Below are 226,094 nucleotides of genomic sequence, written 5' to 3'. Positions count from 1 at the left end.
CTCGAACACCACATCCGCGCAGGTGACGTCGCTCAGGCCGCCCTCTTCGAACAACTTTCTCAGCTCCTCCGGCCCGCCCAGCGTGTGCTGGAACGGCGCGCTGCCCGCACCCGTGGTGTACGGCTCCAGCGCCCGCGCCACCAGCCCGAGCAACTCGGCCTCGGCCGGGCTCGACCTGACCAGCAGGCTGGCCGCCAGCCGCCCGCCGGGCCGCAACAACCCGGCCATGGACCGGACGGCGGCGAGCGGGTCCGGCAGGAAGTACAGCATCATCCCCGCCAGCACCATGTCGAACCGCTCCCCGGGCAGCAGCTCCTCGGCCCGCTCCGCGTCGCCCAGCAGGACGGTCGCCTGGCTCAGCCCGTGGCGCTCGATCTCGGCGGTGGCGGCGGCGACCATGCCCGGCGCGAGGTCCAGGCCCACGACCCGGCCGGTGGGGCCGACCGCCCGCGCCGCCGGCACGAGGGAGGCGCCGGTCCCGCAGCCCGCGTCGAGGACGTGGTCGCCGGGCCCGGGTGCGGCGCGCCGTACCAGCTCGGCGGCGACCGGCCCGAAGAACGGCACGCCGACCCGCTCGTAGGTGCCGGACGCACGGTCGAACACACCGGCCATGTACTCCTTGGCGTTCATCAGATTTCCTCCTCAGTCAGCAAGCAGGCAGGGGGTGGACCGATGATCAGATGAGCTCGGAGCCGAGCCTGCCATGAAAGGGGCGTAACCAGCAAAGGCCCCTGGCACCCGCCCTGTTACTCCTTCGGCGGCGGCCCCGTCTGGGCTACGATCATGTGCGCGGCGTTCCCGGGCTCCCGCCGGGCACCGCGTTCGTCTGAGGCAGGCAAGCCCCCAGTTTTCTGGAAGGACATATGCCGCATTCCGCAGACCTCCTGTGGGGAGCAGTAGGCGACATCTCGCGCTTCGCGGCCCTGCTGACCATGGCCGAGCTGGGCGTGGCCGACCACCTCGCGAGCGGCCCGCTGGACACCGCCGAGCTGGCCGCGCGCTGCGGGGCGCACGCTCCCTCGCTGCGCCGGGTCCTGCGCGAGCTGGCCGGCATGGGCCTGGTCACGGCCGCCGGGCCGGACGCGTACGGACTCACGGAGAAGGGCGCGGCGCTGCGCTCGGACGTGCCCGGCTCCGTCCGCTCCTCGATCCGCATGCTCGGCGAGGAGGGCTTCTGGTACGCCATGGGCATGCTGCCCGCCACCGTCCGCCAGGGCAGCTCGGCGTTCATCAAGCGCTACGGCAACCTGTACGACCACCTCGCCCGGAGCCCGGGCGCGAGCGCCCTGTTCGACGACTACATGACCGCCCGCGCCGCCGCCTTCACCGAGGGCCTGGTCAGGCGCTACTCCTTCCCCGCCACCGCGACCATGGTGGACGTGGCCGGCGGGAAGGGTCACATCCTGGCCACGGTCCTGCGCGCCAACCCGCGGATGCGCGGCCTGCTGTTCGACCTGGAACACGTGGTGGAGCACGCCAGGCGGACGCTGGCCGACGCGGGGCTGGCCGACCGCTCGGAGGTCGTCGCCGGCGACTTCTTCGCCGGGGTCCCGGCCGGCGGCGACATCTACCTGCTGGCCAGCGTCCTGCACAACTGGGACGATGAGGACGCGGTCAAGATCCTGCGCAACGTCCGCGAGGCCATGAGCCCCGGCGGGCGCGTCCTGTTGCTCGAGGTGGTGCTCCCCGACGACGAGGAGCCGCACCTAGGTAAGGACATCGACATGCGGATGCTGGCGATCTTCAACGGCGGCACCGAACGCAGCCGCGACGAGTACGCCTCCCTGCTCGACCGGGCGGGGCTGGCCCTCAGCGACGTCGTGGAACTCGGCTCCGGCGCCAACCTCATCGAGGCGGGGCGCCGCTGACCTCTCTCACCCCTCCACCGGATCACCGGACTCAGAAAGGCAGTGGCGATGCAACTGACCAGGATCGTAGTCGCGGGTATGGCAGTGGCGCTGGCGCTCAGCGCGTGCGGAGGCGGAGGGGAACAGGGCGGCGCGACCGGTGCCGCGTCCCCCGGCGGGCTGGAGAAGACCCAGCTCCTGGTCGGCGTGGTGCCGGTGCCGTCCTCGGCGTCTCTGTTCATCGCGGAGAAACGCGGCTTCTTCAAGGAAGAGGGCCTGACCGTCAAGACCGAGATCATCCAGGCGCCGACGGCGGTCATGCCGAAGATCGTCAACGGCAGCATGGACGCGTTCATGACGAGCTACGTGGTGCTCATGACGATCAACGACTCCGGCGCGGCCAAGCTGAAGCTCTTCCAGCACACCATGGGAGGCGCGCCCGGCTTCTCCGCGGTGGTCGTGGCCAAGGACTCGCCGATCAAGACCGTCGCCGACCTCAAGGGCAAGACGGTCGCGGTCAACGTGCTCAAGGCGCTCGGGCAGACGGTGACCAACGCCCACCTGCAGGCGGCCGGGGTCAAGCCGGAGGAGGTCAAGTTCGTCCCCGTGGCGTTCGCGGACCAGCTCGGCGCCCTGTCCACGGGCAAGGTGGACGCGGCCTGGCTGGTCGAGCCGTTCCTGAGCGCGGCCATGAAGAGCGGCGCCACCCAGATCGTCGACACCGTCACCGGGGTCACGGAGGGTGTGCCGATCGACGGGTGGGGCGTCACCGAGCAGTGGCTGACCAGATATCCGAAGACGGCCGCCGCCTTCCATCGCGCGCTCGCCAAGGCTCAGCAGGTCGCCGGCGCCGACCGTAAGGCCATCGACGAGGTCGTGCCGACGTACACGCAGATTCCCGCGGACGTGGCGGCGACGATGAAGGTCGGCACGTTCACCATGGAGGCCGACCGGGCCAGCGTGCAGAAGCTGGCCGACCTCATGCACGGCTACGGCTACCTGAAGGCCAAGGCGGACGTGGGGCAGCTCTTCGCCTCGGTCGGCGGATGATCCGTCGGTGGCCCGGGCGCGGCGCGCTCCCCTCCGGCCCTGGGCGGGGACTGCTCGGTGTGGCCGGGGTCGCGGGCTTTCTGGGCCTCGTCGAGCTGGCCGGGCGGATCGGGCTGATCCCGGACTTCCTGCCGTACGTGTCGCACGTGCTCGCCACGGCGGCGGCGCTGCCGCTGGACGCGCAGTTCAGGGCCGACGTGCTGGCCACGCTCGGCCCGTGCCTGGTGGGGCTGGCGATCGCGATCGCGGTCGCCGTGCCCGCCGGGCTGCTGTTCGGGACCGTGCCGTTCATGGAGCGCTCGACCCGGCCACTGGTGGAGTTCCTGCGGCCGATCCCGTCGGTGGCGCTGATCCCGCTGGCGGTGTTCCTGTTCCCCGAGGGGCACGACGCCAAGACCGCGCTCGTCGTCTACACCTGCTCGTGGCCGCTGCTCATCAACACGATGTACGGCCTGGGCGACGTCGATCCGCTCGCCAAGGACACGCTGCGCAGCTTCGGGTTCGGCCCGCTGGCGGTGGTGCTGCGGGTGAGCCTGCCGAGCGCGGCTCCGTTCATCGCCACCGGGGTGCGGATCGCGGTCGCGGTCACCCTGATCGTGGCCGTGAGCGTGGAGCTGCTGGCGCCCGGCGGCGGCGGGATCGGGGCGTTCCAGTCGCTGGCGGGCAGCGCCAACCGGCTCGACCGGGTGCTGGCGGCCACGGTGTGGGCCGGGGTGATCGGGCTGGCGGCCAACCTGCTGTTCACGGCCGGTGAGCGGCGGCTGTTCCGCTGGCACCGCACGCGGACGGGGGAGATCGCATGAGCTTCGTGCGCCGGGTGTCGTGGTACTGGCTGCTGCCCCTGGCGGTGCTGCTCTGGGAGGTCGTCACGCGGTCCGCGCAGGCCACGTACTTCCCGCCGCCGTCGCAGATCGTGGTCCGGCTGCGGGAGATGTGGTTCTCCGGGCCGCCGTCGCGGGTGTTCCTCACCGACGAGGCGCTGGCGGACCTGCTGCCGAGCCTGGGCAGGCTGTTCACCGGGTGGGCGATCGCGTGCGCGGCGGGCGTGCTGGTCGGCGTCGTGCTCGGGCGCTCGCGGTGGCTGTCGGGGCTGGTGGAGCCGCTGCTGCACTTCGGCCGCTCGGTCCCGCCGGCCACGCTGCTGCCGGTGTTCCTGGTGCTGTTCAAGGTCGGCACGCCGATGCAGCTGGCCTCGATCGTGTACGGCGTCGTCTGGCCGGTGCTGATCAACAGCATGGACGGCGCCCGCCACGTCGACCGCCAGTACATCGAGACCGGCGCGGTCTACCGGCTGAGCTCCTGGCAGCGGCTCACCAGGATCATCCTGCCCGCCGCCGCCCCGAAGATCTTCGCGGGGCTGCGGCTGAGCGTGTCACTGGCGTTGATCATGATGGTCATCTCCGAGCTGGTGGGAAGCAGCGAGGGGATCGGGCACCGGATGTTGGAGGCGCAGAGCCAGTTCGACATCCCGGCCATGTGGGCGGGCATCGTGCTGCTGGGGCTGCTCGGCATCGCGCTCAACGCGGCGTTCCTGGGCGTCGAGCGGGCGGTGCTCGGCTGGCACGTCAGCGCCCGTACAGACGGGTGATGGCCGCCGCCTGCCTGGCCCGCAACCGGGCCCGGTCGGGCGGCACGCCGGGCACGCCGGGCTCCGGGCGCTCGACGTCGTGCCTGGCGTACTCCTCGGCCCACAGGCCGGTCTTGACCCGGCTGAGCAGGTTGGCCATGCCGGGCCGCAGCCGGGCGCGGCGCAGCGCGGCCAGGTCCAGCTCCGCCGCGGCGACCAGCGACTCCCCCGGCCCGGCCTGCGCCAGCACGCGCCCCTGGTGGTCGATCAGCTCCGAGCCGCCGTTGGTGGAGTCGCCGGGGATCGCGATGCCCCGCAGGCCGCCGGTGTTGGCCGCCACCACGTAGGCCAGGTTCTCCACGGCGCGGGCGCGGCGGGCGATCGCCTTGGGTGTGAGCGCCGGGGAGGACGCCTCCGAGGTCGGGTTGCAGAGCACCTCAGCGCCGCGCAGGGCCAGCGCGCGGGCCAGCTCGGGCATGAGGATCTCCTCCGAGGCGACCACGGCGAGGTTCCCGATCTCGGTACGGGCCACCGGGAGCACGCCGTCGATGCCGTAGATCTCCAGGTAACGCTCCCACACGTCGTACGGGGTCGGCGAGAACAGCGAGTGCAGCCGGCGATAACGCAGCACGGCCTCACCCGCCGGGGAGAGGATCACCGACGCCTGGAAGTACAGGTCGGGGAAGTGCCCGTCGCGCTCGTAGGCGTTCACGCACAGGAACACGTCGTGATCGGAGGCGACGGCGGCCAGCGCCCGGTATTCGGGGCCGTCGGGGTCGAGGGCCACCTGGTCCCGCCACTCGGCCGTGCCCTGACCCATCGGGAAGCCGGTCAGCACGTATTCGGGCAGCACCACCAGGCGCAGGTCCGGCCCCAGCCACGCCTTGGAGGCGCCCACCTGGGCGCCGATCCGGTCGACGGCGGCCCTGACCTCGGCCCCGGCCGTCGTCTCCACCTGCAGCGCGAGGGCGGTGAACGCGGTCATTCAGCCGGCCCGCCGCTCGTCGATCAGCGTCCGGCGCACGCACACGCCGTCCTCGATCCACTGCCACACCCGGCTGCGCGACTTCCCGTCCTCGCTCAGCACGATGAGCTCGAACAAGCTCAGGCCCTGCCCCTTGAACCGCCAGGTCAGGTAGATCGTGCTGTCGTCCAGCTCCCGGAACTCGCCCTTGAGCCGCTCGGTGTCGAACCCGCAGCGCCCGCCCCCGAGGTAGGTGCCGGGGAACTCGTGCACCTCCTCGCGCCCGTCGTCCCAGGTGTAGCGGTTGGTCTGGTGGTAGGTGGCGTCGCCGAGGATCGCGCAGGTCATCCGTACCCGGTGCCGGTCGAGCAGCTCGCCGTCGCGGCCGAGGTGGAGGTACTCGCCCTCCCACTCACCCTCGTGCCGGGCCAGCAGCGGCATGTCCGAACGAAGTCCCATCCGGGCTACTCCTTCGTCGTGTGCCACCACGGGTCGGCGGCGTCGGATCGGTTGACCAGGAAGGCCCGGCGGCGCAGGAAGCGGCCGATGGAGGCCACGCCCATGCGTGAGCCGCCGAGCCCGGACAGGCGGAAGGAGTGCTTCTCGCCCTCGTGCACCAGCGCCGTCAGCGCGGCGTCGTTGACGCTGACCGCACCGGCCCGCAGGCGGGCCGCGACGGCCATGGCCTGGTCCTCCGTGGCGGCGAAGACCGCGGCCGACAGTCCGTACACCGAGTCGTTGGCCAGGGTGACCGCCTCGTCCGGCCCGTCCACCGCCATGACCGGCAGCACCGGGCCGAACGTCTCCTCCGTCATGATCAGCATCGTGTGGTCGACCCCGGACAGCACGGTGGGCCGGCACCAGTGGCCGCCCCCGTGCCGCTCGATCTGCCCGCCGGTGTGCACGGTCGCGCCCCTGGCCACGGCGTCGGCGAGGTGGGCGGCGATGACGTCCTCCTGCCCGGGCCCGATGATGGGGCCGATCGGGCCGCCCTCGCAGGTCAGGCCGACCTGGGCGGCCTTGGCCACGAGCCGGTCGAGGAACTCGTCGTGCGCCTCCCGGGCCACGTAGACGCGCTCGATGGACTGGCAGGACTGCCCGGCGTTGGCGGTGCCGCCCCACAGGACGGCCGACGCCGCCCGGTCGAGGCCGGCCCCGGCCAGCACGATCGCCGGATCCTTGCCGCCCAGCTCCAGGTACGCCGGCACGAACGCGCGGGCCGCGGCCGACGCCACCAGCCGGCCCGTTTCGACGCTGCCGGTGAACACCACCGCGTCCACCAGGTCCACGAGCGCGGCGCCGGTCTCGCCGTCCCCCTCGACGACCGCGAGCGGCAGCTCGTCGGGGACCAGCCGCATCAGCGGCTCGATGAACCGGGGCGTCACCTCGCTCGGCTTGACCAGCACCGCGCAGCCCGCGGCCAGCGCCGGGACGGCGTCGATGAGGCCGAGCAGGAGCGGCAGGTTCCACGGGCTGATCACCCCGACCAGCTCGTACGGCACCGCGTCGCCGGCCACGAAGACGCCGGGCAGGGAGGCGGGGCGCTCGGCGGGCGGGGCGAGGAGGGCGGGCGCCTGGCGTACCCATCGGTCGATGAGGGCGGCCACGAGCCGGCGCTCCAGCAGCGACTCCCCCACCCTGCCGGTGTCGGTCACCAGGGCGGCGAGCAGGTCGTCGTCATCGGCCAGCGCGGCACCGAACCGGGACAGGACCGCGCCGCGATCGGCGCTCAGCCAGGCGGGGGACCTTTCGCGCAGCCCGGCCGCGGCGGCGGCCAGCCGGTCGGGCGGGATAGGGGCGAGCGGCCTGTCGGCCTGCCCGGTGATCGGGTTCCGGACGTTCATGCGGTGCGGCCACGGGACATGGTGCTCCTGCGATGTTCGGCGGGAGCCATTGTGATCATGTGAATGCCCGCGCGTCAACGCACTCGCGGGTCGGCGTTGTCAACCGCCCCAGCCGGGCACGGCCATCCGGACCGTGAGAGCGTGCTCGACCAGGTTGATCAGCGCGCTCTTGACCGAGTCCTTGGAGCGGGCGTCCAGCCGGACCAAGGGGATGTGCGGAGCCAGCGTCAGCGCGTCGCGCACCTCGGAGTCGCTGTGGGGATACTGGCCGTCCCACCCGTTCACGCCCACCACGAACGGGAGCTGGGCCTCTTCGAAATAGTCGATGGCCGGGAAGCTGTCGGCAAGACGGCGCGTGTCGACCAGCACGACCGCGCCGATGGCACCGCGCACCAGGTCGTCCCACATGAACCAGAACCGGTGCTGCCCGGGCGTGCCGAACAGGTAGAGGATCAGGTCACGGTCCAAGGAGACCCGGCCGAAGTCCATGGCGACGGTCGTGGTCGACTTCAGCGGTGTCATGCCCAGATCGTCGATTCCGGCGGAGGCATCCGTCATGACGGCCTCCGTCGTCAACGGCATGATCTCCGACACCGCGCCGACGAACGTCGTCTTGCCCACCCCGAAACCTCCAGCCACCACGATCTTCGTCGAGGTGAGGCCGGGGCTAGAGCCTGCGAAGTCCACTGAGCACCCTTTCGAGCAGATTTACGTCCGGCCTTCCGGCGTCCAGCTGTGGCTGATGCACGCGGACCAGACCTTCGGCGGCCATGTCAGCGATCAGCACGCGCACCACGCCGAGCGGGATCCGCAGCAGAGCCGACACCTCTGCCACGGACCGGACCTGCCGGCACAGTTGGCTGATCGCCTGGTACTCCGGCGTGATATGCGAGAACTCCCGGTGCTCGGCGGTCGCCGAGGACACCAGGGCCTCCATCGCCAGCTTGACCCGCGGCGCCGTCCGTCCACCTGTCACCGCGTACGGGCGGACGGGCGAGGCGGGGTCAGGATTCAGCTGCGACTGGGACTGGGGTTGAGGCGGAGGTGCCCAACCGCCGCTGTTCCATCTCGGGTCGGACACGTACATCACCTGATCTGGCTGGCGCGCAGCTCGGCACGCACAGCCGGGGTCAGCACCTGACCGGCGCGATCCACCATCAGTGTCATCTGGTACGCCACCAGCCCCATGTCGCAGTCCGGAGCCGCCAGCACCGCCAGGCACGAACCATCGCTGACCGACATGATCAGCATGAGCCCGCGCTGCATCTCCACGATCGTCTGATTGACCGCACCGCCCTCGAACACCCTGGCCGCGCCCTGCGTCAGGGACACCAGCCCCGACGCGATCGCCGCCAGCTGATCAGCCCGATCCGCCGGGAAACCCGACGACGCCGCCAGCGGCAGACCGTCGGACGAGACCACCACCGCATGGGCGACGCCCGGGACCGTGCTGACGAAGTCCGTGATCAGCCAGTCGACTCCGCGTGCCGCGTGGCTGAGGTCGTTCATGCGCCCTCCTCCCTGTCGTTGTTGTTCGCCCTTTCGGGGCCGGAGGGGGGAATCGCCCTGCCCTCGCTGATGTCGTCACGCGCTGCCCGGAAGCCCTGCTGGAAGCTGGAGAGCCGGTTGCGCACCCGGTCCGGCGACACCGACGGCATCGGCGACACGCCCTTGGGGGACGCGCCCGTGTCCGCCGAGCCCGGTACCAGGTTGGCCTTGGGCACCCGCTTGGGGAGTCCCGCCGCCGTCGATCCGTCACGCACCGGCTCCACCGCCGCCTCCGCCGCGCTCCAGCCCGCGTCCGCCTTCGATGAGCCCCAGCTCGCGCCGTTCGCGTCGCGCCCGAACCAGGCGGACTCGACGGCGGCGAAGATCGGCAGGTAGTCGTCGCCGGCGGACGCGGGCGGTGCCGCCGGCATGGGACCCGTGGCGCCGGACTCGGGCTCGGGGAACCCCGGCCGCTGCGGCGGGTTGGTGTCCTGGTTCCAGCCGCCGGGCGGCGGCTGGTGGACCGGTCTCTTGGGCAGGTTGCCACGCTCGCCGTTCCAGCCGGTGCCGCGGTGCGGCGCCCAGACGTCACCGCTCGGGGGGCCGCTCTGGAAACCATTCTGGAAGCCGCCCTGCAGGTCGTGGCCGCCACGCGGTTCCGCGGGCCAGGCGGCGGGGTCGGGCTGCCAGGGGGGATCCGCCGACCAGTTCCCGCCCGCCTCGGGGTTCGACGGGAACGACGGGTGGCCGGGGCCCATCTGGAACGCCGGCTGCGGCCAGTCGGCCGCCGGTGGCGGGGGCTGCGGCCAGTCGGTGGCCGGTGGCGGGGGTTGCGGCCAGTCGGTGGCCGGTGGGGCGGGATGCGGCCCCGAGTACGGCTCGTCCCTGGGCCCGCCGCTCGCCGCACCCGCGAGGGCCGGCGGCTGGTTGTCCGAGAACGAGGGCGGCTGGTTGCCGGAGAAGGACGGCATTCCGGCGAAGTTGGGGGCCTGGGAGCCCAGCATGTTCTCCGGGATCAGCACCATGGCGGTCAGGCCGCCGGAGGTGTGCGGGCGCAGCTGCACCCGGATGCCGTGCCGGTGCGCCAGCCTGGCAACCACGAACAGCCCCATACGCCGCGACACCGACACGTCCACGCTGGGCGCGTCCGTCAGCCGCTCGTTGGCCTGGGCCAGTTCCTCCTGGGTCATGCCGATGCCGGAGTCGGTGATCGACAGCATCACACCGCCGCCGTCGATCCGGCTGCCCGAGACCGTCACCCTGTTCTCGCGCGGAGAGAACGACAGCGCGTTCTCGACCAGCTCCGCGAGCAGGTGGATGACGTCGTTGACGGCCTGCCCGGCCACCGAGACCCCGTCGGGCACCTGGAGCACGACCCGCTCGTAGTTCTCGACCTCCGACAGGGACGCCCGCGCGACGTCCACCAGCTTGACCGGCTGGCTCCACCGGCGCGGCGGGTCCTGCCCCGCCAGCACCAGCAGGTTCTCGCTGTTGCGGCGCATGCGGGTGGCCAGGTGGTCCAGCTTGAACAGGTTGCCGAGCCGCTGCTCGTCCTGCTCGCCCTGCTCCAGGCCGTCGATCAGGGTGATCTGCCGCTCCACCAGCGTCTGGCTGCGCCGTGAAAGGTTCACGAACATCGCGTTGACGTTGCTGCGCAGGCGGGACTCCTCGCCCGCCAGCCGGACCGCCTCGCGGTGCACCTCGTCGAACGCCCGCGCCACCTCACCGATCTCGTCGTGCGTGTCCACGCCGATCGGCACGACCGGCCCGACCGTGCCGTCGCCGCTGTCGCGCAGCTGCTGGACGGTCTCCGGCAGGCGCTGCCCGGCGATGTCCAGCGCCTCGCGGCGGAGCCTGCGCAGCGGCCTGATGAGCGAGCGGGCGATGAGCGAGATGATCGCGAGAACCACGATCAGCAGGAGCAGGATGAGCCCGCCGGACATCATCGCCGAGCGGTTGGCGCCCTCCTCCAGGCCACGGGCGCGCAGGATGACGGAGGAGGACAGCTCCTTCTCCACCTTGCGCAGCGCGTCGATCTTGCCGGTGCTGACCTCGAACCAGGTGACCACGTCCCGGTCGGGCCGTACGCCGATGCTGAGCTCCTTGCCCTCCGACGACTGCGCCATGGCCCGTAACCTGAACAGGTCGGTCTGGTCGACGTCCCGGCCCACGACGGTGTTGCGGTAGAGCTCCAGCTGGTCGAGGGTGGCGAGGGTGGCGAACAGCGTCTCCTCGCTCTCCTCGCGCGACTTGGCGTCGGTGAGGGCGTCGAGCTCGCCGCTGTCGAACCCCTTCTTGTCCAGCGCGCTGGCCAGGATGCCGCGCTGCTTGGACGCCTGCTCCTTGGCCCGGGCGATGGCGGCCATCGAGCTGGCGCTGTCGGCCACCTCGTCGTCCACCGCGACCTGGCCCACCTGGTCGTGGAACCGCAGCAGGGTCGCGATGATCTCCGAGTATTTCCTGATCATCGGCAGGGGCTGGATCTTGCCGTTGACGGCCGTCTCGCGCAGCGTCGGGATCTCTTCGAGACGCCGCAGCACCGGCCGTACCGCCTCGGCGTGGGTGTCGGTGAGCGCGAGGGCCCGCTGCTTGGCCTCTTCGATGAGGCCGTTCACGCCGCTGTACGTCGTCCGGAGCTGGGGCTCGCGATTGTTCGGCCGGCCCTGGGCGATGTAGAGAGCGGTCTCGTCACGTTCGAAGGACAGGTTGTGCGTGACGGCCCCGAGCTGCTCGCTGAGCTCGGCGACCTCTCTGAGGGTCTGGTAGGTGTTGGCATCGCTGAGCGAGGTGACGACGTTCAGCCCGCCCAGACCCACGGCGACGGCCGTTGGAACGACGATCAGCGCGACCAGGCGCGACCGCACGTGCCAATTGCCCAATCCGAACCTCTTCGAGGGTGGATCGGACAGCCGTCGCTTCTGATGGCCGTGCGGCTCGCGGTCAGCGGAAGCTTCAGCGCTCTGCGTTCTCACTTGCCTTCGCAACCTCTCGCCCCTGCGGGGAATTCTCGGAGACCATGCAGGTAAATGCAGGTGGGGCAATATGTACGTCGAGATAAGCGCCATTTGAGCACAAGGGTCGACCAGGGCCAACCACCACTAGTGCCCCGATGAGGTGTTTATCCCGAAATGTCCAGAAAATCTGACGGAATTGATAAACCTGCTTCCACCAGGCGAAACAGGCAACAGGAGATCGTTCCACGGGCCCGGTCCCGACGCGTGGAAAAGATCAACTGTGGAGCATCAGATGCAACGCGAGTCCCGCCGCTCACCACCTTTCCCAAAACGGACAAACATTAGGATTCTCGCGGGTCGTCAAATTTTCACGATATAGCGGCAAACAGACATTGCAACCACAAGTATTATTTTCACGATAAGGACCACCAATTTGGTGCTACGGTCGATCCCTGTTGTGCGTCAGGCACACAGCCCCCGGGAGCAGAAGCCACCCGGTCCCCCCCTGGCTCCATCTGAAGGGAGTCCCTGACATGAGGCTTGGCCGTTCCGCCAGGGCCGCCATCATCGGGTTCGCTTTGACACTCGGCGCCGTGGCGTGCAGCACGGGCGGTTCCCCGACCGCCAGCGCGCCGCCGTCCGCCTCGGCCGGCGGTGGTCTCGAGAAGACACAACTCAAGATCGCCACCCTGCCGGCCATCGACAGCGCCGCCATCTACGTCGCCATCGACCAAGGGCTCTTCGAGCAGGAGGGTCTGGACGTCACCCCGCAGGTCGTCCAGGCGGCTCCGGAAGCCATCCCCATGATGGTGAGGGGCGAGATCGACGCCATGTTCGGCAACTACGTGTCGATGTTCGCCGCCCATGACAAGGATGCGCTGAAGCTCCGCATCCTGGCCGAGGGCTCTCGCGCAGCCCCCGACTCGCTCAGCATCATGGCCCTGCCCAACTCGCCCATCAAGACCCCGAAGGACCTGGAGGGCAAGACGATCAACGTGAACGTCCTGCACAACTTCCAGGAGCTGGCACTCACCCAGGTGCTCAAGGCCAACAACGTGGACCCGGCCACCATCAAGTACGTCCAGGTGACGTTCCAGAACATCATGCCCTCGTGGAAGGGCGGCCAGATCGACGCCGCGTACCTGGGCGAGCCCATGGTCACGGCGGCCACCTCCAGCATGGGCGCCCGCAAGATCCTCGACCCCGCCTCCGGCCCCGCCGCCGAGTTCCCCATCTCGGGCTACGTCAGCACCCAGGAGTGGTACGACAAGAACCCGAAGGTGGCGGCGGCGTTCCAGCGCGCCATCCACAACGCGGCCAAGCTGATGGAGAACAACCGTGAGGTGGTGGCCAAGGTGCTGCCGAACTTCACGCAGATCGACGCGGCCACGGCCGCCACCGTGACCTTCCCCTACTTCTCCAGCAACGACAACCCGGTCCGCCTCCAGCGGGTGGCCGACTGGATGCTGGAAGCCAAGTGGCTGACGAAGGCCATCGACGTCAAGTCGCTCATGTCGCCCACCACCTCCGGGTGAGCGCTCAGACCCTGTCCCGTGCCCGTCCGGCGTCCGCCACCACTCGCTGGTCACGCCGGGCGGCCGGGGCGCTCGCCTTCGCCGCGCTGATCGAGCTGCTCAGCAGGACGGGGCTGGCGGATCCCGAGTTCCTGCCGCCCGCCACGGAGATCGTCGGGCGGGCCATGACGCTGCTGGCCGATCCCGCCTTCCGGGTGCACGCCCTGACGAGCCTGCTCGCCTGGGCGATCGGCCTGTGCATCGCGGCCCTGCTCGCGGTGCCGCTCGGCCTGCTGCTCGGCAGCGTGCCGATCATCGACGCGGCCACGCGCTCGGTCGTGGAGTTCCTGCGGCCGATCCCGTCCGTGGCGCTGATCCCGCTCGTGGCCCTGGTCATCGGCACCGGCCTGCAGCACCGGGTCACGCTCGTGGTCTACGCCTCGTTGTGGCCCATCCTCTACAACACGATGTACGGCCTGCGCGGCGTCGATCCCCTGGCCAAGGAGTCCCTGCGCTCGTACGGCTTCGGCCCCCTGTCCGTGCTCCTGCGCGTCTCCCTGCCGTCGTCGGCGCCCTTCATCACCACCGGGATCCGCCTGGCGGCCGGGGTCGCGCTCATCCTGACCGTCAGCACCGAGATCGTGGCCGGTCGGGGTGAGGGCATCGGCGTGTTCATCTTCTTCGCCGGCATCGCCGTGCCCGCGCGCATGGCCGACATCCTGGCCGGGGTGTTCTGGGTGGGCCTGTTCGGCGTCGCGGTGAACGCGCTGCTGGTGGCGACCGAGCGGCGCGCGTTCCGCTGGCACCACACGCAGTTGGGAGAGCGGGAATGAGGGGCAGGGGCATGCGGACGGCCGTCTTCCGCGCCGTGGTGCTGATCGTGCTCGTCCTCCTCTGGGAGGCGGCCACGCTGATGGCGGGCAACACCTTCTTCCCCTCGCCCGGCACGATCGTGGCGCGGATGCACGCGATGTGGTTCTCGGGGCCGCCCGGCACGTTGTTCCTGACCGACGTGGCCATCGAGAACATCCTGCCGAGCCTGGGCCGGATGGCGCTCGGGTTCGCGGGGGGCGCGCTGGCCGGGGTCGTCCTCGGGCTGGCGGTGGGGCTGTCGGCGCGGGCGTACGACTATCTCGACGGCGTGCTGCAGTTCCTGCGCGCGATCCCGCCGCCCGCGCTGGTGACCGTCTTCCTCGTGCTGTTCGGGTTCGGGCTGCGGATGCAGCTCGCGTTCATCATGTTCAGCATCGTGTGGCCGGTGCTGCTCAACACCGCCGACGGGGCCCGGTCGGTCGAGCCGCTGCACCTGCAGACGTGCCAGGCGTTCCGGCTTTCGCGGGCCGAGCGGCTCCTCCGGGTGATCCTGCCCTCGGCGCTGCCCAAGATGTTCGCCGGGCTGCGGCTGGCCCTGTCGCTCTCCCTGATCGTCATGGTCTTCTCCGAGCTGCTGCCCGGCACCACGAACGGCATCGGTTTCCAGATCACCGACGCGTACGCCACCTTCGACCTGCCCGCCATGTGGGCCGGGATCGTGCTGCTCGGCGTGCTGGGCTACCTGCTCAACGAGCTGTTCCTGGTCGTCGAGCGGCGCGTGCTCGCCTGGCACCACGCCGCCCGGGATCTGGCCGGTTAGCGGCTGTGGCTCCCATGGCAGCCTCTAACGTGCGAGAGTAAGATCGCGCCCTGAATCGGTTTACCTGACTGACATGTCCATCAATAACCGCTCCGCTAGAGTCATTCTGGCTCTTAAGAGTCGCCGTGTTGTCCGCGGTCTCGCCCCCTAGGAAATCCATTGCTCGAGATAGACAACCTTTCCCATGTGTACGGCGGCGGTACTCCCAACGCGCACCACGCCATCGACGGACTCAACCTGAGCGTCGCCGAGGGTGAGCTGCTCTGCATCGTCGGTCCCTCGGGATGCGGGAAGTCGACGCTCCTGCGCTCCATCGCCGGCCTGATCACGCCCACGGGCGGCCAGATCAGGGTCGAGGGCGAGCTGGTCCGCCAGACGCCGGACAACCTGGCCGTGGTCTTCCAGGACTACAGCCGCTCGTTGTTCCCCTGGATGTCGGTCGCCGACAACGTGGCACTGCCGCTGCGCCGCAAGAGCATGGACAAGCGTCAGCGCCGCGAGGCCGCCCAGGAGGCCCTGGAGTCCGTGGGGCTGGAGGCCGCAGGGCGCAAATACCCGTTCCAGCTCTCGGGCGGCATGCAGCAGCGGGTGGCGATCGCGCGGGCGCTGGCGTACCGGCCGACGCTGATGCTCATGGACGAGCCGTTCGGCTCGGTGGACGCGCAGACCCGGGAGGACCTGGAGGACCTGGTGCTCAAGGTCCGCGGCCACCACCAGATGACGATCGTCCTCATCACGCACGACATCGACGAGAGCGTCTACGTGGGCGACCGCGTGGTGGTGCTGTCCAAGGCGCCCGCACATGTGGTGGGGGACCTGAAGGTGGACCTGCCCGCGCCCCGTGACCAGATCACGACGCGGGAGCACCCCGACTTCGTGCATCTGCGCGCCGAGGTGGGGCGGCTCGTCCGCGGCCACGCCACCGTCTAGCCACCGTCCAGGCGCCCGGCGTCCGCAGGGCCGCGCCGGGAGCGCGGCCCTCGGCGTGCGCGGGCGCGGCCCCCGGTGCCGTCGGAACTATGAGCGCGCCCGCCGTGCGAACGCGTCTACTCTGTGGACGTGGAGGATGTTCTGGCGGGCCGGGACTGCGCCTGGCTGTTCGGGGCGGAATCGCTGACCATCGCGCCCGAGCGGGGAAAAGCCCCCAAACTCGTTTCCGAACTTGGTGAACGCGTCATCCCCTACGCGGCGATCGCCGAGGTCACGCTCGCGCGGGGCAGGCGCGGCACGGTGGTGCTGCGCGTGCTGCCCCGGCGCGGCGCCGATCCCGTGATGACGGTCGCGGCCGGGCAGCTCAGGGAGACCGACGACCCCTACCGGCTGGTGTTGCCCGCCGGCAAGGAGACGCTCGCCGACTACTACGCCGACGAGCTGCGCGCGGCCGTCACCGAGCACGGGCCCGCCAGCCGGTTCCTGGTCGCCGCTCCCCCGGTGCCGCGCGCCTTCAAGGGGTGGGACGGGGCGGCCACGTTCGACGGGGAGGCGATCACCTTCACCTGGTTCTGGTCGGGGGCGTCGTCCGCCAAATACGCCGCGGGCGATCAGCGCTATTCCGTCGCCGACCTGGAGGGCGTCGAGTGGCACCGGCCCGAGGGGGCCAGCGGGTCGCTGCGGTTGAAGGTACGCGGGCGGCGGATGCCCTCCGACGCGAACAAGGACCCGGCGTCGGTCATCTTCGGGCTCGGCTGGGGCGCCACCCACAAGTCGCTGCCCTTCGCCGCCGCCGTGCTGGCCGCCGTACGCACCGGCGCCGCCGCCGGGCCCGCGGGAGAGGTGGCCTTCGCACCCCGGACGCCGATCCCGGCGGGCCGTGGCGCCGAGGTGGCCGACCTGATCGCCAAGCTGGGTGAGCTGCGGGACGCCGGGCTGCTGACCGAGGAGGAGTTCCAGGCCAAGAAGGCCGAGCTGCTGTCACGCATGTGACCCGCGAACGCGACGACCGCGGGTGCGGGCATGAGACAGCCCACCACCTCGGCGGGCGAGGGGGTGGGCTGTCGCGACGCCGTGGCGCGCCTGGAGCGAGGTCCTTCTGGATGCCGTCAGCCGGCCATCGTGTCGGGGCGACGGGTGGAGGCTCGCGCGGCTCTCCGGCTCCAGGCGGGAACGGGCTTACACCGGGGTGTGCATGTGGCGGGTCAGCGCGTGTTCGACCAAGGTGATCAAGGTGGACTTGACCGATTCGCGCTGCCGGGCGTCCAGCCGCACGATCGGGGTGTGGCCGCCGATCGACAGCGCCTCCCTGATCTCCTCCTCCGCGTGCGCGAACTGGCCGTCCCAGCCGTTGATGCCGATCACGAACGGCAGCTTGGCCTCTTCGAAGTAGTCGATGGCCGGGAAGCTGTCGGCCAGCCGGCGGGTGTCCACCAGGACGACCGCACCGATGGCACCGCGTACGAGGTCGTCCCACATGAACCAGAACCGGTGCTGCCCGGGCGTGCCGAACAGGTACAGGATCAGGTCACGGTCGAGCGAGACCCGGCCGAAGTCCATGGCGACGGTCGTGGTCGTCTTGTTCGGCGTGAGGGAGACGTCGTCGACGTGCGCGGAGGCGTCCGTCATGACGGCCTCCGTGGTGAGCGGCAGGATTTCCGAGACCGCTCCAACGAACGTCGTCTTCCCCACGCCGAAGCCCCCGGCCACGACGATCTTCGTCGAGGTTAGGCCGGGGCTAGAGCCTGCGAAGTCCACTGAGCACCCTTTCGAGCAAGTTGAGGTCCGGCTTTCCCGCGTCCAGCGCAGGCTGGTGCACGCGGATCAGGCCCTCCGACGCCATGTCGGCGATCAGCACCCGGACCACACCAAGAGGCTGGCGTAAAAGGGCGGAGATCTCGGCAACCGACCTGACGTTCCGGGTCAGCTGAATGATCGCCTGATACTCCGGACTTAGTAGGGAAATGTCTTGGTATTCCGACGTCACGGAGGACACGAGCGCCTCCATGGCGAACTTCATCCGCGGCGCGGTGCGCCCCCCGGTCACGGCATAGGGCCGCACCAGGGAACTCTGCTTCTGCGGACGGGGAGCCGCCGGATGCGGCGGAGTGCTATCACCAGCCCAACCCTGACCTGACACCATGATCTCCTGTCACCGCCCGTACTAGCGGGGGCGGGCCGCTTGCAGCTCAGCGCGTACGGCCGGAGTCAGCACCTGTCCCGCCCGCTCGACCAGCAGGGTCATCTGGTACGCGACCAGACCCATGTCACAGTCGGGAGCGGCCAGGACCGCCAAGCAGGATCCATCACTGATCGACATGATCATCAAGAGTCCACGCTGCATTTCGATAACGGTCTGCGTCACCATACCGCCCTCGAAGACCCGCGCGGCCCCTTGGGTCAAGCTGATCACTCCGGACGCGACCGCGGCGAGCTGGTCGGCCCGATCCTTGGGAAAACCCTCGGAGAAGGCCAGCGGCAACCCGTCAGACGACACCACGACCGTGTGGGCGACGCCTGGCACGTTGTTCACGAAGTCCGTGATCAGCCAGCTGATACCGCGCGCTCCCTGGCTCATTTCTCTCATTTGTCCTCCTCATTTTCTTCTCCGCGGGTGAACGCCCGGCCTTGCCGGACACCCTGCTGGAAGCTGGAGAGCCGGCTGCGCAACCGCTCGGGTGAGATCTGCGGTGCCGGTGACGCGGCCTGGGGCTCGGCGAGGCTGGCCGTGCCGGGCACCAGGTTGGCCTTGGGAACGCGGCGGGGCAGGCCCGACGCCGTCGTACCGGCCTGCTGGGGCTGGGCGGCGGCCTGCGCTGCCTGGAAACCTGAGTCCGCGGGCGACGACCAGCTCGCTCCGGCGCCGGACGCCCCCGGCCGGCGCTGCGGCAGGGCGGACGTGCCGTCCGCGGCGGGGGGCGCGGCGGCCGGGGGTGCGGCCGCTTGCGGCGGCGGGTCGGCGGGCACGGCCGGATGCACGGCGGTGATCTCCGGCTCGCCCTCCGGCTCGTAGCGCGGCTGCAGCACCTCGGGGTCCGGCCGGCGGAACCAGTCGGAGCCGACCGACGAGAAGATCGGCATGAACTCGTCGCCCTGGTCGTCCATCGGCGAGCTGCGCACCACGGGCAGCGGCCCGGTCATGTCCTGCGAGGAGTAGTCGCCGGGGCCGAACGGGTTGTAGTCGCTGGAGTGGCCGTTCTGCTCGTACTGGTCGGCCGGCTTGGGCTCGTCCGCGAACGGGGACCGGTAGGAGTCGCCGTGCTGCGGCCGGGGCCGATCCTCGGACTCGAACAGCGACCTGCGCGGGAGCGGGTCCGCGAACGACGACCAGCGCGGCTCGTCCTGCGGCTGCTGCGGCGGCTCGGTCGAGAAGGACGGCCAGCGCGGCTCGTCGGCCTGCAGGGGCGGCGGCTGCTCGGCGAACGACGGCCACCTGTTCTCGGCGAACGGCGACGGCTCGGCGGCCTGCGAGGGCTCCTCGGTGAACGACGGCCAGCGCTGCTCGCCGAACGGCTGCGCGGGCTGCTGCGGCACGGCCGGGGGCTCGTCGCCGCCGAACGGCGGCCAGCGCGGCTCGTCGGCCTGCGCGCCCTGCGGCTGCTGCTCCCTGAAGGGCTGCTCGCCGAACGACGGCTGCTCCTCGTAGGGCTGCTCGCCGAACGAGGGCCAGTTACCGGTCCCCGGTGCGGGCAGCGAGCCCGGCCACTGGGTGTCCACGACCTGGTCGGGCCCGTCGAAGGAGGGGTGCGACCCCATCCCGTTGGGCGACGGCTGCCCGAACATGCTCGGGTCGAACGTGGTGAACGCTTCGTACTGCCCGCCCTGCTGGGGCAGGCCCTGCCCGTTGCTGATGAGCATGTCGGGCATCATCACCAGCGCGCTCAGGCCGCCGGTCTCCCGCATGCTGAGCTGCACGCGGATGCCGTGCCGCAGGGCCAGCCGGCCGACCACGAACAGGCCCATGCGCCGCGAGACGGAGACGTCCACGACCGGCGGGTTGGCCAGGCGCCAGTTGGCCTCGCCCAGCTCCTCCTGGTTCATGCCGATGCCCAGGTCGTTGATCGACACCAGCACGCCGCCCTCCGCGGGGGCGCTGGTCACGGTGACCTTGCTCTCGCGCGGGGAGAACGAGATCGCGTTCTCGATCAGCTCGGCGAGCAGGTGGACGGCGTCGGTGACGGCGGGGCCGACGATGAGGATGCCGGACGGGATCTGGATCTGGACCCGCTCGTAGTTCTCGACCTCGGACAGCGAGGCGCGGGCGATGTCGACCAGCGGCACCGGCTCGCTCCACTTGCGCGCGGCCTCCTGGCCGGCGAGGACCAGCAGGTTCTCGCTGTTGCGGCGCATGCGGGTGGCCAGGTGGTCGAGGCGGAAGAGGTTCGCGAGCCGCTGCTCGTCCTCCTCACCCTGCTCCAGGCCCTCGATGAGCTGCAGCTGCCGCTCGACCAGCGTCTGGCTGCGGCGGGAGAGGTTGACGAACATCGAGTTGACGTTGGCGCGCAGCTTGGCCTCGTCGCCGGCCAGCCGGATCGCCTCGCGGTGAACTTCGTCGAACGCCCGCGCCACTTCCCCGATCTCGTCCCGGGTGTTGACGCCGATCGACGGCACTTCGGGGATGTTCGCGCCCTCGCCGGACTCGCGCAGGATGCGGACGGTGTCGGGCAGCCGGGTCGTGGCGACCTGGAGCGCCTCGGCCCGCAGCCGGCGCAGCGGGCGGACCAGCGAGCCGGCCACGCGGGTGGTGATGACCAGGACCAGGAGCAGCAGGACGAGGATCAGCGCGCCGGAGATGATGGCGCTGCGCTGCTCGGTGTCGCTCAGGTCGCGGGTGGTGGCCACGATCTTGGTGGCCAGGCCGTCCTCGACCTTGCGCATGGCGTTGGTCGTGACCGTGGTGCTCTCGTACCAGTCGTTGAGGTCGCGCAGCGTGGTGACGTCGAGGTCCCTGATCCGGTTGTTCTCGCTCACCTGCGCCAGCGCGCGCTGGCGCATGGCGTCGGCGAGGTCGACCTGCGAGCCCTTGACCCCGTCCCGGTACGCCTTGAGGTCCGTCGCGTCGGCCTCCAGCTCGAACGCGGACAGCTCGGCCTGCTGCTTGTTCCAGGAGCCCAGGAAGTCCGACCAGTCGGCGCTGTCGACCCTGCGCTGCGCGAGCGTGACGATGAGGATGATCTGCTGCCGCGAGACCTCCTCCTTGACCCGCTGGAGCGAGCCGAGCGCGGCCACGTCACCCTGGAGGTCGTCGTCGCTCACGCCGTCGCCCAGGTCGCCCTGGATGGAGGAGAAGACGTCGATCATCGTGCTGTACGTACCGACGGCGGCGCGCGCGGGCACGTTGCCCACCATGGAGTTGCGGAGGCTGTCCAGGCCGTCGAGCCAGCGGCGCATGTTGTCGACGCCCTCGATCACGCGGGCCGAGTGCGCGGCGTCGATGGACCCGGCGGCGGCCAGCGCCTGCTGCTTGGCCTTGTCGGTGGCCTGACGCTGGGTCTTGAGCTGGACGAAGCGGCCGCCCCTGCGGCGGTCGGCGACGTACCACGCGGTGAGCGTGCGCTCCTTGCCGAGCTCGTGGTTGAGCGCACCGATGCGCTGGACCAGCTCGGCCACCTGGGTGAGCCGGCGGTATTCGGCGCTGGTGCCGATGGCGTCGGCCAGCTGGATGCCGGCGAGCAGCACACCCACGATCGTGGGAATGAGGATCAGAGCGACCAGCCTAGAGCGCACACGCCAGTTCGCCAGCCGGAACCGTCCGCCTGTGTACTCCCCTGACCTCGTGTGCCTGGGGTCTTTCGTCCTCACTGAGTTTCGCAACCTCTCGCCGGTACGTGCTCGAAGAAAATCAGACACGCGTGGGGCGCATGGGATTCTGTCCGGCTGGGTAATTGGAACACAACCCGTACCAGATCGGCCAACCGAACATATCCCATCTCATCCACCCAAAGAGGCACTTTGGGTGGCATAACGCCGTACACGTCTTCAGGCTGGCCGGAACGAATCCCGCTCGGCCGGTGCCGCGTGCTTCACCATCAGGTGCCGCGTCACCGAATATTCCTGCACCGCCTCCTGGCTCATGTCCTTGCCGAACCCGCTGCCCTTCACCCCACCGTGCGGCGCCTCGCTGGCGATGGGCAGGTGATCGTTGACCCACGTCACGCCCACATCGAGCCGGTGCGAGACCCGCATGGCCCGGCCGACGTCGCGCGACCACACCGACGAGGCCAGGCCGTATCTAGTGTCGTTGGCCAGCCGGACCGCTTCGTCCTCACCGTCGAACGGGAGCGCGACCAGAACCGGCCCGAAAAGCTCTCCCTGCACGATCTCGCTGTTCTGTGCGACGTCGGTCACGAGTGTGGGAGGGTAGAAAAAGCCGGAGCCCCCGATCGGGGAGCCGCCGTGCAGCACGCGCCCACCTGACCGCGAGACGAACCCGTGCACCCGGTCCCGGTGCGCGGCCGAGATCAGCGGGCCGATGTCCGTCGCCGGGTCCCAGGGGTCGCCGACGGTGATGTTGGCAAGAGTTGCCCGAATCGCCTCCACGGCGTCGCCGTAGATTTCCCTGGCGACGTAGACCCGGGTGGCCGCCGTGCAGTCCTGCCCGGTGTTGTACGTCGCCCCCATGGCCACGCCGCGTGCCATCTCCGCCAGGTCGGCGTCCTCGAACACCAGCGCCGGCGCCTTGCCGCCGAGCTCGAGGTGGACCCGCTTGAGCGTGGCCGCCGCGCCGTTCATCACGGCGCGGCCGGTCTCGGTGGAGCCGGTGACGCTGACCATGTCCACACCGGGGTCGGTGACCAGCGCCTGGCCCACCTCGGCGTCGCCGGTGATCGCCTGGACGAGGTTGTCGGGCGCGCCCGCCTTGGCGAACAGCTCGGCCAGCCGCAGCGTCGTACGGGGCGTCTGGGGGGCCGGCTTGATCACCACGGCGTTGCCCGCGGCCACGGCCGGGCCGACCTTCCAGACCGCCATCACGAACGGGAAGTTCCACGGCGCGATCGACCCCACCACCCCGACGGGACGGCGCAGCATGACCGAGGTGTAGCCGGCGCTGAACACCCCGGCCCCCGTGCCCTCCAGCGAGCGGGCGGCGCCGGCGAAGAAGCGCAGGTTGTCCACCGCGAACGGCAGCTCGCCGTCCCGGAACACCGCCGCCGGCTTGCCGGTCTCCTCCACCTCGAGCCTGGTCAGCTCCTCGGCGTCGGCCTCCACGAGGTCGGCCAGCCGCAGCAGCAGCCGAGCGCGCTCGGCCGGGGTGGTCTCGGACCACTCCTCGTACGCCGCGCGGGCCGCACGTACGGCCGACGCCACGCCCTCCACCGGCGTGTCCGGAATTTCGGCACATGGGAGCCCGGTGGCGGGGTTGATCAGTTCACGCATCAGGAAACTTCATCTCTCAGGGGTCGTGCTAAGGGACCAGGGCCGTGCTACTGGCCGAGCTGCTCGATCAGGTCGGCGGCCTTGCGCAGGCCGTCGCGACGCCGGATCTCCTCGCCCGCGGCGGCGAGCCCCGCCCGCAGCTCGGTGTCGCCGAGCAGGCGCGCGACCGCCCCCGTGAGCTCCTCGTCGGTGAAGGTGTAGGTCGAGAGCCTGACACCGTAACCGAGCTCATCGACCCTCTGGGCGTTGTCGTACTGGTCCCAGAAGAGCGGCAGCAGGATCATCGGCTTGCCGAAGTGCAGCGCCTCGGTGGTCGTGTTGTTGCCGCCATGGGTGATGACCAAGTCACACAGTGGGATGATCTTAGTCTGCGGGAGGAACTCCGCGCCCCACATGTTGTCGGCCAGCTTGATCTCCTCGTGCAGCGGGCCCTTGGAGACGATGTACTGGTGCGGCGTCGTGGCGAGCACGTCGATCACCCGCTGCATCAGCTCCACGTCGGAGGAGCCCAGCGAGCCGAGCGAGAAGTAGACCAGCGAGCTCCTGCGCTCGAAGGGCAGCGTGAAGTCCTCGTCCGTCTCGCGGACCGACGAGTCCAGCCGGTGCCACGAGGGGCCCAGCGGGCGGGCGTCGGTGTAGTCGAGGATCTCCGGGTAGACGTAGAGGTTCAGGTCGCCCTCGTGGATGAAGTCGAGGTCGGGCAGCGGCTCGGTGCCCTGCTCGACGCACCACTCGTTGAAGGCGGTCCAGATCTCGCGGTGGGTGCGGTCGTACTCGGCCCTGAAGGCGTCCCACTCGGAGCGGTCGTCGGCGGGCAGGCCGGAGAAGACCGGCGCGACATTCTCGCCGCGCACCTCCAGCGGGTTGCACGAGACGATCCGGACGAACTTCTTGCCCGCCGTGAGCAGCGCCGGGAACGTGATCACGTTGTCCTCGACGATCACGTCCGGGTTCACCCGCTCGATGATGGCCTTGAGCTGCGGCTCGCAGTATTTCGCGCCCTCGATCAGCTCGGCCCAGATGGGCTGGGTGACGGTCTCGAGCTGCTCGCGCGTGCTCTTGCGGTATTCGGGCGCGGTGTCCCGGATGAAGTCCTTCCAGAACTGGCCGGGGTCCTGCTCCTCGGCGTCCTCGGGCGCGGGCGCGAGGTCGACCAGGTCTTCCTCGAAACCGAGCGCCTCGAGCTTGCCCTTCCACGACGCCTCGGCGGCGAAGACGACGCGGTGCCCGCGCTGCCGCAGGATGTCGCCGATGCCGATGGAGTTGTTGGTGGGGCCGTAGGCGCTTTCCGGCATGAACAGGATCGTGAGAGACATCGAGACTCCGGGGAACTCGTCAATTTGAAGAGGAATTCAAAAACAGATCTAGCGGGAAGGTCAACTTAAAGGCACTATGGTCACGGCTAACTGAACAGCAGCCAAACGAGTGAAGGTGGTGGTGGTGGCTCAGCGCAAAAGCCGCAGTGACCGGCGCATCGACTTGATCGAGGCCGCACGCAGGGCCATCATCCGCCACGGCATCGACGGTGTACAGCTCTCGCATGTCGCCGAGGAAGCAGGTCTGACCTCGGGCGCCGTGCTCTACCACTACCCCGACCTCAGCGAGCTGCTGGTCGAGGCGCAGCACGCGGGCATGGAGCGCTTCTACGAGCAGCGCCTGCGCCGGCTCGCCACCATCACCGACCCCGTCGAGAAGCTGGTGGTCACGATCAGGTCGGGGCTGCCCACCGGACCGCTCGACCCCGACGTGCGCCTGCTCAACGAGCTGGGCGGGGCCGCCGGCCGCAACCGGGTCTACGGCGTGCTGCTCACCTCGCTCTACGACCGGCAGGTGTCGATGTACCAGGCGATCCTGGACACCGGGGCCGCGCTGGGGGTGTTCCGGCTGAGCGCCGACTCGCTGACGATCGCGCGCAACCTGGTGGCGCTGGAGGACGCGTACGGCTACCGCATCACGGCCAGGCACCCGCTGATCGGCCCGGGCGAGGCGGCCGAGCTGATCCTCTCCTACGCCCGCGCGGCCACGGGCAACGACCTGACTCACTGATCGACTGCCATGATCACCGCGTCCTGGGCGTCCCAGCGCACCTTGACCTTGGCCCCGGCCCGTACGGAGCTGGCGCCCTGGACGGCGGCGAGGACCGGCTTGGCGTGGCCGGGCACCTCCACGGACAGGTGTGACACACCACCGTAGAAGCTGACGTCCAGGACGCTGCCCGGCAGCCCCCTGGTGGCGTTCTCCTCGGCGAGTTCGATCTTCTCCGGCCGCACCGCCAGCAGCGCGTCGGCGCCCGCCTCCAGCTCCGCCAGCGGCGTGCCCGGCAACATGCCGAACTGCTCGCTCCTGATGCCGTCGAGGCCGCTGGCGGTGCCGCGGAAGAGGTTGTTGGCGCCGACGAAGTCGGCCACGAACGGCGAGCGCGGCCGCTCGTACAGCTCGACCGGCTGGTCCACCTGGCGCACGGAGCCGCTGTCGAAGACCGCGATGCGGTCGGCCAGCGACATGGCCTCCTCCTGGTCGTGCGTGACGACCACGAACGTGATGCCCACCTCGTGCTGCAGCCGCTTGAGCTCCAGCTGCATGTCGGCGCGGACCTTCTTGTCCAGGGCCGACAGCGGCTCGTCGAGCAGCAGCAGCCGGGGCCGCTTGACGATGGAACGAGCCAACGCCACCCGCTGCCGCTGCCCGCCCGAGAGCTGGGCGGGCTTGCGGGCGGCGTGCGCCGACAGCCCGACCGTCTCCAGCACCTCGCCGACGCGCTGCCTGACCTCCCCCTTCGGGAGACCCTCGCGCTCCAGCCCGTAGGCCACGTTCTTGGCCACGGTCATGTGCGGGAACAGCGCGTACGACTGGAACATGAGGCTGATCGGCCGCCGGTTCGGGGGCCTGGACAGCAGGTCGTCACCGTCGAGGCTGACCGCGCCCGCGTCGGGCGTCTCGAACCCGGCGATGATGCGCAGCAGCGTGGTCTTGCCGCAGCCGGACGGCCCGAGCAGCGCGAAGAACTCGCCCTGGCCGATCTCCAGCGAAACGTTGTCGAGCGCGGTCACGTCCCCGAACCTGCGGCTGACCCCGTCAATCTTGAGCACGTGACTCCCCGATCTTGGTCAGGCGCTGCCCGGCGATCACCGCCGTGAAGCTCACGAGGAGCAGGATCGCCGCCAGCGCGTTGATCTTCGGGGTGACCCCGAAACGGATCATTGAGTAGATGACGATCGGCAGCGTCGGCTCGCTGTTGCCGATCGTGAAGAACGCGATCACGAATTCGTCCAGCGACAGCGTGAACGCCAGCAGCGCGCCGGCCACGATGCCGGGCATGAGCTGCGGCAGCGTGATCTTCATGAACGTCACCACCGGCCCGGCCCCCAGATCCCGCGACGCCTCCTCCAGCGAGGTGTCGGCGCCGGTCAGCCGGGTACGCACGACCGCCGCGACGAACGCCATCGCGAACACGCCGTGGGCCAGGATCACCGAGTAGAGGCCGAGCGTGAGCTGGATCATGCCGTAGAAGACCAGCAACCCGATGGCCAGCACCAGGTCGGGCAGCACGGCGGGCATCAGGGCGACCGCGTCGAGGGTCTTGGACTTGGTGTACCTCGCCAGGCCGACGGCCAGCAGCGTGCCCAGCACGGTCGCGATCACGGTGGACCCGGTGGCCACGATCAGCGTGTTGACCACACCGCCCAGGACCCGCTCGTCCCCGGCCAGCTCGGCGTACCACTTGAGGCTGAACCCCTCGTAGCTGTAGGCCGATTCGCCGGCGTTGAACGACATGACGACGAGCACGATGATCGGCAGGTACAGGAAGGCGTACGTGGCCCAGAACGGGACATGGAGCAGCTTGGACCTACGCACGGCGCGCCACCCAGGCCTGCGCGACGAGCAGCACGATCAGCACCGCGATGAGGGCCAGCGCCAGCGTGGAGCCGAACGGCCAGTCGCGCGCCGACAGGAACTGCTGGCGGATCAGGTTGCCCACCATGATCGACTTGCTGCCGCCGAGCATCTCGGGGATGACGAAGTTGCCGAAGCTCGGCACGAACACGAACAGGCACCCCGTCAGCACGCCCGGCACCGTGAGCGGCAGCGTGACCCTGCGGAACGTGGTGAACGCCGACGCCCCCAGGTTGGCCGAGGCCTCCCTGAGCTGCGGGTCGAGCTTCTCGATCGTGGCGTACAACGGCAGCACCATCAGCGGCAGGTACGAGTAGACCAGCCCCGCCACGATCGCGCCCTCGTTGTAGAGCAGGTCCAGCGGCCCGAGCCCGAACACCTTCAGCCCGCTGTTGATCAACCCGGGACCACTCAGCAGCATGATCCAGGCGTAGACGCGGATGATGAAGTTCGTCCAGAACGGCAGCACGATCGCGACCAGCGCGATCGTCTTCCACTTGCGCGGGAGCTGGGCGATCAGGTACGCCGTCGGGTAGCCGACCAGCAGCGCGATCAGCGTCGTCACCGCGGCGATCTTCAGCGAGCTGCCGACCACGCTCAGGTAGAGCGGGTCCACCAGGCGTTCGAAGTTCTCCGTCGTGAACTCGTAGACCACGCCGCCGAATCGCCCGCGCTGGAAGACCGTGTAGCTCATCACCAGCGCCAGCGGCACCAGCAGCAGCACGAGCAGGTACGTCAGCCCGGGGGCCAGGAACACGAACGCGCCCAGCCGGCGTCCCCGCGATCGGGACACCGGCCGGGCCTTGACCTCAGACTTCACTACAACGACAACTACTTCGCCTGGACGTCGGCCGACAGACGCGTGTACTTCGTGGACGCCTGGCCGAGGTCGATGAGCGACTCACCGTCGAGCAGCTCGGCCGGCGGGATGCCGAGCAGCGAGCCCTTCGGCGGGTTCACCTTCTCCATGGCCGCCTTGTTGGGGACCTTGTAGTTGATGTTCGCGGCCGCCCAGCTGTGGATCTCGGGGTCCAGGATGTAGTTGATCAGGGCGTGCGCCGCCTCCTTGTTCTTGGAGGACTTCATGATCACCATGGTGTCCACCCAGAGGTCGCTGCCCTCCTTCGGCACGGCGAAGCCGATGTTGCCCTTCTCATCCGTGGTCGGGCACCAGCCGTCCCACGCCTCGACCATGACGGCCTCGCCGGAGGTCAGGCGGTCACCGAACGTCGTGTCGTCGTAGGTGAGCAGGTGCGGCTTCTGCGCCATGAGGAGCTCGCGGGCCTTCTCGATCTCCTCGTCCTTGTCGGTGTTGACCGAGTAGCCGAGGGACTTGAGCGCGGGCAGGGCCAGCCAGCGCTCGGTGGTCATCATGGTGACCTTCTTCTCGGCCCAGGCCGGGGGCTTGAGGAGATCGTTCCAACTGTCCGGGACCTTCTTCACCAGGTCCTTGCGGTAGCAGATGCCGGTGGTGCCCCAGGTGTAGGGCACCGAGTACTTGTTGCCCTTGTCGTAGGAGAGCTGGGTGGCCTCCGGGTAGAGGTTGGCCAGGTTGGGGATCAGCTCGGGGTGGATCGGCTCCAGCAGGCCCTGCGCGTTGAGCGCCTGGGCGTACTGGCCGGACACGAACGCCACGTCGATGCCGCTGTCACCGGGGGCGGTGAGCTTGGTCATCGCGACCTCGTTGGTGTCGTGCAGCGCCACCTTCAGGTCCTTGACCTTGAGCTTCTCCTTGACCTTCTCGGGAAGCTCCTTGGGGGTGTAGCCGTCCCAGACCGTGATCTGCAGGGTCTGCTGCGACAGGTCCGCGTTTGGCTTGAGCTGGTCGGCCGCCACCGTTCTGCCATCTGAGCTTGACGACGACTCACCGCCGCACGCCGCGACGGCAAGCGCGAGGCCGACCACCGCCACGGTGGCCGGGAGACGACGGGTGAACCGGGTACGGGACACGGCCGCTACTCCTTCTGAAATTTGTGATGTAAGAGGGGTCGCGCGACCTTACCGGACACAGCAGACCAGAGCAGGAGTGTTGCAGCCCAAATCAACATGAGCAAGACTTTTGCTGACATTGCTACCTGGAAGTTTGGTCCTGCTGTTGAATTGGGATTCAATACGTCGCCGCATGATCTCTCTCGGTGAGAGGCCCCTCACCGCCCGAGATCGCGGGCTCACAACCGCGCTCCTGGCGCTGTTGGAGGGGGAGGTGCCGCCGCCCTTCGGGGTCCGGCGCTTCCTTCCGCTGCCCACTTTCTCGTACGGTCCTGAAGATCTCCACACTGGGGCCCCAGGTGAACGTGATTTCGGACCTCACGTGGACCAGACGAACTACTCGGTGGTGGTGGGCGAGCGGGTGGTCGTGAAGTGGCTCACCCCGCCCGTACCGCTGCCGCACCCCGCTCCGGAGGTCTTCGCCCACCTCGTTGAGGCGGGCTTCAACGACACCGCGCCTCCTTACGCGGCTCTGACAGGCGTGTTGCGGGGGCGCGAGCACCTGCTGGCGTTGGTCACCGGGTACCTGCCGCAGGCGCGGGACGGCTGGGAGTGGTGCGTGGACGAGGCCGAGGCGGGCACCACGGGCTTCGCCCCGGAGCTCGGCCGCCTCGCCGCCGACCTCCACCTCGCCCTCTCCACCCTCCCCGCCCCTGACCACCCCCTTCCCGGTCTCGGTCCTGATCCGCGCGCTCCGGAAGGCGCGCGGTCGCCGGGAAGTGGTGCGGCGGTCAGGGCTGAGGAGGCGCTCGCGGAGGCGCTCGCGCTGACCGACGGGCCGGACGGTGAGTGGCTGGCGAACCGGGCCGGGGCGCTCAGGCGGGAGCTGGCCGCGCTGACGGAGCCCATCACGACCCCGCTGATCCGGATCCACGGCGACCTGCACGTGGGCCAGATCCTCAAGTGGCAGGACGGCTACGCGGTCATCGACTTCGACGGCAACCCCACCGTCGCCGACGCCGACCCGTACCAGCCGCCGGCCAGGGACGTGGCCCAGCTCACCACGAGCCTCGAACACGTCGCCCAGGTGGCGATCAAGAGACGCGGCACCCCACCCGACCTGGCGGCGAGCTGGGCGAGGCGGGCCCGCGCCGCCCTGCTCGCCGCCTACCGGCACCGCCTGTCCGAGCGGGGCAGGCCGGACCTGCTCGACGAGAGCCTGATCCGCCCGTTCGAGGTGGAGCAGGAGTGCCGCGAGCTGATCTACGCCGCCCGCCACCTCCCCCGCTGGCGCTACGCCCCCATGGGCGTTCTGCACACCTGGTACCCCGAGGAGAACTTCGCGTGAATTCTGAGCTCTACCTGTCCGACCTGGAGTCCAAGCCGGAGTCCCTGGCGACCCTGGCCGGCTCGCTGCGGGCGGCGGACCCGTTCGAGGGACTCCCCGGGGATTTCGACCGGGTCCTCTTCCTGGGCATGGGCAGCTCCCGGTACGCCGCCGGGGTGGCCGCCCTGCGCCTGCGCGCCGCCGGGGTGAACGCCCACGCCGAGTACGCCTCCGCCGCCGCGAGCTTCCCGCCCGCCGAGGGCACCCTGGTCATCCCGATCTCGGCCACCGGTTCCAGCCAGGAGACGCTCGACGCCACCGAACGGTACGCGGGCGGCCCCGCCTACCTGGCGGCGATCACCAACCGGCCCGGCTCGCCCCTCACCGAGGCCGCCGACCTGGTGATCGACATGGGGGCGGGCGAGGAGCGCGGCGGCGTCGCCTGCCGTACGTTCCAGCACACCCTGGCCCTCCTCCTCGCCCTGGAGTCCAGGCTCACGGGCCGCGACCGCGACCTCCCCGCCCTGGTTGGCAGGGCGGCGGAGGCCACGGCCGACCTGCTGGACCGCAGGGACGAGTGGCTCCCGCTGGCCCTGGAGCTGCTGGACGGCCCGCACGGCGTCTACACGATCGCCCCCGCCGAGCGCCTGTCGTCGGCGGAGCAGTCGGCGCTGATGTTCCGCGAGGGCCCGCGCCGCCCGGCCGACGCGTGCGAGAGCGGCGACTGGTCCCACGTGGACGTCTACCTCACCAAGACGCTCGACTACCGCGCGCTGCTCTTCCCCGGCTCCCGCTACGACGCCCAGGCCATGGACTGGGTACGCGAGCGCGAGTCCACGGTGATCACCGTGGGCGCCGAGGTGAAGGACGCCACGGCGGCGATCCGCTACACCCACGACGACGACCCCGACGTGGCCCTGCTCACCGAGACGCTGGTCGCGGAGCTGGTGGCCGCCTACTGGTGGTCGGCGCGGTAGCGGCGACGTCTCAGTGGGACCGTACGGTCAGCGCGTGCTCGACGAGCGTGATCAGGGTGTTCTTGACCGCCTGCCGCGCACGCGCGTCCGTACGGACGATCGGCACGTGCGCCGAGAGCGTGAGCGCCTCCCGCACCTCGCTCTCGACGTGCGGGAACTCCCCGTTCCAGCCGTTGAGCCCGATCACGAACGGCAGCCCCGAGTTCTCGAAGTAGTCCACCGCGGGGAAGCTGTCGGCCAGCCGCCGCGAGTCCACCAGCACCACGGCCCCGATGGCCCCGCGGACGAGGTCGTCCCACATGAACCAGAACCGGTGCTGCCCCGGCGTGCCGAACAGGTAGAGGATCAGTTCGTGATCGAGCGAGAGCCGCCCGAAGTCCATGGCCACGGTGGTGGTGGTCTTGCCCGGCGTGTGGCCGAGGTCGTCGATGCCCTCCGAGGCGTCCGTCATCACCGCCTCGGTGGTCAGCGGCATGATCTCGGACACGGATTTCACGAACGTGGTCTTCCCCACGCCGAACCCGCCCGCCACGACGATCTTCGTGGAGGTGAGGCGACTAGAGCCTGCGAAGTCCACTCAGTACCCTTTCGAGCAGGCCCCTGTCAGGAAGGCCCGCATCCAGCTGTGGCTGGTACACCTTGACCAGCCCATCCGCCTCCATGTCGGCGACCAGCACCCTCGCCACCCCTAGGGGCACGCTGAGCAGCGCGGAGATCTCCGCCACGGACCGAACCTGCCGACACAGCTCGCTGATCGCGCGGTATTCACGCGTGTACGTCGTACCGAGCTGTGCCGAGGTGGCTGACGATACCAGTGCCTCCATGGCGAGCTGAGTGCGCGGAGTCGTTCTGCCGCCGGTGACGGCGTACATCCGGACGAGCGAACTTCGCTCGGGCTCCGGATCCCCGTTGTGCCACGATGCCAACGTTCACTCCCATCACCACGGGCGCGCGGCGGACAGCTCCGCCCGTACAGCAGGGGTGAGCACCTGCCCCGCGCGCTCGACCAGGATCGTCATCTGGTAAGCGACCAAGCCCATGTCGCAGTCGGGTACGGCCAGCACCGCCAGGCAGGACCCGTCGCTGATCGACATCACCAGCAGCAGGCCCCGTTCCATCTCGACGAGGGTCTGGGTCACCCCGCCCCCCTCGAACACGCGCGCCGAGCCCTGCGTGAGGCTCACCAGCCCGGCCGCGATGGCGGCGAGCTGGTCGGCGCGGTCTTTCGGGAAGCCACGGGAGAAGGCCATGGGCAGGCCGTCCGCCGAGACCACCACGGCGTGTGCCACGCCGGGGACCTCTTCGACGAAGCCGCTGACCAGCCAGTTGATGTCCCTGGCGGCCTGGCTCAGCTCCTTCACGAATCCTCCTCGAGCTCGGCGCGTCCCTTGCGCACGCCCTGCTGGTAGCTGGCCAGCCGGGTACGCAGTCGATCGGGGGACACCGGAGGAGCGGGAACGGGCGGCGGCTGCGGAGTTGCGGTGCCCGGTACCAGATTGGCTCTCGGCGTCCGCTTCGGCAAGCCGGAGTTCGTGGTGCCGCTCCGCGCGGGGTCCGTGGCCGCGCCGGCGGCCTGCCAGCCCTGGTCGGCAGGGGACGACCACGGCTCGTCGCGGTGGTCCGCCGTCGGCGCGGACTTGCTGAACCAGCTGCTCTCGTCCATGGAGGCGAAGATCGGCAGGAACTCGTCCTTCCCGGAGGCGGAAGGCGTGGGGAACGACGTGCCCGGGGTGCCCGGATCGGCGAACGACGGACCCGACGGGCCCAGGTCCGCGAACGACGAACCCGACGGCCCGAGGTCCGCGAACGACGACGAGCCCGGCGAGGTCAGGTCGGTGAACGGCCGGGGCGCGGTCAGGTCGGGCGGGAGCTGCTCGATCGAGTGGCTTTGGGACGAGCTGAACCAGGACGACGGCTCGGGCGCCGGGCTGACGCCGTCGAACGACGGATGCCCGGGCGGCGGCCCCGACAGGCGAGCGGGCGGCTGCGTCGGGTAGGACGGCGGGTTCGCCTGCCTGGGCACCTGGAGCCGCGGCCCGGCGCCGGCCATCGCGCCGGGCACCTCGGTGAGCAGCATGGGCGGGATCAGCACCATGGCGGTCAGCCCGCCGATGTCCTGCCGCCGGAGCTGCACCCGGATGCTGTGCCGCAGCGCCAGCCGCCCGACCACGAAGAGTCCCATCCGCCGCGACACCGACACGTCCACGACGGGCGGGTTGGCCAGCCGCCAGTTGGCCTCGGCCAGCTCGTCCTGGCTCATGCCGATGCCGTGGTCGGTGACCGACAGCATCAGGCTGCCGCCGTCGATGCGGCTGCTGGAGATGATGACCTTGGTGTCCCGCGAGGAGAACGACACCGCGTTCTCGACCAGCTCGGCGAGCAGGTGCACCACGTCGGTGACGGCCTGCCCGGCGATGGCGACGTCCGACTCGATCTGGATGCTGACCCGGTCGTAGCTCTCGACCTCGCCGAGCGCGGCCCGCACGATGTCCATCAGCTCGACCGGCTCGCTCCACTTGCGCGCCGCCTCCTGGCCGGCCAGGACGAGCAGGTTCTCGCTGTTGCGCCGCATGCGGGTGGCCAGGTGGTCGAGCTTGAACAGGTCGCCCAGCCGGGCGTCGTCGCGCTCGCCGCGCTCCAGCTTCTCGATCAGCGTGAGCTGCCGCTCGACCAGCGTCTGGCTGCGCCTGGACAGGTTGACGAACATGGCGTTGACGTTGGAGCGCAGCTTGGCCTCGTCGCCCGCCAGCCGTACGGCCTCGCGGTGCACCTCGTCGAAGGCCCGCGCGACCTCGCCCACCTCGTCCTTGGAGAAGATCCCGATCGGCGGCACCTCGGTGGCGACCTCGCCGTCGCGGGACTCCCTCAGGTGCTGCACGAACTCGGGCAGCCGCTTGCCGGCGATCTCCAGCGCCTCGCCGCGCAGGCGGCGCAGCGGACGTACGAGGGACCTGGCCACGCCCGTGGTGATCAGCAGTACGACCACGAGCAGCGCGAGCACGGCGCCCGCGGTCACGAACGCCTGCCGCCGCTCGTCCGCGCTGAGCGCCTCGCTGCGGTCCACGATGCCCTGGGCCTGGCGCTGCTCGACCTCGCGCATGGAGTCGACGACCACGTTCGTCGCGTCGAACCACTCCGCTGCGTCGTCCTCCTTGGACTGGTCGAGGCCGCGCAGGGGCAGGCCCTCGGTGGCCCTGATCAGCACCAGCTCGCGCAGGAACAACATGCGGTCGGCGGACCTGCCGTTGACGGTCTCGTCGAACAGGCGGCGCTCGTCCGCGGTGGCCTCGGTGGCGAAGCCCTTGCGCTCGTTGGCCTCCCGAGACTGCTCACCGAGGAAGCGCTTGAGCTGCTCCTGGTCGAACGCCCCCTCGACGAGCACGACGGTGACCAGCGCCTGCTGGTAGGAGATGCTCTCCTTGGCGCGGGCGAGACTGTCGAGCATGCTCGTCTGGCGGAACAGCTCGTCGTCCACGCTGCCCTTGACCAGCTCGTTGTGCACGGAGAGCAGGTCGTTGATCACCGTCGTGTAGAGCTCGACGGCCGGGCCGGGCAGCAGGTTGGCCTCCAGCGCCTGCTCGCGCAGGGCGGTCAGGTCGTTCAGGCGGTTGAGCAGGCTCTCGATCTGGTCCGCGGTACGTCCGGTGGAGTCGGTCAGCAACTGCTGGGCGATGCCGCGCACCTCCCTGGCCGACTGGTCCACCTGCTCCATCTGGGCCTGCACCTCGGCCAGTCCCGCGGCCGGCCGGTTGCGTGCGATGTACCAGGCGGTCCTGGCGCGTTCGGCGGAGACCAGGTGGGTGAGCCCGCCGAGCTCGGCGGAGAGCGTGGCGAACTGGTTCGTCCGCGCGTAGTCTCCGGCCGCCGAGGTCGAGGCGAGCACCTGGACACCGCCCAGCAGCACGGCGGCGGCCGTCGGGATGAGGATGAGGGCCACGAGTCGCGCCCGGACACGCCAATTGCGCAGGCGCCAGCCGCCCTCGCTGGCCTGCCTGACGCCGAGCTCTGTAGTCACCGAACGCACCTCGCCCGAATCGGCGTATATGTGAAGTCTGTGCCCTGGGGAAATCGGCAAGTGCCGGTAATTGGAACACATCCCATGGCTTGTGGCCAAGCGAACATAACGCGACAAAAGTTGGTTCGCGTGGCTCCTGAGGATAGAACCTGGCGCTCCATGACGGAAGCCGGGAGAGCACGAAATAAACCTTTAACAGAATAAATGTCCCCCAATGGGGGATTGGCTCGTTCCAAACGAGTAACGCCAGAGGCGCACCCCGGTCTCCAGAGGGTCACGGCGTTGAGAATCTCGCTATTCCCGACATATGTTGAGCGACGGCAAAACGAGGAGGCGAGTGTGGGAGATTCTCCCGACAGCGCGGCAATCACCGTTGCGGGCCTTTGGAAGATCTTCGGAACCAGGGCACAAAAGGTGCTGGACAGCGAGGACAGACATCTCGAACCCGCGGCGCTGAGGGAGAGGACGGGCTGCACGGCCGCCGTCCGGGACGTGAGCTTCGAGGTGCGCCCCGGCGAGGTCTTCGTGGTCATGGGCCTGTCGGGAAGCGGCAAGTCCACCCTCGTACGCTGCCTGACCCGGCTCATCGAGCCGAGCGCGGGCCGGATCACGATCGGCGGCGAGGACATCGTCGCCGCCACGCCCACCCGGCTCCGCGAGATCCGCCGGCACCAGGTCAGCATGGTCTTCCAGCATTTCGGCCTGCTCCCGCACCGCAAGGTGATCGACAACGTGGCATACGGGCTGGAGATCCAGGGCACGGCCAGGGCCGACAGGCACCGGCGGGCCGGGGAGATCCTCTCGCTCGTCGGCCTCGACGGGCACGCCGACGCCTACCCCGACCAGCTGTCCGGCGGCATGCAGCAGCGCGTCGGCCTGGCCAGGGCGCTGGCCGTGGACCCGCAGGTGATGCTGTTCGACGAGCCGTTCAGCGCGCTCGACCCGCTGATCAGGCGCGACATGCAGGCCGAGGTGATCCGGCTGCACCGGGAAGTCGGCAAGACGATGGTGTTCATCACGCACGACCTCTCGGAGGCGCTCAAGCTGGGCGAGCGGATCGCGATCATGCGGGCCGGCTCGATCGTGCAGCTCGGCACGGCCGAGGAGCTGGTGGGCGCGCCGGCCGACGACTACGTGGCCGACTTCGTCCGCGACGTGCCCAGGAGCCACGTGCTGAGCCTGCGCTGGATCTGCCGCGACCCCGAGCCCGGCGAGCCGCTGGACGGGCCCGAGCTACCGGTCGCCACGGTCATCAAGGACGCCATCGGCGTGGCCTCCGCCTCCTCCCGGCCGATCAGGGTCGTGGACGGCGACGAGCTGGTGGGCGTCGTGGACCGGGTGGACCTGCTCGCCTTCCTGGCGGGCCAGGACGTCGGCGCCAGGGCGGGCACATGAGCAGCACGGCCGTCACCACGCCCTCCAGGCTCGGGTTGCCGAGGTGGGCGGCCCCGGCCGGGGTGGCGGTGCTGTTCGTGGTGGCGTACCTGGTCTTCCAGGGCACCGGGACGCTGCCGCACGACAAGGAGGCGCCGCAGTTCCTGGCCGTCACCGAGCTGCGTGAGTGGATCGACGACCACCGCAACGACAACCCGCTCTTCCTGTACTTCCTCAACTACATCCGGCTCGGCGTGGGCTCGCTCTACGACCTGTTCCAGTCAACCCTGTACGCGCTCGGCTGGCCCGGCATCACCGGCGTCCTGGGGGCGCTGGCGTGGCTGGCCGGCGGCTGGCGGATCGCGCTGCTGGCGGTCGGCAGCGTGAGCGCGTTCGGCGTGCTGAGGCTGTGGGAGTCGAGCGTGGACACGCTCGCCCTGGTCGGGGTGGCGGTGCTGCTGTCGCTGGCGATCGGGATCCCGCTGGGCGTCTGGGCCGGGCTCTCCGTGCGCGTGCGGCGGGCGATCACGCCGGTGCTCGACGTCATGCAGATCATGCCGACGTTCGCGTACCTGGCACCGCTCGCGCTGTTCTTCCACATCGGCGCGCCCGCCGGCGCCATCGCGACGATGATCTACGCCATCCCGCCCGCCATCCGCATCACCGCGCTGGCCATCTCCGGGGTCTCCCCCACGGCGGTCGAGGCGTCCGCCTCCCTCGGCGCGACGGGACGCCAGACGCTGTTCAAGGTCTACCTGCCGCTGGCCAGGTCCACGATGGCGCTGGCCGTCAACCAGACGATCATGATGGCGCTGTCCATGGTCGTCATCGCGAACCTGATCGCGGCCCCCGGCCTGGGCAGCAACATCCTGCTCGGCCTGTCCCGGGCCCAGGTCGGCCTCATGCTGCCGGCCGGCATCGCCATCGTGATCATGGCCGTGATGCTCGACCGGATGATGATGGCGCTCGCCCACCGCGACCCGCACGCCAGGATCGCCCGGGCCGACCTCGTCGCGGCCGGCGCGCTGGCCGCCGCCGGGCTGGCGCTCATTCCCGTGCTGCCGAAGGTCTGGCCGGAGAATCTCACCGTCAACCTGGTGGCCGAGGTCAACGCCGCCGTGCGGTGGGCCGAGACCAACTGGTACGCGGTGACCACGTTCATCAAGGACGTGACCTCGTACGCGCTGCTCAACCCGCTGGAGTCGCTGCTCACCTCGGCCCCGTGGTGGCTGGTCGCGCTCGCCGTGCTGACGGTCGCCTGGCGGGTCAGCGGCACGCGGCCGGCGCTGATCGCGCTGGGCTGCCTGCTGGCGATCGCGCTGCTCGGCGTGTGGGAGCACACGATGCAGACGATGACCACGGTCGCCGTCGCGGTGCTGGTCACGCTGGTCATCGGCCTGTTCCTGGGGGTGGCCGCGGCCCGCTCGCCGCGCTACTCGGCCGTGCAGCGGCCGCTGCTCGACGCCGCGCAGACGATGCCCGCGTTCGTGTACCTGCTGCCGGCCCTGGCCCTGTTCGAGACCACCCGGTTCACCGCGATCTTCGCCTCGATCATCTACGCGGTGCCGCCGGTGGTCCGCCTGGTCGAGGACGGCATCAAGGCCGTGCCCGCCACGGTCGTCGAGGCGGCCACCTCGGCCGGCTCCACCCCCCGCCAGCTCCTGTGGAAGGTACAGCTGCCCATGGCCAGGCGGGCCATCCTGCTCGCGGCCAACCAGGGCATCGTGATGACGCTGGCCATGGTGGTCGTCGGTGGCCTGGTCGGGGCGGGGGCCCTCGGCTACGACGTGGTCACCGGGTTCTCCCAGAGGACCGACTTCGGCATGGGGTTCGTCGCGGGCATAGCGACCGTGCTCCTCGGAGTCATGCTCGACCGCATAACGCAGGGCGCCGACAGGCGCCCTTCCCCCCGAAAGAGGAAGTCCACATGAAGATTCGCCTGCTCGCAGGCCTGTTCGCCCTTGGGCTCGCCGCCGCAGGCTGCGGCGGAGCCACAGTCGAGACCTCCCCCAGCGCCTCCGCCCCGGCGGCCGGCGCCAGCGCCTCCGCCGGCCCCACCGGCACGGTGAAGATCGCGATCAACCCGTGGGTGGGCTACGAGGCCAGCGCGAACGTCGTCGCGTACCTGCTGAAGAACGAGCTCAACTACAACGTCGAGCTGCCCGAGATCAAGGAGCAGCTGGCCTGGGAGGGCTTCGAGACCGGCGACGTCGACGTCATCATCGAGAACTGGGGTCACCCCGACCTGAAGAAGCAGTTCATCGACGAGAAGAAGACCGCGCAGGTGGCCGGCTCGACCGGCAACAAGGGCGTCATCGGCTGGTACATCCCCAAGTGGATGGCCGACGAGCACCCCGACATCACCGACTACAAGAACCTCAACAAGTACGCCGAGCTCTTCAAGACCTCCGAGTCCGGCGGCAAGGGCCAGCTGCTCTTCGGCGACCCGTCGTACGTCAGCAACGAGGAAGCCCTGATCAAGAACCTCAAGCTGAACTACAAGGTCGTCGTCGGCGGCAGCGAGGCGGCCCTGATCAAGGGCGCCCAGCAGGCACAGGAGCAGAAGAAGCCGCTGCTGTTCTACTTCTGGGACCCGCACTGGCTGTTCAGCAAGACCGAACTGGTCCGGGTCAACCTGCCCGCCTACACCGAGGGCTGCGACGCCGACCCCAAGAAGGTCGCCTGCGACTACCCGGAGATGGACCTCGACAAGATCGTGAGCACGAAGTTCGCGCAGACCGGCGGGAAGGCGTACGAGCTGGTCAAGAACTTCAACTGGACCAACGAGGACCAGAACGCCGTCGCCGACGACATGACCAACAACGGCATGACCGGCGAGGAAGCCGCCAAGAAGTGGGTCGAGGCCAACACCGCCAAGTGGCAGGCCTGGATCCCCAAGTAACCCCTCTCGACCGCGGCCCCGCCCCTGGGGCCGCGGTCCCGGAGACCTCTCATGACCCGAACGAAGACGCTCGCCGGGCCGCTCGTCGCGGCCCTGTTACTGACGGCCTGCTCCAGCGCGGAGCCCGGTACCAGCACGCAGTCCAAGGGGACCGTCAACATCGACGTCCACGCCTGGGTGGGGTACGAGGCCCAGGCCGCCGTGCTGGCGCACCTGCTCCAGTACGAGCTGGGCTACAAGGTGAACAAGCGGCCCGTGAAAGAGGACCAGTCCTGGCGGGATTTCGAATCCGGCAAGGTCGACGTGATCGTCGAAAGCTGGGGCCACAACGACTGGAAGAAGACCTACATCGAGGAGAAGGGGGTCGCCCTCTCGGCGGGCCTCACGGGGAACAAGGGCGTCATCGGGTGGTACGTGCCCGAGTGGATGGCCAAAAAGTACCCCGACATTACGGACTACCGAAACCTCAATAAGTACGCCCACCTATTCCGGACCGAAAAAACCGGAAATGCCGGACAGGTTCTGGACGGAGATCCGACCTTCGTCACGAATGACGAGGCACTCGTCAAGAACCTCAGGCTCAATTACAAGGTCGTCTACTCGGGCAGCGAGGACGCGTTGATCAAGGCCGCCCAGGCCGCGACGAAGAATCGGACACCGCTGCTCATGTATTTCTACGAGCCGCAATGGCTGTTCACCAAGACCAAACTCGTCAAGATCGCGCTGCCGCCCTACGCCGTCGGCTGCGACGACAACCCGGCGAGGGTGGCCTGTGACTACCCGCCGTACCTGCTGGACAAGATCGTCAGCAAGCGGTTCGCCCAGACCGGCGGGCGGGCGTACGAGCTGGTGCGCAACTTCAACTGGACCAACGACGACCAGAACGCCGTGGCCAGTGACATGATCAACGAGAAGATGAGCGCCGAGCAGGCCGCCAAGCGGTGGGTGGAAGAGAACAAGATCGTGTGGAAGGACTGGATTCCCCGTTGAGGTTCGACTTCGTCATCGTGGGCGGCGGCTCGGCCGGCTGCGCCCTGGCCAACCGGCTCAGCGCCGACCCCTCGACCTCGGTGCTGGTGCTGGAGGCGGGCCGCCCCGACTACCTGTGGGACGTGTTCATCCACATGCCGGCCGCGCTGATGTTCCCGATCGGCAGCCGCTTCTACGACTGGAAGTACGAGTCCGAGCCCGAGCCGCACATGAACGGGCGGCGCATCTACCACGCCCGCGGCAAGGTGCTGGGCGGCTCCAGCAGCATCAACGGCATGATCTTCCAGCGCGGCAACCCGCTCGACTACGAGCGCTGGGCCGCCGATCCCGGCATGAAGCACTGGGACTACGCGCACTGCCTGCCCTACTTCAAGCGGATGGAGAACTGCCTGGCCGACCCCGGGACGACCTTCCGGGGCGGCGACGGCCCGCTGAAGCTGGAGCGCGGCCCCGCCCGCGGACCGCTGTTCGAGGCGTTCTTCGAGGCGGTCCAGCAGGCGGGCCACCCGCTGACCGACGACGTGAACGGCTACCGCCAGGAGGGCTTCGCCGCCTTCGACCGCAACGTCCACCGCGGCCGCCGGCTCAGCGCCGCCCGCGCGTACCTGCACCCCGTACGCCACCGGCCCAACCTGAAGGTCCGGACCCGGGCCCTGGTCGAGAAGGTGCTCTTCGAGGGCACCCGCGCGGTCGGCGTCATGTGCGGCGGCGAGCGCATCGAGGCCGCGGAGGTCATCCTCTGCGGCGGCGCCATCAACACCCCGCAGCTCCTGCAGCTCTCGGGCGTGGGCCCGAGAGCCGTGCTGGAGCCCCTGGGCGTCGAGGTGGTCCACGACCTGCCCGGCGTGGGCGAGAACCTCCAGGACCACCTGGAGGTCTACGTGCAGCACGCCTGCCGGCAGCCGGTCTCCCAGCAGCCCTCACTGGCCCTGTGGCGCCGCCCCTTCATCGGCGCCGACTGGCTCTTCCGCAGGCGCGGCCCGGGGGCCACGAACCACTTCGAGGCGGGCGGCTTCATCCGCTCGAACGACGAGGTGGCGTACCCGAACCTGATGTTCCACTTCCTGCCGATCGCGGTCCGCTACGATGGCTCGGCCCCGGCGGGCGGCCACGGCTACCAGGTGCACATCGGTCCGATGTATTCCGACGCCCGCGGCTCGGTCCGCATCACCTCCACGGACCCGCGCCACAAGCCCGCCCTGCGCTTCAACTACCTGTCCACGGAGCAGGACCGCCGGGAGTGGGTGGAGGCGATCAGGCACGCCCGTGCCATCCTGGCCCAGCCCGCGTGGGCGGACCTGGACGGGGGCGAGCTCTCCCCCGGCCCGGAGGTCCGTACGGACGAGGAGATCCTCGCCTGGGTCGCCAAGGACGGCGAGACGGCCCTGCACCCGTCGTGCACCTGCCGGATGGGCACCGACGAGCTGTCGGTCGTGGACCCCGACACGATGCGCGTGCACGGCCTGGACGGGCTGCGCGTCGTGGACGCCTCGGTCATGCCGTACGTCACGAACGGCAACATCTACGCCCCGGTCATGATGCTCGCCGAGAAGTCCGCCGACCTCATCCTCGGCAACACCCCGCTCGCCCCGGAACCCGTGGAGTTCCACCGGCACAGGTGACTCCCACGGCGACCGCTCAGCGGTCGAGGCGCTGGTAGAGGCGGACCGACAGGGTGAAGAAGACGACCGTGATCGCCACCGGCCACAGCACGGCCATCAGCACCGCGTGCTGGGCCACCCACGACTCCCCGCCCCACCCCGGGTTCCCGAACAGCTCCCTGGTGGCCGCCACCGTCGACGACAGCGGGTTCCACTCCGAGACCGCGCCCAGCCAGCCCGGCATGGTGGCGGGCGCGACGAACGCGTTCGACAGGAACCCGATCGGGAACTCCAGCGTCTGCACCGCCACCACCCCGCCCGGGTCCTTGGTGAGCAGACCCAGGTAGATGCCCATCCACAGCAGGGAGAAGCGCAGGAGCAGCAGCAGGCCCACGGCGGCGAGCGCGCCGGTGAGGGTGGCCGGGCGCCAGCCGACGGCCAGGCCACAGGCCAGGAGGCCGGCCAGGATCAGCACCGAGTTGAGCAGGTCCGCGATGGCCCGGCCGATGAGGACGCCGGACGGCGCCATGGGCATGGAGCGGAAGCGGTCGGTGACGCCCTTGGAGGCGTCGGTGGTGACGGCGATCATGGTGGCGCTCAGGCCGAAGAGCATCGTCATGCCGTACATGCCGGGCATGAGGAAGGCGAAGTAGTCCGCCCCGGCCGGCACCTTCACCGCGCCGCCGAACAGGTAGCCGAAGGCCAGGGTGATGACGACGGGGAAGACCACGCCGAACACCACGGTCATGGGCTGGTTGGCCCAGTGGATCAGGTCCCGACGGGCGACCGTCCAGCCGTCGGCCAGGGCCCATCGAAGCGATACGGCGGTCATTCGGCGCCTCCTCCGGCGTTGGTGAGGTTGAGGAAGACCTCGTCGAGGGTCGGGCGGCGTACCGTGACGTCCTCGGCCTCGATCCCGGCCGCCGCAAGGGCCGCGAGCACCTCCGTGAGCGCCTGCACCCGCTCGCTCACCGGCGCGCTCACATGCCTGGTGTCCGGGTCGACCTCCGCCGGGCTCGCCGCCACGCTCGCGACGATGCCGGCCGCCTCCGCAACCCGCTCCGGGTCGTGGATGACCACGTCGAGCCGGTCGCCGCCGAGCTTGGACTTGAGCTCGTCGGGCGTGCCCTCGGCCACCACCAGGCCCGCGTCGATCACCGAGATCCGGTCCGCGAGCTGGTCGGCCTCCTCCAGGTATTGGGTGGTCAGCAGCACCGTGGTGCCGCGGGACACCAGGTCGCGCACGGCGCGCCAGATCTCCGCCCGGCTGCGCGGGTCGAGCCCCGTCGTCGGCTCGTCCAGGAACAGCACCGGCGGGGCCAGGATCATGCTCGCCGCCAGGTCGAGCCTGCGGCGCATGCCGCCGGAATACTCCTTGGCCGGCCCCGCGTGCTCCAGGCCGAACTGCTCCAGCAGCTCGACCGCCCTGGCCCGGGCCGCGGCGGCGCCCAGGTGGTAGAGGCGGCCGAAGAGCTCCAGGTTCTGCCGGCCGGTCAGCAGCTCGTCCACCGCGGTGTGCTGGCCGACCAGGCCGATGCTGCGGCGCACCTGGCGGGGCTGGGTGGCGACGTCGAAGCCGGCCACCTCGGCACGCCCTCCCGAGGGGCGCAGGAGCGTGGTCAGGATGCGGACGGCCGTGGTCTTGCCCGCGCCGTTGGGGCCGAGCAGCCCGTGCACCGTGCCCTGCCCCACGTCGAGATCGACGCCGTCCAGCGCCGCCTTCTCCCCGTACGTCTTGCGCAGGCCCTGCGCCATCACCGCTGACATGCCGCCTCCTAGAAATCGTACGGCGTACCGTACAGCACACGGTCTACCCCGGCAACCGTACGGTGTACCGTACGAATGTGACCGTCGAGTACTCGGGAAAGGGCGACCCCGCGCGAAGCCTGGCGCTGCTCTGGCGCACCAGCGAGCGGGCCAGCCGCAAGGGCAAGCCGGAGCTGAGCGTCGACCGCATCGTGCGCGCCGCCATCGAGGTGGCCGACGCCGAGGGGTTGCAGGCGTTGTCCATGCGCCGGGTGGCCGAGCGGCTGGGCGTGGGGACGATGTCGCTCTACACGTACGTGCCGGGCAAGCCGGAGCTGTTCGACGTCATGCTCGACACCGTCTACGGCGAGACCGCCAGGCCGGAGGACGTGCCCGGCGGCTGGCGGGGCCGGCTGGAGCAGATCGCCAGGGAGAACTGGGCGCTCTACCTGCGCCACCCGTGGCTGCTGCGGGTGGCGGCGAGCCGCCCGGTGCTCGGGCCGAACGTCACCGCCAAATACGACTACGAGCTGCGCGCGGTCGACGGCATCGGCCTGTCGGACCTGGAGATGGACTCGGTGATCACGCTGATCACCGGCTTCGTGCACGGCGCGGCCAGGGGGGCCGTGGAGGCCGCGCAGGCGGAGAGCCTGACCGGGCTGACCGACGAGCAGTGGTGGGCCGCGCACGTGCCCTTCCTCAGCCGGATCGCCGACACCAGCCACTACCCCACGGCCGCCCGGGTCGGGGAGGCGGCGGGCGAGGCGCTCAACGCGGCCTACAACCCGGAGCACGCCTTCGAGTTCGGGCTGGAGCGCGTGCTCGACGGCATCGAGGCCCTGGTGAACCGGCGCGCCGCCCCACCGGCCTGACCGCGCCCCCTCAGCCGCCGATCACCCCGACCGACCACACCCCTGCAGACCCCGATCAGCCTGACCGCACCCCTTCAGACTCCGCGTCAGCCTGACCGCACCCCTTCGGACCCCGCGTCAGCCTGACCGCACCCCTTCGGACCCCGCGCCGGCCGGGAAGCCCGCAGATCCCGCGTCAGCCGGAGAGCGCCTGCTCGTAGGCGCGCAGCGTGTCCACGAACAGGCGCCGCTGCTCCGGCGTGAGCGGCTCCAGGGCCCGCCGCCACGCCTTGGCGCCGTAGCCCAGCCACTCGTCGATGGCCGCCTGATGCAGCGCGGCGATGCTGACGATCGTGCGCCGCCGGTCCGCGTCGTCCTCGCGCCGCTCCAGCACGCCCTTCCTGCTCAGCTCCCCCACCATCAGGCTCACCGTCGCGGGCGCCACCTCCAGCCGCGCCGCCAGCTCGTTCACCGTCATCGGGCCGTCGAACAGCAGGTACGCCAGCAGCGACAGATGCCGGGGCGCCAGCGACAGCGCCTGCACCGCCTCCGGCACCTTCAGCCGCTTGGCGCGCCCCACCATGCGCGGCATCAGCAGCAGCAACGTCCTGATCCCGTCGTCCACGCTCAAGCCGTCAGTTGACATCCCGACCACCTTGCTGTCTAAATTAGCTTTGCTTGCAAAGCAAATATGAACCTGGCCTCCCCAAAGGATAGTGAGATGACGGATTTCAACCAGCAGGTCATCGCGGAGTTCCGGGCGAACGCCGGCAAGGTGGGCGGCATGTTCGAGGGCGCCCCGCTGGTGCTGCTGACCACGGTGGGCGCCAGATCGGGCCGGCGGCGGACGAACCCGGCCGTCTACCTGCGCGACGGCGAGCGCGTCCTGGTGTTCGCCTCCAACGCGGGCGGCGACGCGCATCCGGCCTGGTATCACAACGTGGTGGCGCACCCGAGGGTCACGGTCGAGCTCGGCGAGGAGACGTTCACGGCCCGGGCGGTGCCGCTCGAAGGTGCGGAGCGCGACCGCGTGTACGCCCGCCAGGCGGCCCTCGACCCGGCCTTCGCCGCGTACCAGGCACAGACCGACCGGGTCATCCCGGTCATCGCCCTCCATCCCGAGCGCGAGCGGCTGCAGGCGTTCGGGGACGAGCTGGTCAGGATCCACGACCACCTCAGGGGCGAGCTGGCCGGGCTGCGGGCCGGCGAGGCGCCCGCCGCCGATCTGCGGGCGCACTGCCTGGCCTTCTGCGACGCGCTGACCTTCCACCACACGGGCGAGGAGCGCGTGGCCTTCCCGCACCTGGAAAAGCTGTTCCCAGAGCTGAAGCAGCCCCTCGACCGGCTGCGCGACGAGCACGCCGTGATCGCCGGACTGATCGAGGAACTGCGCGGGGCCACCGACCCGGCGACGCTCGACCGCATCGCCGGTGAGATGGAGGCCCACTTCGCCTATGAGGAGGAGCAGCTGGTCCCGGTGCTCAACTCCCTGGAGGAGGCGCCCTGGGCGAGCTAGCGGACGGGTGCCGCCCGCAGGCGTACGACGTGCTCGACCAGCGAGATCAGCGTCGCCTTGACCGACTCGCGGTTGCGGGCGTCGGTGCGCACGATCGGCACGTGCGGCGACAGCGCGAGCGCCTCCCTGACCTCGTTGTCGGAGTGCGGGAACTGCCCGTCCCAGCCGTTGACCCCGATCACGAACGGCAGCTTGGCCTCTTCGAAGTAGTCGATGGCCGGAAAGCTGTCGGCGAGCCGGCGCGTGTCGAGCAGCACCACGGCGCCGATCGCACCCCGCACCAGGTCGTCCCACATGAACCAGAACCGGTGCTGACCGGGCGTGCCGAACAGGTAGAGGATCAGGTCACGGTCGAGCGACAGGCGGCCGAAGTCCATCGCCACGGTCGTGGTCTGCTTGTTCGGCGTCATGCCGAGGTCGTCGATGCCCGCGGACGCGTCGGTCATCACCGCTTCCGTGGTGAGCGGGAGGATCTCCGACACCGCCCCCACGAACGTCGTCTTCCCGACGCCGAAGCCCCCGGCCACGACGATCTTCGTCGATGTGAGGCCAGGGCTAGAGCCTGCGTAGTCCACTGAGCACCCTTTCGAGCATGTTGAGGTCTGGCTGTCCCTGGCTGAGGCGTGGCTGGTGCAGGCGGACAAGCCCTTCGTCGGACATGTCCGCCACGAGCACTCTCGCCACGCCCAGCGGGACGCGGAGCAGGGCCGAGATCTCGGCGACCGACCGGAACGACCTGCAGAGCTGCATGATGGCCTCCTGCTCGGGGGTGAGCATGGCCATCTCGTCGTCCGGGATCGACATCGACGAGATCAACGTCTCCATCGCGAGGTGATAGCGCGGCTCGGATCGGCCGCCCGTCACCGCGTAAGGACGGAACAGGGGCTCTTCGTCCCCGATTCCGTCAGCGCCGTACACGGCCCTCTCCCATCAGTTCCATCACATCACCGGGTCCTGGCGGCCTGCAGCTCCGCGCGCAAGGCCGGCGTGAGCGCCTGTCCCGCTCTGTCTACCAGCAACGTCATCTGGTACGCCACGAGGCCCATGTCACAATCCGGACCCGCCAGCACCGTCAGCACCGAGCCGTCGCTGATGGCCATGACCAGCAGCAGCCCGCGCTGCATTTCGACGACGGTCTGCGTCACCGCACCGCCCTCGAACACCCTGGACGCACCCACGGTCAGGCTCAGCAGGCCCGCGGAGACCGCGGCGAGCTGGTCGGCCCGGTCCGGAGGGAAGCCCTCCGAGGCGGCCAGGCAGAGCCCGTCCGCCGAGACGACGACGGCATGCGCGACTCCGGGCGTGTTGCGTACGAAGTCGGTGATCAGCCAGTCGAACCTGTGCGCCTCATGGCTAAGGGTTGTCACGCATCCTCCCCGGCGGGACGCTTACTCACTCTGTTCCTCCTGTCCACGTACTTCTTGGCGGCCCCGTCGCACACCCTGCTGATAGCTGGCCAGCCGGCTACGCACCCGGTCTGCTGAGACCGGGGGAGCCGGAGGAGCCGGCCGCTGCGGCTGTTGCTGCTGCGCGGGCTGGCTCGCCGTGCCAGGCACCAGGTTGGCCTTGGGGGTCCGCTTGGGCAGCCCGGCGGCAGTGATGCCGCCGAGACTGGGATCGCTCGCTGCGGCCGCCGCCCGCCATCCGGCGTCTGCGGCCGTTCGCCACGCTTCCTCCCCAGAGGGTACGGCTTTCGGGGGCGTGGGCTCGCCCGCGACCGCGGGCGGCGGCGACTGCTCTTCCGGCGGCCGGCGGAACCAGGCCGACTCCACCGACGCGAAGATCGGGAGGTACTCCTCCTGCTCCTGCTCCATCGGCGACATGTCCACCGAGGGAGCGGGGTCCGGCGTGCGCACGTCGTTCGTGGGGTACGACGGCGGCGGTGGCGGCGTCTGGAACGCGCCATTACCGGATGGGTAGGAGCCCGGGCTGGGGTACGAAGGGTAGACGCCGGAGTCGAACGACGGCGACTGCCTGCGGTGGGAGCCACCGTCGGTGTCGGCGGTGAAGCCGTTCACCTCCGGCCTGCCCGGGTCGGAGTTGAACGCCCCGAACGCCGGCCTGTGCGTCCCCGGCGTGCTGTCGAACGTCCCCGGAGCGGGCCGCGCGGGCCCGCTGTCGAACGTCCCCGGTCCCTGCCGCGCGGGCCCGCCGTCGAACATCCCGGGCGCGGGCCGGGCCTGGCCGTTGCCGTCGAAGGGGTCCTGGGAGTGCTGCCTGGCCGGCCCGGGCTCGTGGGAGTCGAAGCTGCCGAACGACCTGAACGAGCCGTTCTGCGCCCCGTTCTGCAGGGGCGCGCCAGCCTGGCTGGGCACGGTGCCGCCGCCGAACGCTGGACGCTGCGGCAGCGGCTGCTGCTGGCCGTCGGCGATCAGCGCGGGCGGGAGCAGCACCATGGCGATCAGGCCGCTGCCCTCGCCCTTCCTGAGCTGCACCCGGATGCCGTGACGCAGAGCCAGGCGGCCGACCACGAACAGGCCCATGCGCCGGGAGACCGACACGTCCACGACGGGCGGCTCGGCCAGGCGGCGGTTGGCCTCGGCGAGCTCGTCCTCGGTCATGCTGATGCCCGTGTCGCTCACCGACAGCAGCGCGCCGCCGCCCTCGATGAGGCTGCTGGTGACCGTGACCTGGGAGTGGCTCGGGGAGAACTGGATGGCGTTCTCGACCAGCTCGGCGACCAGGTGGACCAGGTCGTTGGCGCAGCTGCCGAGCACCGAGGTGGCCCGGTGGACCCGGACCTGGACGCGCTCGTAGCCCTCGACCTCCGACAGCGCGGCGCGTACGACGTCGACCAGCTTGGCCGGCTGGCTGCGCCGGCGGGTGGCCTCGTGACCGGCCAGGACCAGCAGGTTCTCGGAGTTGCGGCGCATGCGGGTGGCCAGGTGGTCGAGCTTGAACAGGTCGGACAGCCGGCCGCCGTCCTGCTCGCCCTTCTCCAGGCCGTCGATCAGCGAGATCTGCCGCTCGACCAGCGTCTGCGTGCGGCGCGAGAGGTTGACGAACATCGAGCTGATGTTGCTGCGGAGCTCGGCCTCCTCGCCCGCCAGGCGCACGGCCTGCCGGTGCACCTGGTCGAAGGCCCTGGCCACCTCGCCGATCTCGTCCTGGCCCTCGACCTCGATCGGCTGCACGTCGCGCACGGACGTGTCGCCGCTGATGCGGAGCTGGCGCACGACGTCCGGCAGCCGGAAGCCGGCGATCTCCAGGGCCTCGGTGCGCAGCCGGCGCAGCGGGCTCACCATGGAGCGGGCGATGGCCACCGTGAGAAGCAGGACGATCAGCAGCAGCGCCAGGATCAGGGCGCCCGCGATGATCGCGTTGCGGATCTCGGACTCGCGCAGCTCCTGGCTGCGCAGGTTCACCTTGCCCGCCAGCTCCTTCTCGATGCCGTGCAGCACGTCGACGGCGACGGTGTTCTCCTTGAACCACCTCTCGCGCTCGGCCCTGGCGGAGATCAGGTTGTCGTTGAGCACCGCGCCGGGCGCCCGGCCGCTGGCCAGCGTGACCGCGCGGGACTTGGTGAGCTGGACGTTGACGTACTCGGGGTTGGACGTGAGGGCCTTGGACAGCTCCAGGCCGACCTCGACGCCGGCCTCGACGCCCACGGTGGAGATGTCGCTCTGCTGGCGGGCGTTGGAGGCGATGAACTGCTCGACCGCCTTCGCGTCCACCCGATCGCCGTCGTAGGAGGCCTGCAGGAGCTGCACGCGCTGCCGGGAGATCTCCTCCTTGGCCGACACCAGCGCGCTCAGCGCGCGGAACTGGCCGACGATCTGCGAGTCGTCGGACATCAGGGCCAGCTCGTCGTGCAGCTTGATCAGGGTGTCGGTGAGGAAGTCGTAGCGGATGGTGTTGGCCTGGCCCTCGCTCCTGATCTTGGACAGGCGGCCCAGGTCGTACTTCGCCTGGGCGGCGGCCTTGATCACGCGCGGGCCGTAGGCGTCGTCCATCGTGTCGAGGTCGGAGCGTACGGCCTTGACCAGCGTGTCCACGGCCGCCTTGCGCTGCGCGAAAGGCGCGGCGAGCGACTTGCGCATCGCCCGGTTGGCGCCGATCCAGCCGCCCGTGTCACGCTCCAGACCGATCGCCTGGACGAGGTCGCGGATGCGGCCGGCCTGCTCCGCCGAGGTGGCCGTGAGGTCGTAGACGCCGATGCTCTGGACCGAACCCACCACGCGCGCTCCCCCGAGCACCACGGCAGCGATGGTGGGCACCAGGATGAGGGCGGTGAGCCGCCACCTCACGCGCCAATTTCGCAGGCCGAGCCGCGGCAATGACCGCTTCTCGCGATCCCGCTCCGCGGCCGGGCCGCTGCTGGACTTCCCCGTAGTCACCGCTTCCGCTACCCCTCAATCGTCCCGTCAGCAACGGGTCTTCAAGCCGTCCACAAGGTATCCGCAGCATCCGACTTACCAGGCATTTCGGACACAATCGTTACAAACGTGACCGTTTGTCGTGTGCTATTGGTTATCGCAGTGCGGCAAGGACTTGATCGCGGACTTGAGCCCTCTGCGCTTCGTCGCTGAGGGGGCGACCAGCGCGGTCCACAACATAGAAGACGTCCACTGCCTCCGCGCCGAGAGTCTCCACGCGAGCGGCTCGCACGTCAAGACCGCACTCCCCGAACGCCCGTCCTATACGCCACAAGAGTCCCGGCCTGTCATGGGCCCTGACTTCCACCACGGTGGCGGTGGCGGAGGCGTCGTCGACCAGTGTCACCCGAGGTGGGGCCACGGGTACGCGGGGCGGCCGCAAGGAGCGGGTGCGGCGGGCCAGCCGCTGCTCTATGTCAAGACGGCCAGCAAGGACGAGACGGAGATCGGACTCCAGCGTCGCCGGGTCGGGAGGGGAACCGTACTCGGGGATGACGGAGAACTCGATCACCGCGGTGGATCCCGCGGACGCGGACGAGGCGGAGCGCACGACGAGCCGGTGCGCGGACAGCACCCCGGCGGCGCTCCACAGCAGGCCCACCCGGTCGGGGGCGACGACCGTGACCGCTCCCCCGTTGACCCGGATCGCGCCGCCGCCGTGGCGGGCCAGCGCGGCCTGCTCCGGCGAGAGGGTGGGCGGCTTGGGCGGCGGCGAGCCGGCCAGCACGGACCTGACACGGCGCACCAGGTCGGCGACGAGCCCGGCCTTCCAGCTGTTCCACGCGGCCGGACCGGTCGCGTTGCCGTCGGCGACCGCCAGCGCGGCCAGCAGGTCGAGCACCTCCCGCGTGCCGACCGTCGCGGCGACCTTCTCGATCGTCACGGGGTCGTCGAGATCCCTGCGGGTGGCGGTCTCGGGGAGCAGCAGGTGGTGGCGTACGACGGTGGCCAGCGTCTCGACGTCCTGGGCGGGCAGGCCGATGCGGGTGGCGATGTCGCGGACCACGACCTCGCCGGTCGCGGAGTGGTCACCCGGCCAGCCCTTGCCGACGTCGTGCAGCAGCGCCCCGATCAGCAGGAGGTCGGGACGGGAGACCTCGCGGGTGTGGCTGGCGGCGTTCGCGGCGGCCTCGATCAGGTGGCGGTCGACCGTGAAGCGGTGAATGGGGTTGCGCTGGGGGCGGTGGCGTACGCGCTCCCAGTCAGGAAGCAGCTTGACAAGGATGCCCGCCTGGTCGAGCTCCTCCCACACGGGCACGGCGGCCCGGCCCGCGCCGAGGATCGACACCAGCGCGTCGCGGGCCTCCTCGGGCCACGGCACCGGCATCGGAGCGGACTGAGCAGCGAGTACGGACACCGTGGCGGGCGCCAGCGGCAGCCCGGAGTCGGCCGCGGCCGCGGCGGCGCGCAGCACCAGCACCGGGTCCTTTCGGGGGTCGATCCCCCTGGCGAGCACGACCTCGCCGCCATGCTCCACCACGCCGTCCGCCAGCGGGCGGCGGCCCCGGGGAGCCGGGCCTGACAGAAGCCTGTCAACAGTGCGCCAGGTGGCGTCGAACGCGTGGGAAATCGTGCGGCCCGCCTCGGCCAGCCTGCGCATCAGCGCTTCGGCGTCCAGCAGGCCGAGCAGTCCGGCCACCGCGTCCTGCTCCTGCAGCACCAGCCGGTCGGTGCCGCGCGCGGTGACGATGTGCAGCGCGTGCCGCACGTCGAGGATGAGCTCGTACGCCTCCCGCGCCCGCGGGCCCGGCGCCGAGGCGACCCAGGCGGCGGCCACGGCCTGCATCGCCTGGACGTCGCGCAACCCGCCGCGGCCGTCCTTGAGGTCGGGCTCCAGCAGGAAGGCCAGCTCGCCGCTGACCTGGGCCCGCTTGTCGGCCGCGTCACGCAGCTCGCCGAGCCTGCGCCGGGAGTCGGCCCGCCATTCGGCCAGCACGGACTCCCTGGCCTTCCTGGTCAGCTCGGGGTCACCGGCCACGTGCCTGGCTTGGATGAGGCCGAGCACGGCCTTGAGATCCTGCCTGGCGACGGACACCGCCTCTTCCACCGTGCGTACGGAGTGGTCGAGGTTGACCGCCGAGTCCCAGATCGGATACCAGATCCGGTCGGCGATCCTGGCCACGTCGGCCCGGCCGTTGTGCAGCAGCACCAGGTCGAGGTCGCTGCCGGGCGCCAGCTCGCCCCTGCCCAGGCTCCCGACGGCGACCAGTGAGACGTGGTCGCCGTCGCTCGCCGTGCGGAAGAGATCCTTGAGCCAGCGGTCGGTGTCCGCGGCCCGCTCCTTGCGGGCCGCGGCGTACGAACGGGCCTCTCCCCTCACTACTGTGCCCCCTTGCCGAGCTCCGCCCGGACGCCGTTGTCCGAGCATCGCCGCGGATCCATCAGGAAAACCCTGCGGAACTCAACCTGGACTTCGTCGGCCAGGTACCTCACAGGGCTTCCGGACCCCGTTCTCCGGTGCGCACGCGGATGACGGTGTCGACCGGCACGGACCAGACCTTGCCGTCACCGATCTTGCCGGTGTGCGCGGCCTTGACGATGACGTCGATCACGTCCTCGGTGTCATCCTCTTCGGCGAGGACCTCCAGCCGGACCTTCGGCACCAGGTCGACCTGGTACTCGGCGCCGCGGTACACCTCGGTGTGGCCGCGCTGCCGGCCGTAGCCGCTCGCCTCGCTGACCGTCATCCCCTTGATGCCGAACTGTTCCAGCGCGGCCTTCACGTCATCCAGCTTGAAGGGCTTGATGATCGCCGTGATGAGCCTCATGCGTCCACCTTCTTCGGAGCGGGTGCGGCGGGACCGTTGGGGGAGTTGACGCCGGAGGCGTGAACCGTGCCGAGGTCGTAGCCGGTCTCGGCGTGGGTCGTGATGTCGATGCCGGTGACCTCGGACTCCTCGGCGACACGGAAGCCCATCGTCTTGTCGATGATCTTACCGATGATCCAGGAGACCACGAAGGAGTAGCCGCCGACCGCGACCGGGCCGAGCACCTGGAGGCCGAGCTGGCTGACCTGCCCGCCCTCGATCAGGATGCCCTTGTTCTGGCCGGGCAGGAACGGGTAGGCCGCGACGAAGCCCAGGGCCACGGCGCCGATCACACCGCCGACGAGGTGCACGCCGACCACGTCGAGCGAGTCGTCGAAGCCGGCCTTGTACTTCAGGCCGACGGCGTAGGCGCAGCCCACGCCGGCGAGCACGCCGATGACCAGGGCGGCCCACGGGTCGACGAAACCACAGGCGGGCGTGATGGCGACCAGACCGGCCACCGCGCCGGAGGCGACGCCGAGCGTGGTCGCGTGACCGTCGCGCAGCTTCTCCACCACGAGCCAGGCACCGGCGGCGACGGCCGTGGCGATCTGGGTGTTCATGAACGCCAGACCGGCGGTCTGGTCGGGGGCGAGCTCGGATCCCGCGTTGAAGCCGAACCAGCCGAACCACAGCAGCCCGGTGCCGAGCAGCACCAGGGTCAGGTTGTGCGGGCGCATGGGCTCCTTGCGCCAGCCCTTGCGCTTGCCCAGGACGAGCGCGAGCGCGAGGGCCGCGGCGCCGGCGTTGATGTGGACGACCGTACCGCCGGCGAAGTCCTCGATGCCGAGCTGGGTGAGCCAGCCGCCGCCCCAGACCCAGTGAGCGACGGGGAAGTAGACCACCGTGGCCCACACGAGGGAGAACACCACCCACGCGCCGAACTTGGCCCGGTCGGCGATGGCGCCGCTGATCAGCGCGACGGTGATGATGGCGAAGGTGAGCTGGAAGGCCGAGAACACCATCAGCGGGAAGTTGTCCGCTGCCGCGGCCTCGGCCGTCACGCTGCCGCCCTCGACGATCAGTCCTTCGTAGACGGCGTTGAACACCCCGCTCAGACCGACATAGTCGAGTCCTCCGACGATCTTGTTGACGAAGCCGGCGCCATCACCGGCCGTGTCGAACGCGAGCGAGTAGCCGTACAAGACCCAGGCGACCGTCACGACGATGATGCTGACGAACGACATCATCATCATGTTCAGGACGCTCTTGGCCCTTGTCATGCCCCCGTAGAAGAACGCGAGGCCCGGAGTCATCAGCAGCACCAGGGCGGTGCATACCAGCATCCAGGCGGTAGTGCCGCTGTCGATCATCGAAGCGACCCTCCTTCTTACATGTGACGTGTGGCCACAGCGTGTTCGCCTGGGGTTTCGTGGCTCGACCAGGCGTGTTTCACATTCGTGAATCTCGCCGCGCTGGTGTTTCGCGTACGTTTCGGGCTTCTCACGCCACCGATTTCGGAAGCGCTATACCGGACATGAGACACTTAGGGTTGCCTAACCTTAGCGATCAAGGAAATGCCCATGCGTCTCAGCCTGGCCGTCGCCGCCATGCTCCCCATCCTCACTCTCGCCGCCTGTGGTACTTCCACCACCTCCCAGGAGGAGGGCCCCACCAGGACCGTCAAGCACGCCATGGGCGAGACCAAGGTGCCCATGACCCCGAAGCGGGTCGTCGTGCTCGACACCGACAAGCTCGACACGATGGTCTCGCTCGGCCTGACCCCCGTCGGCGCCGCGCAGGCCCAGGAGAACCAGGCGTGGCCGAAATACCTCGGCTCCGCGCTGGCCGGCACGAAGGCGGTCGGCACGCTCCAGCAGCTCAACATCGAGGCCATCATGGCGCTCAAGCCGGACCTCATCCTCGGCTCCAAGTTCCGCCAGGCCGCCTTCTACGACAAGCTCGCCAAGATCGCCCCGACCGTGTTCACCGAGCGGGTCGGCGTCACCTGGAAGGAGAACTTCCTGCTCGACGCCGAGGCGCTGGGCAAGAAGGACCAGGCGCAGCAGCTGCTGTCGGCGTACGGGACGCGGGCGAAGGAGGTGGGTGCCAAGTTCACGAAGCTGCAAGTCAGCATCGTGCGGTTCATGCCGACCGAGATCCGCATGTACGGCCCCGAGTCGTTCAGCGGCATCGTCGTCGGCGACGCGGGCATCCCCAGGCCCGAGGTGCAGCAGCTCGCCAGCCAGGAGGACAAGCGCTTCGGCAAGCTGAGCCAGGAGAACATCGCCCAGGCCGACGCGGACGCGGTCTTCTACAGCGCGTACGGCGAGGCCGCCGCCAAGTCGCAGGCCGAGGTGACCGGCGGGCCCCTGTGGAAGAACCTCGAAGCGGTCAAGTCGGGCAACGCCCACAACGTGGACGACGAGATCTGGATGCTCGGGATCGGCGTCACGGCGGCCGGCAAGATCCTTGACGACCTGGACAAGTATCTGACGCCGCTCACGTGAGCCGTACCTGATCGCCCTTCCTGACGAGGCCGGGCCGCACGACGCGCGCGTACACACCGGCGCACGCCTGCGGCTCCAGGTCGAACACCGGCACCCGGTTGTGCCGGGAGACCGTGCGCAGCGCGTCGGCGTCGCGCCCCAGCGAGCCGTGCGCCAGCGTCGGGACGGCGCAGCGCGGGGTGGCCACGATGACCTGCAGCAGCACGTCGTCGCCGACGCGCAGCCCGCGTCCCACCCAGTCGTTCTCCACGAAGCCCTCCGCCTCGGTCGCGATCACCAGATTGGGCCGGTAGCGGAGGGCTTCGACGTGCCCGCGCGGGCCGAGCGCGCCGATCCGCTCAAGAGCGGACGTGGAGATCAGGTGAACCGGCGCGAAGTCGAAGAACGTGCCCTCGGGGGACCCCGTGCCGATCGTGGTCATGGTGTGGGGCACCTCGGCCTCGATGCCCTCGGCCAGCACCTCCTCCGGCACCGACCGTTCGAGCTCGGCACCCTCCGGCGGCACGTCGATCAGCCGGACCTCGCGCCCGAGCAGCTCCGACAGCTCCGCGTCGCCCGGCACCCGCGCGCCCTCGATCGCCAGCAGCCCGCGCCACAGCCGGGGGTTCTTGGCACTGGCGATCTTCCCGGTGGCGACGTCGAGCACCGCCCGCGCCCGATCTCCGCCGAGCCCCCGCTCCGTCACCTCGCTCTCGGCGATCTCTTCCCCCAGCATCGACTTGACCGGATAACGGCGTAGCGTCTCGACATGCATGCCGACGAGCCTACGGCTGGGCCCAGAACCGCCGCAGATGGGGCACGAGCTCGGCGGCCCGCTCGTCGGGGAAGAACAACCGCCCGCCGTCGATCTCCACGATCTCCCGAACGCCCGGGATCGTGTCGCGCAGCCAGCGCGCCCAGCTCACGTCGAAGAACACATCACCCGTGCCCCACACCACGAGCGTCGGCACGGTCAGCACGGTGAGCTGCGGCTCGATGGCGATCAGGTCCTTGGCGTCGATGGAGGCCAGCAGCCGCTCGAACGCGCGGCCGCCGTCCGGCTTGGCGAAGATCGGCCGCAGGTACGCGTCGACCAGCGCCGCCGGGTCGTCGATGCGCTCGTAGCCGTCGCCGAACGCGGTCCTGGCCAGCAGCTCGGGCTGGTCGAGCACGGCGGCGGTGAGCGCGGCCAGCTCTCCCCTGGCGGCCAGCTCGACGGTGGGCCGGAACGCCTCGGGCGGCGTGTTGGTGTGCACGTCGCAGTTGGTGAGGGTGAGCGTACGCAGGCGCTCGCGGTGGCGTACGGCGAAGACCTGGGCCACCGCGCCGCCGGTGTCGTTGGCGACGAGATCGACCTCGCTGAGACCGAGGTGCTCGCAGAGCTCCTCGACGGCCTCGGCGAGCGCGGGGATGGAGAGGTCGTCGCGTACGGCGCTGCCGCCGTGCGCCGGCAGGTCGACGGCCACGCAGCGGCGCTCGTCGCGGAGCTCGGCGATGACGTTGCGCCACAGGTGGGAGCTGGTGCCGACGCCGTGCACGAACAGGCTGACCGGCCCCTGCCCGACGTCCACGTAATTGATGCCGTCCATGGAAACCCTCCCGATTACAAACCGACTGTCGGTCTACGAAATTACCGACCGACAGTCGGTTTGTCTAGACTGGGATCCATGAACCTCAAGGCCGAACGCGGCGCGGCCACCCGCGACAGGGTCCTGACCATCGCCACGCGGCTGTTCGCCGAGCGGGGCTACGACGACACCTCGATCGAGACGGTGCTGCAGGAGTCGGGGCTGAGCAGAGGGGCGCTCTACCACCATTACGCGGGCAAGGAAGCCCTGTTCGAGGCGGTGCTGGAGGCCACGGAGGCGGCCGTGGGCGTCAAGATCGTGCAGGCGGTCCGCGGCCTGAAGGATCCGGCGCAATCGCTGCGGGCCGGCGTGCTGGCCTGGATCAGGCTCGCCGGCGACCCGGTCGTCCAGCGCATCGTCCTCATCGACGCGCCGTCGGTGCTGGGGTGGGAGCGCTGGCGGGCCCTGGAGGAGCGCCATTCGTTCGGCATGCTGAAGTCGGCCCTGCAGGCCACGGGGGCGGTGCCGCCCGAGTTCCTCGACCTGCACGCGCACATGTTGCTGGCGGCGGTCAACGAGAGCGCCCTGCTGGTGGCCAGGGGCGGCGACCACGCCACGGCGGAGGCCGCGGTCGAGGAGTTCCTGCGCCGCCTTCTGACCCACTCATGAGGAAACGGCGGCCGGGGCAGACCCGGCCGCCGTGAAACCCGGGAAGCCTAGGCGGCCGCGGTCGCCATCTTGCGGAGGCGGGCCAGCGCGTCACGCTCGATCCGGCGGGCGCGGTCGCGGCCGATGCCGTAGCGCTCCCCCACCTCCGTCAGCGTGTGCTCGCGCCCGTCGACCAGGCCGTACCGCCACCGCAGCATCTCGCTGGTGGAGCCCTCGAGCCCGGTCAGCCACTGGTCGAGGCGCTCGCGCTCCAGGATGTCGATGGCCTGCTGCTCGGGGTCGGCCCAGGTCTCGTCGGCGATCATGTCGCCGAGCTCCGTCTCGTCCTCGTCGCCGACCCCCAGCTGCAGCGAGACCGGGTCGGAGGCCCAGCGGCGCAGCTCACGGACCCGCTCGATCGGCAGCTCGAGGATCCCGGCGAGATCGTCGTCGGTCGGCTCGGCGTCGAACTCCGCCAGCAGGTCGCGCCGGACCCGCATCAGCCGGGTCATCTGCTCCCCGGCGTGCGTCGGAAGGCGCACCGGGCGGGCCTGCTCGTGGATGGCCCGGCCCACCGACTGCCTGATCCACCACGTGGCGTAGGTGGAGAACTTGTATCCCCGCCGGTAGTCGAACTTCTCCACCGCACGAACAAGGCCCAGGTTCCCCTCCTGGACCAAGTCGATGAGCGGCATCCCCCGGCCCGAATATTTCCTGGCCACCGCCACCACCAGGCGCAGGTTGGCCTGGATGAACTCGTCCTTGGCGCGCTGGCCCGAGATGGCCAGCCGTTCCAGCTCCTCGTCGGCCGCGTCCCCGATGCGCGGCTCCGTGCCCCCGCTGTCGAGCAGCTGCTCGGCGAACAGGCCCGCCTCGATCCGCTTGGCGAGCTCCACCTCTTCCTCCGCCGTGAGCAGCGGGACCCGGCCGATCTCGGCCAAATAGGTCCCCAGCAGATCGCGATCAGCGACGTGCTGCTCCTGCGTGCGACTCCCCGTAGGCCTTGCCATCCCCAGGCACCTCGTTCCGCAGCTGCGTTCTATATCCCGCCAACGTCCGGCCAGAAGCAAAGATTCCCTAAACAGCTACGACCGTGGGATGGTTCTGGTCGTCCTCCTAAAGGAGGAGGCCGCTCTGAAACACCTGGTGGACAAGGGGAACGCCGGGTCGATAGGCCAGATGGACGTAGGACGGGGCGTCGAGCACGACGAGGTCCGCGCGGGCTCCGCGCCGCAGCCAGCCTACGTCCGTACGGCGTAGCGCGCGTGCCCCGCCGTACGTCGCCGCCCTGATCGCCTCCAGCGGCGTCATCCGCATCTCCCGTACGGCCAGCGCCACGCAGAACGCCATCGACGACGTGAATGACGACCCCGGGTTGCAGTCGGTCGCCAGCGCCACCGTCGCGCCCGCGTCGATGAGCCGCCGCGCGTCGGGGTACGGCGACCGCGTGGAGAACTCGGCCCCCGGCAACAGCGTCGCCACCGTCCCCGAGGAGGCCAGCGCGTCCACGTCGGCCGCCGTCAGGTGGGTGCAGTGGTCGGCGGAGGCCGCGCCCAGCTCGCACGCGATGCGCACCCCCGGCCCCTCGGTGAGCTGGTTGGCGTGCACCCGCGCCCCGAGCCCGGCCTTCACCCCGGCCGTCAGGATCTCCCGCGTCTGGTCCCCGTCGAACGCGCCCCGCTCGCAGAACACGTCCACCCACTTCGCGTACGGGGCGCACGCCTCGAGCATCTCCCCGGCCACGAGCCGCACGTAGGAGTCGGCGTCCACGTCGGCGGGGACGACGTGCGCCCCCAGGAAGGTGGTCTCGTCGGTCAGCCCGGTGGCGATCTCCAGCGAGCGCCGCTCGTGCTCGACGGACAGGCCGTAGCCGCTCTTGATCTCGACGGTGGTGGTGCCCTGCGCGAGCATCTCGTTCACCAGGGCGAGGGTGTGCGTGGCCAGCTCGGCCTCGCTCGCCTCGCGGGTGGCGGCGACCGTGGTCCTGATGCCACCCCCGGTGTACGGCTCGCCGGACATGCGGGCCTGGAACTCGGCCGTCCGGTCGCCGGCGAAGACCAGGTGGGCGTGGCTGTCCACGAACCCGGGGAGCACGGCGCGACCGCCGGCGTCCACGCGTTCGTCGGCGTCCGGGGCCTCGGCGGCGGGGCCGGTCCAGGCCACCAGGCCGTCCTCGATGACGAGCGCGGCGTCGGCGAGCTCCTCGCGTTCCGGGTCGCCGGTGTAGAGGAGCCCGATCCGGTCGATCAGGGTCGTGGTCATCGCAGGTCTCCTATCGCCTGGGCGAGCATGGGTCCGACGTCACCGAGCACGTGGCGGCCCTCGGCGACCACGCGGCGGCCCCCGGAGACGACCGCGTGCACGTCGGCCGCGGTGGCCGCGTACACGATCGCCTCCGCCCCGGACGCGCCCGCCGTGCGCACCGAGTCGAGGCGTACCGACACCAGGTCCGCCCAGGCGCCGGGGACGAGCAGGCCCGCGTCGGGGAAGCCGAGCGAGGCGTGGCCCGCGCCCGTGGCGGCGGCGAGCAGGTCGGCGGCGGGCCAGTGGCCGCGCCGCTCGCTGGCCAGCCGCTCGTTCAGCTCCACCGCCCTGGCCTCCTCGAACAGGTCGATCACGGCGTGGCTGTCGGAGCCCAGCGTGATCTGCGCGCCACGGTCGCACGCCGCCCTGGCGGGTCCGATGCCGTCGGCGAGGTCGCGTTCGGTGGTGGGGCACATGCAGATGTACGTCCCCGACTGCCCGAGCAGCTCGATGTCCACGTCGGTCAGGTGGGTGGCGTGCACCGCGGTCGAGCGCGGCCCCAGCGCGCCGCGCTCGTGCAGGATCTGGACGGGGGTGGCGGCGTACATCTCGACGCAGGCCGCGTTCTCCGCGCGCTGCTCGGAGACGTGCACGTGCAGGGGGGCCGCGTGCCGGTGGGAGAAGTCGGCCACGACGGGCATCTGCTCGGGCGGCACCGCGCGTACGGAGTGGATGGCCGCGCCGATCTCCACGTCGGGCTGCCCCTCGTAGGCCGCGGCCAGCCGCTCGGCCCTGGCCGCCCAGCGCTCGGCGTCCCCGTCGCTGAAGCGCAGCTGCACCCCGGACAGGGACGCGCCGACGCCGCCGGAGACGTAGCAGGTGTCGAGCAGCGCGATGCGCAGGCCGGCGGCGCGGGCGGCGCGGACGAGGGCGTGGCCCATCGCGTTGGGGTCGTCGTACGGCCGGCCGCCCTCGGCGTGGTGCAGGTAGTGGAACTCGCCCACGCAGGTCACCCCGGCCAGCGCCATCTCGGCGTAGACGGCCGTGGCCAGGCGCAGGTAGGAATCGGGGTCGAGCCGGGCGGCCACCTCGTACATCAGCTCGCGCCAGGTCCAGAAGTCGCCCCGGCCCTCCTGGGTGGCGCCGCGCAGCGCGCGGTGGAAGGCGTGGGAATGGGCGTTGGCCAGGCCGGGGATCGTCAGCCCGGCCAGCCGCTCGGCGGAGCCCGGCGGGCCCTGCTCGATCCGGCTGATCCTGGTGCCGTCGATCTCGACGAGCACGTCGTCGGCGACCCCGTCGGGCAGCCAGGCCCGCTCGCACCAGTAGGTCAGCGACACAGATCCTCCAGCACGTCCACGAGTGCCACGACTCCCGCCTCGCAGTCTGCCCGCTCCGCGAGCTCGCCGGGGGTACCGGACACGCCGGTGGGGTTCCCGGCGGACGGCGTGGTGTCCGGGAACGCCCGCCGTGGCCAGGATTCCCGCGTCGTGACCGGCTCCCGCGGGCCGGATCGGCGCGGGCGTGTCGCCGGTCCCGGAGCCCGCGCCGAATGGACCCATTCAGCTCAGTTGACGGGACCGCCCCTGGGCCGGACGGTCACCTCGGTGAGGTGGGCGTCGGGCCCGGCCGTGACGGCCGCCAGCACCGCCCGCGCCACGGTCTCCGGCCTGAGGTACTTCTCCGGCTCGAACTCCCCGCCCTCGTACGCCCGCACGCCGCGCTGCATGTCGGTCGCGGTCCGCCCCGGATAGACGGTCGTGACCCTGAGCTCGGGCTCCTCCAGCCGCAACGCGTCCGCGAACGCCTTCAGCGCGAACTTGCTGGCGGCGTAGGAGGCCCAGTCGGGGTTGGCCCGCTGGCCGGAGCCGGAGTTCACGCACACGACGTGGCCGCCGGCCCGCCGCAGCGCGGGCAGCAGCAGCCTGGTCAGCTCGGCGACCGCGACGACGTTCACCTCCATGGTCCGGCGCCACACGTCGGCGGGCTGGTCGGCGATGCGGCCCAGCCAGCTGACCCCGGCGCTGTGCACGAGCACGTCGAGCCGCTCGACGCCCTCGACGTCGGCCGCCGCGACCCGCGTCAGCTCCACCGGCCAGGGCCGCGCGCCGGGCAGCTCGGCCGCCAGCGCGGTCAACGCCTCCTGGTCACGGCCGCCCAGGATGACGTCGTGGGTCGGGGCCAGCGCGCGGGCGACGGCCGCGCCGACACCCCGGGAGGCGCCGGTGACCAGCGCCGTCGGTCGTTCACTCATGAAGGCAGCTTATTGAGCTTGACGATTACTCAAATTTGTATACAAACTTGAGCATGTCTTCGACGCGCATCCTGATCCTCGGCGCCCTGCTCGACGGCCCCATGAACGGCTACGGCGTGCGCCGGCGCCTGGAGGTCATGGGGATCGAGACCTGGACCAACGTGGCCTTCGGCTCGATCTACCACGGCCTCGGCAAGATGGCCGACGAGGGCCTGCTGGAGATCGTCGAGGCGGGCAAGGGCGGCAAGGTCGTCTACGCGCTGACCGACCTCGGCCGCGCGGAGTTCCACCGGATGCTCCTCCAGGCGTGGCACGAGCTCAAGCCCGTCGTGGACCCGTTCCAGGTGGCGATGACGTTCATCGACAGGCTGGACAAGCAGGAGATATTGACGGCGCTGCGTGGCAGGATGGCCCAGCTCAAGATGTACGTCGAGACCATGGGACACATCACCGGCGTCAAGCTGGCACACGGCGCCCCTCAGCACGTCAACGAGAACCTCGGCCTGCAGCGGGCCATGCTCCAGGCCCAGCTCGACTGGGTGGAGAAGGCGATACCGCGGGTCGAGGCCGACGAGTTGCCATGAAGGAGCTGAAACCCCCCGATGATCATCCAGGCACATGGCCTGCGGAAGACGTTCACCACCAGGAGCAGGAAGGGCACCCAGACCGTCGAGGCCGTGCGCGGCGTGGACCTCGAGGTGGCCAAGGGCGAGATCTTCGGCGTGCTCGGGCCCAACGGCGCGGGCAAGACCACCACGATCAGGATGTTGTCCACGCTGATCGCCCCCGACGCCGGCACGGCCACCATCGCGGGCCACGACCTGCTCAAGGAACCCGCCGCGATCCGGCGCAACCTCGGCTACGTGAGCCAGGCCGGCGGGGTGGAGGACACCACGAGCGCCAGGGCCCAGATCATGATGGCCGCGAGGATCCACTCCATGGCCGATCCGGGGCGGGCGACCGATGAGGTGCTCGACCGGTTCGAGCTGACCGAGATGGCCGACCGGCCGGGCCGTACGCTCTCCGGCGGCCAGAAGCGGCGCGTGGCCATCGCGATCGGGCTCGTGCACAACCCGCCGCTGCTCTTCCTCGACGAGCCCACCACCGGCCTCGACCCGCAGAACCGGGCCAACCTCTGGGACCGCATCAGGCAGCTGCGCGAAGCGGGCACGAGCGTGCTGCTCAGCACCCACTACCTCGACGAGGCCGACGCGCTGTGCGACCGGCTGATGATCGTGGACCACGGGCAGGTCGTGGCCGAGGGCACACCGGCCGACCTCAAGCGGGAGGTCTCGGGCGACGTGATCACGCTCAGGGTGGACGAGCCCGAGCGGGCGGCGGAGACGCTCAAGCCGATGGCCCGCGAGACCCGGGTGGACGACGACCTGCTGCGCGTCTACGCGGACGACGGCGAGCACACGCTGCCCACCCTGCTGCGGGCGCTGGAGGAGCAGGGCCTGCGCCTGAGCTCGATCGCGCTCGATCGCTCCACCCTCGACGACGTCTTCCTGGCCAAGACGGGCCGATCCCTTCGCGACGCGGGAGCCGACGCATGATCCGTCACACCGTCCTGTTCACCGGCTACGAGCTGAAGAAGTCGTTCAGCAACCCGATCTGGCCGATCTTCGGGATCATGCAGCCGGTGCTGTACCTGCTGATGTTCGCGCCGCTGCTGAAGACGTTGACGCCGGGCGGCACGACGGTGGACGCGCTGCGCATGTTCACTCCGGCGTCCATGATGATGATCGCCGTGTTCGGGTCGTTGTTCTCCGGGTTCGGGATGATCGCCGAACTGCGCAACGGCTCCCTCGAACGCTACGCTGTCAGCCCCGCCTGGCGCCCGGCCATCGTGCTCGGGCGGGTGGCCAAGGACATGGTGGTGCTGGTCTTCCAGGCCATCCTGGTCCTGATCGTGGCCATCGCCATGGGCGTGCGGATCGGGCTCGTGGAGCTGGTGCTGGTGCTGCTGCTCATGGCCGCGACCGGGCTGTTCGCCTCCGGGCTCTCGCAGGGGCTGGCGCTGACCGTGCGCGACGAGAACGGCATGTCGCAGACGCTCAACCTGTTCATGCTGCCGATCATGCTGCTCGCCGGGCTGTTCGTGCCGATCTCGTTCGCGCCCGACTGGATGCGCTTCCTCGCCCCGGTCAACCCGCTCTACCACGCCGTCGAGGCCGGGCGGGCGCTGTTCGACGGGCGGCTGGCGGACTCCTCGATCCCGGTCGCGTTCGCCCTGTTCATCGTGCTGGCGGTGCTCACGACGATGTGGTCGATGAGGTCGCTAAGGAAGATCGCCGGCTAGGAACGTGCCGGTCTCGCCGGCCATCCGCTCGTACTCGTCGAGCCTGGCCTGCGTACGCAGCGGCGCCGCGTCGGCGATGGCCTCCACCAGGGCCATGGCCAGGGCCAGCGGCGCCGCGTGCGAGTCGAACACGAGCCGGTCGCCCACGGGGGCGTCCAGCACGACCTCGGCCGGGAAGTCGGCCTTGTCGGTGATGGCGACCACCCGGAGGCCGAGCTTCTCCGCGTACTCCAGGGCCTGCACGGCCTCCGACGGGTATCTCGGCAGGACCACGGCCACCAGCCACTCGGCCCCGGCCCGGCGGGCCGCGTGCAGCCCGTCGGCCAGCTCCGACCCGCCGTGCGTGAGCAGCCGCACGTCGGGGTGGATGCGGCGGGCGTAGTAGGCGAAGGTGGTGGCCAGCCCGCACGAGACGCGCAGCCCCAGCACGGGTAGCGGCTCGGTGGCGGCGAGCTGCTCACCCAGCTCCTTGAGCGGGAACGCCGCCAGCCGCTCCCTGATCAGGGCCAGGTTGCGGATCTCGCAGTCGATGGCCCCGCGCAGCAGGCTCTCCTGCGGCATCTCGGCGCCTCCGCCCAGCACGAGCGGCCGCAGGGCCTGCCGCAGCTCGGGGTATCCGGTGAAGCCCAGCACCATGGCGAACCTGGTCACCGAGGGCTGGCTGACCCCGGCCCGCTCGGCCAGCTCCACGCTGGACAGGAAGATCGCCTCATCCAGGTTCTCGCTGAGATAGTGCGCGATCCTGCGCTGGACGGGCGACAGCCTCCGGCCGTCAAGCAGCACGCTGAGCCCACCGTGATAGCTGCTGTGATTTCCGTCCGCCACGTCACCTCCAACGCTCCCGACCGGGCATTCTCATCCCTCACTTCGGTAACAAAGGAGGTCACGAACTCCCGCATCGGGACGCGTACGGCCTTCGGCGCCGGCCACCCCCGGCTCATGGGCGGCACCTTCGTGAATGAACCCATTCACGAAGGTGCCGGCCCCGGGGCCCCACGAGGACGGTCAGCCGACCAGGAACTGGGTGGCGGCCAGCTCCCGGTAGAGGTCGTCGCCGCCGACCAGCTCGTCGTGCGTGCCCACCGCCCGCACACCGCCGCCTTCCATGACCACGATCCGGCCGGCGTTGGTCACCGTGGACAGGCGGTGCGCGATGACCAGCACGGTGGTCTCCGCGGCGACCTCGGCGATGACCTCGCGCAGCCGCAGCTCGTTGACCGCGTCGAGTTGCGAGGTCGCCTCGTCGAGCAGCAGGAGCCTGGGCTTGCGCAGCAGCGCCCTGGCGATGGCCACGCGCTGCCGCTCGCCGCCCGACAGCAGCACGCCCCGGTGCCCGACCGGCGTCTCCAGCCCCTCGGGCAGCCGGGCCACCAGGTCGTCGAGCCGGGTACGCGCGATCGCCCGGTGCAGCTCCTCCTCCGTGGCGTCCTGGGCGGCGAACAGCAGGTTCTCCCTGAGCGTGCCGGCCAGCACGGGGGCGTCCTGCTCGACGTAGCCGAGGGCGGCCCGCAGCTCGCCCAGGGGCCAGTCGCGGATGTCCCGGCCGCCGATCACGATCTCCCCGTCCTGGTGGTCGTAGAAGCGTTCGAGCAGCGCGAAGACCGTGGACTTGCCCGCTCCCGACGGGCCGACCAGCGCGGTCATCCCGCCCGGGGGCACCTCGAAGCTGACGCCGTCGTGCACGATCGGCCGGTCCTCGCCGTACCTGAACACGACGTCCCTGAACGTCACGCCGACCGGCTGCGTGTCGCCCGCCGCCGCGACGGCGACCGGCTCGGCGGGCAGCTCCTCGATCTCCTTGATCCGCTTCATCGCGGCCAGCCCCTGCTGCAGCTGCACGCCGCCCTGGACGAGCTGCCCGATCGGCGGCACGAGGTAGAACAGGTAGAGCAGGAACGCGATCAGCGACGACACCTCGAGCGTGCCCGAGGCGACCCGGGCGCCGCCCACGGCCAGCACGGCCAGGAACGCGGTCTGCACCGCCATCCACGTCGCCACTCCCGCCAGCGACGTCCATCCGGCCACCTGCAGCCCCCGGTCGCGCGCCCGCATCGCCGCGTCGCCGACCACGGCGATCTCCCGCTCCTCCGCCCCGCTGGCCTTGACCGTCCGGTACGCCTGCAGCGCCCGGTCCAGCACGGCCCCCATCTCGCCCACGGCCTCCTGGGCGTGGGTCTGCGCCCGCTGGATCTTCGGCATGATCAGCGCGACCATCCCGCCGATCACCACCACGATGAGCAACGTGACCAGCAGCAGCACCCCGTCCATGGCCGCCATCAGGACAATGGCCCCGACCAGCATGAACGCCGCACTGACGGATTCGACGACGCCGTTGGTCAGCACGGCCCGCAGCAACGTCGTGTCACCGGTCACCCGCGACAGCAGGTCGCCGGGCTTGAGCCGGTCCACGTCGGCGACCCTGAGCCGCAGCAACCGGTCCACGAGCTGGCGCCGGGCCCCGAGCACGATCCCCTCGCCCGTGCGCTCCATCAGATAGCTTCCGGCGGCCGAGACGACCGCGCTCACCAGCACCGCCGCGGTCAGCCCCAGCAACGGCCCGGTCATGGACCCGGCCTGGCCGAACGCGTCCACCACATACTTGGCCAGCAACGGCATCGCGAGGCCCGCAGCCGAGCCGATCAGGCCCAATAACCCACCCAGGACGAGGATCTTCCGGTGCGGCCGGATGTAGGCGAGCAACTCCTTGACCACCGCGTCTCCTTTCACGACATTTCTCGATTGGCTTCAACGAACGGGACCGGATGATCCGCACCAGCCAACAGCGTCAACCTAAATTGACGACCTAAGTATGTCAACTTTGGTTGACCCTCATTCTTGAGGAGGAGACAGACATCCGGAGGCGGCCCGCGGACGAATAGGGCGTCGAGGAACCCGGCCGGAACCTCGCAGTAACGATCAGCCCTTCGAAAGGACCGAACATGGAGCTCCGGATCAACCGGCGCGCTCTAGTCGGACTAGGCCTCGCCGCAGCGGTAGCCGCGTCGTCGTTGGCCGCGCTCCGCACCGACTCAGGCACCGCTTCCTCGCACCGCGAGGCTCCGGCCATCTCGAACGACCCGCAACACGACAACACCGACGTGTACGCGTTCGTGAGCCCCGACAAGGCCAACACCGTGACCCTGATCGCCAACTGGATCCCGTTCGAGGAACCCAATGGCGGCCCGAACTTCTACCCCTTCGCCACCAAGTCGCGGCACAACATCAAGATCGACAACGACGGCGACGCCAAGACCGACATCACGTACCAGTGGACGTTCCGCAACGAGGACAAGCGCGGCACCGACACGTTCCTGTACAACAACGGCCCCGTCACCTCGCTGGACGACCCGAACCTGCTCTTCCGCCAGCGCTACACGCTCAAGCGGATCACGCCTAACGACACCAAGACGCTGATCGACGACGGCATCGTCGCGCCCAGCAACGTCGGCCGCGCATCGATGCCGAACTACGGCACCCTGCGCAACCAGTCCATCAAGAACCTGCCGAACGGCGGCAAGACGTTCGCCGGGCAGTCGGACGAGGCGTTCTTCCTCGACCTGCGCGTGTTCGACTTCCTCTACGGCGGCGACCTGTCCGAGGTCGGCCAGGACACCCTCAAGGGTTACAACACCAACACGCTGGCCATCCAGGTTCCCACCGCGGACCTGGCGCTCAAGGGCGACCCCAAGCGCAACCCCGTGATCGGCGTCTGCTCGACCACCGACAAGTTCAACGGCGAATCGTTCGTGCAGGTCTCGCGCCTGTGCAACCCGCTGGTGAACGAGCTGGTGGCCTCGGCCGGCCTGAAGGACGCCTACAACGCGCTGGACCCGTCGAAGGACGCGGACGTGCAGGCGCTGGTCGACCGGGTCACCGACCCCGAGGTGGCCAGGCTGCTCCAGGCCATCTACGGCATCAAGGCGCCCGCGACCCCGCGCGCCGACCTGGTCGAGATCTTCCTGACCGGCATCGCCAAGCAGAACGGCCCGATCAAGGCCGATCTGAACTCCCAGGTGCTCAACAAGGACGCGGGCAAGTTGCGGCCCTCCGAGATGCTGCGGCTGAACATGTCCATCCCGCCCACGAAGGACCCGAACAGGCTCGGCGTGCTCGCCGGTGACCTGCAGGGCTTCCCGAACGGCCGCCGTCTCGCCGACGACGTCGTGGACATCGAGCTGCAGGCCGTGGCCGGCGCCGCGCTGACCGGCAAGCTCGTTCCCGGGCTGACGGACAAGGTGGACAGGAACGACCGGCCCTTCGGCCAGACGTTCCCGTACATCCCGCTGCCGAGCAACGTGGCAGTGAACCAGCGTTGACCCGCCTGGCCGGCCGGTTCCCTCTCCAGAACCGGCCGGTCCGCCCCGGCGGCAGACCACCCGTCTCCCATCGTCTGCCGCCAAGAAAAGGGCCGGTCGGCCGTGCTCCCCGTCACGGCCGGCCGGCCCCACATCCAGCTCTGGAGCCTTGGAAATGCGTGCCTTCGCGATATTCGCCGGACTCGCCCTGATCGGGGCGATGATCTTCACCATCCTCTCCTTCTCGGCCGTGCCCGAGCCACTGCCGGTGGCGGACGCGCAGCGCCGCGAGACACTGCAGGAGCGGCTCAAGCGCCTGCCCGGCGACCATCGCGGCTGGGCGCAACTCGCCTCCCAGTACGTGGAGGAGGCCCGGATCACCGGCGACCCGTCGTACTACACCAAGGCGGAGGGCGCCCTCGCCACCGCCGCCCGGCTGAACGGCCGCGACGACGCGGTGCTGTCCGGCCAGGCGGCGCTGGCCGCCGGCCGCCACGAGTTCGCCGGCGCGGTACGGCTGGCCGAGCGCGCCATCGACGCCAACCCGTACGGCGCCGCCGCCTACGGCGTGCTGGCCGACGCCAAGACGCAGCTCGGGGACCTGCGCGCGGCGCAGCGGGCCGTGGACAAGATGATGGACCTGCGCCCGGGGGTCGCGGCCTTCTCCCGCGCCTCCTACGCGGCCGAGCTGCGCGGCGACCGGGACGGGGCGCGCAAATACCTCGAGTACGCCCACGACGACGCCTGGAGCCCCGCCGACCTCGCCTTCACCCGTTACTACCTGGGCGAGCTGGCCCTCCACGCGGGCGACCTGAAGACGGCGACCGGCTGGTACACCAGGTCCCTGCAGGCCTACCCTGCCTACACCCCCGCGCTCGCCGGCCAGGCCAGGGCGGCGGCGCTCGGCGGCCGGCTCACCGAGGCCCTCGACCTGTACGACAAGGTGGTCCAGCGGCTGCCCCTCCCCCAATACCTCATCGAACAGGGCGAGACCCGGATCAAGGCGGGCCGGAGCGCCGACTGGACGCTGCTCAGGGCCCAGCGCAAGCTCTTCGAGGCCGCGGGCGTGCGCGACGACCTGACGTGGGCCGAGTTCGAGGCCGACCACGGCGACCCGGCGCAGGCCGTGCGGCACGCCAGGGCCGAGTACGCCCGCAACCCGGGCCTCGTCGCCGCCGACGCCCTGGCCTGGGCCCTGTTCAAGGCGGGCGAGCCCGCCGAGGCGCTCCCGTACGCCAAGCGGGCCACCGCCACCGGCTGGCAGAACCCGCTGCTCACCTACCACCGCGCCAAGATCGAGCAGGCTCTCGGCCGCTCCGTGCGAGTGGACCCCGGATTCGACCCGACGCTGTCCGCATTGGCGAGGTTCTCATGAGACCGGTCCGGCTCGGCCTGCTGTCCGTCGCGACGGGCCTGCTGCTGTCGCTGTGCGCGAGCGTCCTGCTGGGCGCCCCGGCGCACGCGCGGACCGCGGCCCACCCGCTGGGCAAGTTCACCGTCAACCACTACAACGGCCTGCGGGTCACGCCCTCCGACGTGCGCAACCTCGCCGTCGTGGACCTGGCCGAGCTCCCCACGCTGCAGGCCGAGCCGGAGGTGGACGCCACGTACGCGGCCCGCCGCTGCGCCGCCCTGGCCGCAGCCCAGCGGCTCGAGGTGGCCGGGCGGGCGGTGCCGTGGCGGGTGGCGAGCTCCGCCTTCGACCACGCCCCCGGCGAGGGGGGCCTGCGGACCAGCCGCCTGTCCTGCCGGCTCGTGGCGGAGGTTCGCGCCTCGGGGGCCGTGAAGTTCACCGACGGGTTCGAGCAGGACAGGATCGGCTGGCGCGAGATCACCGCCGTCGGGGACGGGGTCCGGCTGGCCGGCTCCTCCGTGCCCACGACGAGCATCAGCCAGGAGCTGCGGGCCTACCCCGACGACCTGCTGTCGGCCCCGCTCGACCAGCGCCAGGCGGTCTTCACCGTCTCCGGCGCCGGGCTGGGCCTGCCCGCCACGTCCTCCGGGAGCCCGGCGGACGGCGGCACGGTGTCCGGCGGCACGGTGTCCGGCGGGATCGGGATCGGCGGCCCGATCGGGGACGCGCTGGCCGCGCTGGAGCGGATGTTCACCGGGCTGATCGGCTCGGAGTCGCTCACGGTGCCGCTGGGGCTGCTGGCGGTCGGGCTGGCCGTGGTGCTCGGGGCCGGGCACGCGCTGATCCCGGGGCACGGCAAGACCATCATGGCGGCGTACCTGGCGGGCCGCCGCGGGCGCCCGCGCGACGCGGTGGTGGTCGGCGCGACGGTGACGGCCACGCACACGGCCGGGGTACTGGTGGTGGGGCTGCTGCTGACGGTGTTCACGGCGCTGGCCGGCGAGTCGGTGCTGGCCTGGCTGGGGGTGGCCAGCGGCGTCCTGATCGCCGTGATCGGCCTCCGCCTCCTCCACAACACCCGCCGCGGCCGCTCCCCGCACGGCCACGGACATGGGCACGGCCACGGCCACGGCCACGGACATGGGCACGGGCACGAGGACGAGGACGAGGACGGCCACGGCCACGATGACGGCCAGGAGCAGCCCACCAAGCGGGCGGGCCTCATCGGCCTCGGCGTGGCGGGCGGCCTGGTCCCCAGCCCCTCGGCCCTGATCGTCCTGCTCGGCGCGATCGCCCTGGGCCGTACGTGGTTCGGGGTCGCGCTGGTTACCGCGTACGGCGTCGGCATGGCCGCCACCCTCACCGTCACCGGCCTGCTCCTGGTCAAGCTGGTCGACCGCCTGGAGCGCCGCGCCTCGGCCGGCCGCCGCCTGGCCGCCAAGGTCTCGGGCCTGGCCCCGCTGGGCACCGCGGCCATGGTCGTCCTCCTGGGCGCGGGCCTGGCCCTCCGCTCCGTGGCCGCCCTCTAGCGTCCCCCTGCCCCGTCGTCGTATGGTCATGGACATGACTACTCATGCCCATGACCATCGCTAGCCGGTGGCCCTCAGGCACGCGGTGCTGGCGGCGCTGCTCGGCGGCGAGTACAGCGGCTACCAGCTCACCAAGATCTTCGACATCGGCGTCTCCAACTTCTGGTACGCCGCACCCCAGCAGCTCTACGCCGAGCTGACCAAGCTGGAGGCGGACGGCCTGGTGACGGGCCGGGAGGTGGCCCAGCGCGGCCGCCCCAACAAGCGCGTGTTCCAGGTCACCGAGGCCGGGATCGGCGAGCTCGCGGCCTTCGCGGCGACTCCCGCCAAGCCCCTGCTCATCCGCGACGACCTGATCGTCAAGGTGCACGCCGTGGACCTGCTCGACCCCGCGCCGGTGATCGAGCAGCTCCACGAGCGGGCCCGGGAGGCCGCGGCCAAGCTGGAGCTGTTCGAGCAGACCCTCGTGCGCCTGCGCGGCGACCTGGACGAGGAGACGTTCCTGCGCCAGGGCGAGCACGTCGGCCCGTACCTGTCCTGCCTGGCGGGCTGCCGGCTGGAACGCGAGATGCGCGACTGGTGCCTGCACACCGCCCGGACGCTGGCCGGCCGCGCCGACCCCGCCGCCCGCGCCGGGCGTACGGAAGGGAAGACACCATGACCACCTACACGCGTTACGTCGCGCTCGGGGACAGCCAGACCGAGGGCCTCGGCGACGGCGACGACGTCCGGGGGCACCGCGGCTGGGCCGACCGCCTGGCCGAGCACCTGGCCCGCGGCAACCCCGATCTCCGCTACGCCAACCTCGCGGTCCGCGGCCGCCTGGCCAGCCAGGTCCGCGACGAGCAGCTGGCCACGGCGCTGGCCCTGCGGCCCGACCTGGCCACCGTCATGGCGGGGATGAACGACCTCATCCGCCCCGGGTTCGACGCGGCGGCCGTGGCGGCCGCGCTGGAGGACATGTACGAAGCGCTGGCGGGGGCGGGCGCGCACGTGGTCACCGTGACGTTTCCCGACATCGGGAGGATCGCGCCGATGGCCCGGCCGCTCCGGCCCCGGGTGCTCGACCTCAACGCCCGCATCCGCGACGCCGCGGCCCGGCACGGGGTCACGCTGGTGGACACGTTCCCGCTGGAGTTCCTGACGGACGCGCGGATGTGGAGCACCGACCGCCTGCACGCCAGCCCGGCCGGCCACACCCGCTTCGCCGCCGCCGTGGCCCACACCCTGGCCCTGCCCGGCAGCGACGACACGTGGTGTCAACCGCTGCCGCCCCTGCCGCCGGCGACCAGATGGCGGACGGCGACCACCGAGCTGCGGTGGTTCGCCACGTTCGCGGGCCCGTGGATCGGCCGCCGCCTGCTCGGCCGCTCCTCCGGCGACGGCCGCACGGCCAAGCGCCCGGAGCTCACGTGCGTCCCCTAGCCGGGCGGCACAGCCGTGCCTCCCAGCTGGGCCGTCCAGCTGGCCCGCCTAGCCGTGCCGGCGGCCGCGCCGGGTCGACGGCAGGTCGTGCCGCCCGGAGAGGAACTCCTGGAACGCGATCTTGACCCTGATCACCGGGCGCCGCCACCGTTCCTCCCGGTGGATGGCCCTGGCCAGCTTGCGCGGTGAGCGCGTGGCGAAGAACCAGTGGGCCCAGGGGGAGCCGGGCCGGGCCAGCCGTAGCGCGCCCACCAGCAGCATGGGCGGCACGAACAGCCCCGCCATCCCCGTCCAGATCTTGCCCTTCAGCAGCGTGACGACGGCGAGCAGCAGGTTGGCCACGATCAGCGCGGCCGGATCGACCAGCGTGCCGTAGTCCCAGGTGAGGGGGCGCAGGCCGATGAGCAGCAGGCCGGTCACGGCGACCGCGATGAAGACCGCGTCCACCGAGGTGCGCCCCTCCTCCTCCCAGTAGACGTCGTGCAGGTGCAGGATCAGCGCGAACTCGTCCAGCACCAGCGCCGAGCCGATCCCGAACACGGAGGCCGCGGCGGCGGTGCCGACCTGCGAGCCGGGCGAGACGATGAGCGCCACTCCGCCGACTAACATCAGCACCACGCCGAACACCACGTGGTGGATGTGCATCTCCCCCACGTTGACGTTGCGGAACCAGCCGATCTTGGCCCTGATCAGGCGGACGTTGATGCGGGTGGCGATGAACGCCACGATGAGCATGACGAAGAAGCAGAACAGCGGCAGCCGTCCCGTCGCGACAATGCTTTGCTGGAACCAGTTCCCCATAGCCCTGAAGTCGATGGTACGAGCTGCCCGCACCTTTCGAGCCATGGGCCCGTCATGCCAGGAACGCCCTTAACAGTGCCGCCGTGCCCTCCAGGTGCTCCACCACGGCCCGCCTGGCCGCGTCCGGGTCTCCCGCCAGGATGGCGTCCACGATGGCCTGGTGCTGGACGGCGGCGTGGTCGAGGTTGACCTGGAGCATCGGGATGGCGTTCAGCAGGTCGCTGACCCGCGACCGGGCGTCCGCGCACGTCGTGGCCAGCAGGCTGGAGCCGGTGAGCTCGGCGATGGACAGGTGGAAGGCCGTGTCGAGGCGGCGGTAGTCCTCCAGCCCGGCCTCGTTCAGCTCCGCGATCCTGCGGCGGAGCACGGCCCGCTGGTCCTGCGTGAGGTCGGAGGCGGCCAGCACCTCGGCCGCGCCGCACTCCACTGCCAGCCGGAACGTGAGCGCGTCCGACAGGTCGGCCTTGCCCATCTCGTTGACGGCCTGGCGCAGGTCGCCGGCGTCCGGCGCGGGCGGCGTGTACGTCACGAACGCCCCCCCGTAGCGGCCCCGCCGCACGTCGAGGTAGCCCGCGTCCGACAGCGCCCGGATCGCCTCGCGCAACGTCACCCGGCTGATGCCGAGCTGCACGGCGAGCTCGCGCTCCGGGGGAAGCTTGTCGCCCGGCGCGACCACGCCCAGTTTGATCGCCTGGAGCAGCCGTTCCACGGTCTCCTCGAAGGCGTTGCCGGCCCTGACCGGGCGCAACACCGTCATCAAACGCGCCGACTCGTCCAACGTGTCCTCAGGTCTTGACAAGCGATCCCGACATACACATCAATGGTCTGAGACTAGCCCAATCAACGGGAAAGCGCGTCAGGCCAGATCGGAGCGACGTGGGCGTGAGCGAGCGACCGAGCAGCGGGTTCCTTTCCGTCGGCGAGCTGCGTGACGAGGTGGCGGCCGGGCGGATCGACACCGTGCTCCTCGCGATCGCCGACATGCAGGGCAGGTTGCAGGGCAAGAGGCTGTCGGCACGCTACTTTCTCGAGGAGGTCCTGCATCACGGCTCCGAGGGCTGCAACTACCTGCTCGCGGTGGACGTGGACATGAACACCGTCCCGGGCTACGCCATGTCGTCCTGGGACCGGGGCTACGGCGACTTCGTGATGAAGCCGGACCTCGAGACGCTGCGGCGGGTGCCGTGGCACGAGGGGACCGCGATGGTGATGGCCGATCTGGGCTGGGAGGGCGGCGGCGACGTGACCGCCTCGCCCCGCCAGATCCTGCGCAGGCAGCTCGCCCGCCTCGCCGACCGGGGCCTGGCCGCGTACGTGGGCACCGAGCTGGAGTTCGTGGTCTACGACGACAGCTACGAGGACGCCTGGAAGCGGTCCTACCGGGACCTGGTGCCGGCCAACCTCTACAACGTCGACTACTCGCTCATGGGCACGGCCCGCATCGAGCCGCTGCTGCGGCGGATCCGGCGCGAGATGGAGGGCGCCGGGCTCTACGTCGAGTCCGCCAAGGGCGAGTGCAACCTCGGCCAGCACGAGATCGCCTTCCGCTACGACGAGGCGCTCAGGACCTGCGACAACCACGTCATCTACAAGACCGGCGCCAAGGAGATCGCAGCCCAGGAGGGCCGGTCGATCACCTTCATGGCCAAGCCGAACCAGCGCGAGGGCAACTCCTGCCACATCCACATCTCCCTCCGCTCCCAGGAGGGGGACCCGGTGATGGCGGGAGAGGGGCCCCACGGGCTCTCGCCGCTCGGCGCTCGCTTCATCGCGGGCCAGCTCGCCTGCATGCGGGAGCTGACCCTCCTGTACGCCCCCAACATCAACTCCTACAAGCGCTACGTCCCCGGCAGCTTCGCCCCCACGGCCGTCAAGTGGGGCGTCGACAACCGCACCTGCTCGCTCCGGCTCGTCGGCCACGGGCAGTCGCTGCGCGTGGAGAACCGGGTGCCGGGCGGCGACGTGAACCCGTACCTGGCGGTGGCCGCGCTGATCGCGGCCGGCCTGTACGGGATCGACGCCGAGCTGCCGCTGGAGGACGCCTTCGAGGGCAACGCCTACGCCAGCGGCGCCGAGACCGTGCCGCACACGCTGCGCGACGCCCTCGCGCTGTTCGAGGGGTCGAAGCTGGCCCGCGAGAGGTTCGGCGAGGACGTGGTCGAGCACTACGCGAACAACGCGCGGGTGGAGCTGGCCGCGTTCGACGCGGCTGTGACGGATTGGGAGCTGTTCCGTGGCTTCGAGCGGATGTGAGGCATGAAGATCATCAATCCGGCGACCGAGGACGTCGTCGCGGACGTCGAGCTCGCCGACGCGGCCGAGGTCGACCGGGCGGTGGAGCGTGCCAGGAAGGCCTACCCCGCCTGGCGCGAGGTGTCGCCGGGCGACCGGGCGCGGCTGCTGAGGCGCTTCGCCGACCTGGTGGGCGAGCACGGGGAGGAGCTGGCGCGGCTGGAGCTGGTCAACGCCGGGCACCCGATCGGCAACGCCCGCTGGGAGGCCGGTGCCGTACGCGACGTCCTGCACTTCTACGCCGGTGCCCCGGAGCGCAACCACGGCAAGCAGATCCCGGTGCCCGGGGGCGTGGACATCACGTTCCAGGAGCCACTGGGCGTCGTCGGGGTCATCGTGCCGTGGAACTTCCCCATGCTGATCATGTCGTGGGGCGTCGCCCCCGCGCTGGCGGCCGGCAACACGGTGATCGTCAAGCCGGCCGAGTGGACGCCGCTGACCGCGCTGAGGCTGGCCGAGCTGGCCCTGGCGGCGGGCCTCCCCGAGGGGGTGCTCCAGGTCCTGCCTGGGGCAGGGGAGGTCGCGGGGGCCCGCCTGGTCGAGCATCGCGACGTGGCCAAGATCGTGTTCACCGGCTCGACCGAGGTGGGCAAGGAGATCGCCGCCAAGGCGGCGCGCCAGGTCAAGCGGATCACGCTGGAGCTGGGCGGCAAGTCGGCGAACATCGTCTTCGCCGACGCCGACCTGGAGAAGGCGGCCGGCACAGCGCCCTACGCCGTCTTCGACAACGCGGGACAGGACTGCTGCGCCAGGTCCCGCCTGCTCGTCCAGTCCTCCGTGTACGACGAGTTCATGGCCCTGCTCGCACCCGCCGTACAGGGCGTCAAGGTCGGCGACCCCCTCGACGAGTCCACCGAGATGGGGCCCCTGATCAGCGCCGAACACCTCGACCGCGTGCGCGGCTTCGTCGAGGGCGCCCCCTACCTCCAGGGGTCCTGCCCCCAGGGCAGGGGCTACTGGTTCCCACCGACCGTGCTGACCCCCGACGTCACCGACCGGGCGTTCACCGAGGAGATCTTCGGGCCGGTCGTGTCGGTGGCGCGGTTCGAGGACGAGGCGGAGGCCGTACGCATCGCCAACGACACGCCCTACGGCCTGAGCGGCTCCATCTGGACCCGTGACGTCGGCCGGGCGCTGCGCGTGGCCAGGGCCGTCGAGTCGGGGGCCCTGTCGGTGAACTCGCACTCCTCCGTCCGCTACTGGACCCCGTTCGGCGGCTTCAAGCAGTCGGGCCTCGGCCGGGAACTCGGCCCGGACGCCCTGGCGGCGTTCACCGAGACAAAGAACGTCTTCATTTCATCGGAGTGAACAGTCAGCGGAGTGAACGACCGATGGGCAGGGAGTGACATGCAGCGGTTGCAGGATCGGGTGGCGGTCGTGACCGGCGCGGGCAGCGGGATCGGGCTGGCCACGGCCCGCAGGTTCGCCGACGAGGGCGCCAAGGTGGTCTGCGTGGACATCGACGAGGAGGCGGGCGGCAAGGCGGCGAGCGAGGTCGTCGGCCTGTTCGTCAAGGCCGACGTGACCAGCGAGGACGACGTCGTACGGATGTTCGCCACGGCGTACGAGACCTACGGCAGCGTGGACATCGCCTTCAACAACGCCGGCATCTCGCCCCCCGAGGACGACTCCATCCTGGAGACCGGCATCGAGGCCTGGCGCCGCGTCCAGGAGGTGAACCTGACCAGCGTCTACCTGTGCTGCAAGCACGCCATCCCGTACATGCGCCGCCAGGGCAAGGGCTCGATCATCAACACCGCGTCGTTCGTGGCCGTCATGGGCTCGGCGACCTCGCAGATCTCCTACACCGCCTCCAAGGGCGGGGTGCTGGCGATGTCGCGGGAGCTGGGCGTGCAGTTCGCCAGGGAGGGCATCCGGGTGAACGCCCTGTGCCCGGGGCCGGTGAACACGCCGCTGCTGCAGGAGCTGTTCGCGAAGGACCCGGAGCGGGCGCAGCGGCGGCTGGTGCACATCCCGGTGGGCCGCTTCGCGGAGGCGTCGGAGATCGCGGCGGCGGTGGCGTTCCTGGCCAGCGACGACGCCTCGTTCATCACGGGCAGCGAGTTCCTGGTGGACGGGGGCATCTCCGGCGCCTACGTCACACCGCTCTAGGAGGTCCCGTCGCCGTGCGGCGTCCCATCATCGGCATCACGTGCTACGTCGAGCCCGCCTCGTTCACGGTGTGGCAGGACACGACCGCCGCGCTGCTGCCGTACATGTACGTGGAGCAGGTCGTCCGCGCCGGCGGGCAGCCCGTCCTGCTGCCTCCGGCCGGCGATCCCGCCGGGGTCGTACCCGGCCTGGACGGGCTCATCCTGGCCGGTGGCGGCGACATCGACCCGGCCAGGTACGGCCAGGACGCGCAAGAGCGCACCGGCTACGTCCGGAAATTTCGTGACGAGGCCGAGTTCTCGCTGCTCGCGACGGCGCTCGACGCCGGCCTACCCTACCTCGGCGTCTGCCGCGGCCTCCAGGTCCTCAACGTCGCCCTCGGCGGCACCCTCCTCCAGCACCTGCCCGACGCGGTCGGCCACACCGACCACTGCCCGGGCCCCGGCCGGTTCGGGCACCTGCCGGTGACCCCGACCCCCGGCACCCGCCTGGCCAAGGCGCTGGGCGAGGACCCCGTGACGGTCCCGCACTACCACCACCAGGCCGTCGACCGCCTCGCCCCCGGCCTCACGGTCACCGCCACCGCCGCGGACGGCACGATCGAGGCCGTGGAGCTGGACTCGGGACGGTTCGCGGGACGGTTCACGGTGGCCGTGCAGTGGCACCCGGAGGCCGCCGAGGACCACGCGCTCTTCGAGGCTCTCGTGGCGGCCTGCTGAACGACCCCACCCAGAACGCGACAACAGCCCCGTAACCCCACTAGGCTGGCGGACATCACCGGTGAAACCGTGCGGGAGAGCACCCTGACAGCCGGTCAGGGTCCCTGAAGGAGCAAGCCCTCCCCGCAAACCTCTCAAGGCAAAGGACCGCACGGGCAAGGTGACCTCTGGAAAGCAGGCCCGCGGGCCTCGCCGAAGGTGAAAGTCCGGCAAAGCTCGGGCGAAGCTCTCAGGCATCGATGACAGAGGGGGAGGATGCTGGCATCCAATCCTGTCCTGAGGTGCGACAAATGTCCCGACCGACACCGCTACGAGACGTTCACGAGAGCCTCGGCGCCACGCTCACCGACTTCGCCGGGTGGCTCATGCCGCTCCGGTACGGCAGCGAGTCCGCGGAGCACAAGGCCGTTCGCGAGGCGGCCGGGCTGTTCGACCTCTCGCACATGGGCGAGATCTTCCTGACCGGGCCGCAGGCGGGGCAGGCGCTGGACTACGCGCTGGTCGGCCACCTGTCGGCGCTGGCTCCCGGCCGGGCCAGGTACACCATGATCGTGAACGAGCGCGGCGGGGTGCTCGACGACCTCATCGTCTACCGGCTCGGGGACGAGGAGTTCATGGTCGTGGCCAACGCCTCGAACTATGAAAAAGTCGGTAATGAGCTGAAAAATCGTACAAAGACGTACGACGTGGTGGTCGAGGATCGCTCGGACCAGTACGCGCTGATCGCCGTCCAGGGACCCCGCTCCCAGGAGATCCTCGCCACGCTCACCGACGCCGACCTCGGCGGGCTCAAGTACTACGCGGGCCTGCCGGGCCTGGTGGACGGCCGGCAGGCGCTCATCGCCCGTACCGGCTACACCGGCGAGGATGGATTCGAGCTGTTCGTGGCCAACCAGGACGCGGTCCCGCTGTGGCACGCCCTCATGGCGGCCGGCGAGCCGCACGGGCTGCGGCCGGCGGGCCTGTCCAGCCGCGACACGCTCAGGCTCGAGGCCGGCATGCCGCTGTACGGGAACGAACTGGGCGAGCAGCTCACTCCGTTCGACGCGGGGCTGGGCAGGGTGGTGAAATTCGACAAGCCGGGCGACTTCGTCGGCAGGTCGGCGCTCGAGGCGGTCAAGGACGACGCGCCCCGACGCCGGCTCGTCGGCCTGGTCGCGCGGGGCCGCCGGGTGCCGCGCCATGGCTACCCGGTAACCGAGAACGGCGTCGTCGTCGGCGAGGTCACCAGTGGTGCGCCTTCCCAGACTCTGGGAAAGCCCATCGCGATGGCTTATGTGGACACCGGCGCCGGATCAGGCCTGGCCGTGGACATCCGGGGCAGCCATGAACCTATGGACCTGGTTGAGCTGCCCTTTTACAGGAGGAACAAGTGAGCAACATCCCTGACGACCTGAGCTACACCAAGGAGCACGAGTGGGTGGCCGGCCTCGACGACGGCCTCACCGTGACCGTCGGCATCACGGCCTTCGCCGCCGAATCCCTTGGTGACGTCGTCTTCGTGCAGCTCCCCGAGGTCGGTGCGAGCGTCGAGCAGGGCGACTCCGTCGGCGAGGTGGAGTCCACCAAGTCGGTGAACGAGATCTACAGCCCGGTCGGGGGCGAGATCGTCGAGGTCAACCAGTCCATCGTGGACGACCCGAGCCTGGCCAACAGCGACCCGTACGGCGAGGGCTGGATGTTCCGGGTGCGCATGGAAGGCGACCCCGAGGACCTGCTCTCCGCCCAGGAGTACACGGCGCTGACCTCGGGCACCGAGTCCTGACCCATTCGCCGGGGCCCGCTAGTTCCGGGCCCCGGCCCTTCAGGAAGGGCGCACATCAATGGCGATCAGCGTCTTCGACCTCTTCAAGATAGGCATCGGCCCGTCGAGCTCCCACACGGGCGGCCCGATGGCGGCGGCCCACAAGTTCGCCCGCGGGCTCCACCAGGACGGCCTGCTCGACCAGGTGGCGCGCGTGGAGGCCATCCTGTACGGCTCGCTCGGCCTGACCGGCAAGGGCCACGGCAGCGACAAGGCGGTCCTGCTCGGCCTGTCCGGCGAGAAGCCGGAGCTGGTCGACGTCGACACCGTGGACGCCCGCATCGCCGAGATGCGCGAGTCCGGCACGGTCAAGCTGTTCGGCACGCACGAGATCCCGTTCGTCGTGGGCGAGCACCTCGTCTTCGAACGCAAGATCTCGCTGCCCGAGCACCCCAACGGCATGCGTTTCACCGCCTACTCCGCCTCCGGCGAGCGGCTCAGAGAGAAGGTGTACTTCTCGGTCGGCGGCGGCTTCGTCGTGGACGAGAAGGCCACCGGCGCCGACCGCATCAAGCCGGACGACACCGTGCTGCCCTACCCCTTCACCACCGGCGAGGAGCTGCTCAAGCACTGCTCGAACACGGGCCTGTCGATCTCCGCCGTCATGCTGGAGAACGAGCGGGCGTTCGGGCGTACCGAGGAGGAGATTAGGCAGGGCCTGCTGAACCTCTGGCAGGTCATGTCCGACTGCGTACGCCGCGGCATCTCCAAGGAGGGCGTCCTGCCCGGCGGGCTCAAGGTCAAGCGCCGCGCCAACCAGCTCCACCGCCGCCTGCAGTCGGAGTCGGCCGAGAAGGACCCCTTGCAGGCGATGGACTGGATCACGCTGTTCGCGCTGGCGGTCAACGAGGAGAACGCCGCCGGCGGCCGCATCGTCACCGCCCCCACCAACGGCGCCGCCGGCATCATCCCGGCCGTCCTGACCTACTACACCCGCTTCGTCCCGCATGCCGACGACGAGGGGGTGGTCCGCTTCCTCCTGACGGCCGGCGCGATCGGCGTGCTGTTCAAGGAGAACGCCTCGATCTCGGGCGCCGAGGTGGGCTGCCAGGGCGAGGTCGGCTCGGCCTGCTCGATGGCCTCGGCCGGGCTCACGGAGGTCCTCGGGGGCACGCCCGAGCAGGTGGAGAACGCGGCCGAGATCGGCATCGAGCACAACCTGGGCCTGACCTGCGACCCGATCGGCGGCCTGGTCCAGATCCCGTGCATCGAGCGCAACGCGGTCGCCTCCAACAAGGCCATCACGGCGGCCCGCATCGCGCTGCGCGGCGACGGCCGCCACTACGTGGCCCTCGACAAGGCGATCAAGACCATGCGGGACACCGGCCGCGACATGCTCGACAAGTACAAGGAGACCTCGCGCGGCGGCCTGGCCGTCAACGTGATCGAGTGCTGACCGGGCGCCGCACGTGCAGCCGGACGACGGCCGGGCATTCGTCGTCGCTGATCTCGCGCCGGATCCGGCCCACGATGTCCTGATCCAGCTTGCCCACCACCGCCCCCACGTCCGCCGCCGCCGGGCAGGTCAGGCCGATGCGCAGGCCGTCCTCCGCGACCCGCACGCCTGTCCTGCTCAGCCCGTCCACGCCCTTGAGGCCGACGAACAGCATCGCCGTGCCCGTGCCGTTGTGCGTGCCCCGGCGCCCCCAGCCCAGGCAGAGCAGCAGCCAGCGCAGCGAGACCAGGGCCAGCAGCAGCAGGCCCAGCGCGAGCAGCCACAGGGGCCAGGGCTCCTCCGCCAGCGCCCTGTGGGTCTGGGCGGGCAGGACCCTGGCGTTCGGCGGCAGGTCGAGGAAGCGGTCCTCGCCGCGCAGCCACGCGTACGTCCCGAGGCCCAGCAGCGTCGTGCCCACGACGGCCAGGCCCACGCGGTTGCCGGCGTACTGGCGCATCACGCGGCCCTCCTGCGCAGGCGGACCACGACCTCGCCCGTGCCCAGCGTGCCCACGCCCGCCAGGCGGTCGCCCACGGCGGTCCCGACCTGCCTGAGCATCTGGCCGGAGCTCTCCGCGCCCGTCATCACGGTGACCTCGATGGTGCGCCTGCGCAGCCGTACGCGGGCCTTGTCCACGCCCGCCACCTGCTGCGCCGCCGCGCACAACGTGCGGCGCAGGCCCGCGCGGGTGATGCCGATGACGATCAGCGGGTCGGACGTCTCGACCGGCACCATCCTGGAGCGGCCAGGGACGATCGCCAGCAGCACCATCACCGCGCCCGCCCCCGCCACGACCAGGGCCCCGGTGGCGATTTCCGGCCAGGTGCTCCGGCTCGCGAGGTCGACCAGCTCGTTCACGGGCACCCAGCCGAGCGGCGCGCCGAGCAGCCCCGACACCACCTCGGCCGCGGTCGCCCCCAGCCCGGCGGCCAGCGTGAGCGCGACCAGAGCTCCCGGGAGGGTACGCGCCGGCCTGAGCGCCCTGCTCGCCCTGCGCAGCCCGGCGTGCCTGGGGGCGGCGACGGCGCCGGGCAGTATCTGCTGAAGCGTGGTCATCACAACGACAGACGTACATGGGTCCCGCATGGCCTGAACCGCGCCCTCGCCGCCGATTTGCCCGATCATTACGGGGACCACGGTTAACGCGAACAAGTCTCATATTCATTTGCCCCATATGCGGTTACGCTGCCGGTATGGATGACCGCCAGCGCTACGACCGCGCCACAGCGGCCCTCGAACCGCCGTTCGCCATCCTCGACCTGGCAGCCATGCGGGCCAACGCGGCCGACCTCGTACGACGGGCGGCGGGCAAGCCGATCCGGGTCGCCAGCAAGTCCGTACGCAGCCGCCCCCTCCTCGAACGCATCCTGGCCATGGACGGCTTCCGCGGCGTCATGGCCTTCACCCTGCCCGAGGCCCTCTGGCTGGCCGCGCACGGCTTCACCGACATCCTGGTCGCCTACCCCACGGTCGACCGGCAAGCGCTCGCCGCCCTGGCCGGGGACCCGGGCGCGGCCCGGGAGATCACCGTGATCGTCGACTCCCCCGCCCATCTCGACTTCATCGAGACCGCCGTGGCCGCGGTCCACCCGCGCGCCGAGATCCGGATCTGCATCGACATCGACGCCGGATATGTCGCCCTCGGCGGGCGATTCCGGGCGGGCGCGCTCCGCTCCCCCATCCGCGAGCCCGGCCAGGCCGCCGACCTGGCCGGCGTCGTCGCCAAGCGGCCGGGGTTCCGGCTGGCGGGGCTGATGGCGTACGAGTCGCAGATCGCCGGGGTCGGCGACGACCCGCCCGCGGGCCCCGCCTACGCCCGCCTCATCAGGGCCATGCAGGCCCGCTCGGCCAGGGATCTCATCCTCCGGCGCGGCCGCATCGTGAACGCGGTGCGGCAGATCGCCGACCTCGAGTTCGTCAACGGCGGCGGCACCGGCTCGGTCGAGCGCACCACGCGCGAGAAGGCCGTCACGGAGGTGGCGGCGGGCTCCGGCTTCTTCCACCCCAGGCTGTTCGACTTCTACCGCGGCTTCACCGGCCGGCCGGCGGCACTCTTCGCGCTCCCGGTGGTGCGCCGCCCGGCCCCGGACACGGTGACCGTGCTCGGCGGTGGCTATCTGGCCTCGGGCGCCCCCGGGCCGAGCCGCCTGCCCCAGCCGTACCTGCCCGCCGGCCTGCGCTACGCGCGCGACGAGGGCGCGGGCGAGGTGCAGACCCCGCTGCTCGGCCAGGCCGCCGGGGATCTGCGGATCGGCGACCGGGTGTGGTTCAGGCACGCCAAGGCGGGCGAGATGTGCGAGCGCTTCGACGCGCTGCACCTCGTCGACGGCGACACCCTGGTGGAGTCGGTGCCGACCTACCGGGGCGAGGGCCGCACGTTCCTGTGAGGCGGCCGGCTCAGAGGCGGCGTCGCCGGCGCCGCCACAGCACGATGGCCGCCCCCACGACCAGCACCGCGCCGACCCCGATCAGCACCGGCCCCAGATCCGGCCGCTCTTCCTCCCACACCCGATCGGGATCGTCAGCGTATTCGACCGGCCTCGGCGTCACTCCGAGGGCATCCCCCACGGATGCCACGAAGTGCCCGGCCCGGCTCTTGACGTCGGCCACCGTACGCTCGGCGACCCGCTTGGGGCTCACCCGATCGGCAATGGCGTCGACCGTCTGCGCCAGCTCCGCGCGCGTCCGCGCGATCCGCCGCTCCAGCTCGTCGGGATCGGTGTCAGCCATGGCTCTCCTTTCGACCGTACGCGTGCCCCGCGGCGGGCCCCGTCCGTTCTGGTCGTGATCAGTCTGTCAGGTCGGCACGCCGTACGGCACGGCGGCCAGGCCGGTAGGTTGGCGGGAAGAACTCAGGAGGGCCCATTGACCGAAACCAAGCTCGCGCCCGGCGACGCCGCGCCCGAGTTCACGCTACCCACCGCCGACGGCGGCACCGTCTCCCTCGATGCGCACCGAGGCAAGCGGGTGATCCTTTATTTCTACCCCGCCGCGATGACTCCCGGGTGCACCAAGCAGGCATGCGATTTCCGCGACAACCTGAGCCGGCTCACCGCCGAGGGATTCGTCGTCCTCGGCGTGTCGAAGGACAAGCCGGAGAAGCTGGCCAAGTTCGCCGAGCGCGACGCGCTGACCTTCCCGCTGCTGTCCGACCCCGACCTGGCCGTCCACCAGGCCTACGGCGCCTACGGCACGAAGAAGCTGTACGGCAAGGAGGTCGTGGGCGTCATCCGCTCGACCTTCGTCATCGACGGCGACGGGAAAGTGGAGCAGGCGCTCTACAACGTGAAGGCGACGGGCCACGTGGCCTCGCTCAAGAAGAAGCTCGGCCTGTCCTGACCCGGCGGCCGCGGGCCCTCCCCTTGCCGGAGGGCCCGAATCGCCTTCCGGACGGGAGCCACCTCATCATCACGGGTGCCCCCTGCTCCCATTCGGAGCGCTAAACTGTCACAAGCCCGCTGCGGCGGGGATTGCGCGGGCGTGGCGAAATGGCATACGCGGCAGGTTTAGGTCCTGTTGGTGGCAACACTGTGGGGGTTCGAGTCCCCCCGCCCGCACACCTGTCCACGGCTCGGCCGCTGTTTTCGCCCGGCAAATGTCACCGGGCGCGGGATCCGCATTCGGCACGAATTCCCGCCGACAACTCCGCCAATTCGCGGATCCCCGATACGGCGATCCCTAGCCGGTCCTGACGGGCCTCGGGGCCACGTTCTCGCCATCCGGAGCGTCCGGGGCATCAGGCGCCGGAGCCGGCAACACCCTGTCGGGCGGCGGCACGACGCAATAGAGATCCTCTTCGCTCTCGTAGCAGCCCGATTCCAGCCTCTCCGGCATCATGAAGTCGCGGTGCGCGGGATGGTCGGGCCGCATCCAGACGCCGTACCGGCCGTGGTCGTCGTGATCGTCGCTGAAGGCGGCCACTCCGAGCCCGCCGAGCAGGCCGCCGACGACGAGGCCGATCAGGCCGGCGCCGATGATCTGGCGCCGCTTGCGGCGGGCGAAGTCACTGAAGGATTCGCGCTCCCAGCCGGCCGGATCGGGCACGGTGGGCGGGATGTACGCGTATGCGCGGTCCGCCTGCTCCCCGTACTTCAGCTGACCCGGCTCCTCGCCCGGCGAGCGCAGTTCCTGGGTCGGCTCGGTGGGACTCGGGTCGCGCGGCGCTTCCTCTTCGCCGCGCGACCCGGCGTCGCGATCATGATCCGCCATCACGATCTCCCTTTACTCGCCCCGCAGGGGGCGCTCCCGGTAACGAGGATGCCAAAGCCAGCGTAAGCCCCGCGTAAGCACCAGGCCATGTAAGACCTGGGTCGTAGTCGTACTTCAGCCTCCAGACGGACCAATGTCCCGGCGGCCCTACATATCGTGATGATGTGTTCGGCAGTGTACGGGCGTGGTCCAGGCGCCATGAGAAGCTGGCGGGCGCCCTGCGGGTGACTCCCCTGGCGGCGCTCTGCGCCATCCTGGCGGTGCCGTACGGCGCGAGTACCCCGCCGGACGACGGCGTCTACCTCGGTGTGGGCCTCTACCTGGCCCTGTCGGCGGCGCTGCTGGCGCCGCTGGTGTGGCGCGACCGGCCGATCGCCTCGTTCGCCGCCGTCGCGCTGATCAGCTTCGGGCAGTGGCTGGCGGGGGTCCATCCGCTGCCCGCCAACCTCGCGGTGCTGGTCGCGCTCTGGGCGGTGGCCTACCGGTGCTCGTTCCGCTGGGCGCTGGCAGCGGGGCTGGTGGCGGAGCTGGGCATGTCCATGGCGCTGGTCAACTGGTACGACCCGACGTTCGGCGTGTTCTTCAGCGGCTCGATCTTCGTGGTGACGGTCTGGCTGACCGGCCTGTACGCCAGCACGCGCAGGCGCTACCTGGAGGGCCTGGAGGAGCGCGCCGAGCGGGCCGAGCGCGAGCGCGACCAGCAGGCCAGGATGGCGGCCGCGGCCGAGCGGGCCAGGATCGCCCGGGAGCTGCACGACGTGGTGGCCCACAACGTCAGCGTGATGGTGGTGCAGGCCGACGGCGCCGGCTACGCCATGGACAGCGACATCGAGCAGGCCCGGCTGGCCGTCAGGAACATCTCGAAGACCGGCCGCGCCGCGCTCGCCGAGATGCGCCGGCTGGTGGGCGTCCTGCGCGAGAACGAGGCCGCGGGCACCGACTACACCCCGCAACCGGGGCTGGGCCAGCTGGAGGAGCTCGTACGCGGCTCGACCGTGCCCGCCCGGCTGCGGATCGACGGCGTGCCCGCCGACCTGCCCGAGGGCCAGCAGCTCGCGGTCTACCGCATCGTCCAGGAGGCTCTGACGAACGCGCTCAAGCACGGCGGCCCCGATGTCCGGGCCACCGTCGAGATCGACTACAGCGGCCCCGACCTGGTCGTCCGCGTGACCGACGACGGCCGGGGCGCCGCCGCCCCCAGGAGCCCCGACGGCCACGGCCTGATCGGCATGCGCGAGCGGGCCGGCATGTACGGCGGCGCCGTGTCGGCGGGCCCCCTGGGGGGCGGCGGCTTCGAGGTGCTGGCCAGATTGCCCATCACCAAGGAGGCGGCGTGATTCGCGTGATGCTGGTCGACGACCAGGAGTTGTTGCGGACCGGCTTCAGGATGGTGCTGGCGGCCCAGCCGGACATCGAGGTGGTGGCGGAGGCCGGCGACGGCGCCGCGGCCCTGGAGATCCTGAAGACCACCCAGGTGGACGTCGTGCTGATGGACGTGCGCATGCCCACGATGGACGGCGTGGAGGCCACCAGGCGCATCGAGGGGCCTAAGGTGCTCATCCTGACCACGTTCGACCTGGACGAGTACGCCTTCTCGGCGGTCAAGGCGGGCGCGGCCGGGTTCCTGCTCAAGGACGTGCCGCCGGCCGACCTGGTCACCGCGATCAGGGTCGTGCACGCGGGCGAGTCCGTGGTGTCGCCCAGCACGCTGCGGCGGATGCTGGACCGGTTCGCCGCGCAGCTGCCCACCGACGGGCCCCTGGCGGCGGCCGCGGGCGAGCTGACGCCGCGCGAGCGGGAGGTGCTGCTCATGGTGGCGCGCGGCCTGTCCAACATGGAGATCGCGGGCCGCCTGGAGGTGGCGGAGGCGACGGTGAAGACGCATCTGGGCCGGGTGCTGGCCAAACTGGGGCTGCGGGACCGGGCGCAGGTGGTGGTGTACGCGTACGAGGCCGGGCTGATCGTGCCCTCCCATCGGCCGAAAGTCTGACCGGGGTCATCTGCCGGCGCACATGAAGTCCCTCCTCAAGGCCCATGGATCAGCAGATTTCCACTCCTAGCGTTGGTCGCGTTGAAAGAACACGACGTAGGAGTGAACGTGACGCTCACCGAGACCCGGCGCCAAGCCCCGCCCGCGGCGGTGGCCACCGATCTGACCAAGGTGTACGGCCAGGGCGACGCCCAGGTCCACGCCCTGCGTGGCGTGACCGTGTCCTTCGCCACCGGGGCGTTCACCGCCATCATGGGCCCGTCGGGCTCCGGCAAGTCCACCCTGATGCACTGCCTGGCCGGCCTCGACGCCGCCACGTCGGGCACCGTGCACATCGGCGACGTGGAGCTGACCGGGCTGAACGACCGGCAGCTCACGATGCTGCGCCGGGAGCGGATCGGGTTCGTCTTCCAGGCGTTCAACCTGCTGCCCACGCTGACCGCCGAGCAGAACATCCGCCTGCCGCTGGACATCTCCGCCCGCCAGGCCGACCAGCCGCTGTTCGACCGGGTCATCGACACGGTCGGGCTGCGGGACCGGCTCGCGCACCGGCCGTCGGAGCTGTCCGGCGGCCAGCAGCAGCGCGTGGCCGTGGCCAGGGCGCTCATCAGCAAGCCCCAGGTGATCTTCGCCGACGAGCCCACGGGCAATCTGGACTCGCGCAGCGGCGCCGAGGTCCTGTCGTTCCTGCGCACCTCCGTACGCGAGCTGGGCCAGACCATCGTCATGGTCACGCACGACCCGGTGGCGGCCTCGTACGCCGACCGCGTGGTGTTCCTGCGGGACGGCGAGCTGGTCACCGAGCTCACCACGCCGACGCCGCAGTCCGTGCTGGACACGCTCGTCCGGCTGGAGGCCTGAGGTGCTGAAGACCGCGCTGGCCGGGCTGCGCGCGCACCGGCTGAGGCTGATGCTCACGTCACTGGCGATCATGCTGGGCGTGGGCTTCATCGCGGGCACGTTCGTGCTGAACGACACCATCGAGGCCGGCTTCGCCCAGCGGGTGACCGCCGACGCGGGCAAGGTCGACGTGGCCGTGCTGCCCAAGGACTCCGACGACGTGCTGCCCGAGGAGGTGCTGGAGCGCATCCGGGCGCTGCCGGGCGTGACCGAGGCGCAGGGCCTGGTCCGCGGCAGCACGCCCGTGCTCGGCAGGAACGGCAAGACCGCCGGCAACGCCCCCACCACGGCGCTGTCGATCGTCACGGGCCCGCTGGACCGTACCGACGTCGTCTCCGGCACCGGCCCGGGCACCGACGACGAGGCGGCCGTGCTGGACGAGAACACCGCCGAGGCCCAGGGCTTCCGGCTCGGCGACACGATCACCGTGCTGGACGGCGAGCGGGCCGAGCACCGCTTCCGGCTCGTCGGCCTGATCGACACCGGCGTGGACCAGATGCTGGCCTACACCGGCGCGGTCGGCTTCACCCCGGCCACCGCGTGGCGGATGACCGGCGGGAAGGGGTACGCCGAGATCGACGTCGCGGGCTCGGCCCCCGGGCTGAAGCAGGCCGTCGCGGCGGCCGCCGGCGGCGGGTACACCGTCAAGACCGGGGACGAGCTGGCCGACGACCTGGCCGGCGCGGCCGGGGTGGAGACCCGCTCGTTCACGATGGGCCTGCTGATGTTCGGCATCGTGGCGATGATGGTGGCCGCGCTGGTCATCTACAACACCTTCAACATCCTCGTCGCCCAGCGCACGCGGGAGATGGCGCTGCTGCGGTGCATCGGGGCCACCCGAGGGCAGGTGTTCGGCTCGATCATGCTGGAGTCGGCCGCCGTGGGCCTGGTGACCTCCGGGCTCGGCCTGCTCGTCGGGTACGGCCTGGCCACGCTCACCCTGACGATCCTCGGCGCGTTGGACGCCCCGCTGCACACGGACGCGGCGGTCACGCTCACCCCGGGCACGATCGCGATCGGCCTGGCCGTCGGCCTGGCGGTCACGGTGTGCGCGGCCCTGCTGCCGGCCAGGTCGGCCACCCGCGTGCCGCCGATCGCGGCCCTGCGCAGCCAGGCCGAGGAGCAGACGTTCCGCGCCGGCCTGGTACGCGCCGGGTTCGCCGCTCTCTTCCTGGTCGCGGGCCTGGCCACGACCGGCGTGGGCGCCTTCGTCCTCACGCCCGGCCAGGAGGTCTCGCTCTTCGTCGTCATGGGCGGGGGCGCGCTGACCTTCCTGGCGGTGCTCATCCTGGGCCCGGTGCTGATCAGGCCGCTGAGCGCGCTGGTGGGCTGGATCCCGCGCAGGCTGTTCGGGGTGCCGGGCCGCCTGGCGGTGGACAACTCCGGACGCAACCCGAAGCGGGCCGCGACCACCACGGTCGCGCTGACGATCGGGGTGACGCTGATGACGCTGATCTCGGTCGTCACCGCGTCCACCAGGCTGACGCTGACGGCCCAGCTGGACGAGCAGTTCCCGATCGACTACCTGCTGGCCGGCCAGGAGCGCGACTCCATCATCCCCAGGTCCGTGGCCGAGGAGCTGCGCGGCAGGCCGGAGCTGACCTCGGTGGCGCAGATCCGCGAGGTCAAGGCCGCGGTCGCGGGCAAGCGCCTCGACGTGGGCACGTTCAGCGGGCCCATCGAGCCGTACGTGTCCGCCGGGACCATGAAGGGCTTCGGCGCGGGCCAGGTGGCTCTGGACGACCTCACGGCCGAGGCGCTCGGCGCGCGGGTCGGCGACACGGTGACGCTCGCCACGAAACGCGCGGGCACGGTCTCGCTGAAGGTGGTCGCGCTGCTCAACGGCTCCCAGTCGTCGCTGACTCCCGTCACGATCGCGGAGCGGCCGTTCGACGCCTACTTCGGCGCCGTGCCCGACTCCCGCGTCATGGTGAACGCCAAGGACGGGGTGGCGGCGGACCGGGCCCGCGCGGTGGTGGACGCCGCCGCCGCGCCCTACCCGACCGTGCAGGTGAGCAGCTCGACGGAGATACGCGGGCAGTTCGACGAGACCCTCGACATGATGCTCATGATCATCACCGGGCTGCTGGGGCTGGCGATCCTCATCTCGCTCCTGGGCATCGCGAACACGCTGTCCCTGTCGGTGCACGAGCGGACCAGGGAGTCGGCCCTGCTGCGGGCCCTGGGCCTGACCCGGCCGCAGCTCCGCCGGATGCTGTCCGTCGAGGCGCTGATCCTCGGCCTGATCGGGGCGCTGGTGGGCGTCGTGCTGGGCGTCGTCTTCGGGTGGGCCGCGCTACGGGCGATGCTGGACGGGGCCCTGTTCTCGGCGCCGGTGCCGCAGATCGCGCTGTTCGTGGCGCTGTCGGGGCTGGCGGGCGTGCTGGCGGCGGTGGTCCCGGCCCGCCGCGCCGCGCGGGCCTCGATCGTGGGCTCTCTGGCCACGGATTGAGTCGGGCAAAAGACCCGTAGTCGAATAAAACCGATAAACCCGGATAGAGGGTATGTGCGGGTCGGGCGTCATTACGGGGGCGGCGCCCGGCCCCTCTTGATGATCCCCCAGGCCTGTCAGCCGGGTTGTCAGCGAGGTGTGCGGCCCGGCCAGAGCTCGGCCACTGTCTCCGGGTCGAGCAGCGGCCGGGCCACCACCTCGCCTGTCGCCCGGTCGATCACGACGCACCCGGCGCCGGCCGTCTCCGGCAGCCGGGCCGGATCGTCGGGTTCCAGGTCCCGCACCCACGCCACGTAACCGCCGTCGAACGCGTACACACCCACCGGCACCGCCTCCTCCGGCGGCCGCACCCCGTTGTAGTACTCCTCGGCCAGCGCCCTGGCCTGCTCCATGTTCATCGCGGCCGCCCCTGGCGGTCGAGGATCGAGCAGAACACCCCGGTCACGGTCCGGTACGGCGGCTCGACCGACATGTGCCCGCGCTGGGCGTCGATCCAGATCACCTCGCCGTCGAAGTTGACCGCGTTCCAGGCGTGCGAACCTCCTCCCGGCCAGCGCACCACGATGACGGCGGCCGCCCCGTGCCCGGCGTCGAGCAGCCGCCGCGCGATCATCGGGTAGGCGTGCCGGCCCTGGCCCGCGTACTGCAGGCGGTGCCCCACCCACCGCTCGATCCTGGCCACGCTGCCCCGCTCGCCGGTCAGCACCGGGCGGCCGATCGGGTCGTACTCGGGCAGCCTCGGCGCGGCCGTGGCGGGCTCGCCGTGCCAGGTGGACAGCACCGCCAGCGCGCAGTCGGCGGCGTTGGTGGCCCGGAAGGGGTCGTCGGCGGGGCCGCCGCCGTTCACCAGTCGCACCCAGGTGCCGCGCGGGTCGGGAAAGCGGGCGCCGGGCCGCAGCGCCTCCGCCAGGTCCCGCTCCACCTGTGGGTCCGGCTGCGCGAGCCCTCCCGGCACACCGTACGGGCGGCTGTCGGCGAGCCTGGGCGGCCGCCCGGGCAGGTCGAACCAGTCGCCACCCTCCGGCAGCCCACAGGTGGTCTCGACAGCGGCGCTCCCGGCGGTGGCCGCCGCGCCGGTCCCGGCGCCGGCTCTGGGAGCGGAGCCGTCCAGGGCGGGGTGGGCGGCCTGCTCGTAGTCCAGCCACCGCACCCCATCGGCCACCTCGGGGTTGTACCGTCCCTCCGGAAGGGCCCATCGGACACTCGGCTTGCGCTCGCGGACCACGGCCTGCCTCCTGTCATGCTCGACGACCGATCGTAGAGGGGCCGTCGTGACAACGAGGCGAACTCGGCGAATTTCCCCGCCCGAACTATCCCCCGTACCTGGGTAAACGTCCCAAACCTCAGCTCACTTTGACGGTGATGGAGTGCCATCCGGTCGCGCCGTCGGGCGCGGGCGGCGCGAGCTGGTCGGTCTGGGTGTACCCCGAGGCGTCGGTCGCCCGCACCTCGATCGTGTGCTCGCCGGGAGTCGCGGCCCAGTCGATCGACCACTGCCGCCAGGTGTCGGGCCCGGGCACCTCCGCCAGCTTGGCCTGCCGCCACTGCCCGCGGTCCACGCGCACCTCCACCGCGTCCACGCCGGTGTGCTGCGCCCACGCCACTCCGGCGATCGTGGTGCCGCCCGCCTTGAGCGAGTCGCCGGACTTGGGCACGTCGATGCGCGACTGCGTCTTGATCGGGCCCTTGGCCGACCAGCCACGCGGGGTCCAGTACGCCTCGTCCCGGTCGAACCTGGTCACCTTGATGTCCACCACCCACTTGGTGGCCGACACGTACCCGTACAGTCCCGGCACCACCTGCCGCACCGGGAAGCCGTGGTCGACGGGGAGCACCTCGCCGTTCATCGCGACCGCGAACAGCGCCTCCCGGCCGTCCATCACCACGTCCACCGGGGTGCCGCAGGTGAAGCCGTCGGCGGAGGTGGACAGCAGCATGTCGGCGTCGGACCGCAGCCCCGCGCGGCGCAGCACCTCGGACATGCGCACGCCCAGCCAGCGGGCGTTGCCGACATAGGGGCCGCCGACCTCGTTGGAGACGCAGGCCAGCGTGACGTCGGCCTCGGTGAGCGGCATCTTCAGCAGGTCGGCGTAGGTGAGCTCGACGGGACGGTCGACCAGGCCGTGGATGCGCAGCTTCCAGTCGTTCGGGTCGACCTGGGGGACGACGAGGGCGGTGTCGACACGGTAGAAGTCCCGGTTCGGCGTGACGAACGGCGACAGGCCGCGGATGCGCAGATCGGCGCCTGCCGGGAGGGGCTTGGCGGGAGTCGCCGGCCTGGGCAGGGCCACCCCGGTGCGCGCCGCGTCCACCGCCTGCCGCCCGCCGAGCTGCTGCCCGAGCACCCCGGCCGCCCCGGCGACCACCACACCGCCGACCGCCCCGGTCAGCAGCCGCCGCCGATCGAACGCGACCGGCTCACCCCCGGCCCGCATCACCGCCGGCCGCTCGGCACCGTCCCCCGCCTGCTCGCCGACAGCTGAGGTGGCCCGCTCGGCACCGACCAGGGTGAGGGGGACCGAGGCAGCGGAGGCGGAGGCCGTGTCCGGGGCGGGCCCGGCACCTCGTCGCCCGCCCGCCCGGCGTACCAGCCAGGCGAGTGCCCAGGCGCCGACGGCCACCCCCACCACGGTCGGCAACGCGTCCAGGGGCCCGGCGTCCGGCCGGGTGACCACCGCCAGCGCGCCGATCACCCCGAACGCCGCCAGCCCCGCGAAGCCGTAGGCGAGCCGTCGCCAGGCCAGCACCCCGATGAGAGCGGCGACCCCGGCGAGCACCACCAGCACGCCCCCCACGAGAACGGCCTTGTCGTTCTCGCCGAACGTCCTGATCGCGAAGTCCTTGACCGGGGCGGGCGTCAGATCGACGGTCGCATCGCCCACGGCCACCACGGGAAACGTCTCGGGCCCGACGAATCCGGCCACGAGCTGCGCGATCCCGAGGGCCACGCCTCCGGACACCAGTCCCGCCAAGGCGCCCGCCCAGGCGGGAGCCATCTCATTCCTCTGCACAGTCCGAAGGTACGTCCCCCCGCGCCACAGGGTTCTTACGCGGTGGTTACGAGCTGAGCAGATCGCGCACGATCGGCGCCAGCGCGCGGAAGGCGCGCCCGCGGTGGCTGATCGCGTCCTTCTCCTCGGGCGCCATCTCGGCCGTCGTGCGCTCCTCGCCGTCGGGCACGAAGATCGGGTCGTAGCCGAAGCCGTTGGACCCCCGCGGCGTCGTGACGAGGCGGCCGGGCAGAGTGCCCTCCACCACGCGGTGTTCCCCCGACGGCAGCGCCAGGACCGCGGCGCAGGCGAAGTGCGCGGTCAGCTTCCCGGCGGGCACGTCGGAGATCTGGGCCAGCAGCAGCTCCAGGTTGGCGCGGTCGTCGCCGTGGCGCCCCGCCCAGCGGGCCGAGAAGACCCCCGGCATGCCGTTGAGCACGTCGACGCACAGCCCCGAGTCGTCGGCCACCGCGGGCAGCCCGGACTGCTGAGCCACCGCGTGCGCCTTCAGCAGCGCGTTCTCCTCGAACGTGACGCCGGTCTCGGCGACCTCGCCGATCGAGGGGAACTCCTCGAGCCCGACGATCTCGAACCCGCTGAGGATGCGGCGCAGCTCCGCGATCTTGCCCGCGTTGCGGGTGGCCAGCACGATCTTCATGCGCCCAGGGCCTCCTGCTGGATCAGGGTCAGCTCCTCACAGCCCGCCACGGCCAGGTCGAGCAGCTGGTCGAGCACGGCGCGGTCGAAGGGCGCGCCCTCGGCGGTGCCCTGGACCTCGACGAAACTGCCCTCGCCGGTCATCACGACGTTCATGTCGGTCTCGGCGGCGACGTCCTCGGTGTAGCAGAGGTCGAGCATCGGCACCGAGCCGACCACGCCGACGGAGACGGCCGCGACCGAGCCGATGAGCGGGTCTCCCGGGCACATGCGGCGCTCGCGCATCCAGGCGACCGCGTCGGCCAGCGCGACGTAGGCGCCGGTGATCGCGGCGGTCCGGGTGCCGCCGTCGGCCTGCAGCACGTCGCAGTCGAGCAGAATGGAGTTTTCGCCCAACGCTTTGTAATCGACGCACGCGCGCAGTGAACGCCCGATCAACCGGGAAATCTCGTGAGTCCGGCCGCCGATTTTGCCGCGGACCGATTCACGATCGTTACGGGTATTGGTCGCTCGCGGCAACATGGCGTATTCGGCCGTAACCCAGCCCTGCCCGCTGCCTCTGCGCCACCGGGGCACGCTGTCCTGGACCGACGCGGCGCACAACACCCGGGTGCCGCCGAATTCGACCAGCACCGATCCTTCCGCGTGGGTCAGCCATTGCCTGGTGATGGTAATGGGACGGAGCTGGTCAGGGCCGCGGCCATCCTGTCTGGACATGCAGATCACCCTATCTCCGCGGCACAACGCCCTTGACCAAATGTGTCCGACACATGGATCCTTACGCAATGACAACGGGGGTGTTGCGTAACCCTGACTTCCTCCGGTTCCTCAGTTCGCACGTGGCGAACGAGCTTGGGGCGAATATCTCACGCGTGGCGCTTCCGCTGGTCGCCGTGCTGGTGTTGCACGCGGGACCGGCGGAGGTCGGAGTGTTGTCGTCGTTGCAGACGGCCGCTTTCCTGCTGATCGGCCTGCCCGCGGGGGTGTGGGTCGACAGGATGCGCCGGCGCCGGGTGATGATGGCCTCCGACATGGCCAAGTTCGCGCTGCTCAGCAGCATCCCCGTGGCGGCCGGGCTGGGCCTGCTGACGATCGAGTTGCTGTTCGTGGTGGCGCTGCTGGCCGGGGTGTCGCAGGTCTTCAACGACGTGGCCGACCAGACGTACCTTCCTGACCTGGTGAGCACCGGGCAGCTCGGCGACGGCAACGCCAAGCTGGAGGTGGTGCGTTCGGGAGCGTTCCTGGCGGGGCCCGGGGTGGGGGGCCTGCTGGTGCAGCTGCTGGGCGCGCCGCGCACGATCGTCGCCACCGCGTTCGGCGCGCTCGCCTCGGTGGCCTTCCTGGCCTCGATCAGGGCGCCCGACAAGCCGCCCGCCGACACCGAGCGCGGGCCGCTGCTGCGGGGCATCCGCGAGGGGCTGGCGTACGTGTGGCGGGACCGGCTGTTACGCGCGTTCGTGTCCTCCTCGGCGATCGGCAACCTGTGCGTGAGCGGTGTGATGGGCCTGTCGGTGCTGTTCCTGGCCGAGACGGTGAAGCTCGCGCCGGGCGCGGTCGGGGCGCTGGTGATGACCGGCGGGATCGGCGGCCTGCTCGGCGGTCTCACCGGCGGCTGGCTGGCCAGAAGGCAGGGCACCGCCAGGATGACCTGGCTGGCCGCCCTGACGGGTGCCCCGTTCGCCCTGCTCCTGCCGTTGACGGAGGCCGACTGGCGGGTCGTCTGCTTCGCGATCACTTCGATCATGATCTCGTGGAGCGCGACACTTTCGAACGTGGGCCAGATCACCTACCGCCAGATCGTCACCCCCGACCATCTGCTCGGCCGGGTCAACGCGTCGGTGCGCTTCATGACGTGGGGTGTGATGCCGCTGGGGGCGCTGCTCGGCGGGCTCGTCGCCCAGCAGATCGGGGTACGTCAGACGCTGTGGGTGCTCGTGGTCGGCAGGGTGCTGGCGTTCCTGCCGTTGCTGTTCTCGCCGCTGCCCCGCATGCGTGACTTCACCGAGGTTCAGGCCAGGTCGTAGACGGAGCCGCTGCGGGCCAGCTCCATCGGCCCGTCATAGCCGCCTCCCGACGCCTCCTCCAGCACGGTGGCCTGGGCGTTCCAGGGGACGAGGTGGGTGAGCACGAGCCTGCCCACGTCGGCCTTGGCGGCGTGCTCGGCCGCCTGGCGGCCGGTCAGGTGCAGGCCGGGGGGCAGATCGGGGCCCTCCACGAACGACGCCTCGCACAGCAGCAGGTCGGCGCCCGTGGCCAGCTTGACCAGCTCGTCCGACTCGCCGGTGTCACCGGAGTAGGCCACGCTCCGGCCGCCGTTGGCGACGCGGAAGCCGTACGCCTCGACCGGGTGGTTCACCAGGCCGGCGGTGAGGGTGAAGGGCCCGATCTCGAACGAGCCCGGGGAGAGCGGCACGAACTCGAACGCGGTCTCCAGGCCCGGCTCCTCGGGCATGCCGTACGCGGCCGCCAGGCGGGCGGGCGCGGCGGCGGGCGCGTAGACGGGCACGAGAGGGTACGGGGCCGCGGGCCCGTACGTGCGGGCCACGTGATAGCCGCAGATGTCGAGACAATGATCGGCGTGCAGGTGTGACAGGCAGATCGCGTCCACGTCGTACAGGCCGATGTGGCGCTGCAGCGCCCCCAGCGACCCGCTGCCGAGGTCGAGCAACATCCTGAACCCGTCGGCTTCGAGGAGGTAGCAGGACGCGGGACTGTCGGGGCCGGGGTAGCTCCCGGAGCAGCCGACGATGGTCACCTTCATGTGGGCCTCCCGTTAAAGGTAGTACCCCCCACTGGTGCGACTTCGACCACATCGATCTCCGGGCCCAGGAAACGTCGCCCGAGCCGGGCGAAGAGCAGGGAGTCGCCGGTGGCGCGGAAGCGATGCCGGGGGGTGGCCTCGCTTCCCACCGCCAGATCGCGGTCGTGCAGGATCCGGTAGACGTCCTTGGCCGTCTCTTCAGCGCTGGAGATCAGCGTGACTCCGTCACCGGCGACGTAGGAGATGGCGCCCGTCAGCAGCGGGTAGTGCGTGCAACCGAGGATGAGCGTGTCGCACCCGGCGGCCCTGATGGGCTCCAGGTATTCGCGCACGACCTCGATGAGCTCGTCGCTCATCGTCTCTCCTCGCTCGACGTACTCCACCAGGCGTGGGGCGGCCACGCCGGTGAGCTGCACGTCGGGAGCCGCGGTGAAGGCGTCGTGATAGGCCATGGACTCGATGGTGGCCCTGGTGGCGATCACGCCGACCCTTCCGCTGCGGGTGGCCTGCACCGCCCGCCTGGTGGCCGGCATGATCACCTCGACGACGGGCATGTCATAGCGCTCGCGGGCGTCGCGCAGCACGGCGGCACTGGCGCTGTTGCACGCGATCACGAGCATCTTGACGTTCTGCTCGACGAGGTGGTCCATGACCTCCAGAGCGTAGGCGCGCAGCTCCGCTATGCGTTTCGGCCCGTACGGCTGACGGGCCGTGTCGGCCACGTAGGTGATGGATTCGTGGGGCAGCTGATCGATGATCGCTCTCGCGACCGTCAAGCCGCCGACCCCGCTGTCGAAGATCCCAATACTCGCGTCCGGCACGCTCTAGAGGGTAGGCGACCTGCACGATCAACACTGCGTAAGAATGCTCACACCTGCGACACGTGGCCTTGATGCGATGTTGCCTTCGTCACATCAAGGCCTGTCGGCGCCCTGTCGGTGCCTGCCGGCCGGGTGTTTTCAGCCTCTCCCGACGCGGGCGAGCTGGCGCGACTGGGCGATGAGGCGGCCCGCGGAGTCGCGCACCTCGACCTCCTCGTCGAACCAGCCGTCGGAGACCAGCCGGCCGCTGCCGAGCAGCGTCAGCCAGCCGGGCGCGGGCAGGGCGCGCAGGTGCCAGGTGAGGTCCACGGTGGGCGCCCAGCCGCGCCCGCCGGCGGAGAACACGACGGGGGGCAGGGCGTCCACGGCCAGCGCCAGCACGTACGGGTCGGGGTCCTGGGGCTCGGCCATCCTGAAGTACGCCCGCGCCTCCGGCCGGCCGGTGGGCTCGCCCTTCAGCCAGCCGATCGTGGGCGGGTCGAAGACCAGGTCCATCTGGGCGTTCAGCGTCATGCCCGACTCGGGCTTGGGGTCGGGCAGCTTGGTGCAGTCCTCGATCGGCGGCATGGAGTAAGCCGCTTTGTCGGCATAAATCGGCTCGACGTCGTTCAGCGTGGCCGTCGTGATCAGGCCCTCGATCTGCGCCGCGCCGTCCTGCACCAGCGTCACCCTGGCGAACGCGGCCGTCCGGCCCGCCTTGAGCGGCTCCACCCTGACCTGCGCGGGCCCGGCCACCGGCGCCTTCAGGAACTGCGCCGTCGTGCTCACCGGATGCTCGAACGGCGAGGCGTCCACCGCCGCACGCAGGATCACGGCCATCAGGTAGCCGCCGTTGAGCGGGCCGCCGATCGAGTAGCCGGGATCGAGGCACACGTCATAGGTGTTCTCGTCCACCCTGATCGCCTGCGTGGCCTCGTCGAACTTGGTCATCCGTACCTGCCCCTCAGCTGGAATTATGTTCTAGATAAGAGTAGAGCATTCGCCCATCAGCGCGCCTACCTGCGAAAACGTGATTCGGGTGACACCGTTTGATCATGGCAAGTGTCACCGAACTCATCGGTCAGTCCGTTTGGGACTCCAACGGGGTGTGGGTCGGTTTCGTGGTGGACATCCGGGTCGTCAAGCACAGGGGCGCGCTCCAGCAGAGCCACACCGTCTACGGCCTGGTCGTCTCGAGCCGGCGCGCCCCGCTCCTGCTCGGCCTCACTCGTGATCGCCAGGGCCGATCGGCCTGGCTCTCGCGGACGCTGGCCCGCCTGGTCTACGCCGGGTGCATGTTCGTGCCCTGGGAGAACGTCCTCGATTACGGGGACGGCGAGGTTCACATCGACATACTGCGCAAAGAGCTGAACCGGGTCTAAATACCGACTTCAGTACATTGCAAGCGCCCGTACAGCAACATCAGCTACGTTCTCTGTGGTCAAAAGTCCACATTGTGAGTTGAGTGATGTCTGCTAACAATCCCCCCTATGGCCAGGATCCTGACCGGACCACGGCGTACAACTGGAACCAGGGGCAGCAGCCGGAGACTCCGCCGACGGCGCAGTATCCGGGGCAGCCCTACCCACCGCAACAGCCGTACCAGCAGCAGCCCTATGGCCAGCAGCAGGCATCTCATGGCCAGCAGCAGCCCGCCTACGGCCCTCAGTACGGCCAGCAGCAGCCTTCCTACGGCGCTCCCCAGTACGGCCAGCAGCAGTACGGGGACCAGCAGTACGGCCGGCAACAGCATGGGCAGCAGCAGTACGGCCAGCAGCAGGCCCAGGGCGGCTGGCAACAGCAGCAGCCACAGCAGGGCTGGCAGCAGGACCAGTACGCCCAGGGCGGCTGGCAGCAGCAGGGCCCCGACGGCTTCGGCCCGGCGGAGCCGGCGAAGAAGGGCCGCAAGAGCTGGATCATCGCCATCGCCGCGGCGCTCGCGGTGGTCGTGCTCGGTGGCGGCGCGGTGTGGGCCGTGGGCGCCTTCGGCGGCGGCGGCACGCAGCCGAACGACGTCCTGCCCGCCAACTCCATCGCCTACGCCCGCCTCGACCTGGACCCGGCCGCGAACCAGAAGCTGGCGCTGTTCCAGCTGGCCAGGAAGTTCACGGTCACCAAGGACACCTTCTCCGGCGAGGACCCGCGCAAGGCGCTGTTCGACACGATCAACGAGCAGGACCCGGACAGCAAGATCGACTTCGCCAAGGACGTCGACCCCTGGCTGGGCAGCCGGATCGGCTTCGCCGCCGTGCCCTCCGGCAAGGAGGAGCCCGACTTCGCGGTGGCCGTCCAGGTCAAGGACCAGGAGCAGGCCAAGGCCGGCATCGCCAAGCTGATGGACGGCGACAAGTACGGCATCGCCTTCCGCGAGGACTACGCGCTGCTGACCGCCACGCAGGCCCTGGCCGACAAGTACGCGCAGGCCGAGGGCAGCCTGGCCGACAACGCCGAGTTCAGCGAGGACATGGGCGCCGTCGGCGAGCAGGGCGTGCTGTCGTTCTGGGCCGACATGGGCGGCCTGCTCGAGCTGGCCAAGAAGGAGATCCCGGCCGACCAGGCCGCGACCCTCGACCAGGTCAAGGACGCCAGGTTCGCCGGCGCGCTGCGCTTCGACAGCGCCTACGTCGAGCTCGCCGGCGTCGTACGGGGCGCGAAGGGCATGACCCCCGAGGGCGACCTGCCCAAGGCCAACCTCGGCACCCTGCCCGCCACCACGGCCGGCGCCCTGTCGATCTCCGGCATGGACCAGATCGTCACCAAGCAGTGGGCCGAGATCGAGAAGCAGGCCACGGCGGCCGGCAGCGCCGAGATCTCGCAGCTCCTCCAGCAGGCCAAGACGCAGTTCGGTCTGGAGCTGCCCGCCGACCTGGCCACGATCTTCGGCAAGAACTTCACGGTCGCCGTGGACAGCGAGGGCCTGGACAGCGACCAGATCAAGGGCGGCGTGCGCATCGCCACCGACCCGGCCAAGGCGCAGGCCATCCTGGACAAGATCCAGCGGGCGATGACGCAGAGCGGCCAGCCCGCCCCGCAGATCGCCAAGGTCTCCGGCGACGGCGTCTTCACGGTGGCGACGACGGACGAGTACGCCAAGAAGCTGGCTGAGGAGGGCACGCTCGCCGACTCGGAGACGTTCCAGACGGCGATCCCCAACGCGGCCGACGTGAACTACGCGCTCTTCGTGGACCTGGACAAGGTGGAGAACCTTTACCTCAAGTCCATGGAGGGTGACGACAAGGCCAACGCCCAGGTGCTGCGGGCCGTCGGCCTGAGCGGCACGCAGACCGACAGCGAGGCGACGTTCTCGCTGCGGCTGCTGTTCAACTAGCCCGTGGTGGCCGCCCGGCGGGTGGCGGCACACACGGACGAGAAAGGCGGCCGGTCCCTTCGGACCGGCCGCCTTCGTCACGCAGGTGTGGGTCTATGCCCAGAGCTGGCCTTCGAGGCGCTCTTCCGCCTCGTCGAGCGTGCCCTCGTACGCGCCGGTGGACAGGTATTTCCAGCCGCCGTCGGCCACCACGAACACGACGTCGGCCCGCTCGCCCGCCTGGACCGCCTTCCTGGCCACGCCCAGCGCCGCGTGCAGCGCGGCCCCGGTCGACACCCCGGCGAAGATGCCCTCGGCGGCCAGCAGCTCGCGGGTGCGCCTGAGCGCGTCGGCCGAGCCCACCGAGAAGCGGGTGGTCAGCACGGACTCGTCGTAGAGCTCGGGGATGAAGCCCTCGTCCACGTTGCGCAGCCCGTAGACCAGCTCGCCGTAGCGCGGCTCGGCGGCGACGATCTGCACGCCGGGCACCCGCTCGCGCAGGAACCGCCCGACGCCCATCAGCGTCCCGGTCGTGCCGAGCCCGGCCACGAAGTGGGTGACCGTGGGCAGGTCCTCGAGGATCTCGGGGCCGGTGCCCTCGTAGTGGGAGCGCCAGTTGGCCGGGTTTCCGTACTGGTAGAGCATCACCCAGGACGGGTTCTCGGCCGCCAGGCCCTTGGCCACGCGCACCGCCTCGTTGGAGCCGCCCGCGGCGGGCGAGGAGATGATCTCCGCACCCCACATGCGCAGCAGCTGGCGGCGCTCCTCCGAGGTGTTCTCCGGCATCACGCAGATCAGCTTGTAGCCCTTGAGCTTGGCCGACATGGCGAGCGAGATGCCGGTGTTGCCGCTGGTGGGCTCCAGGATCGTGCAGCCAGGGGTGAGGCGGCCGTCCTTCTCCGCCTCCTGGATCATCCAGAGCGCCGGCCTGTCCTTGATCGACCCGGTCGGGTTGCGGTCCTCGAGCTTGGCCCAGACACGCACGTCGGCGGAGGGCGACAACCTCGGCAGCCCGACCAGCGGGGTGCGGCCGACCGAGTCGATCAGCGAGTCGAAACGCATGTCACCCGCCGGCGACAGCGGGGAGGACGGTCACCGTGTCACCGTCGGACACCGGCGTGCCGAGGCCGCCGAGGAAGCGCACGTCCTCGTCGTTCAGGTAGACGTTGACGAAGCGGCGCAGCGCGCCCTGGTCGACCAGGCGGTCCTTGATGCCGGGGTGGTGCGACTCCAGGTTGCTGATCAGCTCTTCGAGGGTGGCCCCCTCGGCACTCACGGCCTTGGCGCCGTCAGTGTAATTGCGCAGGATGGTCGGAATGCGAACCTCGATGGCCATCGCGGTCAGTCTCCTCAGGTCAGGTCGTCGTCCCATCGGCAGCAACGCCGACGGCTTGATGCGGATTCCGAATCAGCGACAGTCGTAGACGACGACAGCAGGAGTGTGTGCGAAGAGGAAGCTCTGCACAGGCCTGGCCATCATGGGAGAAACCTTACCTCTTCCTCGGTAATCACACCTTCGAGGATGCGGTACGAGCGGAACTCCACCTCGTTCTCGTCCCTCGTCGAGACCAGGACGTAGTGGGCGTTGGGCTCGGAGGCGTAGGACACGTCGGTGCGCGACGGGTACGCCTCGGTGGCGGTGTGGGAGTGGTAGATCACGACGGGCTCCTCGTCGCGATCGTCCATGTCACGCCAGACCCGGAACTGCTCCATCGAGTCGAAGCGGTAGAAAGTGGGCGAACGCTCGGCGTTCTCCATCGGGATGAACCGCTCGGGCACACCGTCCTTGCCCGCGATGACGCCGCACGCCTCGTCGGGGTGATCCGCCCGGGCATGGGCGACGATCTTGTCTACCAGTTCCTGCGAGATCGACAGCATGCCCGGAAATTACCAGAGGGCACGGACCAGGCTGTCCTGGAGGTAGGTCAGCCAGTCATAGGTGACATAGGCCGGATAACGGGGGTCGTCCTCGGACATCATCGCGATCTCGTCGTGGATCTCCTCGGTCACGTCGAGCTTGGTGCCGAGCGTCAGGCGCAGGTCGTTGAGCGAGCGCAGCCACGCCTGGGCCTGCTCGGGCGACAGTTCGGCACGCCCCGCCCGGGCGGTCTCGTGGACGGTCTGCGCGTCGGCCCGCTTGCCGTCGCGCAGCGTGGCCTCGGTGTAGCGGCGGAACTCCGCCGCCTCCTTCTCGTCCTCGTACGCCGAGGGGAACAGCCTGGCCAGCACCGGATCGGACGGCACCGCGCTGTCGCCGATGCCCAGGGCCCGCTCCAGCGGGTCGTCGCTCGTCTGCCCCGGGGAGACGATGCCCAGCATCATCGAGACCAGCGAGCGCAGCAGCGAAATCTCCGCCGCCTCGAACTTGGCGATGACGGCGCCTTCCTTGCCCCGCGAGAACCCCGAACTCACCCGCGCCGCCTCACTGGCCTCGACCTCTGTGTTGTACGACTTGTACGACTCATATGACTCACTTGACCGAGTCCGGCTGGACCGTCGCCCACAGGCCGTAGGAGTGGAGAATCTGCACATCCCGTTCCATCTCCTCGCGCGTGCCACTGGACACGACCGCTTTGCCCTTGTGGTGCACGTCCAGCATCAGTTTCTCGGCCTTCTCCTTGGGATAACCGAAGACCGTTTGGAAGACATAGGTCACGTAGGACATGAGGTTGACCGGGTCGTTCCAGACGATGGTCACCCACGGCAGATCGGGCCGGACGTCCGATGACGGACGCTCAACGGCGATTGGAGCGGTGCTACCCACATCCCCGAGTCTGCCCTATCTGGGCCGTAGTCTTCGACTCGTGAGAATGACCATGAGCACTGCGTTGCTCACAGATCACTATGAGCTGACGATGCTGCAGGCCGCCCTGCGGAGCGGCGCGGCGCACCGGCGCGCGGTTTTCGAGGTGTTCGCCCGCCATCTGCCAGGCGGGCGGCGCTATGGAGTCGTCGCCGGGACGGGACGTGTCCTGGACGAGCTCGAACGCTTCCGTTTTGGTGACGAGGAACTCACTTATCTGCGGGAGCACCAGGTCGTCGACGACACCACTCTGGCGTTTCTCGCCGATTACCGGTTTTCCGGGAACATCTACGGCTACCGCGAGGGCGACCTCTACTTCCCCGCCTCCCCCATCATGATCGTGGAGGGCACGTTCGCCGAGGCCGTGCTCCTGGAGACGGTGACGCTGTCGGTCCTGAACCACGACTGCGCCATCGCCTCGGCCGCCTCCCGCATGACCAACGCCGCCGGCCCGCGGCCGCTCATCGAGATGGGCTCGCGCCGCACGCACGAGGCCGCCGCGGTGGCCGCCGCCAGGGCCGCGTACATCGCCGGGTTCGCCTCGACCTCCAACCTGATGGCCGGGCGCGTGTACGGCGTGCCCACGGCCGGCACGGCGGCGCACGCGTTCACGCTGCTCCACGACTCGGAGCGGGCGGCGTTCGAGGCCCAGATCGCCTCGCTCGGGGCCGAGACGACGCTGCTGGTGGACACGTACGACGTGGCCGAGGCGGTGCGCTCGGCCGTCGAGCTGGCCGGCCCGAAGCTGGGCGCGGTCCGCATCGACTCCGGGGACCTGGCGGCGGCGGCCCAGGAGGTGCGCGAGCAGCTCGACGCCCTCGGCGCCTTCAACACCCGCATCCTGGTCACCTCCGACCTCGACGAGTACGCCATCGCCGCGCTCGCCGCCGCCCCCGTGGACGGCTACGGCGTGGGCACCTCCCTGGTGACCGGTTCCGGCGTGCCGACGGCGGCCCTGGTGTACAAGCTCGTGGCGCGGGAGACGGCCACGGGCAAGCTGGAGGCCGTGGCCAAGCGCTCGGTGGGCAAGCCGTCGCGCGGGGGCCGCAAGGAGGCGTACCGGCTGATGGACGAGTCCGGTCACGTCGAGACCGAGCTGATCACCACCGGCGGGCTCGCCCCCGAGGGCGGCGTCCCCCTGCTGCACCAGCTCGTGCGCGAGGGGGTGGTCGTCGGCCGGGAGCCCCTGTCCGCCGCGCGCGACCGCCACGCCGCCGCCGTCGCCACCCTCCCGCAGGAGGCCCTCCACCTGGGGCGGGGGTACGCGGCGATTCCCACCGAATTCGCCTGACGTATCGTGCTACCTATGGGCAGCGCGTTGATCATCGTCGATGTGCAGAACGACTTCTGCGAGGGCGGCAGCCTGGCCGTGGCCGGGGGCTCGGAGGTGGCCGCGGCGATCACCCGCCACGTGGCCGACCACGGCTACGACCACGTCGTGGCGACCCGCGACTACCACATCTCCCCCGGCAGCCACTTCTCCGAGACCCCCGACTACGTCTCCACCTGGCCCGCCCACTGCGTGGCCGGCACGCCCGGTGCGGACTTCCACCCGTCGTTCGACGTGGCGGGGGTGGAGGAGGTCTTCAGCAAGGGTGCGTACGCGGCGGCGTACAGCGGCTTCGAGGGCACTTCCGGTGACGGGGCGACGCTGGCGGACTGGCTCAGGGAGCGCGGGGTGCAGGAGGTGGACGTGGTGGGCATCGCCACGGACCACTGCGTACGCGCCACGGCCCTGGACGCGGTCAAGCAGGGGCTGGCGGTGCGGGTGCTGCTGGACCTTACGGCCGGCGTGGCCCCGACGACCACGGAGGCGGCCGTGGCGGAGATGAGCCGGGCGGGCGCCACCCTGCGAGGCGCGCCCGCCGTCGGGTGACCGATTCCCTGATCACGAAGCGTACGCACTGTGCAACGCTCAGGTCATGTGATATCGAAGAGGGCGAACCCACTCCGAAGTCGGAGCAATACGGAGAGTGACGGTTCTTCCTACTAGTGGGAGGTTCTCCATGCTTGCCCTCTCCCTCGGCATGGCCTGGCTCCTTCTCGCCCCCCTCAGTCTCTGGCTGCTCGTCAAGGGCACCAAGGTCGAGCGCGCGGGCGCGATAGTGACGTTATGCCTGCTGGAGGGCGGGACGATCGCGATGAACGCCATCCCCCACCCCGCCGCCCCCGTCCATCCCGCCGCCGCGGCCCACTCGGTGCCCGCCCCACCCCTCCCCTGCCAGGAGCGCGCCCCGGTGCCGCAGTCCGCGAGCGCCGGCCAGGAGCTCGTGCTGACGTGGCCGGCCGCGCCGCGCGAGTGCCCCACGGCCGAGGTCATCATCCGCGTCGAAGGGCGGAAGCTGCTGGTCTGGCTGTACGAGACCCCGCGGGCCGAGGAGCACCGGGCCATGCTCACCATGCGTCACCGGGCCGTGTTCACGCTCCCCGTCCATGTCCAAGACGGCATAGCCACCCTCAAGGTCCCATTAGACGAGAAGACGGGATATATCCCGACGGATGGCCGGAGCGGGCGCCCTATCCCCCGGCCGGCCGCGTGAGTACACGATTCAGCCATTTGCCAGGTGTGCGCAGCTAGACGTGCGCGACGGCCGCCCGAAGCGCGTCGTCGAATCTCGCGAACACCTCGAACGCGTGCCGCAGACCGGTGATCGACAACACCCGGGCCATGACCCCCTGAACCCCGCCGAGCAGCAGCCTGGTGCCTCTGGACTCGCACCGGTGCATGATGTCGACGAGCTCGTTCATGCCCATGGAGTCACAGAAAGCGACCTCACCGAGGTCCAGAATCAGGAATGGTTTGGGGGGAAGGTCCCAGATGCGCTGCAGGTGCTCCCTGAGCACCGGCAGCGCGTTGACGTCGAGCTCGCCTTCGAGCCTGATGATGATGGCGTTTCGAGAGAGGCCGGAAGTGACGGTGAGCGTGGACTTTCCGGTGGCCTCAGACGACATGGGCGAAGTCCTTCTGCATATCCCAAGACAGCCAAGAGTGTTGTTGCCGGTTCCGCCGAGCTTCTAACAGGAGGTCACTGCTCTGTGTCCAAATGCTTAGAGTCACTCAACGTAACCACCGGCCCGGCGGCCGCTTCGTACCCTTTGACCTGGGTTCGGGCGGCGCCGGGCCTCGTCTCTCAGGCTCCGGCGAAGGTGATCAGGTAGGCGGCGGCCAGGATGGCGAGGATCACGAGCATGACGCTCGTGCCGCCGATCACCATGACGATGTGCGTCCGCCGGAGCAATCCGCGAATCGCCGCCACCGTCAGGACGATCATGATCGTCAGGATGAAGAGGGACAGCTGCCTGGTCTCGATCGAAGCGGGCATTGAAGTGGGCATTGAAGTGGGCATTGCCACCGTTAGGTGGGGGACTACTGTTGGCATGAGGTTTTCCCTGGTGCGGAGACGCGCTCTGACACAAACCTTGCTTCGCGGACACCTCTGCAGATGTCGGGTCTCGGGGGTGTCCGCGGTCTTTCCGCTGGGATGCCGCTCGTAGTGGGGAATGTGGCTCATCGCATATCCGTCGCGAACCGCCTCCACCTATTATTCAGTCAACTTCAGTTGTATTAACTGAACTTCTCCCATTTACATTATTACCCCGCACCGATGCGTCCCATTCGTGCACGGCGCGCACGGCCAGGTGGCTAGACTGGTGGCTCTTGTGCGCAGGTTTTCCCACGTCGAGCGCGATATGGGGGTCTAGCTGGGGATTCGCCTATCGACTCCGTCGTGGAGAACCATGTTCACTAGAAATCACTGAAGTTCACATCGAGTGAGGCTGGGCATGGGCGGCGACGAATCCGCGGGGACCGCGCTGGCGCGCCGTCTGCGCGAGCTCCGCGAGGGCCACTGGCCGGACGTGCGGATCACCCAGGCGCAGCTGCGCGAGGCGCTCGGGGTGAGCGTACCGCTGATCTCCTCGTGGGAGTCGACCCACGCGATCAAGGTGCCGCCCCTGCACAGGCTGGAGAAGTACGCCGCGTTCTTCGCGACGAGGCGCTCGCTCGGCAACGGACGGGCCCGCGTGCTGCCGCTGGCCGACATGACGCCGGTCGAGCTGGAGGAGCAGCGCAGGCTCCTCACCGAGCTGACCCGGCTGCGCCAGACCGTGCTGCGGGCCCTGGCCTCGGGCGAGAACGCCGAGCCGGCACCCGGTCAGGACGTCTACCGCCTCAACCCGTGGCGTTTCCCCGACGGGGAGACGATCACCATCATCTGCTCCCAGCTCCCGGAGGAGCAGCGGGCCAAGATCCCGTACGCGTCGCCCGAGACCGCCGACTACATCGAGCACTACAAGTACTCCGACCTGGACTCCCTGTTCGAGCTGCACGGCCACCTCCGGGCCGCGAACCCCAGGAGCCTGGTCACCCTCCGCGCCCCCGAGGACTTACGCTCCGACGACTTCACGACGCACCTGGCGCTCCTGGGCGGGGTGGACTACAACCAGGTCACCAGGTCGATGCTGGCGCGGATCGAGCTCCCGGTGCGACAGGTGGCCGACTGGGACGGCGAGCTGGGACCGTACTTCGAGGTCGACGAGGGCGACGACACGCCGCGCAGGCACTACCCCGTACGCAGCGGGTCAGGCGCTAATGTTCGACTCCTGGAGGACGTCGCGTTCTTCTACCGCGGGGTCAATCCCTACAACGTCGAACGCACCCTGACCATCTGCAACGGGATGTACGGCAGAGGCGTCTATGGAGCGGTCCGAGCGCTGACCGACGAACGGTTTCGCGACCGGAACACCGCCTACCTCCGGCAACATTTCGGCACCGCGCCGTCCTACAGCATGCTCACCCGGGTCCGGATCGAGGGCCGGGCCGTCGTCACCCCGGACTGGACTCTGGACACCGTTCGGCTCCACGAATGGTCGGAGCCCGCCGATGGAGACTGAGATAGAACAGGTCGGCACGGAGCACCACCACGGCTCCCACAGGCACCTGGTCGACAAGCCGGACCCGGATCCGGGCCACGCGCCGTCGGCCACCGTGGACGCGATCGTCGTCCCCACGATCCGGCATCCACGCTGGCTCAGCCACGCCGTCCGCCTGGCGGCCGAGCTGCGCTGCCCGCTCGTGACCCTGCACAGCCGGCCCTGGAGCAGGGCCGACCGCGCGGCCGCCCTGATGCCGCACGACATCAAATACATCGCGATCGACGTCGACGACGTGAGCCGGCTCGACATGCCGGACTTCGAGACGACGACGATCGTGAAGGGCACCAAGTTCGTCCGGGTGACCGATCTCAGCGCGAAACGGAACCTCGGGCTGCTCCTGGCCCACTTCATGGGCTGGGAGCGGGTCGTCTTCCTCGACGACGACATCGAGGTCGGCGGGCACCAGGACGTCATGAGGGCAGCGGCGCTGCTCGACCGCTACGACGCGGTGGGCATGCACATCGGCGGCTTTCCGGACAACTCGGTGGTGTGCCACGCGCACCGGCTGGCCGGCGGGCACCAGGAGTCGTTCGTGGGCGGCGGCGCGCTGGCGGTCGAGACGTTCCGCAACCCCTCGTTCTTCCCGAACGTCTACAACGAGGACTGGTTCTACCTGCTGGAGGAGACCTCGCTGCGCAGCCTCGCGGTGACGGGGAGGGTGAAGCAGCGGTCGTACGACCCGTTCGACCGGCCGGCCAGGGCGCGCGACCAGGAGTTCGGCGACGTGCTGGCCGAGGGCGTCTACTGGCTGCTCGACGGCGGGAAGGGCCTGGGCGCCGCCACCGACGCCCGGCACTGGGCGGGGTTCCTGGCCCGGCGCGAGGCGTTCATCAAGGACGTGCTGCGGCGGGTCAGGCGGATGCCGCCCGGCCGGGATCCCGATCCGGCGGCCATGGAGGCCTCGTTGCGGGCCGCGCTGGGCAGGCTCAACAGCATCGAGCCGGAGTTCTGCGTACGGTACGTCAAGGGCTGGCAGGAGGACCGCCACGCCTGGATCGAGCACCTCAAGAGCCGTTCGCGGCTCGCGTCCGGCGTCGACGAGGCGCTGAAACGGCTGGTCAAAAGCGACGCATCACCCTTGAACTGTCAATACCGCATGAACCTCCTCAATTGATTCACAGGAGTATGATCCGGGAATCTTGACGTCCGTGGGGGCACCTGACATCCGCCAAGCCGTCCATACCGATCTTCCTGCCATGATCCGCGCGCTCGGGCAGGAGCCCTATTTCGCCGACCGGCTGGCCCTGCAGGACTCCGGGCACGGGTTCCTCCTGGTGGCCTGGGAGGCGGAGCGGGCGCTGGGGGACGTCTACGTCTGGCTGGCCCCCGCGGAGGAGCCGGAGCTGCGTACCCACCTGCCCGGCGTCGCGCTGCTCACCCACCTGGAGGTGGTGCCGCAGCGGCGCAACCAGGGCATCGGCACCGAGCTGCTGCGGGCGGCCGAGGAGCGGCTCACCGCCATGGGGCACGAGCAGGTCGCCCTCGGCGTGGGGCTGGACAATCCGTCGGCGCAGCGGTTGTACCGGCGCCACGGGTACGAGGAGTGGCCGCACGGCAAGGTCGGCACCACGCAGGTGGTGTACCGCGCGGACGGCGAGCGCGAGCTGCGGCCGGAGCTGTGCCGCATCATGGTCCGCCGCCTGAACCACCACCATCCCCACGACCGGGCAACCGGCCAGGGGTGAAACCGCCCCGGCCCCGCTCACCGAAGGACCGCGCCTCCACGAACCGGCCCGGGCGGCGATGGCCGACGACGGTGGCGGTGCCCGCGCGTGATGTCCGCGACCTCGCCCAGCACGGCGCGCGCACGCCCCCGCCGGCCGGCCTCGGCGGCCACGGCGGGCGGGCGCGCGCTTCCTCCCGGCGGCTGTCCTAGCGGCGTTGGGTGGCCCAGCGGCGGATCATGCTGATCCGCTCCTGGATCTGCTCCGCGGTGGCCTGGGCGATCGGCGGGCCGCCGCACGCTCGCCGCAGCTCCGAGTGGATCACCCCGTGCGGCTGCCCCGTGCGGTGGTTCCACGCGCCGACCAGGCCGTTCAGCTCGCGCCTCAGATCCGCGATCTGCTCGTGCGGCGCCAGCGCCTGCGGGGGCTCCTCCGCCGCCTGCTTGCGCCTGGCGGCCTGCTGATCCGACTGCCGCTTGCGCAGCAGCGTGGCCACCTGGTCGGGCTCCAGCAGGCCGGGCAGGCCGATGAAGTCCTCCTCCTCGGCCGAGCCGACCTCCGCGCCGGTGCCGAACTCGCCGCCGTCGAACAGCACCCGGTCAAAGGTGGCCGTGGTCTCCATCGTCTCGAACGGCAGCTCGTCGCCCAGGACGTCGGGATTGTCCTTCTGGCGGTTGGCCTGCTCCAGGAGGGTGTCGTCGAGGCCGTCCTCCGGAGGCCGCTTGTTGAGCACGTGGTCGCGCTCCACCTCCATCTCGTTGGCCAGCCCCATGAGCGTGGGCACCGAGGGGAGGAAGACCGAGGCGGTCTCGCCGCGCTTGCGGGCCCGCACGAAGCGGCCCACGGCCTGGGCGAAGAAGAGCGGGGTCGAGGTGGAGGTGGCATAGACGCCCACGCACAGGCGGGGGATGTCGACGCCCTCCGACACCATGCGCACGGCCACCAGCCAGCGGTCCTCCGAGGCCGCGAACTGCTTGATCTTCTTCGACGCGCCCGGGTCGTCGGACAGCACCACGGTGGCGCCCTCGCCGGTGATGTTGCGCAGGTGGCGGGCGTAGGCCCGGGCGGTCTCGTGGTCGGTGGCGATGACCAGGCCGCCCGCGTCGGGCACACCCCTGCGCACCTCGGTGAGGCGGCGGTCGGCCGCCTGCATGACCTGGCGGATCCAGTCGCCCTTGGGGTCGAGCGCGGCCCGCCACGCCTGGGAGAGCTGGTCCTTGGTGAGCGGGGTGCCCAGCGTCGCGGCGATCTCGTCGCCCGCGCGCGTGCGCCACTTCATCTCCCCCGAGTACGCCAGGAAGATGACCGGCCGCACGACCCCGTCGTCGAGGGCCGGGCCGTAGCCGTAGGAGTAGTCGGCGACGCTGCGCTTGAAGCCCTCCGCGTCCTCCTCGTAGCCGACGAACGGGATCGGGTTGTCGTCGGACCGGAACGGTGTGCCCGTGAGCTGGAGGCGGCGCGTGGCGGGCTCGAACGCCTCCCGCACGCCGTCGCCCCACGACTTGGCGTCGCCCGCGTGGTGGATCTCGTCGAAGATGACCAGCGTCTTGCGGTTTTCGGTGCGCGCCCTGTGCAGGGCCGGGTGCATGGCGACCTGCGCGTAGGTCACCGCCACCCCGGTGTAGTCACGCGACGTCGCGCCCTGGCTGTTCTTGAACTCCGGGTCGATGCCGATGCCGACCCGCCCGGCGGCGTCGGCCCACTGGCGCTTGAGGTGCTCGGTGGGGGTCACGACGGTGACCGCCCTGATCACCCCGTTGGCGAGCAGCTCGCTGGCGATGCGCAGGGCGTAGGTCGTCTTGCCCGCGCCCGGCGTCGCCACGGTGAGGAAGTCACGCGGCTCGCGCCTGAAGTAGAGGTCGAACGCCTCCTGCTGCCAGGCACGCAACTTGGGCGCGGTGCCCCACGCGGCCCGGTCTGGATAGGAAGGCGAAAGGTGGGACGCGGCGAAGGTGCTCACCGCATCACCTCTGGGGTTCGTGTGCTTCGCTCTCTCACAGTGACCCAAGGGTAATCGGGCCCACCGACAAGACGTGCCGTGAGCCGAGGATTCTGGCCAAGGTCTTCCTCACGTGCTATGCGGCTTATCGGACGCTCGTCATCACCGTGTCGAGCTCCTGCCTGCGGTTGTTCTCCTCGGGCTGGAGCAGCCCGACGAGCAGTACGGGCTTGTCCGGGCGAGTGAGCAGCATCACTCTGAGAAACGCCGGCCGGTTCACCACATCCCGATATTCCGCCCGGAGCGCACGGGTGTGGCCGCCGGGCACCGCCTTGTCCTCGACGATCGTCACGCGGTCGCCCTTGAGCAGGAGCCTGGAGTACAGCTCCGCCGCCTCCGCCGTGGCCTTCTTCGGGTCCCGCACCGGCCCGGGTACCGGCCTGGCCATCACGAATCCCCCGCCCCCGTCCCGTACGACGGAGGTGAACCCCGTGACCGGGGCCACCGCCCCCGCGCTCCATCCCTGTGGCAGCGTCGCCGTCACCCCGGCCAGCGAGTCGCTCAGCCGCCCCGTCTCCGCCTGCGGCGCCGTGAGCCGCAACGCCACCACCGTGGCCCCCGCCACCAGCCCCGCACCGGCCGCCAGCGCCACCAGCACGGCCACCACGCGCCGCCACACCTGCCCCCCGCCGGTGCGCCTCTTGCGTACCCCCGGGTCGGCCGGAGCGCCGTAGAGGCGGGCGGACGGGGGAAGGTCGTCCTCCGTGCCCCACTCGTGGCCGGGGGGCCGGGAGGCGGTCCTGCCGATCCGGGGGTTCCACGCCGGCTCCTCCGGATCCAGGTCGAGGGGATGCGGGCGCTCCCGGTGCCCCCACTCCGGCGCCACCTCGACCGGCCGTCCCGAACTCCGGCCCCGAAGATCCTCGACCGGCCGTCCCGAACCTCGGCGCCCCCGGTCCGGAGGAGCCGCGGGCGGGCGGCCCCAGTCGGGTGGAGGCTCGGGAGGGCGTCCTCGGCGCGCGTTCAGGTCAGGCGTCGAAGGGCCGGGCGCGCGGGCCGTGGGGTCCTGGTCCTGAGGTAAGGGGCCGAGGTCCCGTCCCGAGGAGTACGGGAGGCCGGCGCGGCCCCGTCGCGGCTCCTCGTCACGGTCCGCACCCCACGCGGGCTCCGTGTCCTCTGGAGGAGTACGGCGATGCCTGGCCCCCGGCCCGGGAGGCCAGACTCGGTGATCACCCTCCATGGCACCTCCTTGCCCGCTGTCCTATCACTCCTCGCCACGGGGATCAGGAGAACCGTGGTCGCTGTGACGGGAGGGACGGAATTCAGCGGGTGCGCCCGGCGAGCAGCGTGGCCGCCAGCGCGATGGCGGCCATGAGGCCCGAGATGACCAGGAACCCGCTGGCGATCTCCGACGGGGAGTGCCCGATCACGTTCACCACCGCCCCGCCGATCCCGACCGACAGCGCCGACCCGAGCTGGTCGGACACCGACAGCGCCGCCGAGTTGGCCCCCTGCTCGTTGACCGGGGACTGCCTCATCGCCAGGACGCTGACCGTGGTGATGCCGAAGCCCATCCCGAAGCCCGCCACGATCCAGGCCGGCACCGCGATCCACCCCGTCACCCCCGGAAGGACGCAGAGCGTGCAGATCAGGATCGAGGCGGTGAGGCACCCGGCACCCAGCCTGATCCTCCTGTGCGCCGCGCCGGGGCGCCTGCTCTGCAGGTACGACCCCGCGGACCAGCCGAGCGCCCCGGTCGTCAGCGCGATGCCCGCGGCCGTCGGGTCGAACGCCTTCACCTCGTGCAGCGCCAGCGGGATGAACTGGTTGACGCCGAAGAAGGCGGCCGAGTAGAACCCGCGCATCAGGACGGTCGTGGGCAGCCCGCGCCCGAACCGCAGCGCGCCCGGCGGCAGGAGCCGGTGCAGGCCGTAGAACAGCAGGGCCAGCCCGGCCACCGTCTCCACGGCCGCGGGCGCCAGGTCCGTGTGCAGCCGGTCCGCCCCGTGCAGCAGGAGCCCGGCCCCGCCCGCCGTGGCGGTGGCGGCCAGCGTCATCGCCACCGGCCTGGAGCGGGGCCCGGTACCGGGCTCGGCGTCGGACGGCGACCCCATCCGCAACGCGGGTACGAGCATCGCGAGCGCGGGCACGACCAGCGGGATGATCCCGTAGAAGACGTAGCGCCAGCCCAGATGCTCGCCGACGGTCCCGGCCACGGCCGGCCCGACCATGGCGGGCACGACCCAGGCGGCGGAGACGGCGGCGAACGCCTTGGGCCGTACGTCCACCGGATAGACCCGGGCGATCATCACGTACAGCGCCACGATGGAGGCGCCGGCGCCCAGCCCCTGCACGGCCCGCGACACCAGGAACATCCCGGGCGAGACGGCCGCCCCGGCCAGCCCCATCCCGATCACGAACAGCACCACCCCGGCCAGGAACGGCAGCCGGTACCCGCGCCGGTCCGACCAGAGCCCGGCCACCACGTTCATGAACAGGCTGGCGATGAGGAAGGCGGAGAAGCTGAGGCCGTACAGGTCGAGCGCGTTCAGCTCCCTGGCGATGACCGGCATGACGACGCCGACCGACATCCCCTCGAAGGCGATCAGCGTGACGACGAGCAGGATCCCTAACGTGGCCGTCCGGTATTCGGGGCCGAGGATCCCGGGCGTCCGGTGCGGAGCGTCGAGTGCCTTTGGTGCTGTCACCCACACATCGTAATTTGCCGGAAATCTAGGCAGCCGCCGTGTCGCGGTACGCCGCCCACATCTCGTGCATGCGATCTGCCTGCCCCTGCGTGAACTCCCACATGCACCGGTCGTGGGCGTAGTCCATGTAGTTGTGCGCCGGGTCCTTGCCCTTGTGCGCGGTGCAGGTGTCCTTGTCCTGCGGGCACGCCTCGGTCGGCCTGGCCTCGGGCGGCGTGTCGTCGATGCCGTCGCCGGGGGCCGCGCAGCCGTTCTCGAACGTGTGGAACAACCCCAGCCAGTGCCCGATCTCGTGCACGCCGGTGAAGCCGCGGTTGTAGTTGGTCATCGCGCCCCCGGGCAGGCTGCGCCAGTCGATCACCACGCCGTCGAGGCCGGGCGCGTCCGCGTACCAGTAGGGGTAGCTGGCGAAGCCCAGCATGAGCTCGCTGAGCTGGGCGATGTACAGGTTGAGCGTGCCGGCCCCGCCCTCGTGCAGCGCGTTCTTCATGGCCTTCTCGTGGGCGACGGGGTCGGCGAACCAGGAGGACTCCTCCTTGACCGAGATGGCGTCGAGCCGGAAGCGCACGCCGGTGTCGACGCCGCCGAAGGCGCCGCCGTACGCGGAGTTGAGCGCGTCGATCTGGGCCCTGACCGCCTCGTCGGAGACCTTGCCGTCAGAGCCGCGGGAGAGGACGTGCACCCGGGTGGGGACGGTGATCCGGGTCGGTGGCGTGACCCCGGCGAGCCGCCTGTCGAGCTCGGCCATGACCTTGGACACGTCTTCCGGCTTGGGCGAGCGTGGCCCGGGTGTTCGTGGCGCGTGTCGCGCACAGCCTGCCGAAAGCTGGTCGGCGCCGGCCCGGGGCGGCGGGAGGAACCCGGCCGCGAGCAGGCATGCCAACGAGACGGCGGTCACACGCCGGGCCATGCGGTCCCCTCACTACGATTTGAGCTGGTCTGGCTACAGACCGTAGCTCCACGCAGCGGGATTACCGCTCAGCAACACTCACTGCTTGTCGCCGTCACCGTCGCCGCCCTGGGGCAGGCCCTCGTAGATCTCCTTGCACTCCGGGCAGACCGGGTATTTCTTGGGGTCGCGGCTGGGCACCCAGACCTTGCCGCACAGCGCGCGGATGGGCGTGCCGGTCACCATGCTCTCGGTGATCTTGTGCTTGTCCGCGTAGTGGGCGAACCGCTCGTGATCGCCATCGCCGTGCGACGTCCGCGGAGTGGTCTCCTGCTCTGGGAGGATCTTCGTGCTCACCCCATTGAGTTTATGCCCGCCCGCGACCCCGAACAGCGGTACGGCCCCCGCCCGGTGAGCGGAGGCCGTACGGAGAGCCCTGGTCAGCCCATGTGGACCGGCGCGCCCTCGGTCTTCCGCCCGGACTTGACGAACAACGTCAGCCCGGCGGTCAGCACCGCGATGCAGGTGCTCACCAGGAAGGCGAGGTGCATGCCGTCCATGAACGAGTGGTGCACGGCGTCGGTGATCTGCTGCGGCAGCCCGGGAGGCGCCACGCCGAAGGAGGCGGCCTCCTCCAGCCCGGCCCTCTGGGCGGGCGGGATCGCCTGCGCCGCCGGGCCGAGGTAGCCGGGCAGCTTGCTGGAGATCTCGGCGGCCATCACGGCGCCCAGGATCGCGGTGCCGAGCGCGCCGCCGACCTGCATGGCCGACTGCTGCAGACCACCCGCGACACCGCTCAGCTCCACCGGCGCGTTGCCCACGATGATCTCCGTGGCGCCCACGAAGACCGGCGAGAGGCCGAAGGCCAGCAGCACGAACGGGATGCCGCTCTCGATGAACGAGGCGTCGATGCTCAGCTGGGACATGAGGAACATCGCCAGCGCGGTGATCAGCAGACCGGCGGCCATCGTGATCTTCGGTCCGAGCCTGCCGATCGCCATGCCCGCCAGCGGCGAGGCGACGATCATGCCGGCGCTCATCGGCAGCATGCGCAGACCGGCCTCCAGCGGGGTCAGCCCGTGCACGCCCTGGAAGAAGAAGCCCAGGAAGAACATCGCGCCGAACATGGCGAACGCGACCATCATCATCAGGAAGGTGCCGATGGAGATGGAGCGGTTCGCGAACAGCGACAGCGGCACCAGCGGCTGCCTGGCCCTGCTCTGCCAGAAGATGAACGCGCCGATCAGCACCACGAACGCGGCCACGAAGGTCAGCGTCGTGCTGTCGCCCCAGCCCCACTCGGGAGCCTTGATGATCGTCCAGACCAGCGAGAACATCGCGCCGGACAGCAGCACCACGCCGAGCCAGTCGATGCGCGCCAGCGTCTGCGAGCGGTTCTCCTTGATCAGGAGGATGCCCATGACCAGGGCGACGACGCCGACGGGCGCGTTGATGAAGAAGACCGACTCCCAGCTCACCTTCTCGACCAGCACGCCGCCCACGATCGGGCCGGCGGCGCTGGACAGACCGATGATCGCACCCCACGCGCCCATCGCCTGGTTCAGCTTCTCGCCGGGGAACGCCGCACGCAGCAGCGCCAGCGCGGCGGGCTGCAGCAACGCGCCGAACAGGCCCTGCAGCACGCGCAGGCCGATCAGCGCGCCGACCGGCGAGACACCGGGAATGATGTCGGCCAGCTCGGCGCTGAGACCGATGCCCACCGAGGAGACCGCGAAGCCGGCCACACCGATGAGAAAGACGCGCTTGTGCCCGAACAGGTCACCCAGCTTGCCCGCGGTGATCAGGAAGACCGCCAGCGCCAGGAGATAACCACTGGTCACCCACTGCAGGTCCGACAGCGAAGCCTTCAGGTCGACCTGGATGACCGGGTTGGCGATGCCCACCACCGTGCCGTCGAGCATCACCATGATGACGCCAAGACTGACCGCCAGCAGCACAAGCCACGGATTGCCCCCGGTTCCCGGCTTGATCGGGTCGGGCGATGACGGCGCGTCGACCGCCTTCGCGTGAACCATGTAGTCCCCCTAAATACACATACAGCCCCACACCGGGGCATAGACCTCGTAAGCCTCCGGTAATCTATGGCAGTGGATGCCATATGACAACCGACTTTTAATCGTCGTCCTATGACTTATGGCACACTGTGTCAGAAGGGTTTCGAGGGAGTGTCCACAGTGGGTCTGCGGGAACGCAAGAAGGAGAAGACGCGCCTGGCGATCCTCGACGCGGCGCTCGACCTGTTCGTCGAACAAGGATACGAGTCGACCACGGTCGAGCAGATAGCGGGGGCTGTCGAGATCTCCCCCCGCACCTTCTTCCGTTACTTCGCCAACAAGGATCACCTGGTGCTGTGGTTCCACGAGCACGGCAAGGCGATCATGCTGGAGACCCTGGCGAGCCGCCCGCAGGACGAGCCGCCGTTCACCTCACTCATGCACGCGCTGCGTGCCGTCCTGGCGGATGTCGCGGGTTCGGCGCCCGAGGACGCGGAGAGGTTCCTGAAGCTGCGCCGGTTGATGGACGAGCACCCTCGCCTGGTCGGCCTGTCGGTGGCCAAGGGCGCGGAGACCGAGCGCGAGGTGGCCGAGGTGATCGCCGCCCGCAGGGGCGTGGATCCCGACCACGACCAGCTGTCCCACCTGATCGTGGGGTTCGCGATGTCCACCATGCGCGTCGGCCTCGAGTGCCCGCGCCGCGACGGCACGATGAGCGAGGTCACGCACCGGATGGCGGAGAGCATCGAGCTGGCCGAGCGCTCGCTGCGGCCGGGCTGGGACCTCCGGCACTAGCTCGCGGGCCGGGATCTCCGGCGTCAGTTCATCGTCGGATCGTCCGGGCAGGTCGCCACGAACGCCAGCTCGCCGCGCTGGCGCCGGAGCACGTGCCGCCACAGTGAGGCCGGGTCCGCGTGGAAGGTGTCGCCGACCTCGGAGTCGACGACGTACCAGGCGCCCTCGGCTATCTCGCTCTCCAGCTGTCCCGACGTCCACCCCGCGTAGCCCGCGAAGATGCGCATCTGCGCGATCTCCCCCTGCAGGATCTCGGGCGGCGCGTCCAGATCCACCGTGCCCAGCCGGGCCACCGCGTCGGTGCCCGCGTGCAGCCGGCGCCAGCCGAGCGGCTCCTCGCCGCTCGGGACCGCCGCCAGCGCCAGCGCGCTGTCCGTCTGTACGGGCCCGCCCTCGAACAACACTGACGGCCCCGTGACCAGCGGGTCCCACACGGGCAGCACCTGGGTCACCGAGATGTCGCTCGGCCGGTTGAGCACGACGCCCAGGGTGCCGCCGTCGTGGTCGTGTTCGAGAATCAGCACGACGCTACGCCGGAAGTTGGGGTCGTCGAGAAGCGGCGTCGCCACCAACAAACCGCCGACGTAGATCGCTTCCGCCATACCTCCATCATGAAGGCTCAGTGGGGGTGCGCGCTCCCCCAGTGCCCCGATGTTACTTTTCGCACCCGTTCAGCAACTGGACGCGGTCAACCAGCCGAATCCGGCACGACGAACGCTCCCGCCCGGGCGGCGGCCAGCGTGCGCGCGACGGACCGCTCGGCGGTCTCCCTCGTCACCGGTTCCCTGGTGACGACCAGCCGGTAGTAGAGCGGCGCAGAGATCGCCCGGATCACCTCCCCGCCGTCGGTCCCCTCGGGCAGTTCGCCCCGCTTGACGGCCAGGTCCACGACGTTGGCCCATTCCTCGATGCGCCGCAGGTAGAAGGCGCGCAGCGCCTGCGCGGCCTGCTCGTCGCTGGTGGCCGCGGCGATCACCGCCTGGAAGGTGGACCCGAGGCGGCCGTCGTTGAGCGCCTCCAGCACGGAGAACGCGTTGGCCCGCAGGTCACCCTCGATGCCGCCCGTGTCGGCGTAGGGCGTGGACTGGTTGGCCAGCTCGGTCATGAGGTCGGCCACCAGGCCGGCCCTGCTCCCCCAGCGCCGGTAGACCGTCGTCTTGCCGACGCCCGCCCTGGCCGCGACCTGATCCATGGTCAGGCCGTGGAAGCCGTGCTCGACCAGCTCGTCCTGGGTGGCCTCCAGGACGGCCGCGCGCACCCTGGCAGTGCGGCCTCCGGGCCGCACGGTTCCCGCCGAACGGGAAGGTTGGTCCATCTAGTCTCCTCGTCGCTGCATCTTAACGAAACATAGGTTCCATTAAATGATGGCGTGCCGCCGGCCCAGCGGTCGGTGCCGGTCGTGGGGGCGCTGCTCGGGCTCTCCTCGCTCGCGGGAGGGCCTGGCGGCCTCGCCGGGGGGTGTGTTGCGTGGGCAGGGGCGATCCGGGGGACTCGCCGCCGCCATCGTCATGCCTGCCGGGGCTCCCGCTGCTCGCGGAAGGGCCGCTCCGGACTCGTGCGCTGGGGTCGAACGGGGGCGTTGGTGCCTGCCGGGTTCACCTCTGGCGCCATTGTAGGGGACCGCTCACAACGCCGCCGGGCCGATGGTGGGTTTGGTCCGGCAGTGTTCGGCAATACCGAACCAGACTGCGCTATGGTGCCCGTTGTGGGAGAGACGATTCAGTCGGTCGAACGGGCGGCCGCGATCCTGCGGCTGCTCGCCTCCGGTCCCCGCCTGCTCGGGGTCGCCGAGCTGGCCAGGGCGCTGGGCCTGCCCAAGGGCACGCTGCACGGCATCCTGCGCACCCTGGTCCACGTGGGGTTCGTCGAGCAGGACCAGACCACGGGGAAGTACCGCCTCGGCGCCACGCTGCTCCACCTGGGCAGCAGCTACCTCGACGTCAACGAGCTGCGCACCCGCTCGATCAACTGGGCCGACGCGCTGGCCGGGCGCAGCAGGGAGAGCGCCTGGATCGGGACCCTGCACGAGGGCCACGTCCTGGTGATCCACCACGTGTTCCGGCCGGACGACAGCATGCAGACGCTGCAGGTGGGCACATACCTGCCGACGCACGCCAGCGCGCTGGGCAAGGTCCTGCTCGCCTTCGACCCCTACGGGGAGTCGCTCGCCACGCCGCTGCAGCCGCACACCAAGCGCACGCTGGTCGACCCGGTGGAGCTGGAGGAGGAGCTCGACCAGGTCAGGGCGCGCGGGTGGGCGGCGGAGATGGAGGAGCTGACGGAGGGCGAGGTGGCCGTCGCCGCACCCATCAAGGACCCGCGCGGCCTCGTGGTGGGCGCCATCGGCATCCGGGGCGCCGTCGAGCGCCTGGCTCCCGGCGGCGACCTGCCCATGGAGTTCGTCTCCTACGTACGCGACGCGGCCCGCGCCATCACCCGCGACCTCGCCAGATGACACTTGAACAGCACCCGGCGACCAAATACCATTCGTTCGGCATTGTCGAACCATGAGCCCTTGCGAGGAACCCCAGTGCCTCGACCGCACTACGTCGCAGCCATCGACCAGGGCACCACGTCCAGCCGGTGCATCGTCTTCGACCAGGCCGGCAACATCATCTCCGTCGCCCAGCGCGAGCACCGCCAGATCTTCCCCAAGCCGGGCTGGGTGGAGCACGACGCCGACGAGATCTGGCAGGCCGTGCAGGGCGTGCTGGCCGAGGCGGTGAGCGGCGCCGGCATCGAGGACGGCCAGATCGCCGCGCTGGGCATCACCAACCAGCGCGAGACCACCGTGCTGTGGGACCGGGCCACCGGCCGCCCGGTCTGCCCGGCCGTCGTCTGGCAGGACACCCGCACCGACGCGCTCACCCACGCGCTGGCCGAGCACGAAGGGCTGTTCAAGGAGCGGGCCGGGCTGCCGCTGGCGACCTACTTCTCCGGGCCGAAGATCCGCTGGCTGCTGGACGCGTACGAGCTGCGCGAGCGGGCCGAGCGCGGCGAGGTGCTGTTCGGCACGATGGACAGCTGGCTGCTGTGGAACCTCACGGGCCGCCACATCACCGACGTGACCAACGCCAGCCGCACGATGCTCATGAACATCCACACGCTGGCCTGGGACGACGAGCTGCTGGCCGCGATGGGCGTGCCGCGCGCGATGCTCCCCGAGATCCGCCCGTCCGCCGAGGTCTACGGCCGCACCTCCGCCGGCGTCCCGGTGGCCTCGGCGCTCGGCGACCAGCAGGCGGCGCTGTTCGGGCAGACCTGCTTCGCGCCCGGCGAGACCAAGAGCACCTACGGCTCGGGCAGCTTCCTGCTGATGAACACCGGCCAGGAGCCCGTCGTCTCCAAGCACGGCCTGCTGACCACCGTCGGCTACCAGATCGGCGCCGGGCCGGCCACGTACGCGCTGGAGGGCGCCATCGCGGTCACCGGCTCCCTGGTGCAGTGGCTGCGCGACAACCTGGGGCTGATCTCCAGCGCCGCCGAGATCGAGACGCTGGCCAAGACGGTGGACGACAACGGCGGCTGCTACTTCGTACCGGCCTTCTCGGGGTTGTTCGCGCCGCACTGGCGGTCGGACGCGCGCGGGGTGATCGCGGGGCTGACCGGGTTCGTGAACAAGGGGCACATCGCGCGCGCCGTGCTGGAGGCCACGGCCTGGCAGACGCGCGAGGTGGTCGACGCGATGAACGCCGACTCGGGGCTCGACCTGACGACGCTGCGCGCCGACGGCGGCATGACCGCCGACAACCTGCTCATGCAGACGCTGGCCGACGTGCTCGCCGTGCCGGTGATCCGGCCGATGGTGGCCGAGACCACCGCGCTGGGCGCCGCGTACGCCGCCGGGCTGGCGACCGGCTACTGGCCCGACCTCGACAGCCTGCGCGTCAACTGGCACAAGGCCGCCGAGTGGCGCCCCGCGATCGACGAGTCCGTACGCGAGCGCGAATACCGCAACTGGAAGAAGGCCGTGGCCCGGACCCTCGACTGGGTCGAGCAGTAGGGAGTGTGGCAATGAGGACCACGATCGGCGCCGATCGGGCGGAGACCCGCCACGAGCTGGCCGGCACCACCTACGACCTGCTCGTGATCGGCGGCGGCATCCTCGGCACGTCGGTGACCTGGATGGCCGCCCAGGCGGGACTGCGGGTGGCGATGGTCGACGCGGGCGACTTCGCCGGCGCGACCTCCAGCGCCTCCTCCAAGCTCGTCCACGGCGGCCTGCGCTACCTGCAGACCGGCAACGTCAGGCTGGTGGCGGAGAACCACCGCGAGCGCCGCGCCCTGGCCGGCGACATCGCGCCGCACCTGGTCAAGCCGCTGACGTTCCTGGTGCCGATCTACAAGGGCGGGCCGCACGGGGCCGCCAAGCTGGGGGCGGGCGTGTTCCTGTACTCGGCGCTGTCGGTGTTCGGCGACGGCATGGGCAAGGTGATCACACCGCACCAGGCGCTGGCCAAGGTGCCCGCGCTGCGCACGGAGGGGCTGCGGGCCGCCGCCGTCTACGGCGACCACCAGATGAACGACAGCCGCGTCGCGGTCATGACCGTACGCGCCGCCGTGGACGCGGGCGCGATCGTGCTCAACCACGCCGAGGTCGTCGGGCTGCGCAAGACGGCCGGCAGCGTGACGGGCGCCGAGCTGCGCGACCGGCTCGACGGCACGGAGTTCGGCGTGTCCGCCCGGCTCGTCCTGAACGCCACCGGCCCGTGGGTGGACCACCTGCGGCGCATGGAGGACCCGGACGCGGCCCCGAGCATCCGCCTGTCCAAGGGCGCCCACCTGGTCCTGCGCCGGCACGAGCCGTGGAAGGCGGCCCTGACCACGCCGATCGACAAGTACCGGGTGTCGTTCGCCATCCCGTGGGAGGACCACCTGCTGCTGGGGACGACGGACGAGGCGTACGAGGGCGATCCGGGCGCGGTGGCCGCCACCGAGGCCGACATCACGCAGATCCTCGACGAGGCCGGGCACGCCGTACGCGACTCCCAGCTCAGGCGCGAGGACATCACCTACGCCTTCGCCGGCCTGCGGGTGCTGCCCGGCGGCCCCGGGCAGGTGACGGCGGCCAAGCGGGAGACGGTGCTGACCAGCGGCTCGGGCGGTATGTTGTCGGTGGCCGGCGGGAAGTGGACGACCTACCGCCACATCGGCAAGCACGTCCTCGACACCCTGGCCCACCTGCCGGGGCTGCCGCTGGGCGACGACCTGGCCGACATCCTGCCCGCCGTGCCGCTGCCCGGCCTGGCCAGCCCCGACGCGGTGGCCATGCGGCTGTGGACCGACCGCGACCCGGGCACGCGCATGGACCCCCTGATCGCCCGGCACCTGGCCACGCACTACGGCTCGATCGCGTTCGACCTGGCCCGGCTCATCCGCGAGGATCCCGCGCTCGGGGAGCGCATCCATCCGGACGGGCCGGACATCTGGGCGCAGGCTGTCTACGCCCGCGACCACGAGTGGGCGGCCACGGTGGACGACGTCGTACGCCGCCGCACGACCCTCACCGTACGCGGCCTCGACACGCCCGAGATCCGAACCCGGATAGAGGGCCTGCTCACCTGACCCTGATCGGGGAAGGGGGTAGGCATGCGTACTCCAACTCCGATGAACGAAGCCCTGCTCAGGCACTTCTGTGACCTGCGCGACGGCGACCACGGCCGGGCCGTCACTCGCGACGACAAGGAGCGCGTGTTCGTCCGGGCCGTCGAGCTCCTGGACCCGGTGGCGCGCGCGGCGCTCGACGAGGCCAACGCCGATCTGCTGCTCGGCACCGGGGAGGTGGTGGCCAGCGGGGTCACCAGGTCGCAGGAGGGCGGCCTCAACGCGATGTGGTCGCTGACCTGGCCCGAGCAGCGGGCGAGCCACGTCCAGCCGATCGCGGTGGTCGCCCACTACGGCCGCGACTTCCACCATCCGCACCTGCGGGGCAACACGGTCGGCGACTGGCCGCTCAACGTCTTCGACGAGGCGGACGCCGCCGGCCAGCTCGACACGCTACGGGTGATCGCGGCAGGCGACGCCCACAACCTGGTCTTCCAGGAGAGCTATCGCCTGATGCCCGCGATCACCACCCCGGCGCCGAACTCGACGCCGTAAGAGACTCCCGGGCCTCGGGCCTCTACGTCCCGAACTTCTACGCCCCGGACTACTACGCCTGGGACTCCTACGCTCCGGACTATCCGGGCCTCGGACTTCTACGCCCTGGACTACTACGCCCTGGACTTCTACGCCCTGGACTACTACGCCTCGGTGAAGCCGCGTGCCCGGCCGCCGGCGGACTCGCGGACCGCCGCCGCCACCGCTGTGGCCACGTCGGGGTGGAACACGCTCGGGACGATGTAGTTGGGGCCCAGCTCCTCGGGCGTGACGACCGCTGCCAGCGCGCCGGCGGCGGCCAGCAGCATCTCCTGCGTCACCCCACCGGCCTGCGCGTCCAGCAGCCCGCGGAACACCCCGGGGAAGGCCAGCACGTTGTTGATCTGGTTGGGGTAGTCGGAGCGCCCCGTGGCCACCACGGCCGCGTGCTCGCGGGCGTCGTCGGGCGACACCTCGGGCTCGGGGTTGGCCAGCGCGAACACCACCGCGTCGTCGGCCATCGTGGCGATGTCGTCACCGACCAGGATGCCCGGCGCGGAGACCCCCACGAACACGTCGGCACCCTTGACCGCCCCGCGCAGGTCGCCGGAGTAGCCCTCGGTGTTGGTGTGGTCGGCGATCCACTGCAGCGACTCGTCCAGGTCGTCGCGGCCCTTGTGCACGGCCCCCAGGTAGTCGCACACGATCACGTTGCGCGCCCCGGCCGCCAGCAGCAGCCGCAGCACGGCGTTGCCCGCCGCGCCGGCACCCGCCATGGTGATCTTGACGTTCTCGATGTTCTTGTTCACCACGCGCAGGGCGTTGGTGAGCGCGGCCAGCACGCAGATCGCGGTGCCGTGCTGGTCGTCGTGGAAGACCGGGATGTCGAGCAGCTCGCGCAGCCGCCGCTCCACCTCGAAGCAGCGCGGCGCCCCGATGTCCTCCAGGTTGATCCCGCCGAACCCGGGCGCGATCACCTGCACCGTGCGCACGATCTCGTCGACGTCCTGCGTGTCCAGGCAGATCGGCCAGGCGTCGATGCCCGCGAACCGCTTGAACAGCGCCGCCTTGCCCTCCATGACCGGCAGCGCCGCCTCCGGCCCGATGTTGCCCAGCCCCAGCACCGCCGAGCCGTCGGTGACGACGGCCACGGTGTTGCGCTTGATGGTCAGGCGCCGCGCGTCCTCCTTGTTGCGCGCGATCGCCATCGACACCCGCGCCACGCCCGGCGTGTAGGCCATGGACAGCTCGTCACGGTTGCGCAGCGGCACCTTGGACTTCATCTCGATCTTGCCACCGAGATGCATGAGGAACGTGCGGTCGGACACCTTGTGGATGACGACGCCCTCGACGGCCTCGAGCTGGTCGACGATGGCCTGGGCGTGGTCGGTGTCCCTCGCCGCGCACGTGACGTCGATGCGGAGCTTCTCGTGCCCCGCGTTCGTGACGTCGAGGGCGGTCACGACGCCCCCTGCCGACTCTACGGCGTGGGTGAGCTGGCTGACGGCCTTGCCGCCGGCCGGCACCTCGAGACGCACGGTGATGGAGTACGACACACTCGGGACGGTCGCCACGTCAATCGCTCCTTCGGGACTGACCAAGAATGCCTCCCATGTTAGGGGGCGTTTGGTCAATCCAGTGCCTCGGCTGCCAGGACGATCAGCTCGACGCAGGTGACGACCGGAATCGTGGTGCTGTCGAGGACCAGATGATATTGACAGGGATCCCCGGGATCGGCGCGGTAGAAGTGGCGTACGTAGGCGGTCCTGGCCCGGTCGTTGTCCTCGATGATCCGGCGGGCCTCGCGCTCGCTGAGCTCCCCCAGCGTGGCCGTCTGCCGGATCCTGCGCTTGACCGGGGCGTCGAGCCTGACGTGCAGCGCGCCGGGATGGTCGGCCAGCACCACTGCCCCCGCCCGGCCCAGGAACACGCCGCCCTGGTTGCGGGCCATGTCCTTGAGCATGCGCTCGGTACGGCGGACGAACTCCTCGGGCGCGAGCGGCAGCGCGCCCGGGACGTACATGTCCACGCCCCCGAACGTGACCGTCGGCAGCCGCATGGCGCCCGAGAACAGCCGCCCGAGGCCGTGTTCGGCGCGGTCGTCGTGGGCCAGCGCCTCCTCCAGCGTGCAGCCCAGCTCCTGGGCCACGGCACTGGGGATGGCACGGTCGACGAAGGGCACGCCGAGTCGCTCGGCCACGGCCGGGCCGATCTGGCTGCCGGCCGTGCCGTATGTCGCCGATATTGTGACGACCCGCATATTCCCAGGTTAGAACAGGGCGCTCGCCAATGCTCTACGTGCTTTCGCCAAAGATGGGTCTTCGGCGGGCAACGCGTCGAAAAGTCCGAGCAGGTGTCGCCTGACCCGGTCGCGTTCGTCACCCGAGGTGCGCTTGACCACGGCGATGACCCGGGCGAACGCCTCGTCCACCGAGCCGGACATCATCTCCAGGTCGGCCGCGAGGAGCTGGGCGTCGATGTCGGCCGGGTCCTGCAGGCGACGCTGCACGTCGGCGGGGTCGGCGTCGGCCGTGCGCTTGATCAGGTTGACGCCCGCGAGCCCCATCTTGGCGTCCTCGTCGCCCGGCGCGCGGGCCAGCAGCCGCTGGTAGGCCTCGATCGCCGCGTCCAGGTCGCCGGCCTCGATGGCCTGCTCGGCCGCCACCAGGTCGGGGTCGGCCGGCGGCCCCGCGGGCGCCTCCGGCTCACCGGGCCCCGCCTGCGGCCGGGCGTCGGGGTTGGCCTGGTAAAACTGCTCGACCGCGCCCATGAGCTCGTCGAGCCACCGGCGCACCTCCTGCTCCGGCAGGACCTGCTGGAAGCCGGTCACGGCCTGGCCCTGGAAGATCGCCAGCACGGTCGGCACCGCCTGCACCCGCAGCGCCTGGGCGATCTGCGGGCTGGCGTCGACGTTGACCTTGGCCAGGATCGCCTTGCCGCCCAGGTCGCCGACCACCTTCTCCAGCACCGGGCTGAGCTGGGCGCTGCCCGGCGCCCGTGGAGACCAGAGGTCGAGGACGACGGGCACCGTCATGGACCGGTCGATGACGTCGGTAGTGAACGTCTCCTCGGTCACGTCGACGACCGAGGCCGAGGAGGCCGCCTGGGGACCTGCCGCGTCCCGCCGGGCCTGCGCCTCCAGTGCCTGCTTGCGCGCGCCCAGGTCGATAGCTCCGTAGAGTGACCCGGGCCTAGAGAAGTCCGCCATGCCCTTCATCTTGCCGCATGGACGAGGCCGGGAAGTCACCCGCCGCCACGCGAAGGGTGCGCAACTGGTCGAACATCTGGTGGAGTTCGTCCTCGGCGTACATCGTGAGGCCGAATTCGGCCGCCATCAGGTCGGCGGTGGCGCGGCGCACGACCTCTCTGCCCGCAGGGGTGATCTCGGCCAGCACGCCGCGGCCGTCGCGGGGATTCGGCAGCCGGCAGACGAACCCGGACTTCTCCAGCCTGTCCACCGTGTTCGTGACGCTGGTGGGGTGGACCATGAGCCGTTCGCCGATCTTGGACAGCGGGAGCGCGCCGGTCTTGCTGAAGGTCAACAGGACCAGGGCCTCGTATCTGGCGAAGGTCAAGTCGTATGGCTTCAGGAGCGAGTCAAGTTGCGACAGCAGGATCTGATGCGCTCTCATGATCGAGGTAACGGCGGCCATGGCGGCGGAAGGTCCGAAGTGAGCGCGCCAGCTCTCCGCGGCGCGGTCGATGGGATCGAACGGCAGGTTGAGCGGCTTCGGCTGCGACACAGCGCTACGGTAGCGCGCCGGTCGTCCCGGTTCGTCTGATTACTCTCCGCGACAGGCCTCTTCGCTTGACCAAGAATACGGACATCAATCATCACGCTCAGTTATGGTTCTCGTACGTATGGTGACGCGGATGCCAAGTCCAAGGGCCTGTGGGGACGGGTTCGGACCGATCGGCTTTCCGCCTTGCCGAGGGGCACGGGGGGTGCTTGATGAACTTCAACGGGAAAAAGGGTGCGTGAGCACGCGGGCGTTTCACGAGAGGAGCTGAAGCACAGCGCGGCCGTGACGGTTGCCGTACTGCTGGCTGTCGGCCTGGTCGCGGCGTGGAACGTCCTGATCCCTGGCGTAGACGCGTGGGAGAACATCGTGGCCGCGGTCATCGGCTCGCTCCGGCTGACCGGGCCGGTGGCGGCCGCCTTCGCCGCCTGGGTGGCCCTGCGCAAGCGCCGGGCGCTGCGCGGCCGTTCGCTCACGACGTGGCGGGCGCTCAAGGCGCCGCTGGCGATCGTGGTGGTGGTGCTGGGGTCCTTCGGGGCCACGGTGCTGGTGCTCGCCGTCAAGACGGTGCTCACCGACCAGGCGGGCCGGCTCAGCCTGTCGGGGCTGGGCATGGGCATGGCGGGGCTGGCGCTGTACTCGGTGATCGGGTGGGTGGCCGGCTGGGTGCTGCCGCGGCCGTACACACCGCCGATCGCCGGGCTGGCCTGCTACGGGCTGTTCTCCTGGCTGGCCGACGACCGCGGGTGGGCTGACAAGCTGGCGCCGGGGACCGGGGAGCCGTACGACCTGTTCCAGGGGTTGAACGGGGCGCCGTTCTTCGACCAGACGATCTGGCTGCTCGGCATCACGGCGGCGCTGCTGCTCGGGTGGGCGGCGCTGGTGACCAGGCAGGCCCTGGTGCTGGCGTGCGCGCTGCTGGCGGTGCTGGCCGCGGGCATGGGCGTATCGCGGGTGCTGACGCAGGCGAAGCCGGCCGCGGCCGTGGACATCGCGTACAGCTGCCAGGAGTGGCCGATCACGGTGTGCGTGCATCCGGGGATGCGCGCGGGGCTGACCGAGCTCGGAGCGGCGTTCACGCAGATCGCCTCCCGGCTGGCGGGCACGCCCGCCGCGTTCACGCGGGTGGAGCAGCGACCGCTCGACGACGCGCTGAAGCCGTCGAACGGGCTGGCTCCGGTGCACGTGCCCGACCTGTCGGCCGGGTTCGCGGAGGAGGCCGCGTACGAGTACATCGAGTCGCTGGCCCCCAGGTGCCAGAGCACGGTCGCGGAGGGCTACCGGCAGATCGTGGTGGCCTGGCTGCGCGGCGAGCCGCTGCCGGGAACGCCGCTGCCCGAGCACCAGTACGCGACGGCGTGGTTCTCCTCGCTGAGCGAGCACCAGCGCAGGGAGTGGCTGCGCATGTTCTACAGCGACTTCCAGGGCTGCAGGCTGTCGAGCACGCACTTCGGCGGCGGGCCCGGACACGCCCAGGTGGCGCCGTCCGCGCGCCCGACCCCGGAGTCGAGCCACGTCTACCCGGTGTACCCGGACCCGTCCGGCACCACGTCGGCCAACTCGGCGCCGGACACGCCCGGATCGGGGTCCGCGCCGCGGACGCCGGAGACCGGCTGGACCACGGACGCGCCCTCCGCCGGGTGGGCTCCGGCCGATCCGGCGGAGGGCTGGGCGCCCGACACGTCGGGGAGGAGCTGGCCGATGCTGGTCTCCGACACGTCGAGCGCTTCCGTCGCGCCCGGCGCGGCCGCAGCTCCCGGTGGCGCCGGGAGGCCGGCGGAGCCCGGCGCCCCTGCCCATCATTCCGGAGCCTCAGCCGCTCCCGGGAGGGTCGAGGGCACCGGGACGGCCGACGGTTCCGGGACGTCCAAGGGCACCGTCGCGGCCAAGAGCTCTGTCCCGTCCAAGGGCACTGTCGCATCCAAGGGCTCTGTCCCGGCCAAGGGCTCTGCGCCGGCGGCGCATATGTCGGCGGGCGGGCCCGGGGCCGCCCCGCGCGGGCACTCGCGCGGGGCGGCGCCGCACGGCCACGGCGGCGGCTCGGGACCGAAGATGTCACCAAACGGCTGGCACTGATGATCGACCACCGGGTAGTCATGCTCGCATGACGACTTCCCGAACGACGCTGCCCGAGGCTACCCCCGGGCGGCGTCGCAGGTGGCGATATGTGGCGGGTTTCCTGGTCCTGACGGTCCTGCTCGTGGTGGGCGGCCGCCTGGCCTGGTCCTGGCTCAACCCGCTCGGCGAGCAGACCATCGACCGCAGCCAGCCGGTGCTCCTGCAGTCCATCAAGGACCTGAGCAGGTTCGAGGCGGCGACGGGGAACTTCCAGGTGGTCGTTGACCTGGAGAAGGACGCCAACTTCCTGCCCGACGCGGTCAAGGGCACGCGCACGCTGTTCGTCGGGGCGGGCGGGGTGGACGCCTATGTCGACTTCTCCGCGATGGCGACGGACGGGGTGACGGTCTCGGAGGACCGCACCGAGGCCACCATACGCCTGCCGAGGGCCCAGCTGGAGAAGCCGAACCTGGACAACAGCCGCTCCTACGTGTTCGCGCAGCAGCGCGGCCTGCTCGACCGGGTGCAGGACTTCCTGTCGGGCTCGCCCGGGGACCAGCGGGAGCTCTATCTCCTGGCCGAGAAGAAGATCACCGAGGCGGCCGTGGCGAGCGACCTGCGCGCGCGGGCCGACACCAACACCAAGGCGATGCTGTCGGGCATGCTCAGGTCGCTCGGCTTCACGAAGGTCACGGTGAAGTTCACCGACGAGCCTTAGGCGTGCTCACCTGCGCCTTAGGCGCCGTGTGCACCCTCCTAAGTACCTCCCTATCTGCGCCTATGCCCGGAGATAAGGCATACGCCCGATGTGCCGGAGGGGGCCTTAGGCGGAGTCTTGAGAGTGCAGGGAAACGCACAAGGACTCCAAGGAGCACTCGGATGAACGCCGAACTCGAATACAGCGTCATGCAACACCACGCCGCCGAGCTGCGGCAGGCCGCCGCCGAGCAGCGGCGCGTCCGCGAGGCGAGCAAGAGCCGGCCTTCCGAGCGCCGCCACCGCTCGGTGTTCGCCCGCCTCCTCGCCTCATGACCGTCCACAAGCAGCCCGGCCGCAACCTCCCTCGCGGCCGGGCTGAAATGCCCCCTTAGGGGGCGGCGACACTCAGGTCCGAATTCCTGGTCGGGCCGAAGTGTGGCGTGACGAAGCCCCGGTCCATTCCTGGTGGGCCGGGGCATCGTCGTACCCGGGCGTGGGGCTCACCCTCAGCCGTCCGGGTACTGGAACACGTCGTCGAGCGGCACCCCGAAGACCCTGGCGATCTGGAACGCCATCTCCAGGGAGGGCGAGTAGCGGCCCTGCTCGATCGCGATGACCGTCTGCCGGGTCACGCCGATGCGGTCGGCCAGCTCCGCCTGCGTCATCTCGCCGTGCGCGAAACGCAGGGCACGGATCGAGTTCGTGACCTTCGTGGGCTTCACCATGACGGCAGACCCCGGCGGTAGGCGATGATCTTCAGCACGGAGCCCAGGACGGACGACAGGACGAACGCCAGGTAGAGCACATTGGCGATCCAGAAGTGGTCCAGCTCGGCCATCGCCATGACCATGGCCGCCACCCCGCCCGCGACGAGGAACCACTGCCCGGTGTACTCGCCGTACCGGTTGATCTCCTTGTCGCGGCGGTCCTTCTTGCCGATCTGGTCGCGCCAGATCAGCGTGACCGCGATGTGCAGCACGATCCCCGCCACGATCGCCGCGCCGACGGTCCACAGCAGGGTCGCCGCGTAGGGCACCTCGGCGAGCGGGACGGCCCCCGCCCGGCCGAGGATGATCGCCACGTACGTCAGGTACGCGACCGCGGAGACCACGACCATGACCCATGCGCGTTTCTCTTCGGGTGCCATGCCTGCATAATGTAAAGCAGTCCAGACACCATGTCCATAATTCTTTACATCCCGGCGAGCCGCTGCATGCCCTGGTCGCTCGGCGGGGGCGCCGCACTCACGTGCCCGGTCGACAGCACTCGGGGGAAGGGCACGACGCCGGCGACGGGATCGAGGTCGACGTAGCGGCTGTTGCCGACGTGCCAGGCCAGGTTGCCGCTCATCCAGTGGCGCAGGTTCTCGACGTACGCCGCCACGTCGGCGGCGTCTCCGGGCAGTTCCTCCCCGGCGATGCGCTCGAAATTCTGCACGCATGCGGTGAGCTGGTCGTTGACGATGTCGACGGCCTCCTGGAGGCCACAGCGCAGAAAGTTCCGTACGGCCAGGACGCCGTTGTTGAGGTGCCTTTCCGCCTCGGTCTCCAGCCGGTAGGAAATGATGTCGTTCGTGAGGTCGATATGGTCGGCATAGGCGTTCACGAGCTCGCGCATCAACCGGCTGTCCAGCAATTCCTCGGAGATGTCGAGCTGCTGGACCAGCAGCACCAGCCGGGCCCCGAGACCCGCCACCCCTTTCGCCACCCGTGACATCTCGATGTAGTCGATCGGGTCGGGGATCCGGTGCAGCACGCTGTTGCCCATCTCCCAGAGATTGCCCGCGGCGAGCAGCAGCACCTCGCGCCGGATCGCCTCCCGCCGCGCCGCCGGCAGCCGTTCCGCCGTCCTGCTCCACAGGTCGGCCAGCCCCCGCTCGACACAGTTGCCCGGGACCGGCTCGCCCCCTTCCAACGGCATGAAACAGGCCAGCCGCTCGACGAAGACCCGGGCGCCCACGACATCCCGGCGCGCCTTGTATTCGGCGATGAAATAGTCGTCGAGCGCGAGCACCCAGGTGAACCAGAGCGCCATCAGCTCCAGATATTCGGGCGCGGCCGACGGGCTGGTCATGGCACACCACTTGGCGAATTCCATGGCGTCGTACTTCTCGCCCGACCAGAGGCCGCCCGGCGGCCCGACGATCCCCATCTCGCACGCCCACGCCTTTCCCGCCGCCCGGGCTCCCGCGTGGTGCGGATTCACGCTCACTTTCCACGGCATGTCGAATGCGGGAAGCCGGAAGGGATAACCCGGCGTCACCCCGTTCGGGGACCGCAGCGCGGAGGCCGGCACCCCGAGCCCCGCCGGCGCGCCCGGCGCCCGGCCGACCGGCGGCCGCTCGGACGCCGCGTACCGGCTGGACCGCCGATGCCACTCGCACGACCCGGACTGCCAGTCCTGCAGCCCCCGCACATATCGGACGACCCTTCCCCGCTCGCCCGGATCCGCCCCGCACTCCTCCACCACCGGCGGCAGTTCCGTCAGCGCCGTGTTCTCGAACTGCCGCAACCGCGACGTGCGCAGGTCGTTCACCCGGTCGGCGGCCTCCTGGGTGCCGCAGCGCAGGAACCGCTCCAGCACCAGCACGCCGTTGTCGACCTCGCCCTCCTCCTCGATCTCCCGCCGGTAGGAATAGAGGTCGTTGAGCAGGTGCACGCCGTCGGAGAAGGTGTCCCGCAGCACCCGGACCGGCCGCGTACCGGCGATCCGGTCCGGCACCTCGGCGTCGATCGCGTACTCGACCAGGTCCGCCGCCCAGGGGGCGCCACCCGAGGCGCGGCGCAGCCCGATGTACTCGATGGGGTTGGGCACCCGCCCGTCCCGCATGTTCTCCAGCTCGCGCAGGCGGCCCTGGACGAGGCTCTGCGCGCTCCCGGCGAACCTGCGCCGCCAGCCGGTCGACGTGCCGGGGAGGGTACGCGCCCAGAGGTCGGCCAGCCCGCGCTCCGCGGGGTTCGCCGGGGACGCCGTGCCCGCGGAGCCGACCGGCGTGAACCGCCGCAGCCTGTCCAGGTATTCCTTCGCCTGCTGCCGGGCGCCCGGCCGCTTGAAGGTTCTGGCGAAGTGGTCGTCGAACCAGAACATCCACACGTACCAGTCGGAGACCAGATTCAGCTTCTCGGGGGCGGCGTCCGGATGGCAGTACGCCGCCAACAGCGGGATCCGCATGGAGTCGAACCGCTCCTCGTCCCAGACCCGCTCCCCCCGTCCGTCCTCGCAGTCGAACAACCCCATCCCCCGGGCCCACGCGAGGGAGTGCACGTGGGCGCCGTCCGCATGGGGGCTCAGGCGGGCGGGGGCGGGTTGGTAGGGGATGGGCATCTCGAACGACCGCGTGGGGACTGTGCGGCCGGGGTCGGGGGACATCGACGTGATCCTCCGCTCGAACCGGTGCTTTCGGAGAGGAGACGAGGCGTGTGGAGTTGACGATGTTTCTGTGGCGGATGGGCCTTTCTGGTGGGTGTGATTCCATTATGCACACGGAGAGTGATGTAATGGCAACACTTCGTTTACGCCGAGTGATGATGGGCTTGTCCCTGAGACCGATCTCCTCACGGGTGACGGTCATGTCATCCCGGCGAAGCGGTTGCCGAGGATGCGCACATCGCCGTTCGCGTTGTGCGCGCTCATCGTGCGGTTGATGATGCGGATATGCGCAAGCGCAGGCTGGTGTGGGGCGGGGTCGTGGTCGCCGTGGTGGCCATGGCGGGACTGGGCGTCTACTTCGTGCGGGTGGGGCTGGAGCATGCCGACAAGCTCGCGAGTGTGATCGGGGTGTTCGTCGCTCTGGTCGGGTTGGTCATCGCCGTCTACGGGGTGGTCGGTGATCGGGCGGGCGACCAGCCTGTCCAGGGGGCCGAGGCCGAGCCGGACGTTTCGGCGTCGGGGTCGAGGTCCGTGGCCATCGGGGGTGACAATTCGGGCGTCATCTCGACGGGGGACGGGGCGACCAACGTGCAGATGCGGGCTGAGGCGTCGGGGCATGGGCGGATCTACCAGGCCGGCGGTGACCAGACGATCAATGAGGAATGAGTGGGCGGCGGCCGGTCCCGGCGAGGGTTCGGGGACAGGTGACGCCGGTCAGCGTCCGGGAGGGTGAGGGGCTGGAAGCTCGCTCGCCCCGGGGCTCATGGCGAAGCCGCGAGCCCCGGAGAACGCGCCCCGATCGAGGCAAGGCCCGAGCGGGGCGCGCCCGAGCCGGGCAAGGCCGCTCGGGGCGAGGCCGCTCGGGGCGAGGCCCGATCGGGGCACGCGTAGGGGGCGTGCCGGTGACCCAGGCAACGGGGGGCGCGGGTTTCGGCGGGCGAAGGAAGCGCGACGGGTGAAGCGTCCCTTGTGGTCAGGGCTTGGGGACGGTGATGAGGAGGGCGTCGCCCTGGCCGCCGCCGCCGCAGAGGCCGGCCGCGCCCAGCCCGCCGCCCCGGCGCTTCAGCTCGTACGCCAGGGTCAGCACGATCCGGGCCCCCGACGCGCCGATCGGGTGTCCCAGGGCGATGCCGCCGCCGTTGACGTTGACCTTGTCCAGCGGGATCCCGAGCTCCTTGGCCGACTGGAGCACCACGCTGGCGAAGGCCTCGTTGATCTCCACGAGGTCCAGGGCGTCGGCCGTGACGCCCTGCTTGGCCAGGGCGTGCTTGATGGCGTTGGCGGGCTGCGACTGCAGCGACGCGTCGGGGCCCGCCACGTTGCCGTGCCGGCCGATCTCGGCCAGCCACGGAAGGCCCAGCTCCTCCGCCTTCGCCTTCGACATGACGACCACGGCGCAGGCTCCGTCGGAGATCTGGGAGGCCGAGCCGGCGGTGATCGTGCCGTCGGCGGCGAAGGCCGGGCGGAGCTTGGCGAGGGTCTCGGCCGTGGTGTCCCCGCGTACGCCCTCGTCCTCCTTGACGACCACCGGCTCCCCGCGGCGCTGCGGGATCTCCACCGGGACGATCTCCTCCTCGAAGACGCCGTTCTTGATGGCGGCGGCGGCGAGCTGGTGGGAGCGGGCCGACAGGGCGTCCTGCTCCTCGCGCCCGATGCCCAGCCGGGCGTTGTAGCGTTCCGTCGACACGCCCATCGCGCACTGGTCGAACGCGCAGAACAGGCCGTCGTGGGCCATGGAGTCGACGACCTCGGAGCCGCCGTACTTGACGCCCTTGCGCAGGCCGGGCAGCAGGTGGGGGGCGTTGGTCATGGACTCCATGCCGCCGGCCACCACGATGTCGAACTCGCCCGCCCTGATGAGCTGGTCGGCCAGGGCGATGGCGTCGAGGCCCGACAGGCAGACCTTGTTGATGGTGATGGAGGGGACGGTCATCGGGATGCCGGCCTTGACGGCGGCCTGGCGGGAGGGGATCTGGCCGGCGCCCGCCTGGAGGACCTGGCCCATGATGACGTACTCGACCGCCTCCGGAGCGACCCCGGCCCGCTGCAGGGCGGCCTTGATGGCGATGCCCCCGAGCTCGACGGCCGGGAGGCCGGAGAGGGATCCGAGGAGCTTGCCGATGGGGGTGCGAGCTCCGGCCACGATGACGGAACTGGACATGACAACGGCCTCCTGTGCTCGCGCGTCGGGTCTTTGACACCATACCCACGAGTACGACGTCGCTCGCCATGGAGGTAGGCCACACATGTTCATGCGGATCGATCACATCGGGATCGCCTGCCGCGACCTCGAGGAGAAGATCGAGTTCTTCTCGCGGACGTTCGAGCTGACCGTCGTGGCCAGGGAGGTGAACGAGGAACAGGGCGTCAAGGAGGCCATGCTGCACATCGCCGACGGCGAAGGTGGGGGCTCCTACATTCAGCTCCTGGAGCCTCTCTCCGAGGACTCGCCTGTGGGAAAATTCCTCGCTAGGCGGGGCGAAGGCGTCCATCACGTGGCATTCGGGGTGGCCGATGTCGCGGACGCCATGGCCAAGATCAACGAGAAGGGTGTGAGACTGCTGGACGAGCGTCCCAGACACGGATCGATGGGCTCGGAAATCGCGTTCCTGCATCCCAAGGATGTGGGAGGAATGTTGACAGAGCTGGTCCAAGCAGCCAAGCACTAGCAAACCGCCACAAAACGTAAAAAACGTTCATATGTAACTAGTCACGCAGAAAGTTGGACGGGGCTTCGCAGGTGGCACCAGCGGAGTACGCTTGACCTTCCACCGGACATGGGGCCTGCCGCGAGGCACAGGCTCCTGGTACGGATGCCCCGAACCCCCCGTCCGGCCCGTGTAGCCGTCTCGACAACCCAGGATCGAGCCTCCATGCAGTCCGACATCGACGCCCAGCTCAACAACTTCTTCGAGGACGCCCCAGCACGCGAGTTCGACGTGGTGCTGCGCGGCTACGACCGGCACCAGGTCCACGATCATCTGAAGCAGCTCGACGGGGAGCTGCGCCAGGCCCGCGAGCAGGTCACCGGTCTCCAGCGCGACCTGTCCGACTCCCAGCGCCAGCTACAGGAGCAGGAGCGCCCCACCTACTCCGGTCTCGGCGCCCGCATCGAGCAGTTGCTCCGGCTGGCCGAGGAGCAGGCGACCGAGCTCGTCCAGGCCGCCAGGTCCGAGGCCAACGAGATCAAGGCGGCCGCCAAGGTCGAGGCCGCCGACGTGCGGGCCGCCGCCGAGGCCGAGGCCGCTGAGAAGCGCGCCCAGGCCACGCGCGAGACCGACGAGATGCGCACGAGCGCCGAGCGCGACGCCGAGGACATCCGTTCCACCGCCCGCCGCGAGTCCGACGAGCTGACCAACACCACCGAGCGCGAGGCCGCCAAGCTGCGCGCGACGGCCGACCATGAGGTCGCGGAGAAGCGCGCCGACGCCGAGCGGGAGATCGCCAAGCTCCGCACCACCACCGAGCGCGAGGTGGCGCAGCTGCGCGCCTCGACCAAGCGCGAGCGCGACGAGGTGCTGACCACCGCCAAGCGGCAGGCCGACGAGATGCGCGCGCAGGCTCAGCGGGTGCTGGAGGAGTCGGAGGCCAAGCGGGCGCAGGACGAGGCGGAGTTCGAGATCCAGCTCGCCTCCCGCCGCGAGGAGGCCGAGCGCCAGGAGGCCGAGCGCCACGCCACCGCGCAGGCCGCCACGCAGAAGCTGGTCGCCGAGGCCGAGCAGCGCGCCGCCACGGCCGAGTCGCGGGCCACGAAGGCCACGCAGCAGGCCGATCAGACCCGCCGCGAGGCCGACCTGCACGCCAAGCAGCTCGTCGCGAACGCGCGCAAGAGCGCCGAGACCATCGTGGCCGAGGCCAAGTCGAGCGCCGAGACGATCGTCACCGAGGCGAAGAACGACGCCGAGCGCACCCGTTCGGCGATGCAGCGCCAGGTCGACGAGCTCACCCGCCAGCGCGACAGCATCACCAGCCACCTGGCCCAGCTGCGCCAGCTGCTCGGCGGCGCCGCCCTGCCGGGCATGGAGCCGGAGCCCGCGGTCACCGCGGCCCCGCCGAAGCCGGCGCTCGCCGCGCCCGCGCCGGTGGCCGAGCCTCCGGCCCCGGTCACGACGCCCGCTCCGAAGGTGGAGGCCAAGTCGGAGGACGACGCGGAGTGGTGGCAGGAGTAGTCACGAAGCTGGCACACGGGGGCTGAATGACGGCTGGGGAGAGCCTGGCGATCAAATGGTCGCTAGGCTCTCTCTTTGTTGTCGGGCGTGTACGAACCGATGCCGGTCCGTCATGCTCTGTCGCCGATCCCCCTGGAGCCCTCCGTGTCCGCAGACGTCGAGCCCGCGACCGGGCCGGAAAAGACAGAGCCGGAGAAGATACAACCGGAGACGACAGAGCCGGCGAGCGAAGATTCGCGGGAGCCGGACGCGCCGCAGCCGGACGCGCCGCAGCCGAAGGGTGACGCCAGCTGGACGTCGTACGGGCTGCCGGGCAAGCCGCTGGCCCGCGGCCCCTTCCTCTTCGGCCTGGTCGGCGGCCTCGGGGTGCTGACGGCGATCGCGCTCGCCCAGATGATCGTCGCGTCGCTGAGCACGATCATCCTGGTCGTCGTGGCGATGTTCCTGGCCGTCGGGCTCAACCCGGCCGTCGAGGCCCTGCAGCGGCGCGGCCTGGCCAGGCGGGGCGCGATCTCGATCGTGTTCGCCGGGGTCATCGTGGCGTTCGTGCTGTTCGGGCTGGCCATCGTGCCGCCGGTCAGCAAGCAGCTCACCGAGTTCATCGACGCGGTGCCGGGCTACATCACCGAGCTGAGCAACCATCCGACGCTCCGCCAGCTCGACGCCGACTACCAGATCCTCCCGCAGATCCGCACGTTCGTGACGGGCACGCTGGGGCCGTCGCTGGCGACCGGGATCATGGGCGCGGGGCTGGTGGTGCTGAACAGCGTGTTCACCACGGTGACGCTGCTGGTGCTCATGCTGTACTTCCTGGGCTCGCTGCACACGATCAAGGACTACCTGCTCAAGCTCGTACCGGCCTCGCGCAGGCCGCGGACGCGCGTGATCAGCGAGCAGATCCTCACCGGCATCGGCGGGTACGTGGCGGGCAACGTGCTCATCTCGATCATCGCGGGCGTGCTGACCTGGATCTTCCTGTCGATCGCCGGCGTCCAGTACGCGCTCGCGCTCGCCCTGGTCGTGGCCCTGACGGACCTGATCCCGCTGGTGGGCGCCACCATCGGCGCGGTGCTCGTGACTGGAGTGGCGCTGCTGGACTCGGTGCCCGCCGGCATCGCGTGCGCGATCTTCTTCGTGCTCTACCAGCAGGTCGAGAACTACTTCATCTATCCCAGGGTGATGAAGCGCTCGGTGGACGTGACGCCGGCCGTGACGGTCATCGCCGCGTTGTTCGGCGGCGCGCTGCTCGGCATCGTCGGCGCCCTGCTGGCCATCCCGGTGGCGGCCGCGATCTCGCTGATCATCCGTGAGCTGGTGCTGCCCCGCCAAGATCGGGCCTGAAGGGCTCAGGGTCGCTCGGCCCTGAGTCCGCCCAGCTCCGTCCGGAGGAACTCCGTCACCGCCGCGTTGAACGCCTCCGGCTGCTCGACCGCGCTGAGATGGCCGGCCTTGGGGATGATCTCCAGCCTGCCTTCGGGCACGGCCCGCGACATGGCCTCGGCGTCGGAGGGCGGCGACAGCTCGTCCTCCTCCCCCACGAGGATCAGCAGCGGCACCTTGAGCCCGCTCAAGGTCTCGAACGAGTCGGGCCGCGCGGCCATCGCCCGTTGCGCCCAGGCGACCGCGCCCGGCGGGGCGGACTGCACCAGGCCCTTGACCCGGCCGAACACCATGGCCCGCCGTTCCTTGGTCGTCGGCCCGATGAGCGCCGGAAGCACCTCGCTGACCAGCACCTCGCTGCCGCCGGACAGGACGGCCTGCGCGATGCGCTCTCTGTTCTCCCTCGCCGGGGGCGGGTCCGGGCTGGCCTTGGTGTCGGCCAGGATCACGCCGAGCACCCGGTCAGGGTGCCGGCGGCAGAACGCCATGGTCACGTAGCCGCCCATGGACAGCCCGCCGACCACCGCCCTGTCGATGCCCTCCTCGTCGAGCAGCCTGGCGACGTCGTCGGCCATCAGATCGAGCGACGGATCGTCCTCGCCCAGCCGCGACCCGCCGAAGCCGCGCAGGTCAGGGGTGATGACCCGGCAGACCTTGGCCAGCCCTTCCCGCTGCGCCAGCCACATCGCCGAGGACAGCGGGAACGCATGAAGCAGGACAACCGGGATCCCGGTCCCGGCAGATCTCGTGTAGAGCTGCACGGACCACACGGTAACGCGGTTCACGCCGACAATCACTCGATGGCTTATGCCGAATATCCCCGGACAGGCCTGACGACTTCTACAAAAGCCTCACTTCGCCAATATCCACCATAAGTCTGACATTGCCCGACGAATAATTCCCGCGCACAATCCAGGCACAGCGACCCGTGCACCGTGAGGTGACAGGAATGGCAGGAACCCGCCCCGCACTCCCCGACGCCACCAACGGCGACTTCCTCCTCCAGGCGTTGCAGGAGGTCAACGCCCGCCGGGCCGAGCACCACGTGCCACCCCTGGCGATGGACCCGCTCCTGGTCGAGTACGCCAAGTCCAGGGCGGCCGCCCTCTCCCGGCACGAAGGGCTGGGCGGCGGGCACGACGGCCTGCGCGCGGGCACCGGCGAGAACCTGTTCTGGAGCGAGGGCGAGGACATGAGCGACGCCGCGCGGGCGGTGGCCTCCTGGTACGCCGGGCGCGCCGATCACAGCCGGCTCATCGGGAAGAGCACCACGGCGATGGGCGCCGCCCGCGTGGCCGGACTGGGCTCGAAGAAGTACGAGACGTACATCGTCCTCGTCTTCGAGCCCCCGGCCGACGACGTGCCGCCCGCCTGATCAGATGGCGGTGGCACCCCCGTCGATGAACAGCACCTGACCCGTCATGTACGCCGAGGCCGGGCTGGCCAGGAACACGGCGGGCTGCGCCATCTCGGCCGCGCTCCCCCAGCGCCGCATGGGAACGCTGGCCACCGTGGCGGCGTTCGACGCCTCGTCCTCCCAGAGGTTGCGGTTGAGCTCGGTGGCCGTCCACCCCGGGCACAGGGCGTTGACGCGCACCCCGGCCCCCGCCCATTCCACGGCCAGCGTCTTGGTCAGCGCCACCAGCCCGGCCTTGGCGGCGGCGTAGGGGGCGAGCAGCGGCGCGCCGAGCGCGGCCACCGACGCCACGTTGATGACCACGCCCTCGCCCCGGCCGAGCAGGTGGGGGGCGACGGCGTGGCAGACGGCCATGGCGGAGTCGAGGTTGAGCCGCATCAGCTTGTCCCAGCCCGACAGCCGCAGGTCCTTGAACTCGACCAGGAAGTTCGACCCGCCGGCGTTGTTGACCACGATGTCGACGTGCCCGAGCCCGTCGATGGCGGATGCCACGGCGGAGGCGGCGGCCTCGCGGTCGGTGAGGTCGGCGGGGATGACGACCGCCCGCCGGCCCAGGGCCTCGATCTCCTTGCCGACCTCGGCGAGCGTCTCCGCCGAGCGGGACACGAGCGCCACGTCGGCCCCGGCCTCGGCGTACGCGAGCGCGATGGCCCGCCCGATGCCCTTCGACGCCCCTGTGACCAGAGCCTGCTTCCCCGTGAGATCGAACGCGCCCACACCGCCTCCTCTGACGACCCTGGAACCGAACAAGATTCTATGGACTGGAGGCCCGGGAACGCCACCGGCGCGAGACCACGAGGGCCCCGCGCCGGCCGCGTACCTGGAGGATCAGAAGAAGAATCCGAAGAAGTCGTCCAGGCCGCTCTGGTCGATCCATCGGGTGACACGCGCGCCGGCCTCGGCGACCGTGCCCGTCCGCGTGCTCTCCGGCTCGATCTTCTCCGGCCGGAAGATCTGCTTCTCACCCTGGCCGGACCCGCCGGGCCGGATCTGCGGCGGCGGGCCGTCCGGGTACATCCGGCCGTCCCGGTAGACGGTGTAGGACTGGGTCGGCTGGATGCTGCCGTCGTTCCGGTAGACCTGGCCGGGCCGCGGCTGCGTCGGCTGCCGGCTGTCCCTGGGCGGGGTCTGCCGCTGCTGCGCGCGGTGGCTGGTCGGCCGCTGCGCCGGGCGCTGCCGTGCCCGCTGGATCCCGCTGGGGACCCGGCCGGCCCGCCGGTTGCGCGCCCGGGCCGCCTGCGCCGCCCGCCTGGCCGCCCGTGCGTCGGCGGCCTTCCGCTTGGCCTCTCTCCTCGCCGCCGCCGCGGCCCGCCGCTTGGCCCTGGCCGTGGCCGCCTTCCTGGCCCGCTCTGCCGCCTTTCTCCTGGCCTCCGCCTGGAGGCGCTTCCTGGCCGCCGCGGCGGCGCGCTTCCTGGCCGCCTCCGCGGCCTTCTTCCTGGCCGCCTCCGCCGCGCGCCGCCGGGCCTCGGCCGCGGCCCGGCGCCGGGCCGCCGCGATGGCGGCGCGCCTGGCCGCCGCGCGGGCCGCCGCGATGGCCGCCCGCCTGGCCGCGGCCGCCGCCAGCCTCCTGGCGATGATCTGGGCCGCGACCCTGGCCGCGATGGCGGCGGCGAACCAGAACAGCTGCCCGTCGGGGTCGGTCATGGTGACGGGGCTGTTGTTGGCGTAGGCGTAGGCGTTGAGCTGCTGCGGCTCGGACTCCTCGATGACCGGGTCGACCGACAGGAACCGGCCGTTCCTGGGGTCGTACTCGCGGGCGCCGAGGTGGACGAGCCCGGTGGTCGGGTCCTGGGTGCCTCCGACGAAGGCGCGCTGTCCCGGCCAGAACGCCGGGGGCGAGCCCCGGTTCTCGCCGAAGGGCGTCAGCCGCCGTACGGCCAGTTCCCCGGTCCCGGCGTTCACGGCCGCCTGGGCCGTGCCCTGGTGGTCACCGGCGAGGAAGTAGACCTGGTTGTCGGGGGTGCGGACCGCGATGGCGGTGCCGTTGACGGTGTAGTAGCGGGTCTGCTCGACCGCGTCCTTGGCGAAGTCGAAGCGCAGCTCCATGTCGTCGATGTAGAGCGTGGCGTCGGCCGGTGTCTTGCGGATGAGGCGGTCGCCGTCCGCGCTGTACACGAACGACGTCGTCTTGCCGGCCTCGGTCACCGACTCCAGGTTGCCCTCGGCGTCCCAGACCAGGCTCTGGTCGGAGGTGCCGACCTTGCGCCTGGTGGTGTTGCCCGCGGCGTCGTACTCGAACAGGTCCGACCCGACGGTCTGCAGCGCGTGCGGCTGCTTGCCGCCGGCCGGCGGGTAGGTCGAGGTGCGGACCGTCTCGCCCGCGCCGCCCCAGGCGTGCTTGGTCTCCTTGATCCGGTTGCCGGTGGAGTCGTAGGCGTAGCTGACCGCGTACGGGGCCACGCCGCCGATCGTGCCGGACTGCGGGCTGCCACTGGCGCAGTCGTCCGTGGCCGTCCACGCCGAGGTCATCCGGCGCAGGTGGTCATAGGTGAAGCACTGCGTGTCCTGGCCGCTCGCCCGGTCGGCGACCTTGGTGATGTTGCCCACCGCGTCGTAGGAGTAGTTGAGGTCCAGGTCGGTCGCGCTCGCGCCCTCCCTGTCCAGCCGCATGCCGGTGAGCCTGCGGGTGGCCTCGTCGTGGGTGTAGGTGAGCCAGGTCTTCCTGGTGCCGGTGCCCAGCTCGTACTGGAGCGTCTCGCCCAGCTTGGAGTAGCGGGTCGCGGTCACGTACGTCGACAGGCCGGTCACCTTGGAGGGCTGGCTCTGCGCGTCGTAGGTGTAGACGACCGACTCCTCCGCCAGGCCGCCGGCCGCCGGGAAGCTGACCGACTGGACCTGGTCGTCGAGCGTGTAGCGGGTGTTGAGCACGTACGAGCCGGCCAGCCTGCCCTCCCGCTCGGGGACGGTGACCGTCTGGCGCAGGGTGCGGTAGTCGGCGTCGATGGCGTTGATCTCGGCCTTGTACGCCTGCCCGCCCACATAGCGGATGCTGGCGTTCATGTGGCCCTTGGCCAGCGCGTCGTACTTCCACTCGGCCAGCAGCGGACCGGTCGCGGAGCCGTCACGCAGCTCCTTCTTGCGGCCCAGCTCGTCGTAGACGTACCACAGGGTCCGGCCGCGGGCGTCGGTCGTGGAGACCAGCTCGTCGGCGTCGTTGTAGGTCATGGTGGTGACGCCCTTGTCGGGGTCCTCCGCCTTGATCTGCCGGCCGCGCAGGTCATAGTGGTGCCGCCACACGTTGCCGGCGTGGTCGGTCACCGTGGACAGCCGTCCGGCGTGGTCGTAGGTGTACCTGGTGGACTCGTACTCGCCGGTCGGGGTCGCGCCCTTGTACTGGCGCAGCTCGACGAGCCGGTCCTGGGCGTCGCCGATGCGGGTGGTCGCGGTGCCGCCGGGCGGCGGCGTCACGTGCAGCCGGTCGCCCTCCTGCACGGTGCTGACCCGGTACTTCTCCACGCCCTTCGCCTTGAGGATCTGGGCGTTGACGTCCCCGGTGCCGTCGAAGGTCGACACGACCTGGGTGGGCACGTCGGTGTCGGCCACCGCGAGCAGGTCGGTGGCGGGGGTGCCGGTGGCGAAGTAGCCGGTGTTGGCCTTGCTCTGCTGGCCCAGGGAGTTGTAGTGGGTGTCGGTGATCGTGCGGCCGTCGCGCAGCGCCGGGTCCTGCGTCTGCTCGTCCCTGGGTGCGGGCTCCTGGGTCTGGCGCTCGCGCATCAGGCCGTCGTAGAGCTCGTGGCTTGCGGAGTAGGTGCCGTCGGCGTTGAGCGTCTTCGTCGTGACGACGCTGGGGCCGTCGGTGCGCATCACGTACGCGTACTCGGTGCTGGGCGACTGGCCGGCGGCCTTGCTGCGGTCCGGCTGCCAGACCTTGACCAGGCGGCCGAGGGCGTCGTACTCCATGTCGACGCGGCGGTTGTTCGCGTCGATCTCGGCCACCGGCTCGCCCCAGGCCGGGTTGACCACGGTGCGCTCGACGTGACCGAGCTGGTTGGTCTGCGCGATCTCGGTCGGCGGGGCGCCGGTGGCCGGGGTGTAGGTGGTGGTGGACCTGGTGCCGACCGCGTCGGTCTCGCTGGTCTCGCGGCCGTAGGCGTCGTAGGTGTGGGTGCTGTCGGTGATCGTCGTGCCGTCGCCGGCGACGAGCTGCTGGACCGAGGTCACGTCGCCCTTGGTCGGCGCCTGGCCGTGCGCCTGGCCGTCGTACCCGACCTTCTCGTCGGAGATCACCTCACCGGCGGCCAGCGTGGAGACCGCGGTGCCGCAGCCGGCCGAGACCTTCTGGATCCGGCTGGTGTAGTCGAGCATCCAGCTCGTGTCGTTGCGGGCGTAGCTGTAGCGGGTGCAGGTGTCGTCGTCGGCCGAGGCCAGGTCGCCCTTCTCGTCCACCTGGAGCAGCAGGCCCTTGGCGTCGTACGAGCGCTCCTCGCCGGTACGCCGCCACCTGCCCCCCGGCAGCGCGGTCCGGGTGACCATGGACTTGGCCTCGACCATGTGCGCGGTCTTGGTGACGCCGCCCTGCGTGGACTCGGCGGTCTTCAGCGACCACGGCTGCTCGGCGGTCGCGGTCAGGATGGCCCCGCCGTCACCGTCGTACGCGATCTCCTCGCGCTCGAACCCCGAGTACTGGTCGAGGTCGTCCAGCTTGACGCCTTCCGTGTCCTCGACCTGGGCCACCCGCCTGGTGCCGTCGGCCAGCTTGTCGCCGTGCATGCCGCGGAAGTACCTGAACTCCGTCAGCGTGCGCTTGGTGTCCTGCCCGTCGCCCTCGCGGACGCGGACCCGGCCGAACCCGCGGAAGTCCGACCAGGTCCGGTGCTCGGGCTTGACCAGGATGTTCTCGGCGTAGTGCCAGGCCGCGCCGTCGAGGTACTCGTAGCTGGTGACCACGTTCGGCGAGCCGGCGACCCGGTCCACCTCGATCGTCTGCGCGACGACGTACTTGTGGAACCAGTCGGTGACCTCGGCCTCGTTCGGCGGCGACCAGCGCTGCGGGAAGCACAGCCGGTTGTTCCGGTCCGCGGTCGGCACGTCGCCCGGCTTGCAGTCGGCCGGGGCGTAGTTGACCCGCAGCTCGCCGCCGGATTCGTTGCCGACCGCCTGGACGCGCCACTTGACCAGCGGCGCGCGGCCCTCGTTCGCGTCCACCCGGTTGGGCAGCTGCACACCGACGAACGTGGTCTTGGGCAGCGTGATCATGCCGCCCACGTGACCGGTCTGCTGGACCGAGGCCAGCCACAGTGACGGGCTGAGGCCGTCACCCGTGGCGGGGAACTGGTGCGCCAGGGTCCAGGAGTCCACCGGGTTGTACGTGCCGGCGCCGTTGTTGAGCTGGGTGGTGACCTTGGCCAGGCGCTTGCGGGTGAAGAACGTCGGCGCCAGGCGGTCGGTGCACGTCACCCCCGCGGCGCAGATCTGGTCGAACGGCACGTCCGGCCAGTGGCCGGCGGTCTCCTTCTTCAGCTGGTCGGCGGCGCAGGTGACGGTCCCGCTGGGCAGGCAGCGCTCGGCCACCTCGAACACCACCCGGGCCGCGGGCGCCTTGGTGAACAGCTCGCTCTTCAGGTAGCCGTAGTCGATCCGGGTCAGGTACGCGCCGCGCACGTACTGGGTGCCCAGCTCCGGCTTCATGTTGCGGCCGTAGTAGTTCGTCTCGCGCTCGTACCAGTAGGTGGTGGCGTTGCCGTGGGTGTCCACCGCGTAGTCGAGGTTCCACCGGTACGCCTGCTGGCACCAGGCGTTGGCCGGGGTGCTGTTGTGACACGGCTCGCCGCTGTTGTTGCCGAACACCGGCACCGTCTGCACCGACCTGGTCTCCGCCTTGCCGGTGACCCAGCCGGGCAGCCGGTTCAGGCCGAAGGTGTACTGGGTGCCGTCGGCCGTGGTGACCCGCCAGTACTCGCCGTTGTTGTCGCCGTTCGTGGCGCCGGTCAGGTATTCGATCCGGGTCCCGTCGTCGCGCTTGGGCCGCCACTGCTTGGTGGTGGCGTCCTTGACCAGCTCCACCGCCGAGTTGCCCAGCGACAGGGTGGCGTTGTCCTGGTCCCAGCACAGGTCGCCGGTCTTCTTGCCGTCGATCATGCAGGACTTGTAGCGGCGCTCGACGTAGCCGCTCGGGTTCAGCTCGAAGCCCTCACCCGCCCAGGACGCCTGGTTGTTGGTGGAGACGGTGCGGCCGTCCACGCTCTGCGAGGAGTAGGCCAGGGAGAGCTCCGGCTCGTCGCCGCCCAGCGCGGGCGGGGTCCGCATGTCGTAGCCCCAGTTGAAGTCGCCGGTCTGGGTGCCGACGCTCCAGTCGGCGGACGGGGCCAGCGAGGTGGCCGAGTGGTCGCCGGACGGGCCGGAGGCGGCGGCCGTCAGGGCGTACACGGCGCCGGTCTCGACCTCGGCGGTCACCGTGCCGTCCGCGGCGTTGTTGTCGCTCTTCACCGGCTCCGGCTGCGGGCAGCCGGCCGCGCCGGTGAGCGCGCACTCCTCCAGCTTCACCAGCCGCAACCGGGCGCCGTAGTCGCCGCCGTAGGCGTAGCGGAAGCCGGAGTAGTCGATCTCCAGCTTCGTCTTCGCCGTCGCCTTGGTGGCCGCGACGCCCTGGCCCGGCGAGACACGCATCGCCAGGCCGAGCCGGTCGGTGTCGAGCAGCTCGACACTCACCGGGTCCGCGACCTGCCCCGCTTTCGCCGCCCCGGGTGCCAGCCGCACCGGGAAGCCGGCCGCCAGGGTCCTGGCGGCGGTGCCGCCCAGCTCCGCCTTCTGCGGCTTGGGCCAGGTGACGCCCGGTGGCGCCTTCCACGCCTGCTTCGCGACCGGATCCTCCAGCGGCGGCTTGACGGGCACCCTCGTGCCCTTGACCGGCGTCTCCTTCTGCGTGGCCGGGGCGGGCCGGGCGGCGGCCTCGGCCGGCATGGCGTACGTCAGGGGCACGACCAGCACGATCGAGAGCACGGCCGCGAGCCTGCGCGGCCAGGGCGACTCCGGCCTGGGTTCGAGGAACCGGTTCCACCTGGGGTCGGGAACCTCGAATTCCTCCTGCGGGGGAACACGATTCCAGCGGGATTCGGGCAGGTCTAACTCTTCCGGCAGGTCCATGAGAACCTCTCCCAGTATTGGGGTGCGGTGATTCGGGACTTACTCGGTCGACTTACGGCTGCGGACTCATTGGGCGGCCAGCTGGGCGATCTGCTCGGCGCTCAGCACGCCGTCGTAGGTGCGGACGTCGTCCACGCTCCCCGGCCAGTAGCCGGTGAACGCGCCCGCGCTCTTGGTCCGGCCCAGTTGCAGCGGGCCGGTGGCATTCCAGGCGCTCAGGTGAGAGGTGACGGTGGTGGTGGACAGGCGGCCGTTGACGTAGATCCGGAGCTGGCCGGCCAGCGCGTCGTACACACCGGCGATGTGGGTCCACTCCAGCGGGTTGGGGATGGCGTCCGACCGGGTCCGTACGAGGGCGGCGGTGTCGGTGTCGGCGGCCGCCATGCCCAGGGTCCACCGGCCCTGCTCCTTGTCGAAGCCGAGCTGGAGGCCCGCCGCCCGGCTGCCCGGCTGGGCCACGGCCGCCGTGTCGCGGGTGGGCAGGTAGTCGAGCTGCGTCCAGGCGGCGACGGTGAAGCCCGTCCTGGTGTTGACCGCGGGGGCGGCCGTCTGGGCGTGGCCGTTGACGCCGTCGAGCGCGAGGGCGCCGTCCAGCCAGCCGGACGTCCACGAGGCGGCTCCGGACAGCGTCCCGGCGGTCGCCCGGCCCGAGGAGTCGGCGGCCGACAAGCCGGACTCCTCGTCCAGCTTCCAGTGGCCGACCAGCGTGGCAGCGCTGTTGACCAGGTCGGCGACCTCGTCGGCGAACATGGCGCGGCCGTAGACCCGCACCTCGTCGACGTCCCCGGGCCAGTAGTCCGAAGCCGCCCCGTTGACCCTTCCGCGGCCGATCGTCAGGGGGCCGGTGGCGTTCCACGCTTGCGTGACGGCGGCCGTGCCCTCCAGCCGGCCGTTCACGTAGAGCGAGATCTGGCCGGCCGCCGAGTCGTACACGCCGGTCAGGTGGGTCCACTCGGTCAGCCTCGGGGCGGCGGCGGACAGGGCGCGCGCGGTGGCCGCGTTGTCGGCGTCCGTGCCGGGGCGGGTGAGCGCCCAGCGGTCGTCGGCCTTCGAGTACTGCAGGGCGAACCCGCCGGTCCTGGTGCCTTCCTGGGTGACGACCGTGGCGGTGGCGGCGTTGCCGGTCAGGCGGGCCCAGGCGGTGACGGTGAAGTTGCGGCCGGTGTCCACGACCGGGCCCGTGGTCTGGGCGTACGCACTGGCCAGACGCAGGCCGCTGCCGGTCCTGCCGGTCGTCCACGTGGCGCCGTACAGCGTCGCCGGGTGAGCGGCGGCCGCGTCGGCGGCCGTGCCGCCCTGACCGTCGTCCAGCGTCCAGTGGCCCGCCGGGGCGGAGCCGCCGTTGACGTTGAAGACGTACGTGCGGATCGGGCCGAGCTGGCCCGCACGGTCCTTGCTGCGGACCGACAGCACGTTCGGGCCGTCGTGGCGCGGGGTGAGCCGGATCGTGGCCCTGCCGTCCGGGCCGGGCGGGACCTCCGTCTTGGGCGTGGTGTCGAGGCCGTAGACGTAGGCGGCGACGTCGGTGACCCCGTTGGGGTCGAACGTGAACGTGCCCTCCAGGCCGACGCCGTCGCTCCAGGCGTTCTCCGCGAACTGGGGCGAGGTCACGACCGGTTCCCGTCCGGGGGCGGTGGCGTCCACGGTGGCCTCGCAGAACGGGCTCCACGCGCTGGTGGCCTTGCCGTCCTCGCCCCGCACCCGCCAGCGGACGAGCGCGCCGTCGGCGTACAGGCTCTGCGGGATCGTGGCGTAGTACGCGGTGCCGGAGGAGCCGAGCGCGGTGACGTACTCGCCGGTCTTCGTGCCGGCGGCATTGTACCACTCGAAGCGGCCCTTGACCGAGTTGTCGGTGTCCTTCAGCTTGGCCCACAGCTTGGGCGTGGCGGTGCTGATGACCGGGCGGCCGTCACCGGAGACGCACGGGCCGCCCGGGTCCGACCACAGGTCGGCGGCCACGGGGTCGGTGGGGATGGAGTTGTACTCGATGACCAGGCTCGGGTTGTTCTTGAACTTCTTCCAGGCGTAGACGTCGGTCTCGCTGGTGGCGCGCAGGCCGATGGTGGCCTGCGACCACTTCTTGGCGGCGGCGTCGGCCACCCAGGTCGTGACGTCGAACTCCACCCCGCCGGGCAGGCAGGACGAGCCCCAGCCCTTGGCCACGTTCACCGTGGCGAGCTTCCTCGTCCACGACGGCTGGCTGTTCCAGGTGGTGCTCTTGCTGATCGCCCCGGTCCCCCAGGCCTCGACCTGGCGGGCGCTGCACGAGTACGACCACGTCTCGTACGTGCGCAGCGTGCCCTTGATGATCTGCTTGCCATGGATGGTCGAGCCGGTGCTCATCTGGAAGAACGAGCGGTTCTTCTGCGACTCGACGTGTCCCACCCGGGCGACGTCGCTGGAGTTGAGGTAGTTGGAGTTGGGCCAGTTGCTCCAGACGGCCGTCCACGAGCCGCGCGCGGCCGAGAAGTACGGGTCCAGATAGACGGGGTACTTCGTCTTCTGGTCCGCCAGCATCTTCCGGTCCGGCCGCAGCCGCAGCTTCCCGCCCGCCAGCTCCACCCCCATGGTGGCCTCGCGGGCCTCGGGCGAGCGGCCTTCCTTGAGCGCCTGCGGACTCGTGATGCCCTCGGAGTCCCACATCTTCGGGGTGGGCGCGACGAAGATCGTGCCGCCGGCCTCGTCCACGGCCTCCAGGTTGCCGGCCTTGTCCGACTTCAACCCGACGCCGTCGGCGGTGAGCGGGTACGACAGCTCGGTCAGCTGCGCCGCGGCGGCCCGCGACTTGACCACCAGGATGTGGGAGAAGCCGTCCACGTCCGCGGTGACCTGGAGGTCCACGCCCGGCATGACCTCGGCGTAGGTGGCGGTGTCGCCGCTCAGCACCGGCTTGGGCAGCGTGCCCTGCCAGCCGAGCTCCAGGGTCTTGGCGCCGCGCGACAGGCGGGCGAGCGGGGCGCTGCCGCCGCCCGACAGCGTGAGGCCGATCGCCGCGGCGACCGGCTCGACCGCGCCGTCGGGGCGCACGCGCAACGTGGTGTCCACGGGGACCCAGCGGCCGGCCTGGCGCACGCGTACGGGGCGGACGTTCAGCTCCATGGTCAGCGTGCCGTCGGGCTTGGCGAAGACCTGGCGGGTCTCGCTGCGCATCGACTCGACCTCGACCGGCTTGCCCGCGCTGCGGGCGAGCGCGAGGGCGGCCCGCTCCGTCTCCGCCTCCCAGGGCGGCGCGACGGTGTGGACCGCCTGTGGAGACTCCTGTGCGGCCGCTTGCTGCGGGACCCCCAGAGTCGTGATCGTTAACGCCGCCGCGACCAGTCCATGCACTACCCGCATACGTGCCTCGCCCATGCAGAGCAGGGATTACGCGCGGACAGCGATCGCCCGGCGTCTCCACGATCTTCGGTTGACGATCGGATTCTCACCCTCGCCAATCGGAAGGTCCAGAGTTCTGCTCATTCTGCTCAAAAAACCTTCAGAGCAGGAAAATATCCGGAAATATCCGTCATACCTCCACCGGCAGCGGCCAGGCCGCCGGGTTGACGCGCTTGACGATCTCGTCCAGCACGATGCGTACGTACGGCTCCCCCACCCACAGGTGCTTGGCCCCGTCGACCCCGATGACCTCGGCCTGCGGCACCCGCGCGAACCGGGACCGGGCCTCCTCCGGCCGCAGGTAGTCGTCGAACTCCGGCACCAGCGCCACCAGCGGCCGCCCGAACCCCGCCCAGGCGTCCAGATCGGCGTCGGTGGCCCTGTGCAGCGGCGGCGAGAGCAGGATCGCGCCCTCCACCAGCGGATCGTGCGCCCACTTGAGCGTCAGCTCGGTGCCGAACGACCAGCCGACCACCCACACGTGCGGCAGGTCGTGGTATTCGGCGTATTCCAGCGCCGCGGCCACGTCGAACCGCTCCCCCTCGCCCCCGTCGAACGTCCCCTCCGAGGTGCCGCGGTCGGAGGAGGTGCCCCGGGTGTTGAAGCGCAGCACGGCCAGATCGGCGAGCGCGGGCAGCCGGTTGGCGGCCTTCTTGTAGACGTGGCTGTCCATGAACCCGCCGTGGGTGGGCAGCGGGTGCAGCGTGACCAGCGTCGCCACCGGGGGCCGGTCGAGGGGCTGGGCCAGCTCGCCGACCAGGGTCAGGCCGTCGCCGGTGTGCAGCTCGATCGGCTCCCGCCGGGCGGGCAGCACCGTCGCCGCGCGAATGTCCACCATGGGTCCCTTCAGTAACGGCTGCGGCCGGGGCCGCGGTCGAGTCTCTTACGCCAGCAGGCGGAATGCCAGTGGCGGCGTTCCTCGTCGCCGCCCGGCCAGTTGGGCCAGGCCACGAGGTGCGGCCGGCCGCCGGCGATCTCCTGGTCGCAGCCCGGGCACCGGTAGTTCTTGGCCGAGGAGGCGCCGGTGAGCATGCGGACCTTCCACTCGCCGTCGGGCCACTCCTCCACCTTGTCCAGGCCGGTCGGGAAGCCGAAGGGGCGGGAGGACTCCCTGCGGCGGGCGCGGCGGGGGCTCATCGGCGGGGGAACTCACTCGCGCCCGCGGTGACGAGCTGGTCGAGCAGGGGGGCGGGGGCGAAGGCCGGCTCGCGGTATTCGGCGTAGAGGGCCCTCAGTCCGTCGCGTACGCGGGCCAGGCCCAGGGACTCCAGCATCTGGAAGGGGCCGGCCGGGTAGCCGCAGCCCAGGCGCATGGCGGCGTCGATGTCGTCGATCGAGGCGTAGCCGGCGTCGTGCATGCGGACGGCGTCGTTCAGGTAGGGGTAGAGCAGCGCGTCCACCACGAAGCCCGCCCGGTCCTTGCACGGCACCGGCGACAGGCCCGCGACCTTCATCAGGTCCGCGGCCGCGGCGGCGGCCGCGTCGGAGGTCAGCGCCGTGCTCGCCAGCTCGGCCACCTGGTCGCCGACGAGGTGCACGCCGACCATCGTGGCGGGGTCGCGCAGGCGTACGGCGTGTTCGACCACCGGGCGGTCGGCGAGCCGCAGCACGACGTCGGCGCCCTCGCCGGACCGCTCGAACCCGGCCGCCGCCAGCCGTGCCACCAGCTCCTCGGAGCCCGGCCCCGCCACGTCGAACGCGATCGGCAGGGAGCGTCCGGCACCCGAGGGGTGGGCCCGCTCCTCGCCGTAGAAGCCCCGCCCCGACTTGCGCCCGAGCAACCCGGCGGTGACCAGCTCCCGCAGCAGCGGCGACGGAGCGTGCCGGCGCTCGCGCGTCTCGTCGAACAGCACCTCCATCACCTCGTAGGAGGTGTCGAGCCCGATCAGGTCCAGCAGCGTGAACGGCCCCATCGGCAGCCCGACGCCCACCTTCATGGCCAGGTCGATGTCGTCGCGCCCGGCCACGCCCTGCTCCATGAGCGCGACCGCGTGGTTGAGGTAGGGCAGCAGCAGCCGGTTGACCACGAACCCGGCCCGGTCACCCACCGTCACGGCCGTCTTCCCCAGCCGGCCCGCCAGCTCCGAGACCGCGCCGACGACCCCCGGCTCGGTCACGACCGTGCTCACGACCTCGACCAGCCGCATCACCGGCGCCGGATTGAAGAAGTGCAGGCCGACCACCCGCCCCGGACGCCCGGTGGCGGCGGCGATGGCGGTGACGGACAGGGAGGAGGTGTTGGTGGCCAGGACGGTCTCGGGCTTGCAGATGCCGTCGAGGTCCTCGAACAGGGAGACCTTGTAGTCGAGGATCTCCGGGATGGCCTCGATCACCAGGTCGGCGTCGCGCAGGTCGGCGCGCGAGGTGGTCAGCGTCACGCGGCCGAGGATCTCGTCCCGCTCCGCGCCGGTCAGCTTGCCCTTGTCGACGGCGCGGCCGGTGGATCTCTCCAGGAGCCCGCGCCCCCTGGCCAGCATCTCGGCGTCGGCCTCGACCCCGATCACGCGCAGCCCCGCCCGCGCGAACACCTCGGCGATCCCGGCACCCATCGTGCCGAGACCGACCACTCCCACCCGTTCAAACGCCATGCGTCCAGTTTTCCAGAGGCACTAAGGTGGACGGTCATGCGGCTGGTCATCGCGCGATGCAGCGTGGATTACATCGGACGGCTCACGGCGCACCTGCCGATGGCGCCGAGACTCGTGCTCATCAAGGCGGACGGCAGCGTGAGCATCCACGCCGACGACCGCGCCTTCAAGCCGCTCAACTGGATGAACCCGCCGTGCAAGCTCAAAGAGGACGGCGAGACCTGGACGGTCACCCACGGCAAGACCGGCGAGAAGCTGGTCCTGACCATGGAGGAGATCCTCCACGACTCCAGCCACGAGCTCGGGGTGGACCCCGGCCTGATCAAGGACGGCGTGGAGGCCCACCTGCAGGAGCTGCTCGCCGAGCACATCACGACGCTGGGCGACGGCTACTCGCTGATCCGCCGCGAATACATGACGGCGATCGGGCCCGTGGACATCCTGTGCAGGGACGCGGCGGGGTCGACGGTGGCGGTGGAGATCAAGCGCCGCGGGGAGATCGACGGAGTGGAGCAGCTCACGCGCTACCTGGAGCTGCTCAACCGCGACCCGCTGCTGGCTCCGGTGCGCGGGGTGTTCGCGGCGCAGGAGATCAAGCCCCAGGCCCGCGTCCTGGCCACCGACCGCGGCATCAACTGCGTCACCCTCGACTACGACGCCCTGCGCGGCATCGAGCCGGAGAACCCGACCCTTTTCTAGATCTACGCGCTTTTCTAGATCTACGCGCTGCCGTGGCTCCCCACCCGCCGCACTCCGGCTGAGGGCCCTCCAGGGAAACGCCCTCTGACCCTTCAGTGGTGGCCCGCCGTCACGGAGCGCCCCTGGGCCCCCTGAGTGGTCCTCCGGCGGCCCAGGGCGCGTTCAGCGCGCTCTGAGGGCCAGCCTGCCCGGCACCGGCGCCCCGACTCTAGTAAGCGATGGCTTACCGGTTTATCGTGGCGCCATGACGACGCTGACCTTCGACTCACTCAATCCGGCTACCGGCGAGGTCGTCGGCAGTCATCCCAAGCACACTCCCGCCGCCGTCCACGAGGCCGTCGGCCGGGCGGAGGAGGCGGCCGCGTGGTGGGCCGCGCTGCCCGCGGCGGAGCGCCGGCGCCGCCTGCTGGACTACAAGGCGGTGCTCACCCAGCACATCCGCGAGCTGGCCGCCCTCGTCCACCAGGAGACGGGCAAGCCGGTGGGCGACGCCACGCTGGAGATCGTGCTGGCCGTCACCCACATCGACTGGGCCGCCCGCAACGCCCAGAAGGTGCTCGGCCGCCGCCGCGTGGCCACCGGCATGATCGGCCTCAACCTGACCGCCACCCTCGAATACCTCCCCCTCGGCGTCGTCGCCGTCATCGGCCCGTGGAACTACCCGGTCTTCACCCCCATGGGCTCCATCGCCTACGCCCTGGCGGCCGGCAACGCCGTCGTGTTCAAGCCGAGCGAGCTCACCCCAGGCATCGGGGTCCGCCTCGCCGAGCTCTTCGAGGAGTCCGTCCCCGAGTACAAGGTGTTCCAGACCGTGACGGGTCTGGGCGAGACCGGCGCGGCGCTGGTGGCCGACCCCAGGGTGAAGAAGGTCGCCTTCACCGGCTCCACCGCCACGGCGAAGCGGGTCATGGCCGCCTGCTCCGAGAACCTCACGCCGATCGTGGCCGAGTGCGGCGGCAAGGACGCGTTCATCGTGGACGCCGACGCCGACCTCCAGGCGGCCGCCGACGCCTGCCTCTGGGGCGCACTGTCCAACGCCGGCCAGACCTGCGTGGGCGTCGAGCGAGTCTACGTCGTGGACGCCGTCTATGAAAGTTTCATGCGCGAGCTGTCCGATCGGGCGACAAAAGTGAAAGCCGGTGAAGACTACGGCCCGATCACGATGCCCGGCCAGGTGGACATCATCAAGCGGCACATCGACGACGCCGTCAAGGCGGGCAGGACGGTGACCGGCGGCACCGCGTCGGTACGCGCACCTTACGTGGACCCGGTGATCGTCGAGGACGTGCCGGAGGACTCGCCGGTCGTACGCGAGGAGACGTTCGGCCCGACCATCACCGTGCGCCGCACCCGGGACGCCCAGGAGGCGTTGGAGCTGGCCAACGCCTCGGCGTACGGCCTGGGCGGCACGATTTTCAGCCGCAACGCCCGCCGCGCGACGGAGTTGGCCCGCCTCATGCGCTCCGGCATGACCGCCATCAACTCGGTCATTTCCTTCGCCGGAGTCCCCGCCCTGCCGTTCGGCGGGGTCGGCGACTCGGGATTCGGCAGGATCCACGGAGCCGACGGCCTGCGCGAGTTCGCCAGGCCGAAAGCCGTCTCCCGTCAGCGCTTCGCGATACCCGGGATGAACCTCACGTCGTTCACGCGGGGCCCCGCCGAACTTGAGCGACTGCTCAGGCTTGTCACGTTCTTGCACGGACGACGTAAAAGATAATCTTCTTGCCCTTTCCCAAATCCGATCATCCGTCCATAATTGTGTGCTCTGGGGGCCACGATCATGTTGGACGGGTGGAATGTGAACCGGTCTTACCGGGGAATGTCGGCTGAGCAAAGGCTGGCGGACAGACGTGAGCGGCTGATGACGGCCGCGTACTCGCTATACGCGAAACCGGGGTTCGTAGCGACGACCATCGAAAGGCTGTGCTCGGAGGCCAGGATCTCCAACCGGGCCTTCTACGAATGTTTCGGCGGCCGCGAGGAGCTCCTGCAGGCGTTACACGAGCGCTGCGTCGAGGAAAGCCTTGCGGTTGTGGCCAAAGCGTTACAGGAGGCGCCTGAGACGCTTGACGGAAGAGTCAAGGCCGGGATTCGCGCCTATATCGAGTTCACAACGGCGGACTGGCGCCGGGCCCGCATCATGCACGTCGAGGTCCGCAGATCAGGGGACGTCCTGACACTGTCGCGTCAGCGGGCGGTGGACGCGTTCGCGCGGCTCGTGGAGGAGGCATCCGCGGATTTCCCGCAGGCCACCCCGTTGAATCGGCGACTGGTGGCACTCGGTGTAATTGGAGCGCTACAAGAGTTGCTGATCGAATGGCTGCTCGCCGAAGAGCAGCCGGCGATCGACGAACTCGTCGCGGTGGCGGTGCACATCTTCAGCCGGAGCCTCGCCCCGGGTTGATCGCGATATGCAAACGCCGGTGAAAACGCGATCTTTTCGGGGCCGGTAGACGGACAACCGAAATCTACATTTTGTCTAAGCATGGAAAGAGCGGGTGACGGCTGATCGTCACCCGCTCGATATGTCATCAGGCCACCGCGGCCGCCGGAGCCTCCACGTGCAGCACCCGATTCAGCCGGGTGACCGCCAGTATCCGCATGATCCTCGGTGGCACCCCCCGAAGAACGAGACGGCGTTGCACGCTCAGCGCGCGCCGATGCGCACCCACGAGCACCCCGAGACCGGTGGCGTCGATCATCTCCAGCTTCGAGAGATCGAGGATCAGGTCGCCCTCACCGGAGTCGAGCGCCTTGTGCAGCCGCTCACGCACTCCCGCGGACGTGCCGGCGTCGAGCCGGGCACCGATCCGTACCACCTGGGCTCTCGGATTGCCCCGGACGCGCATGCCACCTCCTCAGTCACGCACGTAGCGTAGTCATTCCCCTGCGCGAAGTGCTCGCTGAGGTGACCCTCGCACAACTCCCCTACCCATCTATCGGCAATGACACGACCGCGTTGAGCAGGAACTCTCCGTCGGCCGTCGGACGGGCCGTCATGACGCCGCCCACGACGGCCAGCCGCTCCGCCAGCCCCGCCAGGCCACTGCCCAGGTCGTCGGCCCCCCGCCGGGCCGCCCCGTCATTGCGCACCGTCAGCTCCGCCTCCTGCGCGGTGAAGCGGAGCGTGATGTCGCAGAAGGTCGCGGCGCTGTGCTTGAGCACGTTCGTCACAGCCTCGCGTACCGCGTAGGCGAACACCGGCGCCACACTCTCCGGCAGCTCGCGGTAGGGCAGGTGAACCTCGCAGCGGACCCCTGCCGCTTCGAGCACACCTTTCACGCTATTCAGCTCAGCGGGCAAGTCAAGTTCGCGGTAGCCGCGCACGGCCTGACGCAGCTCCTTGAGCGCCTGCCTGGTCAGCCGGTTCACCTCGGTCATCTCGGCCTTGGCCCGCGCCGCGTCCACGTCCGACAGACGTACGGCCAGCTCGGTCTTGACCGCGATGGCCGAGAGCTGGTGCCCCACGAGGTCGTGCAGGTCCCTGGCGAAGCGCAGCCGCTCCTCGGCCAGCGCCAGCCGCGTGTGCGCCTCACGGCCCTTGTGCGCCTCCACGGCCAGCGTCCAGATCCAGATCCAGACCCGGTTGGACGGCGGCACGAGCACGCAGAAGACCGCGTAGCTCACCATGTTGAGCACCAGCGCCTGATCCGCCGACAGGTCGAGGCTCCAGGCGCTCACGCCGGCCTCCCCGCCCAGGGCGCTGAGAGAGACGCCGGCCACCCACGTACCCACCTGCAGCAGCGCGACCGTGCGCCTGGGGATCTCCAGCGAGGCGATCGACAGCCAGCAGACCAGCACCCAGCCCCAGCCGAACGGTTGGGCACCGCCCAGGCCCGCCGCGACCACGGCGAAGACCGCCGCCACCACCACCTGCCTGGTGGGGTAACGGCGGTCCAGCACCGCGTCGATGGCTCTCAGGCTGAGCCAGGTGAAGCAGACCGCGGCGACGAACGCGGGCGCGGCCCGCCACCAGTTGAGCTTCCCCTCGCCGACCACGGCCATGGTCATCATGAGGATCAGCAGCCACATGGCGACGAAGTTGAAGACCAGGATCTTCCAGGTGGTGCGCCGCGCCCGCTCGACCGAGTCCATCGCCATCCGTCTGTTTCTCGCCTACCGGGTACGCAGCACGTCGCCGAGCTTCACCCTGGCCCCGGTCCGCAGCACGGCCCGCTCGTACACCTTGGCCCCGAAGGCCAGCACCGCGGCCACGGCCGCCACCATCACCACCATGGACACGCCCACCTGCCACATCGGCACGTCCGTCGCGGCCATCCGCACCGGCATGATCATGGAGGAGAACGGCGGGATGTAGGACGCCACCGTGGCCAGCGTGCCCGTGGGCTCGTTGGTCACGTAGAAGGACACGAAGTACGTGGCCATGATGCCCATGGTCAGCGGGGTCAGCACGCTGTTGACCTCCTCCTGGCGCGAGACCAGGGAGGCCAGCGCCGCCGCCAGCGTGGCGAAGAAGGCGTAGCCGAGCACGAACCACACCAGCACCGCCGCCACCAGCCCCGGGATGCCGGGCGGGAAGTCCGAGGCGGCGCCGGAGGCCACCGCCGCGCCGAGCCCGACCACCGCGATCGTGACCAGGTTGATCAGTCCGAGCACGCCCAGCCCGAGGATCTTGCCGCCGAGCAGCTGCCACGGCCGTACGGAGGCGAGCAGGATCTCCACGATCCGGCTGCCCTTCTCCTCCACCACGCCCATGGCGACCATGACGACCTGTCCCATGATCAGCATGAACAGCACGAGGACGAGCACGGTCGCGATCGCCTGGCGCGAGGACTCGTACCGGGTGTCCGCTCCCACGGACTGCATCTCCAGCGGCGGGATGGCCACACCCGCGGCGCCGAGCTTGAACTCCCGGTTGACGCTCTGCATGAGCACGCCGAGCTCGGTCTCGATCTCACCGTCGGTGAGCACCTTGCTGTCGTTGACCAGCACCGCGTCCACGTCGCCGGCGAGCACGGCCTGCTTGGCCGCCGCCTCGTCGGCGAACTTGCGCCACTCGAACTCCACCTCGGGCGCCGCCGTGTGCAGCGGAAGCTGCTGGGAGTTGACGGTGCCGATCGTGTACGAGTCGCCGCCGCCCATGATCTTGGGCAGGAAGGACACCGCCGCGACCAGCGCGGCCGTGACGAGCAGGCCGATCACGAAGGCCCGGGTCCGGATCTGCGTGGTGACCTCGCGCCGGGCTATCAGCATCAGTCCGTTCACGCCACGGCCTCCTTGAAGATCTCGGTGAGGGTCGGCTGCTCGACGCCGAAGTGCTCGACGTGGCCCGCCTTCATGGCGCGACGCAGGATCTCCTGGTCGTCGCCGTCGGTCGTACGCAGGATGTGCCGGCCGCCCTGCACGGTGACCGTGCCGGGCAGGCCGTCGGCCCAGCCGGGGGACGGCTCGCGGACGACCACGCGCAGCGTGTTGCCCTCGGCGGCCCGCAGGTCCCCCACCGTGCCGGCGGCCACCATCCGGCCGGCCGAGACGATGCCCACGGAGTCGCACAGGCGCTCGACCAGCTCCAGCTGGTGGCTGGAGAAGATCACCGGCACGCCGCCCCGGCAACGCTCCTGCAGCGCCGTGGCCAGCGCGTCCACCGCGATCGGGTCGAGCCCAGAGAACGGCTCGTCCAGGACCAGCACCTCGGGGTCGTGCACCAGCGCCACGGCGAGCTGCACGCGCTGCTGGTTGCCCAGGGAGAGCGCCTGCACGGCGTCGCTCCGCCGCTCGGTCAGCCCGAGCCGCTGCAGCAGGTCGTCGGTGGCCTTCTTCGCGGCCGGGGTGCTCATGCCGTGCAGGCGGCCGAAGTATTCGATCTGCTCGGCGACCCGCATCTTCTGGTAGAGCCCCCGCTCTTCGGGCATGTACCCGAACCGCTTCCGGGCGTCGTAGCCGAGGGACTTGCCCTGCCAGCTCACCGAGCCGGAGTCCGCCTGGAGCACGCCCATCACGATGCGCATCGTCGTGGTCTTGCCGGCGCCGTTCGCCCCTACGAAACCGAACATCTCACCCGGCCGCACGGCGAAGCTGATCCCGTCCAGCGCCACCTTCCCGCCGGGGGCGTCGGGGCCACCCGCGAAGCGCTTGCGCAGCTCGTTGATCTCGAGCATCAGGTCATCTCCTTCGTCATGGGTCAATAGTGGCTTTAGCCGCGTTCGCCCAGGTAGTCGTGGAAATCATCGGCCCGATGTGGATCCCGCGTACGATCCGGATGACATTTGTCATTACGCTGAGGCCATGACGCGCGCCGACAAGGACAAGCCGGTCGTCCTTTCCCACATCTACACCCGGGCCGGCGACGACGGCACCACAGCGCTGGTCGACATGAGCCGCACCTCGAAGACCGATCCCCGGCTGGCCGCCTACGCCGACGTGGAGGAGGCCAACGCCCACCTGGGCGTCGCGCTCGCGCACGGCACGCTGCCCGCCGATCTCGTGGCGCTGCTGATCCGGATCCAGAACGAGCTGTTCGACCTGGGCGCCGACCTGGCCACGCCGGTCGTCGAGAGCCCGGAGTTCCCGCCGTTGCGGGTGGAGCAGTCGTACATCGACCGCCTCGAAGAGCAGTGCGACCGCCTCAACGCGGGCCTCGAACCGCTACGCAGCTTCATCCTGCCCGGTGGCGACCCGGCGACGGCCGCCCTTCACGTGGCCCGCGTCACGGTCCGCAGGGCCGAGCGCACGACCTGGGCGGCCCTCCAGGCCCACGAGGACATGAACCCGCTGACCGCGAAATACCTCAACCGCCTGTCGGACCTGCTCTTCATCGCCTGCCGCGTGGCCCACGACGGCAACGAGATCGTCTGGAAGCCCGGCGGCACCCGCTAGCCCCGCAGGACCCCCACAGCGCCTCCCACTTCCGGAAGGGCCCTAGGCGACGTCGAGGTAGGCGCTGGGCGGCGCCGACTCCAGCCACGCCAGGAACCCCGTCAGCGCGTCAGCGCTCATCGCCAGGGAGATCCCCCGCGTGCTCCCCTCGCAGTCGACCGCGTAGAGCCCGCCGTCGATCTCCCGACGAGCGGATACGACAAGGCCGCGCCTCGCGATCGCGTGGCGCGGCCTGAGTCGGACGCCCAAGAGCGGGATCCAGTGGAGCTCCCCGTCGGCATAGCGGGCCACCCCGCTCTGCCAGCCACGGTCACCCACCCGCAGCCGACAGGGTACGCTCCCGCGCGAGCGGGCCAGCGTCACCCCCCGGACCACGATGAGGGCGGCCAGCAGCACCAGGACAATGACTACCGTTGCTACCATGCCGCCCCCTGAGCCCCGCTTACGGTATTAAACCTCTTCGCCCGCCGCACGCAGCCGGGCCCTGGCACGCTTGGCCTCGACCGCCGCGTCGGCGTCTTCCTGGTTGGCCTCGATCGAGGCCTGGGCCCGGTCGAGAGCGTCACGGGCAGCCGAGACGTCGACCTCGGAACCGAGCTCGGCCACCTCGGCGAGCACGGACACCTCGTCGTCGGCCACGGAGATGAAGCCCCCGTGCACCGCCGCCACCAGCTCCGGCTCACCCTCCCGCTTCACGCGCAGCACGCCGCCCTCGACGAGGACGCCGAGCACAGGTGCGTGTTGCGGCATAATACCGATCTCGCCGTCCACGGTCTTGGCAATCACCATGTCGGCCTCGCCCGACCAGATCTCACGCTCGGGTGAGACAACCCCTACGCGTAGCTTCGCCACTTGTGTAGGTTCCTTTCCGATCAGGTAGTGGTACGACCCGCGAAGAGCCGTACCACCACCATAAGGCGATTAGCGACGCTCGAGTTCCTTGGCCTTCGCGATGGCCTGCTCGATGCCACCGACCATGAAGAACGCCTGCTCGGGCAGGTGGTCGTACTCACCCGCGCAGAGGCCCTTGAAGGAGGCGATGGTCTCGTCGAGCGGGACGGTCTCGCCCGGCTGGCCGGTGAAGGCCTCGGCCGCGTACATCGGGTGCGACAGGAAGCGCTCGATGCGGCGGGCCCGCTGGACGGTGACCTTGTCCTCCTCGGAGAGCTCGTCGATACCGAGGATCGCGATGATGTCCTGGAGCTCGCGGTACTTCTGCAGGATCCGCTTGGTCTCCTGGGCCACCCGGTAGTGCTCCTCGCCCACGATCTGCGGGTCGAGGATCCGGGAGGAGGAGTCGAGCGGGTCCACCGCCGGGTAGATGCCCTTCTCCGAGATCGGCCGCGACAGAACGGTCTGCGCGTCGAGGTGCGCGAACGCGTTGTGCGGGGCCGGGTCGGTGATGTCGTCGGCGGGCACGTAGATCGCCTGCATGGAGGTGATCGAGTGACCACGCGTCGAGGTGATGCGCTCCTGGAGCACACCCATCTCGTCGGCCAGCGTGGGCTGGTAACCCACGGCCGACGGCATACGGCCGAGCAGGGTGGAGACCTCGGAACCGGCCTGCGTGAAGCGGAAGATGTTGTCGATGAACAGCAGCACGTCCTGCTTCTGCACATCGCGGAAGTATTCCGCCATCGTCAGCGCCGACAGGGCGACCCGCAGACGGGTGCCCGGCGGCTCGTCCATCTGGCCGAAGACGAGCGCGGTGTCCTTGAGGACGTCCGCCTCCTCCATCTCCAGCCAGAGGTCGTTGCCCTCACGGGTGCGCTCGCCCACACCGGCGAAGCACGAGGTGCCACCGAAGTTACGGGCGACCCGGCGGATCATCTCCTGGATCAGAACGGTCTTGCCGACACCGGCGCCACCGAACAGGCCGATCTTCCCACCCTGCACATACGGGGTGAGCAGGTCGATGACCTTGATGCCGGTGACCAGCAGCTCGGTACGCGACTCGAGCTGGTCGAAGGCCGGGGACGGCCGGTGGATGCCCCACCGCTCCTCGATCTTGAGCGAGGAGGTCGGGACGTCGAGCGTCTCGCCCAGCGCGTTCCACACGTGGCCCTTGACGACGTCGCCGACCGGCACCGAGATCGGCGCACCCGTGTCGGCCACCGCCTGGCCACGGACCAGGCCGTCGGTGGGCTGCATGGAGATGGCCCGGACGAGGTTGTCACCCAGGTGCTGGGCGACCTCGAGCGTCAGGGTCTTGGTCTCGCCGCCGAGGGTCACCTCGACCTTGAGCGCGTTATAGATCTCCGGCATCGCCTCGACGGGGAACTCCACGTCGACGACGGCGCCGGTGACACGTGCCACGCGGCCAGTGCCGGCCGCGGGGGCTTCTACAGTTTCAACAGCCTCTGCAGTCATTTCACTCTTTCCCCGCTGCGGCGTCAGCGAGCGCGTTGGCGCCACCGACGATCTCGCTGATTTCCTGGGTGATCTCGGCCTGGCGAGCCTGGTTCATCTGCTGGGTGAGCACCCGCATCAGCTCGTTGGCGTTGTCGGTCGCGGACTTCATCGCGCGCCGTCGGGCCGCCTCCTCGGAGGCCGCCGACTGCAGCAACGCGGTGAAGATGCGCGACTCCACGTAACGCGGCAGCAGCGACTCCAGGACGTCACCCGCCGTCGGCTCGAACTCGAAGTACGGCGGGATCACGGTCGTGTCCGTCGCCTCGGTCTCCTCGACCTCCAGCGGCAGGACCCGCTTGACCACGACGTTCTGCGTGAGCATCGAGACGAACTCGGTCGACACGATGTGGATCTCGTCGATCCCGTTGTCGTCCTTGAACGAGTCGATCAGCGTGGTCGCGATCTCCTTGGCGTCGGCGTAGGCCGGCTTCCGCGAGAAGCCGACCCAGCTGCCGCCCATCTCCCGGTTGCGGAAGGTGTGCCAGGTGACACCCTTCCGCCCGGTGACGAACGGCACCACGGTCAGCCCGCGGCTCTCCAGCAGCCCGCGCAGGGCCTCGGCCTCGCGCAGGACGTTGGCGTTGAAGCCGCCGCAGAACCCGCTGTCGCTGGTGACGATGAGGACGCCCGCCTTGGCGGGGTTCTCCTTCGCCACGGTCAGCGGATGGTCGACGCTGGCCGCGTTGCTGACGACGCCGGTGACGGCGCGAGTGATCTCACGCTCGTACGGCAGCGCCGCCTGCATCCGCTGCTGCGCCCTCACGATCCGTGAAGAGGCGATGAGCTCCTGGGCGCGCGTGATCTTCGCGGTCGACTTGACCGAGTTGATCCGCCGCCGCAGCAGCCTTAGCTGGGCACCCATGTCCTACTTCTCCGCCGCCGGACGGACGACCTTCTTGATCTTCTCCTGGCCGACCTCGTCCGCGCCCAGGGGCGCCACCGGCTCGTCCTTGACCAGCAGTTCGCCGGAGGAGGTGGTGAAGCCCTTCTTGAACTCCGTGATGGCGTCCTTGAGAGCGGTCACCGTGTCGTCGACCAGTTCCCTGGTCTCACGGATCGTGTCGAAGATGCCCTTGTGCGAGGACTGGATGTAGTCCAGGAACTCGAGCTCGAAGCGACGGATGTCCTCGATCGGCACCTCGTCCAGCTCGCCCGTCGTGCCCGCCCAGATCGAGGCGACCTCGCGCTCGAGCGAGAACGGGCTGTACTGGGCCTGCTTGAGCAGCTCGACCAGACGCTGCCCGCGCTCGAGCTGGGCCTTGGAGGCGGCGTCCAGGTCGGAGGCGAAGGCCGCGAAGGCCTCGAGGTCACGGTACTGCGACAGCGACAGACGCAGCGTGCCCGCGACCTTCCGCATGGCCTTGGACTGAGCGGAGCCACCGACTCGGGACACCGAGACACCGACGTTGATGGCCGGGCGCACGCCCGCGTTGAACAGGTCCGTCTCGAGGAAGACCTGGCCGTCGGTGATGGAGATGACGTTGGTCGGGATGAAGGCCGAGACGTCGTTGCCCTTGGTCTCGATGACCGGCAGACCCGTCATCGAGCCACCGCCCATGTCGTCGGAGAGCTTGGCGCAGCGCTCCAGCAGCCGGGAGTGGAGGTAGAAGACGTCACCGGGGAACGCCTCACGGCCCGGGGGACGGCGCAGCAGCAGAGAGACGGCGCGGTAGGCGTCCGCCTGCTTGGTCAGGTCGTCGAAGACGATCAGGACGTGCTTGCCCTGGTACATCCAGTGCTGACCGATCGCCGAGCCGGCGTAGGGCGCGATGTACTTGAAGCCGGCGGCCTCGGAGGCGGGAGCGGCGACGATGGTGGTGTACTCCATCGCGCCGGCCTCCTCCAGGCGGGCACGCACCTGCGCGACGGTCGAGCCCTTCTGGCCGATCGCGACGTAGACGCAGCGCACCTGCTTGGCGGGGTCGCCAGAGGCCCAGTTTTCGCGCTGGTTGAGGATCGTGTCCACGGCGATCGCGGTCTTGCCGGTGCCGCGGTCGCCGATGATGAGCTGACGCTGGCCGCGGCCGATCGCCGTCATGGCGTCGATCGCCTTGATGCCCGTGGCCAGCGATTCCTTCACGGGCTGCCGCTGGACGACCGAGGGGGCCTGCAGCTCGAGGGCGCGAACGCCCTCGGCCTCGATGGCGCCCTTGCCGTCGAGCGGGTTGCCCAGGGGGTCGACCACGCGGCCGAGGAAGTTGTCGCCGACGGGCACGGACAGGACCTCGCCCGTCCGGCGGACCGTCTGGCCCTCCTCGATGCCGCTGAACTCGCCCAGGACAACGACACCGATCTCGCGGGTGTCGAGGTTAAGTGCCAGGCCGCGCGTGCCGTTCTCGAACTCGAGCAGCTCGTTCGCCATCGCCGAGGGAAGGCCGGAGACATGGGCAATGCCGTCGCCGGCGTCGACGACGGTCCCGATCTCCTCGCGCGCGGCGCCTTCCGGTTCGTACGCCTGGACGAAGCGCTCAAGCGCGTCCCGGATCTCGTCCGGCCGGATCGTAAGCTCCGCCATCTCTACTCTGTCTCCCTATTCGCCTAGCCGGCCAACCGGCGGCGGACTTCTTCGATTCGTCCCACAATGGTGGTGTCGATGATCTCGTCGCCGATGCGGACCGAGAACCCACCGAGCACTCGCTTGTCCACCTCGACGTTCAGGTGCACGTCACGGCCGTAGGAGGTGCGCAGCCACGCCGCCAGGCGCTCCTTCTGCGCCTCGGTCAGCTCGACCGCGCTGCGGACCACCGCCACCAGGCGCTGGCGCTGCTGGGCCACGAGCTGGCCGACCTCATCCAGACCTGTTTCCAGGCTACGCCCACGCGGGTGCACCACCAGCTGCGCGATCAGGCGCAGGCTGGTCGGGCCGACCTTGCCCTCGAGCAGGTCGCGCAGCAGGTCGCGCTTGCCCGCCTCGGGCGCGGCCGCGTCGGCGAGCGCACGACGCAGCTCGGGGTTGGCGGCGACGATGCGGCCGAAGCGGAAGAGCTCGTCCTCCACCTCGTCGAGCCTGGACTGGCTCTCCGCCTCCGCCGCCGCGGCGACGACGCCGAGCCGTTCGAGCACGTCGGCCAGGTCACCGGCACGCGACCACTTCGCCGAGACCGCGGCCTCGGCGGTGGCCAGGGCCGACTCGCTGACCTTGCCCTGCAGCAGCGAGCGCACGGCGCCCGCCTTCTGCTCGGTCGCCCTGGCCGGGTCGGACAGGGCGCGGCGCAGGCCGTGCTCACGGTCGAGCAGATCCGCGACCGCGAACAACTCGTCGGAGAGCTCACCGAGGTCGGCGCTACCGGCGACCGCGTTGAACCGCTCTTCGACTTCGGCCAGCGAGGCCCTGCTCAGACCGCGCATCAGCGCACCGCCTGCGCGTTCGAGCTCTCCAGCTCGTCGAGGAACCTGTCGACGATGCGGGTCTGGCGGACTTCGTCCTCGAGGGATTCGCCGACGATGCGACCGGCCAGCTCGGTCGACAGGCGACCGATCTCCGTGCGGAGCTGGGCGAACGCCGCCTGGCGGTCCGCCTCGATCTGGGCGTGCGCGGCCTCGACGAGACGGCGGGCCTCGGCCTGCGCCTCCTCGCGAAGCTCGGCCTTGATCTGCGCGGCCTGCTCGCGAGCTTCCTCGCGCAGCCGGGCCGCGTCGCGACGGGCCTCTTCGAGCTGCTCGGCGTACTGCTTCTGCAGAACCTGAGCCTCCGCCTGCGCTTCCTCCGCCCTCTTGATGCCGCCCTCGATGGCGTCGGTCCGCTCGGCCAGCGTCTTCTGGATACGCGGGACGAGCATTCTGCCGACGACGAAGAAGACGACGAGGAAGGAGAAGATACCGACGACGAGCTCGTACATGTGCGGCAGGAGGGGGTTGAACTCACCCTCCTCCGCCGCGAGGAGCGTAGCTGCCAACTTCATGGGTGCAGCCTTTCGTCAGGGATTCTTCTGGCCTTTAGAGGTTCGCGAAGAGGAACGGCGCGACCAGACCGATCAGGGCGAGGGCCTCGGTGAGGACGAAGCCGAGGAGCATGTTCTGGCGGATCAGGCCGTAGGCCTCGGGCTGGCGCGCGATGGCCTGCACGCCCTGACCGAAGATGATGCCGACGCCGATGCCGGGGCCGATGGCGGCGAGACCGTAACCGATGGCGGTGACGTTGCCGGAGACCTCAGCGAGAACGCTCATTGCTGTTATTCCTTTACTGGACGGCCGGTGACGTGGAGTCTCACCGGTCATGGATATTCCGGTATGTGGTTCTCAGTGCTCTGCGTGCAAGGAGCCACCGATGTACATCGATGCCAGCATCGCGAAGAGGAATGCCTGCAGGAACTGGATGAAGATCTCGAACCCGGTGAAGACGATCGTCATGACCACACCGACGACGCCGACGCCGGCGCCCAGCGGGGTGAGCTTCTCGAACAGGAACCAGAACCCGACCATGCTGAAGAAGGCGAGCAGCATGTGCCCCGCGAACATGTTCGCGAACAGTCGGACCGCGTGCGTGAACGGCGCGATGATCATGTTCGAGAGGAACTCGATCGGCGACAGCAGCACGTAGATGGGCTTCGGCAGCCCCGGCGGGAACATCATGTTCTTGAAGTAGCCGCCCGCGCCCTGGTGCTTGATACCGAGGTAGATCTTGAGCAGGTAGATCGAGATCGCGAGCACCGCCGGGAAGGCGATGTGCGAGGCCACGGGGAACTGGACGAACGGGACGACGCCGGCCAGGTTCCAGACGAGGACCAGGAAGAACAGGGTCACCAGCAGGCCCATGAACCGGTCAGCGTCCTTGCCCAGGAACGGGCGGGCGACCTGGTCACGGACGAACATGTAGCCGTATTCGACGACGTTCTGCATGCCTCGGGGCACCAGCTTGGGCTTGGAGAACGCCGCCCAGGTCAGGCCGATCACGAGGATCGCGCTGAGTGCCGCCAGCAGAACCGGCTTGGTGAACCATTCGACCCCCGCGATAATCGGGGGCAGGTCGAAGAGTTCGTTTGGCGTCGGCGCCTGGAACTCTCCGCCAGGGGCTGGGGCCGTCAGCGTAATCACGCGGCGTTCCCTTCAACGTCGTAGTAGATCACAAGGGTTTCCTCGGCGAAGTTTTCGCTACGTCGGGCTAGCGAGAGAACTTCCGGTAGGCCAGATATCCGGCAAGCACCAGCCCCAGGACGGTGCCTATGGGAAAGAACGCGGACATGTCGAGCCAGCGGTCCAGCAACCACCCGGCGCCCCCGTAGATCGCCATCCCAGCGAGCAGATAGCTGGGGATCGACCACATGGCGTCGGCGAAGTCGCGACCGTCTTCTTCCGGTCGGCGTTCCTGTGCGCTCATCGCGGCCCCGACGATAGCAGGCGAGTAGAGGACTAGTCATATCGGACCCCGTCCGAGGACCAGCCTCATGAGTCGCCCTTTCCGGGGACCCTGGCCTCGGGGTCGACGTAAAGCATCTTGGTCTTGATGAAGGCGCGCACTTCAAAGCCCGTCCACACCAGCGTGCAGACCACGACCGTCCAGGCGAAGGCCTTGGGATTCCAGGCCGTGGTATCGCCGAAAACGCTCAGCACGATCATGATGGCGACGACCTTGACGAGATAGCTGAGCATCGCGGCGATCGCCATCATCTGCGGTGAGACGCGTGCGGCATAGGACACCGCTACCACGCTGATACTGAAGAAAACCCCGACCAGCAAGGTGCCGATGCCCGCGCCCAATGCTCCCTTGCCACCTGCCATCAGAAGCGCCACGATCACGGCGGCCACTCCAACCGCGAAGGTCGGAATCGCGGCGCTCTTGAGTACGCGCACGTCGTTGGCCTGCATCGGTGCTCCATCAGCGTGTTATCAAGCGAGCGTTTGCTACCTCCAGAACCGGTACGTCTGGAGTCCCTGCTCGTGAAAGATATCACAAGCTCACGGAAGACCGCTTTTACCTGCCCTTTCTAGTTCCCGATCAAGAACGGCTCGGAAAGACAGGTATGACCGGATTGCCCTCGGCCGTGGCGCGCTCGTGCGAAGGCCCGTCCGCCGCCGGCGGCATCTGCCGCCTGACCTGGGTGTCCGGCAGGATCGGCGGCATCGGGCCGGTCGGGGGGCCGTCGTCGTTGTCGGGCTGCTTGCCCCGGGGCGCGGAGTGCGCACCACCCCGGCCGCGCCAGCGCGGGGCGGCCATCAGGACGAGCACGCCCACCGCCAGCACGATGACGACGGGGAACATCAGCACCGGCACACCCTGCCGGGACATCAGCACCATGCCGAAGGCGAACAGGAACGCCCACGCGTACATGATCAGCACCGAGCGCCGGTGCGAGTGGCCGATGTCCAGCAGCCGGTGGTGCAGGTGACCGCGGTCGGGCGCGAACGGCGACATGCCCTGGGAGGTACGCCGCACCACGGCGGTGATCAGGTCGATCAACGGCAGGACCAGCACCGCGGCGGGCAGCATCAGCGGGAGCAGCACGGGGACCTTGTTCATGTCCTCGATGGCCGCCGGGTCGAGCGGGGTCACGGTCACGATCGAGGAGGCGAGCACCAGCCCGATCAGCATCGCGCCCGTGTCACCCATGAAGATCTTCGCCGGATGGAAGTTGTGCGGCAGGAACCCCAGGCACGTGCCGATGAGGACGGCGGCGATGGCGGCGGTCGTGGTGATGTTGCCGACGCTCATGCTCTGGGCCAGGAAGATGGAGTAGGCCCAGGTGGCCATGGCGGCGATGCCCACGATGCCGGCCGCGAGACCGTCGAGCCCGTCGACGAAGTTGACCGCGTTGATGGTCACCACCACGATCAGGATGGTGATGATCGTGCTGAGCGTGTAGTCGAGGCTGGTGGAGCCGCCCCAGTCTTTCGGCAGCGGGATGTAGAGCAACCGGAGGTCGAAGAAGACCAGCACACCCGCCGCCGCGATCTGCCCGCCGAGCTTGATGAAGGCGTCCATGCCCCACCAGTCGTCGAGGAACCCGGTCAGCGTGATGAGCCCGCCCGCGACGATCAACGCGGTGACCGCGTTGGCGTCGGAGGCGGCCAGCGCCTCGCCGGTGTGGGTGAGCTGGCCGGCGGTCAGCAGGCCCACGACCAGGCCGCCGTACATCGCCAGGCCGCCGAGCCTGGGCGTCGGCGTGGTGTGCACGTCGCGCTCGCGAACCTCGGGCATGGCGCCGATGCGGATGGCGAAGCGACGCACCAGCGGGACCAGCAAATAGGTCACCGCCGCTGAGATGAGCGCCATGAACAGGTATTCGCGCACGGACCTAGTTTCCCGGATGCTCCGGCCAGCTGTGACCGGAAAACGACACAGACCAGCTTAATATTCGCTGAGATATGGCTGATGGATGGCAAGAAGCGCCGAGACTCTTTCCCGAACCTCCCCTGCGCTGGCCGGATGCCGCACCGCCCGGGTCACGAGCGTGCCCACCTCCTTGAGTTCCTGGGGCCCCATCCCCTGGGTGGTCACGCACGGCGTCCCGACCCGGATCCCGGACGTGATCGCGGCGGGCTCGGGATCGTATGGGATGACGTTGCGGTTGAGCGTGATCCCGGCCGCCGCGCACCTGCGCTCCGCCTCCGCCCCTGACACGCCCACTCCGCGCAGGTCGACCAGCGCCAGGTGGGTGTCGGTCCCGCCGGACACCGCCCGCATCCCCTCCACCGCCAGCGCCTCCGCCAGCGCCCGCGCGTTCACGATCACCCGCCTGGCGTAGTCGGCGAACTCCGGCCGCATCGCCTCCGCGAACGCCACCGCCTTCGCCGCCACCACGTGCATCAGCGGCCCGCCCTGGACGAACGGGAACACCGCCCGGTCGATCCTCCTGGCCAGCTCGCCGGTGCACAGGATCGCGCCGCCGCGCGGGCCGCGCAGCGCCTTGTGGGTGGTGAACGTCACGACGTCCGCGTACGGCACCGCCGACGGGATCGCGCCGCCCGCCATCAGCCCGATCGGGTGCGCCGCGTCAGCCAGCAGCCACGCACCCACCTCGTCCGCGATGCCGCGGAAAATGGCGTAGTCGATCAGCCTCGGGTACGCCGTGGCGCCGCACACGATGAGCTTCGGCTGGTGCCGCAGTGCCAGGTCGCGCACCTCGTCGTAGTCGATGAGCTCGGTGTCGCGACGCACGCCGTACGAGACGACGTCGAACCACCTTCCCGAGAAGTTCACCTTGGAGCCGTGGGTCAGGTGACCGCCGTGCGGGAGCGCCATGGCGAGCATGGTGTCGCCGGGCTGGAGGAGGGCGGCGTACGCGGCCAGGTTCGCCGAGGCGCCGGAGTGGGGCTGGACGTTCGCGTGCTCGGCGCCGAACAGCTCGCGCGCCCGCTCGATCGCCAGCCGCTCGGCCCGGTCCACGACCTCGCAGCCCCCGTAGTAGCGCCTGCCCGGGTAGCCCTCGGCGTACTTGTTGGTCAGCGTGGAGCCCTGGGCCGCCATGACGGCCGGCGAGGTGAAGTTCTCGCTCGCGATCAGCTGGATCCCGCCGCGCACCCGGTCGAGCTCGTCGATCAGGACCTGCGCGATCTCGGGATCCCGCCGCTGTAGCAGCCCGAAGTCCGGTCCGTAGTAGGGTTCCGCACCCATTTCCCCACTGTACGACCCACTGTCCGTTTCTCCCATACACCGGAAGTTCCCCGAAATTTCATCTCATCCTGGGAAGGCGTGCGGCGCGTTGGCCGTCGCCTGCACCCACCGGGGCGTGTCGGCCGCCTCGTCGCTGATCGCGGTGAGCACGGAGTGGCGGTAGAGAGCCAGCCTGGTGCGCCATTCGCGGATGTCCTCCACGTAGCGCTCCCCCACAGGGGCGTCCCACGTCTGAGGGCTCTTGGCCAGGCCGTACGCCTTGTCGAGGACCGTTCTGAGGGTGTCCAGCTGGAGCATGACGGTCTTCCAGGCGACCACCAGGCGCTCGTAGTCGGGGTTGAACTCCCAGGCACGCTGCGGGGTCTCCAGGGCTCCTGGGGTGCTGTGAGGCGGTTCCTCGTTACGCCCCTTGGGGCGGGGGGCCGGCGGGTCGACGTACATCACGAGCTCCTTTCCGGCCGGCCGGGATCGACCGAACCCGGCGGACCGTCCGGCCCGACGTCCTCCGGCGCCCAGGCGCCCTTGCCGTACTCGCCGGGCGGGATCTGGACGGAGGGCATGTCCTGGGGCTGGATGTCGCGGTGGTGCTCGATCACGGTCCCGAGCGCCTCCAGGCCGGGCGGGTCCGCCTCGGCGGAGACCACGTCGCTCCCGTCGTTCGCCCACCCGTCCGGGCCGGCCGTCGCCTGGTGACCGGGCTCCACGTCGTACGCGATCAGCAACCCGGGCACCGCCCCGGCACCCTGGCTACCATCCCCGGCACCCTGGCTCCCAGCCCCGGCACCCTGGCCACCAGGACCCATCCCATAGCCGTCATCCGCCCTGGACCCGCCGCCACCCTGAGCTCCGGGGGCGGCCTCGGCTCCCGTCGCCGGGCCTGGCGCGTCGGCGGCGGTGCCGTTGGGCGTCTCTGCGGAAGGGTTGGTCGGCGGGATCGTGACCGGCTTCCCCTGCTCACCCGTCCCCTGCTCACCCGTTCCCCGGTCACCCGTGTCGCGGTCGCCCGTTCCCCGGTCACCGGCGCCTTGGTCACCGGTCCCGGTCCCCCGATCCCCAGTTCCCTGATCACCGGTCCCCCGGTCCCCAGTTCCCCGGTCGCCCGTCCCCTGCTCGCCGGTTCCCCGGTCACCAGTTCCCCGGTCGCCCGTTCCCCGGTCGCCCGTTCCCTGGTCACCGGTTCCCCGGTCGCCCGTGTCGCGGTCGGCGCCGCCCTGGCCGTCGCCGGCGTCCTGGCCTGGCCGGTCGCCCGAGGGCTGGTCCGGCGTCGTGTCCTTGCCGCCCGGTGCGGGGTCGCGTGGAGTGGTGTCGCCCGGCGTCGTGTCCTTGTCCGAGCCGCAAGCCGCATCGGCGCCCGTGTCATCCGTGGGCGTCGTGGTTGTGGCGGCGCCGGAGACCTCCGCCGTGGAGCCCGCGCCCAGACCACCATCCGAGACACCGTCCGAGACACCGTCCGAGACACCGCCTGAGGTGGCGTCCGTCGGCGGGAGCGTCACCGACTCGCTCCCGCCCGTGCTCGGCCTGCCCGCGTCGATCGAGCCGGCCGGGCCGTCCGGCCGGATGTCGCGCTCGGCCCACTCGCCCTTGCCGTACTCGCCCTTCGGAACCTCCACACCCGGCATGTCCTGGGGCGCGATCTCCCGGTGGTCCTCGATCACCGTCTTCAGCGCGTCCAGGTCAGGGGGATTCGCCTCCGAAGAGACGACGTCGCTGCCGTCGTTGGCCCAGGCGTTGACGCCCGTGGCGTTGCCGCCGTCGGCGGGAAGCTTCGGCATCTCGGCCGGCTGCACGTCGTCGCTGTTCTCGAGCATGTCCTCCAGCGCCGCGGCCGTGGGCGGGTCGAGCGGCACCTGCAGGACCTTGACGCCATCGACCACCACGACCTGGGGCTTGGTGGCGTCCTGCCCGTCCTTGATTGGTGTGTCCGCCGCACCGCCGTCCGCCTCGGTGCCTCGATCGCGCCTGCTGTCCAGGTCGTCGTCCTTGGGCTGGTCAACCGGCTGCTCCCCGGCCCCGCCATCGACCCCGGTCCCAGTGCCGGTGTCCGTCCCCGTATCAGAACCGGTCCCGCCGTCCCGCCCGGTCCCGGTGTCCCTCCCCGTCCCGGTCCCGGTGTCCGTCCCCGTCCCGGTCCCGGTGTCCTTGCCGGTCCCGGTGTCTCTGCCGGTCCCCGTGTCGTCGCCGTCGTCGCAGGTCTTCCCGTCGGAATCGATCTTCCCGTCCGAGCCGGTGGTCCCATCGGACCCCGTCCGACCGTCGGATCCCGTCCGACCGTCGGATCCCGTCCGACCGTCGGATCCCGTCTTGCCGTCGGATCCCGTCTTGCTGTCGGAACCGGTCTTGCCGTCCGACCCCGTTTCCCCGTCGGTGCCGGTCTTCGTCCCGTCGCCGCCGGTCCCGCCCCCGTCATCTCGGGGGGTCTCCTCGCCGGCCCGCGGATTGTCGTACCGGTCGTGATCGCCGCGCACTTCCTTGGACTCGTCCCCGGCCCCGCCGCCACCCGCTCTGGGCGGGTCGACGCGTTTCTCCAGCACCCCGAGCCGGACGTTGACGTCCCTGACCATGTCGTCCACGGCGTCGGCGATCTGGACGGGCCGGTGGGTGGCCTGGGTGGGCAGCCCGGCCTGGTGCATGGCGGCCCTGACCCGGTCCTCGACCGCGCGCATCTGCGTGGCCGCGTGTTTCACCTCGGTCAGCAGGTCACGGACCAGCTTGGGATCCATGCCGTCGTACTTGCCCATGGGCCACTCCCGGACGTATCGCCGCTCCGGGCCTCACCGTAATCTTGGCCCGAGCGGGATCGCAGCCGGAATAAGCAGCCGGTATACGTCAGTCGTCGGTGGCGACGTAGCCGATGATGCCGCGCAGCTTCTCCACCGGGATGGCCCCGCGCCGCAGCATCCGGGGCACGGCCGTGGTCAGGTCGAGGATGGTGGAGGGCGTGTTGTCGGTGGTCTTGCCGCCGTCGAGGTAGACCGCGATCGACTCGCCGAGCTGCTCCTCGGCGTCCTGCGCCGTGGTCGCGGCGGGCGCGCCCGAGCGGTTGGCGCTGGAGACGGCCATCGGCCCGGTCTCCTTGAGCAGGTCGAGCGCGACGGGGTGGAGCGGCATGCGTACGGCCACCGTGCCCTTGGTGTCCCCCAGGTCCCAGGAAAGGGCCCTGTTGGCCTTGCAGACGAGCGTGAGCGGCCCGGGCCAGAAGGCGTCTATCAGGTCCTGCCCGTAGGGCCCCAGGTCGTCCACGAGCGCTGTGGCGGCTCTGACGGTGCCCACCAGGACGGGCGGCGGCATGTCGCGGCCCCGGCCCTTGGCGTCGAGCAGCCCGGTGACGGCGGCCGGCATGAAGGCGTCGGCGCCGATGCCGTAGACGGTGTCGGTCGGCAGGACGACGAGCTCCCCGCGGCGTACGGCGGCCGCGGCCTCCGTCAGGCCCTCGGCCCGCTGTGCGGCGTCGGAGCAGTCAAAAACTCTTCCCACGATCTCGTTGCCTCACTCCGCTCGGCGGCGAGCGGCGCTGCTGAGGCCTCCTCCTTCCTCCTCGTACGGTCGCCGCGCTCCCACTTTCGTCATCAGGAGAAGGCCGCGCCGCTCGCGTGCATCCTAGTCCTGGCCCAGCCTGGCCGTGACGAAGCGGTCTCTTCTGGTGAGGTCCTGGCGCAGGCGCACGTCGCGCCAGCCGTTGTCCTCGGGAAAGGTCAGGTAGACGGCCCTGCCCTGCTCGTCGGCGTGCTCCACGGCCACCCAGCCGCCGGGCCGCAGCAGGCGGCGGGCCGTGCGCTCCACCGCGCGCACCTCACCAAGCCCGTCGTCGCCCGAGCCGAACAGAGCCCTCGAGGGGTCGTAGTCGCGCACCTCGGGGTCGCGCGGGATCGCGCCGGGCGGGATGTAGGGCGGGTTGGAGATGACCAGGTCGACCTTGCCGTTGAGCTCGGGCAACGCCTCGGCGAGGTCTTCGGGGTGCAGGTGGGTGCGGCCCTGGCCGAGCTCGGAGATGTTGCGCTTGGCCCAGGTGTACGCCTCCGGATCGACCTCCACGGCGTGCACCTCGGCGAGCGCCACCTCCTGGGCGATCGAGAGCGCGATCGCGCCCGAGCCGGTGCCGAGGTCGACCACGAGCGGGGCGGTGACGTCCATCTCCCGCAGCGTCTCGATGGCCCAGCCGGCCATCACCTCGGTCTCCGGCCGCGGCACGAAAACGCCGGGCCCGACCGCGAGCTCCAGATAGCGAAAGTAGGCGTGGCCGGTGATGTGCTGCAACGGCTCGCGGGCCTCGCGGCGGGCGACGCCCTCCCAGAACAGGGCGTCGAAGTCGGAGTCCTTGACCGTGTGGAGCTCGCTCCTGCGCACGCCGTGGACGAACGCCGCGATCTCCTCCGCGTCCGTGCGCGGTGAAGGAACACCTGCCTCGGCCAGCCGGGCGGTGGCGAGCGCGATCTCGTCCAGCAGAAATGTCATGAGTGTTGTGCGAGCTTCTCCGCCATCTCGGCGTCGATGAGTGCCTGGGTGACGGCGCTGAGCTCACCGTCGAGAACCTGGTCGAGGTTATACGCCTTGAAGCCGACGCGGTGGTCGGAGATGCGGTTTTCCGGGAAGTTGTAGGTGCGTACGCGCTCGGAGCGGTCGACGGTGCGGACCTGCGACTTGCGTTCGGCCTGCGCCGCCGCGTCGGCCTGCTCCTGGGCCACGGCCAGCAGCCGGGCGCGCAGGATGCGCATGGCCGACTCCTTGTTCTGGAGCTGGCTCTTCTCGTTCTGGCACGAGACGACGACGCCGGTGGGCAGGTGGGTGATGCGGACCGCGGAGTCGGTGGTGTTGACGCTCTGGCCGCCGGGGCCGCTGGAGCGGTAGACGTCGATGCGCAGGTCGTTGGGGTCGATCTGGACCTCGACCTCCTCCGCCTCCGGGTAGACGAGCACGCCCGCGGCGCTGGTGTGGATGCGGCCCTGCGACTCGGTGACGGGCACCCGCTGCACGCGGTGCACGCCGCCCTCGTATTTGAGCCTGGACCACACGCCCTCGTCGCCCTTGGCCCTGATGCCGACCGTGACGTCCTTGTATCCGCCCAGGTCGGAGGGCTGGCTGTCGATGACCTCGGTCTTCCAGCCGAGCCGCTCGGCGTAGCGCAGGTACATCCGCAGCAGGTCGCCCGCGAACAGCGCGGACTCCTCACCGCCCTCGCCCGCCTTGATCTCCATGATGATGTCCTTGTCATCGTTGGGATCGCGCGGGATGAGCAGGTGCCTGAGCTTCTCCTCCAGCTGGGGGATGCGCTCCTCGATCTCGACGGCCTCGGCCGCGAACGCCTCGTCCTCGCCGCCCAGCTCCTTGGCGGCCGTCAGGTCCTCGCGGGCCGACTCCAGCTCGCGATAGGTGCCGACGATCGGGGTGAGCTGGGAATAGCGGCGGCCGAGCGTGCGTGCCTTGTTCTGGTCAGCGTGCACGGCGGGATCGGCGAGCTGCAGCTCCAGCTCGGAATACTCCTTGAGCAACTCGTCGAGATTCACCGTGGGTCCTTTTCCAGAAGTATGGCCGTTTCACCAACAACGCCGACCCGGCGCACCGGGGTGCGTCCGGGCCGGCGTGGGTGGAGCTACTTGCCCGTGGCCTTCTTGCCAAAGCGCTTCTCGAAGCGAGCCACCCGGCCGCCCGTGTCGAGGATCTTCTGCTTGCCCGTGTAGAACGGGTGGCAGGCAGAGCACACGTCGGCGTGGATCACGCCGTTCTTGGCGGTGCTACGAGTGGTGAACGTGTTACCGCAGGAGCAGGACACCTGCGTCACGTTGTAGTCAGGGTGGATGTCGCGCTTCATCGCTGTCCTTTCGGGGTGCGGCCGCCGGGTCGCCTTCACGCATGGCGTGAACCGGAACCGCAAAATGGTCAGCTACCAGTGTGCCAGATCGTCCAACCATCCCTGGCCATCGGGCATTCCCGCAGATCTTCGTGACGCCGCGACTCCTGCCACATTAGGCTCCGATCACACCAGCCGTCACTTTTCCGATAAGGATGACCCGATTCACATGAAGAGAAGCGCGCGGTTGCTCCTGGCGGCCGCCACGGGGGCCGCCGTTCTCCTCGGCGGCACCGGTACGGCCGCCCACGCCGCCCGGTACACCCACGTCATGGCCGACGACTTCACCGGCAGCGGCTCCGCCAACGCCTTCGTCCCCCTGCAGAGCGACGTCGAGGGCACCGTCACGCTCACGCTCAGGAACCCGTCGAACGTCTCGAGCGTCACCGCCACCATCGAGCCGCCCGGCCAGGCGGCCAAGACGGTGACGTTCAACTTCAGGACGGGCGACACGTCCGCCGAGCAGACCATCACCGGCCGGTGGCCGATCACCAAGGACGACCCGGCCGGCGACTGGAAGATGAACGTCGTCGTCACCCGCGACACCGGCGCGAGCACCACCCCGTTCGTGGTCAAGGTCTCCGGCAAGCAGGGCATCTCCGGCGCGAACGTCACCCCTGACCCCGTCAAGCTCGTCAAGGGCAAGGACGTCAAGGTCTCGGTCGAGGCGTCGGTGAAGGACGCCACCACGGTGTCGGCCAAGCTCGTCAGCGACACCAGCCGCGAGTACTACGACCTCGGCGACCTGGCCAAGGAGTCCGACGGCTACTACCGCGGCGTCACGTACTTCGCCGACGACACCCCCGCCGGCGACTGGACGCTCGAGGTCTACGCCCACAAGGGCGGGCAGACGCTCAAGGCGGAGGCGGCGTTCACCGTCGAGGCGGCGGCTGGCGGGTCGACGAAGAAGGCCAAGAGCCGGGTGACGATCGCCGCGGTGAACAAGGTGCGCAAGGGCAAGACGTTCAAGGTGTACGGCAAGGTCTACCGGGGCTCGAAGGCGTACGCGGGCAAGAAGGTCGAGGTCTACTTCAAGGCCAAGGGCACCAAGTCGTACCAGTTCATGGGCTTCGCCAAGGCCACCTCGACCGGCAAGTACACGAAGTCGTTCAAGGCCAGGAAGGACGGCTACTTCCAGGTCAAGGTGCCGGGCACGAGCAAGACGCGCAGCGCGCTGTCGCCGCAGGAGTTCGTGGACGTGCGGTAGGGCGGCTCATCGGCCCAGGTAGGTCAGCACGGCGAGCACCCGCCGATGGTCCTCGGGCGCCGGCCCGAGGGCCAGCTTGGCGAAGATGCCGGAGATGTGCTTCTCCACCGCGCCCTCCGTGACGACCAGCCGGGCGGCGATGGCGGTGTTGGAGCGGCCCTCGGCCATGAGCGCGAGGACCTCGCGCTCGCGGGGGGACAACGAGTCCAGCGGCGCGCCGCGACGCTGGCGGCTGAGTAACTGCACGACGACCTCGGGGTCGATGACCGTGCCCCCGGCCGCCACCTGCCGCACCGTCTCCAGGAACTCGGCCACGTCGGCCACCCGCTCCTTCAGCAGGTAACCGACGGCCCTGCCGATGAGGTCACCGGCGTACTGCTCCTCGACGTACTGCGACAGCACCAGGATCGGGAAGTCCGGCCGGGCCGAACGTACCTGCAGCGCCGCCCTCAGCCCCTCGTCGGTGTGGGTCGGCGGCATGCGCACGTCGACGATCGCCAGGTCGGGCTCGTGCTCCGCCACCGCCGCCACCAGCCCGGGCCCGTCCGCGACGCTCGCGACCGTCTCGATCCCGCCGTCGGCGAGCAGCCGCGCGAGCCCTTCACGCAGCAGTACGGAGTCCTCGGCGATGACGACACGCATGGCCACATCACTACAGTGGGCAGCGTCCAGCTGTCCACTGCAGGCAGCGCGCAGCCGCTTCCGGTCGTCCACTCAGACGTCGGTCACCACTCGCAGGGCAGTTCGGCGCGTACGAGGGTGGAGCCGCCCACGGGGCTGTGCAGGACGAGCACGCCGTCGATGGTCGCCGCCCGGTCGGCCAGCCCGGACAGGCCGCCGCCGGGGGTGACGACAGCGCCGCCGATGCCGTTGTCCCACACGTCCACCACCACGCCGCGATGGTCCCTCATCACCGTGACCGACGCCTCGGTGGCGCCGGAGTGCTTGGCCATGTTGGCCAGCGTCTCGGCCACGATGAAGTACGCGATGCTCTCCACCGCCGGCGGCGGCCGCTCCTCCAGCTCGACGGACACGTCCACCCGGATCGGCGCCCGCGCGGCCAGTCCCGACAGGGCGGCGTCGAGCCCGCGGTCGGTGAGGATGGCCGGATGGATGCCCCTGGCCAGGTTGCGCAGCTCGGCGATGGCCGCCTTCGTGCCCGCGTGGGCCTGGGCGATCAGCATCCTGACCACCTCGGGCTCGGTGTCGAACTTCGCCTGCGCCCGCCCGAGGTCCACCGCCACCGACAGCAGCCGCTGCTGGGCTCCGTCGTGCAGGTCGCGCTCGATCCTGCGCCGCTCGGCCTCGGCGGCGTCGATCCCCCTGGCCCTGCTGGCCCGCAGCCGCTCCTCCTCGCTGCCGCCGAGCAGCACCGTCGCCAGCGTGCCGTGCAACCAGGCCATGCCCCGCGCGAGGTACGCCGTCAGCACGAGCGCCAGGGCCCCGAAGACGGCCGCCACGCAGGAGCCCACCCAGTCGCCGATCATCAGCTCGCTGTGGACGCCCCCGAGCTCGTACATGGTCATCAGCAGGGGCTGGATGAGCAGCGCGATCGACATGAACCACGCCACGAACGACAGGACCACCTCGACCGCGCCGAGCGGGAGCAGCATCAGCAGGTAACCCAGGTCCTGCCAGGTGGCCGGGTCGGACAGGAGCCAGCGCAGGTGCGCGCCGAGCCCGCGTTCCGGCCTGGGACGGTACGGGTCGGCGATCTTCAGCCCGAACGCCGCGTACATCAGCCGCCGCTCCAGCATCGCCCCGCCGCGCCACATCAGCACGGTGGCCATCATGAGCGGCACGCCCACCCAGATCACCGACAGGGTGAGCGAGACCGGCACCGCGACGCCCAGCACGAAGAACCAGCCGAACCCGAGAAACCCGGTGACCAGCAGGTACGGGGCCGCCCGCCAGGTCATCGGATCCACCAGAACACCCAGCGGGCCCTTGGGCCCGAGCGGTACGCGGTCCTTCAACGCCACTGATCGCATGCCCTCAAGACTGCCCGCGCGAGGCGGCGCAGTGAATACGGAAGGCGGCCGTCGCCGGGGTGGGGATAACCCCCGCCCGTACCCACCCGGGAGCCCCAGCCATGCGAAAGGGGCGGCGGGGAGAACCCCGCCGCCCCTTCCTAAGGGAGCCGCTAGTCGCGGTCGTTGCTCACCGTGGTCTTCTGGACCTGCATGAGGAACTCCGCGTTCGACTTGGTCTCCTTCATCTTCTCCAGGAGCAGCTCGAGCGCCTGCTGCATGTCGAGCGCGTGCAGGACGCGCCGCAGCTTCCAGACGATCTGGAGCTCTTCCTTGGCCATGAGGATCTCTTCCTTACGCGTGCCGGACGCGTCGACGTCCACCGCGGGGAAGATCCGCTTGTCGGCCAGGGAGCGGTTGAGCTTGAGCTCCATGTTGCCGGTGCCCTTGAACTCCTCGAAGATGACCTCGTCCATCTTGGACCCGGTCTCGACCAGGGCCGTGGCGAGGATCGTCAGCGAGCCGCCGTTCTCGATGTTGCGGGCGGCGCCGAAGAACCGCTTCGGCGGGTAGAGCGCCGTGGAGTCGACACCACCCGACAGGATGCGGCCGGAGGCCGGGGCCGCCAGGTTGTAGGCGCGGCCGAGGCGGGTGATCGAGTCGAGCAGCACGACGACGTCGTGACCCAGCTCCACGAGGCGCTTCGCCCGCTCGATGGCGAGCTCGGCGACCGTGGTGTGGTCTTCGGCGGGACGGTCGAAGGTCGAGTGGATGACCTCGCCCTTCACCGACCGCTGCATGTCGGTGACCTCTTCCGGCCGCTCGTCCACGAGCACGACCATCAGGTGGCACTCGGGGTTGTTGTGGGTGATCGCGTTGGCGATCGCCTGCAGCACCATCGTCTTACCGGCCTTGGGCGGCGAGACGATGAGGCCACGCTGGCCCTTGCCGATCGGCGACACGAGGTCGATGATCCGCGTGGTGAGGATGTTGTGCTCGGTCTCGAGGCGCAGACGCTCCTGCGGGTAGAGCGGCGTCAGCTTGTTGAAGTCGGGCCGGTTGCGGGCCTGCTCCGGGTCCATGCCGTTGACGGTGTCGAGGCGGACCAGGGCGTTGAACTTCTCGCGCCGCTCGCCGTCGCGCGGCTGCCGGACGGCGCCGGTGATGACGTCGCCCTTGCGCAGGCCGTTGCGGCGGATCTGGGCCAGCGAGACGTAGACGTCGTTGCTGCCCGGCAGGTAACCGCTGGTCCTGACGAACGCGTAGTTGTCGAGGATGTCGAGGATGCCGGCGATCGGGATGAGCACGTCGTCGTCGCCGATGACGGGCTCGCCGCTCTCGAAGCGCTCGCGGCCGCGGCCACGGTTGCGCTCCCTGAAGCGGCCCCTGCGGCTGCGCCCGCCGCGGTCGTCGTCGTCGACGCCGCCCCGCTGGTCACCCCGCTGGTCACCCCGCTGGTCACCACGGCTGCCGAGGTCGGCGGCGCGATCGCGCTGCTCACCGCGGCCACCGTCACGACCGCCGTCGCGGCCACTGTCACGGCCGCCATCACGGCTGCCGTCACGACCGCCGTCGCGGCCGCCGTCACGGCCACTGTCGCGACCGGCGTCACGGCCACTGTCACGGCCGCTGTCGCGCCCGCCGTCACGGCCACTGTCACGGCCGCTGTCGCGCCCGCCGTCACGGCCACTGTCACGGCCGCTGTCGCGCCCGCCGTCACGGCTGCTCTCGGCGCGGCCGCCCTCACCGCGGTCGCCGGAGCGGTCGCCGGTACGGTCACCGCGGTCGCCACGCTCGCGGCGCTCGCCGCGGCTGCGGCGCTCGCGCCGGCTCTCACCGCGGTCGGAGCGGGATTCGCCCTGCCCGGCCTCGACCAGCTGGGCCTGCTGCTCCACGACCGGCTCCGCGGCGGCCACGACCGACTCGGGCGCTGCGGCCACGGGCTCGGCGGGCTGTGCCGCGACGGGCTGCGGGGCGGGCTCCTCGGTGGTCTTGGCGCGGGAACGTTCCCTGCGTACACGGGTGGGCCGCTCGGCTGCGGGGGCCGCCTCCGTCGTGGCCGGGGCGGGCGCCTCCGCCACGGGTGCGGCAGCTGCTGCGCCGTCTCCGGAACCGCCACCCTGCTTCTCCTGGATGGCCGCGATGAGCTGGCTCTTCCGCATGCGCCCGGTCCCGCTGATGCCCAGCTCAGCGGCCATCTTCTGCAGCTCGGGCAGCACCTTGGCGGAGAGGCCGGTGCCGGAGCGACGCGCACGCGGCTTGGCCGCGGCGCGGGTGGGGGTGTCGCCGGACGCCGGCTCAGCGCCTGATGCGTCGGAGAGGAGTTCGGTGGTGTCGCTCAACTAAAAGGTCCTTCCCAGGGGTCGGGCGCCGGTTTTGTTCTTCCGGGCGTCCCGGAGGTGCTTGCGATCCGGCGGGACAGACCGGGTCGGGGTGCACTTTGCGATCTTCGGCTGTCGCTGGAGACGGCCGCCACTCTTGGGGAGGGGTTCGTCACGCCGCCGATGGCCCTTGGCGCGTGGCTGACACCCCCCAGATTGCTGTCGCCAACCAGATGTCGAGATGATTCGAACGCGCAGGTCCCCGTCGTCGCCACCTCGCGTTGAGCCAACCGGGTGTGGGCCAACCGGAGGCAACGGATTCCGGGGAGACAGCCGCGCTGCCCACGCCTCGCGACGTGAAGCATGATGCAGCGATGTATGGCTGACAAGCACGCACCCACCAAGGGGGCATCTGGTGCGGCTATCAGCCTAACATCACCAGCGCACACGGCTATTCCCTGAAGGTCTAAAGAGGCATCAGCGTGTCTCGGGGAACTGAACGTTCGCACCAACCGGGTCGACGTCCATTAGCTGGATGTGCCAGTCATTACCCACTTCTGGCGCGATCAAATCCTGCGTATCCGATGTCGAAAACGCAAGAACCGTGGGACCCGCTCCCGAAACGACCGCGGGCACGCCCACTGCACGGAGACGTTCTACCAGACTCGCGCTCTCCCTCATGGCAGGCGCGCGGTAATGCTGATGGAGCCGATCTTCGGTGGCGGCGAGCAGAAGCCCTCGCTCAGGTCGCTGGGTCAGCGCGGCGATCAGCAACGCGGCCCGGCCGGCGTTGAAGGAGGCGTCCTTGTGGGGCACGTCCTTCGGCAAGAGCCCCCGTGCGGCCTCCGTGGACAGCCGCGTCGATGGGATGACGACGACTGGACGGATGCGCTGGTCGGGAGCCAGTTTCACCATATGTGGCGCACCGGTGTGGTCGGACCACGCCACGGTCAGCCCGCCTGCCAGGCAGGGGGCGACGTTGTCGGGATGGCCTTCCATCTCGGTGGCCAGGGCGAGCACGTCGTCGTCGGCGAGTTCGCTCTCGGCCAAAGCGCGCGCGGCGAGAATGCCCGCGCACACAGCCGCCGCCGACGATCCGAGACCACGCGCGTGCGGGATCCTGTTGCGGCAGCGCAGGCGTATGCCCTCCGGCTGAGGCACTCCGATGCGGTCGAACGCCGCACGCATCGCCTTGACGACGAGATGCCTTTCGCCGAGATCCACCTCCCCCGCGCCCTCGCCCTCCACCGTGACGTGCACGCCGCGCTCCCCGGTGAGCGTGGCCTCGACCTCGTCGTGGAGGCTCAGCGCGAGCCCGAGCGCGTCGAACCCCGGCCCAAGGTTCGCCGACGTCGCGGGCACGCGAATGTCAACGGTCCTCATTCGTTCACTTTTCCCTCGTCACTCCCCGTCAGGCGAGGTTGAGCGCCGCCGCGGCGGCGTGTACGTCGATGGGGATGACCACTGGCGCCGGTGCCCCCGAGATGGCCCAGTCAGGATCCTTCAGCCCATTGCCCGTGACCGTACAGACGATGCGCTGCCCCGCCTCCACCATGCCCTGTGCGTGGGCCTGCAGCAACCCCGCGACGCTCGCGGCCGAGGCGAGCTCCACGAACACGCCCTCTTCCTGCGCCAGCAGTTTGTACGCCGCCGCGATCTGCCGGTCGGTCACCGCCTGGATGGTCCCGCCCGACTCGTCGCGGGCCGCGGTGGCCAGCGACCAGGAGGCCGGGTTGCCGATGCGGATCGCGGTGGCGATCGTGTGCGGATGGGCGACGGGCGCGCCCTCGACGATGGGCGCCGCGCCGCTGGCCTGGAAGCCGAACATGCGCGGCCGCTTCGCCGACACACCGTCGTCGAAGTATTCCTGGTATCCCATCCAGTAGGCCGAGATGTTGCCCGCGTTGCCCACCGGGATGCAGTGGATGTCGGGCGCGTCACCAAGCGTGTCCACGATCTCGAAGGCCGCCGTCTTCTGCCCCTGCAACCTGAACGGGTTGACCGAGTTGACGAGCGCGATCGGATAGTTGGACGACAGCTTGCGGGTCATCTCCAGGCAGTCGTCGAACGACCCCTCGACCTGCAGCAGCGTGGCCCCGTGAACGAGCGCCTGGGCCAGCTTGCCCATGGCGATCTTCCCCCGCGGCACCAGCACGGCGCAGGTCAGCCCCGCGCGGACGGCGTAGGCCGCGGCCGACGCCGAGGTGTTGCCGGTGGAGGCGCAGATGACCGCCTTGGCCCCCTCCTCCACCGCCTTGCTGATGGCCATGGTCATCCCGCGGTCCTTGAAGCTGCCCGTCGGGTTGGCCCCCTCGACCTTCAGGTAGACGTCGCACCCCGTCAGGGCCGAGACGCGATGCGCGGGCACCAGCGGCGTGCCGCCTTCGAGCAGCGTGATGACAGGCGTCTTCGTGGTTACCGGAAGACGCTCGCGGTATTCCTCGATGAGGCCACGCCACGACCTGCTCATGATGACTCCCCTACCTGCGCTGTTGGGCACCGAGTGTACGGGGTGCGGGCGGCCGGCGAGGAGCCGCGTCCACAGGTCGGACTCATCCGTTGGACAGGGTCACTATTCAGGAAATTCTCAGCATCTCCCGATAAGGTCGCGGAAGGGGGGTCACGACCATGAACGCGCGTCCTGCTTTGAGGCAGAACGACTTTTCACCAGTAGCGGCACCGCAGCTCGGCGCCTGGTCACCCGCACTTTCCGTGAGCGTGGTGATACCCGCGCACGGCGGGCAGGACAAGCTCGACCTGACGCTGGCGGCGCTGGCCGCGCAGACGTACCCGGACCATCTCATGGAGGTCCTGGTCGTCGACGACGGGAGCCGGCCGCCGATCAGGCTGCCGGAGATCCGGCCGGTCAACACGCGCCTCGTACCCGTACGGGACGGGTGGGGCATCTCCAACGCCGTCAACACCGGCGCCAAGGCCGCCGACGGCGAGATCATCCAGCGGCTCGACGCCGACATGGTGGCCTGCCGGGAGCACATCGAGGCCCTGGCGCGCTGGCACCACGTGACCGACTACCTGGTCACGATCGGGATGAAGAAGTTCGTCGACGCGCCGCCGGTCACCGCCGAGCAGGTCTACCGGGCCGAACACCTGGGAGAGCTGTTCGACCTGGAAGCGGCCGTGTCGAGCTCGACCGAGGCGACGATCGCCAAGACCGACGGGCTGCGCAAGAGCCGCAATCCGTACCACGTGTGCACCGGCCCGACCTTCGCCCTTCCCCGGGAGGTCTTCCACGCCGTGGGCGGGCTCGACCCGAACGTGGCGCGGGGCGAGGACACCGAGTTCTCCTACCGGCTGGCCATGTACGGGGTCGTGTTCGTCCCCGACCTGGCTGCCCAGGCCGTGCACCTGGGGCTGCCGGCCCAGCACCGTGACCGGGAGCGGGCCGTGCGGGCCGTGGAGCCGTACCTGGCGCACCGGATCCCGCTGCGCCGGGACCTGCGCAAGGACCGGGGGCGGCGGTGGCTGGTGCCGTACGTGGAGGTGGTGCTCGACGTCACGGACACCTCCGAGTCGGTGGTGCGGCAGGCGGTGGCGGCGGCGCTGGACGGCAAGCTGCAGGACGTCGTGGTGACGCTGGTGGGGCCGTGGTCGCTGCTGGACTCCTCGCGCCGTTTCGGTCTGTCGGACCCGTGTTTCGAGCTGCGTCTCATGCGTGACCTGTTCGCGCACGACGAACGCATCCGCCTCATCGACGAGGCCGCGCCGACGCCCGCGCCCACGCCGTTCCGTTACCGGGGGCCGGTGGACGTGCCGCTGCACCGGGCGACGCTGGAGCGGATGATCGAGTCGGTGCAGAAGGATCTCGCGGGCGTCCTGGTCGTGGACCTGCCGGACGGGCGCACGGCCCGCCTCGAACGCACCTCGGCCCTGGGCCGCGCCGCCCTGCTCGCCGACGCGGGCGACGACCTGGACGACGTCATCGACGCCACGCACGGGGTACGACACGAGCCGCCGGACCGCTTCTGGCCCGCGCCCGCGCAACCCGAGCCGGTCACCATCCCGGCTCCCGCCGTGGTGCCGGCGGACGCCTCGGTGGAGACGCCCGAGAAGACGCTGCTCCGACGCCTGAAGTCGGCCCTGCGCCCCAACTGACGGCGCCTTAATTGACGGCGCCTTAATTGAAACGGCCGCGCCGCCTGCCGGGCGGGCGGGGCGGGAGGCGCCGTCAGTCGCGCAGGCGCTTGCGGAGGGCGCGCTTCATGGTGGTGGACATCAGGGTGCGCAGGCTTTGCTGGGCGCGGCCGGCGGCGGCGAGCTGGCGGCGGAGGGTGCCGACCTCGCGGCGCAGCTCCACGGTCGACTTGCGCCAGCGACCCGCCTCCTCGCGCCACTTGGCCACCTGCGCGCGCAGCCGCTCGGCCTCCTTGGCCAGCCTGGCCGCCTCGGCCTGCGCCTCCACCCGGGCCCGGTACGCGCCGCGCCGTCCCAGCGCCGGTGCCACCGGGCCGCCGGAGAACGCGGTGAAGTCGTAGGTCTCGGCCTCCACCCACGACACGCCCGACACCGCGTCCACCACGTCGTCCAGGTCCTCGCCCGGGTCCTCGCCCGGGTCCTCGCCCGGGTCCTCGTCCGGGTCCACCACGACGCGCGCCCTGGCGAAGGCGGACGCGCGTTCCAGGCGGGCCGCGACCACGCCCTCCGACGACTCGTCGAGCAGCACGTTGACCAGGCCCAGCCCCTCGTCGCGGGCCAGGTCGAGCAGGCGGGCCAGGCTGTCCTCGCCGGGGATCCAGCCGGCCGGCAGGCGCAGCACGAACGGCACGGCCGGGTCCACGTCCTCCGCTCCGGCCAGGCGTACCCGGCCGTCGTGCCGGTAGTGGCCCTGGACCAGCGCCAGGTCCAGGTGCGGGTCCTTGAGCGGGGCCCGGCGGTCGCGGTCGAGGGCGTCCCACGGGCCGAGGAGGAGCACGTCCAGGTCGGGGATGGTGCAGGCCAGCAGGGCGTCCACCGTCGCGCGCACACCGTCGTAGCCGGTCGTGCCGTCCACGACCACCGTGACGTACGGGACCTTCCACCGCCGCCCGGGATGCCCGCGGAGCCAGCGGTAGGCCGGGATGCGGTCGGCCACGAACGCGTGGCTCACCCGGTCGATGGGCTGCTTGTCGCGCATGCGCATCGTCGGCCCGAGGTGGTAGGCGCGGGCCGACGGCTCGGGGACGAAGACCGCCCCCGCCTGCCACAGCCGGTAGCCCATCTCGGTGTCCTGGCCGAGGATCAGCTCGTCGTCCATCGGCCCGGCCGCCTCGACGAGCCGCGCGCTGACCGAGGTCGCGCCCCCGACGTGCAGGCTGAAGGGGCGCTGGGGATTGTCGGTGAGCCCGTCGGTGCGCTCGACCAGGTCCACGATCCAGGAGTGCGGCTCGGCCGGCTCGAACGCCTTCTCCAGGTCGTCGGGCAACTCGGCGGGCACGTCGGCGCCGGTGAAGCGGATCCAGCCGGTGACCACCAGGTACGGGGCCGCGTGGTGCCAGCGCATGTGGGCCTCGATCGCGCCGGGGGTGAGGACCACGTCGGAGTCGAGCCAGTGGATGACGTCGCCGGTGGCCTCGGCCAGGCCGGCGTTGCGGGCGGCGGCGCGGCCCGGCACGGGGCAGACGATCAGCCGGGTGGCGGCCGGGCGGGTGGCGGGCAGGCGCAGCGGGGGTTCGGTGCCGTTGTCGACGACGATCACCTCGACCAGCTCGGCCGGGTACGTCTGCCTGGCCAGCGCGGCGAGCACCAGGTCGAGCTTGTCCTGGCCCCCGTAGGCGGGGATCACGACGCTGACCGTCAACCGCGGGGTGAAGCGCTCCCCGGGTGCGAGCGGCCGGTAGTCGTTGCCGCGCACCCTCGGGTGGCCGCCGCCTGTGGTCATGCGGCTTCCATGAGCAGGCTCGGGCGGAAGCCGCGCCACTGGTTGGCGGCCACCTTGACGAAGTGGGCCAGGGGCAGCTGCCAGGTGTGGTCGCCGCTGAGCCCTCTGCGCAGGACGTAGCCGAGTCCGTGGGTCCGGTAGATGCGGGCCTCCGCCTTTTTCGCCGCTTTCAGGAATTCGAGATCGACTGCCCGCGGCAACTCAGGAAATCCGCCTATTTCACGAAATTTCGCCAGGGGAATCATGATCGTTCCGCCGGCCACGTGATCGGCCCAGACCTCGCTCGGATAGCTCGCCCCGCTCGCGAACGTCGTCCGCCTGATCGTCGCCTTCAGCGGCTCCAGGTAGAAGAACTCGGCGGTCGTGCCCACCACGTCGGCCCCGGCGTACGACAGGGCCATGAACAGGTCGGCCAGGTGGCGCGGGCCGTACCAGTCGTCGTCGTCCCACTTCACCAGGCAGTCGCCGCTCGCCGGCGCCGCGGCCCGGTTGAGCACCTCGCCGAACGGCACCGACGCGGGCGCCTCGACCCACCTCACGGGCAGCGAGCAGGACTCGACCGCCGCGCGTACCTGCTCGAAGGCCACCCCGTGCAGCCCCAGTAACACCTCGGCCGCGACGTCCCGCTGGCGCTCCATCTGGGCCAGGGCCGCGCCGACGAGGCCCGGCCGCTTGCTGGCCATGACGATGCTGACCTGCGGAGTGGCGGCGGGGTGGGCCAGGCGGCGCAGCCGTACGCTGTGCTCCTCGCGGCGCAGGTCGGCCACCGAACGCGCGGTGCCGTCGGCGGCGTGGCCGAGCCAGTCGCGGTCGGTGAGCAGCGCGGCGAGGTCGCCGGGCACCCAGGGCGCGGCGCGGTCGGCCGTCATCGGCACCCCGGCGGCGGCCAGGGCCAGCAGGCCGTCGAGCGGCACGCGGGCATCGGGCCACTCGACCTCCAGGCCGCGCAGCGGGCGCAGCTCGGGCACGTCCGGCGGCCGGCCGTCGACCGCCCAGCCGGCGCCGGCCCAGTGCAGCCGGGCCAGCCCCTTCCCCGGCGTACGCGCGAAGCCGCAAGGGGTGACGGACATGGGTGGGTGCGCTCCTCGATCGCTTGGGACTCGACCGGCGCCTACCTTACGCCCGTTTTACTGACTGGTAGGCGCGGGCGCCAGATTCGGCAGGCCCGGCGATGCAGGTCGCGGGGCTCAAGATTCCCGGCGATCCTTCAGGAACTTATGGCACGGTAGTTGCCGATGTTTATTAAGCTGTCAATAATCCCCAGATGTCCGTGACGCCTCCAATGTCCTACTCGTCGTGATCTACGAAAGGTATGCGCGGATGCTCTCGCCCCGCCGACTGGCAGCGACCGCCGCACCCCTCGCAGCACTGGCCCTCGGCGTGCTCGCGCTCCTCGTGCTCGCCGACCTGATCACGTTCGGCGCGGCGGCGACCGCGGTGGCGTTCCTGGTCTCGCTGGCTGCGCTGGCCCTGCTCTTCCTCACCGTGCGCCGCCTCGACGGGAAGACCCAGCGGATCGATCTGCGGATCAAGAAGCACGAGGCCGAGCTGGTCCGAACCACCACCGTGCTCAAGAACATCGAGACCCGGCTGGACGTGCTGGTGCAGGCCGTCGAGGAGTCCGCCGCGCGGCGGGCCGACGACCTCGGCGCCATCCTGGCCTCCCTCGGCGAGGACCGGGTGAACGCCATGGCCCGGGCGCGCGAGGTGGAGGAGCTGCGCGAGGAGGTCCGCGCCCTGGCCAAGGACCGCGTATGACGCGGGTCAGGCACAACGACTACGGCGTGCTGCGGCCACCCGCGCTGGGCGCGTGGCAGCCATCGCTGCGCGTGTCCGTGGTCATCCCGGCCTACGACTGCGCGGACGCGCTGCGGCGTACGGTCCCGGCGCTGGCCCGGCAGACGTACCCGGCCGAGCTGGTCGAGGTGATCGTCGCCGACGACGGCAGCGAGCCGCCGATCGAGCTCGCGGGGGCGCGGGTCGTACGGGTGACCGACGGATGGGGGCGCGGCGCGGCCCGCCAGACCGGCCAGCTCGCGGCCACCGGCGACGTGATCCACTGGCTCGACTCCGACATGATCCTGGCCGACGACCACCTCGAGGCGCACATGCGCTGGCACCACCTGATCGACCACGCGGTGGTGATCGGCGACACCCGGTTCGTGGACGCGCCGGGTGAGGAGGGCGTCCAGTCGGAGTACACGAGGCAGACCCTGGAGTCCACCAGGAGGCTCAAGGACGCGGGAACGAGCGCGTACCTGCAGCACACGGGGGCCTCCTCCTCCGTGCGCGCCGACCTGCTGCGCGCGGCCGGAGGCGTGGACACCTCGCTCAACATGGCCGAGGACACCGAGCTCGGATACCGGCTGGCCCAGGCGGGGGCGGTGTTCATCCCCGACGCGGAGGCCAGGGCGTGGCACGTCGGGCCCTCCACCGTGATGCTGCGGGAGAAGGAGGTGCACCGGCACAACTGGTCCTACCTCGGTGACCTGATCCCGGATCTGCGCTGGCTGCGCCGGCATCCCCGCCGCACCTGGCTCGTCCCGTACGTCCGGGTCGCGGTGGCCGCCACCGCGTACGAGGAGACGCGCGCGACCGTGGACTCCGCACTCGCGGGCACGCTCACCGACGCGGCCGTCACGCTCGTGGGCCCCTGGGGCAAGCTGACCGGCGAGCGCCGCGCCAACCTCGACGATCCCATGCTGGAGCTGCGACTCCTGCACAATCACTACGTTCACGAGCCCCGGGTCGAGTTCGCGGAGAGCGTACCCGTCTCCGCCGCGCCCGCCCCCTTCCTGCTGACCGTGCCCGCCGGATGGGTGCTGGGCGCCGACACGCTCGCCCGGCTCGTCCGGCACGCCGACAAGGACCTGCTCGGCCTGGTCTCCGTGGCGCTCGCCGAGGGCCCGGGCGGTGTCGAGACCGCCCGCCTGGAGCGCACGGCCGCCTTCGCCCGCGCCGCGCTGTTCCCCGGGAGCGCAGACGACCTGGTGGACGAGCTGTTCGGGTCGGAGTGGGTGAGCGGCGCCGAGTACGAGTTCGCGGTGGCGGAGGAGGCCGAGCCGCTGGCCGGCGAGCCCGCGAAGTGGCGGGCGCTGGCCGGGCAGCGGCTGGGCGAGGTCAAGGAGCTGCGGGCCCGGGTGGAACAGCTGACGGCCGAGGTCGAACGGCTCACGGCCGCCTCCGAGCAGCCGGACGACCAGGACCGCGGCGGCGCCCTGAGCTCGATCATCCGCCATCTGCGGAGCACCGGGTGATCAGCCGGTTGCTGGCGGAGCTGCCCGCGGCGCGCGTGTTCTTCGCCGGGATCGACGACGTCGCGCCCCTGTACTCCGGCGACCGGGCCGACGTGGTGGACCTGGATCGCGACCTGCTGGAGCCGCCGGCCGAGCCCGAGCGCTCCCGCGAGGTCCTCGTCCTCGCCAAGACCCCCGCCGACCTGCGCAGGATCGCCACGCTGCACAAGCTGCTGCCGCAGGCCGAGCGGGTGGTGGTGGCCGTGCTCGACACGCCGCCCTCGCACCCGGCGCCCGTGCCCACGCCCACCCCGGCGCACCGGTGGCGGTCGCTGACGGATCTGCGGGTGTACCGGCCGAAGAACCGGGTCTGGGTGGTGGACGCGCGCTTCTCCGCGGAAACGCCCGCCGGGCGTACGGTGACCGCCACGGCCCGGGCGTTCGCCGGGCACCGCCTGGACGTCATCGCGGCCCCGGCCGCGGCGATCGCGGGCGTGGGGGCGGCCGACTGGCGGCCGGGAGACCCGAACGCGACGCCCTCTGAGGTGGGCGGGCCCGTTCCCGAGCGGGTGGGCGCGCCGGGCAGCGACATGGTGCTGCGTACCCTCGCGTCCTCCCCTGACGCTCTGCCCGTCCCGCCGGACGCCGGGGAGCTCACCGGCGGCGAGCCGGCCGACGGCGACGTCGAGTGGGCCGGCGACGAGACGCCCATCGAGCGGCCGACGCTGCAGGCCGCGAGCTGGGAACGCCTCGGGCGGCCCGGGATGGCCGGCTCGCCGCTGGCCGATCCCGACGTGCTCGGTGAACCCTCCATGATCCCGCCCGTGGACGAGCGGCTGGTGAACCCTCAGGGCTTCGTGACCACGCCCTCCCGGGGCATGGCCTCCCTGGCCGAGCGTGACGGCCGCTGGTCGGTGCTGCTGGAGGGGAAGGTCGTGACGTCGTTCGCCGAGTCGGGCGGGGTCACCGACGCGGACGTGGCCAGGCTGCGGCAGATCCGCGGCGTCGAGGTGGACTGGCGGCACGCGCACAGCGGCCCGCTGGCGGCCGTACGGGTGCTGACCGGGCTGGCCGCCGCCGGGGTTCCGCTGGTGGCCGAGGAGGTGCCGCGATGGGCGGGCGCGCTCGGGGAGGACCTGGTCAAGCTGCTCACGCTCACCCCCGACCTCTCCGACGAGCTCCGGCGCGAGGAGCACAGCATCCGCCTGCGCCGCGCGGCCCTGCGCACCCATGGGGTGGCGGCCCGCTGGGAACAGCTCGGCGCCCCGGCCCCCGCTCCCCCGCTCACCTCGGTGCTGCTGGCCACCCGGCGCACCGACATGGTGTCGTTCGCCCTGGAGCAGGTCGCCCGGCAGCGCGATGCCCGTCTTGAGGTCATCCTCGCCCTGCACGGCGTGCCGAAGGGGCATCCGGACGTGGCGGCGGCGATCGCCGCCTACGACGGGCCGCTGACCGTGTTCGAGGCCGACCGCCAGGACGTCTTCGGCGAGGTGCTGAACCTCGCCGCCGCCAAGGCCTCGGGGTCGTTCCTGCTGAAGATGGACGACGACGACTGGTACGGGCCCGACTTCCTGGCCGATCTGCTGCTGGCGCATTCGTACTCGGGGGCCCAGGTGGTCGGCACGGTGCCGGAGTTCGTCTACCTGTCCTCCATCGACGTCACCGTGCACCGCAGCCAGGTCACCGAGCAGATCACCAGCTTCGTGGCCGGCGGGACGATCCTGGTCGAGCGCTCGGCGTTCCAGGCGGTGGGCGGGTTCCGGCCGCTGCGGCGCTCGGTCGACACGCAGTTCCAGGAGGCGCTGCAGGCGGCGGGCGGGCAGATCTACCGTACGCACGGGCTGGGTTACATCTTGCGCAGGGGTCCGGCGGCCAACCACACCTGGCAGGAGCCGATCGGGACGTTCCTGCAGCGCAACAGGCGGCAGTGGCGCGGCTTCCGGCCGAACGCCCTGATGGCCCTGGACGGGAGCCGGCGAGCATGACCGGCGTGCCACGCATCCGCCGCCAGGACTACGGCATCCTCATCCCGCCCGCCCTCGGCGGCTGGGAGCCCACGCTCACGGTCACCGTCGTCATCCCCGCCCACGACCGCCAGGAGACCCTGGACCTGACGCTGGCGGCGCTGTCGGCGCAGAGCTATCCGGAGCACCTCCTCGACGTCATCGTCGTGGACGACGGCAGCACCACGCCGCTGCGCCTGCCCGAGATCGTCCCCGCCCGGACGAAGCTGATCTCCAGCCCGCCGGGCGGATGGGGGCGCGCCTGGGCGGTGCAGGCGGGACTCGACGCGGCGACCGGCGAGGTCGTCTTCGTGCTGGACGCCGACATGGTGCCGCACCGGCAGCACGTCGAGGCCCAGCTACGGTGGCACCACCTGGCCCCGTACGTGGTGGCGCTCGGCTGGATCGACTTCACCGCGGCCGACGGGCCCCTCCCCACGCAGGAGCGGGTCGTGCGGGCGCTGGAGTCGGGCGCCGAGGGCGAGCTCTTCCCCCTCTCACCGCACCGCCACGACTGGGCCGAGCAGATCATCCACGACCACGACGGCCTGCGCACCGCCCCGAGCTCGCTGGCCACGCGGATCCACGTGGGGGCCACGGTGTCGTACCCGGCGGCGCTGCTGCGCTCGATCGGCGGCATGGACACGTCCCTGGTGCTGGCCGAGGACACCGAGCTGGGGTATCGGCTCACGCAGGCCGGCGCGGTGTACGTCCCCGACCCGGAGTCCAGGGCGTGGCACGTCGGGCTGCCCACGGCGATGCGCGACTTCCAGGCGCTGAAGCGGTACAACGATCCGTACGTGGCCGACCGGGTGCCGTACCGGCGCTACCTGCGTACGGACCCGGGGCGGCAGTGGCTGGTGCCGTACGTGGACGTGACGGTGCCCGCGGGCTCGTACGAGGACGTGCGGGCGACGGTGGACTCCCTGCTGGCCGGCTCGCTCCCGGACGTCCGGGTCACCGTCATCGGCCCGTGGGACTCGCTGACCGCCGGCCGCCGCTCCCCGCTCGCCGACCCCCTCCTGGACCTGCGCCTCATCCACGCCTCCTTCGACCACGACCCCCGCGTCCACCTCCGCACATCTCCCGGCCCCCTCCCTGGCCCCCTCCCCGGCACCGCCCCGTTCCGCCTGTCGGTCCCGCCCGGCTGGGTCGTGGCGAAGGACACGGTGGAGCGGCTGGTGGAGCACATGGAGGAGCACGACCTGGGCACGCTCTGCGTCGCCCTGGAGGAGACGGCCGAAGCCGGCGTGACCGCGGCCCGCCTGGACCGCACGGCGGCCCTCTCCCGGGCCGCGCTGGTCTCCGGGCCCGGCGACCACCCGGACGACGTCATCGACGCCTTGTTCGGGGTGGAATGGGTGGACAGGGAGACGTGGGGCGTCAGGCGCCGCCCGGCCCTGTACCCGCCGCGCAAGCGGCCCCCGTCGGAGCTGGCCCAGCTCACCGCCGCGCACCAGAAGGAGATCGCCCTCTACCGCAAGCGCACGGCCGCGCTCAGGGCCGAGCTCGCGCAGCTGCGCCGGGAGGCGGGCAAGAACGGCCGGGACGCGGCACGGTGGCGCGAGAAGGCCGAGGCCTGGCGCCGGGAGGCGGTCCGGCTGGCCAGGGAGCAGAACCGCACGGTGCTCAGACGAGCCGTCCGCCGCGTCCGCAACCTGGCCTTCCCCGACAATTAGCCCGATACGTCGGTGTCCTTCGGGTGCCGGGTGGAGGCATGGACGAGATGCACGGTTCGCCGTTGAGCATCGACCAGATACCTCACTCGCCCGCCGGAGGTCACCTCGCACTCCCATTGCGGAAGGTCGCGTCCGCCGAGATTCGCCACGGCCAGCCGGCCGCGGAGCCGATGTTGCCGGTCCGGATTGTCCGTGGCGAGGGGGTCGCTCCGCAGAGCCTCGAAACAGCGGCGGGTGTTTCCGGAGGCCTCCGCGCACAGCGCCGCCCAGCCTTTGGCCGCCTCGTTCGTGGCGAATCGGAGACGCCATTCGTCACCGATCGAAGGAGGCGCCACATCGTCACCTCGCTTCGGGCTCACGGCGCGAGCACCTCGCCGTGGTCCTCGTCCGGCAGCGGCCGGGTGAGCCGGGCGGTCAGCGCGGGATCGGCCAGGATGCGGGCGGTGGCCCGCCATTCCGCGACGACCCTGTGCAGGGTGGCATGGACGTCCAGATCCACGGCATCCTTCGTGGCGTCCACGAGATCCTGGACGAACTCCCGTCGTTCCCCGGCCGAGAGGTGCCGGGTCCACGAGAACACGGCGGGGAGCGCGCGCTCCACCGCACGGGCTCCTTCGTCGCTCATGACGAGCGCCGCGAGCAAGTGAGCCACGACGCTCGCAGTCTCTTCCCTCTCCCGGTCGTGCTGGGCGGTCGTGAGGTAGAGGTCCTCGCCGTCACGCCGCCTGATGTGCACCCGATGCACGCGTGAGACGGTCTCGGCGACTTCTTTGGAATGCTTGGAGAGATCGCTGAAGGGAACCGTCGGCGTAGTCACGCGGCAAACGCTACTTCGGAACTAATTCCGAAGTCAATCGGCTATTCGTCGCCCTCCACGCGCATCACGCTCGCCACCGCGCGGACGATGTCCAGCTCGCGCAGGCCCTCCATGGTCGCCGACAGCGCGGCGTCCGTGGCGCGGTGGGAGACGATGACGAGCTGGGCGTCGTCGCCGTGGCCCTCCTGGCGGACGGTCTGGATCGACACGTCGTGCTTGGCGAACAGGTCGGCCACCCGGGCCAGCACGCCCGGCTTGTCGGCCACGTCAAGGGCCACGTGGCAGCGCGTGACGGTCTCGCCCATGGGGTGCACCGCCAGGTCCGCGTAGGTCGACTCCTCGGCGCCGCGCGTCCCGGCCAGGCGGTTGCGGCCGACGGCCACCAGGTCGCCGAGCACGGCCGAGGCCGTGGGGGCGCCGCCGGCGCCCTTGCCGTAGAACATCAGCTGGCCCGCCGACTCCGCCTCCACGAAGACCGCGTTGTACGCCTCGCGCACCCCCGCCAGCGGATGCGAGCGCGGGATCATCGCCGGGTGCACCCGCACCCCGAACGAGCGGCCGTCGTCGGAGCGGGCGCAGATGGCCAGCAGCTTGATGACGTAGCCCATGGCCTTGGCCGAGGCCACGTCGGTGGCGGTGATCTCGGTGATGCCCTCCCGGTGCACCTCCTCGGCGCGCACGCGGCTGTGGAAGGCGAGCCCGGCCAGGATGGCGGCCTTGGCGGCGGCGTCGAAGCCCTCGATGTCGGCCGTCGGGTCGGCCTCCGCGTAGCCGAGCGTCTGGGCCTCCTCCAGGGCGTCGGTGAAGGACGCGCCCGTGGAGTCCATCTTGTCGAGGATGTAGTTGGTGGTGCCGTTGACGATGCCGAGCACCCGCTTGACGCGGTCGCCGGCCAGCGACTCGCGCAGGGGGCGCAGGAGCGGGATGGCCCCGGCCACGCTGGCCTCGAAGTAGAGGTCGCCCTTGCCGTTCCTGGCCGCCTCGTGCAGGGTGGCGCCGTCCTCGGCCAGCAGCGCCTTGTTGGCGGTGACCACCGACTTGCCCCTGGACAGGGCGGCGACGATGAGCGAGCGGGCGGGCTCGATGCCGCCGATGACCTCGATCACGATGTCGATGTCGTCGCGGGTGACCAGGGACTCGGCGTCGGTGGTCAGCAGGGCGGGGTCGACCTCGACGTCGCGCTTGCGGCCCAGCCGGCGCACGGCCACCCCGGCCAGCTCCAGGGGAGCGCCGACGCGGGCGGCCAGGTCGTCGGCCTGCTCGTGCATGAGCCTGATGACCTGCGAGCCGACGACGCCGCAGCCCAGCAGGGCTACTTTCAGCGGTTTCACAGCTGCCCCCTCAACAAGTCGTCCTCGGTCTCACCCTGCACGATCACGCGCGAGACGCCGCCGGAGACGGCGACCACGGCGGGCCTGGGCAGGTAGTTGTAGTTGTTGGCCAGCGAGCGGCAGTAGGCGCCGGTCGCGGCCACGGCGATGAGGTCGCCGGGGGCCAGGTCGGCGGGCAGGTGGAAGTCCCGCACGATGATGTCGCCGCTCTCGCAGTGCTTGCCGACCAGGCGGCTGAGCATGGGCGCTGCGTCGCTGGCGCGGCTGGCCAGCACGGCGGTGTATTCGGCGCCGTAGAGCGCCGTGCGCACGTTGTCGCTCATGCCGCCGTCGACGCTCACGTAGGTGCGCAGGCCCTCGACGTCCTTGATCGTGCCGACCTCGTAGAGGGTGATGCCGCCGGTGCCGACGATCGTGCGGCCCGGCTCGACGGTCAGGCGGGGCACGGGCAGGCCCTCGTCCTCGCACACCTTGGTGACGATCTCGCGCAGGCCGTCGGCCAGCTCCTTGATGTCGGGCGCCTCGTCGCCCTCGACGTAGGCGATGCCGTAGCCGCCCCCGAGGTCGAGCTCGGGCAGCACCACGCCGTGCTCCTGCTTGATCTGGACGAGCAGCGTGGCCAGCCGCCGCGCGGCCACCTCGAACCCGGCCGTGTCGACGATCTGGGAGCCGATGTGCGAGTGCAGGCCGACGAGCTCGAGCTGCGGCAGGGCCAGGATCCGGCGTACGGCCTCCGCCGCCGCCCCCGTGCTCAGCGACAGCCCGAACTTCTGGTCGTCGTGGGCCGTGGCGATGAACTCGTGCGTGTGCGCCTCGACCCCGGTGGTCACCCTGATCATGACCTTGGGCCGCTTGCCGTGCTCCTCGGCGAGGTAGCCCAGCCTGGCGATCTCGTCGTACGAGTCGACCACGATGTGCCCGACGCCGGCCTCCAGCGCCCTGCGGAGCTCGGCCACCGACTTGTTGTTGCCGTGCATGGTGATGCGCTCGGGCGGGAAGCCGACGCTCAGCGCGACCGCCAGCTCGCCGCTGCTGGCGACGTCGAGCCCGAGGCCCTCGTCCTGCAGCCAGCGCACGATCTCCTTGCACAGGAACGCCTTGCCGGCGTAGTGGACCTCGGAGCCGGCGAACGCCGTGGCGTAGTCGCGCATGCGCGAGCGCACGTCGTCCTCGTCTACGACGTAGAGCGGCGTGCCGTGGTCGCGGGCCAGGTCGCGCACGTCCACGCCGCCGACCGTGAGCGAGCCATCGGTCCGGGTCGACGTTCGGGGCCAGATCGCGGGGTTGATCCGGTTGAGGTCGGCGGGCGCCAGCGGCGGGCGCTCGTGGGGCAGCATCTCGGCGTGCCGGTCCCCGGCGGGATGGGCGAATCGACTCACCCGATCGAGGCTATCGGAAGCGCCAGTACGCCATGACCGCGTGCCCACGTATCGAGACGCGATCAAGCCCACGAAGGGATATTTTTACGCTTTTTCGCCGTTTGGCCGAATATTTTGTGATCTATCACAAGCGATCGGGCCCTGGCAGCACGTCGCCCACCACCCGCGCCAGCCGCACGCGCGCGATGTGCACGGGCCCCGGCTCCTCGTCCCCGACCGGCACGGCGGAGGCCCGCTCATGGGCGTCGTGGTACGCCAGCGCCAGCCGCAGGAGGTAACTCTCCCAGCCGGGCTCCCTGCTGCCCAGCCGCCCCGGCAGCTCGGCCAGCACCCTGAGCACCCGCCGGTGGCACGGATCGTCCAGCAACCCGGGCCGGAACCCGGCCTCCGGCACCCCCAGCTGCCGCGCCCACCGCCGCACGGCGCAAGCCCGCGCGTGCCCGTAGCGCACCACGAACCCGGGGTTGTCCCAGGTGCGCGGGAAGTCCGGCCACCCGGGCTCGAAGGGCACGCGTACGGGCTCTTCCTCCAGGAGCTCACCGGGCTCGGTCACCACGATCCGCAGGAACCCCTTGCCCCGCACCTCCACGGAGGCCACCCCGTCGAGCGCCCGCACCCGCTCGGCGAGCGGCTCCGCGGGGACGCACCGCCGCAGGGGGACCGCCGACACGTACCGGGCCTCCCGCTCCCACGTCCCCTCGGGCACGGGCGGCTCCCCCAGCACCTCGGCCAGCTCCCCAGGCGTCACGGAGACGACCCTAGATGAGCGCGTGCGGCTCCGCGGAACCGTATTCGACCAGGTGGGCCGCGCCCAGGAGCCAGCGGTCCTCGTCGCGCACCCGTACGTAGCCGAACCGGTCCGCCGAGAAGACCTTGATGCCGTCCGTGCGGCACTGCCGCATGAGCACCTCGTCCCAGCCCTCGGTGAGGTCGGCGAAGCCGAGCTCCCGCAGGGCGTTACGCCTGGCCAGCAGGGTCGCGCCGGCGACCTCCGGGAGGTAGGAGTACTCGGCGTCCGGCTGCTTGAGCAGCGTGGCCTGGGGCTTGCGCAGGTGGGCGTAGAAGGCGGCCTTGCCGACGATGTCGGCGGTGCTGAACAGGAACGCCCGGCGCAGGTCCGACAGGTAGTGGGGGCCGTAGACGTCGCGCGGGTCCATGACCGCCACGAGGTCGGCCTCGCACAGGTCGATGCCCGCGTTGAGCATCGCGCCCTCGGTCATCCCGGCCGGCGGGCGGCGGTAGACGACCTCCACGTCCGGCAGCACGTCGCGGGCGCGCAGCTCCGCCTCCGGCGGCCCGATGACGATGAGCTGGTCGACGCCCGACTGCCTGGCGACCTGCGCGAGCGCGTGCTCCATCAGGTAGGGGTCGAGGATCGGCAGCATCACGGAGGTGTTGAGGGTGGCGCGCGCGCTGGGCAGGCCGATCGCGTCGAGCAGCTCGTCGATGCGCTCGCTCATCGTCCCGATCGAGTACGCCCGCCGCAGCGCCACGTGCGCCCGCCGCGAGTCCGCCTCGGTGCCGATGGGCGTGCCGCAGGCGGCGATCTCGGTCAGCCGCCACTGGGGCGTGCCCGGCGGGCAGTCGGCGGCGGCGGGCCAGCGGTAGGAGGTCAGCACGTCGGGGTAGGACAGGTGGCCGGGCAGGAGCTGGTCGAGCGTGAGCACCCGATCGATGCGCCCCCCGGCCAGCGGCAGCGGGTTGTGCACCCGGGGCTGCACCCCGAACTGCAGCCGCGGCCAGGCCACGGTCATGTCCGTGGTGAAGCGGTGCTCGAACAGCTCGGCCGCCGCGGCGTACGCGGCCACGTCGCCCTGCGTGTGCCAGAAGACCGTGCGGATGCCGCGCTCGGCGCACCAGGCCAGCAGCGCCCTGAGGCCCTCGCCCGGCTCGCCGGTGATCTCCTCGGCCCACGGGCCCTGCGTGACGGACTCGACGACCAGCAGGTGGGGCACCTCAAGAGGGAGCACCCTGAAGAAGTCGCGGGGCGTGAAGCCGGTCGTCTGCCGCCACTCGTAGCGCAGCAGCGCCTCGACGTGCGGGTCGGCGATCACCGCGGCCGTCAGGTGCGGGCGCGTGTTGGGGCCGGTCGGCACCCGGAACGGCTTGAGCTTGAACGAGGCGCCCCCGAGCGTCCTGGTGGTGCTGGTGGCCTGGAACGCCGCCCCTGGGCGCTCCTCCTTGGCCTTGGCGGCGGCCACGGGCCTGCGCTTGGGCGCGGTGGGCCGCTTGACCGGCTTGGCGGCGCCCCTGAGGCCCCTGGCCAGCCGCACCGGGTTGCTCTTGCCGCTCTTGATGGCGTCGCCGAGGCGGTTCCAGCGGGCGACCTTGATGGAGGACAGCTTCCAGTTGGCCACCTCGGCCTGGAAGCGCTGCTCGGCCAGCTCCTTGCGCAGCCTGTCGGCGGCGGCCTGCTCGGCCTCGAGCCGCTCCTCGGCCTCGCTGAGCTGCTCGGCCAGTGTCCTGGCCTCCTCCGCGCTCTGCTCGGCCGCGGCCAGCCTGGCCTGCGCGGCGTCCAGCAGCCTGGCCAGCTCCGCGGCACGCCCGGCCTGGGAGATGGCCTCCCGCAACGCCCTGCGCGTGCTCTCAAGCTCAGTAGACAAGTGGACCTCCGCTCTCTCAGCCCGGCAAAGGATACTCTTTTGCGGGAAGCGTCTCGAAGGGATGAGATCCGGTGCAGTTCAACGTAAGGCCCTACATCTGTGGCGCTCTCGGCCGGATCGACACCGCCATGCTCGGCAAGCTGACCGCCGCCGGGCCAAAGGTCCGTCCGGCGTTGCAGACGGCCGAGGCGGCGCTGTTCAGCTCCACGCCGCTGCCGCCCTACCAGCGGGCCGACGGGTCGTTCGCGTTCGCCTGGGGCGAGCGCAGGCCCAAGGCCGCCGACGAGTGGATCTCCATCGCGGAGACGTACGAGACGCCGGGGCTGATCGGCGACGGGCGGCGGGTGACGCTGCACACAGGCGCGCTGGGCCTGGTGGACGTCTACTACGTGCACCACGGCGACGCGGTCTACTTCTCGTCCCTGATCCAGCCCCTGCTGAGCCTCGTGCCCATCGAGATCGACTGGTCGGCGTGGGCCTCGATCCTTCAGGTGACGTTCCCGCTGGGCGAGGCGACCCCGTACACCGGGGTCAAGCGGCTGCCGGGATCGAGCGCGCTGGTGTTCGAGCACGACCGGGTGGCCACCGAGCGCAGGCTGCCGCGCTGGCTGCGTACCGAGCCCTATGAGGCGTGGATCAGCCCCGGGGAGATCGTCGAGCTGCTGCACCGCGTCTACGACGACTACGACGGGCGCAAGCTGCTGGTGCCGGTCAGCGGCGGCTACGACTCGCGGCTGCTGGCGAGCGTCGCCAAGGCGCGCGGGGCGGACGTGGAGTCGTGGACGACCAGCCCCGACGACGGCACCGACACCGACATCGCGTTCGCCAGGTCGATCACCAGGGAGCTGGGCATCCCGCACCGGGTGATCACCCAGGACGCCGCCGACTACCCGGCCGACGCGGTGGAGGTGGCGCGCCGGCTCGAATACCTGACGCCGCACCACGCCTGGTACGCCCCCTTCGCCAAGGAGGTGCACGGCGCGGGCCGGATCCTGGTGGACGGGCTGGCCGGCGGGCCGCTGCTGAAGAACTTCATGGTCAGCGGGGCCGCGCTGGAGGCCAGGACGCAGGCCGAGCGCTCCGCGGCCGTGCTGGCCTCGCTGTCGCTCGGGCAGCCCGCGCAGCCGTTCCTGTCCAAGGCCGCGGCGCAGTGGATGGAGGAGACCGTACGCGAGCAGTTCGCGGCCGCCACCTCCATGCTCCACGGGCACCGGGCCGAGCTGTCGTTGTCGGTGCTGCACACCAGGACCGTGCGGGGCATCGCGCGCTCGGCGGTCAACCTGGTGGGGCCCGAGGCGTCGTTCGCGGCGCCGTTCATCCATCCGGAGTTCTTCGACGCCGCGCTTTCCGTCGGCGTGGCGCGCAAGGACAAGGGCCGCTTCTACCGCGAGGTGCTGCACGCGGCCAATCCCCGCGTCGCCGCGCTGCCGTCCACGAATGTCATCAAGCAGCCCCTTCAGCGGGTGCCGCTGCGGTCAACGGCGGGGCCTGCCCGAAATTATTCGCACCGCATGCTGGAGACCTTGGTGAACCGCGTGCCGGGGTTGTTGTCGGACGAGTTGCACGAGGTGGTCGCCGGCGGGCCGGACGCCCTGACCAGGTTCAACGGGTGGAACGACCGCTTCTGGGTGCGCGGTCTGGTGCTGTTCGGGCTCTGGCTGAACGACTTCGAGAACGACCTCTCGGACCTGGCCACACCTTTTTAGTGAACTCTGGGTAACAGGGCGATTACATACGGATCTCGCGGGTATTAACCGTCGCACAGCAGAAGCGGGTTCCGGAAAGCCAACGGGCTGGTAGTGTTCGGCCCGTAAGCGCCGCACAAACGGGCACCAGATCACAAATCCGGTCTCGTTCGAGGGCATGGAGTTCGCAGGGATGACGACTCCACGCGGCGCGGTCACCAGATAACAACGCCGGGGCAACCGGTGACTTCGTCCTGCCCACATCTCTTCCTGTGAGCGACATCATGATCAACGCATCCCCAACGCCGGAGCCGATCTCCGAGGCCTTCGTCTCGGAAGATCCGGCCTGGTACAAGCGGGCGGTGTTCTACGAGGTTCTCGTCCGGGGGTTCAAGGACTCCAACGGCGACGGCACCGGCGACCTGCGCGGTCTCATCGAGAAGCTCGGGTACCTCGAGTGGCTCGGCGTGGACTGCCTGTGGCTGCTGCCCTTGTACGAGTCGCCGCTGCGCGACGGCGGCTACGATATTTCGGACTATATGAAGATCCTCCCGGATTTTGGGGACTTGGGAGACTTCGTCCAACTGATCGAGGCGGCGCACGAGCGTGGCCTGCGGATCATCACCGACCTCGTGATGAACCACACCAGTGACCGGCACCCCTGGTTCCAGGCGTCCCGGCACGACCCCGAGGGGCCGTTCGGCGACTTCTACGTGTGGTCCGACCACCCCGGTGGCTATCCCGACGCGCCGATCATCTTCATCGGCGCCGAGGAGTCCAACTGGACCTACGACCCGGTGCGCAAGCAGTACTACTGGCACCGTTTCTTCCATCACCAGCCGGACCTGAACTATGACAACCCGGCGGTGCAGGAGGCCATGCTGGAGGTGCTGCGGTTCTGGCTGGACCTGGGCATCGACGGCTTCCGGCTGGACGCGGTCCCCTACCTGTTCGAGCGCGAGGGCACCGCGTGCGCCGGGCTGCCGGAGACGCACGCGTACCTGAAGAAGATCCGCGCGGAGGTGGACCGCCTCTACCCCGACCGGGTGCTGCTGGCCGAGGCCAACGGCTGGCCGGAGGACGTGGTCGAATACTTCGGCGACCCCACCACGGGCGGCGACGAGTGCCACATGGCCTTCCACTTCCCGCTGATGCCGCGCATCTACATGGCGGTCAAGAAGGAGACCCGCGAGCCGATCTCCGAGATCATGTCGCTCACGCCCAAGCTGCCGGAGACCGCGCAGTGGGGCATCTTCCTGCGTAACCACGACGAGCTCACGCTCGAGACGGTGACCGAGGAAGAGCGCGACTACATGCACAAGGAATATGCCAAGGACCCGCGCATGCGGGCCTACCTGGGCATCCGCCGGCGCCTGGCCCCGCTGCTGGACAACGACCGGGACCGGATCGAGCTGTTCACGGCGCTGCTGCTGTCGCTGCCGGGCTCGCCGGTGATCTACTACGGCGACGAGATCGGCATGGGCGACAACATCTGGCTGGAGGACCGCGACTCGGTCCGCACGCCGATGCAGTGGAGCCCCGACCGCAACGCCGGGTTCTCCTCGGCGGACCCGGGCCGCCTCTACCTGCCGGCCGTCATGGACCCGATCTACGGCTACCAGGCGGTCAACGTGGAGGCCCAGCAGCGCCACGAGGGGTCGCTGCTCCACTTCACCCGCAAGATGCTGGAGATCCGGCGCAGGCACCCGGTGTTCGGCATCGGGGCGTACACGGAAATGTGGTCGTCGAACCCGAGCGTGCTCACGTACGTGCGCGAGGACCGCGACGACGTGATGCTGTGCGTGAACAACCTGTCGAAGTTCCCGCAACCGGTGGAGCTGGACCTGCGCCGCTTCGAGGGCATGACGCCGGTCGAGGCGCGGGGCGGGGTGCCCTTCCCGTCGATCGGGGAGCTGCCCTACCTGCTCACGCTGCCGGGGCACGGCTTCTACTGGTTCGCGCTGAAGAAGCCGGAGACCCTCAGCGAGAGGTGACGGGCACCTGGGCACGGGCCGCGCGGCGCGCCGGGATGAGCGCGACGGCGAGGGCCGTGCCCACGGCAACCAGCACGGCCACCGTCAGCGTCATCGGCGACGGCGCGCGGCCGATGCCCGTGCCGACGCCGCTGGTATGACCCTGCAGGTCGATCAGCCAGGTGACGACGGACACGCCCACCGCGGCGCCCACCCCCACACCCAGCACCACCAGCAACCCCGTGCCGGTCACGAGCGTGGCCATGACCTGGCGCGGGGTCAGCCCCATGGCCTTGAGCACGGCCAGGTCGAAGGCGTGGTCGCGCAGGCCCAGCGCGCTGGCGGTGAGCAGGTTGGCCAGGCCGATCAGGGTCAGTACGACGATCAGCGCCACGATCACCACCCTGATGACCGCCAGCCGGTCGGCCGGGTTGACCGCGGCCTGCACGTCCAGGCCCTCGCGCGACTCGGCCAGCAGCCGGCCGCTCACCTCGGCCCGGTCGGCGCCCGGCTTGAGTGCCAGCGCGTAGAACTCCGGCGGCACCGAGTCCTTGGCCGCCAGGCTGTCGAGCCCCACCGAGAGCACCTCGCCGTCCTGCTCGGGCTCGACGGTCCTGCCGACGATCCGGACGATCAGCGGGGTGCCGCCCACGGTGAGCCGCACCCGGTCGCCGATCTTGAGCCCGAGCAGGTCGAGCAGCCCCTGACCGGCGACCGCCTCGCCCTGACGGGTGTACATGCGGCCCTCGACCACGGGGAACGGGTACGGCTGCGTCGAGCTGCCGATCGCCCGCACCCTGACCGAACGGGCCTCACCCGGTGCCAGCGCGTTCACGTCGGTGCCCGGGTAGACGGAGGCCACGTCCCTGTCCCGCCGGACGGCCCGCTCCGCCTCCACGGCGTCCAGCTTGCCCGGCCGGACGTAGAGGGCGGCGTGCTGGCCCACCTGCTCCGGGTGGGCCAGGAAGTTGTCCAGCGTGGCCCACACGCCGAGCCCGATGGTGATCATCATCATCGGCACGGCCAGGCCGAACGCCGTCAGGAACGCCGGCACCCGGCGGGTGAAGGCGTCTCTGGTGCCCAGGACGAGGGCGGGCGGGAGGCGTACGAGGAGGGCCAGCCGGGCCAGCCTGGACAGGTGTCCGCGCGGTGGCGCGGAGGGCACGTCGGGGATCGGCGGCGTGCGGCCGCCCCGCCAGGCGGGGATCCCGACGGCGGCCAGCACCACCAGGGCCGTGCCCGCGACGATGGCCAGCACCGGGATCGGCGCCACCGAGGTCGCGCCGAGCATCGCCGCCATCACGCTCCAGCCGGCCAGGGCGCCGACCGCGACGCCCAGCAGCCCGAGCGCGCCGTGCTCGACCAGCAGCAGCAGCGCGACCTGGCCCCTGGTGAAGCCCATGGACTTGAGCGTGGCCAGGTCGCGGAGCTGGCCGAGCACCCGGCCACCGGCCGCGTTGGCCAGCGCGAGCGCGGCGGCCACGAGCCCGACCACGCCGAACAGCGCCAGCAGCGTGCCCAGCAGCCGGTTGTCCAGCTCCATGGCCGCCCTGACCTCGCGCCAGGTGTAGACGCGCTGGAGCCGGTCCTCCAGCATGACGACCACGCGCTGGGAGACGACCTGCGAGGCCTCCGGGTCGGCCAGGCGCAGCCCGGTCACCCACTCGCTGCGGCCTAGCATGGGCTCGACGCGGTCGAGCATGGCGGGCAGCACGTAGGCCAGGCCGGGTGTCCATTCGGGATAGAAGCCCTGGTCGGCGGTGTCGGCGATGCCGCGTACGTAGAGGGTGTGGCGCTCGCCGCTGAGCGCGATGATCGTGAGCGGCGCGCCGATCCTGAGCCCCAGAGCGGCCGCGAAGGAGCGCTCGACGACCACCCCGTCGGGCTGGGCGGGGTCGAGCCACCGGCCCTCGGCCACCACGGGATGCGCCACCTGCGGCGGCGCGGCCGGCATCGCGCGCAGCGCGGCCGGGTCCTTCCGGCCGTTCTGGGCCACGGTCACGGGCGCCGACCGGTAGGGGCCCGCGGTCTGCGTCACGCCGTCGATGTCGCCCAGGGCCACCTGGGGGCTGTGGTTGGTGTGCAGCCAGACGTGGGCACCGTCGGTCTGGGCGGACAGGCTCCGCCACGGGTTGGTGCCGTCTTCCAGCAGGGTCGCCGCGGTGATGAGCGCGGCCACGATCCCGGCCACGGCCAGCACGGTCAGCACCGCCTGGCCCTTCCTGGCCCGCAGATCGGCCTTGATCCACCGGCTCCCGGCCAGCGAAGCGCTCATCGGAGGTCGATCACCTCGCCGGCCGTACGGGTGCGGCGGCGCGCGATGCGCCCGTCGTCCACGATCTGCCCGTCGAACAGCGACACCAGCCGGTCGGCCAGGCTCGCCACGCGGGCGTCGTGGGTGACCATGACGATCGTCTGACCCTCCTTGTGGACCTTGCCGAGCAGGCTCAGCACGTCGCGCGTGTTGCGGCTGTCGAGGTTGCCCGTGGGCTCGTCGGCCAGCAGCAGGCTGGGCTGGTTGGCCAGCGCCCTGGCCAGCGCGACCCGCTGCTGCTCGCCGCCGGAGAGCTGGGCGGGGGCGGCGTCGGCCCGGTCGGTCAGGTTGAGCGCCGCCAGCAGGCTCTCCCGGCGCTCGCGGGCCACCTTGGGCGAGGCCCCGCCCAGCAGCGCGGGCAGCTCGACGTTGTCGCCGACGGTCATGTTGGCGACCAGGTTGAAGAACTGGAAGACGAACCCGATCTTCTTGCGCCGCAGCAGCGCCCACGCGCTCTCGGAGAGCGTGTCCACCCGCTTGTCGTCGAGCCAGATCTCGCCGCTGGTCCGGGCGTCGAGCCCGCCCAGCATGTGGACGAGCGTGGACTTGCCGGAACCGGACGGTCCCATGATCGCGACGAACTCGCCCGGCTCGACCTGCAGGTCCACGCCGCGCACGGCAGGCACGGGGACCGCACCATCCTGGTAGATTTTGACCAGATTGACCGTTTTCACAACCGCGCTCATGCCAGATCCTCCTGGCATCGCTCGAGCCAGTCAAGATCCGCCTGAAGGTGCAGCATGGCTCCCTCGATGAGCAGCATCGCGACCCGGTCGGTCGGCGGCGTGCGGGCGAGGAGGTCGTTGAGATCGCCCATGAGCGAAAGGTAGTGGCGGCGCTGCCGGCTGATCAGCGCCATCCGGTCGGCGATGCCGGTCAGCGGCGCGAGCACGAGCTTCATGAAGAACTCGTCGCGCACCCTGGGGCCCTCGGTCGGCTCGTCGACCCAGGTCATGAGCACGTCGCGGCCCTTGGCGGTCAGGTAGTAGACCTTCTTGTTGGGCCGGTTGGACTGCTCCACGTCCACGGCCCTGACCAGGCCGTCCTTCTCCAGCCTGCCGAGCGTGACGTAGATCTGCCCGATGTTGGGCGAGGGATAGGCGCTGCCGAAGGTCTGCTCCAGCGCCTGTTTGAGCTCGTAGCCGTGGGCCGGCTCCTTCGCCAGGAGCGCCAGCAGGTGAAGCCGCACCGCCCCACCTCCCCGCTCATGTTACGTAGGCGTTACGCAGTTTTCCGTTGACCTTCAGATTACAGGTGTGCATAACATGAATGCATCTACCTAACACGTATGTAAACCGAGTTGAACACGGAGGAAACAGGGTGCTTCGCCTGTTGCCGGTCCTTCTGGCCGTAACCCTGGCGGCCGGATGCGCGGCGGCGGGCGACGAGGGCGGCGGCGAGACGGGGACGGGCGGAACCGGGCCCATCACGTTCGCCACCGGACGCGACACCACGGCGTACCTGCAACCCCTGCTGGATCGCTGGAACCAGGCCCACCCGGCCGAGAAGGTGACGCTGCTGGAGCTGCCCGAGGCCGCGGACGAGCAACGCGCTCAGATCGCGGCCAACCTGCAGGCCCGGAGCAACCGCTACGACGTGCTCGGGCTCGACGTGGTGTGGACCGCCGAATTCGCGGAGAACGGCTGGATCATCCCCCTGGAGCGCGGGTTGTTCCCGCTCGACAGGTTCCTGCCGCCGGTCGTGGAGACGGCGATCTACAAGGACAAGCTCTGGGCCGTCCCGTACACGAGCAACGCGGGGCTGCTCTACTACCGGACCGACCTGGTCAAGAAGCCGCCACAGACGTGGGCCGAGCTTCGCGACCAGTCACGTGAGATACGGAAAAAGCACAACATAGGAGGCTATGCCGGGCAGTTCCTGGCCTACGAGGGGCTCACGGTCAACTTCTCCGAGGCCGTGCAGTCGGCCGGGGGGCAGATCGTCAGCCACGACGGCACCGAGGTGGCCCTCGACCCCGCCAAGGCCGAGATCGCGCTCGACTTCCTGCTCCAGGGGCTGCGGGAGGGCTGGATCCCCAAGGAGTCGCTGAGCTACAAGGAAGAAGAGTCCCGCCTGGCCTTCCAGGAGGGCGAGCTGGCCTTCGCCCGCAACTGGCCGCACGCGTACGGACCGGCCAAGGCCGAGCTGGGCGACAAGCTGGGCGTGACCCGGCTGCCCGGCCTCGACGGGCCCGGCTCCAGCACGCTGGGCGGCGCGAACCTGGCGATCAGCGCCTACTCCAAGCACCAGCACACCGCCCAGGAGTTCATCCGCTATTTCACGAGCCTGGAGAACGAGCGCCGGGTTCTCACCGAGGGTTCGTTCCCGCCCGTGTGGACCGAGCTCTACGACGACCCCGACCTCATCAAGCGCTTCCCCTACCTGCCCGTGCTCAAGGAGAGCATCCTCGCCGCCAAGGCACGGCCGGTGAGCGCCAACTACAACCAGCTGAGCCTGGTGATCGCCAGCTCGGTCGCCAAGGCGCTCGGCAGTCCCTCCCCCGAGGCCGCCGCCGATGTCGCGGCCTCCATGAAGTCCGAACTCGAAGAAATCATCAGAACCCAGTGAGGCAGCCATGCGAAAAGGCAGTGCAGCAGCGATCCTGGCCGGGCTCGCGGTAGCCGTCGCCGCCTGCGGTAACGCGCCGACGACGACCGAGCCCACCGCGTCGCAGTCGGCGCCGGCGTCCGGCGCCGCCAAGACGCTCCAGGGCGTGAAGCTCGAGGTAGCCGCCAAGTGGACCGGCGCCGAGCAGAAGAACTTCGAGCAGGTGCTCAAGGCTTTCTCCGACAAGACGGGCGCCGAGGTCACGTACGCCTCCACCGGTGAGGACACCGGCGCCTACCTCGGCCCGCGCATCCAGGGCAAGAACCCGCCCGACGTCGCGATCCTGCCGCAGCCGGGCCTGGTGCAGCAGTACGTCGACCAGGACGCGCTCAAGCCGCTGACCCCCGAGGTCACCAAGGAGATCGACGCCAACTACACGCCGTACTGGAAGGAGCTCGGCTCCGTCGAGGGCCAGGTGTACGGCGTGCTGGTCAAGGCCGCGCACAAGTCGCTGGTCTGGTACCGGTCGCAGGCGTTCGAGGACGCGGGCGTGCAACCCCCGACCAACTGGGACGAGCTGGTCAAGGCCGCGCAGACGATCGCCGACTCCGGCACGCCGCCGTTCTCGTTCTGCGGCGCCTCCGGCTGGACGCTGACCGACCTCTTCGAGAACGTCTACCTGTCCACCGCGGGGCCGGAGAACTACGACAAGCTCTCCAAGCACGAGATCCCGTGGACCGACCCCACCGTGGCCACGGCGCTGGAGAAGATCCAGCAGATCGCGGCCAAGCCGGAGTTCCTGGTCGACGGCACTTCGGGCACCATGCAGACCGACTTCCCCACCTGCGTGAGCAAGGTCTACGGCACGGACAAGGCCGCCATGGTCATCGAGGCCGACTTCGTGGCCGTCGAGGCCGACCAGTCGGGCGCCAAGCTCGGCGAAGAGGCGAAGTACTTCCCGTTCCCCAAGGCCGGTGACACCGCTCCGGTCGTGCTCGGCGGCGACGTGGCCGTGGCCATGAAGGACTCCCCCGGCGCCATGGCGCTGGTGCAGTTCCTGGCCTCCAAGGAGGGCGGCGAGATCTGGGCCAAGCTCCCCGGCTACCTGTCGCCCAACAAGAACGTCTCCCCCGACAACTACCCGGACGAGCTGACCAAGCAGCTCGGCCAGACGATCGTCTCGGCCGGCGACGCTGTCCGCTACGACATGTCCGACCTGGCGCCGAGCGCGTTCGGCGGCACCGACGGCAAGGGCGAGTGGAAGGTGCTGCAGGACTTCCTGCGCGACCCGAGTGACGTCAAGGGCACCCAGACCGCTCTCGAAGCCGAGGCCAAGAAGGCCTGGAAGTAAAGAGGTAAGGCCGTGACCGAACGGTTGGACGGCCGGCAGGATCCGCCCGCGGAGATCGCGGGCGGGCCCTCGACCGGACCGGCTGATACCCCCCGTACGAGAAGACGCCTCGGCCCCTCGCCGGCGGTCGCCATCGCCTTCCTCCTCCCGGCGGCGCTGCTGCTGGGCATCTGGGTGGTCTATCCGATCGTCTACTCCATCTTCCGGAGCCTGTTCGACTCGGCGGGCGACGGATTCGTGGGGCTGGGCAACTACATCTCGATCTTCACCGATCAGGGCATGCTCACCACGATCCGCAACAACCTCATCTGGGTGGTCGTCGCGCCGATCGTGGTCACCACGCTGGGCCTGATCTTCGCGGTGCTCACCGAGCGCATCAAATGGGCGACGGCGTTCAAGCTGATCGTGTTCATGCCGATGGCCGTCTCGCTGATGGCGGCCGGCGTCATCTTCCGCCTCGTCTACGAGGAGAACCCGGACCGGGGCCTGGCCAACGCCGTCCTCACCACCGTCCACGACACGTTCTCCTCCGCTCAGGGCTACCCGGAGGCCCGGCCGCGCGAGGGCGACCAGTCGCCGGTCGCCACCCAGGACGGCGCGGTCGTCACCAAGCAGCCCGCCCAGGCGGGCCAGCCGGTGCTGATCCCGATCGTGGGCGTCAAGCCGGACGTCATGCCGCCCAGCGCCCAGACGGCGCGGCCCCCGGCGGCGGGGACCGGTCTGTCCGGGGTCGTGTGGTTCGACTTCACGCCGGGCGGCGGCGGGCAGAGCGGCGCGGTGGACGGCACCGAGAAGGGCCTGCCCGGCATGACCGTCGAGGCGGTCCAGAACGGGCAGGTCGCCGAGACGACCACGACGGCCGACGACGGCTCGTTCCGCTTCGACGGCCTGCCCGCGGGCTCCTACGTCGTACGGCTCCCGCAGGCCAACTTCGAGGCCTCCTACGGCGGGCTGACCTGGCTCGGCCCGACGCTCATCACCCCCGCGATCATCGGCGCGTTCGTCTGGGTCTGGGCCGGGTTCGCCATGGTGCTGATCGCGGCGGGCCTCGCGGCGATCCCGCGGGACGCGCTTGAGGCGGCCCGCATCGACGGCGCCACGGAGTGGCAGGTGTTCCGCAGGATCACGGTGCCGCTGCTGTCGCCGGTGCTGCTCGTCGTCTTCGTGACGATGATCATCAATACGCTGAAGGTGTTCGACCTTGTCTTCATCATCGCGCCGGCCTCGGTCCAGCCGCAGGCGAACGTGGTCGCGCTGGAAATGTGGCGCGTGTCGTTCGGCGGCGGGAACAACCAGGGCCTGGGCAGCGCGCTGGCCATCTTCCTGCTCATACTGGTCCTCCCCTTCATGATCATGAACATCCGCAGGTTCAGGAGGGAAGACACATGACCACGGCAACGGCTACGGCGCCGACCGGGCTGGAGTCCGGAACGCCGCGCAGGGGCCTGGCGAGCAGGATCGTCGATCGCATCGGCAGCGGCACAGTCCAGGTGATCATGGTGCTGCTGGGCCTGTTCTGGCTGGTGCCCACGCTGGGCCTGCTGGTCGTCTCGATGCGCACCACGCAGGTCAACAACGCCGAGGGCTGGTGGACGGTCTTCACCAAACCGGCCGAGCTGACCATCCAGAACTACGCCAACCTGCTGGGCAGCGGCTTCACCGCGTCCTTCTGGAACACCGTGCTGATCACGGTGCCGACCACGCTCCTGGTGATCGGCATCGCGGCGATGGCGGGCTACGCGTTCGCCTGGATGGACTTCCCCGGCCGGGACCTGTCCTTCCTGGTCGTCGTCGGGCTGCTGATCGTGCCGATCCAGATCGCGCTGATCCCCGTCGCCTCCCTCTACGGTGGGGCCGGGATCTTCGGCTCGATCGCCGGGGTGGTGCTGTTCCACGTGGCGTTCGGCCTGCCGTTCGCGATCTTCCTGCTCCGGAACTTCTTCGTCGGCATCCCGTCCTCGCTGCTGGAGGCGGCGCGCATGGACGGGGCGTCGGAGTGGAAGATCTTCGTGTCGGTGGTCTTCCCGCTGGGCAAGCCCGCCATCGCCTCGCTGGGCATCTTCCAGTTCCTGTGGGTGTGGAACGACATGCTCATCGCGCTGGTCTTCGCCGACACCGGCAACCAGCCGATGACCAAGTATCTGCAGTCTCAGATGCGGCAGTTCGGGTCGAACGTCGACATCCTGTCGTCCGGCGCGTTCATGTCGCTGATCATCCCGCTGATCCTGTTCTTCGCGTTCCAGCGGTACTTCGTGCAGGGCATGATGTCCGGCTCCGTGAAGTAGGTGAGCTGACGGGCGCCCGCCTTCCCGAGGGGGGCATGCGGGCGCCCGCCGTAACGCCTGGTCATGTGTATTCGATGATTCTTCATGAAGCGTCTCCTCGCCCTCACCGCAGCAGCCTTCATCTCGTTACCCCTCACTCCTGCCCCAGCCATCGCCACTGCCACCGACCCCGCCGCCCTGTCGCACGGCACGCCGGGCGCCCCGGGCGCCGGTGACCCGTATTTCCCCGACCAGGGCAACGGCGGCTACGACGCCGGCCACTACGACCTCTCGCTCGACTACGAGCCCTCCTCCGGGCGCCTGACCGGCGTCGCGCGGATCTCCGCCCGGGCCACGCAGGAGCTGAGCCGCTTCAACCTCGACCTCGTCAGCACGCTGTCCGTGCGGTCCGTAGCGGTGGACGGCCGGACTGCCTCCTACACGCAGGGCGGCTCCGAGCTGGTGGTCACCCCCGCCAGGGCGCTCGGCGCGGGCCGCGGCTTCACGGTCGTGATCAGGTACGACGGCCGCCCCGTCCACGTCGTCGACCCCGACGGCTCCGTGGACGGGTGGATCAAGACCAGCGACGGCGTGTACAACGCCAACGAGCCCCAGGGCGCGATGACCTGGTTCCCCGGCAACCACCACATGACCGACAAGGCCACCCACCGGTTCACGGTGACCGTGCCGAGCACCCGGGTCGCGGTGGCCAACGGCGACCTGGTGGCCAAGGTGCCGAAGGGCGGGCGGACGACGTACGTGTGGGACTCCCGTGAACCGATGGCCAGCTACCTGGCCACGGTGTCGATCGGGAAGTTCGAGCTCGCCGACTCCCGGATCGGCGGGCACCGGGTGACCACCGCCGTGGATCCCAAGCTGGCCGGCGACGCCGCGGGCTTCCCCGATCGGCATCCTCCGGTGCTCGACTACTTCAGCTCGATCTTCGGCCCGTATCCGTTCTCCTCGACCGGCGGGATCGTGGACCACGCGCCGGAGGTCGGCTACGCGCTGGAGACGCAGACCCGGCCCATCTACCCGCGGGTGCCCAGCGAGTCGCTGCTCGCCCACGAGCTGGCCCACCAGTGGTTCGGCAACTCGGTGACGCCGACGTTGTGGCGCGACATCTGGCTCAACGAGGGCTTCGCCACGTACGCCGAGTGGCTCTGGGCCGACAGGCTCGGCACCCGTACCGTGCAGGCCGCCTTCGACCAGGCGTACGCGACGGCGGCCGAGGACGAGTTCTGGCAGACCCCGACCGCCGACCCGGGCGGCCCGGAGAACCTCTTCCACGACCCCGTCTACGACCGCGGCGCGATGACCCTGCACGTGCTGCGGCGCGAGGTGGGCGACGACGCGTTCTTCGCGATCCTGCGGGCGTGGGCGGGCGAGCACAAGTACGGCAACGCCGACACCGCCGCTTTCATCGCCCTGTCGGAGCGCGTGTCGGGCAGGCAGCTCGACGCCCTCTTCGACGCCTGGCTCTTCAAGCCCGGCAAGCCGTCGTTGTGATCATTCTGGTACGGCTTGGGACCGACGTTTCGGCCGCAAGCCGTACCAGACCTGGCTAAGCTCAACGGCCATGGCCGGTCTTCCACTGAACGAAGTCGTCGAAGCCGGATGGGCCCGTGCACTGGAGCCCGTCTCCGAGCAGATCTCCCAGATGGGCGACTTCCTGCGCAAGGAAATCGCCGAAGGCAGGCAATACCTGCCGGCCGGCGCGCACGTGTTGCGTGCGTTCAACCAGCCCTTCGACGAGGTCAAGGTGCTGATCGTGGGCCAGGATCCCTACCCCACCCCGGGGCACCCCGTCGGGCTGTCGTTCTCCGTGGCCCCCGATGTGCGCCCGCTGCCGGGCAGCCTGGTCAACATCTACAAGGAGATGGAGAGCGACCTCGGCCTGCCCCGGCCCGCCAACGGCGACCTGACGCCGTGGGCCGAGCAGGGCGTCCTGCTGCTCAACAGGGTGCTCACCGTGATGCCCGGCAAGCCGGCCTCCCACCGTGGCAAGGGCTGGGAGCAGGTCACCGAGCAGGCCATTCACGCCCTCGTGGCGCGTGCCAAGCCGATGGTGGCGATCCTGTGGGGCCGCGACGCGCGCAACCTGGCGCCCATGCTGGGCAGCGTGCCGCGCGTCGAGTCCGCCCACCCCTCCCCGCTGTCGGCGCGCAGCGGCTTCTTCGGCTCGCGGCCGTTCAGCCGCGCCAATGAACTGCTGATCCAGCAAGGCGCCGCACCTGTCGAGTGGAAGCTGCCCTAGCATCGTCGCCATGAGTGATGAACCGAAGTTCCTGCGTCTCACGGTCGAGCTGACCGTCGAGGTGCTCGACATGGACGCGCTGCAGGCGGCGGCGCTGGCTGAGATCAGGCACCCCGACGCCGATCTCACCGAAGAGGAGCGCACGGAGCAGGCCGAGCTGGTCGCCTCCGACGACAGCGGCGCCTCCGCGCTGCAGTGGCTGATCGAGCCCGACCACGTGCTGCAGCTCGTCGACCACATCACCGAGATCGAGCCTCGCGAGGCCGTGCTCGGTGTGGAGCCCTCCGAGGGGCCGAGCGAGGAAGAGGACGACGAGCACGAGCACCACTGACACACGGCGGCGGCCACGGCGTTCTCCTGCGTCGTGGCTTTTCGCTGTCCTGACCCCGGTGCCGGACACCTCGCGCCGGTGAAGATCGCGCTGGTTAGGATCGGAACCCTCCGGCCAACGCGAGAGGACATCCGATGATCGTCGCATTCTCCATCACCCCGCTGGGCGTCGGCGAAGGGGTCGCCGAGCCCGTCGCCCGCGCCGTCAAGGTCGTCCGCGAGAGCGGGCTGCCCAACCGGACGGACGCCATGTTCACCACGGTCGAGGGCGAGTGGGACGAGGTGATGGACGTGGTCAGGCGGGCCGTGGACGCCGTGGCCGAGGTCGCTCCCCGGGTGAGCCTGGTGCTGAAGGCCGACCTGCGGCAGGGCGTCACCGACGGCATGACGTCCAAGCTCGAATCCTTGGAGCGCCACCTCCCCTGAACCCTCTGCCCCCGGGGCCCTCTCTCCAAATTCGAGATATATCTTGACCGTCCCGGAGGACGCGACATATCGTGTCTATCGTCACTGACGCGATAGTACGCGTTCTCGGAGGTGGGGTCCAATGGAGCAAGAGCGAGTGCCGGTCCTGGTGGTCGGCGGCGGTTACGCGGGGCTGAGCGCCGCGACCCTGCTGGCCTGGCGCGAGGTGCCCGTCATGCTGGTCGAGCGGCACCCGAGCACCTCCGTCCAGCCCAAGGCGTTCGGGGTCGGCCCGCGGGCGGTCGAGCTGCTGCGGCCGGTGCCGGGGATCGAGGATCAGCTCGCGGGCATCTGGGCGGGCATCGGCGAGAACATGCGCATCGCCATCGCCAAGGACCTGGCCGACCCCGATCCGCACATGATCATCAGTGACGAGAAGGAGGAGTTCGCCTTCCTGGCCGGCCTCACGCCCGCCGCGATGGTCGGCGCGCCCCAGGCCGAGATCGAGCGGGTGCTGCGGGTCAAAGCCGAGGAGCTGGGCGCCGACCTGCGCTTCTCCACCGAGCTGGTCTCGCTGGAGCAGGACGAGGACGGCGTGACGGCGTGGATCCGCGGCAAGGACGGCGACCGGCTCGTGCGGGCCGACTACGTGGTGGCCGCCGACGGCTACCGCAGCCCGCTGCGGCAGTCCCTCGACGTGCCCACCTCGGGCGTGGGCGAGGTGGGCCAGATGTGCTCGATCATGTTCGACGCCGACCTGTCCGGGCTGGTCCGGGAGCGCGAGGTCACGCTCTGGTACCTGCAGAACGAGTCCTTCACCGGCGTGATCGTGACCGGCACCGGGGTCGGGGCGCACGTGCTCGGCGTCAACCTCGCCCCGGGCCAGAGCGCGGCCGACTTCACCGGTGAGCGCTGCGTCGAGCTCGTACGCCGGGGGACGGGCCGGCCCGACCTGGACGTGCGGGTGCTCGACAAGGCGACGTTCGGGATCGCGCACGTGCTCGCGGGGTCGTACCGGGCGGGGCGGGTGTTCTTCGCCGGGGACGCGGCCCACACCATGCCGCCCACCGGCGGGCAGGGCGGGAGCACGGCGCTCCAGGACGGGTGCGACCTGGCCTGGCGGCTGTGGCTGGTGCTCACGGGGCAGGCCGGGCCGGACTTCCTGGACACGTACGACGCCGAGCGCCGGCCGATCGGGGCGCTGACGGCCGACGCGCAGCTCGCCAACCTCGGGGCGCGCATGCCGCCCGCGGCCCGGGTCGGCTATCCGGAGCCGCTCGAGGACCAGGTGGGGGCGCTGCTCGGGCACCGGTACCACTCCACGGCGATCCTCGACGAGCCAGGCGACGACGGGTCGATCCTGGAGGATCCGCGCGTGCCGACCGGACGTCCCGGCAGCCGGGCCCCGCACGTGGTGCTCGACTGGGACGGGCAGCGCATCTCCACCATCGACCTGTTCGGCACCGGCTTCGTGCTGATGGCGGCCAAGCAGTCGGGTCAGGTGTGGATGGACGCGGGCAGGCTGGTCAAGGAGCGGCTCGGGGTGGAGCTCACCCGGCTGCTGGTGGACGACGAGCTGCTGGACGTGGAGGGGCGGTTCCTGGAGCGGTACGGCGTCAGCGGGGGCGGCGCCGTACTGGTGCGGCCGGACGGGTACGTGGCCTGGCGCTCACCCGAGCCGGACCCGGACCCGGTGGAGACGCTGGACCGCGTCCTGCGCCGGATCCTCAGCCGCTGACCAGCCGGGGGCGGGGCGGCCGATGCTGACTCGGGGGGCGGGGCGGCAAGGCTGACCCGGCCGGGGGGCGGGGCGGCAACCACTCGGGCACCGCCCCGCCCCGTCCCCTCCCGTCTGCGGTTTCTCAGCCGAGCAGCAGTTCCTCGCGCCGGGCGCACAGCCTGTCCCGCATGCGGCCCAGCTCCCGGCGGCGCTCCTCCAGCCGCTCCACCACCTCCGCGACCTCGCCACCGCTGTCGCCGCCGGCCACGCCGCCCGTGGCTCCCGGCGGCACGGTCATGCCGAGCGCCCGGACCTCCCGGGCGAACCCGACCGCGGCCTCCTCCCGGCCTCCGGCCGTCGCCTCTTCGCCGCCTCCGGCCGCCGCCTCCTGGGGCCCTGGGCCGTCCAGGATCGCGAGCCCGGCCGCCGTCGCACGCTCCCTGGCCGGCAGCTCCACGTCGAGCTCGGCCAGCAGCCGCCGGATCTCCAGCAGCTCGGCGCCCCGCGGATCGGCCGAGCCGGTCAGCCGGCGCTCCTCGCGTACCAGGAGTTCCTCGTAGAGCTCCTTGGCCGGCCCCACCTCGGCCAGCTCCCGCTCCACCGCCGCGAGCACGATCGTGTACGCCCCCAGCCGGGCCTCCTCCATGGCCACGTGCTCCGGATCCCACACCCCGGCCGCGTCGAGCTCCCGCCGGGCCTCCCGCATCAGGCCGGTGATCGCCGTGCGGCGCTCGTTCAGCTCCTCCCAGCGACGCGCCCGCAGGCGCGCCGTGTGCAGATCTTCATCGATCATCTCAAACGGGATCACGACCCTTTGACGGGCTAACGACCTCATTTGGTTCAGGACGACCATGGACTTTTCCCATCAAACCAGGTCAGAACAGTCTCAGCTGTCCCGTGTGTTGCGCCTTCGCCTCACCGGTCCGGAGCGCCACGACGGCCGCCAGCAGCAGCACCGCGGACAGCAGGGCCAGCGCCGCCAGCTCCCCGGCCAGCTCGCCCACCCCCTGCCCGTCGAGCAGCGCGCCGCGCACGATCGCCAGGCTCCCGGTGAGCGGCAGCACGGACCCGAAGGCGCGGACGATCCCCGGCAGCGCGAACGTCGGCAGCCGCACCCCGCTCGCGAACCACATCGGATCGTCGAGCAGGGTGTAGAGGAACGCCGAGTCCCTGGAGAAGATCAGCAGGCTGTTGAGGAACGCGCCCCAGGCGACGGCGGGCAGGAGCAGGGCCAGGAAGACGACCGCGTACATGGCGGGGTGGGCCACGTGCACCACGTCGAGCAGCGTGAGCATGGCCGCCGAGAAGCAGGCGAACAACCAGACGTTCTGCACCAGCGCCCCGAACCCGTTCGCGACCACCATCACCAGCCGGTTGGCCGGGGACAGGAACAGCAGCTCCAGCGTCCCCGTCTGCCGTTCCATGGAGAAGTGCCAGGCCGACTGCACCAGCGAGAAGAAGAACGTGAACCCGAGCGCGCCGGTGGCCAGGAAGGCCAGCAGGCGCTGCGGATCGGCGGCCAGGGGCCAGCGGTCGGCGATGCCGGGGGTGGCGGCGAGCGGCTGGAGCATGTAATAGGTCTCGGCGAGCTGCAGCAGGGGCCAGACCAGCATCGACAGGATGACCAGCTTGCTGCCGAAGATCTGCCGGTGCTGCTTGAGCGCCTCGGCCCGGAGGATCTTCACCGCGTGCCTCACCTGGTCACCTGCCACGGGACGATCAGGCAGGGGCACAGGGTGTGCAGGTCCGTGGCGCAGGCCGGGCACATCGGTCCGGCGCCCGTGTGACGGCGCTCCGACCAGCGGCCGAATATCCGCCACCTCATGCGACCACCGCCATGGCCGGGCGGTCGCTCAGGGCCAGGATGGCGTCCTCCAGCGACGGCTCGGCGATCTCCAGGCCGCCCAGCGTGCCGCCCGCCTCGATGATCGTCGTGGTGAGCGCCCCGGCCACGTCGCCGGGGTGGCTGAGCTCGATCACCCCGCCGGGGCGCACCCGTACGGCCGGGTCGAACGCTAGCGCGGCGGCCTCGACCTCCGGCGTCAGGCCGGTCACCGTGACGCGTACGGTGCGGTGGCAGCCGGTGAGGGCCATGAGCTCGGCGGGGGTGCCCGCGGCGAGGTGGCGGCCGTCGCCGATCACGTACACGTGCTCGCAGAGCTGCTCCACCTCGGCCAGGTAGTGGCTGGTCAGCAGCACTCCCTTGCCGCGCTCGGCCAGCTCCGCCACCACCTTGCGCAGGTCGCGGGCGATCGGGGCGTCGAGGCCGAGGGTGGGCTCGTCGAGCAGCAGGTAGTCGGGGTCGTTCACCAGGCCGCGGGCGATCGACAGGCGCTGGGTCATGCCCCGGGAGTACTGTTCGACCCTTGTGTCGGCCGCCTTGGTCAGACCGACGAGTTCGAGCAGCTCTCCGATGCGGGGCCGCAACACCTTTCCGGGAACGTCGTACAGCTGCCCGAAGTACCAGAGGTTCTCCCGGCCGGTCATCCGGGCGTACACCATCCGCTCGCCACCCGCGATCAGGTTGATCCTCTTCCGCACGGCGTGCGACCGTCTGACCGGATCGAGCCCGCCGATCCGCACGGTCCCCGACGTCTGCCTGAGCAGCGTGGCGAGGATCTTGATGGTGGTGGTCTTCCCGGCGCCGTTCAGCCCGAGCAGTCCCGTGACGCGGCCGGTCGGGATGGTCAGGTTCAGCCCGTCGACGGCCACCTTCGCGCCGAACTGCTTGCGCAGGTTCACGGTTTCGATCATCAGTAACTCCGTTCCATGGCCCTGCGCTCCGCCCATGGCATCGCGAGGAATCCGGCGATCGTGTAGAGGAGGCCGATCAGGACGGCGGTGGCGAGCCGCCCGGCGTCGACACCGGTGCCGACGGTGAACACCCCGCGTACGACGTCCATGGCCGCCGTCACCGGCACCACCTCGCCGAGCCACTGGAGCACCTCGGGGAGGTACTCCCTCGGGAACGTGAACCCGGACAGCAGGGCGATCGCGTAGAACACCGAGTTCTGCGTGATGTGCGCCTCCCCGGCGACGATCATCACGTTGCTCAGCACCACGGACATCCCGAACACGGCCAGCCCCAGCCCCGCCACGGCCAGCACGCCGTCACCCCACCCGGTGGGCTCCAGCCGCACCCCGAACAGCGCCGCGCAGCCGAGCAGCACCACCACCTCCAGCGCCACGGCGCTGAAGGAGAACAGCGAGAGGCCCAGCAGGTACGGCATGCGCCGCGCCGGGGCCACGATCAGCGCGCCCATGGTGCCCTCGCGCTGCTCCTGGATCATGGCCTTGCCGGTCCACAGGATGCAGTGCTTGACGAACATGAGCGCCGCCGCGCCGACGGCGACGTAGCCCAGGTAGTCGGCCGTGCCGGACTTCCCGCGGAACTCCGCCGACACCTCACCCCGGCCCAGGATCCGCAGCCCGAGGTAGGCCAGGCTCACCGTGAACACGCCGAGCAGGAGGTTGCCGACGAAGTACGTCCAGGGGTAGGCCCGCCTCGTCACCAGCCACGACCGTCGTAATGTCGCCCATGTCACCACCATAAGTCTCCTTTGGGAACTGACTGAGTTTCTATCAGAGACTCACAATGCGGTAAAGTCCGCCCATGGTCAGGGAGCTACGCGAACAGGACGCCCAGTGCTCGATCGCCCAGGCGGCCTCGGTCATCGGCGACTGGTGGAGCCTGCTCATCGTGCGGGAGGTGACGCGCGGCCACCGCCGCTTCGACGACCTGCTGCGGGAGCTGGGCATCTCCAGGAAGATCCTGACGGAACGCCTGAAGCACCTGGTGGAGCACGGGATCCTGGCGCGGGAGCCGTACCAGGTGGGGCCGGTGCGCCACGAATACGTCCTGACGGACACGGGCTGGGCCCTGGCGCCGACGTTGATCAGCATGCAGGACTGGGCGGACCGCTGGCTGCTGGGGGACGGCACCTTGACGGGCATCCCCAGCTCGGGGGGCACGGAGACGGCCCGCGTACACGCCCTCCTCCACACCCGGATCCCCGCCCCCCTCCCCCTCCC

General features: G+C 70.5%; 213 protein-coding genes, 1 tRNA gene and 1 riboswitch (1 of these 215 running past the window's edge). Of the genes, 87 read left to right on the top strand and 127 right to left on the bottom strand.

The genetic code is table 11. The features are described 5' to 3' along the window. Positions 1-630, bottom strand: partial view of a class I SAM-dependent methyltransferase gene (locus ACBJ59_RS38235; protein WP_375115033.1) — the 5' portion only. 177 nt of this gene lie to the left of the window's left edge; only the first 630 of its 807 coding nucleotides appear in the window; its start codon is at positions 628-630; its stop codon lies off the left edge, out of view. A 233-nt stretch (positions 631-863) separates the two neighbouring features. Here ACBJ59_RS38235 and ACBJ59_RS38230 point away from each other — a divergent pair, with 233 nt between their 5' ends. From ACBJ59_RS38230 to ACBJ59_RS38215, 4 genes are all read left to right on the top strand, one after another. Next, the gene (locus tag ACBJ59_RS38230; RefSeq protein WP_375115032.1) at positions 864-1,868 is read left to right on the top strand and encodes a methyltransferase; all 1,005 of its coding nucleotides are present in this window, start codon (positions 864-866) and stop codon (positions 1,866-1,868) included. A gap of 78 nt (positions 1,869-1,946) precedes the next feature. Continuing rightward, positions 1,947-2,897: an ABC transporter substrate-binding protein gene (locus ACBJ59_RS38225; RefSeq protein WP_375115031.1), complete on the top strand. Its 951-nt coding sequence runs from the start codon at positions 1,947-1,949 to the stop codon at positions 2,895-2,897. After that, positions 2,894-3,700 carry an ABC transporter permease gene (locus ACBJ59_RS38220; protein ID WP_375115030.1) on the top strand — a complete coding sequence of 269 codons (807 nt, stop codon included), beginning with the start codon at positions 2,894-2,896 and terminating at the stop codon, positions 3,698-3,700. The genes ACBJ59_RS38225 and ACBJ59_RS38220 overlap by 4 nt, the downstream gene beginning before the upstream one ends. Continuing rightward, positions 3,697-4,485: an ABC transporter permease gene (locus ACBJ59_RS38215; protein WP_375115029.1), complete on the top strand. Its 789-nt coding sequence runs from the start codon at positions 3,697-3,699 to the stop codon at positions 4,483-4,485. The genes ACBJ59_RS38220 and ACBJ59_RS38215 overlap by 4 nt, the downstream gene beginning before the upstream one ends. On the opposite strand, the gene ACBJ59_RS38210 is transcribed toward ACBJ59_RS38215, so the two are convergent. The 7 genes from ACBJ59_RS38210 to ACBJ59_RS38180 all read right to left on the bottom strand — a co-directional run bounded on the left by ACBJ59_RS38210 (position 4,463) and on the right by ACBJ59_RS38180 (position 11,624). Next, a complete protein-coding gene (locus ACBJ59_RS38210) occupies positions 4,463-5,449 on the bottom strand; it encodes a nitrilase-related carbon-nitrogen hydrolase (RefSeq protein ID WP_375115028.1) in 987 nt (328 codons plus the stop codon). The two genes, ACBJ59_RS38215 and ACBJ59_RS38210, sit on opposite strands and share 23 nt — an antisense overlap. Further along, positions 5,450-5,887 carry a DUF3598 family protein gene (locus tag ACBJ59_RS38205; protein WP_375115027.1) on the bottom strand — a complete coding sequence of 146 codons (438 nt, stop codon included), beginning with the start codon at positions 5,885-5,887 and terminating at the stop codon, positions 5,450-5,452. Positions 5,888-5,892: 5 nt separating this feature from the next. Next, entirely contained in the window at positions 5,893-7,272 is a 1,380-nt protein-coding gene (locus ACBJ59_RS38200) for an aldehyde dehydrogenase family protein (RefSeq protein ID WP_375115026.1), read from the bottom strand. 99 nt (positions 7,273-7,371) lie between these two features. Beyond that, positions 7,372-7,959 (bottom strand): ATP/GTP-binding protein, encoded by a 588-nt coding sequence (locus ACBJ59_RS38195; protein ID WP_346104696.1) that lies wholly within the window; start codon positions 7,957-7,959, stop codon positions 7,372-7,374. Beyond that, complete coding sequence (locus tag ACBJ59_RS38190) at positions 7,940-8,359, bottom strand: DUF742 domain-containing protein (RefSeq protein WP_375115025.1); 420 nt, start codon at positions 8,357-8,359, stop codon at positions 7,940-7,942. Before ACBJ59_RS38190 ends, ACBJ59_RS38195 begins: the two co-directional genes overlap by 20 nt. Beyond that, positions 8,359-8,781, bottom strand: coding sequence for a roadblock/LC7 domain-containing protein (locus tag ACBJ59_RS38185; RefSeq protein ID WP_364114691.1), 423 nt, complete (start codon positions 8,779-8,781; stop codon positions 8,359-8,361). Before ACBJ59_RS38185 ends, ACBJ59_RS38190 begins: the two co-directional genes overlap by 1 nt. Next, positions 8,778-11,624 carry a nitrate- and nitrite sensing domain-containing protein gene (locus ACBJ59_RS38180; protein WP_375115024.1) on the bottom strand — a complete coding sequence of 949 codons (2,847 nt, stop codon included), beginning with the start codon at positions 11,622-11,624 and terminating at the stop codon, positions 8,778-8,780. The genes ACBJ59_RS38185 and ACBJ59_RS38180 overlap by 4 nt, the downstream gene beginning before the upstream one ends. Before the next feature lie 623 nt (positions 11,625-12,247). Between ACBJ59_RS38180 and ACBJ59_RS38175 the strand changes: the two genes are divergently transcribed. The 5 genes from ACBJ59_RS38175 to ACBJ59_RS38155 all read left to right on the top strand — a co-directional run bounded on the left by ACBJ59_RS38175 (position 12,248) and on the right by ACBJ59_RS38155 (position 16,784). Further along, a complete protein-coding gene (locus tag ACBJ59_RS38175) occupies positions 12,248-13,249 on the top strand; it encodes an ABC transporter substrate-binding protein (RefSeq protein WP_364114687.1) in 1,002 nt (333 codons plus the stop codon). Further along, positions 13,246-14,061 carry an ABC transporter permease gene (locus ACBJ59_RS38170; RefSeq protein WP_375115023.1) on the top strand — a complete coding sequence of 272 codons (816 nt, stop codon included), beginning with the start codon at positions 13,246-13,248 and terminating at the stop codon, positions 14,059-14,061. Before ACBJ59_RS38175 ends, ACBJ59_RS38170 begins: the two co-directional genes overlap by 4 nt. 11 nt (positions 14,062-14,072) lie before the next feature. Further along, entirely contained in the window at positions 14,073-14,861 is a 789-nt protein-coding gene (locus tag ACBJ59_RS38165) for an ABC transporter permease (RefSeq protein ID WP_375115022.1), read from the top strand. Between the two features lie 159 nt (positions 14,862-15,020). Beyond that, positions 15,021-15,791, top strand: a complete 771-nt coding sequence (locus ACBJ59_RS38160) for an ABC transporter ATP-binding protein (RefSeq protein ID WP_364114681.1) — start codon at positions 15,021-15,023, stop codon at positions 15,789-15,791. A gap of 129 nt (positions 15,792-15,920) precedes the next feature. Continuing rightward, positions 15,921-16,784, top strand: coding sequence for a DUF4429 domain-containing protein (locus ACBJ59_RS38155; RefSeq protein WP_375115021.1), 864 nt, complete (start codon positions 15,921-15,923; stop codon positions 16,782-16,784). 186 nt (positions 16,785-16,970) lie between these two features. Here the strand turns inward: ACBJ59_RS38155 and ACBJ59_RS38150 are convergent, their stop codons facing one another. The 6 genes from ACBJ59_RS38150 to ACBJ59_RS38125 form a co-directional block, all read right to left on the bottom strand. Then, the gene (locus ACBJ59_RS38150) at positions 16,971-17,549 is read right to left on the bottom strand and encodes an ATP/GTP-binding protein (protein ID WP_364114675.1); all 579 of its coding nucleotides are present in this window, start codon (positions 17,547-17,549) and stop codon (positions 16,971-16,973) included. Further along, positions 17,530-17,934: a DUF742 domain-containing protein gene (locus ACBJ59_RS38145; protein ID WP_225964010.1), complete on the bottom strand. Its 405-nt coding sequence runs from the start codon at positions 17,932-17,934 to the stop codon at positions 17,530-17,532. Before ACBJ59_RS38145 ends, ACBJ59_RS38150 begins: the two co-directional genes overlap by 20 nt. Positions 17,935-17,955: 21 nt before the next feature. Further along, positions 17,956-18,369: a roadblock/LC7 domain-containing protein gene (locus tag ACBJ59_RS38140; protein WP_201760494.1), complete on the bottom strand. Its 414-nt coding sequence runs from the start codon at positions 18,367-18,369 to the stop codon at positions 17,956-17,958. Between the two features lie 5 nt (positions 18,370-18,374). Next, entirely contained in the window at positions 18,375-21,518 is a 3,144-nt protein-coding gene (locus ACBJ59_RS38135) for a nitrate- and nitrite sensing domain-containing protein (RefSeq protein WP_375115020.1), read from the bottom strand. Positions 21,519-21,770: 252 nt separating this feature from the next. After that, entirely contained in the window at positions 21,771-23,168 is a 1,398-nt protein-coding gene (locus ACBJ59_RS38130; protein ID WP_375115019.1) for an aminobutyraldehyde dehydrogenase, read from the bottom strand. Positions 23,169-23,215: 47 nt separating this feature from the next. Beyond that, positions 23,216-24,484, bottom strand: coding sequence for a glycosyltransferase (locus ACBJ59_RS38125; protein WP_375115018.1), 1,269 nt, complete (start codon positions 24,482-24,484; stop codon positions 23,216-23,218). Between the two features lie 124 nt (positions 24,485-24,608). On the opposite strand from ACBJ59_RS38125, the gene ACBJ59_RS38120 reads away from it, so the two are divergent. Further along, positions 24,609-25,214, top strand: coding sequence for a TetR/AcrR family transcriptional regulator (locus ACBJ59_RS38120; protein ID WP_375115017.1), 606 nt, complete (start codon positions 24,609-24,611; stop codon positions 25,212-25,214). On the opposite strand, the gene ACBJ59_RS38115 is transcribed toward ACBJ59_RS38120, so the two are convergent. Genes ACBJ59_RS38115 through ACBJ59_RS38100 form a run of 4 tightly spaced genes read right to left on the bottom strand, consistent with a single transcriptional unit; the run spans position 25,208 to position 29,012 of the window. Further along, complete coding sequence (locus tag ACBJ59_RS38115) at positions 25,208-26,257, bottom strand: ABC transporter ATP-binding protein (protein ID WP_375115016.1); 1,050 nt, start codon at positions 26,255-26,257, stop codon at positions 25,208-25,210. The two genes, ACBJ59_RS38120 and ACBJ59_RS38115, sit on opposite strands and share 7 nt — an antisense overlap. Next, entirely contained in the window at positions 26,244-27,023 is a 780-nt protein-coding gene (locus ACBJ59_RS38110; RefSeq protein ID WP_375115015.1) for an ABC transporter permease, read from the bottom strand. Before ACBJ59_RS38110 ends, ACBJ59_RS38115 begins: the two co-directional genes overlap by 14 nt. Next, positions 27,016-27,882, bottom strand: coding sequence for an ABC transporter permease (locus ACBJ59_RS38105; protein WP_375115014.1), 867 nt, complete (start codon positions 27,880-27,882; stop codon positions 27,016-27,018). The genes ACBJ59_RS38110 and ACBJ59_RS38105 overlap by 8 nt, the downstream gene beginning before the upstream one ends. An 11-nt stretch (positions 27,883-27,893) precedes the next feature. After that, a complete protein-coding gene (locus ACBJ59_RS38100; protein WP_364114659.1) occupies positions 27,894-29,012 on the bottom strand; it encodes a spermidine/putrescine ABC transporter substrate-binding protein in 1,119 nt (372 codons plus the stop codon). Between the two features lie 361 nt (positions 29,013-29,373). Between ACBJ59_RS38100 and ACBJ59_RS38095 the strand changes: the two genes are divergently transcribed. Further along, positions 29,374-30,339 (top strand): hypothetical protein, encoded by a 966-nt coding sequence (locus tag ACBJ59_RS38095; RefSeq protein ID WP_375115013.1) that lies wholly within the window; start codon positions 29,374-29,376, stop codon positions 30,337-30,339. Continuing rightward, positions 30,336-31,295 (top strand): SIS domain-containing protein, encoded by a 960-nt coding sequence (locus tag ACBJ59_RS38090; RefSeq protein WP_375115012.1) that lies wholly within the window; start codon positions 30,336-30,338, stop codon positions 31,293-31,295. Before ACBJ59_RS38095 ends, ACBJ59_RS38090 begins: the two co-directional genes overlap by 4 nt. A gap of 10 nt (positions 31,296-31,305) precedes the next feature. On the opposite strand, the gene ACBJ59_RS38085 is transcribed toward ACBJ59_RS38090, so the two are convergent. The 4 genes from ACBJ59_RS38085 to ACBJ59_RS38070 form a co-directional block, all read right to left on the bottom strand. Then, complete coding sequence (locus tag ACBJ59_RS38085; RefSeq protein WP_364114653.1) at positions 31,306-31,872, bottom strand: ATP/GTP-binding protein; 567 nt, start codon at positions 31,870-31,872, stop codon at positions 31,306-31,308. Then, the gene (locus tag ACBJ59_RS38080; RefSeq protein WP_364114651.1) at positions 31,853-32,167 is read right to left on the bottom strand and encodes a DUF742 domain-containing protein; all 315 of its coding nucleotides are present in this window, start codon (positions 32,165-32,167) and stop codon (positions 31,853-31,855) included. The genes ACBJ59_RS38085 and ACBJ59_RS38080 overlap by 20 nt, the downstream gene beginning before the upstream one ends. Positions 32,168-32,233: 66 nt before the next feature. Next, entirely contained in the window at positions 32,234-32,656 is a 423-nt protein-coding gene (locus ACBJ59_RS38075) for a roadblock/LC7 domain-containing protein (RefSeq protein WP_375115011.1), read from the bottom strand. Further along, positions 32,653-35,310 (bottom strand): nitrate- and nitrite sensing domain-containing protein, encoded by a 2,658-nt coding sequence (locus ACBJ59_RS38070; RefSeq protein WP_375115010.1) that lies wholly within the window; start codon positions 35,308-35,310, stop codon positions 32,653-32,655. Before ACBJ59_RS38070 ends, ACBJ59_RS38075 begins: the two co-directional genes overlap by 4 nt. Positions 35,311-35,676: 366 nt before the next feature. On the opposite strand from ACBJ59_RS38070, the gene ACBJ59_RS38065 reads away from it, so the two are divergent. From ACBJ59_RS38065 to betA, 5 genes are read left to right on the top strand one after another with little or no spacing between them, the layout of a single operon-like run. Beyond that, positions 35,677-36,705, top strand: a complete 1,029-nt coding sequence (locus ACBJ59_RS38065; protein WP_375115125.1) for a glycine betaine/L-proline ABC transporter ATP-binding protein — start codon at positions 35,677-35,679, stop codon at positions 36,703-36,705. Next, positions 36,702-38,615 (top strand): ABC transporter permease, encoded by a 1,914-nt coding sequence (locus tag ACBJ59_RS38060; protein WP_375115009.1) that lies wholly within the window; start codon positions 36,702-36,704, stop codon positions 38,613-38,615. The genes ACBJ59_RS38065 and ACBJ59_RS38060 overlap by 4 nt, the downstream gene beginning before the upstream one ends. Further along, positions 38,612-39,586 (top strand): ABC transporter substrate-binding protein, encoded by a 975-nt coding sequence (locus tag ACBJ59_RS38055; RefSeq protein WP_375115008.1) that lies wholly within the window; start codon positions 38,612-38,614, stop codon positions 39,584-39,586. The genes ACBJ59_RS38060 and ACBJ59_RS38055 overlap by 4 nt, the downstream gene beginning before the upstream one ends. Positions 39,587-39,637: 51 nt before the next feature. Then, the gene (locus ACBJ59_RS38050; RefSeq protein WP_364114641.1) at positions 39,638-40,576 is read left to right on the top strand and encodes an ABC transporter substrate-binding protein; all 939 of its coding nucleotides are present in this window, start codon (positions 39,638-39,640) and stop codon (positions 40,574-40,576) included. Continuing rightward, positions 40,573-42,198 carry a choline dehydrogenase gene (gene betA, locus ACBJ59_RS38045; RefSeq protein WP_375115007.1) on the top strand — a complete coding sequence of 542 codons (1,626 nt, stop codon included), beginning with the start codon at positions 40,573-40,575 and terminating at the stop codon, positions 42,196-42,198. The genes ACBJ59_RS38050 and betA overlap by 4 nt, the downstream gene beginning before the upstream one ends. A 16-nt stretch (positions 42,199-42,214) precedes the next feature. Here the strand turns inward: betA and ACBJ59_RS38040 are convergent, their stop codons facing one another. Continuing rightward, a complete protein-coding gene (locus ACBJ59_RS38040) occupies positions 42,215-43,009 on the bottom strand; it encodes an ABC transporter permease (RefSeq protein WP_375115006.1) in 795 nt (264 codons plus the stop codon). Beyond that, positions 43,006-43,944 carry an ATP-binding cassette domain-containing protein gene (locus tag ACBJ59_RS38035; RefSeq protein WP_375115005.1) on the bottom strand — a complete coding sequence of 313 codons (939 nt, stop codon included), beginning with the start codon at positions 43,942-43,944 and terminating at the stop codon, positions 43,006-43,008. Before ACBJ59_RS38035 ends, ACBJ59_RS38040 begins: the two co-directional genes overlap by 4 nt. Before the next feature lie 77 nt (positions 43,945-44,021). Here ACBJ59_RS38035 and ACBJ59_RS38030 point away from each other — a divergent pair, with 77 nt between their 5' ends. Further along, positions 44,022-44,795 (top strand): TetR/AcrR family transcriptional regulator, encoded by a 774-nt coding sequence (locus ACBJ59_RS38030; RefSeq protein ID WP_375115004.1) that lies wholly within the window; start codon positions 44,022-44,024, stop codon positions 44,793-44,795. A 175-nt stretch (positions 44,796-44,970) separates the two neighbouring features. Here the strand turns inward: ACBJ59_RS38030 and ACBJ59_RS38025 are convergent, their stop codons facing one another. Further along, positions 44,971-45,420 carry a MarR family winged helix-turn-helix transcriptional regulator gene (locus ACBJ59_RS38025; protein ID WP_375115003.1) on the bottom strand — a complete coding sequence of 150 codons (450 nt, stop codon included), beginning with the start codon at positions 45,418-45,420 and terminating at the stop codon, positions 44,971-44,973. Between the two features lie 75 nt (positions 45,421-45,495). Between ACBJ59_RS38025 and ACBJ59_RS38020 the strand changes: the two genes are divergently transcribed. Beyond that, positions 45,496-46,290 carry a nitroreductase/quinone reductase family protein gene (locus ACBJ59_RS38020; protein WP_375115002.1) on the top strand — a complete coding sequence of 265 codons (795 nt, stop codon included), beginning with the start codon at positions 45,496-45,498 and terminating at the stop codon, positions 46,288-46,290. Here ACBJ59_RS38020 and ACBJ59_RS38015 read toward each other — a convergent pair. The 7 genes from ACBJ59_RS38015 to ACBJ59_RS37985 form a co-directional block, all read right to left on the bottom strand. Beyond that, entirely contained in the window at positions 46,287-46,817 is a 531-nt protein-coding gene (locus ACBJ59_RS38015; RefSeq protein WP_364114629.1) for an ATP/GTP-binding protein, read from the bottom strand. The two genes, ACBJ59_RS38020 and ACBJ59_RS38015, sit on opposite strands and share 4 nt — an antisense overlap. Positions 46,818-46,845: 28 nt before the next feature. After that, complete coding sequence (locus ACBJ59_RS38010; protein WP_364114627.1) at positions 46,846-47,208, bottom strand: DUF742 domain-containing protein; 363 nt, start codon at positions 47,206-47,208, stop codon at positions 46,846-46,848. Between the two features lie 26 nt (positions 47,209-47,234). Next, positions 47,235-47,657 (bottom strand): roadblock/LC7 domain-containing protein, encoded by a 423-nt coding sequence (locus ACBJ59_RS38005; RefSeq protein WP_043616017.1) that lies wholly within the window; start codon positions 47,655-47,657, stop codon positions 47,235-47,237. A gap of 21 nt (positions 47,658-47,678) precedes the next feature. Further along, positions 47,679-50,537 carry a nitrate- and nitrite sensing domain-containing protein gene (locus ACBJ59_RS38000; RefSeq protein WP_375115001.1) on the bottom strand — a complete coding sequence of 953 codons (2,859 nt, stop codon included), beginning with the start codon at positions 50,535-50,537 and terminating at the stop codon, positions 47,679-47,681. Positions 50,538-50,760: 223 nt separating this feature from the next. After that, the gene (locus tag ACBJ59_RS37995; RefSeq protein WP_375115000.1) at positions 50,761-52,986 is read right to left on the bottom strand and encodes a [protein-PII] uridylyltransferase; all 2,226 of its coding nucleotides are present in this window, start codon (positions 52,984-52,986) and stop codon (positions 50,761-50,763) included. Between the two features lie 109 nt (positions 52,987-53,095). Next, the gene (locus ACBJ59_RS37990) at positions 53,096-53,434 is read right to left on the bottom strand and encodes a P-II family nitrogen regulator (protein ID WP_020546578.1); all 339 of its coding nucleotides are present in this window, start codon (positions 53,432-53,434) and stop codon (positions 53,096-53,098) included. Continuing rightward, positions 53,431-54,786 carry an ammonium transporter gene (locus tag ACBJ59_RS37985; protein WP_375114999.1) on the bottom strand — a complete coding sequence of 452 codons (1,356 nt, stop codon included), beginning with the start codon at positions 54,784-54,786 and terminating at the stop codon, positions 53,431-53,433. The genes ACBJ59_RS37990 and ACBJ59_RS37985 overlap by 4 nt, the downstream gene beginning before the upstream one ends. A gap of 210 nt (positions 54,787-54,996) precedes the next feature. On the opposite strand from ACBJ59_RS37985, the gene ACBJ59_RS37980 reads away from it, so the two are divergent. Beyond that, a complete protein-coding gene (locus tag ACBJ59_RS37980; protein WP_375114998.1) occupies positions 54,997-55,923 on the top strand; it encodes an ABC transporter substrate-binding protein in 927 nt (308 codons plus the stop codon). On the opposite strand, the gene ACBJ59_RS37975 is transcribed toward ACBJ59_RS37980, so the two are convergent. Next, positions 55,916-56,677 (bottom strand): MOSC domain-containing protein, encoded by a 762-nt coding sequence (locus tag ACBJ59_RS37975; protein WP_375114997.1) that lies wholly within the window; start codon positions 56,675-56,677, stop codon positions 55,916-55,918. The genes ACBJ59_RS37980 and ACBJ59_RS37975 overlap by 8 nt on opposite strands. 10 nt (positions 56,678-56,687) lie before the next feature. Continuing rightward, positions 56,688-57,491 carry an alpha/beta hydrolase gene (locus ACBJ59_RS37970; RefSeq protein WP_364114615.1) on the bottom strand — a complete coding sequence of 268 codons (804 nt, stop codon included), beginning with the start codon at positions 57,489-57,491 and terminating at the stop codon, positions 56,688-56,690. A 78-nt stretch (positions 57,492-57,569) separates the two neighbouring features. On the opposite strand from ACBJ59_RS37970, the gene ACBJ59_RS37965 reads away from it, so the two are divergent. Further along, complete coding sequence (locus ACBJ59_RS37965) at positions 57,570-58,139, top strand: TetR/AcrR family transcriptional regulator (RefSeq protein WP_375114996.1); 570 nt, start codon at positions 57,570-57,572, stop codon at positions 58,137-58,139. Positions 58,140-58,186: 47 nt separating this feature from the next. Here the strand turns inward: ACBJ59_RS37965 and ACBJ59_RS37960 are convergent, their stop codons facing one another. From ACBJ59_RS37960 to ACBJ59_RS37945, 4 genes are all read right to left on the bottom strand, one after another. After that, on the bottom strand, positions 58,187-59,128 hold the full coding sequence (locus ACBJ59_RS37960; RefSeq protein ID WP_375114995.1) for an RNA polymerase sigma factor RpoD/SigA: 942 nt from the start codon (positions 59,126-59,128) through the stop codon (positions 58,187-58,189). 106 nt (positions 59,129-59,234) lie between these two features. Next, positions 59,235-60,380 (bottom strand): imidazolonepropionase, encoded by a 1,146-nt coding sequence (hutI, locus tag ACBJ59_RS37955; RefSeq protein ID WP_375114994.1) that lies wholly within the window; start codon positions 60,378-60,380, stop codon positions 59,235-59,237. Further along, positions 60,377-61,699 carry a formimidoylglutamate deiminase gene (locus ACBJ59_RS37950; protein ID WP_375114993.1) on the bottom strand — a complete coding sequence of 441 codons (1,323 nt, stop codon included), beginning with the start codon at positions 61,697-61,699 and terminating at the stop codon, positions 60,377-60,379. The genes hutI and ACBJ59_RS37950 overlap by 4 nt, the downstream gene beginning before the upstream one ends. 227 nt (positions 61,700-61,926) lie before the next feature. After that, entirely contained in the window at positions 61,927-62,613 is a 687-nt protein-coding gene (locus ACBJ59_RS37945) for an SDR family oxidoreductase (protein WP_375114992.1), read from the bottom strand. Between the two features lie 53 nt (positions 62,614-62,666). Between ACBJ59_RS37945 and ACBJ59_RS37940 the strand changes: the two genes are divergently transcribed. From ACBJ59_RS37940 to ACBJ59_RS37930, 3 genes are read left to right on the top strand one after another with little or no spacing between them, the layout of a single operon-like run. Next, a complete protein-coding gene (locus ACBJ59_RS37940) occupies positions 62,667-63,197 on the top strand; it encodes a PadR family transcriptional regulator (RefSeq protein WP_375114991.1) in 531 nt (176 codons plus the stop codon). Between the two features lie 18 nt (positions 63,198-63,215). Further along, positions 63,216-64,169, top strand: coding sequence for an ATP-binding cassette domain-containing protein (locus tag ACBJ59_RS37935; RefSeq protein WP_375114990.1), 954 nt, complete (start codon positions 63,216-63,218; stop codon positions 64,167-64,169). Further along, on the top strand, positions 64,166-64,915 hold the full coding sequence (locus ACBJ59_RS37930; RefSeq protein ID WP_375114989.1) for an ABC transporter permease: 750 nt from the start codon (positions 64,166-64,168) through the stop codon (positions 64,913-64,915). The genes ACBJ59_RS37935 and ACBJ59_RS37930 overlap by 4 nt, the downstream gene beginning before the upstream one ends. On the opposite strand, the gene ACBJ59_RS37925 is transcribed toward ACBJ59_RS37930, so the two are convergent. Both ACBJ59_RS37925 and ACBJ59_RS37920 read right to left on the bottom strand, forming a co-directional pair. Beyond that, entirely contained in the window at positions 64,895-65,740 is an 846-nt protein-coding gene (locus ACBJ59_RS37925) for a MurR/RpiR family transcriptional regulator (RefSeq protein WP_375114988.1), read from the bottom strand. The genes ACBJ59_RS37930 and ACBJ59_RS37925 overlap by 21 nt on opposite strands. 180 nt (positions 65,741-65,920) lie before the next feature. Further along, on the bottom strand, positions 65,921-67,642 hold the full coding sequence (locus tag ACBJ59_RS37920) for an ABC transporter ATP-binding protein (RefSeq protein ID WP_375114987.1): 1,722 nt from the start codon (positions 67,640-67,642) through the stop codon (positions 65,921-65,923). Between the two features lie 212 nt (positions 67,643-67,854). Between ACBJ59_RS37920 and ACBJ59_RS37915 the strand changes: the two genes are divergently transcribed. From ACBJ59_RS37915 to ACBJ59_RS37895, 5 genes are all read left to right on the top strand, one after another. Further along, positions 67,855-69,231, top strand: coding sequence for a DUF4331 domain-containing protein (locus ACBJ59_RS37915; RefSeq protein WP_375114986.1), 1,377 nt, complete (start codon positions 67,855-67,857; stop codon positions 69,229-69,231). A gap of 154 nt (positions 69,232-69,385) precedes the next feature. Further along, positions 69,386-70,585 (top strand): tetratricopeptide repeat protein, encoded by a 1,200-nt coding sequence (locus tag ACBJ59_RS37910; RefSeq protein ID WP_375114985.1) that lies wholly within the window; start codon positions 69,386-69,388, stop codon positions 70,583-70,585. Next, complete coding sequence (locus ACBJ59_RS37905) at positions 70,582-72,093, top strand: nickel/cobalt transporter (RefSeq protein ID WP_375114984.1); 1,512 nt, start codon at positions 70,582-70,584, stop codon at positions 72,091-72,093. The genes ACBJ59_RS37910 and ACBJ59_RS37905 overlap by 4 nt, the downstream gene beginning before the upstream one ends. A gap of 67 nt (positions 72,094-72,160) precedes the next feature. Next, a complete protein-coding gene (locus ACBJ59_RS37900; RefSeq protein ID WP_375114983.1) occupies positions 72,161-72,754 on the top strand; it encodes a PadR family transcriptional regulator in 594 nt (197 codons plus the stop codon). Then, positions 72,751-73,518, top strand: a complete 768-nt coding sequence (locus tag ACBJ59_RS37895) for an SGNH/GDSL hydrolase family protein (RefSeq protein WP_375114982.1) — start codon at positions 72,751-72,753, stop codon at positions 73,516-73,518. Before ACBJ59_RS37900 ends, ACBJ59_RS37895 begins: the two co-directional genes overlap by 4 nt. A gap of 48 nt (positions 73,519-73,566) precedes the next feature. Here ACBJ59_RS37895 and ACBJ59_RS37890 read toward each other — a convergent pair whose 3' ends face one another. Together ACBJ59_RS37890 and ACBJ59_RS37885 are read right to left on the bottom strand one after the other, a co-directional pair. After that, positions 73,567-74,319: a hypothetical protein gene (locus ACBJ59_RS37890; RefSeq protein WP_375114981.1), complete on the bottom strand. Its 753-nt coding sequence runs from the start codon at positions 74,317-74,319 to the stop codon at positions 73,567-73,569. A gap of 52 nt (positions 74,320-74,371) precedes the next feature. Next, positions 74,372-75,076 (bottom strand): FadR/GntR family transcriptional regulator, encoded by a 705-nt coding sequence (locus ACBJ59_RS37885; RefSeq protein ID WP_375114980.1) that lies wholly within the window; start codon positions 75,074-75,076, stop codon positions 74,372-74,374. Between the two features lie 125 nt (positions 75,077-75,201). Here ACBJ59_RS37885 and ACBJ59_RS37880 point away from each other — a divergent pair, with 125 nt between their 5' ends. The 7 genes from ACBJ59_RS37880 (at position 75,202) to ACBJ59_RS37850 (ending at position 82,642) form a co-directional block, all read left to right on the top strand. Next, entirely contained in the window at positions 75,202-76,572 is a 1,371-nt protein-coding gene (locus ACBJ59_RS37880) for a glutamine synthetase family protein (protein ID WP_375114979.1), read from the top strand. Positions 76,573-76,575: 3 nt separating this feature from the next. After that, positions 76,576-77,919, top strand: a complete 1,344-nt coding sequence (locus ACBJ59_RS37875; RefSeq protein ID WP_375114978.1) for an aldehyde dehydrogenase family protein — start codon at positions 76,576-76,578, stop codon at positions 77,917-77,919. A 39-nt stretch (positions 77,920-77,958) separates the two neighbouring features. After that, entirely contained in the window at positions 77,959-78,723 is a 765-nt protein-coding gene (locus tag ACBJ59_RS37870; protein WP_375114977.1) for a 3-oxoacyl-ACP reductase, read from the top strand. Between the two features lie 14 nt (positions 78,724-78,737). Next, a complete protein-coding gene (locus ACBJ59_RS37865; RefSeq protein WP_375114976.1) occupies positions 78,738-79,442 on the top strand; it encodes a gamma-glutamyl-gamma-aminobutyrate hydrolase family protein in 705 nt (234 codons plus the stop codon). Between the two features lie 62 nt (positions 79,443-79,504). Further along, a riboswitch (glycine riboswitch) is annotated at positions 79,505-79,602 on the top strand. Positions 79,603-79,732: 130 nt separating this feature from the next. Next, the gene (gene gcvT / locus ACBJ59_RS37860) at positions 79,733-80,818 is read left to right on the top strand and encodes a glycine cleavage system aminomethyltransferase GcvT (protein ID WP_375114975.1); all 1,086 of its coding nucleotides are present in this window, start codon (positions 79,733-79,735) and stop codon (positions 80,816-80,818) included. Further along, positions 80,815-81,207 (top strand): glycine cleavage system protein GcvH, encoded by a 393-nt coding sequence (gene gcvH / locus ACBJ59_RS37855; RefSeq protein WP_364114567.1) that lies wholly within the window; start codon positions 80,815-80,817, stop codon positions 81,205-81,207. The genes gcvT and gcvH overlap by 4 nt, the downstream gene beginning before the upstream one ends. A 58-nt stretch (positions 81,208-81,265) precedes the next feature. After that, positions 81,266-82,642 (top strand): L-serine ammonia-lyase, encoded by a 1,377-nt coding sequence (locus ACBJ59_RS37850; RefSeq protein ID WP_375114974.1) that lies wholly within the window; start codon positions 81,266-81,268, stop codon positions 82,640-82,642. On the opposite strand, the gene ACBJ59_RS37845 is transcribed toward ACBJ59_RS37850, so the two are convergent. After that, the gene (locus ACBJ59_RS37845) at positions 82,623-83,141 is read right to left on the bottom strand and encodes a hypothetical protein (RefSeq protein ID WP_375114973.1); all 519 of its coding nucleotides are present in this window, start codon (positions 83,139-83,141) and stop codon (positions 82,623-82,625) included. The genes ACBJ59_RS37850 and ACBJ59_RS37845 overlap by 20 nt on opposite strands. Then, complete coding sequence (locus tag ACBJ59_RS37840; RefSeq protein ID WP_375114972.1) at positions 83,138-83,737, bottom strand: DUF6286 domain-containing protein; 600 nt, start codon at positions 83,735-83,737, stop codon at positions 83,138-83,140. The genes ACBJ59_RS37845 and ACBJ59_RS37840 overlap by 4 nt, the downstream gene beginning before the upstream one ends. A 137-nt stretch (positions 83,738-83,874) precedes the next feature. On the opposite strand from ACBJ59_RS37840, the gene ACBJ59_RS37835 reads away from it, so the two are divergent. Beyond that, the gene (locus ACBJ59_RS37835; protein WP_375114971.1) at positions 83,875-85,068 is read left to right on the top strand and encodes an amino acid deaminase/aldolase; all 1,194 of its coding nucleotides are present in this window, start codon (positions 83,875-83,877) and stop codon (positions 85,066-85,068) included. A gap of 10 nt (positions 85,069-85,078) precedes the next feature. On the opposite strand, the gene ACBJ59_RS37830 is transcribed toward ACBJ59_RS37835, so the two are convergent. Then, positions 85,079-85,411: a DUF3618 domain-containing protein gene (locus ACBJ59_RS37830; RefSeq protein ID WP_364114557.1), complete on the bottom strand. Its 333-nt coding sequence runs from the start codon at positions 85,409-85,411 to the stop codon at positions 85,079-85,081. A gap of 135 nt (positions 85,412-85,546) precedes the next feature. Here ACBJ59_RS37830 and bcp point away from each other — a divergent pair, with 135 nt between their 5' ends. Both bcp and ACBJ59_RS37820 read left to right on the top strand, forming a co-directional pair. Then, the gene (gene bcp, locus ACBJ59_RS37825; protein ID WP_375114970.1) at positions 85,547-86,020 is read left to right on the top strand and encodes a thioredoxin-dependent thiol peroxidase; all 474 of its coding nucleotides are present in this window, start codon (positions 85,547-85,549) and stop codon (positions 86,018-86,020) included. Positions 86,021-86,155: 135 nt separating this feature from the next. Beyond that, positions 86,156-86,238 (top strand) — tRNA-Leu (locus tag ACBJ59_RS37820). 121 nt (positions 86,239-86,359) lie between these two features. On the opposite strand, the gene ACBJ59_RS37815 is transcribed toward ACBJ59_RS37820, so the two are convergent. Then, entirely contained in the window at positions 86,360-86,893 is a 534-nt protein-coding gene (locus ACBJ59_RS37815) for a hypothetical protein (RefSeq protein WP_375114969.1), read from the bottom strand. A gap of 161 nt (positions 86,894-87,054) precedes the next feature. Between ACBJ59_RS37815 and ACBJ59_RS37810 the strand changes: the two genes are divergently transcribed. The 4 genes from ACBJ59_RS37810 to ACBJ59_RS37795 all read left to right on the top strand — a co-directional run bounded on the left by ACBJ59_RS37810 (position 87,055) and on the right by ACBJ59_RS37795 (position 92,232). Further along, positions 87,055-88,227 (top strand): sensor histidine kinase, encoded by a 1,173-nt coding sequence (locus ACBJ59_RS37810; RefSeq protein WP_375114968.1) that lies wholly within the window; start codon positions 87,055-87,057, stop codon positions 88,225-88,227. Continuing rightward, positions 88,224-88,880, top strand: a complete 657-nt coding sequence (locus tag ACBJ59_RS37805) for a response regulator (protein ID WP_375114967.1) — start codon at positions 88,224-88,226, stop codon at positions 88,878-88,880. The genes ACBJ59_RS37810 and ACBJ59_RS37805 overlap by 4 nt, the downstream gene beginning before the upstream one ends. A 108-nt stretch (positions 88,881-88,988) precedes the next feature. Further along, positions 88,989-89,741 carry an ABC transporter ATP-binding protein gene (locus ACBJ59_RS37800; RefSeq protein WP_375114966.1) on the top strand — a complete coding sequence of 251 codons (753 nt, stop codon included), beginning with the start codon at positions 88,989-88,991 and terminating at the stop codon, positions 89,739-89,741. A 1-nt stretch (position 89,742) separates the two neighbouring features. Next, on the top strand, positions 89,743-92,232 hold the full coding sequence (locus ACBJ59_RS37795; protein ID WP_375114965.1) for an ABC transporter permease: 2,490 nt from the start codon (positions 89,743-89,745) through the stop codon (positions 92,230-92,232). A gap of 128 nt (positions 92,233-92,360) precedes the next feature. On the opposite strand, the gene ACBJ59_RS37790 is transcribed toward ACBJ59_RS37795, so the two are convergent. The 5 genes from ACBJ59_RS37790 to rph all read right to left on the bottom strand — a co-directional run bounded on the left by ACBJ59_RS37790 (position 92,361) and on the right by rph (position 96,596). After that, positions 92,361-92,630: a hypothetical protein gene (locus ACBJ59_RS37790; RefSeq protein WP_375114964.1), complete on the bottom strand. Its 270-nt coding sequence runs from the start codon at positions 92,628-92,630 to the stop codon at positions 92,361-92,363. After that, on the bottom strand, positions 92,627-93,394 hold the full coding sequence (locus ACBJ59_RS37785; protein WP_375114963.1) for a toxin glutamine deamidase domain-containing protein: 768 nt from the start codon (positions 93,392-93,394) through the stop codon (positions 92,627-92,629). The genes ACBJ59_RS37790 and ACBJ59_RS37785 overlap by 4 nt, the downstream gene beginning before the upstream one ends. Before the next feature lie 181 nt (positions 93,395-93,575). Then, positions 93,576-95,228, bottom strand: a complete 1,653-nt coding sequence (locus ACBJ59_RS37780) for a molybdopterin-dependent oxidoreductase (RefSeq protein ID WP_375115124.1) — start codon at positions 95,226-95,228, stop codon at positions 93,576-93,578. Between the two features lie 61 nt (positions 95,229-95,289). Continuing rightward, a complete protein-coding gene (rdgB, locus tag ACBJ59_RS37775; protein ID WP_375114962.1) occupies positions 95,290-95,880 on the bottom strand; it encodes an RdgB/HAM1 family non-canonical purine NTP pyrophosphatase in 591 nt (196 codons plus the stop codon). Next, on the bottom strand, positions 95,877-96,596 hold the full coding sequence (gene rph / locus ACBJ59_RS37770) for a ribonuclease PH (RefSeq protein WP_375114961.1): 720 nt from the start codon (positions 96,594-96,596) through the stop codon (positions 95,877-95,879). Before rph ends, rdgB begins: the two co-directional genes overlap by 4 nt. Before the next feature lie 53 nt (positions 96,597-96,649). Here rph and ACBJ59_RS37765 point away from each other — a divergent pair, with 53 nt between their 5' ends. After that, entirely contained in the window at positions 96,650-97,903 is a 1,254-nt protein-coding gene (locus ACBJ59_RS37765) for an MFS transporter (protein ID WP_375114960.1), read from the top strand. Here the strand turns inward: ACBJ59_RS37765 and ACBJ59_RS37760 are convergent. From ACBJ59_RS37760 to ACBJ59_RS37750, 3 genes are all read right to left on the bottom strand, one after another. Beyond that, the gene (locus tag ACBJ59_RS37760) at positions 97,888-98,640 is read right to left on the bottom strand and encodes an MBL fold metallo-hydrolase (protein WP_364114533.1); all 753 of its coding nucleotides are present in this window, start codon (positions 98,638-98,640) and stop codon (positions 97,888-97,890) included. The two genes, ACBJ59_RS37765 and ACBJ59_RS37760, sit on opposite strands and share 16 nt — an antisense overlap. Beyond that, positions 98,637-99,461: a glutamate racemase gene (murI, locus tag ACBJ59_RS37755; RefSeq protein ID WP_364114531.1), complete on the bottom strand. Its 825-nt coding sequence runs from the start codon at positions 99,459-99,461 to the stop codon at positions 98,637-98,639. Before murI ends, ACBJ59_RS37760 begins: the two co-directional genes overlap by 4 nt. A 138-nt stretch (positions 99,462-99,599) precedes the next feature. Further along, positions 99,600-100,391: a thioesterase family protein gene (locus ACBJ59_RS37750; protein WP_375114959.1), complete on the bottom strand. Its 792-nt coding sequence runs from the start codon at positions 100,389-100,391 to the stop codon at positions 99,600-99,602. A 104-nt stretch (positions 100,392-100,495) separates the two neighbouring features. On the opposite strand from ACBJ59_RS37750, the gene ACBJ59_RS37745 reads away from it, so the two are divergent. Together ACBJ59_RS37745 and ACBJ59_RS37740 are read left to right on the top strand one after the other, a co-directional pair. Then, on the top strand, positions 100,496-100,822 hold the full coding sequence (locus ACBJ59_RS37745) for a hypothetical protein (protein ID WP_375114958.1): 327 nt from the start codon (positions 100,496-100,498) through the stop codon (positions 100,820-100,822). Between the two features lie 86 nt (positions 100,823-100,908). Further along, positions 100,909-102,768: a DUF3352 domain-containing protein gene (locus ACBJ59_RS37740; protein WP_375114957.1), complete on the top strand. Its 1,860-nt coding sequence runs from the start codon at positions 100,909-100,911 to the stop codon at positions 102,766-102,768. Between the two features lie 93 nt (positions 102,769-102,861). On the opposite strand, the gene ACBJ59_RS37735 is transcribed toward ACBJ59_RS37740, so the two are convergent. From ACBJ59_RS37735 to clpS, 5 genes are all read right to left on the bottom strand, one after another. Next, positions 102,862-103,809 (bottom strand): cysteine synthase, encoded by a 948-nt coding sequence (locus tag ACBJ59_RS37735; protein WP_364114523.1) that lies wholly within the window; start codon positions 103,807-103,809, stop codon positions 102,862-102,864. A 1-nt stretch (position 103,810) separates the two neighbouring features. Beyond that, the gene (locus ACBJ59_RS37730; protein ID WP_375114956.1) at positions 103,811-104,083 is read right to left on the bottom strand and encodes a MoaD/ThiS family protein; all 273 of its coding nucleotides are present in this window, start codon (positions 104,081-104,083) and stop codon (positions 103,811-103,813) included. 140 nt (positions 104,084-104,223) lie between these two features. Beyond that, the gene (locus ACBJ59_RS37725; protein ID WP_364114519.1) at positions 104,224-104,625 is read right to left on the bottom strand and encodes a M67 family metallopeptidase; all 402 of its coding nucleotides are present in this window, start codon (positions 104,623-104,625) and stop codon (positions 104,224-104,226) included. A 9-nt stretch (positions 104,626-104,634) separates the two neighbouring features. Then, entirely contained in the window at positions 104,635-105,159 is a 525-nt protein-coding gene (locus ACBJ59_RS37720; RefSeq protein WP_375114955.1) for a DUF2017 domain-containing protein, read from the bottom strand. A gap of 58 nt (positions 105,160-105,217) precedes the next feature. Then, positions 105,218-105,511: an ATP-dependent Clp protease adapter ClpS gene (gene clpS, locus ACBJ59_RS37715; RefSeq protein WP_043616171.1), complete on the bottom strand. Its 294-nt coding sequence runs from the start codon at positions 105,509-105,511 to the stop codon at positions 105,218-105,220. 46 nt (positions 105,512-105,557) lie between these two features. Here clpS and ACBJ59_RS37710 point away from each other — a divergent pair, with 46 nt between their 5' ends. From ACBJ59_RS37710 to ACBJ59_RS37700, 3 genes are all read left to right on the top strand, one after another. Then, the gene (locus ACBJ59_RS37710) at positions 105,558-106,841 is read left to right on the top strand and encodes a nicotinate phosphoribosyltransferase (protein ID WP_375114954.1); all 1,284 of its coding nucleotides are present in this window, start codon (positions 105,558-105,560) and stop codon (positions 106,839-106,841) included. 15 nt (positions 106,842-106,856) lie between these two features. After that, a complete protein-coding gene (locus ACBJ59_RS37705) occupies positions 106,857-107,426 on the top strand; it encodes a nicotinamidase (RefSeq protein WP_375114953.1) in 570 nt (189 codons plus the stop codon). A 130-nt stretch (positions 107,427-107,556) separates the two neighbouring features. Next, positions 107,557-108,090 (top strand): hypothetical protein, encoded by a 534-nt coding sequence (locus ACBJ59_RS37700; protein WP_375114952.1) that lies wholly within the window; start codon positions 107,557-107,559, stop codon positions 108,088-108,090. Positions 108,091-108,124: 34 nt separating this feature from the next. Here the strand turns inward: ACBJ59_RS37700 and ACBJ59_RS37695 are convergent, their stop codons facing one another. Together ACBJ59_RS37695 and ACBJ59_RS37690 are read right to left on the bottom strand one after the other, a co-directional pair. After that, entirely contained in the window at positions 108,125-108,502 is a 378-nt protein-coding gene (locus ACBJ59_RS37695; protein ID WP_375114951.1) for an STAS domain-containing protein, read from the bottom strand. Between the two features lie 179 nt (positions 108,503-108,681). Further along, positions 108,682-108,873 carry a hypothetical protein gene (locus ACBJ59_RS37690; protein ID WP_375114950.1) on the bottom strand — a complete coding sequence of 64 codons (192 nt, stop codon included), beginning with the start codon at positions 108,871-108,873 and terminating at the stop codon, positions 108,682-108,684. Positions 108,874-109,333: 460 nt separating this feature from the next. Here ACBJ59_RS37690 and ACBJ59_RS37685 point away from each other — a divergent pair, with 460 nt between their 5' ends. The 3 genes from ACBJ59_RS37685 (at position 109,334) to ACBJ59_RS37675 (ending at position 112,170) form a co-directional block, all read left to right on the top strand. Beyond that, positions 109,334-110,443 (top strand): helix-turn-helix transcriptional regulator, encoded by a 1,110-nt coding sequence (locus ACBJ59_RS37685; RefSeq protein ID WP_364114505.1) that lies wholly within the window; start codon positions 109,334-109,336, stop codon positions 110,441-110,443. After that, positions 110,433-111,599 carry a hypothetical protein gene (locus tag ACBJ59_RS37680; protein WP_375114949.1) on the top strand — a complete coding sequence of 389 codons (1,167 nt, stop codon included), beginning with the start codon at positions 110,433-110,435 and terminating at the stop codon, positions 111,597-111,599. The genes ACBJ59_RS37685 and ACBJ59_RS37680 overlap by 11 nt, the downstream gene beginning before the upstream one ends. A gap of 82 nt (positions 111,600-111,681) precedes the next feature. After that, positions 111,682-112,170, top strand: coding sequence for a GNAT family N-acetyltransferase (locus ACBJ59_RS37675; RefSeq protein WP_375114948.1), 489 nt, complete (start codon positions 111,682-111,684; stop codon positions 112,168-112,170). A 187-nt stretch (positions 112,171-112,357) separates the two neighbouring features. Here ACBJ59_RS37675 and ACBJ59_RS37670 read toward each other — a convergent pair whose 3' ends face one another. From ACBJ59_RS37670 to ACBJ59_RS37645, 6 genes are all read right to left on the bottom strand, one after another. Then, complete coding sequence (locus ACBJ59_RS37670; protein ID WP_375114947.1) at positions 112,358-114,109, bottom strand: DEAD/DEAH box helicase; 1,752 nt, start codon at positions 114,107-114,109, stop codon at positions 112,358-112,360. Between the two features lie 124 nt (positions 114,110-114,233). Beyond that, a complete protein-coding gene (locus tag ACBJ59_RS37665) occupies positions 114,234-114,974 on the bottom strand; it encodes a hypothetical protein (RefSeq protein ID WP_375114946.1) in 741 nt (246 codons plus the stop codon). A 436-nt stretch (positions 114,975-115,410) separates the two neighbouring features. After that, positions 115,411-116,796, bottom strand: a complete 1,386-nt coding sequence (locus tag ACBJ59_RS37660) for an MFS transporter (protein WP_375114945.1) — start codon at positions 116,794-116,796, stop codon at positions 115,411-115,413. 25 nt (positions 116,797-116,821) lie between these two features. Next, on the bottom strand, positions 116,822-117,556 hold the full coding sequence (locus ACBJ59_RS37655; protein WP_375114944.1) for a zinc metalloprotease: 735 nt from the start codon (positions 117,554-117,556) through the stop codon (positions 116,822-116,824). Between the two features lie 228 nt (positions 117,557-117,784). Beyond that, complete coding sequence (locus tag ACBJ59_RS37650) at positions 117,785-118,042, bottom strand: DUF3039 domain-containing protein (RefSeq protein ID WP_043616197.1); 258 nt, start codon at positions 118,040-118,042, stop codon at positions 117,785-117,787. A gap of 83 nt (positions 118,043-118,125) precedes the next feature. Then, positions 118,126-119,721: an MFS transporter gene (locus ACBJ59_RS37645; protein WP_375114943.1), complete on the bottom strand. Its 1,596-nt coding sequence runs from the start codon at positions 119,719-119,721 to the stop codon at positions 118,126-118,128. A 150-nt stretch (positions 119,722-119,871) separates the two neighbouring features. On the opposite strand from ACBJ59_RS37645, the gene ACBJ59_RS37640 reads away from it, so the two are divergent. Then, the gene (locus tag ACBJ59_RS37640; RefSeq protein WP_375114942.1) at positions 119,872-120,495 is read left to right on the top strand and encodes a TetR family transcriptional regulator; all 624 of its coding nucleotides are present in this window, start codon (positions 119,872-119,874) and stop codon (positions 120,493-120,495) included. A 23-nt stretch (positions 120,496-120,518) separates the two neighbouring features. On the opposite strand, the gene ACBJ59_RS37635 is transcribed toward ACBJ59_RS37640, so the two are convergent. Both ACBJ59_RS37635 and ACBJ59_RS37630 read right to left on the bottom strand, forming a co-directional pair. Beyond that, positions 120,519-121,097, bottom strand: coding sequence for a YqgE/AlgH family protein (locus ACBJ59_RS37635; protein ID WP_364114486.1), 579 nt, complete (start codon positions 121,095-121,097; stop codon positions 120,519-120,521). Positions 121,098-121,183: 86 nt separating this feature from the next. Continuing rightward, positions 121,184-121,810, bottom strand: coding sequence for a TetR/AcrR family transcriptional regulator (locus tag ACBJ59_RS37630; RefSeq protein WP_375114941.1), 627 nt, complete (start codon positions 121,808-121,810; stop codon positions 121,184-121,186). Positions 121,811-122,188: 378 nt separating this feature from the next. Between ACBJ59_RS37630 and ACBJ59_RS37625 the strand changes: the two genes are divergently transcribed. The 4 genes from ACBJ59_RS37625 (at position 122,189) to ACBJ59_RS37610 (ending at position 126,594) form a co-directional block, all read left to right on the top strand. Next, positions 122,189-122,950 (top strand): IclR family transcriptional regulator, encoded by a 762-nt coding sequence (locus ACBJ59_RS37625; RefSeq protein ID WP_375114940.1) that lies wholly within the window; start codon positions 122,189-122,191, stop codon positions 122,948-122,950. Between the two features lie 75 nt (positions 122,951-123,025). After that, positions 123,026-124,498 (top strand): glycerol kinase GlpK, encoded by a 1,473-nt coding sequence (glpK, locus tag ACBJ59_RS37620; protein ID WP_375114939.1) that lies wholly within the window; start codon positions 123,026-123,028, stop codon positions 124,496-124,498. 11 nt (positions 124,499-124,509) lie between these two features. Further along, the gene (locus tag ACBJ59_RS37615; protein ID WP_375114938.1) at positions 124,510-126,060 is read left to right on the top strand and encodes an FAD-dependent oxidoreductase; all 1,551 of its coding nucleotides are present in this window, start codon (positions 124,510-124,512) and stop codon (positions 126,058-126,060) included. Between the two features lie 24 nt (positions 126,061-126,084). Next, positions 126,085-126,594: a hypothetical protein gene (locus tag ACBJ59_RS37610; RefSeq protein ID WP_375114937.1), complete on the top strand. Its 510-nt coding sequence runs from the start codon at positions 126,085-126,087 to the stop codon at positions 126,592-126,594. Between the two features lie 143 nt (positions 126,595-126,737). On the opposite strand, the gene ACBJ59_RS37605 is transcribed toward ACBJ59_RS37610, so the two are convergent. Genes ACBJ59_RS37605 through ACBJ59_RS37590 form a run of 4 tightly spaced genes read right to left on the bottom strand, consistent with a single transcriptional unit; the run spans position 126,738 to position 130,316 of the window. Continuing rightward, positions 126,738-128,147, bottom strand: coding sequence for an NAD-dependent malic enzyme (locus tag ACBJ59_RS37605; RefSeq protein ID WP_364114474.1), 1,410 nt, complete (start codon positions 128,145-128,147; stop codon positions 126,738-126,740). A 56-nt stretch (positions 128,148-128,203) separates the two neighbouring features. Further along, positions 128,204-128,833: a cytidylate kinase-like family protein gene (locus ACBJ59_RS37600; protein WP_364114472.1), complete on the bottom strand. Its 630-nt coding sequence runs from the start codon at positions 128,831-128,833 to the stop codon at positions 128,204-128,206. 9 nt (positions 128,834-128,842) lie between these two features. Continuing rightward, positions 128,843-129,781: a tetratricopeptide repeat protein gene (locus tag ACBJ59_RS37595; RefSeq protein ID WP_375114936.1), complete on the bottom strand. Its 939-nt coding sequence runs from the start codon at positions 129,779-129,781 to the stop codon at positions 128,843-128,845. Further along, positions 129,765-130,316, bottom strand: coding sequence for a MarR family winged helix-turn-helix transcriptional regulator (locus ACBJ59_RS37590; RefSeq protein WP_375114935.1), 552 nt, complete (start codon positions 130,314-130,316; stop codon positions 129,765-129,767). The genes ACBJ59_RS37595 and ACBJ59_RS37590 overlap by 17 nt, the downstream gene beginning before the upstream one ends. Before the next feature lie 282 nt (positions 130,317-130,598). On the opposite strand from ACBJ59_RS37590, the gene ACBJ59_RS37585 reads away from it, so the two are divergent. The 3 genes from ACBJ59_RS37585 (at position 130,599) to ACBJ59_RS37575 (ending at position 133,403) form a co-directional block, all read left to right on the top strand. Next, entirely contained in the window at positions 130,599-132,389 is a 1,791-nt protein-coding gene (locus tag ACBJ59_RS37585; protein ID WP_375114934.1) for a hypothetical protein, read from the top strand. A 28-nt stretch (positions 132,390-132,417) separates the two neighbouring features. Then, positions 132,418-133,089, top strand: coding sequence for a DUF4230 domain-containing protein (locus ACBJ59_RS37580; RefSeq protein WP_375114933.1), 672 nt, complete (start codon positions 132,418-132,420; stop codon positions 133,087-133,089). A gap of 161 nt (positions 133,090-133,250) precedes the next feature. Next, the gene (locus ACBJ59_RS37575; RefSeq protein ID WP_375114932.1) at positions 133,251-133,403 is read left to right on the top strand and encodes a hypothetical protein; all 153 of its coding nucleotides are present in this window, start codon (positions 133,251-133,253) and stop codon (positions 133,401-133,403) included. A gap of 173 nt (positions 133,404-133,576) precedes the next feature. Here ACBJ59_RS37575 and ACBJ59_RS37570 read toward each other — a convergent pair whose 3' ends face one another. Genes ACBJ59_RS37570 through ACBJ59_RS37560 form a run of 3 tightly spaced genes read right to left on the bottom strand, consistent with a single transcriptional unit; the run spans position 133,577 to position 136,439 of the window. Continuing rightward, on the bottom strand, positions 133,577-133,795 hold the full coding sequence (locus ACBJ59_RS37570) for a helix-turn-helix transcriptional regulator (protein ID WP_364114460.1): 219 nt from the start codon (positions 133,793-133,795) through the stop codon (positions 133,577-133,579). Then, positions 133,789-134,217: a hypothetical protein gene (locus ACBJ59_RS37565; RefSeq protein WP_375114931.1), complete on the bottom strand. Its 429-nt coding sequence runs from the start codon at positions 134,215-134,217 to the stop codon at positions 133,789-133,791. Before ACBJ59_RS37565 ends, ACBJ59_RS37570 begins: the two co-directional genes overlap by 7 nt. Positions 134,218-134,261: 44 nt before the next feature. After that, positions 134,262-136,439 (bottom strand): germacradienol/geosmin synthase, encoded by a 2,178-nt coding sequence (locus ACBJ59_RS37560; RefSeq protein WP_375114930.1) that lies wholly within the window; start codon positions 136,437-136,439, stop codon positions 134,262-134,264. Between the two features lie 285 nt (positions 136,440-136,724). On the opposite strand from ACBJ59_RS37560, the gene ACBJ59_RS37555 reads away from it, so the two are divergent. Next, complete coding sequence (locus tag ACBJ59_RS37555) at positions 136,725-137,105, top strand: hypothetical protein (RefSeq protein ID WP_375114929.1); 381 nt, start codon at positions 136,725-136,727, stop codon at positions 137,103-137,105. Between the two features lie 307 nt (positions 137,106-137,412). Here the strand turns inward: ACBJ59_RS37555 and ACBJ59_RS37550 are convergent, their stop codons facing one another. Next, the gene (locus ACBJ59_RS37550) at positions 137,413-138,600 is read right to left on the bottom strand and encodes an acetyl-CoA C-acetyltransferase (RefSeq protein WP_375114928.1); all 1,188 of its coding nucleotides are present in this window, start codon (positions 138,598-138,600) and stop codon (positions 137,413-137,415) included. Between the two features lie 85 nt (positions 138,601-138,685). Between ACBJ59_RS37550 and mce the strand changes: the two genes are divergently transcribed. The 3 genes from mce (at position 138,686) to ACBJ59_RS37535 (ending at position 141,949) form a co-directional block, all read left to right on the top strand. Then, on the top strand, positions 138,686-139,108 hold the full coding sequence (gene mce, locus ACBJ59_RS37545) for a methylmalonyl-CoA epimerase (protein WP_375114927.1): 423 nt from the start codon (positions 138,686-138,688) through the stop codon (positions 139,106-139,108). A 204-nt stretch (positions 139,109-139,312) separates the two neighbouring features. Beyond that, positions 139,313-140,608 (top strand): DivIVA domain-containing protein, encoded by a 1,296-nt coding sequence (locus ACBJ59_RS37540; protein WP_375114926.1) that lies wholly within the window; start codon positions 139,313-139,315, stop codon positions 140,606-140,608. A 144-nt stretch (positions 140,609-140,752) separates the two neighbouring features. After that, positions 140,753-141,949 (top strand): AI-2E family transporter, encoded by a 1,197-nt coding sequence (locus ACBJ59_RS37535; protein WP_375114925.1) that lies wholly within the window; start codon positions 140,753-140,755, stop codon positions 141,947-141,949. Positions 141,950-141,954: 5 nt separating this feature from the next. Here ACBJ59_RS37535 and ACBJ59_RS37530 read toward each other — a convergent pair whose 3' ends face one another. After that, positions 141,955-142,749 carry an alpha/beta fold hydrolase gene (locus ACBJ59_RS37530; RefSeq protein WP_375114924.1) on the bottom strand — a complete coding sequence of 265 codons (795 nt, stop codon included), beginning with the start codon at positions 142,747-142,749 and terminating at the stop codon, positions 141,955-141,957. A 188-nt stretch (positions 142,750-142,937) separates the two neighbouring features. On the opposite strand from ACBJ59_RS37530, the gene ACBJ59_RS37525 reads away from it, so the two are divergent. Next, on the top strand, positions 142,938-143,363 hold the full coding sequence (locus ACBJ59_RS37525; protein WP_375114923.1) for a CAP domain-containing protein: 426 nt from the start codon (positions 142,938-142,940) through the stop codon (positions 143,361-143,363). On the opposite strand, the gene ACBJ59_RS37520 is transcribed toward ACBJ59_RS37525, so the two are convergent. From ACBJ59_RS37520 to ACBJ59_RS37495, 6 genes are all read right to left on the bottom strand, one after another. Beyond that, entirely contained in the window at positions 143,364-144,122 is a 759-nt protein-coding gene (locus ACBJ59_RS37520; RefSeq protein WP_375114922.1) for an SDR family NAD(P)-dependent oxidoreductase, read from the bottom strand. It abuts the gene before it with no gap. A gap of 111 nt (positions 144,123-144,233) precedes the next feature. Further along, a complete protein-coding gene (locus ACBJ59_RS37515; RefSeq protein WP_375114921.1) occupies positions 144,234-150,488 on the bottom strand; it encodes an RHS repeat domain-containing protein in 6,255 nt (2,084 codons plus the stop codon). 66 nt (positions 150,489-150,554) lie between these two features. Then, positions 150,555-153,824 carry a LamG-like jellyroll fold domain-containing protein gene (locus tag ACBJ59_RS37510; protein ID WP_375114920.1) on the bottom strand — a complete coding sequence of 1,090 codons (3,270 nt, stop codon included), beginning with the start codon at positions 153,822-153,824 and terminating at the stop codon, positions 150,555-150,557. 169 nt (positions 153,825-153,993) lie between these two features. Further along, positions 153,994-154,698 (bottom strand): alpha/beta hydrolase, encoded by a 705-nt coding sequence (locus ACBJ59_RS37505; protein WP_375115123.1) that lies wholly within the window; start codon positions 154,696-154,698, stop codon positions 153,994-153,996. An 11-nt stretch (positions 154,699-154,709) separates the two neighbouring features. Beyond that, entirely contained in the window at positions 154,710-155,000 is a 291-nt protein-coding gene (locus ACBJ59_RS37500) for an ATP/GTP-binding protein (protein WP_364114431.1), read from the bottom strand. Beyond that, on the bottom strand, positions 154,997-156,451 hold the full coding sequence (locus tag ACBJ59_RS37495; RefSeq protein ID WP_375114919.1) for a 3-hydroxybutyryl-CoA dehydrogenase: 1,455 nt from the start codon (positions 156,449-156,451) through the stop codon (positions 154,997-154,999). The genes ACBJ59_RS37500 and ACBJ59_RS37495 overlap by 4 nt, the downstream gene beginning before the upstream one ends. Positions 156,452-156,487: 36 nt before the next feature. On the opposite strand from ACBJ59_RS37495, the gene nucS reads away from it, so the two are divergent. From nucS to ACBJ59_RS37480, 3 genes are all read left to right on the top strand, one after another. Beyond that, on the top strand, positions 156,488-157,150 hold the full coding sequence (gene nucS / locus ACBJ59_RS37490; RefSeq protein WP_364114427.1) for an endonuclease NucS: 663 nt from the start codon (positions 156,488-156,490) through the stop codon (positions 157,148-157,150). 244 nt (positions 157,151-157,394) lie between these two features. Further along, entirely contained in the window at positions 157,395-158,867 is a 1,473-nt protein-coding gene (locus ACBJ59_RS37485) for an aldehyde dehydrogenase family protein (RefSeq protein ID WP_375114918.1), read from the top strand. Between the two features lie 144 nt (positions 158,868-159,011). Beyond that, positions 159,012-159,554 (top strand): TetR/AcrR family transcriptional regulator, encoded by a 543-nt coding sequence (locus tag ACBJ59_RS37480; protein WP_364114423.1) that lies wholly within the window; start codon positions 159,012-159,014, stop codon positions 159,552-159,554. A gap of 127 nt (positions 159,555-159,681) precedes the next feature. Here ACBJ59_RS37480 and ACBJ59_RS37475 read toward each other — a convergent pair whose 3' ends face one another. The 4 genes from ACBJ59_RS37475 to ACBJ59_RS37460 form a co-directional block, all read right to left on the bottom strand. Continuing rightward, entirely contained in the window at positions 159,682-159,999 is a 318-nt protein-coding gene (locus tag ACBJ59_RS37475; RefSeq protein WP_357859237.1) for an STAS domain-containing protein, read from the bottom strand. A gap of 79 nt (positions 160,000-160,078) precedes the next feature. After that, positions 160,079-161,251 (bottom strand): sensor histidine kinase, encoded by a 1,173-nt coding sequence (locus ACBJ59_RS37470; protein WP_375114917.1) that lies wholly within the window; start codon positions 161,249-161,251, stop codon positions 160,079-160,081. A gap of 15 nt (positions 161,252-161,266) precedes the next feature. Beyond that, positions 161,267-162,376, bottom strand: coding sequence for an ABC transporter permease (locus ACBJ59_RS37465; protein WP_375114916.1), 1,110 nt, complete (start codon positions 162,374-162,376; stop codon positions 161,267-161,269). Next, positions 162,373-163,269: an ABC transporter ATP-binding protein gene (locus ACBJ59_RS37460; RefSeq protein ID WP_375114915.1), complete on the bottom strand. Its 897-nt coding sequence runs from the start codon at positions 163,267-163,269 to the stop codon at positions 162,373-162,375. Before ACBJ59_RS37460 ends, ACBJ59_RS37465 begins: the two co-directional genes overlap by 4 nt. A 127-nt stretch (positions 163,270-163,396) precedes the next feature. On the opposite strand from ACBJ59_RS37460, the gene ACBJ59_RS37455 reads away from it, so the two are divergent. Then, a complete protein-coding gene (locus ACBJ59_RS37455) occupies positions 163,397-163,987 on the top strand; it encodes a cob(I)yrinic acid a,c-diamide adenosyltransferase (protein WP_364114415.1) in 591 nt (196 codons plus the stop codon). 42 nt (positions 163,988-164,029) lie between these two features. Here the strand turns inward: ACBJ59_RS37455 and ACBJ59_RS37450 are convergent, their stop codons facing one another. The 19 genes from ACBJ59_RS37450 to rpmE form a co-directional block, all read right to left on the bottom strand. Continuing rightward, positions 164,030-164,410: a DUF2550 domain-containing protein gene (locus ACBJ59_RS37450; RefSeq protein ID WP_375114914.1), complete on the bottom strand. Its 381-nt coding sequence runs from the start codon at positions 164,408-164,410 to the stop codon at positions 164,030-164,032. A 27-nt stretch (positions 164,411-164,437) separates the two neighbouring features. Beyond that, the gene (locus ACBJ59_RS37445) at positions 164,438-164,839 is read right to left on the bottom strand and encodes a F0F1 ATP synthase subunit epsilon (RefSeq protein WP_364114411.1); all 402 of its coding nucleotides are present in this window, start codon (positions 164,837-164,839) and stop codon (positions 164,438-164,440) included. Positions 164,840-164,908: 69 nt separating this feature from the next. Next, positions 164,909-166,357, bottom strand: coding sequence for a F0F1 ATP synthase subunit beta (gene atpD, locus ACBJ59_RS37440; RefSeq protein WP_364114409.1), 1,449 nt, complete (start codon positions 166,355-166,357; stop codon positions 164,909-164,911). 1 nt (position 166,358) lies between these two features. Beyond that, complete coding sequence (locus ACBJ59_RS37435) at positions 166,359-167,261, bottom strand: F0F1 ATP synthase subunit gamma (RefSeq protein WP_375114913.1); 903 nt, start codon at positions 167,259-167,261, stop codon at positions 166,359-166,361. Between the two features lie 3 nt (positions 167,262-167,264). Further along, positions 167,265-168,914, bottom strand: coding sequence for a F0F1 ATP synthase subunit alpha (atpA, locus tag ACBJ59_RS37430; RefSeq protein WP_375114912.1), 1,650 nt, complete (start codon positions 168,912-168,914; stop codon positions 167,265-167,267). A gap of 23 nt (positions 168,915-168,937) precedes the next feature. Further along, positions 168,938-169,747: a F0F1 ATP synthase subunit delta gene (locus ACBJ59_RS37425; protein WP_364114403.1), complete on the bottom strand. Its 810-nt coding sequence runs from the start codon at positions 169,745-169,747 to the stop codon at positions 168,938-168,940. Further along, the gene (locus ACBJ59_RS37420; protein WP_375114911.1) at positions 169,747-170,301 is read right to left on the bottom strand and encodes a F0F1 ATP synthase subunit B; all 555 of its coding nucleotides are present in this window, start codon (positions 170,299-170,301) and stop codon (positions 169,747-169,749) included. The genes ACBJ59_RS37425 and ACBJ59_RS37420 overlap by 1 nt, the downstream gene beginning before the upstream one ends. Before the next feature lie 34 nt (positions 170,302-170,335). Further along, positions 170,336-170,566, bottom strand: coding sequence for an ATP synthase F0 subunit C (gene atpE / locus ACBJ59_RS37415; protein ID WP_103955992.1), 231 nt, complete (start codon positions 170,564-170,566; stop codon positions 170,336-170,338). Between the two features lie 72 nt (positions 170,567-170,638). Beyond that, complete coding sequence (atpB, locus tag ACBJ59_RS37410; protein ID WP_375114910.1) at positions 170,639-171,433, bottom strand: F0F1 ATP synthase subunit A; 795 nt, start codon at positions 171,431-171,433, stop codon at positions 170,639-170,641. A gap of 67 nt (positions 171,434-171,500) precedes the next feature. After that, positions 171,501-171,716 carry an AtpZ/AtpI family protein gene (locus tag ACBJ59_RS37405; protein ID WP_364114397.1) on the bottom strand — a complete coding sequence of 72 codons (216 nt, stop codon included), beginning with the start codon at positions 171,714-171,716 and terminating at the stop codon, positions 171,501-171,503. A 65-nt stretch (positions 171,717-171,781) separates the two neighbouring features. Continuing rightward, entirely contained in the window at positions 171,782-172,204 is a 423-nt protein-coding gene (locus ACBJ59_RS37400; protein ID WP_364114395.1) for a hypothetical protein, read from the bottom strand. Positions 172,205-172,334: 130 nt separating this feature from the next. Then, positions 172,335-173,627, bottom strand: coding sequence for a glycosyltransferase family 4 protein (locus tag ACBJ59_RS37395; RefSeq protein WP_375114909.1), 1,293 nt, complete (start codon positions 173,625-173,627; stop codon positions 172,335-172,337). A gap of 57 nt (positions 173,628-173,684) precedes the next feature. Beyond that, a complete protein-coding gene (glyA, locus tag ACBJ59_RS37390) occupies positions 173,685-174,950 on the bottom strand; it encodes a serine hydroxymethyltransferase (protein WP_375114908.1) in 1,266 nt (421 codons plus the stop codon). 63 nt (positions 174,951-175,013) lie between these two features. Next, positions 175,014-175,391 carry a hypothetical protein gene (locus ACBJ59_RS37385; RefSeq protein ID WP_375114907.1) on the bottom strand — a complete coding sequence of 126 codons (378 nt, stop codon included), beginning with the start codon at positions 175,389-175,391 and terminating at the stop codon, positions 175,014-175,016. Further along, on the bottom strand, positions 175,391-177,688 hold the full coding sequence (locus ACBJ59_RS37380; protein ID WP_375114906.1) for a hypothetical protein: 2,298 nt from the start codon (positions 177,686-177,688) through the stop codon (positions 175,391-175,393). The genes ACBJ59_RS37385 and ACBJ59_RS37380 overlap by 1 nt, the downstream gene beginning before the upstream one ends. A gap of 88 nt (positions 177,689-177,776) precedes the next feature. Beyond that, the gene (locus ACBJ59_RS37375; protein WP_364114385.1) at positions 177,777-178,424 is read right to left on the bottom strand and encodes an L-threonylcarbamoyladenylate synthase; all 648 of its coding nucleotides are present in this window, start codon (positions 178,422-178,424) and stop codon (positions 177,777-177,779) included. Positions 178,425-178,547: 123 nt separating this feature from the next. Beyond that, positions 178,548-179,402, bottom strand: coding sequence for a peptide chain release factor N(5)-glutamine methyltransferase (gene prmC / locus ACBJ59_RS37370; protein WP_375114905.1), 855 nt, complete (start codon positions 179,400-179,402; stop codon positions 178,548-178,550). After that, positions 179,399-180,451, bottom strand: a complete 1,053-nt coding sequence (prfA, locus tag ACBJ59_RS37365; protein ID WP_364114381.1) for a peptide chain release factor 1 — start codon at positions 180,449-180,451, stop codon at positions 179,399-179,401. Before prfA ends, prmC begins: the two co-directional genes overlap by 4 nt. 86 nt (positions 180,452-180,537) lie before the next feature. Then, on the bottom strand, positions 180,538-180,756 hold the full coding sequence (gene rpmE / locus ACBJ59_RS37360) for a 50S ribosomal protein L31 (RefSeq protein WP_106248153.1): 219 nt from the start codon (positions 180,754-180,756) through the stop codon (positions 180,538-180,540). 208 nt (positions 180,757-180,964) lie between these two features. Here rpmE and ACBJ59_RS37355 point away from each other — a divergent pair, with 208 nt between their 5' ends. Further along, positions 180,965-182,002, top strand: coding sequence for a hypothetical protein (locus tag ACBJ59_RS37355; protein ID WP_375114904.1), 1,038 nt, complete (start codon positions 180,965-180,967; stop codon positions 182,000-182,002). A gap of 6 nt (positions 182,003-182,008) precedes the next feature. Here the strand turns inward: ACBJ59_RS37355 and ACBJ59_RS37350 are convergent, their stop codons facing one another. The 5 genes from ACBJ59_RS37350 to thrC form a co-directional block, all read right to left on the bottom strand. Continuing rightward, positions 182,009-182,644 carry a response regulator transcription factor gene (locus ACBJ59_RS37350; protein WP_364114377.1) on the bottom strand — a complete coding sequence of 212 codons (636 nt, stop codon included), beginning with the start codon at positions 182,642-182,644 and terminating at the stop codon, positions 182,009-182,011. Between the two features lie 83 nt (positions 182,645-182,727). Beyond that, entirely contained in the window at positions 182,728-183,993 is a 1,266-nt protein-coding gene (locus ACBJ59_RS37345) for a sensor histidine kinase (protein WP_375114903.1), read from the bottom strand. Between the two features lie 152 nt (positions 183,994-184,145). Next, positions 184,146-186,314 carry a transcription termination factor Rho gene (gene rho, locus ACBJ59_RS37340; RefSeq protein WP_375114902.1) on the bottom strand — a complete coding sequence of 723 codons (2,169 nt, stop codon included), beginning with the start codon at positions 186,312-186,314 and terminating at the stop codon, positions 184,146-184,148. A 456-nt stretch (positions 186,315-186,770) separates the two neighbouring features. After that, on the bottom strand, positions 186,771-187,676 hold the full coding sequence (thrB, locus tag ACBJ59_RS37335) for a homoserine kinase (protein WP_375114901.1): 906 nt from the start codon (positions 187,674-187,676) through the stop codon (positions 186,771-186,773). Between the two features lie 28 nt (positions 187,677-187,704). After that, complete coding sequence (thrC, locus tag ACBJ59_RS37330) at positions 187,705-188,763, bottom strand: threonine synthase (RefSeq protein ID WP_375114900.1); 1,059 nt, start codon at positions 188,761-188,763, stop codon at positions 187,705-187,707. 242 nt (positions 188,764-189,005) lie between these two features. Here thrC and ACBJ59_RS37325 point away from each other — a divergent pair, with 242 nt between their 5' ends. After that, positions 189,006-190,406: a glycosyltransferase gene (locus ACBJ59_RS37325; protein ID WP_375114899.1), complete on the top strand. Its 1,401-nt coding sequence runs from the start codon at positions 189,006-189,008 to the stop codon at positions 190,404-190,406. 73 nt (positions 190,407-190,479) lie between these two features. Here ACBJ59_RS37325 and ACBJ59_RS37320 read toward each other — a convergent pair whose 3' ends face one another. Beyond that, complete coding sequence (locus tag ACBJ59_RS37320) at positions 190,480-192,168, bottom strand: glycosyltransferase (RefSeq protein WP_375114898.1); 1,689 nt, start codon at positions 192,166-192,168, stop codon at positions 190,480-190,482. Next, a complete protein-coding gene (locus ACBJ59_RS37315) occupies positions 192,165-193,238 on the bottom strand; it encodes a family 2 glycosyl transferase (protein WP_375114897.1) in 1,074 nt (357 codons plus the stop codon). The genes ACBJ59_RS37320 and ACBJ59_RS37315 overlap by 4 nt, the downstream gene beginning before the upstream one ends. A 226-nt stretch (positions 193,239-193,464) precedes the next feature. Here ACBJ59_RS37315 and ACBJ59_RS37310 point away from each other — a divergent pair, with 226 nt between their 5' ends. From ACBJ59_RS37310 to ACBJ59_RS37295, 4 genes are read left to right on the top strand one after another with little or no spacing between them, the layout of a single operon-like run. Continuing rightward, positions 193,465-193,926: a hypothetical protein gene (locus ACBJ59_RS37310; RefSeq protein ID WP_364114361.1), complete on the top strand. Its 462-nt coding sequence runs from the start codon at positions 193,465-193,467 to the stop codon at positions 193,924-193,926. After that, entirely contained in the window at positions 193,923-195,425 is a 1,503-nt protein-coding gene (locus ACBJ59_RS37305) for a glycosyltransferase (RefSeq protein ID WP_375114896.1), read from the top strand. Before ACBJ59_RS37310 ends, ACBJ59_RS37305 begins: the two co-directional genes overlap by 4 nt. Continuing rightward, positions 195,422-197,389 carry a glycosyltransferase gene (locus tag ACBJ59_RS37300; RefSeq protein WP_375114895.1) on the top strand — a complete coding sequence of 656 codons (1,968 nt, stop codon included), beginning with the start codon at positions 195,422-195,424 and terminating at the stop codon, positions 197,387-197,389. Before ACBJ59_RS37305 ends, ACBJ59_RS37300 begins: the two co-directional genes overlap by 4 nt. Next, positions 197,386-199,086, top strand: a complete 1,701-nt coding sequence (locus ACBJ59_RS37295; protein WP_375114894.1) for a glycosyltransferase — start codon at positions 197,386-197,388, stop codon at positions 199,084-199,086. The genes ACBJ59_RS37300 and ACBJ59_RS37295 overlap by 4 nt, the downstream gene beginning before the upstream one ends. On the opposite strand, the gene ACBJ59_RS37290 is transcribed toward ACBJ59_RS37295, so the two are convergent. The 6 genes from ACBJ59_RS37290 to ACBJ59_RS37265 form a co-directional block, all read right to left on the bottom strand. Next, a complete protein-coding gene (locus ACBJ59_RS37290; protein ID WP_375114893.1) occupies positions 199,083-199,445 on the bottom strand; it encodes a hypothetical protein in 363 nt (120 codons plus the stop codon). The two genes, ACBJ59_RS37295 and ACBJ59_RS37290, sit on opposite strands and share 4 nt — an antisense overlap. After that, the gene (locus tag ACBJ59_RS37285; protein ID WP_375114892.1) at positions 199,442-199,903 is read right to left on the bottom strand and encodes a hypothetical protein; all 462 of its coding nucleotides are present in this window, start codon (positions 199,901-199,903) and stop codon (positions 199,442-199,444) included. Before ACBJ59_RS37285 ends, ACBJ59_RS37290 begins: the two co-directional genes overlap by 4 nt. Positions 199,904-199,944: 41 nt before the next feature. After that, positions 199,945-201,234 carry a homoserine dehydrogenase gene (locus ACBJ59_RS37280; protein ID WP_375114891.1) on the bottom strand — a complete coding sequence of 430 codons (1,290 nt, stop codon included), beginning with the start codon at positions 201,232-201,234 and terminating at the stop codon, positions 199,945-199,947. Continuing rightward, entirely contained in the window at positions 201,231-202,613 is a 1,383-nt protein-coding gene (lysA, locus tag ACBJ59_RS37275; protein WP_375114890.1) for a diaminopimelate decarboxylase, read from the bottom strand. Before lysA ends, ACBJ59_RS37280 begins: the two co-directional genes overlap by 4 nt. A gap of 124 nt (positions 202,614-202,737) precedes the next feature. After that, positions 202,738-203,361, bottom strand: coding sequence for an anticodon-binding protein (locus ACBJ59_RS37270; protein WP_375114889.1), 624 nt, complete (start codon positions 203,359-203,361; stop codon positions 202,738-202,740). 10 nt (positions 203,362-203,371) lie between these two features. Continuing rightward, positions 203,372-205,216: a hypothetical protein gene (locus tag ACBJ59_RS37265; protein ID WP_375114888.1), complete on the bottom strand. Its 1,845-nt coding sequence runs from the start codon at positions 205,214-205,216 to the stop codon at positions 203,372-203,374. Positions 205,217-205,287: 71 nt separating this feature from the next. Here ACBJ59_RS37265 and ACBJ59_RS37260 point away from each other — a divergent pair, with 71 nt between their 5' ends. Beyond that, positions 205,288-206,922 (top strand): asparagine synthetase B family protein, encoded by a 1,635-nt coding sequence (locus tag ACBJ59_RS37260; RefSeq protein ID WP_375114887.1) that lies wholly within the window; start codon positions 205,288-205,290, stop codon positions 206,920-206,922. 263 nt (positions 206,923-207,185) lie between these two features. Next, complete coding sequence (gene treS, locus ACBJ59_RS37255) at positions 207,186-208,895, top strand: maltose alpha-D-glucosyltransferase (protein ID WP_375114886.1); 1,710 nt, start codon at positions 207,186-207,188, stop codon at positions 208,893-208,895. Here the strand turns inward: treS and ACBJ59_RS37250 are convergent. The 3 genes from ACBJ59_RS37250 to ACBJ59_RS37240 are packed head-to-tail and all read right to left on the bottom strand — an operon-like array spanning position 208,882 to position 212,377. Then, complete coding sequence (locus ACBJ59_RS37250) at positions 208,882-211,149, bottom strand: FtsX-like permease family protein (RefSeq protein WP_375114885.1); 2,268 nt, start codon at positions 211,147-211,149, stop codon at positions 208,882-208,884. The genes treS and ACBJ59_RS37250 overlap by 14 nt on opposite strands. Continuing rightward, complete coding sequence (locus tag ACBJ59_RS37245) at positions 211,146-211,874, bottom strand: ABC transporter ATP-binding protein (protein ID WP_364114337.1); 729 nt, start codon at positions 211,872-211,874, stop codon at positions 211,146-211,148. Before ACBJ59_RS37245 ends, ACBJ59_RS37250 begins: the two co-directional genes overlap by 4 nt. After that, positions 211,871-212,377, bottom strand: a complete 507-nt coding sequence (locus tag ACBJ59_RS37240) for a PadR family transcriptional regulator (protein ID WP_364114335.1) — start codon at positions 212,375-212,377, stop codon at positions 211,871-211,873. Before ACBJ59_RS37240 ends, ACBJ59_RS37245 begins: the two co-directional genes overlap by 4 nt. Before the next feature lie 131 nt (positions 212,378-212,508). Between ACBJ59_RS37240 and ACBJ59_RS37235 the strand changes: the two genes are divergently transcribed. The 9 genes from ACBJ59_RS37235 to ACBJ59_RS37195 all read left to right on the top strand — a co-directional run bounded on the left by ACBJ59_RS37235 (position 212,509) and on the right by ACBJ59_RS37195 (position 222,080). Further along, positions 212,509-213,756 carry an ABC transporter substrate-binding protein gene (locus ACBJ59_RS37235; protein WP_375114884.1) on the top strand — a complete coding sequence of 416 codons (1,248 nt, stop codon included), beginning with the start codon at positions 212,509-212,511 and terminating at the stop codon, positions 213,754-213,756. 7 nt (positions 213,757-213,763) lie between these two features. Continuing rightward, positions 213,764-215,086: an ABC transporter substrate-binding protein gene (locus ACBJ59_RS37230; protein ID WP_375114883.1), complete on the top strand. Its 1,323-nt coding sequence runs from the start codon at positions 213,764-213,766 to the stop codon at positions 215,084-215,086. Between the two features lie 12 nt (positions 215,087-215,098). After that, positions 215,099-216,475: an ABC transporter permease subunit gene (locus ACBJ59_RS37225; RefSeq protein WP_375114882.1), complete on the top strand. Its 1,377-nt coding sequence runs from the start codon at positions 215,099-215,101 to the stop codon at positions 216,473-216,475. Then, the gene (locus ACBJ59_RS37220; RefSeq protein WP_375114881.1) at positions 216,472-217,371 is read left to right on the top strand and encodes a carbohydrate ABC transporter permease; all 900 of its coding nucleotides are present in this window, start codon (positions 216,472-216,474) and stop codon (positions 217,369-217,371) included. The genes ACBJ59_RS37225 and ACBJ59_RS37220 overlap by 4 nt, the downstream gene beginning before the upstream one ends. An 84-nt stretch (positions 217,372-217,455) precedes the next feature. Further along, on the top strand, positions 217,456-218,859 hold the full coding sequence (locus ACBJ59_RS37215) for a M1 family metallopeptidase (protein WP_375114880.1): 1,404 nt from the start codon (positions 217,456-217,458) through the stop codon (positions 218,857-218,859). A gap of 70 nt (positions 218,860-218,929) precedes the next feature. Beyond that, the gene (locus ACBJ59_RS37210) at positions 218,930-219,607 is read left to right on the top strand and encodes a uracil-DNA glycosylase (protein WP_375114879.1); all 678 of its coding nucleotides are present in this window, start codon (positions 218,930-218,932) and stop codon (positions 219,605-219,607) included. Positions 219,608-219,617: 10 nt separating this feature from the next. Beyond that, positions 219,618-219,938: a hypothetical protein gene (locus tag ACBJ59_RS37205; RefSeq protein ID WP_364114321.1), complete on the top strand. Its 321-nt coding sequence runs from the start codon at positions 219,618-219,620 to the stop codon at positions 219,936-219,938. A gap of 134 nt (positions 219,939-220,072) precedes the next feature. Continuing rightward, positions 220,073-220,363 carry an MTH1187 family thiamine-binding protein gene (locus ACBJ59_RS37200; protein ID WP_375114878.1) on the top strand — a complete coding sequence of 97 codons (291 nt, stop codon included), beginning with the start codon at positions 220,073-220,075 and terminating at the stop codon, positions 220,361-220,363. 121 nt (positions 220,364-220,484) lie between these two features. Next, a complete protein-coding gene (locus tag ACBJ59_RS37195) occupies positions 220,485-222,080 on the top strand; it encodes an FAD-dependent monooxygenase (RefSeq protein WP_375114877.1) in 1,596 nt (531 codons plus the stop codon). Positions 222,081-222,204: 124 nt separating this feature from the next. Here ACBJ59_RS37195 and ACBJ59_RS37190 read toward each other — a convergent pair whose 3' ends face one another. The 4 genes from ACBJ59_RS37190 to ACBJ59_RS37175 all read right to left on the bottom strand — a co-directional run bounded on the left by ACBJ59_RS37190 (position 222,205) and on the right by ACBJ59_RS37175 (position 225,613). After that, positions 222,205-222,855 carry a hypothetical protein gene (locus tag ACBJ59_RS37190; RefSeq protein WP_375114876.1) on the bottom strand — a complete coding sequence of 217 codons (651 nt, stop codon included), beginning with the start codon at positions 222,853-222,855 and terminating at the stop codon, positions 222,205-222,207. 82 nt (positions 222,856-222,937) lie between these two features. Beyond that, positions 222,938-223,759: an ABC transporter permease gene (locus ACBJ59_RS37185; RefSeq protein WP_375114875.1), complete on the bottom strand. Its 822-nt coding sequence runs from the start codon at positions 223,757-223,759 to the stop codon at positions 222,938-222,940. Positions 223,760-223,883: 124 nt separating this feature from the next. Beyond that, positions 223,884-224,816, bottom strand: coding sequence for an ABC transporter ATP-binding protein (locus ACBJ59_RS37180; RefSeq protein WP_375114874.1), 933 nt, complete (start codon positions 224,814-224,816; stop codon positions 223,884-223,886). Next, the gene (locus ACBJ59_RS37175; protein ID WP_375114873.1) at positions 224,816-225,613 is read right to left on the bottom strand and encodes an ABC transporter permease; all 798 of its coding nucleotides are present in this window, start codon (positions 225,611-225,613) and stop codon (positions 224,816-224,818) included. Before ACBJ59_RS37175 ends, ACBJ59_RS37180 begins: the two co-directional genes overlap by 1 nt. A gap of 62 nt (positions 225,614-225,675) precedes the next feature. Between ACBJ59_RS37175 and ACBJ59_RS37170 the strand changes: the two genes are divergently transcribed. Further along, positions 225,676-226,094: winged helix-turn-helix transcriptional regulator (locus ACBJ59_RS37170; protein WP_375114872.1), on the top strand; the 419-nt coding region annotated here is incomplete at its 3' end.

The sequence above is a fragment of the Nonomuraea sp. MTCD27 genome, assembly GCF_041950495.1.
GTDB lineage: Bacteria > Actinomycetota > Actinomycetes > Streptosporangiales > Streptosporangiaceae > Nonomuraea.
The sequence above is the reverse complement of the archived record's forward strand: the minus strand, read 5'-3'. Positions and strand labels throughout refer to the sequence as shown.

Excerpts from the sequence above, each read along its gene's own strand:
- ACBJ59_RS38230 (WP_375115032.1), top strand. The coding sequence starts at position 864 with ATGCCGCATTCCGCAGACCTCCTGTGGGGAGCAGTAGGCGACATCTCG.
- ACBJ59_RS38225 (WP_375115031.1), top strand. The coding sequence starts at position 1,947 with ATGGCAGTGGCGCTGGCGCTCAGCGCGTGCGGAGGCGGAGGGGAACAG.
- ACBJ59_RS38220 (WP_375115030.1), top strand. The coding sequence starts at position 2,894 with ATGATCCGTCGGTGGCCCGGGCGCGGCGCGCTCCCCTCCGGCCCTGGG.
- ACBJ59_RS38215 (WP_375115029.1), top strand. The coding sequence starts at position 3,697 with ATGAGCTTCGTGCGCCGGGTGTCGTGGTACTGGCTGCTGCCCCTGGCG.
- ACBJ59_RS38210 (WP_375115028.1), bottom strand. The coding sequence starts at position 5,449 with ATGACCGCGTTCACCGCCCTCGCGCTGCAGGTGGAGACGACGGCCGGG.
- ACBJ59_RS38205 (WP_375115027.1), bottom strand. The coding sequence starts at position 5,887 with ATGGGACTTCGTTCGGACATGCCGCTGCTGGCCCGGCACGAGGGTGAG.
- ACBJ59_RS38200 (WP_375115026.1), bottom strand. The coding sequence starts at position 7,272 with ATGAACGTCCGGAACCCGATCACCGGGCAGGCCGACAGGCCGCTCGCC.
- ACBJ59_RS38190 (WP_375115025.1), bottom strand. The coding sequence starts at position 8,359 with ATGTACGTGTCCGACCCGAGATGGAACAGCGGCGGTTGGGCACCTCCG.
- ACBJ59_RS38185 (WP_364114691.1), bottom strand. The coding sequence starts at position 8,781 with ATGAACGACCTCAGCCACGCGGCACGCGGAGTCGACTGGCTGATCACG.
- ACBJ59_RS38175 (WP_364114687.1), top strand. The coding sequence starts at position 12,248 with ATGAGGCTTGGCCGTTCCGCCAGGGCCGCCATCATCGGGTTCGCTTTG.
- ACBJ59_RS38165 (WP_375115022.1), top strand. The coding sequence starts at position 14,073 with ATGCGGACGGCCGTCTTCCGCGCCGTGGTGCTGATCGTGCTCGTCCTC.
- ACBJ59_RS38145 (WP_225964010.1), bottom strand. The coding sequence starts at position 17,934 with ATGGTGTCAGGTCAGGGTTGGGCTGGTGATAGCACTCCGCCGCATCCG.
- ACBJ59_RS38140 (WP_201760494.1), bottom strand. The coding sequence starts at position 18,369 with ATGAGCCAGGGAGCGCGCGGTATCAGCTGGCTGATCACGGACTTCGTG.
- ACBJ59_RS38130 (WP_375115019.1), bottom strand. The coding sequence starts at position 23,168 with ATGCGTGAACTGATCAACCCCGCCACCGGGCTCCCATGTGCCGAAATT.
- ACBJ59_RS38125 (WP_375115018.1), bottom strand. The coding sequence starts at position 24,484 with ATGTCTCTCACGATCCTGTTCATGCCGGAAAGCGCCTACGGCCCCACC.
- ACBJ59_RS38080 (WP_364114651.1), bottom strand. The coding sequence starts at position 32,167 with ATGTACGCCGTCACCGGCGGCAGAACGACTCCGCGCACTCAGCTCGCC.
- ACBJ59_RS38060 (WP_375115009.1), top strand. The coding sequence starts at position 36,702 with ATGAGCAGCACGGCCGTCACCACGCCCTCCAGGCTCGGGTTGCCGAGG.
- ACBJ59_RS38055 (WP_375115008.1), top strand. The coding sequence starts at position 38,612 with ATGAAGATTCGCCTGCTCGCAGGCCTGTTCGCCCTTGGGCTCGCCGCC.
- ACBJ59_RS38050 (WP_364114641.1), top strand. The coding sequence starts at position 39,638 with ATGACCCGAACGAAGACGCTCGCCGGGCCGCTCGTCGCGGCCCTGTTA.
- ACBJ59_RS38040 (WP_375115006.1), bottom strand. The coding sequence starts at position 43,009 with ATGACCGCCGTATCGCTTCGATGGGCCCTGGCCGACGGCTGGACGGTC.
- ACBJ59_RS38035 (WP_375115005.1), bottom strand. The coding sequence starts at position 43,944 with ATGTCAGCGGTGATGGCGCAGGGCCTGCGCAAGACGTACGGGGAGAAG.
- ACBJ59_RS38025 (WP_375115003.1), bottom strand. The coding sequence starts at position 45,420 with ATGTCAACTGACGGCTTGAGCGTGGACGACGGGATCAGGACGTTGCTG.
- ACBJ59_RS38020 (WP_375115002.1), top strand. The coding sequence starts at position 45,496 with ATGACGGATTTCAACCAGCAGGTCATCGCGGAGTTCCGGGCGAACGCC.
- ACBJ59_RS37990 (WP_020546578.1), bottom strand. The coding sequence starts at position 53,434 with ATGAGGCTCATCACGGCGATCATCAAGCCCTTCAAGCTGGATGACGTG.
- ACBJ59_RS37985 (WP_375114999.1), bottom strand. The coding sequence starts at position 54,786 with ATGATCGACAGCGGCACTACCGCCTGGATGCTGGTATGCACCGCCCTG.
- ACBJ59_RS37980 (WP_375114998.1), top strand. The coding sequence starts at position 54,997 with ATGCGTCTCAGCCTGGCCGTCGCCGCCATGCTCCCCATCCTCACTCTC.
- ACBJ59_RS37975 (WP_375114997.1), bottom strand. The coding sequence starts at position 56,677 with ATGCATGTCGAGACGCTACGCCGTTATCCGGTCAAGTCGATGCTGGGG.
- ACBJ59_RS37970 (WP_364114615.1), bottom strand. The coding sequence starts at position 57,491 with ATGGACGGCATCAATTACGTGGACGTCGGGCAGGGGCCGGTCAGCCTG.
- ACBJ59_RS37965 (WP_375114996.1), top strand. The coding sequence starts at position 57,570 with ATGAACCTCAAGGCCGAACGCGGCGCGGCCACCCGCGACAGGGTCCTG.
- ACBJ59_RS37960 (WP_375114995.1), bottom strand. The coding sequence starts at position 59,128 with ATGGCAAGGCCTACGGGGAGTCGCACGCAGGAGCAGCACGTCGCTGAT.
- hutI (WP_375114994.1), bottom strand. The coding sequence starts at position 60,380 with ATGACCACGACCCTGATCGACCGGATCGGGCTCCTCTACACCGGCGAC.
- ACBJ59_RS37945 (WP_375114992.1), bottom strand. The coding sequence starts at position 62,613 with ATGAGTGAACGACCGACGGCGCTGGTCACCGGCGCCTCCCGGGGTGTC.
- ACBJ59_RS37940 (WP_375114991.1), top strand. The coding sequence starts at position 62,667 with ATGTCTTCGACGCGCATCCTGATCCTCGGCGCCCTGCTCGACGGCCCC.
- ACBJ59_RS37935 (WP_375114990.1), top strand. The coding sequence starts at position 63,216 with ATGATCATCCAGGCACATGGCCTGCGGAAGACGTTCACCACCAGGAGC.
- ACBJ59_RS37930 (WP_375114989.1), top strand. The coding sequence starts at position 64,166 with ATGATCCGTCACACCGTCCTGTTCACCGGCTACGAGCTGAAGAAGTCG.
- ACBJ59_RS37915 (WP_375114986.1), top strand. The coding sequence starts at position 67,855 with ATGGAGCTCCGGATCAACCGGCGCGCTCTAGTCGGACTAGGCCTCGCC.
- ACBJ59_RS37910 (WP_375114985.1), top strand. The coding sequence starts at position 69,386 with ATGCGTGCCTTCGCGATATTCGCCGGACTCGCCCTGATCGGGGCGATG.
- ACBJ59_RS37905 (WP_375114984.1), top strand. The coding sequence starts at position 70,582 with ATGAGACCGGTCCGGCTCGGCCTGCTGTCCGTCGCGACGGGCCTGCTG.
- ACBJ59_RS37895 (WP_375114982.1), top strand. The coding sequence starts at position 72,751 with ATGACCACCTACACGCGTTACGTCGCGCTCGGGGACAGCCAGACCGAG.
- ACBJ59_RS37890 (WP_375114981.1), bottom strand. The coding sequence starts at position 74,319 with ATGGGGAACTGGTTCCAGCAAAGCATTGTCGCGACGGGACGGCTGCCG.
- ACBJ59_RS37885 (WP_375114980.1), bottom strand. The coding sequence starts at position 75,076 with ATGACGGTGTTGCGCCCGGTCAGGGCCGGCAACGCCTTCGAGGAGACC.
- ACBJ59_RS37875 (WP_375114978.1), top strand. The coding sequence starts at position 76,576 with ATGAAGATCATCAATCCGGCGACCGAGGACGTCGTCGCGGACGTCGAG.
- ACBJ59_RS37870 (WP_375114977.1), top strand. The coding sequence starts at position 77,959 with ATGCAGCGGTTGCAGGATCGGGTGGCGGTCGTGACCGGCGCGGGCAGC.
- gcvT (WP_375114975.1), top strand. The coding sequence starts at position 79,733 with ATGTCCCGACCGACACCGCTACGAGACGTTCACGAGAGCCTCGGCGCC.
- ACBJ59_RS37850 (WP_375114974.1), top strand. The coding sequence starts at position 81,266 with ATGGCGATCAGCGTCTTCGACCTCTTCAAGATAGGCATCGGCCCGTCG.
- ACBJ59_RS37840 (WP_375114972.1), bottom strand. The coding sequence starts at position 83,737 with ATGACCACGCTTCAGCAGATACTGCCCGGCGCCGTCGCCGCCCCCAGG.
- ACBJ59_RS37835 (WP_375114971.1), top strand. The coding sequence starts at position 83,875 with ATGGATGACCGCCAGCGCTACGACCGCGCCACAGCGGCCCTCGAACCG.
- ACBJ59_RS37830 (WP_364114557.1), bottom strand. The coding sequence starts at position 85,411 with ATGGCTGACACCGATCCCGACGAGCTGGAGCGGCGGATCGCGCGGACG.
- ACBJ59_RS37790 (WP_375114964.1), bottom strand. The coding sequence starts at position 92,630 with ATGAACATGGAGCAGGCCAGGGCGCTGGCCGAGGAGTACTACAACGGG.
- ACBJ59_RS37780 (WP_375115124.1), bottom strand. The coding sequence starts at position 95,228 with ATGGCTCCCGCCTGGGCGGGCGCCTTGGCGGGACTGGTGTCCGGAGGC.
- rdgB (WP_375114962.1), bottom strand. The coding sequence starts at position 95,880 with ATGAAGATCGTGCTGGCCACCCGCAACGCGGGCAAGATCGCGGAGCTG.
- rph (WP_375114961.1), bottom strand. The coding sequence starts at position 96,596 with ATGTCCAGACAGGATGGCCGCGGCCCTGACCAGCTCCGTCCCATTACC.
- ACBJ59_RS37765 (WP_375114960.1), top strand. The coding sequence starts at position 96,650 with ATGGATCCTTACGCAATGACAACGGGGGTGTTGCGTAACCCTGACTTC.
- ACBJ59_RS37760 (WP_364114533.1), bottom strand. The coding sequence starts at position 98,640 with ATGAAGGTGACCATCGTCGGCTGCTCCGGGAGCTACCCCGGCCCCGAC.
- ACBJ59_RS37750 (WP_375114959.1), bottom strand. The coding sequence starts at position 100,391 with ATGACCAAGTTCGACGAGGCCACGCAGGCGATCAGGGTGGACGAGAAC.
- ACBJ59_RS37745 (WP_375114958.1), top strand. The coding sequence starts at position 100,496 with ATGGCAAGTGTCACCGAACTCATCGGTCAGTCCGTTTGGGACTCCAAC.
- ACBJ59_RS37740 (WP_375114957.1), top strand. The coding sequence starts at position 100,909 with ATGTCTGCTAACAATCCCCCCTATGGCCAGGATCCTGACCGGACCACG.
- ACBJ59_RS37735 (WP_364114523.1), bottom strand. The coding sequence starts at position 103,809 with ATGCGTTTCGACTCGCTGATCGACTCGGTCGGCCGCACCCCGCTGGTC.
- ACBJ59_RS37730 (WP_375114956.1), bottom strand. The coding sequence starts at position 104,083 with ATGGCCATCGAGGTTCGCATTCCGACCATCCTGCGCAATTACACTGAC.
- ACBJ59_RS37725 (WP_364114519.1), bottom strand. The coding sequence starts at position 104,625 with ATGCTGTCGATCTCGCAGGAACTGGTAGACAAGATCGTCGCCCATGCC.
- ACBJ59_RS37710 (WP_375114954.1), top strand. The coding sequence starts at position 105,558 with ATGACCATGAGCACTGCGTTGCTCACAGATCACTATGAGCTGACGATG.
- ACBJ59_RS37705 (WP_375114953.1), top strand. The coding sequence starts at position 106,857 with ATGGGCAGCGCGTTGATCATCGTCGATGTGCAGAACGACTTCTGCGAG.
- ACBJ59_RS37700 (WP_375114952.1), top strand. The coding sequence starts at position 107,557 with ATGCTTGCCCTCTCCCTCGGCATGGCCTGGCTCCTTCTCGCCCCCCTC.
- ACBJ59_RS37695 (WP_375114951.1), bottom strand. The coding sequence starts at position 108,502 with ATGTCGTCTGAGGCCACCGGAAAGTCCACGCTCACCGTCACTTCCGGC.
- ACBJ59_RS37690 (WP_375114950.1), bottom strand. The coding sequence starts at position 108,873 with ATGCCCGCTTCGATCGAGACCAGGCAGCTGTCCCTCTTCATCCTGACG.
- ACBJ59_RS37685 (WP_364114505.1), top strand. The coding sequence starts at position 109,334 with ATGGGCGGCGACGAATCCGCGGGGACCGCGCTGGCGCGCCGTCTGCGC.
- ACBJ59_RS37680 (WP_375114949.1), top strand. The coding sequence starts at position 110,433 with ATGGAGACTGAGATAGAACAGGTCGGCACGGAGCACCACCACGGCTCC.
- ACBJ59_RS37675 (WP_375114948.1), top strand. The coding sequence starts at position 111,682 with ATGATCCGCGCGCTCGGGCAGGAGCCCTATTTCGCCGACCGGCTGGCC.
- ACBJ59_RS37645 (WP_375114943.1), bottom strand. The coding sequence starts at position 119,721 with ATGGTTCACGCGAAGGCGGTCGACGCGCCGTCATCGCCCGACCCGATC.
- ACBJ59_RS37635 (WP_364114486.1), bottom strand. The coding sequence starts at position 121,097 with ATGGCGGAAGCGATCTACGTCGGCGGTTTGTTGGTGGCGACGCCGCTT.
- ACBJ59_RS37630 (WP_375114941.1), bottom strand. The coding sequence starts at position 121,810 with ATGGACCAACCTTCCCGTTCGGCGGGAACCGTGCGGCCCGGAGGCCGC.
- ACBJ59_RS37625 (WP_375114940.1), top strand. The coding sequence starts at position 122,189 with ATGGTGCCCGTTGTGGGAGAGACGATTCAGTCGGTCGAACGGGCGGCC.
- ACBJ59_RS37615 (WP_375114938.1), top strand. The coding sequence starts at position 124,510 with ATGAGGACCACGATCGGCGCCGATCGGGCGGAGACCCGCCACGAGCTG.
- ACBJ59_RS37610 (WP_375114937.1), top strand. The coding sequence starts at position 126,085 with ATGCGTACTCCAACTCCGATGAACGAAGCCCTGCTCAGGCACTTCTGT.
- ACBJ59_RS37600 (WP_364114472.1), bottom strand. The coding sequence starts at position 128,833 with ATGCGGGTCGTCACAATATCGGCGACATACGGCACGGCCGGCAGCCAG.
- ACBJ59_RS37595 (WP_375114936.1), bottom strand. The coding sequence starts at position 129,781 with ATGGCGGACTTCTCTAGGCCCGGGTCACTCTACGGAGCTATCGACCTG.
- ACBJ59_RS37580 (WP_375114933.1), top strand. The coding sequence starts at position 132,418 with ATGACGACTTCCCGAACGACGCTGCCCGAGGCTACCCCCGGGCGGCGT.
- ACBJ59_RS37575 (WP_375114932.1), top strand. The coding sequence starts at position 133,251 with ATGAACGCCGAACTCGAATACAGCGTCATGCAACACCACGCCGCCGAG.
- ACBJ59_RS37570 (WP_364114460.1), bottom strand. The coding sequence starts at position 133,795 with ATGGTGAAGCCCACGAAGGTCACGAACTCGATCCGTGCCCTGCGTTTC.
- ACBJ59_RS37565 (WP_375114931.1), bottom strand. The coding sequence starts at position 134,217 with ATGGCACCCGAAGAGAAACGCGCATGGGTCATGGTCGTGGTCTCCGCG.
- ACBJ59_RS37560 (WP_375114930.1), bottom strand. The coding sequence starts at position 136,439 with ATGTCCCCCGACCCCGGCCGCACAGTCCCCACGCGGTCGTTCGAGATG.
- ACBJ59_RS37555 (WP_375114929.1), top strand. The coding sequence starts at position 136,725 with ATGCGCAAGCGCAGGCTGGTGTGGGGCGGGGTCGTGGTCGCCGTGGTG.
- ACBJ59_RS37550 (WP_375114928.1), bottom strand. The coding sequence starts at position 138,600 with ATGTCCAGTTCCGTCATCGTGGCCGGAGCTCGCACCCCCATCGGCAAG.
- mce (WP_375114927.1), top strand. The coding sequence starts at position 138,686 with ATGTTCATGCGGATCGATCACATCGGGATCGCCTGCCGCGACCTCGAG.
- ACBJ59_RS37540 (WP_375114926.1), top strand. The coding sequence starts at position 139,313 with ATGCAGTCCGACATCGACGCCCAGCTCAACAACTTCTTCGAGGACGCC.
- ACBJ59_RS37525 (WP_375114923.1), top strand. The coding sequence starts at position 142,938 with ATGGCAGGAACCCGCCCCGCACTCCCCGACGCCACCAACGGCGACTTC.
- ACBJ59_RS37515 (WP_375114921.1), bottom strand. The coding sequence starts at position 150,488 with ATGGACCTGCCGGAAGAGTTAGACCTGCCCGAATCCCGCTGGAATCGT.
- ACBJ59_RS37510 (WP_375114920.1), bottom strand. The coding sequence starts at position 153,824 with ATGCGGGTAGTGCATGGACTGGTCGCGGCGGCGTTAACGATCACGACT.
- ACBJ59_RS37500 (WP_364114431.1), bottom strand. The coding sequence starts at position 155,000 with ATGAGCCCCCGCCGCGCCCGCCGCAGGGAGTCCTCCCGCCCCTTCGGC.
- ACBJ59_RS37495 (WP_375114919.1), bottom strand. The coding sequence starts at position 156,451 with ATGGCGTTTGAACGGGTGGGAGTGGTCGGTCTCGGCACGATGGGTGCC.
- nucS (WP_364114427.1), top strand. The coding sequence starts at position 156,488 with ATGCGGCTGGTCATCGCGCGATGCAGCGTGGATTACATCGGACGGCTC.
- ACBJ59_RS37485 (WP_375114918.1), top strand. The coding sequence starts at position 157,395 with ATGACGACGCTGACCTTCGACTCACTCAATCCGGCTACCGGCGAGGTC.
- ACBJ59_RS37480 (WP_364114423.1), top strand. The coding sequence starts at position 159,012 with ATGACGGCCGCGTACTCGCTATACGCGAAACCGGGGTTCGTAGCGACG.
- ACBJ59_RS37475 (WP_357859237.1), bottom strand. The coding sequence starts at position 159,999 with ATGCGCGTCCGGGGCAATCCGAGAGCCCAGGTGGTACGGATCGGTGCC.
- ACBJ59_RS37470 (WP_375114917.1), bottom strand. The coding sequence starts at position 161,251 with ATGGCGATGGACTCGGTCGAGCGGGCGCGGCGCACCACCTGGAAGATC.
- ACBJ59_RS37460 (WP_375114915.1), bottom strand. The coding sequence starts at position 163,269 with ATGCTCGAGATCAACGAGCTGCGCAAGCGCTTCGCGGGTGGCCCCGAC.
- ACBJ59_RS37455 (WP_364114415.1), top strand. The coding sequence starts at position 163,397 with ATGACGCGCGCCGACAAGGACAAGCCGGTCGTCCTTTCCCACATCTAC.
- ACBJ59_RS37450 (WP_375114914.1), bottom strand. The coding sequence starts at position 164,410 with ATGGTAGCAACGGTAGTCATTGTCCTGGTGCTGCTGGCCGCCCTCATC.
- atpD (WP_364114409.1), bottom strand. The coding sequence starts at position 166,357 with ATGACTGCAGAGGCTGTTGAAACTGTAGAAGCCCCCGCGGCCGGCACT.
- ACBJ59_RS37435 (WP_375114913.1), bottom strand. The coding sequence starts at position 167,261 with ATGGGTGCCCAGCTAAGGCTGCTGCGGCGGCGGATCAACTCGGTCAAG.
- atpA (WP_375114912.1), bottom strand. The coding sequence starts at position 168,914 with ATGGCGGAGCTTACGATCCGGCCGGACGAGATCCGGGACGCGCTTGAG.
- ACBJ59_RS37425 (WP_364114403.1), bottom strand. The coding sequence starts at position 169,747 with ATGCGCGGTCTGAGCAGGGCCTCGCTGGCCGAAGTCGAAGAGCGGTTC.
- ACBJ59_RS37420 (WP_375114911.1), bottom strand. The coding sequence starts at position 170,301 with ATGAAGTTGGCAGCTACGCTCCTCGCGGCGGAGGAGGGTGAGTTCAAC.
- atpE (WP_103955992.1), bottom strand. The coding sequence starts at position 170,566 with ATGAGCGTTCTCGCTGAGGTCTCCGGCAACGTCACCGCCATCGGTTAC.
- ACBJ59_RS37405 (WP_364114397.1), bottom strand. The coding sequence starts at position 171,716 with ATGAGCGCACAGGAACGCCGACCGGAAGAAGACGGTCGCGACTTCGCC.
- ACBJ59_RS37400 (WP_364114395.1), bottom strand. The coding sequence starts at position 172,204 with ATGCAGGCCAACGACGTGCGCGTACTCAAGAGCGCCGCGATTCCGACC.
- glyA (WP_375114908.1), bottom strand. The coding sequence starts at position 174,950 with ATGGGTGCGGAACCCTACTACGGACCGGACTTCGGGCTGCTACAGCGG.
- ACBJ59_RS37385 (WP_375114907.1), bottom strand. The coding sequence starts at position 175,391 with ATGTACGTCGACCCGCCGGCCCCCCGCCCCAAGGGGCGTAACGAGGAA.
- ACBJ59_RS37380 (WP_375114906.1), bottom strand. The coding sequence starts at position 177,688 with ATGGGCAAGTACGACGGCATGGATCCCAAGCTGGTCCGTGACCTGCTG.
- prmC (WP_375114905.1), bottom strand. The coding sequence starts at position 179,402 with ATGACATTTCTGCTGGACGAGATCGCGCTCGCCACCGCCCGGCTGGCC.
- rpmE (WP_106248153.1), bottom strand. The coding sequence starts at position 180,756 with ATGAAGCGCGACATCCACCCTGACTACAACGTGACGCAGGTGTCCTGC.
- ACBJ59_RS37355 (WP_375114904.1), top strand. The coding sequence starts at position 180,965 with ATGAAGAGAAGCGCGCGGTTGCTCCTGGCGGCCGCCACGGGGGCCGCC.
- ACBJ59_RS37350 (WP_364114377.1), bottom strand. The coding sequence starts at position 182,644 with ATGCGTGTCGTCATCGCCGAGGACTCCGTACTGCTGCGTGAAGGGCTC.
- ACBJ59_RS37345 (WP_375114903.1), bottom strand. The coding sequence starts at position 183,993 with ATGCGATCAGTGGCGTTGAAGGACCGCGTACCGCTCGGGCCCAAGGGC.
- thrB (WP_375114901.1), bottom strand. The coding sequence starts at position 187,676 with ATGAGGACCGTTGACATTCGCGTGCCCGCGACGTCGGCGAACCTTGGG.
- thrC (WP_375114900.1), bottom strand. The coding sequence starts at position 188,763 with ATGAGCAGGTCGTGGCGTGGCCTCATCGAGGAATACCGCGAGCGTCTT.
- ACBJ59_RS37320 (WP_375114898.1), bottom strand. The coding sequence starts at position 192,168 with ATGACCACAGGCGGCGGCCACCCGAGGGTGCGCGGCAACGACTACCGG.
- ACBJ59_RS37315 (WP_375114897.1), bottom strand. The coding sequence starts at position 193,238 with ATGTCCGTCACCCCTTGCGGCTTCGCGCGTACGCCGGGGAAGGGGCTG.
- ACBJ59_RS37305 (WP_375114896.1), top strand. The coding sequence starts at position 193,923 with ATGACGCGGGTCAGGCACAACGACTACGGCGTGCTGCGGCCACCCGCG.
- ACBJ59_RS37295 (WP_375114894.1), top strand. The coding sequence starts at position 197,386 with ATGACCGGCGTGCCACGCATCCGCCGCCAGGACTACGGCATCCTCATC.
- treS (WP_375114886.1), top strand. The coding sequence starts at position 207,186 with ATGATCAACGCATCCCCAACGCCGGAGCCGATCTCCGAGGCCTTCGTC.
- ACBJ59_RS37250 (WP_375114885.1), bottom strand. The coding sequence starts at position 211,149 with ATGAGCGCTTCGCTGGCCGGGAGCCGGTGGATCAAGGCCGATCTGCGG.
- ACBJ59_RS37245 (WP_364114337.1), bottom strand. The coding sequence starts at position 211,874 with ATGAGCGCGGTTGTGAAAACGGTCAATCTGGTCAAAATCTACCAGGAT.
- ACBJ59_RS37230 (WP_375114883.1), top strand. The coding sequence starts at position 213,764 with ATGCGAAAAGGCAGTGCAGCAGCGATCCTGGCCGGGCTCGCGGTAGCC.
- ACBJ59_RS37220 (WP_375114881.1), top strand. The coding sequence starts at position 216,472 with ATGACCACGGCAACGGCTACGGCGCCGACCGGGCTGGAGTCCGGAACG.
- ACBJ59_RS37215 (WP_375114880.1), top strand. The coding sequence starts at position 217,456 with ATGAAGCGTCTCCTCGCCCTCACCGCAGCAGCCTTCATCTCGTTACCC.
- ACBJ59_RS37210 (WP_375114879.1), top strand. The coding sequence starts at position 218,930 with ATGGCCGGTCTTCCACTGAACGAAGTCGTCGAAGCCGGATGGGCCCGT.
- ACBJ59_RS37205 (WP_364114321.1), top strand. The coding sequence starts at position 219,618 with ATGAGTGATGAACCGAAGTTCCTGCGTCTCACGGTCGAGCTGACCGTC.
- ACBJ59_RS37200 (WP_375114878.1), top strand. The coding sequence starts at position 220,073 with ATGATCGTCGCATTCTCCATCACCCCGCTGGGCGTCGGCGAAGGGGTC.
- ACBJ59_RS37195 (WP_375114877.1), top strand. The coding sequence starts at position 220,485 with ATGGAGCAAGAGCGAGTGCCGGTCCTGGTGGTCGGCGGCGGTTACGCG.
- ACBJ59_RS37190 (WP_375114876.1), bottom strand. The coding sequence starts at position 222,855 with ATGATCGATGAAGATCTGCACACGGCGCGCCTGCGGGCGCGTCGCTGG.
- ACBJ59_RS37180 (WP_375114874.1), bottom strand. The coding sequence starts at position 224,816 with ATGATCGAAACCGTGAACCTGCGCAAGCAGTTCGGCGCGAAGGTGGCC.
- ACBJ59_RS37175 (WP_375114873.1), bottom strand. The coding sequence starts at position 225,613 with ATGGTGGTGACATGGGCGACATTACGACGGTCGTGGCTGGTGACGAGG.